Source organism: Nitrospira marina (assembly GCF_059568365.1).
Genome location: NZ_JCANTH010000001.1, coordinates 3,287,273 through 3,517,958 on the forward strand (window position 1 = coordinate 3,287,273; position 230,686 = coordinate 3,517,958).

The window sequence follows — 230,686 nt, forward strand, 5'->3', positions numbered from 1 at the left end:
TGTATGACGACAATGCATCGAATGCCGAAGGGCACCATCTCTTTTACCAAAGGATCGCCGGAAAAACTTTTTCCGCTTTGCCAATCCATGCTCACACAGACCGGCCCTCAGTCACTACATCTCGACCATCTATTAGAGCAGGCCGAACAGATGGCCAATGAAGGCTTGCGGGTTTTGGCGGTGGCCTATCGGCAATGGGATCAAGCACCCACGGAAATGACTTCCTCGACTGTCGAACGCGAACTCATCTTCCTCGGATTAGTCGGCATGATGGATCCGCCACGGGAAGAAGCCGCGAAGGCGGTCGCCCTCTGCCAATCGGCAGGGATCACCCCAGTCATGATCACCGGCGATCACCCCGGCACCGCCCAGGCCATTGCCTCACGCGTTGGAATTATCAATAAGGACACCACGGTGCTGACCGGCCAGGAATTGGAACACCGTTCCCCCGAAGAGCTGGCGCAACTGGTGGAGCATATTCGCGTCTATGCCCGCATTACACCCACGCAAAAAATTGCCATCGTCAAAACCCTGCAAACCAGGGGAGAGTTTGTCGCGATGACCGGCGATGGGGTGAATGACGCCCCCGCGTTGAACCAGGCCAACATCGGCATTGCGATGGGGCAAACCGGCACAGACGTAGCCCGTGAAGCCTCTGACATGATTTTGCTGGATGATAACTTTGCGACAATCGTCACCGCCGTCCGGGACGGACGCCGGATCTATGACAACATCCGCAAGTTTGTGAAATATACGATGACGAGCAATTCCGGAGAAATCTGGACGATTTTCCTGGCACCCTTATTCGGCCTGCCGATTCCCCTGCTTCCGATTCAAATCTTATGGATCAATCTTGTCACAGACGGCTTACCCGGCCTCGCCCTCGCCATGGAACCCGAAGAGCGCAACATCATGCAGCGCCCTCCCCGCCCGCCGAATGAAAGCATCTTTGCCGGTGGCCTCTGGCAACACATTTTGTGGGTAGGACTACTCATGGGTGGTGTATCGCTGGCTACTGAAATGTGGGCTTACGAGGCCGATCAGGGAGAATGGCAAACCATGGTGTTTACCGTCCTCACCCTCTCCCAAATGGGCCATGTGTTGGCGATTCGTGCGGAGCAGGAATCATTTATTCAGCGGGGACCCTTGACCAATCTCTGGGTATTGGGAGCCGTGGTCCTCACCTTCGCCCTTCAAATGGCCACCGTCTACGTGCCGTTCCTCAATCCCCTCTTTCATACCAGGCCCTTAACTCTGGACCAATTAGGGCTCTGTCTCATTCTTTCAACGATCGTGTTTATTGCCGTCGAACTTGAAAAATGGATCAGACGTCGCAGTTAGTTTTTCCGACGTTAATCCTATGCGGATTTCGTCATTTCGCGATTGAAGTCATCCACAAAAGGGTATACAGGGATATTTACCCTAGACATGTCCGGCACTCCAAATTCCATCACCCTTCAAGTCCACTAATACTATACTAATCACCAAAAACTGGAATCAGTGAGAGAATAAGGGCAGTGCGAGATTGGGTAGAGTAGGTGTTGGTTTAAAGGAAAGAAGATCAGATAGCACCGGGTTGAGACTTTAAATGATGGTGCTTGATCAACAAAATCCCTGGAATCTAAAACGCATTATACAATCATTCTCTTTGCAATTGGTCTTTGAGGATTTGAACATTCAAGTAATGCCCATTTTGTCACCTTGGGAATTTTCATAATTTCTAATAGATTGTTTACCTGATCAACGTATTGGCCTGAATTTTTAAATTCTCCAATTTTCACCCAATCCATCATTCCCTCAGCGGCTTGTCTCAAAGAAGGATATTGTTCAGAACCCCATTGGAGAGCATCATTTGCATGATTTTCCACTTTATGGCCTTGTCCCTGCCGGAAAGCTATCCAATGACGGAAATATTCCAAACACCACCATGAAAAATCCTGCGGGGCATTAACAATGTGAGGTAAGGGGTTCAATACCTTTGCCTTGTAATCGAACGGTGGAGGACAAAATCCACACAAAAAATGCCGTTTGAGATACCCAAGTGTTTTAAAATTCGCAATATTAAGTTCATGGTGAATTAAATTTTGAATCTTAGGGTACTTATCCATAAAAACCTCGGCAGCCTCCTCAGTCATCCCATCAGGTATCTCAGCCCCTTCAATTAATGGGAACCCACGTATAGGCAATTGCAAATGAAGAAGTTCGTGAGCAAGAGCCTCTGCTTCTCGCCCATTATCTACGCTCAAAAGTATAGAAGCTGCTTTAAGTGAAATAATAGGTTCATGCTGGATATCAAATCGGAATTGGCTTGATAAAGCTTCGTGACTTTCTGCATAAGTCAAAAAGTCTCCATAAAATTCGTAAACTTCTTTGGCCAATTTCTGCGCCAAAAGATTACCATGAAGCTTCGACAATATTGCTTCAAAGGCATTTTCTCCTGTTATTGGTATTGGCCATGTATCTTCAATAGTCATAGGATTACTATCAAATAGCAGGGATTTAGGGTCAAGTCTTGTAATCTGTTATATCCACGGGTAGACCGACGAAGTCCAGGAGCGCTCTCTGGTATGTTAAACTCCGAGACTGGGCTCTCGGGCAAAAGGAGTTAGCCTCCGAGATCTTCGATTCCATCTACTTGAGTGGCTGATGTCTGAAGAACTTTCCCGTCTCAGCCCTAATGAGGGTGCTCCTGCCTTCCGCCTGATCACTCACGATATTCCAATAGGCGCCCTGGCTTTTGGTGCCTTGGAGCATGACGTGGAGCGTCATCATGGCTCTTTTCTTCCCTTTGAGCCCTTTCTTTTTCGCTTCTGACATCGCCTGGGCACTATCAATGAAGTCTTCATCTACCGCATCAGTGAAACTCGGCGACACTTCAAGTGTATGGTCGATTTTGCTGTCCTTCACGTCCACCTTGTAACTCTTTTTGGCCTGAGGTGAATGGAAGAGAAAGCTCCATTTCTCCGCGGTGCCGTCCATATTTCCTGAGACGGTGATGATTTGGACCAGAACCGCGTCCGCCTGCCATTTGACCGCAGACGCTTGCGCTTGCCCGAGCCCGGCCTTTGCGGTTTCCCCACTCGCAATGGAAAAGGACGAACCAAGAAATAAGGCGATGAGGGTCAGAAGCGGGAACAGGATGCATTGTTTCGATTTCATAGGAGTATCTCCTTTAAGAGCCTTGCTGAAACGTCCGTTAAGACCTTCTCGCCATGTCCTCACACAGTTGCTTCAGTCGAGCGCTGGCCCAGAATCGCGTTGAAGCGTATGCAAGTCGCTTCACATGACGCCCGATGGTGCCCCTCTGCGAGATCTATCATCGTTCCATCCTTAATCGGGACGCGAGCGTAGAAGTATGGGGCACCTTCATCGTCAGTTGACTCGACCACTGTTGCAGGAGCGATATCGGTACGCGCCACAATTCTCTCTTCCTTCCTGAACGGGAAGTGCCATGTGATGAAGACATGTGAATCGGATTGGACGGTGACACGAAGACAATGTTTGCTGGTGGAATATGCGGTGAAACCCACCGCACCAACCCAGAAGAGGGCCATCGCGCCAGTGACGATGATCGGAGAATAGCCGACTGGTGTTCCGTCGCGGATAAACACATATGTCATGGCCGCAACAAGCAACAGGAAAATTGCCGAAAAGCTCCAAAGAAACGCGGCGACATTGTTGCGAAAGGTCATAGCTAGGCTGACTCCCAACTCAAGCCTACACCTGTCTGGGCCACCACCAAGAGTCGTGAAGGGAGCTCATGCCGCAGGGTCCACGATCACCTCCGGCTTGCGGGTCAGCCCCTGCCCTCCTTTCCCTCTTGCGAACCTGACTGGGTCATCCCGGATCCATGCACCGCTTCCCGGTATTGTGGAAGACGAAAGGAGAAACAGGCCCCCTGGCCAACCACGCTCTCACACCAAATCTGCCCCCCCACCTTCTCGATCAATTCCTTCGCGACCGCCAAGCCATACCCTGTTGAAGGCTCTCCGGCCGTGGGCCTTGGAGTAAGTTGAATACCGGGTTGGAAGAGTTTGGCCTGGTCTTCCAAACTCAGGCCGGGGCCTTCATCGCGGACACGGCAAATCACCCAATCATCCTGAGGCTCCACTTCGACCCAGATCCGCTTCCCGGGTGGTGAGTACTTCACCGCGTTCGAAAATAAATTATCCAGCGCGGCGGCCGTCGCTACCCGATCCGTCCACACCGAAGGAACATCCGCAGGGGCTACCGAGAGACACTGAATCTGTTTTTGATCCGCAATGCGTTGATAAAAGATGCGAAACCGCTGGGCCATGATCGGCAGTTCCACCTTTTCGAAGCGTAGCGTCGCATCCCGTCCTGTTTCGGCATTCACCATTTGGCTGACGGTGTGCATCATCAATTGAGTGGCATGCTGCAACGCTTCAAGCCCGGTGCGAACCTGATCGTCCGGATGTTTCGCCAGCACTAATAAGAGCAATTCGACGGTCCCCCCCACTACGGTGAGAAAGTTATTCAATGCATGGGCGGCAAAATGAACAGCGCTTTCACTGACGACCGGCAGTTTTTCCAGGTCATACAATACCTGCTCCAATTCCGCCCTGGCTTTGAGAATACCCGACACAATCTGGTTTTTCTCATTCTGCATGAAGTCTCCTTCCTGCCATGATGAACAATCTTCCCGGAGTCAGAGAAACCCTAAGAAGTTTAAGTTTGAGCCTGATCCGTTTCTCCTGGGGAGTGCTGTTTTCCTCAATATCCTCAGGTTCATTGGGATTTCATGAGGAATGGAATTGAACCACTTGTGCAGGACGACAATGAATCAACGGTGCTGCGGGGCTTTTCCGGATTCGTTCACCTGCCCACATCTCAATGCGCAACGACTGCACAGCTAAATCAATTTTTCTTCAACCAACGAATTAAGTCAAGAAAAAACAAGCGGTTGGCCACGCGGTTTTTGAAAGGAGAAAGCCCAAAAGATCCGTTCCTCAATACCTCACCGATTTGATGAGCGGCCCGTTTTGAGGGACGCCCCGTTCGATAGGCACCGCAACAGTTGGCTGGCTTACTATTTACAAAAAACCGCCCTCCCCTCTCTGCACAAGCCTTTTACCATGCGTGTCCGGTTGCAAGATCCATTATCCATACGGTATTCCGAAGGCCAGCCCTTCTCTGGATCTCTGGACAAACGACCTGAAGTGGATTTCAAAAAAACGGTACACCTTCATACTTTCAAAAACAGCGGAGTGGTCAGATTCAAAATTTGCTATTCTGAAATCGCCGGAACATCCCGCTTTCTCCATGCCTGAATGGATCGGTATACAGTTTTCTGTTTCACCTTAAAGATAGGGTACGAGGAAAGGGCAGAAAGATTATTCACCTTTCGAGAAATTTTACGACGAGAGCTCGAGCAGGTACGTATAGGCCTTTTGGCTCAAGGACCGGCAGGCTTCTAATTTGATACCTTGCATCTCCTATGGAAATTGGCATCGTCGGTCTACCCAACGTCGGCAAATCTACGATTTTTAACGCGTTGACCTCTGGAAACGCGGCCGCATCGAACTATCCGTTTACGACTATCGAGCCCAACGTCGGCGTCGTGGCCGTTCCTGACGCGCGTCTTGGGCGCCTGACCGAGTTGGTCAAACCTAAGAAAACCGTGCCAACTTCCTGCCGTTTCGTCGATATCGCCGGTCTGGTTAAAGGCGCCTCTCAGGGCGAAGGGCTGGGAAATAAATTCCTTGCGAATATTCGGGAAGTCGACGCCATACTCCACATGGTGCGACTCTTTCAGGATCCCGATGTGGTGCACACCATGGGCGGCGTGGACTATCGTCGTGATATCGAGGTGATTGAAACTGAACTAATGCTTGCGGACCTGGACAGTCTCACCAAACAGTACGACAAGGTCGCCGCCAAGGCGAGGTCCGGAGATAAGGCTTCGAAAGAGGCCCTTGTGGTGCTCGATATTCTGAAAAACGGCCTCGAAGCGGGTAAACCCGCGCGAGCGCTGGGCCTCGAGCCGGAAGTCCTCAAAAACTTTTTCCTGCTCACGACTATGCCCGTGCTCTATGTCGGGAATACCGATGAGAATCCGGATCCGGCCACCCTTGCGGATTTTCATGCCTTCGCAAAGGAGCGCGGCTCGGAATCGGTCGTGATCTGTGGCAAACTTGAAAGCGAAATCGCCCAGCTGTCCGGCGAAGACCGCGAAATTTTCATGAAAGATTTGGGCATGGAGCAGAGCGGCTTGGAGAAGGTCGTTGTTGCCGCTTATAAAACACTCGGGCTCTGCTCGTTCCTCACCTCCGGAGTACAGGAGGTCCGAGCCTGGACCATTCCTATCGGAGCCAAGGCGCCACAGGCCGCCGGCGTCATCCACACCGACTTTGAGAAGGGCTTTATCAAGGCCGACATTTACGCCTTTGCGGACATCGACAGATACAAGTCGGAAGCCGCCCTGCGTGAGAAGGGCCTGATCCGCTCAGAAGGCAAAGATTACATCGTCAAAGACGGCGACGTCTGCCATTTCAAGTTCAACGTCTAGGCCGGATTTTCCCTACCGCCATATTGGCGCACACTTTCGGATTTAATCGACAACGCATGTTCCCCTGCCAATAGAGGCCTTTCCGCTCTTCCGCATACACCGACAGGGGCCTATCCTGGCTCATGTTATCCTCTCTAGATGAAGAATCTTTCATGTCCGTTTCATATGGCCTTCATGTAGACAGTCTATGCTGTATTCATGAACAGCCGGTTGCTTCCATTAATTTTTCACCAAGGAGGATGTATCATGAAGCGGTTACACACAATCAGTTTATTGGGCGCCACATCGTTGTTATTGACTTCCGTTGGATTGGCCATGAGTCAGGATGGCAAAGACAAAGCGGCCGCGGCCAACCTGAACACCTCGGTCACCATGGAAGAAGCCATCAACACGGCGACGACTCAATTTCCAGGGAAAGTGCTGGAAGTCGAGCTGGAAAGTGAAGATGGGAAGGTGATGTATGAGGTCGAGATCGTCAACGCTGCCGGAGAGATCAGGGAGTTTGAGATTGACGCCCAATCGGGAAAAATTCTGAGCTCTGAACTCGAGGACGAGGAAGGGCACGATAATGGCGCTTCCAACAAGGATACCGAAAAATCCTAAGAAAACAGCAAGGCCCCATGCGCAAGAGGGCATGGGGCCTTCTCTCGTTTTCCCACCCTGACGACACACAGGAATTTCATGTTTGAGTTGGGATGACATCCCATGTTAGTTCATTTCCCCAACGCCTTGCTCTTCACCAGGGTGCTATTGCATGCCGCAGGAGCATGGTTCGAATCTGAGAACTTTCGTGACGGCGCCTTATGGCCTCTCATTTTTGGTCTTCTCGGAGGGATAGTTGCCGCCATGGCTGGGGATCGGGCAGAGGAAGCTGCTGAAAAGGACGGAATTACCGAATCGATGATTGAGACCCACGAGACGCATGCCTTCGTGACTTTGGGATTTATGAAAGTCCTTCTATAATGTGCCGAAGAATACCCGGCTCTACCGCTTTTAATTTTCAGTGGGAACCCAATGCGTATTCTCTTAGTGGAAGATGATTCAAGTGTGTCCGGGTTTATTGTGAAAGGCTTGAGGGAAGAGCAATATGCTGTGGATCTCGCCACCGACGGTGAGATGGGATTGGCCATGGCCGAGACGACGCACTATGACGTGATCATTCTGGATATTATGCTCCCCAAAATGAACGGCATTGACGTTTGCCGCCGGCTTCGAGCGAAACGCCACGCAACCCCGATCCTTCTCTTGACCGCACGGGAGGCCATCGAAGATCGAGTGACCGGCCTGGATACCGGCGCAGATGATTATTTGACGAAACCATTTGCCTTTGCCGAATTATTGGCACGTCTCAGAGCGCTCCTCCGTCGCGGCAGTGGCCTCCCCACACCTCGCCTCACGATCGCGGACCTGGAGCTGGATCCAGTGACCCACCGTGTTTCACGGGCAGGCCAAACCCTCATTCTGACCAACAAAGAATATTCACTTTTGGAATATCTCATGAGAAATGCGGGACGGGTATTGACCCGAACAGCCATTACCGAACACGTGTGGGACATTCACTATGAGTCCGTCACCAATATTGTGGATGTACACATTAAAACCTTGCGCAGCAAAATGGATCGAGACTTTTCTCCACAGCTGATTCATACTGTGCGGGGGATCGGCTATGTCTTAAAAATTCCGGAAGCCTAAATCATGCAGGCCTTTCGCACTCGCATACGTCGTGTGGCCTTAGGTTTTATTGTGATTCTCCTAAGCCTCTTCAGCCTTATCCTGTACCTGGGACTATCCACAATTTTACACCGCCATATCGATGGAGAACTGGTCGCACTCGCACAGGAGGAAAGCCTACGCGTGGACCTGGCAACGGACCATGTTCGTGTGTCTCCTCACCGGAAACATGAAGAAGACGAATTGGACGAATTTGATGACGAAGAGGAGCTACAGGAGGCTATTCGCTACAGCGCCATCCTGGATTCTACCGGCCGTATTCTCTGGCGTGGGCAGAGCACGGAGAACCGCCTTCCTGTGACATCCCAACTTATCATGCAGGTCCTCAATGGAGAAACCGTTTTTGAAACCTTTCACAAGCCGGATCATCCGCCCATTCGCCGTATTTCAATTCCTCTCGTCATCGAAGACCATGGACGGTTCATTTTACAAACGGAAAAATCCTTGCAATTTGTTCAAGAAACCCTTCAGTGGCTGGCGTGGCTACTCTGTGGCACCTCCGCGATTTCCCTCCTGTTTGCCTTATGGGGAAGCGGACGGTTGGCCGATGAAGCCCTGGCTCCCGTCAACGCTTTAAGTCAGACAGCAGAAGCCGTGTCCGGCCAGACGCTTTCCACACGCCTCACACTCAGCTCGCCCTACGCCGAATTTCAACGCCTCGCCCACACGTTTAACGGCATGTTGGACCGCTTGCAGCAGGTCTTCGAAGGACAACGTCGCTTCGTGGCCGATGCGGCCCATGAACTGAAAACCCCGTTAACGGCGATGAAAGGCAATTTTGAGGTCAGCTTGCAACGGGCACGGTCGGCAGAGGAATACCGGGAGACCATTCTCTCCAACCTGGCTGAAGTCGACCGACTCAGCGCCATGACTAAATCCCTCCTCACCCTGGCACAATTCGCCGGCGACCGCCCTCCACTCGTCTTGCAAACCCTTGACCTCCCGCCTCTTGTTAAAGAAATCGTGACCGAGTTGTCGGTGTTAGCTCATGAAGGGGGTATCCATCTGCAGACCAAGCTTGCGCCTGTTCTTCCTCTCATGGGGGATGCCTCACAGCTCAAACAAGCCCTGATCAATCTCCTGGATAATGCGCTCCGGCATACGCCTTCAGATGGAACCATCACCGTCCGAGTCTGGTCTCAGGATAGATCCATCCGGTTATCTGTGGAGGACACCGGGCCGGGAATTGATTCCCAACATCTTCCTCACCTTTTTGGGCGATTCTATCGAATTGACCAGGCACGGGATCGCCAATCAGGAGGAACAGGCCTGGGGTTGGCCATCGTCAAGGAGATTATCGAAGCCCACGGAGGAACTATTCATGCACAGAGTCAAGTAGGACACGGCACCAATTTCACGATCACACTCCCAACCTGGGAAGAACCACTACAATCATGAGCACCCTGATAGTATTTTGTCGTAGGAGATCTTTTGTCCACATGGGTCATTCATGAAAAATCTGAATCACAGACACTGGAGATTTCCTCTTGTTTTTTGTCTTATCGGGCTATTCACAATGGGATGTTCCGACACCCAGCCACCAACTGGCAGCCTACCGGACACAGACGAGACGGCTTCCTCTCCCGATCTCCCTCCCGCACCGGGACAACCCCTTCACGCAGACCATGTCCCTGAACAAGCGCGTCAACGAATCCGAATTGAAGAAGTTAAAGAACGCCTGACCCCGCATTCAGTTTCGGCTCCGGGACATGTCGCCCTTGATCTCTCCCACGTGGCAAAAGTGTCCTCTCGCATCCCCGGGCAAGTGGATAAGGTTATGGTGCAATTAGGGGATCGGGTGAAAAAAGATCAGCCGCTCGCGGCCGTCGAAAGTATGCGCTTGGATGAATTAGTCCAGGAATACCTGGTGGCCAAATCCAAATTGGATGTGGCCTCCAGCAACTTTAAGCGAACCAAACAACTCCTGGCTGAAAACATAATTTCTCAACGTCGGTTTCTGGAAGACCGTGGACAGCAGATTGAAGCCCAGGCCGTCTATCAACACGTCCGTGAAAAGCTCCTGAACATGGGGCTCAGCCCACAGGAACTCCAACAAATGGAGCATGGGAGCCATTTGGAGGGCCACAAATATTTGCTCCGGGCCCCTCTTAGTGGAACCGTCGTGAATCAAAAAATCGTGCTGGGTCAGGGCGTAGCGGCAGGAGACGAGTTCTTTGAAATTGTGGATACCAGTCAGGTGTGGGTGTTTGCCAGTCTGCCAATCGAACATGCCCGTCGTTTCAAGGAAGGCGATCAAGGCGAGGTCCTTCCCCGTGGTGGAGAGCCCATCACTGCCCGGCTCACCTATATTGCACCGGTGGCAGATGCCACCACCCGCACCATCCGCGTGCGATTCGACGTTGAAAATTCTAATGGCCGGCTTAAGCCCAATGAATATGTGGACGTGCGGCTGATCGATCAACAACAGCCCGTCTTATCCATTCCTCTATCAGCCTTGACGATGGTCGAGGGCATGCGCGGGGTGTTCGTTCAACGGGACAACGGATACGATTTCGTGTTTGTCGAGACCGGCCAGGAAGGCGGGGGACTTGTGGAAATCAAGCTGGGCTTAAAATTGGGAGAACACGTAGTCACCGAAGGTGTCTTCGACCTGAAAAACGCCATCATGAAACCCTCCGCCCATGAACATTAACCACCATCACCGTGGGTGAGAACGTGGAACGCGCACAAAATTATGAGTTTTACGTATCAAGCCATGTCTGACGAATCAGATTCCCTTCTTTCCTCATCCTCGCAATTAGTCAAATGATGAAAACCGTATAATTCCATGGAACGTCTTCTCACACTCTCACTTCGATATCGATTTTTTACCGTCGTCGCCTTGCTTTTGGTCAGCGCCTCCGGAATGTGGTCGCTGTCCAATCTCACCATCGATGCGGTTCCCGATCTCACTCCTGTCCAGGTCCAGATCCTCACCCGTTCCCCCGCGCTCGGTCCGATTGAGGTGGAACAATTCATCACGTTTCCTATTGAAACCGCGCTCAACGGAATCCCGGGATTGCTGGAGGTGCGTTCGGTTTCACGGTATGGACTCTCAGCAGTGACCGCAATTTTTGAGGAACATCTTGATCTCTATTTTGTCCGGCAACTCGTCAACGAGCGTCTGGCGTTAGCGACTGAGCGCATTCCCGCCGTCTATGGACGTCCAGTGATGGGTCCACTTTCAACCGGCCTGGGTGAAGTCTACCAATTCACACTCAGAGGGGAAGCGCACAGTCCCATGTTCTTGAGGACGCTTCTGGAATGGGATATCGGCAGGCGAATTCGGACCGTTCCCGGCGTGGTAGAAGTCAATATTTGGGGCGGAGAGACCAAACAATTTCAAGTGGTCGTCGACCCCAGCAAGCTCCTGGCATTCAATCTCACATTACAGACGGTGTTTGAAGCACTCGAACAGAACAATGCCCTCGCGGGCGGCGGCTACATAGAACATGAGCGGGAACTCTACCTCATCAAAGGGGAGGCCCTGGCTTCGACGCTTGCCGACTTAGAACAAATCGTCGTGAGTCATGGGCCGGGTGGTGTGCCCATTTTCATCAGGGATATTGGAGAAGTCAAAGAAGGCGCCGCCTTGCGGATAGGGGCGGCCACGCGGATGGGGGAAGGAGAAACGGTCATCGGGATGGTTCAAATGCTGGCAGGCGCCAATGCTCAGCAGGTCGTCGAGCGGGTGAAGGAACGGATCCAGGAGATTCAAGCGACGCTTCCGCCGGGTGTCCTGATTGAACCCTATTATGACCGGACCCTTTTTGTTTCAAAAGTCATCAACACCGTCAGAAATAATTTACTCGAAGGGGGTCTGCTGGTCATCGCGATTCTCTTTTCATTTCTAGGAGACGTTCGGGCCGGCTTTATTGTGGCGTTGGCCATACCTCTTTCCATGCTGGTGGCGTTTACCGGCATGTATCACGCCGGCATCTCCGGAAATCTGATGAGCCTGGGGGCGATTGACTTCGGACTGCTAGTGGATGGATCGGTCGTCATGATCGATAATATTCTGCGAAAGCTCGGGAAGGTCACCAGCCAGTCGAAGGAAGAGAAACTGGCAACGATTCAGAGTGCGGCACGGGAAGTGTTAAGACCCATTGTGTTTTCGGTCGGCATTATTATCGTCGTGTACCTTCCCATTTTGTCTTTGGTTGGGTTGGAAGGCAAAATGTTTCGACCCATGGCTATGACCGTCATTTTTGCCCTGGCGGCTTCACTCCTTTTTGCGGTAGGAGGCGTGCCGGTACTGGCCTATTGGTTCGCACGCGCCAGGCCGAACCATGAAGAAACCTGGCTCATTCGGCATGCCCGACGACTTTATCAACCCTGGTTAGACCTGTCCCTAAACCGGCCGGCATGGGTCGTGATTCCAGGCATCGTGCTGTTTGCCCTCAGTCTGGTGATTGGATCGCGCTTAGGGATCGAATTTGTTCCTCGATTAGAGGAAGGGGATATGGCCATTCAAGTGTGGCGCCTCCCCAGCGTCTCCATGACTGAATCAGTGCAAACGGCCTTGGAGGTAGAACGGGCATTGCGGAAATTTCCCGAAGTCGTCCAGGTAGTGACGAGAACCGGAAGTCCGGAAGTGGCCACGGACGTGATGGGCATTGAACTATCTGATGTCTTTGTCGTCCTCAAGCCGCAAGACCAATGGACCACGGCCACCTCCAAAGAGGCATTGATCGACACATTCAAAACGGCTGTTCTTGAAGCGGTTCCCGGGGTTGGTCTGAGCTTTACGCAACCGATTGAGATGCGATTCAATGAACTCATTGCCGGCACCCGTTCCGACCTCGCTATCAAAATCTTCGGGGAGGACCTTGAGGTCTTACGCCATCAAGGAGATTTGGTGGCCCGTTCACTCGAACAGGTGCCCGGCGCTGCCGATGTGAAAGCGGAACAAGTGACCGGCGTTCCCAGGATTCGGGTGATCGTGGACCGTGATCAAATCGGGCGATACGGGTTGAACGCCAAAGACGTGTTAAACATCATTGAAACTGCACGAGTGGGCCAGACGGTTGGAACCGTCTTTCAGGGACAACGCCGTTTTGATCTGATCGTCCGCCTCTCAGACAAGGCATCGGCCGGTCCGGTGGCGCTTGGCAATCTCCTAATCCCCACCCCGCATGGGGAACTGGTTCCGTTGTCCCGCGTGGCCGCCATCAAGGTCGATGAAGGACCTGCGCAAGTCAGTCGACAGGATATTCAACGCCGGCTGGTAGTCGAAGCCAATATCCGTGGTCGGGATCTGGGTTCCTTCGTTACCGAAGCCCAACAAATGATTCGCGACCGCGTGACCCTCCCACCAGGGTACTATCTGGAGTGGGGGGGACAATTTAAACATCTCGAAGAAGCGTCACGCCGACTGGCCGTCGTGGTGCCGATTACCTTACTGCTTATCATCGCCATTCTTTCGGTGATTTTTGGAACAATTCGTCCGGCCTTCCTCATATTTTTGAATGTACCCCTCGCTCTGTCGGGCGGGATTTTTGCCCTTTGGATTCGAGGCCTTCCGTTGAGTATCTCGGCGGTAATCGGTTGTGTGGCCCTTTTCGGAATTGCGGTCTTAAACGGTGTCGTATTGGTAAGCCGCATCCAAAGACTTGAAACCGAAGGGCTTCCGACCCGGGACGCTGTGGCACAGGGAGCCATGGATCGTCTTCGCCCTGTCTTGATGACCGCCCTCGTCGCAAGTCTGGGGTTTTTACCGATGGCCGTCGCCACCAGTATGGGAGCGGAGGTCCAACGGCCTTTGGCCACAGTCGTAATCGGCGGTTTGATCACGTCCACGGCCTTGACCCTATTTATTATTCCAGCGTTGTACAGCACCGTCTGCCGTTCCAACAAACAACCAGCCATACCCAATCAGTCTCACACCAGCACCATCTCAACCTGAGCAGGATGGTGTTGTCACAAGAAGGGAACATGTCATGTGGTTCAAACAGATCATTTGCCTCATCATGCTATACGGTCTCTGCTGGCAACCCGTGTTGGCAGCGACTGACACCACCCCACCGGCTGCGGCCCCGACCTATAGTCTGCAAGATATTCTGGCCATGGCCTTAGAGAAAAATCCCCTTATAAACGAAAGTGAGGGGATCATCGAACAAAGGGAAGGAGACAAAATCTCCGCCTCCGCTTATCCCAACCCCACGCTATGGGTTCAGAGTGGACGTGGAACCGTCAGAGATCCTACCGGCATTACCCTCACTGAACGGTATGCCACCCTCTATCAGCCCATCGAATGGCCGGGGAAACGGGCGGCACGCCAACAGGCAGCCCAGGCAGGATTGGACGGAGCCCTGGCCTCAAAAGAAGAAGCCAAACTGAATTTGATTGCCGCAACCAAACAGGCTTTCTATGACCTCTTATTCGCCGAACGTCAAACGGAGACGGCCATCCAAAATGTCCGGACGATGGAAGAAGTCCGAAAAGCCGTGGTTCGTCGCGTCGACGCCGGTGAAGCACCCCCTTTTGATGCCGTGAAAGTCCAGGTAGAGAGCATGAAAGTTCAAAAAGAGGTCGCCCGGACCAGAGGTGTCGTCCAGTCAATCCAGGCCTCATTAAATAGCCTCACTGCCGGGGCATTGGGGCTTGATTTCTCCATTCAAGGCGATTTCGCCATCTGGCCTGGAGCCTTACAACTCGAAACACTTTCGGAGCAGACTCTGGCGAACCATCCCATCATTACCAAATGGAAAAAACTGATCGCACAAGCGCAGCACACCCACCGTCAGGAGCAACAGGCTCGCGTGCCCGATGTGACACTGAGTGGAGGATACCAACGAGACGCAGGCCGAGAAGCCTATATCGCTGGGGTTTCCATTCCTTTTCCGGTCTGGAATCAACGACAGGGGGACATTGCCCAAGCCAAAGGCGCCTTGCGACAACGGGAAGCGAGCCTCCTTCGGGCCAAGCAGGACCTTCTCAAAGGAATCGCCCAGCAGATCCAACTTTCTCAAGCCGCGGCCGCACAAATTTCCACATACGAAAAAGGCCTGCTCAAGCAGGCACAAGAGGCGCTACGCATCGCCCAAGTCAGTTTTAAATACGGGGAGGCCAGTCTGCTGGATGTGCTGGATGCCCAACGGGTCTTGCGGCAAACACAGGTAGACTACGCGCAGGCCAAATTCGATCTCTCGATTGCCCTGACCGAACTGGAACGTGTCACCGGCGGAACCGTACAACCTTGAGCGCTTCGGGTATGTCGTCCATTCCCGATAGCACGATCTACCCTTTAAATAGGTGATAGTGCCATTTTTCCGCTACTATCTTTTACTTCCTTTGTGTGCTACGATTTTCTAACTCATCGCCCTGGGCTTAGCTTTGAGAGTTCAATCACTCAAGCCCGTAACCGGTGTTGTTTAGCCCGAGAGACTAACTCGGAAGTGTCTGACCTGAGTCGCGTGGAAACAGCGTCCGTGGCCTACCTCTTCCAAATGTTTTACCCTTCTCGAGCATCAGACAATATCATCTTTTTAAAAGGAGGAACCCCATGGGTTCAAAATTGTATGTAGGTGGGTTGCCGTATTCAGCGACTCAAGCAGAATTAACCGACCTGTTTTCGGCACACGGCACCGTCGAATCAGCTAACGTCATTAGCGACAAATTCACCGGTCAATCGCGTGGATTCGGATTTGTTGAAATGTCTACCGGAGAGGAAGCACAGGCCGCAATTGCAGCATTGAACTCTACAGAGTTTGGTGGCCGCACATTGACGGTGAACGAGGCCAAACCTCAAGCCCCACGAACCGGTGGCGGCGGTGGCGGCCGTGGTGGATTCGGTGGCAGTGGCGGAGGCGGAGGAGATTTTGGAGGAAAACGGCGCAGCCGATTCTAACGATCACTCTATACGTCCGATAATAAGGGAGAGGTCCACAAGACCTCTCCCTTTTTTTATTCCATACCCGGATTTCAGATCGTGACCCTCAGGATCTCACCATGATGACGGCAGACAAAAGCACTCCCAACCCTAGCAACAGGGTCAGTCGGCCAAGCAAGGGGGATAATCGGAGCAGGAGCTTTTCGCCAGCCGATAATTCTGAAGTAGCCTTGCTCTTCAGGGTGCGCACTTTTTGTGCCATTATCCGGTCATGGCTGAAGGAAGCCATCGCTAACAGGAACACCAGCATCAGTTTCGCGAGGACAACAGGGGGCCAGGAGGAAAGGGGAGCCTGGAAATTGATGAAATTTCCAAGAAGGACCGACCCCGTCACCACCAGAATGAATAGGGCGCTCCATACGAGGGTTCTGAATCGACGAGCAAGGCTTATAAATCCGCGTTGAGCGGTAAGAGGGTCGGAGTCCTGTCTCATGAGGGGCACTGCGACCAGGGAGAGGAACAGCATCCCTCCAATCCAGAAGGTTGCTGCAATCAGATGGGTCCAGACCAGGATAATGTACAAGAAATTCACCTCTGGGATTGTAGCGGGATTGCTCCGAACTCACCACAGCATGAACCATCCCTCCTCCCCCGGGATATACATGTAGCCATGACAAAGCTGCCTCATTCCTTGCATTTTAACCAATTGCCTGTTTGTGAAAAAAAAGGGCGGCATGGCCTAACATGTCACTTTCCTGAAAGCAGGAAACGTTCCTGCTTACGTGCTCCACTCGCCTCGATGCCAAATAAAAATCCACTCACGATTGAATACGGTGTGACGGTGGAACAAGCCGCGAGGAGGTGGATGAGTCTGTCTTCCATGCCAGAATGGCCTAGTGGAAGTGAACTGCATGGTCTTGAGGACAAGCCATCCGTGGCTTTCATTGCGGACAGATGATTATTTTGAAATGAAGTAAAAACCGATGTCAGATAAGGTAGGAAAGAGGGTTTGGACCGCATCCCATGAAGATGAAATTTACGCTCATCGTCTTATCGTATGGCTTTCTGAATGGCCTTATACAGACAGGCCGCCGCAGACTCCTTCGTGACATAGGCCGAACCGCCGGCCTCCAGGAGCGCCGGCTCCACTTGATTGGCTTGATGAACTGACAACCCAATCACGATGGTTTTGGGAAAACGAGCTTTAATCTGCCTCGTAGCTTCAATGCCATCCAATTTTGGCATGTTAATATCCATGATCACGACATCGGGCTCATACGCTATTGCCTGCGCTACGGCTGCTTCACCATCCTCCGCTTCGGCCACGACCTCAATATCCGGATACGTTTCCAGCACACCCCGCAATCCTTCCCGCACCACCGCGTGATCTTCGACCAGCAGTACCCGCACCATATCTAGGCTCTTGGTGAGATCACTGACTGGCGCCACAACCGTGGAAGTGCCCTCACTAGAGCCATGATTATCTTGGACAGGTTCCAGAGGAAGGAGGAGGCTCGCCCGCGTCCCTTGATCGACAGAGGAATGGAAGTCAAACCGTCCACCCAATGCCTCCATTCGTTCACGAATGCTGAATAAGCCAAATTTCTCTAAATTCAGTGGTGGGGCATTGGGGGTCAGGGTGGTTGCCTGATCACACCCTCTCCCTTGATCTACTACTTCAAGATACAGCATATGATCCTGAAGACGGAGATGAATTTGAGCCCGATCGGTCTGGGCATGCTTCACCACATTCATGAGCAGCTCTCGTACGGATTGAAAAATCAAGCCGATTTGACTTTCGGAAAGATTCAAAACTATGCCATCCGGGATATGGGTTTCTACAGTAAGCTGATAGGATTGGAATTTCTCAGCCAGCCAACGCAGCCCCATGGGTAACCCGAATTCGAGGATTGGAGGACTGAGTTCGGCCATCAAGGAGCGCGTGTAAAGAATGGATTCATGTAAGACGTCATCCGCTTCTTTCAAGACCTGTCGGATTTTCGTATGCTCTTCAGTTTCATGTGTGGCCTGGACCAATTTGAGACGGGTCACGATTAACATTTGCGCCAGATAATCATGGAGTTCAGTGGCAATCTCATTTCGCACTCGCCGTTCAGCGAGACTGAGTTGGGCGGCTAGGGCGCGAAGCTTCTGTTGTGATTCCACGAGCTCCCGGGTCCGCTCTTCCACCCGTTGATCGAGTTCCTGCTCGATCCGTTTTCGTTCCGTAATATCCCTCGTAAAGCACCGCGTATAGTGGAATGTTCCGTTTTCCCAACGGACATTCGAATGGATCAACACATCTTTGACCGACCCGTCCTTACAGCGCAGCTTAGAAGGGTAGTCGCACAAGGTTTCACCTCGTAATAATCGCTGCAAAATATCGTTTATTATGGGTTCATCCACATGGAATTCTGTAATACTATGACCAAAATATTCATGTGCCTCATAGCCAAGCATGGTCAGTTCGGCTTTATTCGCCCACAAAATCTTTCCATCCGGGCCGACCTGATGCACACATTCCACAGCATTCTCCAGAAAATCAGCAAGTTCTTCCTCCCGTTGCAGGAGTGTTCGTTGAAGTTCCTCCCGACGCCTCACCTCACTTTCCAGAGCAACGGCTTTTTGTTGTAAAGTGGCAAGAGTTGTATCGGCCTGCATATGGTCACCCGGCCCGGGAACGATGGCATTCTCAGCTGGGCTGACCACCGAATGCGCACTGCAGATTTTCTGAAAGGTATGAGTGTGGGTGTGGCTGGAAAAACCACGGATTGGATAGGCACATAAGAGTGAGAAGGAATGTTGGGCTGCAAGCTGATTCCACAGTGATTCTAGATGCAATGCGGCTGCTGCTTCTCCCCTTTCCCAGAGAATGGCCACCATTTCACCAAATACCCGAACACGTCCACTCCCGTTTACGGTGGCTTGTCGAAGCAACTGACCCATGACGGCCTGGAACTTGGCAGAATCGGGCCAACCATGCACCATAAACTGTGACAAGGTGTCAGCCGCATCGAACTCCATATACCGTTCTAGCAAACGATGACCGTTCAGACGATTGACAAGGGCCTCGCGGTGAGGTGGAGTGGTAAGAAGCAGCACCGATTCTCCCAATGCTAGACCTTCTTCAACGTGACGCCCCAATTTTTCTATGAGAAAGGAATCATGATCGTAGAACTGCACCTCGTGCTGGCTTTCAGTCATGATTTTTGAGACGTGTGAATACACGGGCTTGCCCTCCAAATATGTGAAACTCTAGCCCTCCTCGATTCCCGAAAAACCCACGGAGTCACAGAGATAAATGGAATTTTATCCAAACCCCAAGGAAATGTCACTCTTGGAGAAGCATCACTTGTGGACTGTACCAGCCAGATTGACAGCATGAAAGTACACCACAAATCGGAGGGACGATAAAATGTCAATATTCCCGGCCAAACAATCTCAGTATTGGGTCCTACTCATTCGTCCGCTACAGCTCCCTCGTACCTTTTCGATCCAATTTGAGCGGTTTTGTATAATTAATTATTTGGGAAAGACGTAGTTTTTGAGATTTCATGGTTTTGGCATTAAAAATGATTCTTTACCACAATAAGAATAATTTCCTAGGACCAGTCTCATTTCTTCCCAGTCGCTAAAGATCTATTGTATGGCCCCAGAATAGAGGGAAGGCTTGGACTAAAATAGAGAGCACCATTTCCCACGCCGTCTCTACTTCATTCGAACGATCATTCACTAACCCTGCCCAGCCCACGGAAAAACACCATGTTCCCGGTTTCTTGTTCGAGTTTGACCGCCAACTCACCATGGTTTTTCAGAAGCCAGAAACTCGTGCGATCCAATAGACAAATTTGCGAAGGCTCCAAGGCTTTACAAGTGACCTGATAGACCGGTTGCTCTTAAAAGGCCTGGTTTTCCAGAAGTTGGCCTAAATCCACAATACCCACCAACCGCTGTTGCCCCTTGCGATTGAGCCGGGTCAATTCACCCGCCCCTGGCAGAGAATGTGTAGACTCAGGATCACATGCCCTTCATAGAACCCAAATTAGCCGGCCTGATACATAGCCCTGCGATTAATGAGCCCGAAGGGTTCGTCCACGGAAAGGACGAGTTGGCCGAAAATCGGAAGATCCCGATTGGGGAGGCCGTATATTCGGGAATGGCTAAAGAAGTGGGTGCTTTCATCGCGCACTCCGGTACGATACGAACCATTGGCCTATACTGGATTTCTGATATTCAACCAAGCCCTTCGCTCAATAGACCGGATTACTTCTGAAGTATGAGGGTTCCTTCACGTCACTCAAGAAAGAATATGCCACCGAGCCTCTTCAGCAGTTTCAAATTACTTCCTGGGTCTTTATAATCTTCCCACTGCCCTCTTCGTATAAATTGTATCTGCCTATGACCAATTTCCCCCAATCTGACCCTCCTCCCCTGTCTTCTCCCGCATACAAACGGGCAGACTCCGACCTTGATTTTTTGCAGCGGGACGACCTCAGGGCGGTCCGGCTCCAACTGGAATGGTTTAAACTGGAATTACTCCAACAGGACGAGGGTATCGAATCCACCATTGTGGTGTTCGGCAGTGCCAGGCTTCTGGAACCGGCCGCAGCCAAAGCCAAGCTCTTGATCGCGGAAGAAGAGCTGACCGCCTCACCACACGATCCGGAAAAAAAACGGGCCGTGGCCATTGCCAAAAACCAGAAAGCTTATTCTCCCTATTATCAGGAAGCACGTGAATTCGGCCGCCTGGTGTCTTCCAGTTGTCAGATAGACGGACGTCGAAAATTTGTCATCATCACCGGCGGGGGTCCCGGTATCATGGAGGCAGCCAATCGAGGTGCAGCCGATGTGAAAGCCAAATCCATCGGACTGAAAATTGCGTTACCACATGAGCAATTACCCAATCCATACATTACTCCTGCACTGTGTTTTCAATTTCGTTACTTTGCCCTTCGGAAAATGCACTTTCTCAATCGAGCCAAAGCCTTGGTGGTCTTTCCCGGCGGATTCGGAACAATGGACGAATTATTTGAGACCCTGACCCTTCTTCAAACAGGAAAAGTGTGTGACGTCTCAGTCGTACTCATCGGACGACCCTTTTGGGAAGATCTTATCAATTGGGAAAAATTTGTGGAGAATGGCTTGATCGAGGCTGAAGACCTGCAATTGTTTCATTATGCTGAAACCGCAGGGGAAGCCTGGAACATTATCATGGCCGAACATCCACTTGAAGCCCCATCATGAAGATTTCGTTTCATGGAGCCGCCCGATCCGTCACGGGGAGTCGTCACCTCATTCACGCGGAATCCTCCCGCCTGCTTCTGGATTGCGGTATGTTTCAAGGACGGCGAGACCTCGCGGCCACACTGAATCGGCACCTCGGCTTTGATCCAAAATCCCTGACGGCGGTGTGCTTATCCCATGCCCACATCGACCACTCCGGGGCTCTTCCGGTCCTGGCAAAGGAGGGCTTTCGCGGATCGGTCCATATGACGTCGGCCACAGCCGATTTGACAAAAATTTTACTGGAAGATTCCGCCAGGATTCAGCAAAGTGACTGTCGGTACGTGAATAAAAAAGAACGACGGAGGGGTCCAGCCTGTGTCACACCCTTTTATTCGATAGAAGACGTTCGAATCATCGGCAATCAATTTCGAGGATTACGATATGGGACTAGCACCTCTGCGGCCCCCAATCTAAAGGTGAAATTTCATGATGCCGGTCATATTCTGGGATCGGCGGGAATCTGGGTCAAGCACCAGAGTCGTGGCAATACCACCTCGGTCCTGTTTTCGGGAAACCTGGGGAGGGCCAACATGCCGATCCTTCGGGATCCTCATCCGCCTCCCTCCTGTGATGTCCTGATCATTGAATCGACATATGGCGACCGGCTGCATAAGGACGACCAAGCCAAACGAAAAGCGATCGCGAAAGAACTCGTGACCCATGCGATTCAACACAAAAGCAAAATTATTGTTCCAGCTTTTTCGGTTGGCCGCACTCAAGAAATTATCATGCGCATCAAGGAACTCGTGACCAATGGAGAAGTCGACCCCATTCCGATTTTTATTGACTCCCCTCTCGCATTGAAAGCCACCAAAATCTTTCTCCAGCACCCGGAATGCTACGACGAAGAAACTTATCAAACCTTTACCTCGACCGGCGACGTCTTTGCCGCGAAATACATTAATTTTATCTCGACGGCCCAAGACAGCAAGCTCCTGAACCGGCGCAGCGGCCCATGCGTCATTATTTCCGCATCGGGCATGTGTGAAGGGGGACGCGTCGTGCATCATCTCAAGCACACGATTGAGGATGAAGCCAATGTGGCCGTCCTGGTGGGATGGCAAGCCGAGCATACCTTAGGACGCAAACTGGCTGAGGAATGGGACACGGTGCCTATTTTTGGAATCCCTACGCAACGGCGAGCTCAGGTAGTCCGGTTAAATGGATATTCCGCCCATGCGGACCGGGATGATCTCCTCGCCTATGTCCGCGCGATTACACCACATCCTCGAAAAGTCTTTGTGGTGCATGGCGAAGAACGCCAGTCACTCGCGTTTGCCATGAGACTGAAATCGGATTTCCCCGGCATGGAAGTGGAAGTCCCACGGGTTGACTCTACTCACGACGTCTAAATCCATGTCCGATTTCAATTGTATGCCCTGTGTTCTCCTATATCCTTAATCCGTTGGACCCTCACGAATGATGTGTATGACTTCTATCGCTCCCCGATCTCCGTTTCCCCAAGCAACCTGTGAGCCACACATATTGGTTCCGAGTGTGTCAGTCCTCCAATCATCGGCACACACTTGACACATGCCACCCATGATTGCCCCAGATAATTTTCACATACAAGACGGGAGGTGTATCGCCGTCTTTGCCTATGACGTGGGCGCCTCTATTCACATCGAGGAAGCCGAGCAACGAATTACGGCCATCAAGGAACGAGGGCGGATTAAACGAAAACGGCCGGCACCGGAATACTTTGATTATCACCCCGCACCGCTCCGCATTACGGAAGAACTTCAATCGATCAGTCTCGGAACGCACTGCACCCTACGCACGGTCGAAACCGTCCTCTATGACTTCGGCGCGATTATGGTCACCTATCAGATTCCACTGGCGGGACCGTTTGGATCGTTGCTTCCGCTCAGTGAAGCGCTCTATGAAAATGTTCAACTGCTCGAAAACACTCTCCGACACGTCCAATCTCTCCTGACCACGTTAGGTTCAGCCATTGAAAAACCGAATATCTCCGAATTTGTCGAGGACTACGCGATATTTCATATTTTCTCGACGCAACCCGCTTTGGATCTTTCGCAATTTGTGAACCAACACGGCACCCTTCTGTCTCAAATCCTCCGGTGTGAAGATCAACCGTTGTCAGACCAGGAAATTCGGGATGCCACCACGAGTCAAATTGCCTTTGGAACGCAGGACCTGACCCTCATTGATTGGAATGCCGCGCTGATGATCGGGCAAGAGATGGATGACGTGCTGGCAGTCTTAGAATTTGCCAATGTGGAATTAGTCGAGCGGCGATTTCTCGATCACCAATTAGACGAGGCACTTGACGACGCGTATGGCGCTCTCACACAGGAAACCCGGCACAGGTTTCGTTGGCCGGGATCATCAGATGCAAATCTTCGCCGAATCGCACGCATGCAAGTCGATAGCGCGATTCTCTTTGAACGGGTGACTAATACCCTGAAATTATTCGGCGATCAATATCTGGCAAGAGTCTCGCGGCTGGCGTCACAACGCTTTCATTTGCAAAGCTGGGATGCAAGCATTCTTCGCAAGTTGAACACACTGGATAATTTGTATGACAAAATGGCCGGTCAAACCGGCAATCAGCGTATGGAAATCCTTGAATGGATCATCATTATTCTCATTGCGATCTCCATTCTCCTTCCTTTTATCCCGGGTTTTCCCGGATATTAGGCTGCTTGCTTTAACTCAAAGTTCCCCACCCGGCGTCACTCCCAACAACTTACATGGGCGCAACCATACGACACAACATTCTCAGTTGAAAAGAGTTGCAAGACAAGACTTCTGAGAGTGGATTTTTGGGACGCCTCAACGAGAAACCAAAGAGGGTCAAGATTGAAAACAAAGGCACTTATTCGAGTGTAACTTGGCCGTCGATATTCCGGATGATTCTGGCGCGACCGGACTGATCGAGCTGCGCTTCAATCCAGTCCCCCACATGCGCCGGACGATCAATCCGGGTATTTTCATCAAAAGGCAGTCGAGCTTCAATCTGATCGTTTACATGCACAACATAGGCCGCGCCTTCGATTTTAAACACCTGGCCCTGAACCTTTCTTAGATGCCTATGGGCGGACAACGCCTCTTGTTGAATCTGTTGGTAGCCTTTGGTGCCTTCGACAATGCCACGCCCGATAGCCGCTTGCTGAGCGTCCAGGAATTCCTGCTGTCCTACACATCCCATCATTCCAATGATGGCCAAGGTCACGCTTATCCAGCCCTGATGACTTGATGCCATTTCCGGCTTTCCTTTCTCCTACTCACTCAGGTACATAATAAGCAGTGCCAATACGAATTATCCTATCACACGCGCTCAGAGAGTCCAGGGAATAGGGCTCATCCCAGACCGTCTGACGTCCACTTTGAAAATTGACCTTTACAGAGAATTCTTTTACCCTGCCCGTGAACATGTTCACAACATGATTGATCCGCATTCATCGATCCGTCCAGCAATGTCATTTAGAGGCGCGCCCGGCTTCATCCTGCCTGTCAATTTATACCTTCATTCAACCAATCTTCAATATTTTCCTTAAGGTCAGGAACCTTCGATTGATGCTTCAAGATTTTTGGCAAGAAATTCTTACGGTCTGGCAGATCGGCATTTTACATACCACCCTGGGTGATATCTTCCTTGCCTTGGGAGTGTTTCTGACATTCTTGTTTGTCCGTCGAATTTTCTTCCGTTTTTTTTCCCATCTCTTGCGACGGTTTACCGGACGAACCAAAACGGACTTAGACGATCGCATCCTGGAAGCGATTGAACGACCGCTTGAATTCACGTTTGTCATTATTGGTCTGTACATTTCCGGACAGGTCATCTCCTTGTCGCCCGCGTTGGGTGCGATCTTTGGACAAATTATCCGGTCCTTGATTGCCTTCACGATCTTCTGGGCTATTTTTCGAATACTTGATCCGCTGTCAGCCCTACTGGATCGATCCATCACACTCTTCGGCAGCCAAAGCATGCACGAAACCATTAAGGGGTTTTTTCTCAAGGTCGCAAAGTTTGTGGTGGTCTGCTTAGGCATCGCTGCTGTGTTTCAGGAATGGGGATTCAATGTCGCGGCGGTCCTCGGTAGCTTGGGACTGGTCGGCATGGCGGTCGCTCTCGGCGCCCAGGATTTCATTAAGAATATGTTTGCGGGATTTACAATATTTTTGGACCGGGTCTTTGAAAAAGGCAACTGGATCAAAACGCCTGACGTGGAAGGCACGGTGGAGGAAATTGGATTTCGTGCGACAAAAGTCCGTCAATTCGACAAAGCCCTGGTCACACTGCCCAATTCCAAATTGGCCAATGAAGCGTTAATCAATTACTCCCGCATGACGAACCGGAGAATTCATTGGATGATCGGGATCGAGTATCGTTCGACTCATGATCAAATTCGGAATATCATCCATGCCATTTCGACCTATATTGACGAATGTGGTGACTTCGAAACCAATCCCGAAAAGACCAAAACATTCATTTTTCTGGATTCATTCGGCAACTCCAGTATTGACATCAAACTGTATTGTTTCACGAAGACCATTGTGTGGGGTGAGTGGTTGGAAGCCAAAGAACGATTGGCATACAAAATCAAGGAAATCGTCGAGAGCGAGAAGGCCAGCTTTGCGTTTCCATCGAGTTCCATCTATGTCGAAAGTCTGCCATTCGGCACACCAGAATCTTTCATGCCTCCCCGCTCCCAGGCGCCTTCTACTCCATCGCCAACATAGTTCGCATATTTCTGTAGCTGGGCATGGCCTGCCAATTTGTCCGCAGGGCCAGATGATGTCCGCTCCTCTTTTCTATTTTCATCCCAATCAACTCCATCCCTTTCCACGATTCCTTCACTAGTCGAGCCTACCTAGCTAAATTGGATCTGACCTTCTAAGCCATGAAACAAAATGATGGATTCCAGTCTTGCAGCGTATACAACCCACTGCCAACACATGCTAGTTCCCTTCTTACGCCCGCAGGGGAAAGAGAATCCTCTAACATGTCGACAGATCCTGCTTGGAAACACCGAAATGAACAGAAGGGAGGGAAACTGGACTATTCCCGGCAGACTTCTGGAATAATAGTGGGCACGCCAAGGCGATTTACCCTCTATCCGCCGTTGTCATTCCCAATCTGCCAGATTTTAAGGCCAAATTAACCCTTTCTCTTATTGGTTGATTACGATAATATTGTGCTTTCAGAAGAGATAAGAACATTTTTCTTTTCCCTCTGACCAAGTGAAAATCCAATCAGGCTACTCACCTAACAACAAAGGAGAAGAGTAATGGCAGAAACAACTGCAGCAATGTTTGGAGGACACAAAACCAACGGCCTGGTTCTCGTCGTGGACGATGAACCCGATGTTCGAAAAGTTGTACGGATGAGTCTCGAAAAGGCCGGGTATGATGTCATCGAGGCGGAGGATGGGGAAAAGGCTATTCAGGAAGTACAGAAAGGCGAAAATCCCTTAATGTTGGACGTCATCATTTCTGATATTCGCATGCCAAAAATCAACGGCGTGGAAGCCATTAATTATTTCCAACAGCAATACCCCCGTGTTCCACTTATTGTACTGACGGGATTCCCGGATATGGAAATGGCCACGGGATTTCTCAAGCAGGGGATTGTGGATTATCTCGTTAAACCGGTTGAAAAAGAAAAGCTCCTAAAATCCGTGGCCACCGCCATGGAAAAACGAGATCTCAATCGCCTGTAATCTGACAGAACGTTTCAGATTTCGAGTTTCTTCTCGCGGGTAAATGGTTCCCCATGAAGAAGACTATGGTATATCGAGAAAAGCCCTATCCTGAGGATAGGGCTTTCTACCATATGACCTTTGAGACATGGAGAAACCTCTCATGCTCCCCACTCGACCTTAGCCTTACCGCCTCCTCCACTCCAACAATCAAGGAGGGATTCCATGACGACCGTTGAACCTCCAATTAATATTGCCATTCTCGGAGCCGGCAAGGGGGGAACGGCCATGTTGGAATCCTTTCTTAATTTACCCCACATCCGTCTCCTGGGTATTGCCGACACAAATCCTCACGCCTTGGGCTTTCAACTGGCCAGACTTCACAATATTCCGACAGTCTCTCACCCTCTAAAGCTTATTCAGGAAGACAAGCTGAATTTAATTATTGACGTGACCGGGGACCCCATTCTTCCTTCATACATTACGGAGCACAAACACAGCGGGGCTGAAGTGCTTGGAGGAACCGCCGCCAAAGTTCTCTCAGAGTTGATCCAACATCAAACATTTATCCAAACACAACTGTTTCAATCCGAAAAATTAGCCAGCATGGGAACCTTTGCCTCAGGGATTGCTCATGACATTAATAACCCGCTGTATGTCATTTTGGCGATGGCCGAAGAAATTCAAGAGGAAAACAATCTCGATCGCATTCGACTCCATGCCGCCAGCATCCATGAAGCGGCTCAACGCATTCAAGCCATTTCACGAAATATCACTGATTATGTTCGCACATCCAGTCATCAGGAACTCGAAAGAATCGACCTCCATGCCAGACTGGATGAAGCCTTAAGCATTTCCAGATTTGCGACAAAATTTCGAGAAATTACGGTTCAGAAACATTACCAAAACGGCTTGACCGTCCAGGCGAAACCCGAAGAAATCCTCCAGGTATTCATCAATCTGATTACCAACGCCATTCATGCCATGGAAGAAAAAGGCAGTCTCACCATTACCACCTCACACCGCAACGGAACCGTTCAGATTGCTATCAGCGATACCGGCTGTGGCATTTCCCCGGACCACCTCCAAAAGATTTTCAATCCCTTTTTCTCAACGAAACCGAAAGGCCAGGGGACCGGCCTCGGACTCTATAACGTCAAAACCATTGTCAAAAAATATCATGGGGATCTTCAAGTCGAAAGCGAATTGGGGAAAGGGACCACCTTCCGATTGTCCTTCCCCGCCACCCCTCCTGTAGAAGGTGAGGTATCCGGTGGACAACCCTGAACTCAAACCCGCCAAAAGTAAAAAAGGACTGACCAAAAAACTGGTCTTGTCCATGCTATTGGTCGGCGCACTCCCCTTGATCATTGGACTCCTGCTGGCTTTTTACCAGGGCACACAGGAAATTCGCGAGGTCAATGGATCCAGCTTTGAAGCCCTCGCAACAGAGACGGCCAGAAAGCTTGATCTGGTCATGGCAGATGAACTGGCTCGCACCGCCTTACTAACAACCAATGTCAAAATCATTGCACGACTGGAACACACCCGCGATGCTCTCAGTGAGTTGAATCCCCAGGAGCGGGCTCGCACTCTCGACCAAGAACAAGAAGCCTGGAACGCCAAGGATGCCGACATGCTTCAACGGATTCTGAAAGGACCATTTGCCGAGGTCCTGCAACAACATGTGGGGGGAACCTTTATGGACCCGGGCCATCCCATTCCCCTGATTACCCGATCGGCCACACGAGGTTTATTTATCACCGATCGTGAAGGACGGGTCATTGCGAGTCTGGATTCCGACATTCCCTACCTTCATCGGGAAGAAGTATGGTGGCAAGGTGCATTCCACAATGGAGTCGGTCAACCGTATATAGGCCAGGTAGCGTTTGATTCACGACTGGGAGTTTATACGTTTACTATAGCGCTCCCCATCATGGATAGTTTGCGGTATGAAGCCATCGGCGTCCTGCACCGGATATATGACGCCAAGGAGTTCTTTGCCCCTTCCATCGACATTATTCGATTTGGCAAAACCGGCCATGTCATGCTCATTGACAGCCGTGGCGTCGTGTTAAGCTGCCCAATCCTTCCCACCGGGACCTCAATTGCGGACACCCGCCTTATTCCCCTCGTCACCCCCCTGAAGGCCGGATGGACTCCAGCCCCAAGCGACGGCCATGGGGGCACTGCAGCCTCCATCATTGGATTTGCCCCCCTGAGTAATACCAATCAGATTACCAAATTCTCCACCAACCAGACCTGGCATATGTTTGTCTGGCAGTCATCCGGTGAGGTCTTTGCCCCCATCGAGCATTTTTTTAAATGGACGGCAGCTTTTGGATTACTCGGAGTGGCCCTGCTCGTCACGTTGGGATATATAGCGGCCAACCGAATTTCTGCACCCATTCGTCGCCTTCAGGAAGCTGCCCGGCAAATCGGCAGAGGGGAATATCGTGAGCCCATAACATTATCCACCGGCGATGAAATTGAGGAATTGGCCGATGAAGTCAATCGCATGAACCAACAACTGGCTTCACAGTTCGCCGGATTGGAAAGCCAGGTTGAGTTGAAAACCCAGGAAGTGAAATACCTTGAGGAGTCAACCATTAAAATTCTGGATAATGTGCCTGACCCGGTCCTGATGATTGGCCCAGACGAACACATCGAATATGTGAATAAGGCCTCGAAAGAAGCCTTCGCCGTCACGAACGGCGAGATCATCGGCACTCCACTGTTCCAAATTTTCTCCTTGGATTCTGCGACACAAGACCGGCTTAAACAGGAAATGCACGCGGTCCAGGTTATGGAACCTCCCTTTTCAGAAAACACAAAGGCCAATCCGTCCAACGCCTCGTTGCAAGATCCCCTGGTTCCCACTAATTGGGCTCAATCGGGCACCAATCGCCAGGAAATTCGAATCAATCAGCGAACGTTCCGGTACCGTTGGTTTGGTGTCCAGGCCCGCCCGGGAAGGGGGCCAAGTGCCGGATTGGTATTACGAGATACGACGGAAGAAAGTATCCTCCAGGACCGGGTTATCCAAGGGGAAAAACTGGCAAGCTTGGGCGTTCTGAGTGCCGGGATTGGACATGAGCTTAATAATCCTTTAGTGGGAGTTATTGGATTAGGCGAAGCGATACAAGAAGAGACCAATCCCGAGCAGATCAAAGAATATGCCAGGGGCATCGTTCAACATGGAAAACGTATGGCTTCCGTCGTTCGGGACTTTACCGGTCAAACCGGAAAAAATTTGACTGAAGGGCAAACGCTCATTAACCTCAATGAACTGTTGGAACAATCCGTGACTGCGGTCAAGGATCTCTTTCCCTCAGTCCAGATTGAAATAGAGACTCACCTTGAACCCATCCCTCCCATAAAGGGAAAAGCCTTGGAACTTGGACAGGCCTTTACCAACATCATCACCAATGCTTTTCAAGCGATGAAAGAAGGTGGGAAGCTTACTATTTCAACAGAAGCGTCAGGGCACGACCTGGAAATCCACATTAAAGACACGGGGCGCGGCATCACCCCGACTCATCTGCCCAGAGTCTTTGACCCTTTTTTTACCACGAGGGGGCAGGGAGAAGGATCGGGCCTTGGACTCACCGTGGCCTATCGAATCATCAATAAATTAGGCGGACACATTCGAATGGAAAGTGAAGAAAACCGGGGAACGACCTGTTTGATCACCTTACCCGTCTCGAATGCCCACCTGACGAAGGAAAGGAGTACAACGTCATGACAAGCCTACGGGGCAGTAGGACCGGCTTATCCATGGTTTTTCTTGCCACTCTCCTCATAGGAACAGGTGTTTCTTCATCTCTTCAGGCAGGTGAATCCAACACCATGAAAAATCTATCACCGGAGAAAGTTGCCGACTTTATTCATGCCATCGTTGAGGCGGACCGTCACGTCTACACAACGCATATTGTGAAAAGGATGCAGGAGCAAGGGGTCGTCATGGCGCGAGAAGATTGGGAAAACAAAAATGCCATTCCCCTTCCTGCGCAGTTTCTGCATATTTCCAGCAAATTGGTCGCGGAATCAGGGCACGGCATCCGATTCCGGTTAATTAGTCTGTGGCCAATTTATCGAAGGAATGGGCCTGCAACGGATTTCGAACGAAAGGCCTTGGAAGAACTTTCGCTCAATTCCGATACGCCCCAACGTGGAATTGTATCCACCGGAAAAAAACGCTTATTTCAGGCCATTTATGCCGATACAGCGATTAACGATACCTGCACTACTTGCCATAATGCTCACCCCTTAAGTCCCAAGCGTGACTTCAAAAAGGGCGACCTCATGGGGGCCATTGTCATCACCATTCCTTTGGAGGACTAACGCCCGGCACGGGTTCCACCACAGACTCCTTTTTTCACACATTCGATTATACCTTTCCCTGTAGCACGTATAATTTCAATCTCCGTTTTTGATAAGGAATAGGTAAAAATTTTGTTACGATTTCCCCTTGTCCAATTTTTGATAGGACTCGCCTTCACGACTCCTGTTCTGGGCTTTGACCATCAGCCCGGCTCTTCTTCATCCATACCCCTGGTTATGGGAAATATCATCCAGGACATTCGCGAACTGAGTCATCCATCGTATCAAGGCCGGCAGGCCGGCACGGATGGTAGCTTGCATTCAGCCGACTATCTGGTTGATCGATTCCGATCTCTCGGCTTACAACCGGCTCACCACATTTCCAAACACGAACAGGATGTTCATTGGTTGCAACAACGGTTCATGACCGCGGTTCAATTGCTGGATCCATCGACCCTCACCCTATCCCTTATAGGCGCGAACCAGACGTCAATGACGATGTCATTAGTTCCAGGTCAGGAGTTTCTTCCAATCTTGGATTCTCCTTCCACCAGAACCACAGCCAAAGTCGTCTTTGTGGGATACGGCATTGTCGACCCTGCTCGCGGAATAGATGAATATGAGGGCATGAATGTCGACAATCGCATCGTCCTATTTCTCCGGGGGAAACCTCCTTCCTATCCGGGGTGGATCACGCATGAAGAAAAAGCGGCCATCGCCAAAGAAAGAGGCGCGGTAGGCTATTTGACGGTAACCGGTTCACTCCTTGGTCGTTATGAGGCCCGCAAAGGTCTGGGGCAGGGTCCTTTGGCCATCTATGGAGAAACACCCGATAACCGCCCCATCCCTGGGGCATGGATACACGGAAAACTTCTTGACCAGGTCTTGAAGGCAGCCAATGACTCGCTCGAAGGCCTGCAACAGGCCGCCAATGATATCGGAACATTTCGTAGCAGAGCCCTTCCGCTTCTGGTCCAATTTCATTGGGAAAGCCACAGTCAGCCCGGAATGCTGACTAATGTCATCGGCATGTTACCGGGTCGCGATCAGGAGCTACGCAAAGAACTCATTCTCATCGGTGCGCATCGCGACCACTTTGGACAGCAAGCCGGCTTGCTTTTTCCTGGAGCCGATGACAATGCATCCGGAACATCAGTGATGTTGGAACTGACCAGAATGCTCTCCCAAAGCGCCACCTCACCGAAACGGAACGTGCTTTTCGTGTCTTTTGACGGAGAAGAACGAGGCCTACTGGGATCGAGGCTCTATGTCAGTCATCCCGCCTTTCCATTGAATCAAACGGTCGCCATGATCAACCTTGATCATCTAGGAGCGGGGGATGGAACACTAACGGTTGGAATTACTCGAATGGATAAGATGCTGGCTCAGCAAGCAGCCGAACAGGCGGAATTAGGCGACAATATTCAAATGTATGGATATTTCCCCGGTGGCGATCATGTCCCATTTTTTGAGGCCGGGGTACCGACCGTGACCGTTGTCAGCAGCGGCAGGCACCCTCATTTCCATCAACCATCCGATACCCTGGAGTCCATTCAACCCGCAAATTTGGCCATCGCTACCAAATTCCTGTTTTCACTGATTACCCTGTTAGCTGACAAGCCTCAAGCAGCCTGTCACCCTCAGCTTACCGCGAAGGATCTGTGCCCGGGGTGACGGTATCTGGATTTTGCAGAATTTTTTGAGGAAAATGTTCTGAGCTTACCGATTGGGTTATCATGATATGATCTCACCAAAACTTCACTGTTCAGATTTCCTCGTGAATTCTCGCAGGGAACATGCAGACGGTTACCACACATTCCCCTTTATCACTTTATTTTTTTCCTTGTTTCACTTTTTCGACTGTCTTTTCTTTGATTACTTCAATTTCCAGAATGATGTCGACCTCATCACCCACGAGCATTCCGCCACTATCTAATAATTTGCTGAATTTCATGCCGAAATCCTTTCGGTTCAGGGTGCCGGAAGCGGTGAAGCCAGCCCGCGTGTTGCCCCAAGGATCCTGAGCGACCCCATTAAACGTTCCGGCTAATGTGATCTCTTTAGTGACTCCCAACAAAGTCAAATCTCCGACAGCGGTGTAGTCGTCTCCGGTTTTCTTATAGCTTTTCATGGTATAAGTCATGGTCGGAAACTTCTGAACGTCAAAAAAATCCGGGCTTCGTAAATGCTCATCCCGTTTCTGATGATCAGTCGTGACCGAGGCGGTCTGTATGACCGCTTCAATGGTTTTAAATTCCTTCTCCTCTGCGTCCATCTCCACAATTCCTGAATACTCTGTAAACCTGCCATTGGTTTTGGACACCACCATATGGGCAACTTGAAATCCAACCCTGGAATGATCATGATCCAGTTTCCATTTAGCCATTTCTGCAACCGAAGCCGTGATAAACCCAAAACCAACGAACAGAACCGTTCCAATCCCAAAACACACTTTGGAAACCTTCCGCATCACATAACCTCCCGTGAAATTTGAAGACATACTGTTGGTATGGTCTTCGTTCATAAATAAACAAGAGCACAGGATCTACGAATCGTCCATCATCCTATGCTGAGACAATGATTTATACAATCGACGGGCTGCCGTTGCCGGAAGCTGGACCATCCAGCCATTTGTCAATGAGTGAAACCATCACACCTGTGGGTTGATACCCCTGCGTCAAGCTGATGTAGCCATTTCCCTTTTGACCTAGCAGGGCTGGAAAACCACTCACTCCCAATTGGCGAGCCCGATCAAACTCCTGCCAGACCGATTGTTTCATCGCAGAATCATGAAACCATTCCAGAAACCTGTCCTGGTCAATACCTTGTGTGCCGGCAAGATCCGCCAAAATCTCCGGATGGGTGACATCCTGGTTCATCACGTAAAATGCTTCCTGCACAGCATTCAAAAACACGAATTCCTTATCCGGAGCCAATTGCCGGATCACCATCATCGCTCGCGATGGCGGTTCGGTGTCATACATGAACGAAGGCTCAGGATGAAAATCAAAGTTAAATGGTTGACCGGTTCGTTCATGGACCGCATGCCAATGACGGAGAATGTAGGCACGCCGTTGCTCATCAAACCGTTCAGTATTGCCGGGGCGCAAACCACCTAACAATACCTCGATCGTGACCCGATCTCGATATCGCCGAGCAATCTCATCAATGACTGGTGAAAATCCCCAGCACCACGAACACATGGGATCAACCACATAGATAAGCGATTTTACCATCATGTCTACCATCTGGCTCCCTCGGTGACCTGCTCAGACATACCCAACAAGGCAATACCCTACAAATAAAATTAACCTACTCTACCACACAGAAGATATGTAACTTATCAATTTTTCCTCAATGTTTCTTTTAAATGTCATGTCGGTTCATGTGTGTCTGAGACAGCACCTGTGAACTCCCTCCCCTTCCGAACCTCATCAACCGCCCTACCTTTGTATGCTGTAAAAATCCAGCATCCTCGAATCCAAAATTGCCCAATCTTTACAGGGTAAAAACTGATGGATCATAATAGGGTTCTTATTTGGGAAACGCTATGCCAGGATCCCATCACAACCCGTTAGCGAACCTCAACGAAGAGACTGCACTCCGAACTATCCTGGAGGGGACCTCCACTGTCACGGGGGAACGATTTTTTGAAGCCCTCGTGGAAAACCTGGCCAAAGCCCTGCACACCCATGCCGCCTGGGTCACAGAATATTTTCCTGATTCCCGACGAATGAAAGCTCTGGCGTTTTATTTAAATGGCACGTTCCTCAAAAATTGGGAAATGAATATTGCCGGAACTCCCTGCGAGCACGTTATCGAGCAAGCCCGGCTTATTCATTTTCCAGACAACTTACTGAATCTCTTTCCGATTGATCCGGAGATCATCGGCATGAAGGCAGCCAGTTATATGGGTCTCCCCCTTGTCGACTCGATCGGAAATATCCTTGGGCATCTAGCGGTGATGGATACCAGACCCATGCCGGCGGAACCTCGGGTGCAGACAATTGTTCGAATTTTTGCATCAAGAGCCAGCGCCGAACTTCAGCGGATCCAAGCAGAATCCGCGACACGTGAACGTGAACAAAAGTTGCGGCGATTGGTCGACAGTGCCATGGATGCCATTATTGAATTAGATGAAGATCTTCGAGTCACCCGAATCAATCCGGCTGCCGAGAAGGTGTTTCAATGTAAAGCCACCCATTTGTTTGGTAAGCATTTCTCCCACTCCCTTGCCCAAAAAGACTCTGAAAAATTACGACTTCTGATCCAAGATCTCAATACGAAACCTGCAGGCCAGCGATCTCTTTGGATTTCCGGTGGCTTCAAGGCCCTCCGCCCGGACGGCTCGGAATTTCCCGCAGAAGCCACGCTTTCCCAATTTCATATAGAGGGGAGGGTCTACTACACCCTGATTCTTCGTAATGTGAATGAACGCCTGGAAGCGGAACAAAAAATCCGGTCCCTCACGATGGAAAAAGAATTTCTCAAGGAAGAATTACATGAGCTCCAACATTTTGGGGAAATTTTGGGGAATAGCCCCGCCTTGGTGCACGTCATTCGAGACATCCAACAGGTGGCAGATACCGAAGCCACCGTGCTCATTACGGGGGAAACCGGAACAGGCAAGGAGGTGATGGCTCGGGCCATTCATGCTAACAGCCGGCGGCGGGATCATCCATTTATCAAAGTGAACTGCGCCGCAATTCCTGCGACCTTAATCGAAAGTGAATTCTTTGGACATGAACAGGGTGCCTTTACCGGGGCCACAAAAAAACGGGAGGGGCGATTTTCACTAGCCGACGGCGGGACCATTTTTCTGGATGAAATCGGCGAATTACCTCTGGACCTTCAAGGAAAACTGTTGCGCGTTCTTCAGGAAGGGGAGTTCGAACCGGTCGGGAGTTCCCACACCAAAAAAGTGAAGGTTCGGGTCCTCGCGGCCACAAACCGCGACCTACAGAAGGAGGCCCAGGAAGGAAGATTCCGTGAAGATCTCTACTATCGACTCAATGTCTTTCCCATTCATCTCCCACCACTTCGAACGCGAGGCGAGGATGTGGTCCTGCTGGCTGCCTCATTTGTTCAGCACTTTGCCCAACGGATGGGTCGTACGGTGGCTCCACTATCTCCGGATGCGCTGGGACGCCTCAGGGCCTATCATTGGCCGGGAAATGTTCGGGAATTGCAAAACGTGATTGAGCGGGCAGTCATTACTGCGCAAAATGGCCAATTAAATCTTGACCGTGCCCTCCCCGAGGCTAAAGGAAATTCCCATTCGACTCATGAAAGCGTTAAACAAGAGTCTCCCACTTGCATTCGAACCATTCAGGAAATTCAAAATTTTGAGCGTCAAAACATTCTCCTGGCCCTTGAACAACGCGGGTGGAAAGTATCCGGAGAAAAAGGAGCCGCTAAGCTGCTGGGCATGAATGCTTCAACGCTCGCATCTCGTATACGAGCCCTGGGGATTATCCGCGAGAAATAATTCCTGCTCGATTTCTTCCCGTCATTTTTCAATTCTTCCCGATTCCCCTTCAGAATTTCTTCATACCCAGTGTTCTGTTGTCTTTGCGAATTTTCGCAAATTCCCTTTATGAAATTTCGAAATTCAGCAAATTTCGTGAGCGAATTTTTCGCCTCCTGACATTAAAAAACATTGTTTTTATGTATTTTATTAAGATTTTTCAGGCTGGCACCTCCCCTGCAAAATGTCTTTGACATGGAAGACATCACATATCAAACAGGCTTTTAAGGAGCAAGCAGGAACATCATGTCGAGTCAGGATGAGCGATACTCCAACTCCGAGGCCCAAGCTGAAAAACGGAACTTTCAGGAAATATGCCGTCAGGCAGATCAACTCTTTTTTTACATATTGTTTCACACTCAACCAGGAGGATGTGCCATGTCATCAGTCGCCACACCATCAACCATTAATGGGGTCAACGTCGAACAACTAGGGGCCAATATCAATGCCATTCAAAGCGAAGCGAGTTTGGCCAATTTTCAGTTCCGGGCCACCAACACCTGGATCAATGGCGGTCACAATCGCACCACGATCAAGGAATTTTACGGAGTGGGCAAAGAAGACGAGACCCGTACCAAGCCGTTTGTACTGCATGCCGATGAACCGCCCGTCCTGTTAGGAGAGGATCATGGAGCCAACCCGGTGGAGTTTGTATTGCATGCTCTGGCCTCCTGTTTGACCACGTCGATGGTCTATCATGCGGCCGCTCGAGGCATCAAAATCGACGCAGTGGAATCCAGGTTAGAGGGCGACCTGGATCTTCGCGGGTTTCTGGGGCTGTCCAAAGACGTTCGACCGGGCTATCACAATCTCCGGGTTCATTTCACCGTCAAAAGTGACGCCCCAGCCGAGACGCTTCGGGAATTGACGAAGTATTCACCGGTTTTCGACATTGTATCCAATCCCGTGCCGGTGGCCATTTCGGTGGATACGAAAGGGACCAACTAACAAGAGACATAGCTGATTGCCTCAAGCCCAAGCAGCCGGCCCTTACATGTCCGAATCAAAAAGGAGCTACGATCATGAAACGTCTAGTATTTTTTATCTATGGCACCCTGTGCTACCTATCTTTTCTAGGCATCTTTTTATATACCGTAGGCTTTCTTGGAAATTTTGGCGTCTCCAATACCATTGATGGCCAACCCGGGGTTCCAGTCTGGCAGGCTCTGGCCATCAATTCGTTTCTGTTGGGGATCTTTGCGGTCCAGCATAGCGTCATGGCCCGGCAGACCTTTAAACAATGGTGGACACAATATGTTCCCAAACCCATTGAACGTAGCACCTATGTGCTCTGTACCAACATCGCACTGGGTCTCTTGTTTTATGCCTGGCAACCCATGGGAGGCTGGATTTGGCATATTCAAGATCCAGTCGGGCAGGGTCTGCTGTATGGCCTGTTTGCGGCGGGTTGGGGATTAATTCTCATGGCTACATTCCTCATCAATCATTTTGATTTGTTCGGTATGCGGCAGGTCTGGCTCTATCTGCGGAAACAGGAGTACACACCACTACCGTTTAAGACCCCGGCCCTGTATCGACAGGTACGGCATCCTCTCTATGTCGGTTGGCTCTTGGCCTTCTGGGCCACTCCCACGATGACGGTTGCCCATCTGGTCTTTTCGGTGACGACAACCATCTATATCCTGATGGCCATTCAATGGGAAGAGAAGGATTTGGTGGCTTTCCATGGAGAGGCGTATAAAGATTATCAAGAACGAGTACCCAAACTCATTCCACGGCTATTCAGAGAAAGCTTCATGGGGAAACCACAAGCCCCAAGAACCATGGCTACATGAAGGCCAAAAGTACACCATCCGGTGCGTGAAAAACCCACGCAGCGGCGGGCTTCATCTCTTTACCGGGGAAGGGAAGACAACCATGCGCACATTGAAAACCGGGATATTCCAGAATCCTTTACAGGAACCTACCTGGATAAAAAAGTTTGGATGGTATGGAGTGGTCTTTTTCTTGGTCAAAGGAGCATTCTGGCTTATCACCCCTTTCATTATCCTTGCATTCAACTAAATATTCTCGCCCGTTTTCCGGGCCGCCGACTCATGAGCACGCTGAGCAATGAACCTCACACAGAGGAACGTATCCCACGAGATTAAACTTGCGCCCCGGCAAAAGGCTCAGTCCCTCCAATACACTGCAAGCCAGATCGTATCTTGTTGGGGATCGGTCCATTCCACACGATGCCTGGTATGGGCGGAAAGATACAGCGTATCCCCGGGACCAAGCCTCATTTCAGGTTGTCCCTCAATTTTGAGTGTAGCTTTTCCTGTCAGGACCACAACACATTCATGCTCGGCCTGATCATACCAAAAGTCTGGTGGAGACGCCTGGCCCCGTGACACTATCCGTTCAATTCGTACAGAACGACTCCTCAATACCTCACTCGTCAATTCGTGGTCAAAGTGTTCAGGAATATTGGCGAACAGATTTTGACATAGTTCCATTCCCTGCACCTTTCATGACAAATCGGGCATATAAAATGAAGCTCAAAGAGAGGTTCCGGCCTTATGGCATCCTCTTTCTTAGGCCTGGCTGACTGCCATAAGTGCATTGAGGCGAGCTCTGTTCATGGGGAATAAACCAAAGTCAGTTATCTGTAATGGGGATAAACCGAAGGATGAATCAGCGGCTGGGTACGGAAGATATAAGGCTCAAGCAGAAGAATCAGCAGACTGCCGATAATTCTAATTGGGGGAGTATAAGAAATGGACAAGACAGGCTCCCTATGAAGAATTGGCTCCTCAGTTCTCCATTCCAGACGCTCCCCCAAGACACCTTTCTAGCCAATTAACTTAGAACTCTTATTGTACGACAAAATGACCGCGTCGGTTTTCCTGCCAGCACTCTTCATTCTGATCGGTGCAAAACGGCTTCTCTTTTCCATAACTCACAACCTGAAGATTTTCACTGGGAATGCCCAAATCCACTAAATATTCCCTCACTGCATTGGCTCGTCGCTCACCAAGCACCATATTATAACTTTCCGTGCCACGCTGATCACAATGTCCTTCGATCACAATCTTGTTATTCGCCAAGCCGGAAGCCAGTGCTTGGGCATTTTCTTTCAGAACGGAGATCGCATCCGCCCGAATAGAAAATCGGTCATAATCGAAATAAATATCTCCCAGGGATTTGAGCAGAGCTTCCGTCTTCTTTTCAATCACTTCGGGCAGCGCTGGGGATTGCTGGGCCGCCTCGGGTTCCACCCGAGCGATCATTTGTTCCGACGGAGCCGCGTCTTCCCGAATTACCGGTCGTGCGGGCATTTCCGGTTCAAGCGCAATCGGCGGGATCCCAACCACTTGTGATTCTTGAGGAGAAGCCTGGCCTGGCGTAGTTGGTATAGGAGACGGAGGAATGACGGGTTCAGCTACCAGGGGAGCTTCTAGAGGCGAAGAGGCAGAAGGTTCGACGACTGTCGTTCGAGGAGTGGCAAAAATATCAGCGGGAGCCGAAGGACGAATAACCGCACGGGCAGGCTCTTCAACAGGAATGTCCAGAGGCGGAACGCCAATAAAAGTTTCAGCTTGCACGGGTGGCTGAACGACCGCCTCAACCGGCGGCGTCACAGGTTCAACCTTTGCCACTTGGGGCTTGGCAGGAGGTTCAGTCACACTCACAACTGTCGTTTGTAGTTTGGAACTACACCCCGCCATTATCGCAATCAGGCATCCGCCCAATAGGCCAAATTTCCCTACTCTCCTTACATTCGAAAAAGAGAATACTTCCTTCATGTTTTTTACCTCCACCATTTCCCTTTCTTGACTGACGGATGCCTCGGCTGCATCCCATTCAAATTGATTCCCATGCCCTTCAAGAATTTCTCTAAGCAAGGACTCTGTCTTTCCTCATGATAATCTTAATTTAAAACTGTATGCAGTCCCTTCGAATTGTGTCAAGAACTCAAATGTGGCATTCCTGACCTCTAATCCAGTCTCCTCACTTAAAAATGCCTTTTGGTAGGATCAGGGTCAAGGGTCCTGCGAGCAAAGCTACCTGAAAATCCTTCGTAAAACAACCTTTTAACCTGATCTTTTCACCTTCAATGAATCAAGCCTTGCCCTGTCGAACATTTCTTTATGCTGCGTCACGATAGCTTGGTGACTTCCCCAACTATGAATACTGGTTTTTGTTTATCCGGAACATCTATCAAAAATTCCGAATCCATTCCGTCAGGATTTTTTCAGAGAATGGCATTCACCAGCTATTTAACAACATGAGACCAAAAGACCAGAGCGTTTTTTTTGGCTTTAAATTTCTCCAGGATGGCCACCAAAGATGGTTCCCCGAAGGGCGAGCCTCTATCGAATTCTCAGTGCAACATTGAAACAGTACTCCAAGCAAAACGCCTGAGTTCACGATGAAGTTCTCTAGACCGTCAGACCGTCAGCCCCAATTTGAAGTTATTGTGACTCCGCTCAATCCTAATGTAAGAACCGGGGCTTTTTTGTTCATGCTCACGACTCACCTTTCGTCGTCACTCATTTATCCATTTTCGGGACTGTTGAATATTTCTCATAGTTTCCCTTTTCAATATATGAGTGCCGGAACCCCTCTATTCCTGGCGTTCGTAGTGAGCCGTTCCCAAGCTCAAGCAGGCCTATCAAGTGCTTCCCTTCAGTGAGGCGACGGATGGATAGCATCCATTGATAGATAAAATTGACGATCAAAAAGTTCATGATGGGTTTTTACCCGTACGCCCCGGTACTTCTGAAGGAAGTCGACTGCGTCCTGTAGGGTTTCACCTGCATGACTTTTATCAAATCCTATACCAAGACAATTCATAAACATATGAAATTTATATGTTTTTTTGAAAAAAATCACATGGAACACCCTTTGCATTTAATTTCCTCAACTACGGCAATTAGCCAATAATATTGGGGGCCAAGCATTTTTTTGAATATGCCGTTTCATTAATTAGCTCAATGATATGGAGACCGGTGTGGTTCGGATGTCCTAATAACAAAAGTTGAAACATGGCCATACTGAAATTGAGCGCCACTTTATGAGCCTCGGCGGAGGGACTGGTTTTAGGGGAACTACGATTTCGACCGCACCCGAAGTCTGGTCTCCTCATCAGCCACCTTCTCAAAAGTCCCTCCGCCACCTTTTGAGAGAAAACATTTCGACACCAATAATTTTAAAACACCATGAAAATTTTAGGCGTGTATCAGCATTCACCAAAATCCGGCTCTCCCAAGGTTCCCATCAAAGACCGAATCCTGTTAGTTGATGATGATCGACATCATCGAACCTGCCTGAAAGAATTTTTAGAGCTTCGGGGGTATGTGTGTTCAGAAGCAAAAAATGGTATTGAAGGGCTTGAAATTTTGCAGAATGAGTCCGTCTCCATCATCATTACCGACAACAACATGCCACAGATGGATGGACTTGATTTCATTGAGCAAGTCAATCATAAATATTCACAGGAAATTCTCTCCATTTTTCTGATAACTGCCGAATTATCCCACATTGTCCGTCTTCGCGCATTTAAAAACGGAGTCAATCGGGTCTTTGAAAAGCCCCTGGATTTTCAAGAACTCTGTAATGCCGTAGACTGGGTCACGAAATTTGACATCCATCAATCAACGACCAACAAATACTCCTCCGCAAGATACCTCTAAGTTTCTTTCCCCTTCGAGATGTAGTCGCACCGTCTGAGTTCCACCAGAAGGATCAAGAACTCTTTTCGGGCTCCAAAATGCACTGTTCAGATTATTCCTCATAGGATGCCCATGGGGCGGCTTTTTTTAAAAAATTGGCACCTCCGCTTTTGAATGCCTGAGACACGCCAACACCTGCTCGATCTTCCCATTCGTCACCGACTCGTCGGCCACCTCCAACATGATGTGCTTGAGCAAGACTTCTTGCCCAAGGTGAGTTGCTGAGGTCGGGAAACAGTTGCGCATTGCTAATCTTTCCATCCCTCTCCCCTTCGCCTATTGACGCCTGCCGCCCGGCCCCAGGGAACGCTCTTATTTCCCTGCGGGTCTCGTCTGAGCCCAGCGAGTTGGCCCGCTCTTCCGTAGCTCGCGTCCGTCTCATCCGATGAGGCCGGACGGGGCGTCACTGGTTTTGGGTCCTTTTGCCGAAACAAAAGTGGCTCGGCCGCCGGGACGAACTCCGGCTCAACCTTCTGTTCCCCGATACGATATGATGGTCTCGCCATTCCACTCATACGCCACCGCATAAAAGCCGGCTGCAACTTCGGGGCTCTCTGCAGAAGTCTCACTTTGCTGCGTAACGGTAGCTGTGCCAACTACATTTCCTTCATAAACAAGTCCTGGATTATAGCCACGGTTATAAGAATCCATGGCCAGAATGGCATACATCAATTCTGTAGACGTGCTCATTTTTTGCCTCCGATTTTAAATTCTCCAGTTCCAAGTAAGTCAACCAAATTTTCGCTTGAAACAGGACATGCCATGCATTTTTTACCATTAAGGCGGTAATCTTTTTCTCTATAATCCCAATACCACCCCAACACTTCCGCAATCTTCCCTTCCGTCATCGGCTCGTCGGTGATTTCCAGGGTGATGCGTTTCAGGGAGAACCCCGGGCCGAACGTCGCCGCCAAATTATCAGGATCGACTTTTTGAACCGTCGTGGAGTCGGTGATATCCGTGAAGGTCACGAGCAAGGGATAATGGGAATGTGGAATATCGGTCTTGAATCGCGATTTCGACAAAACCGCAAAACGCTCTGGATTACCTTTTGGCAGTTGGTCCTTAAAAATATTCACCGCATTGGTCTTCGGTCCACTATCCGGGGGACCTCCATCCAACAAAGCAAAGAGATAGCGTGAGCCCGGGAGCTCCACGAACGCAGCCTCCCCCTTCGCCCCAAATTGGAGCGGGTACCCCAACTGCTTCGTGAGCGGTTCGCTTTCTTTAACCCTCACTTTTACTACACTCGCCCCCGTATAAAGCTGCTCCTCGGCCTCAACCTCTAGAGTCATCTTTTGATGCCAGGTGTACTGATTCAATCCAAAGTAGCAATACCCCACCGACAATCCCATGAATACTAAAACCACAATAAGAATAGTCTTTTTCATGCCTCGTTGCTCCATCCTGGAAATTGATTTATTAGATACCCCGCGTCCTTGCGGGATATCCAAAACATTCCTTTCCCCTCATGAATCATTCAGCACGTGGAGCAGGGTCGGTTTTCCTTCACTCTCTTTGGTTGGCTGGAAAGACGCCGCTTCCAACGCCGATTCTCGACCACACCTGAGAGATATACCCACGGTATCCTGCCCTGTGGGGAGCCCGACCTGTGCAGCAAACACCAGACATGGGTTGAATGTTCCAAATCCTTATCCCTCTCCCCTTTACCTTCCGACGCCTCCGCCCGGCCCCAGGGATGGACGCTCTTATTTTTCAGCGGGCCCTGTTTGAGCCATGCGAGTTGGCCCGCTCTTCCGTGGCTCGCGGCCGTCCCCTCCGATGCGGCCGGACGGGACGTCACTGGTTTTGGGTCCTTTTGCCGAAACAAAAGGACCTCGGCCGCCGGGACGAACCCCGGCATCAGTATCCGTTCCCCGATAGGAAATAATGGTCTCGTCTATTTCAGTTTCTGGGATCGTCCACTCATCCGACATCGCATATTCCCAAAATTCATTGCGGTTAGTAGGCCATCCCAACTTATATTTTGATCTCCATTTAGCGGTCAATGGATTCTGTCCCTTGTCGCACCCAGGGGCCTGCCCTCACTTCTGACTGCGTTCCGAACATAAACAACCGAATGTTGCCTTCGTGATATTCACCAATAATGTATAGAACTTTATTCACAAAATAATCGGGGGGAACATCAGCTTTCGTGAGATTTCCCGCATCCGTCCTAACCACGTGGGTACTCTAGGGAAGATCCCCCTTTACTACCTCTAGAACTTTTACAGTCACCTCTTCCCCGGAATAATCGGGGGTAAGGCGAATTCCCGAATATCCAAGAATTTTAACTTTGGCGAGAAATACCGCATGCGTCCCTGGTTCATATTTTTCAAGAAAATGTCCTATCCTTTCAAAAAAAGGAAAAAGCTCCGGAAGATGAGATTCGTCAAAGAAATACCACTTCGAGATTCCTATTGTTCGAACTAACCTCTGATAGGATTTCGAAGCATCATAGACAAGATTGGCACCGCACTCTGGAATTTCGTTTCTCATATAAGAAACAGACGAAACAATTATAGTTTCCGGAGTAGCCGGGCGAAGATCCTTTGGGACTTGTATGGTTGGCAACTGGCGATTGTGGTGAATTAAATTTTCAAGAATGGCCTCTTGACCTTGAAAAATAGGGCCCAAATGATCTGCTTGTAGGAACTTGTTATTGCTACGATCATGTTGACAAGGAATCGGAAGAATAGGTGCATTAAAAAATGGCTGATTCAACCTAATTGAATCCGTAAGTGCCTCAACATTCGGTACAAACAGCATGATGAAAAAGGCGCAAACTAAACCGAATAGTCTTTTTCTCGAAAGCCACAAACTTTTTCGCACATCATGTTTTTGGGGCATTATTCTTCCTCGGAAGAAACTGGCGTGCTTGCAGGGCGGCCTCAACTGCACCAGGCATTTTAGATCCTATCGATGCTAATGAAGCGAGACTTGAGAATAGAGATTCAGGAAGACTAAACGGCTGACTGCCATTGTTGGTTGGCCAAGGATCACCCAGGATTCCAAAACTTCAACGCAGCCTGAATGGTTGCCTAGATCATAAAAGATGGTCTCTTCTTAAAAAATATGTTTGACTATTTATTCTTAAAATATCCGCTATCAGTCAACTCCTGAACCGATGTCGAAAGCAACTGGATGTCCCCGTTTATAAACGTTCCCATAATGTAATAAAACTTATTCACAGGAATGTCTGGTAATCCATCATCAATGGTGCTGATCCAACGCTTCACGAAAAACTCTTCTTTGGGAATTTCTCCATCGAAAACCTGAATGATTTTTATGATCAGTTCTTCCACAGTTCTTTCAGCAGTCGTTGAATACGTAAGAATTTGGACTCTGGCCATAAAAAAGGAATGGGCATCTGCGCCTTGCTCTTTACCCAGACGTTGAGCATCTTCGTAAATTCTTAAGGGTATTGGTTTTTCAAAAAAATGAATCCGTCCCGCACCCGACCAGCGTGCCAATGCTTCCCCCTCAAGAGGCAAAAGAGTCAATAATATAAAAATACAGCTTATTAGTTGCACTAATGTCCTCCTTCTGGTTTACAAAACTATTAAAAATTTCTCGATCTCAAGTATGCCTCCCGGCCTTTGGCATGGCCGAGCCGTGAAGCCGACGCCAGGCATTTCTTGAATCTCCCACACTTCTTATTCCTCTCCCCTTCCCCTTTTGACGCCTGCCGCCCGGCCCCAGGGATGGACGCTCCGATCTTCCCGCGGGCCCTGTCTGAGCCCCGCGAGTTGGCCCGCTCTTCCATAGCTCGCGTCCGTCCCATCCGATGCTGCCGGACGGGGCGTCCCTGGTTTTGGCCACTTTTGCCGCAACAAAAGTGGCTCGGCTGCCGGGACGAACCCCGGCACAATAATATCTCTGAAACGCTTGTACAAATACATCGGCGAAAAACTTCCCAAGACTAAAACCTCGCTAGTGATAGCTCCGTTCACGTGGGCTCCCTAACCTTCGTCGGTTTCTACAGAGAGCCTGTCTCTTCCAGATTCCCACCTGACTTATTGCATTGGTTGATTAACGATGGCGACCCTAAGGGACATTCGTATTTCGAGCTTCATGGAATCTTGCCCTCCAGAATTATTTCGGCAATAATCCTCCGGTTGTCAACCTCATAGAAAACTTCATTCAATAAAACCTTTGAAGACTAAGGAGAGACGCATGAAATCCTGGATATTCCAAGTGGCAATCGTGGGAAGCGTTTTCGCTATGGGTGGGTTGTCGGTTTCTGCCGGGGAAAAGGAAGGATCTCAGCTGACGATTACCTCCCCGCGCAATGGCGAAATCGTCGGATCGACCGTTGAACTCACGTATACGTTACAAAAGGGCACCAAAGGCGACCATATACATGCCTTTGTCGATGGCCAATACCAAAAAGGATTCAAAGGCACCCTCAAAGGACTGCCTCCGGGTAAGCATCTGATCACGGTCAAGGTGGCCGATCATGACCATGAACTTCTTGACACGTCTGATTCAATCGAGGTTGAAGTGAAATAACCACGCACCTGATGAGGAAAATCGCCTACGGTGGCACGTGGCTGAAAGGTCGGACAATTTCTTAGAGAGGATTCACGAGCAGGAAACAGATACCATGACGGGGATGGTGGTTATCACCAGATTTCTTCTCATGTAGGAGGGGTCGAGTCCGGAGTGGGACCTTCATCCAGGATGTCCCGGAGTGCAAGAGCCAGAGACAGTCCGTTGACCGGCTTCATCAAGAAGGCCCGAATGCCGAGTTGCTTGGCTTTTTCTTGAGTCATGGTGTGGCTAAACCCCGTACACAACAGAATGGGAATATCCGCTCGAATACCTAACAACGCACGAGATAAGGCCTCCCCGCTCATCGTCGGCATGGTTTGATCCGTCACGACCACATCAAAATCCGAGGGATGTGCCCGAAACAGATCTAATGCTTCATACGGATTAACGCTCGCCACAACGGCATAGCCTAAATGGCTGAGAAATTGTGTCCCCCAGCGCGTCAGCATTTCTTCATCATCCACAAATAAGACCCTTCCGGATCCGGTCGGCCAGGCAGTGACTTCCTCAGGTTTTTCGGGCGCAATCACATCCAAGCGCGGCAGGAGTACCGTGAAGGTCGTTCCCTCTCCGGGACAACTGGACACCGCAATCCCACCCCCATGGTTATGGACAATCCCATGGACAACCGCCAGCCCGAGTCCCGTGCCCTCCCCGGCCGGTTTTGTGGTAAAAAATGGCTCAAAAATTCTCTCGACCATTTCGAGAGGGATGCCCTTTCCTGAGTCACGAATCACCACCTGAAGGTAGGACCCGGCTTTGCATAGGCCCAGGCCCGGCATGCCTTCCTCAGGAATACACTCATGGCCTAAGGCTATTTCCAACAGACCGCCCTCTTCCCGCATGGCATATTCCGCATTGGCACACAGATTCATAATTACTTGTTGCATTTGCGTCCGGTCACCATAAATCACCGTGGATTCGAGATCCAACGACGTTCGAATTTCAATGGAGGAAGGAAAGCTGGCACGGACCATTTTCAAGACATCCCGAATGACCAATCGCAGGTCAACGGCCTCTTTATCCTTTTCCGAGCGCCGGCTAAAGGCTAAAATTTGTTTCACAAGATCACGGGCCCGATTCCCGGCGGCCACCACTTCGTTTAAATATGATTTTAAGCGTTCATCCTGTGTGGCATAGGCCATCGCCAATTCGGAATATCCCAGGATCGCACCCAAAATATTATTAAAGTCATGGGCAATGCCCCCGGCCAATGTGCCAATTGCCTCCATTTTTTGGGTATGCCGCAATTGCATCTCACTCAATAATAAGGCCTCTTCAGTCCGTTTCCGCTCTGTAATATCCTCACAAGACAGTAACCACACCCGAGGCCCTGACTGCTTCTCAATGGCCTGAATCGTCTCTTTCACCCAAATGATGGTCCCATCCTTTTTCACTTTCCGAAAGTCAGGAAGAATCCCTTTGGTGGATTCACGCAACCCCTTCTCCAGACCTGATTGAAACAGTCCACGATCCTCCTCATAGACCACGGAGAACGCAGAGGTGCCCAGCAATTCCTCAACCCGATACCCCAACACTTGAGCCCCATATTGATTGACGGAGAGAATGATCCCCTGACTATTCACCGTAAAATAAATTAAGGGAGTCTGATCGTAGAGCTCCCGATACTTGTCCTGGCTGTTTTGGACTTCTTCCTGTGCCCGCTTGCGCTCCAGTTCCGCTCCTGCCCGTGCGGCAAAAATCTTCAAAAGATTTTGCCCTTGAGAGGAAAGGACATGCGGATTCGTATCCAAAAGCGCTAGATTTCCCACGACCTCATTTTTGGAATTAAACAGAGGCGTTCCATAATACGCCTCCACTCTCAAAGCTTGAATCGCTTCACTGCGAGGAAAGAGTTGTTGGACACCGGAAGGCTGGTCCACAGGGGTACCCCCAAGTACGAGTTCGCAAGGTCCCCCCAGACATTCATACACCGTTGAAGGCTCAAAATGGTCGTGGCTCCAAAAAGCCAATGTCCGGGCTTTGCTGGCATTTGGCTCAATCCGCTCTGACAAAAACACCATGGGCACCTGAAGTGCTTTCGCCAATTCACCGACAAGGACTTCGAAGAAATTTGGAGAGCCGGGGATCACATTGCCCTTAACAATCGCCTCCAGCGCATCTTCCCATTGTTTTCTCTGTGTGATATCTCGCGAGATGACGACAGCGCGCAGTTCCCCAAGCGCCGTTTGAAAGGCTCGTCCGGTGCTTTCAAACCAGTGGTACTCGCCATTCTGATGCCGATAGCGGTAGACCGAACGGCCGGAACCGTGGGTCTTCATGCCTTGACAAAACTCCCCCACTACCCTGTCTCGATCTTCAGGATGAACCGGGGCAAAGACACTCGTGCCAAGCAGATCTTGGGAGCTGTACCCGAGAGATTCTTTAAAATTTGGACTCACATAGAGGAACCGTCCTTCTGCATCGGTTTCCGTGATCAGATCATAGGCATTTTCCATAATGGCCCGGAAGCGTTTTTCTCGTTCCTGAATGATGAGCTCAGCGGCTTTTCGGAACGTAATATCGCGAGCAAAACCCAAGACCCCGTTCTGACCATCCGGTAACGATCCAAACGAGTCTTTGGTCACTAAAAACGTTCGGGACACAGGATGCTGCTCCTGGACCTCGACCTCAAATGTCTGAGTCCCCGCCGATTGCATCACATGGTCATCCCCCTCGACAAACAACGCATGCGGCTGGGTGCCAAAAATTTCCTCATCGGTTTTTCCGATGACCTCATGGATGGCCTTTCCCATAATCTCCGCGCCCGAGGGATTCACCAGGAGGTAACGACCATCCTGGTCCTTGACATAGACCACATCACTCATTTCTTCGAGGACCGCATCTAACAGAGCGTGGTTCCGCCTTGATATGTCATCCGCCAACTTGCGCTCCGTGATATCGCGTATCGTTCCTCCTCCTCGAAGTAACCGGCCCTCGGCATCAAAGGTTCCCTCCCCGGTGGCCTCAAACCAACGATACCCCTTTGATTTAGTGCGTAACCGGGACTCCACATGATAGGGAATCCTTTTTTCAATATGATTGGTTAAGGCCTCAAACACTCGCTCCCGATCGTCAGGGTGTAACCGTTGCTCCCAACTCCCCATTACTCCAGGGAACTCAGATTCCTCATACCCCAACATCGCGATAAACTGAGGGGAGTACCACACCGGACACTCTGGAGAGTACCAGGGAATATCCGGACGAATTTCAGCCACCCACAATCCCTCACGAGACCCCTGGGAGGCCAGAATGAACCGCTCCACTTGCTGTCGGAGAGCATGCAATTCCTCTTGCAGATCAGGTTGTGAGGTACCTGTGGATATCTTGGATTGGCGAGTCTCGGGCAATTGGGTATTATGGCTGGGATCTTCCGATTTCGAAGATAAGTGTCCAGGTGACCCTTGGGAAGACCCAAGGGAAAGCGTCAGATCTCCCAGGCGCTTTCGATGAATTTCTTCATCGGAAGGAGGAGAAGACTTTGAAGGATGGGGAGATTCCATACAGCATCTATCCTTAAAGAGCCCGGAATGACCAGCTCCTCAAGGAGTGACTCTATAATCAAGCACCATGAAATATTTTTCCTATAATGTCAAGAAAAAATACGCAAAGACACCTGATCCTCAGACGTAAGCTGGAACAGCAGGAGTTCCATGCTCACCAATCACTGGAATGCGGAATCCCTGGATCATCAGAATATGACATGCTAAACTCACCGTTCGTCCACACACTCTTCATTCGCTGACACTCATGAAAAACGCTGTTTGCACCATCGCCGGCTCTGATTGTAGTGGAGGGGCCGGTATTCAAGCCGACCTCAAAGCCATGTCCGCGAACGGGGTGTTCGGGATGTCGGTGGTGACGTCCATTACCGCACAAAATACGCGCGGCGTTTCTGACGTTTTTCATTTGCCCATCTCGATCATTACCGCACAACTCGATGCGCTCTTTTCCGATATTCCTGTCACCGTGATTAAAACCGGGATGCTGGCGACCTCCGACATCATCACAACCGTCAGTCGGCATCTGGCCAAACAGCCTCTCGAGCACCTGGTTGTTGATCCGGTTATGGTGGCGAAAGGAGGATATCCACTCCTGGAACAGGAAGCGATGGCCACACTGAAAACCGATTTGCTTCCTCAGGCTTCCCTTCTGACCCCAAATATTGCCGAAGCCGAGATGTTATCCGGCCTTTCCATTAAGACTCTGGCCCATGCCAGAGAGGCTGCGAAAATCATTCATCAATTCGGCTGCCAACATGTCCTGATCAAGGGCGGGCACCTGCAGGAACAGCCGGGAACCGACTTACTTTTCGACGGCAGGTTTTTCCGCATGTTTAAGGGAGAATTTATTCAGACGAATACGACTCACGGAACCGGTTGTACCCTGGCCTCTGCCATTGCCGCCAACCTGGCCAAGGGGAAACCCATCCCCGATGCGATTGAGGCCGCGAAACACTATACGACTGAGGCCATTCGTCACGGCCTTCCTCTTGGCCAGGGAAATGGCCCGACCGACCACTTCTACTTTCTGCAAGCATAGCCAATCCGTGGAGACCGCATCGCCCACAGAAAGCTGGGATGGGAGGACTGAAGCTCCTGTCAGCTTTACCGGTTCATCCGGCATCGTGACGACAGGGATTTTCGCTCAACCGGGTGCTTCCACAAATCGAGCGGTGGTCCTTTGTCATGGATTTCCCTCCGATAAAAACAGTCGGACCAATCGGCGTCTGACGGACCTTCTCATTCCTCAATCCATTGCGACGCTTCGATTCGATTGGTATGGCATGGGTGACTCACCGGAGCCCCTGTCCCACCTCCGCATCCAAATATGTGAGGAGCAACTGGATGCGGCCGTCCGCTTTCTCACAGATAGATCCATGAAGGCTCTCGGACTCATTGGATCCAGCTTTGGTGGATTCATGGCCATCCTTTCGGCCCCCCGGTATCCTCTCCTACAGGCCCTGGGCCTGAAATGCCCCGTGGTCGATTTTTCCGAAGTGCTTCGCCTGGAATTGGGAGCAGACGCCATGGACCGATGGAAACGCACCAACCACATACCCGACGTCTTCGGTGGCAACCTTCCGACACCCTTGCCGTATGCCTTTTTCGAGGAATGTCTTACCTATAGCGGTTACAACTCAGCTTCGCGCATTCATGCCCCCACACTGATTGTGCATGGGGATCAAGACGAAATCATTCCTGTCCATCAAATTGATCGATTACTGACGTCTCTGAGCGTGCCCAAGGATTTTCGCCTCATTCCCGGTGCAAACCATCAATTCGGACGGCCTGAAGATTTTCGTCTCATGACCACCCATTTGGCCAAGTGGATGATCGCTCACCTGCCTCTCTCTTGAGGTTGCCGGACCCGATGTATGCCTGACCCACCACACACCAACCGGGAATTATCCCAAGCGCAACTCGAAACCATTCGTATGCTCTATCCGTTATTTAAAAACGAGGTGCTCCGGCGGCGGGAATACATGAGCCGGTTGTCGGTATTCCACACTACCATATTAGTGTTCTTGATCATGATCATTGCGGTGGTGTCCCCTGGACACCCCGACTCCACCATGCGATGGTTAACGATTTCCGGTGTGGTCATATTGTCAGGGTTTGTGATCTATCTGATCCTTCAACAAGCCACTCGACACCGAATGGCCAAACAGCAATTAATTGAACTCGAGAGGGGAATGGGACTGTACCAAGAAGACGGGATGTTTTCGGGAAAAACCACGTATCCCAAACATTGGCAAACCGATTGGCTCTCAGACCGAAGCGTGGCGGCGTACCTCACCATCCTCATTGTTCTTACAGGACTGGCAATCGGCGCCATGCTCATTCGCCTCTAACCTTCACCTCACGTCCTCACATGGAGATACGCTATCCGGCGAAAGGACCGCGCTCATGTTAAGAACATATCGAGGGATTGCCCCAACTGTCGCGACCAGCGCGTTTATCGAAGAGACGGCCGTCGTCATCGGGGATGTGGCCATCGGATCGGAATCGAGCGTCTGGTTTCATGCCGTCGTACGCGGGGACGTGCATTCTATCCGCATTGGCCATCGGACCAACATTCAAGACCTCTGCCTGTTGCACGTCACCCATGACACCCATCCCCTGACTCTTGGCGATGACATCACCGTGGGCCATCATGTGGTCCTCCATGGATGCACGATACATGATCGGGTGCTGATTGGTATGGGCGCTATTATCATGGATGGAGCCGTGATCGAAGAAGACTGTGTCATTGGCGCTGGAGCCTTAATTACGGGGAATATCCACATTCCTTCGAGGAGCCTGGTCATGGGGTCTCCGGCTAAAGTGAAACGCCTGTTGACGGATGCTGAAGTGCAGTGGATCAAAGAATCTGCCGCGAACTACATCCGATACGCCCAACAATATGTCTCAGAACAGAATGAGTAATGTCGGAATTCCAGAAAGCCGCAATCAGGGTATGCCCTGGCTTTTGAATAACTTCTCTTCCCAACCACACATTCGGATAAGACCTCTTCCTTGAGCCATAATTTCCTATACCATGATCCACTCGTCATTCTTGGCACGGGCTATACCGGTCGACGAATCTATCACCAGGCTTGTGAAGCAGGGTGGAACGTTTTCGCGACAAGCCGAATGCCGGATGTCCATCTCTCAGATATTTCACCTGCACATCGAATTCATTTTGACCTGACCCAGCCTGAAACCTGGCGATCTATTCCCACCCCGGCCCATCTCATCTGGTGTTTTCCTGCGACGCCATTGCATCTCGTCCAAGCCTTCTTCGCCGGCCGACCCATGGAATCCGGCAGAATTCTGGTGATGGGAAGCACATCCGCCTATGGCACGAACTGCGGAGCTGTCACGGAACAGACTCCGGTCAACATGGACCTTCCTCGGGTCCAAGGAGAAGAATATCTCCGGACACAACTGGGCGCTGTGGTCATTCGACTGGCAGGATTATACGGGCCAGGCCGTCATGTGTTGGATTGGATGAGAAAAGGCAGGATTCGCAATACTCCAAAATGGGTCAATCTCCTCCATGTAGAAGATGCGGCAGGCATCTGTTTGCGAGCCCTGGAACGGGCTCAGAACGGGACCACGTATTTGGCTAGCGATGGGACCCCACGGACCTGGTCGGAGATTTTCTCAATTGCGTCAGAAAAGTGGAGCATGCCCATTCCCCCACTCACGCCTCCTCGGGAAGTCGGCAAACAGGTCTCCATTCACAAACTCCTCACCACCCTTCACTATACCCTTCGATTTCCTGACCTCTATCAGGCCTTGGACGACATTGAACGGCATTCATCATCATAAAAACATATGACAACAAGCAGCTACACGATCAATGTTAGCGGAAAAATGAGACAAGAGAATACACCACCACCCCGTTATTGACGGCATGCGCCACCATGCCGGGGATCACACTCCCGGTTCGTTCGTAGGCCCATGCCCACAACAACCCACTCCAGAAAACCGTCAGAAACGCGATCAGCCCATAGCCATGGGCCAAGGCGAAAATCAATCCACTTGCGACCATGGAGAGGGGAAAACTGAATTTGGTTCGAAGTGTCGTATAGAGAATTCCCCGGAAAATAAGTTCTTCGAAAAAGGGCGCCAGAAGAACGAAGTCGATTGTGGTTTTGATGAGTTCCATCCGCGTTCCCCAAATCAGCTGCGGGACAAACCATTCTGTCCAATGCACCGAAGATTGAAACGCATCCCCTCCGAGCATAATCAGCCAATCCCCCACAAGGCCAAGCGTCACCAACATTGCGATCAATGGCAGACCGGATTTCAATCGTTGCCACACGTTCGAACAGCCCACCACCTGTAGCAACGATTGTTTCCTGGTTCTGCACAACAGAATAGCGGTCAGGACGACGGGAGGAAAATACAGTAAAGCAATCCCAAAATTTTCAATAATTCCTATGCCATCAGGCATGACCGCCACCAGCCCCATCAACAGAATCGTCAGGGCCCCTCCACGGGCTAAGACCGCGATTCCCTCCCGGAATGTCCAGGGAATGCGCCAGACAGCGAAGTCGGTTGGGGACTGTGAAATCCGGCCTTTCAAGCGAACAAAACCCAGACGGAGAAAGAACGCCACCCCAAATCCAATCACCACAACCTCACCCACCAATAGCACACGCCATCTCCATAATGGGGGGTCGGTCAACTGATACTCTTGGAATTGAAGATTTTTCTGTAAATCTTGATCACCGGCCTGAGCGGCTATTCGTCGCGCAAGATGAAAGTAAAACCAATTTGCGGGGACCTCCTCGGCTAACTTCGCCTGCAAGAAGACATACTCAGCAGGCGACGTTTCGCTCTGCCCATATCCCACTTCCAACAATCGACGAAAAAGAGCAGGCGGATTGTGCTCCCTGCTCCAACTCATCACAAACTGGTTGAACTGGTCGGTCAACCCGGCTTCGCCATAGAGCATGCCCAAATACAATTTATCCAATGGTGAGGATTGATCATCCACCCTTTCTTCATACCAAAGTTGGATTTGCTCCAGCGTCTCCCCGTCCTGTCCCCCCAAATTGTACATCACCTGTTCAAACGAGGAGAGTTCAGGCAGGCGGGATTCAAAACCCAACATCCGACTGGCAATCCGCTCAAGATCCCGGCTTGCAGGTGATGCCAGGCGCACATCATCCGAAAGCGTCACCGCCCAAAAGAGCAATCCCAGCCCACCTGTACAGAACACCAGACACAGGCCGGTCAGCCAACGGGAGAATTGAATTTCTTCTTGAAGGTCCGGGCGGGTATCTGGGAGGAGCTCGACTGTATTATCGGATTCCATAAGAAAGGGTTCACAAATACAAAAAAGTTACTTATTTTAACTACCAGAGAAGATACCATGATCGGCAAGCGCCCTGCCGAAACAAACCATACCGCACCCGCCACGGATACACTCCACACCTCCTGTCCGGGAAGTATGACAAGGGCAACTAGCCATCTCACTGACCTACTCTTTTTTTAATTAACAAGTATATCGGCCATTTGGCATGGCCAAGACGCGGAGCTCAATCCAGAGTTATGGCGAGCACTGCCTGAGCAACCCGGGTTGTGCCGCGGCTGGTTCGTCGAGCATCAAAAGGTTTCCCACGGACCACGCCCAGGGCCACGGTTTTTGGGCCCTGTTGCCGAGGGTAGAATCGCGCCCTTCGGGGCGCCGCTGGTCATTCGGCCTCGGCGGGAGGAACTCCGGCATCATTTCGTTTCTTCCTTAAAAGCTTTCCAGCCTATGGTAATGGCTCATTCCAGGAGCCAGCACATACCCCTAACTTGGATAATCCGATACAATATAAGAAAAAGGTCTGTACCCTATGGGTAACCCGATCAAAATTGATCCATTGCGCAACTGAAGAGGAGGGACTCCTTGGTGTGGAATTTTTTTAAGCGACAGCAAAATGGCCAAAGTTCCTCGCAAGATATCGGTCCCTATTCCAATTACCGGATGGCCGTGCGATTAGAATTGACTCAACGCACCGGCGTCTTTGCCCAATTAGCCACCGCCATCGCAGAAGAGGGTGCCAGCTTGGGCGCGTACGATATGGTCTCGGCCACTCGCACCAAAGTGATCCGGGATATTACTCTGGATGTCCAGAGTGAAGAACATGGCGAACGGGTCATGAAACGCCTGAATTCGTTAGCGGATGTTCGGGTCATCGCCTCATCGGATCGGATTTTCCTCATGCATTTAGGCGGGAAAATCCGGGTGGAGAGCAAGTTCCCGGTGAAAACCCGAAATACCCTGTCCATGGTCTATACGCCTGGAGTCGGGCGCGTCGTCAAAGCCATTGCCGCGGATGAAAAAAAAGCCTATTCCTTTACAACGAAAAGTAACAGCATCGCTGTCGTGACAGATGGATCGGCCATATTGGGCTTAGGAAATCTTGGTCCTCTCGCGGCCTTACCGGTCATGGAAGGCAAAGCCATGTTGTTCCATCAATTTGCCGGTATTGATGCCTGGCCTCTTTGTCTCAATACCCAGGACCCAGAAGAGATTATCCGGACGGTGCTCGCCATCTCTCCGTCATTTGGAGGCATTAACCTGGAAGACATCAGTGCCCCCCGATGCTTTGACATTGAGCGACGACTGCAAGCCGAACTGGATATTCCGGTCATGCATGATGACCAGCATGGAACGGCTGTGGTCATTTTGGGTGCGCTTCTCAATGCCTTAAAAGTCACACGCCGAACCATCAATGAAATTACCGTTGTGGTGCTCGGATTGGGAGCCGCAGGCACGGCCTGTTGTGAATTACTTTTAGGAGCCGGAGTCAGCAGGCTCAAGGGATGCGACAAGCAGGGGCTGGTGTTGGATCGCCCAGTGGAAGAAATTCTGCCACATCGCCATACGCTTCGCAGCATCATTCAGTATGATCAGCCAACCGGAACCCTTCAGGACGCCCTGAAAGACGCCCATGTGGTGATTGGTCTTTCCACAGCCAACATTTTAAAGCCCGAAGACTTAGCCTTCATGGCCAAGGATCCCATTGTGTTTGCCTTAGCCAATCCTGACCCTGAAATCCTGCCCGAGGCCGCCATTCCCCACTGTCGCGTCTATGCCAGCGGGCGATCGGATTATCCCAATCAATGCAACAATCTCTTGTCATTTCCCGGCATCTTTCGTGGAGCCCTTGATGTGCAATCCAAAACGATTAATGAACCGATGCTCATTGCTGCGGCTCATGCCCTCTCCAAGATGATTCCTGACTCCGCACTCAGTGAGGAATATATCATTCCCAGCGTGTTCGACAAACAGGTGGTACCCAAGGTCGCTAAAGCGGTCTCTCAGGCTGCTATTGACTCCGGCGTGGCACGCCGAACAAAGAAGGACATGGAAGAGGAGATGTAAGCACAGCGAATGACAGAGGGTAAGGAGACAGCAGGATCTATTTCAAAGAATCCCAAAGAAGGATGCTTATTCCGAGTGGCCACAGATAATAAGCGAATAAATGGAAGTGATCCTGTCTAACGAGTTTAATAATCAACGAAATAGATCCATACCCCACCAAAGCCGCGACGACCATTCCGACGAGATACACGCCTATCGGGTCATGAATCTGATCCATTCCTTTCCCAATTTCTAGGATCGTCGCCCCCACAATAGCAGGCATGGAAATCAGAAGAGAAAACCGGGCCGATAATTCCCGATCCAAACCCAACAACACCCCGCTGGCTATGGTTGATCCGGACCGGGAAATCCCGGGAAAGACCGCCACACCTTGTACCATGCCAATCGCCAGGGCATCCCGAATGCTCATGTCCTGAATACCCCTGGTACTACTTCTCCCGTGCCCCGACCAGAGAATCACACCGGTAACCAACAACATCACGGCCACGACGGAGGGCTGAACCAGCGTTTCAAGACCGATCGATCGAATACCTAATCCAATGATCGCCGTAGGGATGGATGCGATCAGAACATAATGAATGGTGCGTCGCTCAAATCCTTGAAACAAACTGCCTTGTGTTGTCGTCCATCCCACATAACCCAAGCCTAAGGTGAGGAGATCATGACGGAAATACACCAGGATCGCAGTCACCGTCGCGAGATGCAACATGATGTCATACAACAAATTGGTCTCACTAAAATGACCAAACCAGTGTTGAGCCAGAACTAAATGTCCGGATGAGGATACCGGAAGGAATTCCGTGAGTCCTTGAATGACCGCAAGCACCACCGCTTCGATGTAACCCATCGTTTAGGAATGCCTTTCTGATAGCTGGTGATCAGGGAAAAGATGATTCACAGAACCGATGACGACCCCTAGCCTTTCCACTGACTGGCAAAATCACGAACGCCCTCTTCCCAGGGCGGCAACTTAATCAAAGGGTCCTGTAAAGAAGTCAGCACGGCATAGGATGGCCGCCGGGCCGGGCGAGGAAATTGAGCAGTCGCTATCGGCACAACCGAGGTTTGAATATCCAACGCCTGATAAAGTGTTTGGGCCAATTCATACCAACTGGTTCCGCCGGTACCGGCCATGTGATAGGTCCCAAACGCATCGGTCTCACCCAATTGGAATACCGCCTGGGCAAGATGAGGGGCAAAGGTCGGTGACCCATACTGGTCGCTGACGACTTTCACGACCTCGCGGCCGGCCATTCGACAAATCGTACTGGGGAAGTTCTTCCCTACAGTGTGGTATAGCCAAGCGGTCCGAACGATAAAATGCCGTGAGTTCGCGACCCGCACAGCCTCTTCACCGGCTAATTTACTGTGCCCATAGACGCCTAGCGGATTCGTTCGATCAAATTCATGATAGGGCCGATTCTGCTGACCATCAAACACATAATCGGTGGAAAAATGGATAAGAGTCATCCCCAAGTCATTCGTCACCACGGCAAGATTTCTTGGACCCAGGGCATTGCCCCGGTATGCGGCATCCTGCTTAACTTCTGCCTCATCCACCTGCGTAAATGCGGCCGCATTGATGACAATGTGTGGTCGTAACTGATCAAGGGCTTTCCTGACTTCCTCGAACTGCGTGATATCCAAATCCTGGAGATCCCAGGCCGTGACCTCGTGGTCGGCATATTGCCGTTGGAGTGCCTGCCCTAATTGCCCTTGAGCCCCTGTGATTAAAATTCGACTTTGCCTCATGGTTGATAATCCGGAAGCTGGTCGGCCAGTTCGTCAAGTCCCTGCCCGGCCGCATCCTTTACAGAAAGAAGTGGCTGTTCGATCGGCCATTGAATGCCAATACGGGGATCATTCCATCGAATGGTCACTTCACCACCCGGGGCGTAGACATCAGTACATTTATACTCCACTTCCGCCACATCGCTGAGGACACAAAATCCATGGGCAAACCCCATAGGAACATAAATTTGTCTAAAATCCTCTGCCGATAAGGTCACCCCCACCCATGAGGCAAAGGTCGGAGACCCCTTTCGAATGTCGACTGCGACATCAAAAATTTCCCCACGGACCACCCGAATGAGCTTCCCTTGAGGACGAGTCATTTGAAAATGGAGCCCACGAAGAGTCCCGAGAACCGACGATGAGCAATTATCCTGGACAAATGGAGGCAGAATCCCTGCCTCCTGATACTTGTGTATATGATACGTTTCTAAAAACCATCCGCGTTGGTCCCGGTACACATCAGGCTCAACAATCAGAACCTCCGGGAGCCGGGTTGGGAGAAATTTCATATCCGGTTACTCCTGCCGCTGATTGACCAAATGCAACAAGTATTGCCCGTACCCATTGTCTTTCATTTTCGTGGCTAAACGGAACACGTCACCTGGCTGAATGTACCCCATTTTGTATGCAATTTCTTCCGGACAGGAAACCATCAGACCCTGTCGTTCTTGTAATACTTGAATATAATGGGCCGCTTGCATGAGAGATTCGTGAGTACCCGTATCCAACCAGGCAATGCCACGCCCAAGCACCCGCACCTGTAGCGATCCGGCTTCTAAATAGGTTTTATTCACATCCGTGATTTCAAGTTCATTTCTCGCCGAAGGTTTGAGAGAATCGGCGATACTCACGACCCGATTGTCATAAAAATATAACCCGGTTACGGCATAGGGCGACTTGGGACGGGAGGGCTTTTCCTCCAGGCTGGTGGCTTGCCCGTGATCATTAAAGGTCACCACCCCGTATCGTTCGGGATCCCTTACCTGGTAGGCAAAGACTTGAGCCCCTGTTGACTGAGAGGCCGCTTCCTGAAGATAGCGAGACAGCCCATGCCCATAGAAAATATTATCCCCAAGAATGAGCGCCACCCGATCCTTTCCAATAAACTCACGCCCAATCACAAAGGCTTGCGCAATGCCTTCGGGCCGGGGTTGCACTTGGTAGCAGATCGTTAACCCGAGATGACTGCCATCACCTAACAACCGGACAAACCCCTCCTGCTCATGCGGAGTGGTGATCACCAAAATATCCCGGATTCCAGCCAGCATGAGAGTCGACAATGGATAATAGATCATCGGTTTATCAAAAACCGGCATGAGTTGTTTGCTGACCGCGTGGGTTAAGGGATAGAGTCGGGTTCCCGACCCACCCGCTAGGATGATTCCCTTCATCGTATCCCTTTGCATCCCAATGTCTTCATCATCCTCATGTTACCTTGCCAAAAGGAGAGAACGGTCCCGCCCCTATATCGATGGGACTGAGGCTAGCCCGAGTCGTTCCCGTTGATAGGAGTTGTTGGTCACGGCCTGACACCATTGACGATTGGCAGCGTACCATTCAACTGTCTGCTGCAACCCAGACTCGAAAGAGTGGCGTGGGCTCCACCCCAATTGCGAGTGCACTTTGGTGGTATCAATGCCATAACGAAAATCATGCCCGGGACGGTCAGCTACAAATACTTTCAGGTCTGCGTATCGCGTGATACCCCGTTGAGACAGAAAAGGATTGGAACCACCCGGGGCGACCTCTTCCAGGATCCGGCATAGGGCGTCCACGACATCAAGGTTCGATCGTTCCGATCGCCCGCCCAGGTTATATTTTTCTCCAGGCGTTCCTTCCTGTAGGACCAGGAGTAGGCCCTCACAATGGTCTTCCACAAACAACCAGTCCCGTATATTCTGCCCGTTCCCATAAATCGGAAGAGGCTTCCCTTCTAAGGCATTCAAGACCATGAGAGGAATAAGCTTTTCGGGAAATTGATAAGGCCCATAGTTATTGGAACAATTAGTCATCAGGATCGGAAGACCGTACGTGTGATGAAAAGCCCGCACCAAATGATCGGCGCTGGCTTTCGACGCCGCATAGGGTGAATTGGGGGCATAAGGGGTCTCTTCGGAGAACAATCCTGTCGGCCCCAACGTCCCATACACTTCATCAGTTGAAACATGCAGGAACCGAAAACGTTGGCGATGGTCAGCATGTCCTTGCTTCAGAAATCGCCGGACCACGTCTAATAAGACCAGGGTACCCGTGACATTCGTATGAATAAAGGGATAGGGGTCGTCAATGGACCGGTCCACATGTGATTCAGCGGCAAAATTCAGTAACCACCTGGGAGAAAATGAACCTATAATCCTGGTCATCTCACCCGCATCAGCAATATCTGCCTGGATAAACACTAGACGAGGATGGTCCCACAATCCATCAAGATTTTCTCGATGACCCGCATACGTCAATTTGTCCACGACGACAATTCGTGCCTCGGTCCTTTGAAGGGCCATCCGGACAAAATTGGCGCCAATAAAACCCGCGCCGCCGGTTACAATCATGGTCTCCATGATTCAATACTCTCCACGTGATAGAAGCCGTGAGAACCAAGCAGGAAAGACTCTGGTGGGAAATCGGAAGGACGCCTTACTCAACCGTCACACTCTTGGCAAGATTTCTCGGACGGTCAATATCTACCCCTCGCAACACCGCAATATGATAGGCCAGCAGTTGAAGGCCGACGGTAAACAGAATCGGGGTCAAGAGCGCATGGACAGCAGGAATTGCGAACACGTGATCAGCAACCTGATCCAAGGCATGATCCCCTTCGGTCACAAATGCAATCACGGGGGCACTCCTGGCGCGCACTTCCATCAAATTACTGACAGACTTTTCGTAGAGCCGATCTTTCGGCGATAGTACAACCACAGGCATGTCCTCATCAATCAATGCGATGGGACCATGCTTCATCTCCCCCGCCGCATATCCCTCGGCATGGATATAGGAGATTTCTTTGAGTTTCAAGGCACCTTCCAGGGCAATGGGATAGTTAATCCCCCGACCCAAGTACAAAAAATTTCGTTTTTGATAATACCGCTGGGCAATCGCTTGGATCGACGCTTCCTGCTTGAGAATATGCTCGACTTGGCCGGGAAGCTTGAGAAAATGATCCAACCACCATCGCCCTTCCTCCGGACTTAACGTGCGACGCACTCGTCCCACATGCAAGGCCAAGAGATATAGGGCAATCACCTGCCCGGTAAAGGCTTTCGTGGAAGCCACACTAATCTCAGGACCACATCTCGTATAAATCACTCCATCGGCTTCGCGAGCCAGTGTACTTCCCACCACATTCACAATCGCCAGGACACGGGCCCCTCGGTGCTTGGCTTCCCGCGCAGCGGCCAATGTGTCCGCCGTCTCGCCTGATTGTGAAATGGCAATAAACAAATCGTCCTTTTGAATCATAGGCTCCCGGTACCGGAACTCTGAACCAATATCCACCTGAACGGGGCGCCGAATCATTTCTTCAAATAGATATTTCCCGACGAGGCCCGAGTGCCAAGACGTCCCACACGCCACGATCCAGATTCGCCTGGCGTTGAGCAACTCCTCGTCAGTCATGGCCAAATCCGGAAGATCCGCTTCGCCCGTTTCATATTGAAACCGGCCCCGAAGCGTATCCATGATCACTTGTGGCTGTTCGTGGATTTCCTTCATCATGAAATCCGGATAGCCCCCCTTTTCAGCCGCCTCAGCATCCCAATCAATGGTAACAGGGTTGCAGCTTTTCGGTTGGCCACCCGAATCAAAAATGGTGATACCGGAATCTTCTAAAATGCCCACATCTCCGTCTTCGAGAAACACCACCTCCCGAATATGGGCTAGGAGAGGCGTGACATCAGAGGCCAAAAAGGCTCCTTTTCCATTCTGACCGATCACCAGGGGACATCCTGAACGACTGACGACGATGCGTCCCGGCTCAGCCAGCGACATCACGGCAATGGCATAGCTCCCATGGAGCTCATTGGCAATTAATCTGACTGCCTCTTGAAGCCCATGCCCTTTTATCGTGAGCGAGGATAAGAGGTGCGCAATCACCTCGGTGTCGGTTTCAGACTCAAACCGATAGCCTTCTAATTCCAGTCGATGGCGGAGATCAAGAAAATTTTCAATGATTCCGTTATGGACGAGAACAATCTCTCCCGAACGGTGAGGATGGGCATTTTGTTCAGATGGCCGACCATGCGTGGCCCAACGCGTATGACCGATTCCTATTGTTCCGGCAACGGCCCCGTTTTGCAAAAGGGCCTGAAGGTTGGTGAGCTTGCCCACCGTCCTTCGAATTTTCAACTCTCCATTATGTTGAATCGCAATCCCGGCGGAGTCGTACCCTCGATATTCCAGCCGTTGTAGCCCGGCCACCAAAATAGGGGTCGCTGATTCACCTCCAACATATCCGATGATTCCACACATACTTTAACGCTCCTTACACCGCATCATTTTTTCCAAATGGTATTGGAAAGATCGGGATGGTATCGATCAGCCTGGATGAAAATTCACATGAGCCAGGACAGATATCGCTCGACTTCGTTCATCAAAATTGGCCACTAGACAGGGCCTTTTTGTTCCTGAGGGTTCGGTCGGGGTGACGACTCTGCCGGGTCCCCATGCTCTTTGGCCTGAACATGGGCGTCTGAGGAAGAAGCCAGAATTTCTCGCCGTTTCGCCGCCGTACCTTCTTTATTGACTTGCGCGACTCGAGAAATGCCCAATGCATTGGGCGGAACATTTTTCGTGACGGTGGTCCCTGCCGCAATCAACGCCCCTTCCCCTATCGTTACCGGGGCAATTAATTGCACATCGCTCCCAATAAAGACATTGTCCTCAATCTGTGTCCGTGCCTTTCGAAATCCATCGTAGTTGCAGGTAATGGTCCCGGCGCCGATATTCACATTCCGGCCAATCGTGGTATCTCCGAGATAACTCAAATGATTGACCTTAGACCCTTCTCCCACTTCCGTCTGTTTCAATTCCACAAAATTACCAACCTTACCTTTTCGATGAATATGGCTCCCCGGACGCAAATGCGCAAAAGGCCCGATGACCGCTCCCTCTTCTATCCTGGCTTCCAGCAAGACGCACGAATCCTGAATGAGGACATTATTGCCGACCCGGCAATTGTTCAGCCTCGAATTGCCGTGAATAACGCAATTGGCTCCAATGACGGTCCGGCCTTCCAGAATGACTCCGGGATACAGCCTGGTATCCTTTCCGACCTCGACTCCATCGTCAATAATCACACGTTCCGGATCCAGCATGGTGACACCTGACAACATGAGACGCTGGCAGATTCGTCGTCGCATTTCTTTTTCGGCTATAGCCAGATGTTCTCTTGTGTTAATCCCAGTCGTCTCCAAATGGTCCTCGGTTATCCAAGCCACAACTTTCAGGCCTTGCTGGACAGCCACTTCAATAATATCGGTGATGTAATATTCCCCTTGGGCATTTTGCGGACGCAATTGGCTCAACGCCTTTCCAAGGAAGGTGCCATCCACGACATAGGTCCCAACATTAATTTCCGAAATACTTCGTTCTTCTGCTGAGCAATCTTGATCCTCGACAACACGACGGATCTCGCCTGATGGCCCGCGAACCACCCGCCCGTATCCACGTGATTCCGGAATGACCGTCGTTAAGATTGTCAGGCCGGCTTTTTCAGATTGATGATAATCAACCAGGGAAGTCAGAGTGGCCGGGGATAATAAGGGCGAATCGCCGTTGAGAATTAAGAATTGGTCCGCCTGCTTGGCGTCGTTCCTGGTACATACTGGATAGGCCTGTTGAACGGCATGCCCCGTCCCCAATTGTTTCTCCTGAACCACCACTTCAAACGGCTCAAAATTCGCCTTTTCTTGTTCGAGATACGCCTGGACCTGTTCCGATTCATGGCCAACCACAATGGCAACCGTCTGGGTGGCCACTTGCCTGGCTAAGTTCGCGGCATACCACAGCATGGGACGACCGGCCACACGATGCAAGACTTTGGGCAAGGCCGATTTCATCCGGGTTCCTTGGCCCGCAGCCAGAACCATAGCGGCCGTGCTTTTTTTACCACTCATTACGCCTGTCATATCCTTCGTTTAGGGTCTCTTCTCATGGGGTTTGGACTTTTGGTGAGTCCTTGAGAGTCATTCTATCCCGTTTTTGTGCAATTTCAATGCTAGAGGATTTATCTGGAGGAGAATAGAATCCGCCTGAAACAATAAGCTTCATGGCTTCCTCAACCCCCATATCTACAGGAATAATTTCACTCTCGGGAACCAGGAGAAAATAGCCAGATGTTGGATTCGGAGAGGTGGGGACAAACACATGGACCAGAGGCTCAGGAGCCAGATTCTGGATTTCCTTTCTGGTTTCCCCCGTAACAAAGGATAAACAATAGTTTCCCTCTTTGGGAAATTGAATCATAACCACTTTGTTATATTTTTCCCGTTGTTTGAATGATAAGATGTCCATCATCGACTTCAATGTGGCATAAATACCACGTACAATCGGGACGCGATCTAAAATTTCTTCCCACCGGACGACTAATCGTTTTCCCAAAAAATTTGTGGCAAAGACCCCGGCAGAAAAAATCAACAGCAATAATGCCAAAATACCCAGGCCGGGGAAATAATAATCCGGCAACACCAGGTCCGCTAATGCCGTGCCAAGGATACTATCCACGGTCACAAACAGCGTTTTTAAAATCAGGATCGTTCCCCAAATCGGGGTAATTACCAACAGGCCTGTCAAAAAATAACGTCTGAGAGAGGCGCGAAGGGTATTCATGAGAAAAATCCGCCTTATACCCGCCACACAGAGCAGGCACGGTCTATACGGGAGAGGTAGGAAGTCACCGTAATACTACCGCATCTTACAATCAGGATGGGACTCCTGCAAGACTTTTCTTGCGAATTTCAATGACTTAGACTAGGATCGATCAGGGTAAATTTCCATGAAACCGAGAAACCATGCAAAGGGAAAACAGGGCCTGTCTTCAGGATTATTCATCACCTTCGAAGGCACAGAAGGCTCTGGAAAGACCACACAATGCCACAGATTGGCACGAGCACTTCAAGCTCAGGGCTATCAGGTATTAGAAACCCGTGAGCCTGGAGGAACTCCATTGTCTGAGGCCATTCGTCGCCTACTGCTTTCCCACTCAAACACGAAATCCAACAAGGAAATCATTACTCCAGAATGCGAAACAGCTCTAATTTTTGCTGCCCGGTCCCAACATGTGGCTCATGTGATTCGGCCAGCCCTGTTAAAAGGCATGATTGTGCTGTGTGACCGGTTTTTTGATTCAACTCTGGCCTACCAGGGATACGGACGACACCGTGATATCACCTTTCTCAAGGATTCCCATCAATTCGCCACGGCAGGACTGACTCCACACCTCACGTTTTTACTCGATCTCCCGACCCAAGAAGGGTTGGCGAGGCGACAACAGGCCCGACACCAAAATCGGCTTGACCAGGAATCCTTGGATTTCCATCAACGAGTACGTCGAGGCTTCATCGCCCTCGCTAAACAGCACCCCCAACGCATTCAAACATTGGATGCCAGGCAATCCCCCGAAATCCTGAACACTCTCATTACATCCATGATGGCAGACCTCATTCAGTCGTTGCCATCGACATGCCTGGCTCACGTCACTCCTCAACCCAGACGCATCATCAAGCGAGTCCAGACGAAAGGGACCCCTCAGCATGGCGTTTCGAGATCTCGTCGGGCATCAACGCCCAATTAAATGGCTCCAAACAGCGGTCTCCACCAATCATCTGGGTCATGCCTATCTCTTTCACGGAGAACCGACCATTGGGAAACGCCTCACCGCTATCGCGCTTGCCCAATATCTCCATTGCGAGGTCCCACAAATCGCACCAACACCCGATGCCTGCGGTCACTGCCGATCATGTAATCAAATCGCCCAGGCCACCCATCCCGACTTTTTGTTGGTTCAACCTGAAGATACGCAAAAGCAAAATCCCAAAATTACCATTGATCAAATTCGGGACATCGAACATCTGGTCATTTATCGTCCTCTCCTGGGGTCACATAAGATTTGCCTCATTGATCCGGCCGACTCAATGACTACCGAAGCAGCCAACGCCTTGCTCAAGACATTGGAGGATCCGCCAGATCATTGCCTCTTTCTCCTGATCACCAGCCGCCCGGAGCACCTTTTGGCAACGATTCGGTCTCGATGCATTACGTTGCGATTTGCCCCGCTGCCCTCTGCCTGCATTTATGAATTCCTGAAGGAACGGACGGACAGGGAAGACCAGGATAACCGGTTAATTGCAGCATTTGCCGAAGGCCGGTTGGGTTCAGCTTTAGCCTGTGATCCCGCAGAGTTAAAGGTGAAAATCCGTCAATACTGGGCATTGTTATTTGGGGAACATACTGCGTCGGCTTCACGGGTGATGGATATGAGTGAAGGGCTGGTCAAATCGAACCAAGTACAGGAAGCGATTCATTGGTTTTGGGCAGGGCTCAGGGACTTGCTGTTGCTGACCCTGGATCAGTCCTTGTCTCCCACCTTGTACCAGGATCAAGAAGCGGCGCTTCGCGAGTTGTCTCTACAGATCACCCCTTCTTCACTTCTGGACTTAATTCATGAACTCAACCAACTCGAACGAGGGCAACAACGAAATCTTAATGTGCAAATCGGATTGGAACAATTTTTCTTTCATCTCCACGACCAATTGGAATTCTCGCATTCACCAGGGCTCGCTTAACTATCAATTATCTGCTTACCCCGGTTCTGCGACCATTCGAGTCGTGTGGCACATGTGGGTTCGGAGCTAACAGAGGATGTATTGTCATGTCCAACACGTTTTACGTCACCACCCCTATCTATTATGTCAACGATGTGCCTCACATTGGCCACGCCTACACCACCATCGCGGCCGATGTTCTAGCCCGGTTTTATCGGCTAACAGGCCATGAGGTTTTTTTCCTCACCGGATTAGACGAACATGGGCAAAAAGTCCAACAGGCTGCGGCCAAGGCCGGGATCGATCCCCAGGCACATTGTGACCTCCTCACGCCGAAGTTCAAAAATCTCTGGTCGCAATTGCATATCTCCAACAATGGGTTTATTCGCACCACCGATCTTCAACATCAGGCAATCGTCCAACGCTACCTTCAAGCCCTTTATGACAAAGACTTGATTTACCAGGCCGAATACACCGGCTGGTATTGCACCTTTGACGAGCGATTTTGGACCGAAAAGGATGTGGAGAACGGTCTGTGCCCGGATTGCCGGCGACCAGTAGAACAGGTCAGTGAACGAAATTATTTTTATCGCATGAGTCGCTTTCAAAACCGGTTGAAGGAGCATATCCAGACAAATCCCGACTTCATTCAGCCGGACACCCGTCGCAATGAAGTCCTAGGGTTTCTGCAAAAGCCCCTGGAAGATCTGTCAATTTCCCGACCCAAGTCACGGTTATCGTGGGGCATCGAATTGCCATTTGATCGGGATTGCGTGGCCTATGTATGGTTCGACGCCTTAGTGAATTACTTGTCAGCCCTGGAGTACGTCGCTCCAGCTCCCAGCACCTTAAAATTCTGGCCCGCCTCGCTCCATCTGGTCGGGAAAGATATTTTGACCACCCATGCCGTCTACTGGTCGACCATGTTAATGGGCTTGGACCTGCCGCTTCCCCAATCCATCTTTGCGCATGGATGGTGGACGGTAAATGGGGAAAAGATGTCAAAAAGTCGAGGGAATGTTGTCGATCCCTATGCCGTGGTCAAAGAATTCGGCGTTGATGCCTTTCGCTATTTTCTGTTGAAGGAAGTCCCATTCGGCCAGGATGGAGATTTCTCCATCACGGCATTCAGCAGCCGGTATAACGCTGAATTGGCCAACGATCTTGGCAATCTGCTGTCCCGAACTCTTACCATGTTGGCAAATTTCTCCAACAATACCGTTCCTCAACCCGACGCCAAACACGAAACCGATCAGGATCGTCAACTCCAGCATGCGGCTTCATCCCTTTTCCCCTCCATTGACACGCACCTTCGCCACTTGGAATTTAATCGCGCACTGGAAACCATGTGGGGTTTGGTTCAGTCAGCTAATCAATATATTGATAAGACCGCTCCGTGGAAGTTGGCCAAAGATCCTGACCATACCCCTCGCCTTTACACGGTCCTGTTTCATCTCACGGAGGTTTTGCGATTTCTCACGGTGGCCGTATACCCGTTTATGCCGCAGATCGCCGAAACGATGAAGACCCGACTGGGATTATCGATGGATTTTTCCACACCCATGTTGCAAGAATTCCCTCGTTGGGGAGCATACCTCTATACAGGGCAAACCAGTAAAGGCGCTTCGCTATTTCCCAAAAAAGATTCCCGTCCATCGGACTCCCAACAGAGTCCCGAACATACACCACCGATTCACCCAAACAGGACATCCATGGAAACACCTCAGCCCGCTTCATCCACCCAACCGCAATCTCCACCCAGCGAGGTGATACAAATCGGCATTGCCGATTTTCAAAAAGTCCAATTGAAGGTGGCTAAAGTCTTAACGGCAGAACGTGTTCCAAAGTCTGAAAAACTGCTCAAGCTCCAGGTGGATATCGGAACTGAACAGCGTCAGATCGTGGCTGGAATCGGGAAAAAGTATGCCCCCGAAGCATTGGTGGGTCGGACCATTGTCGTCGTGGCGAATCTCAAGCCGGCAAAACTGATGGGGATTGAATCCCAAGGCATGGTATTAGCCGCAGGAGATCAAGAGGTCCTTGAACTTCTAAACATGTCCCAGGAGATCCCTGCGGGGACAAGGATTAAATGATGCCCTCTATGTTTCTTTTACTTAAAGTCGTGATGGACATTTCTCATCTCTCCTCAATCATTCTTGAAAAGACTCGCTGACGCCCTTTCGCGCAATGAAGAAAATACTTGATCAGGAAAATGTCAGGGATAATCACGAGGAGGGAAATTCAACCCCATTGGAAGGGACTAACACGGAAGAACTGCCCCACTGCGGCACAAAGAGTGAAAAGCTAATACGCCTCCCGATGGATCAATCCCTTCCAAAGAGTCATAATCATAATCTTCACATCCAGCCATAAGGACCAATGCTCAATATAATACATGTCGTAGGCTAAACGTTTTTCCCAAGAGGTATTTCCGCGCAATCCATTAATTTGTGCCCAACCCGTAATTCCGGCTTTCATGGTGTGACGCAGGTTATATTGTGGAATCTGGGCCCGGAATTTTTCAATAAACTCCGGTCGCTCGGGACGCGGCCCCACAATACTCATCTCTCCCTTTAAGACATTCCAGAATTGCGGCAATTCATCCAAACTGGTTCGCCGCAGAAACGTCCCGATGGCCGTCCTGCGTGGGTCGTGGGCTTTTGCCCAGACGGGACCTGTCTTTTCTTCGGCATCCATACGCATGGTCCGGATTTTGACAATATTGAACGCTTTGCCATCGAGGCCAACACGCGTCTGCCTGTAGAAGACAGGACCTGGAGAGGTGAGCTTGATAAGTACCGCAATCATCAATGCGATTGGCGAGGCCACCACCAGGGCCACGGCGGCACCACAGACATCAACCATTCGCTTCAAAAACAAATTCCACCCGTAAAGAGGAGATCCCTGGAGAGTAATAATAGGAAGGCCCTCAAACATTTCGGCCTCCGCCCGTAACGTCACGAACTCATAAATGGATGGAATGATCTTCACGCCTGCTGTGGTGGCAGACAGGATTTTCATCAGTCCCTCAGCTTCACATTCCACTTCCGGAGGCAAACACAAAAATACGATATCCACATGGCTGGTTAACACTTCTGCCGCCTGGTCAAACGTTCCGATAACGGGAATTCCGTCCAACATTTGCCCAACCTTTTCGGCATTCCGTGTCAAATACCCGCGAACCTGGAGGCCAAGTTCGGGATGCATTTTGAGCGTATCGCCAACGCGCTGCCCAAGTTTTCCGGCACCGATAATAACTACCTGGCGTTGGTTGTATCCCATTCGCCGGAAAACCCTGAGAATTTCCCGAAAGACCATACGGGAAAAGCCCAGCACCACCAGATTCAGTAACCAAAAATACAGAATCACCAAACGGGAAAATTCAAACGGCTTCGAGAAAAAGGTCAATGCGACCAGGATCAGAATACTCAGCGTATTGGCTTTGGCAATGTCCACAAATTCCGCCAGATGAGAGCCCATTCTACGAGGCCGATACAGATTAAATGAATAGAAACAAATTCCCCATACGGCGACAATTGGGAAAAGAAGCCAGAGATACGGGTCAATAGGAGGAATACCTTTGGTGATGGGAAACAGGGGCACTGAGAAGCGAATGAAATAAGCGCTCACCCAACACACGCATATCACAACCAGGTCGGAAAGGAAGAGCAGATTTTTTAAGAATTCACTGTGGCGTTTCAACATGGTGGGGTACGACGGAATTCGCGATAACGAGACATGATCACTTGCTGAATCCGCTGCTTAAAATGAGAACGATCGAACGGTTCAACATGGACCCGAATTGCATCAGGATTAAATTCTGTGAGGTTCTGCGTGAATAATTGAATGGCTTCAACTATGGCTTGGACCGACTGTTCATAGTGAAAGACCCCCGTTGGAACAGACGAGGATCCCCTTCCGTGGACCCCGCGTTCTAAATGATTTTCACCTTGCTTAGGCAAAAAATTAAGAGGGACGATGGTTTCAAGGGCCCCACCCTTTCCATAGGCAATTACCGGTTTCCCGGAGGCCATGGCCTCTAAAGGCACAATACCAAAATCCTCTTCACCGGGGAAGAGAACGGCCAGACAGCGGCTGTAAAAGTCGCGGACACGATGGTCTGGCTGCCAGCCAAGAAATTCGATACTTGGACCGGCCATTCGCCTCAAGCGTTTCTCATCTTGTCCCTGCCCAATAATTTTCAATGGAAGCCCTAGCTCATTGGCCGCAGCAATGGCCAGCTCGACTTTTTTGTAGGGCGCAAAGGCCGTGACCATCAAGTAAAACCCTTCATGGTGATGCGACACGTGAAAGGTCTGCCAATCAACAGGAGGGTAGACCACACAAGCCGCCCTTCCATACTGGCGTGCAATTCGTCCTGCTACGTTTTGCGAATTGGCAATAAAACAACTCACATCGGCATTCGATTCCACATCCCACCGCTGAAGTCGCGTTCGAAAAAGGCCCATGCCCAGCTTGCCAAAATCCCAAATTCCTGTGTTACCAAAATAGGTATCAAATCCATCCCAGATATACCGCATGGGGGTATGAACGTAGGAAATATGACAGGTCTCGCGAGGCACTCGAATGCCCTTGGCCACGCAATGGCTCGAACTGACCACTAAATCATACTGATGGAATTCCAATCGCTGGATGGCTGAAGGAAAGAAAGGGAGCAAATACCGATATCGACTCTTTGCAAATGGGACTCGATTAAGAAAGCTGGGAATAATGGGATGCCGCTCAATCGTCTGCGACACACTGCCTTTCACATGGAACAGTGTATAAATTGGCGCATCAGGGAACAATTCACACAACGCTTCAAGACACCGCTCACCCCCTCGCATACCAGTCAGCCAATCATGAACCAGCGCAACTTTCACTTGGGCCTTCAATGACCTGCATGTGAGGCAGACAGGTCCTGATATATTTCCAGAATCGAATCCATCATGGTTTCGATGGAGAATTTTTCTTGTATAGTCTCCTGTCCCTTTTTGATGAGGGAGATCCTGAGATCCTCATTGTTTGTGATTATTTTGACCTTTTCGGCAAGGTCTTCTCCGCTTCTTTTTTCTACCAACATTCCGTTTACCTCGTCATGAATGATTTCTTCCAATCCACTCACATTCATGCTCACAACCGGAACTCCCATGCCCATAGATTCTAAGACCAAAACCGGCAGACCTTCCCACCTGGAGGTTAAAACGACCACGCTGAACGTAGCAAGAATTTCCAGAGCCTCTCCATGAGACAATTCCCCCATCATGTGAACCCGTCCACCTAGCCCCCGCCTGGCTATTTCCTGTTTGATCATCGAAGCCAAAGCCCCATCACCAACAATTGTGGCCGAATATTCCGGCAAGAACTCCATCATCTCCAAAAAAAGGAGAGGATCCTTCTGATGTTCCAATCGTCCGATAAATCCAATATGCAGGAGCGCCTGAGGCGAAGGCGGTGGAAGATTTTCCAAAGAAAGTCCGGGATAGATGACTGACCTTTTATCACAAGCTGATAATACCTGAAAATTTTCTGCAAGAACCACATCATATTTCGACACAAAAATTGAATGACACGCACGTCTCAAATTCCAACGTTCCGCCATTAACGCCATCCAGCGAATTCCCGGTGACTTTTCAATAAAATGAAATCCATGGACGGTATAGACCATCGGGACCTTCAAAAGGGATACCGTAAAGAAAAACCCCGCACGCCCACCATGAACGTGAACCAGATCAGGTTGAAGGGCCATAACCAACGCTCGAAGTTGAAAAGGGATGGCAGGATTGAGCCGACTCATGAAAAACCGAAGCCCCTGACAGGGAATTCCAAGAGCACCGGCTTCCTTCAGTAAATATGATTGTTCTTCGGTAATGAGGTAAAAAGAAACGGCATGCCGTAAGCCTTTGAGAATCTGTAGAACATGCGTTGTTCCTCCACCTGGTTTCCCATCGGCAACAATTTGGAGGACCCGCATTACGTGCCAAATTTCCCAAGTAAAATTTCTGTGATTCTTAGAATAGACACTATAGCAGAGCACGACCTATTCGGTCGGTTCCAAGGCCACGGTACATACCTAATCGAGCATAGATACTCTGCAAAACCCATAAGGCCCATGCGACCGGACGACCAAAATGTTTCCGGAAAAAGTAATATTGATTAACATAATAAATTTCCTTTTGTTTAGAAAGATCTCCCCCAAAGGAAGCTCCAGACTGATGCTCTATGACCGCTTCAGGAACGTGCCACACCTCCCAACCACCCTGCATGGCCCTGAGGCACAGATCAACGTCTTCATAATACAAAAAAAACTTTTCATCGAAACCGCCAATTTCAGTCCAGATTGAACGCCGGCAACAAAGAAAAGCACCGGACACCCACGCCACCGGCTCCGCTTCATGAGGGATGCAAAATTTTGTCGAACACCGGCCTATCCCCCGACGAAAGAGCCCTCGAGGCCCCACACGCTTAGCCACCCAGGCCAACGGTTTATCCAGCACAAGGCCGGCCAAAGAAGGTGTATCCCCCATTGATTGCAAAGGCCGGCCGGATGGATCAACAAGACGGCCCCCGACAATACCTACTCGAGGATGCTTCTCATAAAATTGGATAAGGGTTCGAATGGCCTTTTCCGTCGCGATGGTGTCCGGGTTCAAAAATAGGGCAAAGGATCCGCTCGAAGCCGCCAACCCGATATTACAGGCACGCCCAAAACCAATATTATCTTGAAGGGCAATAAGGGTAACCTGCGGAAATTCTTTCTGCAATTTAGCTGCAGTTCCATCCTTCGAATCATTATCCACAACCACCAGCTCAATATCAGAAATGTTCAGTAAGGGACTTAAACAGGTACCAATGCAGGAGCTGGAATTATAGGTCACAATGATGATGGAGCATAGCTTCGGCGTATTCAGCATACTTTCCTTTGATCCAGAATTTGTCATGGCATCCTACTACGTCACAACCAACGCTTATTTTCCAGAAAGCTTCCTGACAACCATCCCACCCAGTTGGTGTATTCTCTAGCCTGAGGACATTAATAACACTTTTTGTTTCTGCGGGTTGATTCCCTTCTCATCTTGCCCATCCTGCGCAGATAAGACCGTGAAGCCAGGGAGCCATAGATGGATTGCCCTTCGGCATTTCCTCCATAAAGGAGGAGAAACGGTATGCCATAGGTTTTGTCATTCTCGGTTACCCCGATTATTGTTCGGAAGATTGCGGAACCAAGGTATCACCAAAGCCTCAAAGGGGAAAAAAATTATCGATTGAATAGGGAACGCTCTATCAAAATCTGACTCAATTTTTCCATAGCTAATTCATTTCCAAAATCATTTAAATGCCTATCGCTTGGTGAAACCACTATTTCGTTCCCACCTGGCAAATCAAAGATCACAAGGTCATCAGAAGGAATCACCCTTTTCAACCCGCCTTTATAGTCGAAGGATACTCTAAAAAGATTTCCTTGAGAATCCAACACACATTTCACCATTTGCATGGCGCGCTTTTCAAAATCTTCTCGAACAGGATAGAAAACAAGGAATTTTGAATGTTGCTTTTCGACTTCCTCTTTTACATGCCACAATAAACTTTTTGTAATCGCAATTAGATATTCATCTCGCCTGGATGGATCTAACATATAGGCAGAAAATAGACTCCTGCTGTTCAGGACATCCTGCCCAGACCTTACGGTGTAACCCATATTATCGTTGAGTTCAAATATTGTGTTAAAAAACTCTACTTGATTGATAACTGTCAGTCCCTCACAGGCATGTTTATTTCCGGTTTTATGGGTTTTATGGGACGATGGCATTTCTTGAAGCCAACGACGAAGAATGCGTTGCTCTAATGTTTCATTTTGTAAATTTGCGATCACCGTCTCTATTAATTGGGCAATGGCACTATGATGCAAATAGGATCCAGATGGGAAATAAGGGCCATACAGCTTCTGATCGACCAGTCTAAAGGTCGGCTTTAAGTGTCCTGCCTGCTGGGTCGCACTTCTATCAGGAAAGGCATTTTCCCAAAAATCATTTCCCGGGGTTGCCCACAACAAAACTAAGTCTGCCCTATACAGCTTGAAATATTCTTGTATGGCGAGTAGCTGTTGATCCTGCCCCCACCCCGAAGAGGCAAGGGAAAACACTTTGACTGGTTTATGCAACTGACTAGTTAGAAATTCCTGAAGAAATTGTTCAGGCATATGTTCCGGCCGGCCGGCATACGCTTCGACCTGGCTGTCGCCCACAAGCAACACCACATAGTCCTCGGTCTGATAGTGAATGCTTTGTCCTCGATATCCAAATTGATTGGTTGTTAACGCATTATATTTAGAGAATTTTCTACCCGCAGAATTTGCCCACCCCCATCCTGAGTTCAGGGTAGATGGAATTCCAATACCACGCAGTAAGGCCTCCATTATAAAAATCGCAATAATTGTCGATCCAACAACAAGGGCCAACTTCTGTTTCATTTGCTTCAAGGCTTCCACTGCAAGCTCGCCCCCAAGGAGACGGGAACTAGCGTTAATTTCGAATGATCATTTTCAATTTAATGCCCATCAATAGGATACTTTAGGAAATATGTTGGCGAGACCAGCTCAATCCCCGGACCATGATTAATGAACACCCATCGCAGCGGAAACAAGCGTTTGGTTTCCAGAACTAGACGGACCAAACCAAACGTATCTTCCATAAAATACAGGCCAGACGAATCAACAACACATGCCCCACCCATTCCAAGGTGAAGACCCTCCTCTGACAATCCTAAAAGGGCTCGAATAGCCAGGCGCCAAGCACCGCACTAAATCACAAGCTGGAACTGTTCCTCACATAATAAAATGTGTTTATGGAGTTCCGGTTAAGCTATAGCTTGGCTTTGTCATGGCTAATGACTGGATGTACCACTATCGGCCTGGTCATTGACTAACATCCTCCTTCTCCAGCGTAGAGCGGATGAAATCCATTTGCTTGGGAGAAAAGGAAAATTCCCATGCTCGGTTGCTTAATGAGGCAACAATTAATTTGATATCCCTTGGATAAGGCTTGAGAACGTCCATCGGGATTTTAATCCTGAACCCACTGTGGAACAATGCCTTCTGTTGATGAGCCTCCACGACATCTTGCCTGGAGATTCCAACTTCTGTACTAGCCGTTAATTTTCCGTTTGTGAAAATGAAAACCTCTTCAGCCGGTTGATTCTTTTCAAGATCAGCAGCCCATCCCTCTACAACAATTGACTCCCCGGAAAGAAGAACACGATCCAGATTCCCAGCCAGATGTTTTTCACCCACATTGATCAAGATTTCCCGCTCACCGGAAAACACAAGTTTTGATTGCCCAGAAGCTTCATGTTTCAAACGGATCATTGTCTGCACATCGCTCAAAGCCCCCTGACTTGCCAAGGGTATGGGAGTTAATTGTGTATCATGATCTCCAATCAGAAAAACCCTTACTTGGTTCTCGCCTGACTGGAAAGCGGAAGGGGGAAATAAAACAGAAAAGTAATTCCGCTTTCCAGCCCACAAGGATGCCCGGGTAGTAGCCCATATTCGGTCATTTAGGGAAATAGCAATCGGGATGTTTCGTTGACTCGTGCCAATAATTTGTCCGCTAAAAAGAGCAGGGATTACTCTTTTTTCAAGATTCACCTGATCTAATGGATGAGGACTTTCATTTATATATTTTAAGGAAGTTGAGTGACTAATATCCAAATCGCCAAGTTCTTGTTCAATCAAATTTGAAGCCGGTCCTTTTGGCACAAGTCGGTCGAGTGCCGTGTGCTCTCCAAAATGATCGACCTGCCACTTGAGACGAGGAAATCCGTTTAGATCCTGGGATTTGATTTTTCCTACTCCAAGAAAATCAATCTCTTCCCGCGGTGGGATTTCATTGTCCAACATGGAATACCCATCTATTTCCCTTGAGATCTTAAAGCCAAGCAGATCGGCAATGGTTGGCAACACATCAATTCCGCTGACAAGCCGCTCACGAATGCTTCCCTCACGTTGCCCAGGAAGCTTGACGAACATGGGAACTTTTAGAATGTCGCTCTCATTTCCTTTTTGTACCTCTCGCATGGATAGCCCACGCTGAAAGGAAACCCCATGATCTGCGGTAACAATAATGAGCGCCTCTTCGAAAAGCTTTGCCCTTTCTAGGGAACTTCGCAATTTCCCGAGGAACTGATCAACATATCCAATTTGCTGGAGGTATTGGTGGTACGCCGTAAGAATCAAGGATTCTTTTCCAATCCACCTCCCCCCCCAACCCGGTCCATCGATCCACCCGACAGGAATAAATCGTTCTTTGTTAAAATATTGCTGACCAGACACCAAATATTCATACTTCGTATGAGGCAGGATGACATGAAGAAAATGAAGGACTGGGCTTGAAGTTTGCTTGATTTGAGAAAGGAAAGAAGTAATTTGCGACTCTCTTGATTTTTTTACCCCAGTGGCAGGATCGAGATGGCTATCATCCTCGTTCTGCCCAAGAATCCCTTTTTTTAACAATTCCTCGCCGAAACCGGTCCATTGAGCATGGAGCGGGGGTAACTGTTTTCCTATTTGTGGCGGAGCAATTATATGTAAATATATCACTGCCAGATCTGCAAAAAAGGACTTGTAACGAAGGGACGACCCAGCATCAGCATCTTCTTCCTTGCATAGTGTATGGGGGCAAAGACTTGTCAAGGACTCCACTACATTAAGAGCATAACGATCCCCTAACATTGTGAACAAATTTTGAGGATGATCTGTTGCCGTCGGGTTGAGTCGAACACCAGCTCTTGGTTGCCGCCCTGTCAAAATCCCAGACACGGCAGCTGCGGTTTCTACATACGTTGCAACCGCATTAGGAAACCAATAGCTTTGTGCGGCTAGAGCGGCAAAGTTAGGAAAACGCACCGGATCAATCCGACCTTCGGCATCCAATAACGCGGTGATGTTGAATTCATCCAGCACAATAAGGACAACCGGGACAGGATTGTTAATCTCAATGTCAGCCTGTGCTTCAATGGCATCCGGCATGACAAGACGACCGACGGGAGTAACCAACAAAAACCACAGTGGAAATGCCACCACGACGGGTGAAAGCACCGTGAGAAACAGCCGGACCGGCTGCCAGCGAACATAAAGGACCGAAAAGAGAAAGCCAATCAGTAATGCAAATCCGACAATCAAAAGATCAGATCCACCCATCAATCGCTGCACCGGAGGTAGGACTGTGAGGAACGCCAGGCCAAAGACAAATACCAAATGCAGGCTATTCCGAACTCGCTTGCCAACCGGCCAAGCCGCAAGTTCAAGCAGCACGAGGCCTAATGCCATCCCCACCGAAAGGACGAAGGCCATTCCGATGATAAGCTCTGGACCGGCCTTATAAGAAACAAAAAACTCCGGATTCTGCCCAAGAAGATCATAGAGCGGCTGGGCAACGGCAAAACCAACAAGAGCAAACAGGTGCAAAAATTCAATAAGGACCATACGGATACCATTCATATTTAGTTCATCTGACGAAGTGGTCATTTAGGTCCCTGATGACAGAGATTAGGACAAATTGAGATGTTTACGGTGAGGATAAAAAGTGTCTTTGAGGAAAGCGTGGGGAAATATTCAAGACGTTTGTCAGCGACATCTCGGATTTTTCATGATGATTCAAATGCCCACGTACATTCAACCAGGGTAGAAGGCCCTGAATTACATTCGTTTAAACCACACCAACACTCGTCCGCTTTTTGAGACGATTTCATTCTTAATGATCACCGCCTTTTTTTCCATAAGGGCCATGAAATGTTCGGGGGTGTAATCAGGGAAAATATCCTGACGTAGACTTAACAATTCTTGCACCATAGGATCATTTTTCGGAACAAATTCGATGACCCCCTGTGGCGCAAGTGTGATCAGCCAATTGACAACCTGAACCAACGGAATATTCCTGGCAATAGCTAAGTGATGAACAAGAGCCAAGGCGAGGATGGCATCCGCTGATGCCCGGGACTGCAGACTTTCTCGCTCGTAACCATTCCACCCTTGATTTGGACTCGGGTTAGCCGCATCCATAAACAGAGCCTGAAAGAAGAGACCCCTCTCGCTTGCTCGATGGTAACTACCATCCAACGCTCCTTGATCAAAGTCAAACCCTACGACGTTTCTGGCCCCGCCATTCAACGCCGCTTCTGAATATTCACCGGTATTGCATCCAAAATCCCATAACAGCGTGGGCTGCACCTTTTGGGCAAATTCAAGAATGAATTGCTTTTTGGATTTGGTTTCCATTGAGGAATAACTACAGGTTTTATCATAGTCACCCCACGTGCTTTCTCCTTTATTGAGAGGGTTCAACTGGCTAATCCAGTCAGACATTTTTTTCAGCATACCCTTGAAAGAAGAAAGAGGGAACGAAGCCTTGGCTAACGAATCATCCTGAAGACTTTTGGTGTTTTTCGTCGAGGTTTTTTGGAAAAGATCTTGCAAAACCACATGAGTCAATACATTCCACTTCAAGTAGTGTCGCCACTTCAGTAGCCTCCGGATCTCCCCAGTTCCAATTCCTTCCTGGGTTCCCCGATACCAGGCGTTGTGAGATATTCCAAAAAATGCGCGAAGTAACAGAGGGTTCAAGAATTGTTCGCAAAATTGGCGATGACCAACCCACATTTCACCAGATTGATAGCGCCTAAAGGAGAGATGATCAATAAAAACGGGCTGATTTCCCTGAAATTGAATATTGTAGGCCGAGGCATCGGAAAGTGTGACACCGACTTCCAATGATTGCAAATGGATGCGTAAATGCAGGAGTGCGGCGGCCTTTAGTGCCGGAAATGACCATTCATACGGATAAGAGATAAAAGGGAGCCTGGGAGTTTCCAAAACATACCGAGGCTTTGGAGCTGAGAGCCCCAGAATGTCTGATGACACGACCTCAAACGGAAGCAGCAGACCTTCGGTCTCAAGCGTTTTGAATAAACCGGTTGAAGTGACAAAATCGAAATCTCCAGAAAAACATTCATTCACCGTCCTAAGGATGCGCCCCTCAAATTGATACACGCTCCCACTGGGATCACGAAAGGATCCTGGAAGAGCTTGGACATCACCCATCACTTCTGATCTTCGGAAGAGGAATGTTCGGATTCTTCTCGAGCATTTCCACGAAATAGTCCGACAAATCGTCTCCAGTACAATTTGAGAATTACTACGGCGCCGGCGATGCCGCCCAACAAGAGCTGCAAAACCATACTTCCGGTACCGGGATCAAGGTAAGCCTGTGCCGAAGTTTCAAATCCGAACACAATGAGAACAACACTAATTACAAGAAAATTCCCTAAATGTTTCATTTTGCTACTCCCTTGCTGGCCTTTCCCAACACCCTGGTGATTTCAGGTTCGATCCTCATTGGTCCATAAATTATCGTCAATCAGTAACAGGTCACTTATCCTAAGGGACAAACTCTGAAGTGAAACCAAGAAAATTGTAAATCAAAGTCAGGAAGGCTACTTGCACCCGTTTGTTTTTCCTACACTCGTTCTTGAAACTGATGGAAGAGATGGCCCCCTGCCGACTTATACGGATTATTTGATGTGAAATTATACCAACCGATTAAGGCGATTCTGGAAAGGGGAGACACGTTATCTTTTGTCAAACACCCCATCATGAAACTCCGAGTCAATCCTGCCGATCTGATGAGATCCCTCGAGAATTTTCAAACACTCATTTTCCCTGATTATCGGGTTAACGGCAATGAGAACCGTAGCCATATCCGGATACATATTCCCCACTCCACCCATAGACATAATCCTGATGATAGCGGAATCCGACCATGCCAGGATTTTTCAAGATAATTTCATTATGTCAGGCATACAAAATCATAAAAAATATTCCAATCAATCGAAAAATCGACGCCTGTCAAGTGGCTTTGGCGAAGACATCGTTCCCCAGGGTCTCATTCCACACAAAAACTCTTTTTCAAATCCCATCCCACTTTCCATTATTACAGGTCGATTGCAGAACCAAGACCGTTCAGTTGACCCGAGTAAAAATCACTTCCCTCTGAGCGCGTTCATAGTCGCTAGGCGTGCCGATATCAATAAAATATCCTGTGGTGACGAATGCGCGAGGCTGCAGCTTTCGACAATACGGCTGGAGGATATCCGTCTCAAAGGAAAAGTGGTCTCCGCTTCCATATTGGGAAAAAATTTCAGGTCCAACAATGTACACCCCGGCGTTTACTAGGCCTGGGCCCTCCTGACCCTTTTCTTGAAAATCTACGACCCGTTCCCCTAGGAGCACGACCGCACCATACCGACTCACATCCGGAACATGCCGAAGGACTATCGCGACCTGAGCTGGGGTCTGTGCATACCAGGCCATCAGGGCCGGATAATCGATGTCAACAAGCGTGTCGGCATTAAGGACCAAAGCTGGAGAAGACTCATCGCCTTTTAGCGCCAAGGCCATGGCTCCTCCTGTTCCTAAAGGATAGCTTTCCCTTGAATACCTGATTTGAAGTGAGCGGTAAGCCTGCCCAAAATGCTCTTCAATGACCTCCCTCTTATACCCAACCGATATGATGACTTCGGTCAGGCCAGCATCGACAAGTTTATCGAGAATATACTCCAAAAATGGCCGGCCTCTAACAGGCGCCATGGGCTTAGGAAGATCGGGGACGACAGATTGAAGTCTTTCGCCACGTCCTCCAGCCAGAACAATGGCCTTTTTGATTCCTACTTGAAGCAAATGAATCACTCCCGTCTTCACACATAAATCAAATACATGCCAGAAGAGGATAACCCCGGCGCAAACATATCAGCCACTCAGCTCTCACGAAAAAAATCAGTGGATATGCATCAGCTCAAACACTCACCATCCCTGTCTGCCGTTGTTTGGACTAACGACATCATCAATTTATCTCACCAACACATTCGGTTTTTAAAACAACCATTTAAAGAGTTCAATCGAGGTCTGACGTCCTCACCACGATTCAATTTAATCTATCTTCCAACCTTGCATCCCGTATTTGGTAAAATGGCAGTTACTGACTTGTCCGGAGAATTTTTTTAACGCAAAAGTTACCTCCATGCGTTTTTCCGGTGGGACAAAAAACATCATAAATCCGCCCCCGCCAGCACCGGATACTTTGCCGGCCAAGGCTCCCGCCTTGACAGCCGATTCATAGATTTCATCAATATGTGCGTTGGACACACTCTTGGCTGAACGCTTCTTGCTGACCCATCCCTCACGCATGGACTCAACTAATCCAGTGAAATCGCCTTTCAGCAGACTTTCCTTCATCGTACAGGCCTCACGCTTCATGGCATGCATGGCAGAAAGTGCCAAGTCGGTGCCGGCCTCAACATTGGTACTCTGATCACTGATGATCTTTGCGGAAGATCTGGACACACCAGTAAAAAAAAGCACTAATGAGGCCTCAAGCTCACAGATGATCCAGTTTTTGATCCGCAAAGGATTGACGATCACCCGATCGTCTGCATAAAACTCAATAAAGTTAAACCCCCCAAATGTCGCGGCGTATTGATCCTGTCTCCCACCTTGCAGACCACAATCAACTCGCTCAAGCCTAAACGCCAAATGTGCCAACGCATAATCGTCAAGCGGGACGTTCAGCAATTCCGCAAAGGCTTTAATCATCGCCACGACCAGAGTCGAGGAGGATCCTAGCCCAGACCCTACAGGAGCATCGCAGTAAGTGGTAATTTTCACAGGCAACGGCCGTCCTTCATTAAACTGCTTAACCATGTACAGATAGACGGCTCGATGTAAATCGACACATCCATTCCGTGGAATGGATTCTCCCAGCTGATACTCACTAAAATGCTGTCGATCAGCAGAACAAAACTGCACCTTATTGCCTGTCAACACCTCCAGGACCGCATAGGCATATCGATCAATCGTGGCATTGAGCACACAACCGCCATACAAATCACAATAGGGCGACACATCCGTCCCACCGCCTGCCAGACCAAGCCGAAGAGGCGCCCGCGCGCGGATAATCATCGAACCCTCCACATATCAAAGCGGCTGGTCATTGTGAAACGGTGGTTTTTCCCGGTTAAAATGTTTAAGCGTTCGCAGATCGTCCCGGTACTGGTTCAGGTGAATCCGCACTTCGCCTCGAGGTTGATCTGAGGACCGACACCAACGCCCCCCTGCTTCCACTTCCGCAATGGGACGCTTGCGAATGACAATCTCGATCCCGCATTCCCCAACCGAACTCAAAGTCTGGTCGTATCTGGGAAGATTAAACCGATACGTCGAAATAAGTTGTTCAATTTTGACCGGCTCGGCAGCAGCACCAAGGTCACGGACCAAATCCAGAACATTCAGAGACTGTTGACTCCAGGACTGCATCTTGAAAATGGTAAACGTCCATTTATGATCGGCATTAAATGTGCTCGGAAACTGGCCTTGTTCATATAAATCTTCATCCGGGACGGTAATGACGAGATGGCCGCCCGGCCGCAACACCCTAAACCAATTTCGGAGTCCTACGACAGGATCATGCAGATGCTCCAGGCAATGACTGCTATGCACAAAGTCGAATGTCTCATCCGACACACCCTCAAGAAACTGCGCATTGCCATCAACCTGGTCCCATGTTCGCACATCCTCCATCCGACAAAACAATTCCTGATATAACCCCAAGGGATCGGGATGGCCACCAATATCCAGACCATTCCCGACGAAAAACCGGTTAATGAAGTTTGGCTCGGATAATCGCCGAGCAATCGACTTGCTACATTCTTTCATAATCACGTTGACTTATAATGGAAGGGATAGGTATCAAACTCCATGAGACCGAAAGACAAACTGCGGGAAAATTTGCTCACTATGCAACCCGTCCCGACGAATCACCAATTCTTCCACCGCTTCGGTCGCTCCTAAACAGCTTGAGGTGGCCGCATCATCAAACACCACATACCCACCTGGGACCATAAAGGGCTTCACAAGATCATAGGAAAAGGCCACCGCCGAATAAATATCACAGTCGATATGGGCCAAGACAATGCTTCCAATCTTGTCGACAGCAGAGGGGCCGGTTTCCTGGAACAACCCTTTGATAAACTCAACATTCCTGACACCCTCACGATTGGCAAATTCTCGCAACTCCTGCAAATCGACGTCTTGGAAGTCTCCTGCTCCGTGGGCATCGATAGCCGATTCGGTTGCCGGCATTCCTGCAAAAGTATCCAGCGCAAAGACTTTCCTGCCAGGATACAGTTGATCGACCACATAGGCCATAAACAGGGCGTTCCCCCCTTTATACGATCCAAATTCGACAATGTGGCCAAAGGGAATATAGGGAAGAAAATATTTCAGGATCAGGAAAATATTCATCCGGTTATCTTCAGAGACCACAGTCCGGCCAGAAGCCAGTCTGTATGCCTCTTGATATAACGCATCCTTCCGAATCGACTCGCGCAATTGGCCGCATTGCAATCCCCATCCTCTGGCATAGCCATCGCGAACATTCCGGGACTTCCGGACGGGGTAGCCTCCCCCTCCTCCGACGGGAGGGACAAATAAATCAAAGACCATTTCCACTTCTCTCAGATCGGGCTTCATTACTCTTTCATCCCTGGGTCACACATCATTCACAGTCATTTCACGGCACCAATGAGGTACTGCCTATCACCATTCACCCTATAAAGAAGAAGGGTCTTCTTCTTCTTCACAGTTCGTCAAGCAGGTTTAAAGCCACAAGTCGACCTCGAAATTTTGTACCCACCGCCTTTGAGCTATGGTGGGTTTTGATAAAGTCCGCCGCATGTTGCCCAATTGTCTGCGCATAATGGGGCTCATTGACGACTCGCTTCATAAACCACACCGCATGCTCAATGTCCGGGTCCGCCCACTTCTGGCCCTTTGCGAACGGATACTCCTGGTCCCCGACTGGAATAAGTCGATAATCGACCAGGCACGAATTGTGGGCGTTGGTAAAATCAAGATTTCCCGAATATCCGGTCGCAATCACCGGCTTCCCGAGATACATGGCTTCCGCCAGCCCCCGGCCAAAGCCTTCTGACCGGTGCAGAGACAAAAAACAATCGCACAGCTTGACCAGGGACTTGGTTTCCCGGTCAGTCAACACCTTATCCATCAAGATGATTCGAGGATCCTCACCATCAATGGATTCAAGAAACGCCTCGTATTCCTTTGGACGCAAACCCATCCCATTCATCTTAATAACCAATCCGACTCGCGTATCCGAGAGATCGGGAAACGCCTGCAAAAATGCCCGAATGACCGCATGCGGGTTTTTGCGATGGACATAGGAGGTAAAATCGAAAAAGAAAAGAAACAAAAATCGATCCTCTGGCAAGCCGAAGGCTTCCCTGGTCATCCCGTGTGGCTCTGGAAATTCCACGGCCAGGGGCATCCTGATAACCGGGGAAGCGGTTTTATCGGCAATAGCCTGTTCAATAAATCGAGAAGGAGCCCAGATCTCATCCACCAGTTGAAGCGACGGATGCCACGCATCGGGAAAATGGCTTAACTCCCACGACCAATATCCAATATTATACCGATCCGCAAAGAGATGCTTGCCCAGAAGCTTTCGAGCATTCTCCATCTCATCTGCATTCAAATGAAATACATTAGTCCGATAAGCTCCAGCTCTGGAAATCTTATCCATAAAAAGGAAATCCTTATGGACCTCGGCAACGTGAACCCCATGCTCTCCATAAACACTTCGAATACCAAATGGGACCTGTGCCGCCGAACATGCTGCCGCAGACAGCCGTATATTCTCACCTATACCAAGCACCCCATAGGGGTGCCCGATTAATAAAACGCCGGGCGACACCACTGTTCTAATGGATCCAAGGCCGTTTCCCGGCTCGATTGCCTCTATTGAAGGCCTTACTCCGATGGCCGCATGCCAAGGCGACGTCCTCTTCCCAACAATTGCCCCTTTAGATCTGACTCCTTGCCCTACACGATGTAAATCGAAGGATGCTATCCAACCTCCCATCACAGGTGTGAGTCGTCGCTTCAGACCGCGGAATCCTTCGTAAACAAGGATCTGCCATATACTCCGCAAAACTATCGTGACCCCGCCATGGGAACGAACAGTCTGTTTCGTCATACCAACAAATTTAAGGAAAGTTCCCATTGATTATACCCGGACCATGGCCATGTCACTCTCACCGCTATGGTCTGTAACTTTCCACGCTTCTTGCGGGGGAGAAGCCTCCATTGAGAGGAGTTTACCGAACGGACAACATAAGATAAAAAATGATCTATATCCTTTGGGACTCGTTACACGATCTTCAAGGCGGCAAGGCGAGCTCGATATTTGGTTCCCACGGCCAATGGACTATGATAGGTTTTAATAAAGTCCGCCGCATGTTGCCCAATTGTCTGCGCATAATGCGGCTCATTGACGACTCGCTTCATAAACCACACCGCATGTTCAATGTCCGGGTCCGCCCACTTCTGGCCCTTTGCGAACGGATACTCCTGGTCCCCGACTGGAATAAGTCGATAATCGACCAGGCACGAATTGTGGGCGTTGGTAAAATCAAGATTTCCCGAATATCCGGTCGCAATCACCGGCTTCCCGAGATACATGGCTTCCGCCAGCCCCCGGCCAAAGCCTTCTGACCGGTGCAGAGACAAAAAACAATCGCACAGCTTGACCAGGGACTTGGTTTCTCGGTCAGTCAACACCTTATCCATCAAGATGATTCGAGGATCCTCACCATCAATGGATTCAAGAAACGCCTGGTATTCCTTTGGACGCAAACCCATCCCATTCATCTTAATAACCAATCCGACTCGCGTATCCGAGAGATCGGGAAACGCCTGCAAAAAAGCCCGAATGACCGCATGAGGGTTTTTGCGATGGACATAGGAGGTAAAATCGAAAAAGAAAAGAAACAAAAATCGATCCTCTGGCAAGCCGAAGGCTTCCCTGGTCATCCCCTGTGGCTCTGGAAATTCCACGGCCAGGGGCATCCTGATGACCGGGGAAGCGGTTTTATCGGCAATGGCCTGTTCAATAAATCGAGAAGGAGCCCAGATCTCATCCACCAGTTGAAGCGATGGACACCACGCATCGGGAAAATGGCTTAACTCCCATGCCCAATACCCAATATTATACCGATCCGCAAAAAGGTCCTTGCCCAGGTGAATTTGAGCATTTCCCATCTCATCCGCATTGATGTGAAATATATTGGCCCGATAGGCTCCAGTTCTGGAAATCTTATCCATGAAAGGGAAATCCTGGTGGATGCCGGCCAAATGGATGCCATACTCTCCCTGAACATTTCGAATACCGAATGGGACTTCCGCTGCTGAACATGCCGCGGCAGACAATCGGACATGCTCCCCCATACCAAGCACTTCATAGGGATGGCCCAGTAGAAGGGCACCAGGGGCAAGGACAGCCCTCGGGGAACTGGAATTTTTTTCAATAATGGGGGCTGTCTCTAATTGGATCATTCCATCTGTTTCGCCACTGGACACAAAGGCCTTTCGATTAGCCAGCAATTGCCTTACTTTTTTCTTCAGCCCGGGAAATCCTTCCAAGGCTACCACCTGCCACAGACGTCGGAATACCATGGTGATGCCTCCATGATGACGAACCGCCTGTTTTGCCACGCCCACAAAATCCACAAAAGTACCCATTGATTAGCCTACGACCTTTTTCATATGTGTCCTGAACACCTATTCCTCCCGTTGCATCCGGAAGGATCTACTTAAATAAACAAAGGAAAGCATGAAGAACAACCCACCTCCAATTCTTCAGCCCATTCACAATCCATGAAGGAGAGAAAAATTGTTCGACTATGTTACGACATACTCATCGTTGGCGTTCTATAGCGGACAACGGCTATTGAAATGCCGTTTCCCCTGCAAGAGCATAATTCCGGCCCTGATATGATCCGAAGGCATAACGTGGTGGAGGAAACCCGGAGTCCTCAAACTGAAAAAAGACATCGTGCTGATAGACCTGCAACGTCTCCGGTGCGCAATGAAATACCACGCTTCGCCGAGTCCTCTGTGGATTGACTGCAGGGGCACCACCATGAGGCAGTTGAGGATGCCAAATGGCGACATCGCCCTTTTGCAACACCGCCTGCTTCGTTGCTCCGATGGCTCCTGATCGGGACATTACTTCCCCATAATAAGCTTCGAGAGCATGGCGCACCAACCAATCATCCAACTGACCAGGGTTTTCATCACGAACCCGTTTATAGATCGCATGCTGATCACAAGGAAATCGATGACCTCCAGGCACATACATCAATGGACCGGCATCGGGCTCTATGTCTTCCAGCGCACACCAGGCGCCAACAAAATAGTTGACAGGAAAGGTATGAAAAAAAGGGGCGTCACGATGGATGGGCTGCTCGGTGCCATATTCAAAGGTTAACGACGTATAAATGCCGGCTTTATACCCGAAGAGATAATCTAACGCCCTCATAATTTCATCGTGACATCCGATTTTCATGGCATTCTCGGAAGACATATGGAAATTTACCAGTCTGTGATGGCGCCCCTTGGCATCGATATACTGATCGGCATATCTTTTATGGGTTTCAAGGTATCGTTGATAATCACTGACCACCGCATCGCAAAGACCGGGCTCAATCACCCCCTTTAAAATGGTAAATCCATCGGTGATCATCTCCTTGGCCATCCTGGGATAGTGCGAAGGATACCGAGCGGCTCGTGATTCAGCCTCCTGTTCGGCATCAGGCAGATCCAGCCACAAGGCCCCCATCTCACCTCTCGCGCTTTCCGGTTGTTCAGATAAATTGACCATACGCAGGATTTTCCTGAATGAATGATGAACGCTTTGCCATCCCGGAAGACTCATCAGACACACATCACAATCTGTCAGTTCGGAAAGCCACTACTTCACCGCACGAATAATAATGGGAAGCATATTGCCATATTCATATTCGGGATGATTATTCGAGACCAATCCAGAAAACACATCGTAATTGACACCCACACGGACATCGCAAAAACCGCACCGGATTAAATCATCCAACAATCCCCAGCCATAGTGATAAAACGTCAACGCCCCCTGAGGGTTAATCGGATCACCATGGTACTCGGGCTCCATCAAGAACTCGAGAGATCCATCAGCCAGGATCCGGGCCTTTTGAATCTCCCGGTCAAGCCTGAAGAAAAAGGGGCAGGTAAAGATGAGAGTTCCACCCTTCCTCAGAACCCGATAAAGTTCTTCTAAGGCTTTTTTATAGTCAAAGACATGCTCAAGCACGTCATTATGAACAATCACATCAAGCGAACATGATAAAAATGACAGCCCTGTAATAGACTCGTGTCGGACGGAGATTCCGCACGCGGTATGCATAGTTCCGCCCTGGATATCCTTTCCGATATATTCAGATCCGATAATCCCTGGGTAGATTTCATGAAGACGTTGATATAAAACAGAGGTTCTCTCCAATATAGCCAACTGCACATCAGCATAATTTTCCGTCTCCAATGCAATGGCCGAATAGATCAGGCGGTTGCGATTTCCCAACCCGCACTCACAGACTAATCCTTCCCGGAGATTAGGGAGAGGTCCGAAATAGACTCCAGCATTTACGGTGAATTTCCTTACCCCCCGACATGCGGAACAATATCCGGCAACCGCACTTTGCGAAGAAAGATAGCGCTCAGCCTCGAGTTGATACGATTTAATCTGAGTCACATATTGAAGGAAATCATGTTTTCCATTGAACCACGTAAACATCATCATTTTTACAGAAAATCGAGAACCGTCCGTTATCCCAGGCCGTTTTTGGTAGCCACCAGATATTGATGACCAAATTCCCGATCAGGCTCTAGGTGGTTCCCTTCGGCCCATTCATTCCACGCGTTAATAAAGACAACTCGTTCATCGCCAAAATGGAATCGCCGTGTTTGTTCAACGACCTGTCGCAACCAGTATTCGTATCGTTCGGGAGTTGCACCCACAAAGACATGAGAGACATCCTGCCGGCGAGCAGTATTGTCCCACGAAGGCATCACGCCTTTAAAGAGTTTGTAGGATGGCCAAGGTCTTCGTAAAAAGTTTTCGGATGTCTGGACATAATCAAACAACACGCCCTGATACTCAGGATTAATCAAGGGTTGTGAGAGCTCAGCTTGCACCGGATACCGATGAGGGGGAAATTCAATAGCCGCATCAAACCCGTAGAGACTTGGATCGTCTCCCATCGGCATCCGATCAAAGCATTGAACATAGGCTAAGTAAATTTCTCCAATTCCCGCGTTCACGCAGTATTCCCGCCACAAATCCGCAGTCCGTTTCGGCTCCGGAAACTGGCCGAGGCGATACACAATCACCAAGGGCTTTCCATGTATTCTGACATATCGTGGATCCAACAGCGCGGGGGCAATCTCCGCAATAAAGCCCGCATGATCCGCCTGGGTATGACTCTGTGCGATGAGGATATCCTCCTCACACCCGTCCCATCGTCTCGTCCAGTTCTCATTGGCCCAACAGAGGCAGAACGGAAAATCCGGAGAACCGGATTGCAGCACTTCGTCAAGGGGACGATTCAGCAGTTTCTTTCCGGCAAACCAATAATAGTAATAGCAGAAGGCCGAAATGCCATACTGGCGAGCCAACCGCGCCTGCTCTTCTCGTACCTCAGGCATACGTAAATCATAAAATCCCAAATCCGCCGGCAAATGGGGCTGATAATGACCTTGGAAATTCGGTCGCGCTTTCGTCACATTCGTCCATTCCGTAAAACCTTTGCCCCACCACCGATCATTTTCAGGAATGGGGTGATATTGTGGAAGAAAAAACGCGATCGCACGAACCTCATGAAGCTTTTTCAGCTCATCGCTCCATCGTTCCATGAAAATCCGACTATTTTTCGCAATGAGAGGCATCTTCGCGTGCCTGGAATCATTGGTGCTGACGCTGAGATGATGAACGACCACGGAACGCGGTTGATAGAAGACCCGCTTCCCCAACTTTCTCACCCGGAAGGCTAAATCCGAATCTTCGCAATAACTGGGTGCATAGATGTCATCAAATCCACCCAAGGTCTTAAATAACTCGGCATTGATGAGCAAGCAGGCCCCGGAGCAATAATCGACTTCCCGCACCACATTATATTCAGGCCTGTCAGGATCACCATTCAACCCCACCAGTTCCGCTGAGCCATCCGGATTAATAATGGCCCCAGCCTCCTGGAGCACACCATTGGGATACAGCAATTTTGAACCCACAAGGCCAACTTCTGATTGTTCTTGAAAGGTGTTCACCAATTCATCAAGCCATCCCTCAAGCACCTGCGTGTCATTGTTCAGTAACAACAGATATTGGCCGCGAGCCAATGTTGCACCCCTATTGCAAGAATGGAGAAATCCAATATTGGTCTCATTCCTGCAATAACGAATGTTCTGAACATCCGGAAGAATTTTGGGGGTTTCATCCTGAGACCCATCGTCAACGATGATCACCTCAAAGCTACACTGAGGCACATGCCTTAAAATCGAAGCCAAACAACAAACGGTGTATTCCAGGTGATTGTAGACAGGGATCACGATAGACACCAAGGGCTGCTCCGCTTCGGTGAAGTTGAAGGACTGAATGAGCGTGGTGATCCCACCCGGTTCAAGCTGAATGAGAGAAACCGGCTGACGAGGAGGATTCTGAGGAGAGAAATGCGGATTTCCCGATTCATGAAGGACAGGCAATTGCATGTCTCTCCACCGCCGGTAACTTTCCGTCTGTTGAAAGAAAGAGCCGAACCGTCCAAAGACAAAAGACACCAATTGATGTTTTCGGTGAGGGGAAACTGGCAATAGGGATTTTGCACTCGTTAGGACTCGATCAAGCGAGCCACCGGGGGATTGGCGACTTTGTGTCACAGGAAGATCTGAGCCCTTCAACCAATGCACCAAACTTGCGCAAACCCTTCCACGCCATGAGCCCTCTGGACACAGCCGTTCCCTCAAGATCCTTACTTTGCTGATATTTCGCCATAGCAAGGATGAATGCATGCGACGTAATTCTTCCTCTTTCGTCAGCAGTCGGGCATACAGGTTGCCAAAACGCTGATCCCATTCCCCAACAATCCGTTCGTGCTCAGCCACGGCCTTATGGAGACTGACGATCTGCATTTCGCGTTCAGCCGCAGCCTGTTTGAGATTGTCGATCTGACCATCTCGCTCAACCAGGGCTTGATTCAAATTTTGACGAGGCAAAGGAGTCGTGCGCAGCCATTGAAGAAATTCATTATAGTTCAACGGCCGCCGGACAACTTCGGTTTGCAACTCTATCTCCTGCTTGGCGTAACGTTCGATCGTATCATTGGTTATGGCAAACCCCATGGCTTTGAATACTGCCAGAAAAAATCTTAATGGCGTGTCAAGAGAGTCATCGTCCGTTGTGCCAAAGCGCGTCACCGAATGAATGAGCAAATGCAGTGAACGAAAAATCATCCTGCCGACCGATAGGTCATCGTTCAATGTCCATTCTTGATCTATGACCTGCCATGTTCCGTCATGGCAAACGATGATGTTTTGCGGAAGAGCGTCAAAAAGTTTACCTGGTATCGGTATGTCCGGAGAGTCGATCGGCGAAGAAATTTCGCCAGATACGTTCATCGAAAGCAGTATTTGAAGGTATCGCTTTAAAAATGTGGCAACTTCTTCTATACACCAGCCATCCCGAGTGACAATCTGGATGAGCTCTTGAGACAATGGCCTACCGTGCACATATTCCGCTTTTCCTGGAATGTTGAACGTCAATAGTCGCCCGTGAATATGCATGGTTGAACCGGACACAAGGGGATAGTACTGAACCTCAATTGCGCCATTGTCGACTGATAAGAACCGCGTTTCCTTGCAGAACTCTTTGGATCGTTCACTTGTGAAATGCCAGGCCAGGATAAACGGATCCAACACGTGCTTGAGAGATATCCCCGCCACGATGAGAAATGAGTTTGCCAAGTCCAACGCCACTCCGTTCTGCATAAGAACCGGCCAAACCAGTTCAGGTGAAATTGCCAGAAGTGGCGGCAGTTGTGGATCGCGCTTGACGCTTTGCCAGGCCAGGGCACTGGCATCAAACCCCTCACATAAAAACCCACCTTCACTTAGGATTGAAGCTGGCAACTTATAGTCAGGGAATGGCGCCATGAATTCCGAACTTGCAAAACCGGCCTGTCTGAGCATCTCTGTAAGCACTTTGCGCCCATACGTGTGTGGCTGGTCTTTGCGGTATCGTCCCTCTAGACCATACATAGCTTTCCCAATGTGATCTTCAGGTGCGCCAGTAAAATATTTAAGACCCAGTTGGTTCTCAACCGCAACAATCAACTTCCCATTGGGTTTCAGCATGGCTCTCACTCGCTGTAACATCCCGAGTGCAGGATCTTCCCCCGGCGTGAACAGGTTTGCATATTCGAGCACACCGATGAGTGTGATGACATCAAACTGGTGATCCCATTTGAAGTCATCAAATCTGTCCGACACCACAATGACGTTTGGAAGATCACGGGTGCGTGATCGCGCGATACTTGCACGGCGATGAGTTCCTTCCAAAGCCAGGACATGGGCCCCACACTCCCCCAAATAACGAGTAATGGCGCCACATCCCGCGCCAATTTCCAGGACATCCGTGGCTTCCAACATGCCTTGAAATGGACGCAAAATATTAGCTCGGGTGCTGCTGAGGTGATACAGAGACGGCCAGTCCGTGCAATGCTGGCGTAACTCTGTGGACAGAACAGAAATGTCACTCGCATCCTCAATGATCTCAGCGAGGCGTTGCTCGATGATCTCGCCATCATCGTAATCAATGCCGGGGTATTCAGGTCTTGACCAGACGTTGGTTTTGGGATTGAGACCATAGCCCGCTTTAGACAGGAGTGATTTCATCAAGCAATTTCCTGGGCCGTTAAGTGGAGACCCAAGTCCACCAGACCAAAAAATTTAGTTTCTGGTCGAACTTGAAAATGAATCGCGTCATAACGCCTGTCGTGAGGCGTGTCTTCTTCGCCCTGCTTGGTGGCAATACCTAAGGAAATAAAATAGTCTCCAGGCGCAAGACGACAATAGAAGACAGCCTTGGCGTAAGCTACTTGACCATGCTGACCCAACGATTTGAATTCTTTGGCGTCAAGTGTTTCGGAATTAGCTCCATAGATGGTTACACCTTCTTTGGTTTTGATAGTAATCCCTAATATTGGTCGCACTAGGCTACTTGAAAACCTAAATGAAATACCCAAATGGACCGTTTGTCCCGTCGAAATCGCATATGGATACATGTCCCCATCTGCCGACAAATGAAAATCCAAAATTGAGGCCGAACCATCCCCCCAGCGATATTCGTGCGGATTGTACCCGGGACGAGTGGCAAACACATCTTCCGTATAACTTAACGAGCACCTAAGGTCCGCAGCCTCGTTTGCAGCGGTTGTGGTTGCCACGATGGGCTCGGCGTCTGGTGATTTTTTTTCTTTGCCAAATAACAAGTCCATATAACGATTCACCACCACGCGAGGTTGGCCAGACTCCAGCACCATACCATTTTCAAGCAATAGTGCTTTAGTGCAATGCGTCACAATTTGTTCGCTAGAGTGGGTGACCAGCAATATGCTTGTACCACTATCTTTGAGTTTCTTTAAACGATCGAAGCATTTGGCCTGGAATTTTGCATCACCAACTGCCAAGGCTTCATCCACAATGAGAATAGCCGGAGCAACCTGGGATTGAACAGCAAAAGCCAGCCGAACCATCATCCCGCTTGAGTACATTTTTACCGGTTGTTCGATGAAGTCGCCAATATCGGCAAATGCAATGATGTCATCGATACGCGCATCGGTTTCTGCTCTGCTCAGTCCAAGCACTGCGGCATTCATATAAACGTTTTCGCGCCCGGTAAACTCAGCATTGAAGCCCGAACCCAATTCCAGCAGGGCCGCGATCCGGCCATAGGTGAAAATGCTGCCACTGGTTGGGGTGAGCGTTCCGCAGATCATTTGCAGAAGCGTAGATTTTCCACTGCCGTTGCGACCGATAATGCCAACGGTTTCCCCCCTTTTTACCTCGAACGAGACTTCCTTGAGCGCCCAGAATCCACAGAAATATTGTTTGGCTGGCCTACCGACAAATCTTTGCAATCGTGGATATATCCACTGCTTCAATCGATCCTGTGGTTGATCATAAATCTGGTAGCACTTGCAGAGATTTTGAACGCGGATGGCGACGTCATTGGCCTCTTGCACGAATTGCCCACTTACCCCCACCGTCTTGTATTCTTGCGACCCGCGATAGGTGGGTTGAGCTTCCTCTCCCCTCTTCTTTTCCCGCGAGAAGATTGAGGGTTTCTTAAAGAGGCTCTTAGACGACATCTGCAAATCCTTTTCGCGTTATTTGGAACCATACAAAGCCCAACCAACCGACCACCCAAAAAACAACCGTATACAGGAGCCAGTCTACCCATTCCGGCATTTGCCCCAAAAATATGACCGATTTCGACGCATTCAGGACAGGTGTCAACGGATTGAGCTGAATGAATCCTCGATAGGCTTCAGGAATAGCCGAGAGGGGGTAAAAAATAGGACTGAGAAACATCATCATCGTGGTCATCACGCCTACCAACGGCTGGACATCACGCAGAAACACCCCCATGGAAGCCAGAAACCAACCTAATCCTACAATCAAGAGGACAAACGGAAAAAGTACCACCGGCAACAGCAACACCGTTAGGGGTGGAAAACCATGGACTATGAGGTAAAATATCAACAAAATCAGAAGACTGACGGCAGCATTAAAAAGTGCCACCAATATCGATACCCAAGGCATTATCTCCAGAGGAAACACTACCTTTTTGATATACGACACATTTTCGAGCATAAGACCAGGAGCACGCGTGACACATTCCGAAAACAGATTAAAAATAATCAACCCGGAAAATAATAACAGAGCAAAGGCGCCGTTTTCCTCCGTGGGCACCTCCCATCGAATTCGAAAGACGACCGAAAAGACAAACGTATATACCCCTAGCATCAGCATGGGGACGACAAAGGCCCAGATCACCCCAAGCATCGACCCTCGATAACGAGCATCGATCTCTCGCTTGGCAAGGCGAGCTATCAAGGTTCTGTGCTGCCAGGCACAGATCAATGGGGAAAAAGGATTGTACGTATTATTCATGTATAATTATCGATTTTAGCCAAGATGGTCTTTGTCTATGCACTGGGAAGAGTGACCGAGTTTGAATTCAAATGCTAATTATCCCTCAGGCAAACCCGTTTTTTTCACCGCTAATCTCCCTTCATGAGATTCTGACTCATAAGACTTCGACTCGAACCATCCACTTAGTTTCTCAATGCCAGTAAATAAACCAATGAAATCAAAGGGGCGGGCGACCAGGAAGTGAAAAAATTTCTAAAAAATAAATTTTGGGGTATGCGTTAGAAAGAAATGGCCTACTCAAGCTTCGGGAAGATTCCAGTTACGACCGAGGGGGGAAAAGGCCAAATACGGCAAAGAGAATTTATATCAAAACCAACACCATGCCATCAACTTTTGGCAAAAAAGAGATGGAGCGCCAACCTCTGAATCCTAAATTCATCCTCGTCCATGCTCAGACCAACACGCAACCAGCCATAAAAACAAATTCTTATTTGGAGCTAAACTTTCCGGTTACGGTTGCATATTCCGAAGCATCTCCTCCTGCAGGTAGCTGGGCACCGGCTCAATTTCCATCGGTGGATAGGCTGTGGCTGGAATGATTGGCATGTCCGGTGAGTTGGCCGGCGGCGTTACCTGCATCCCACTAGCACTACTTGGCGGCACCATGGGCATTGTGGTTCCAGCGGGCACCGGCTGAATATCCATGGGAACACCCACCACCGGAGCTCGTAAGCCAGGGCTTTCTCCTGGAGATGAGAAGGATGAGGAGGCTGGAGCAAAATTATCACCAGGCTCTCCTTCATGAGACAGGAATGAACGGGTATCCACCTCTTCTTGACCAGGATCCAGTTGCCGGTCTGAATTCAAACCCGATTCACCCAATACATCAGATGACCCAGTATCTGTTGGGTTCCTCGTCTCAGAAACGGCTTCTCTTGGTGGAGCTTTTGGGGTTACATAGAGATATTGCAGGTGTCCCGCGGCATTGACCGTAAACGCATAATCCCACTGCGCCAGAATTTTGGCCAAGGCCGGAAGTATTTTGTCTTGCTGAAGATCGACCGAAATGACTCTATTCAGTTCTTCGACAGGGGCCTCATATTTTATACCCAACTGCTTCTGCAATTGCTCCAGCACCGTTCGTAAGGTCACCTGTGAGAGATGACCTGTTAGCCGATCACCTTCAACTTGGATTGGGACTTCGGGGGATAATGCCATCCCCTGTCCCACAAGTGCCCCAAATATTAAGAAGACCATTAGCACCAATCCTCTTATCCATCTAGGCATTCCTTGTTTGGGCCTCATTGTGAGTCTCCTTATCTAGCAGTGCACACGGAAAAACATGGACTTATCCCACCAACGAATATTTTCCATACCGTCTCTTAGCCATTGGTGCTTTCTTGCCACAACAAAAAAGATCTCACTATCGGGAACATACGGAAAAAATAAGGGATTTCTGGATTAAAAATCCTCACCGAAAACTTCACCCCATGTTGTTAAAAGGGGATAGGAGGACTACCGCCACGGGGCGATCTCAATAACTCACAAAAATGTTAGTCCCAAAAATGGCGAAGGTCAAGAAAACAATCTCGAGAGAAATAAATGAATCAATCAAAAGTGCATTCCGTCTTACTAGATTATTCCTTGGATCGAAAGCATGATCGTATTACTGTTGAATTCAAAATTATTTATGTTTGAGCTTCTCTTCTCGAAAATATAATCTAAGCGAAAACCCAGCCATTTGACCGTACGGTATTCCGGTCCAATTCGGAATCGAAATTGATCATCAGTTCTATTCGTATTAAAGTTATCGTTGGCATAGTAAAAATTTCCTCTGAGGGCCAGACGTTCCGTAAACGACTGTCTCCCATAAACGTCAACGCCTATTCGTTTAAAGGTGGAGGTACCCTGAACCGCTGACTGATTAATATTCGAAAAGGGACGGATATTAAAACTCAACCGGGACGTGGGGTTCCAGGCCAAATTTCCTCGCATGTACCAGAAAGTCTGCTGCTCCGATCCTAGGCTTAAGCCCTTTGCAAGGAGGTTTTGACCACGAGTTGATTCTTCAGAAATAGGCGCGTGGTCAAAATTTAAAACCTGGTACCCAATATTGAATTCTCCGGAAAACTGGCGGGTAGGTGCCATGCTGAAGCCTGTAAACGCCCCGTAACCGAAACTATTCTGCTGCTTATTAGTATTATAATCATTGTTCACTACTCGAACGCCAAGAAGAGCCCGGGTTGAGGGAGTTACCCTTACAAACACACTCAGATTGGCACCAGCCCGGCTCCGGTCACGCGGGGCAGCCTGCCCATTGTTGGTGTAATTTAAATCGTCAAAATTCGTGCGAAGACGAATACCAGCCTTTTGTCCCGTAAATTCAATCTGGCCTAAAAACTGATTCATATTCCATTTGGTAATATCCCTTTGTTGGGTATCCACTTCCGATCCTCTTGGGTCAAACCCTTCTAAATGGCCTCCCTGCAAATCTATTGCTAGACCACCAGGATAATTCAAGCTGACGTGGCCAAGAGCATCTTGGGCCAGGGCATTATTTTCAGTAAATTTTGCGTAGAGAAATTGGGCAGCACGATAGTCAAGAAGGACAGAATGCTTACCTCCGCCAAACGGCATGAACGCCTGAATTCCAGGCGCGATGGTCGTAAGAAAGTCACTTTTCGTATTTGTGTCTCTCTTAAACACATTGTCGGTATACACTTCCGATACGCCTACAAACGGGCGGAGTAGGACCGGACCGGCTTTGATACCATCCCCTAAACCATTTCCCGTCATATATTCACGAAAAAGCCCCCCCCGATTCTGAATAGGCCGATGAGACCCGGTAAAATAAAATAGTCCCATATCAGAAAAAGATTGAGCCTGTCCCCCGACCGGGGAAAATACCTCACAGACAACGAGAACACTCAGAATAACAGCAAATGGCCGTTTCCGCTCACGCATTGTGGCAAATGGGGAAAGACGCACCGCTCTTATTTTTCGCCATACGAAATTAATCATTACATCTACCTTATTATTTTCAATTCGATGGAAGTGCGGGGGGGTGGAGTCAGAAGAATACTCTATAGTTTTGGGCATGACCAACTCTTAGATATGGTGCCCTCATCAGTCTGTTAAGTCAATTGCAAGATGAGTTCCCTGATGAGGGATGGACCCTACCATAGGAACCCGCACAAGAAACAGTCCTTCTGGCTTCAGTATAAGTGAAGTATAAGGTTTTTTTCGTAAACTGTTTTTCTAGATGGGGATGAATACCAAAATTACAAGATAAAGTCGATCAAGGTGGGGAAAACAAATAAAACTCTACCGGAAGACTTCAGTGTTAGGTACAGGGATAATACAGGACTTCATGTAAATTTCTTGAGGTCAGTTACTAAAATCTCGACGGAGTGGGACTTGAGAAATGAGACTTCAGGTCATCGACCCTGTCCTCATATCCATTATTTAACGAACGCCGGAGAAGAATTCTTTATAAACAGGACATTTGCAGAACATCCTCGTTCTGCAAATGTCCTTAGAGGTAGGGAGACTTCATTATCACGGAGCCCGCTTCATAAATCCCGGGTGAAAACGGCTTACGACATTTCCGTTGATGCAACCCATCCAAATACAATCTATTTGTAACTATTTTTCCCAGAAAACGAATCTCAATAAACCTTTACATCCTTTGGAGGAGCAGGACGCGCATTAACGATAGGCAAGGTAACACTCACCTGATTTGAAAACGGGCTTTCAATTTTACGAGCCCGGTCGTAAGCTTTTACCGCAAAATAATAGGTTTGACCGGGAGTCAGGCTTGTCACCGTATAAATGGCCTGAGCTCCGACATCTTGAGTCTCCGAATAAGTGCCGCTTGAAGTCCCGTAGGCGACAATGAATCCACCATATTCTGCGGAAGGAGGATTCCAGGCTAGGGTGACTTCTCCCGCCAGTGCATTGGAGGAAAAAAGACAGAGAAAAAGAACAATGGTCCATAATGACCTAAATACGGATCGAAAGGAATGGGTATGGGGGTAGGTAATTTGAGAGAAACCTTGATCGTGTGACATACGAGATCTCCTTTATGCATGTGAGTCATGCCGAGCGAAGCCACTCCGCTCATAATCAAGGAGACTCTGTGGCTTGCCTGGCAACCTGGCAACCCTATCTCAAAATCCGAGACGTAGGCCCATAGCTTTGCGTCCCACCCTTTCAGATGGTTTGTTTTTTTCAGGATACAACCGTTTTTAGGTCTGGATGCTTCATCGGAATCTTTGTCAGATCCTTGAATCGTGGGAAAGAGAAATTCCAATTTCTCAAGAATCCAGGAAGACTGCCAAACCTTATTTACATTAAAACAAAGATAATTGTAGAAAAATGGATCCCATGGATCATGAATCAATCTTTTGCTTAAACAGACGCAATGTATTAACGAACCTCTAATCTGATGAACCTTCACCTGAAGCACAGGAAACCTGGGCAATTTCTCAAAGCCGCCTTGTCAGGAAAATCGACCTCACATGAGTCGGTCCCTAAGGAATCCGTAAAGTAACCCAATTTCTCTGCTCAGGAGGCCAACACGTGCGTTACGATGACTAAAATCAACAGGTCTGTTTATGTTCTCCCCCGTGATTTAATCAAAATCAAGTTTGCGGGCGAGATAAACGCTCTCAAAGAGAGGGCAGGGGATCACTGCTAACGCATCATTGTGATCAGAAGTGCCATCAAGTATTTAACCGGAGGGGACTCGCAATCTACCGCATCGGTGAGTTTCAAACGCCCTGTATTCCTCTTTTTTTTGTTGAGGGGGAATGCAGATAATGCTTTAAAACCTGGTGAATAACTAAACTCAGTGCTATGTAAGGTAGGTTCTTACCATCCAACCAATTGCGAAAACACAAGATAGATCCAGGCGGCACCAAAGATATATGTGATTTCTTTTTCACCAATCCGTTCATAAAACAGACGATACCCCAGAATCGGCACGATGGCTAAGATCAGGGCAGAAAAAAAATGCCCAACCACATCGCCTATGATGGCCCCAATCTCGGAATGCCCAGGTACCGCAAGCAAGATGCTGCCCGCAAGCATAGCTGCCCACCACCATTTCATATTGGCCGTCAGCATATCCATGCTCACATATAAGGGAAAAGGTTTGTCATCACCAGATCATGCCTTCCTAATTGGACTAATTTCAAACTGCTCGAATTTATTTCACCTCTTAAAAGCGGTGCACAATAACTTCCCATTAGAAAAAAAAGGAAATTCCAGCATCAGCGTGACAACTAAGACAACGACCGGTGCTCTTAATCCCCAACCATCTCTTAGACGCCCGGCAAATGCGCTCACATGCGTTTCGCACTTCACCTCGCTTGCATTAGAAGACAACCATTTAGACACATTCCTGAATGTTGGGTAGAACACAAGGTTGTAGATTTCTTTTTAAACCTTGCCTAATGTTGGATTTCCCAATTGATTGAGGTACTGCCCGGAAAGCCAATCGACATGACAGTGAGCCCATTCATCATCCACACCGCCACCGTACCCGTCTGCCTGTTACGCCAAATTATATCTGCGCGCCCATCCCCATTGACATCACTGGTGCTGGCAATCTCCCACCCCTGAGGCACCTCGCCAAAAAACCCCGGCGAACTGAGAGTCACCCCATTCATCAACCAAATTGCAACTTCCCCGTTACTCGTTTTACGCCAAACCAAGTCCCCCATCCCATCATCATTCACATCCCCCACCCCTGCAATCTGCCAATCCGTGGAGACCCCTCCGGTGAAACCTATTGACAGGACCGTGAGCCCTTGCATTAGCCACACTTCCACTACGCCGGTAAGGGTATTCCGCCATATAAGATCCGCTTTTCCATCGGCGTTCATATCTCCCGTTCCCGCTATTTGCCACTCCAACGGCACCGCACCCAAGTGACCGGAAGAGGCAATCGTGGAGCCGCTCATTAACCAAATCGTCACTTCCCCACTACTCGTGTTTCGCCAAACGAGGTCCGCCATCCCGTCGCCGTTGACATCACCCACACTCGCGATTTGCCAATCCATAGAGACACTACCCGGAAAACCCACCGACGTGACAGTGAGACCATTCATCAGCCACACCGCTACCGTTCCTGTATCGCTGCGACGCCAGATAACATCTGCTTTCCCATCCTCATTGACATCTCCAGTACCGGCAACCTGCCACTTCGACGACACCACGCCCAATGAACCGGAGGAAGCAATCGTAGAACCGTTCATCAACCAAATCGCAACAGCCCACGTACTTGTGTTGCGCCAGACGAGGTCTGCCTTCTCGTCCCCGTTGACATCATTCCGAGTTGGGAAACTCACGCCAGCTTCAAATATCCATCCTAAATCTTGCAACAGAGGTTGAGCTAACCCGAGATCATGAATGGCCCTTCCGGAAGCTATACCGGGCTCCATAAGTTGATCAGGCTGAATCGTGTTCGTGAAGTGAGACACCGATGAACCTAATTGAACCGGGTTTGGAGCGTACATCTGAACATGAGTATCTGTTCGCCCGGCCGTCAGGGCCCCGGAGCCGCCTTGAAGATTGACACCGACAAAATGAAGATTCGGGCTCGCCACATTTGCAAATTGCCTTTGGCTATCGGTCATTACGGGGTAATTGGCCGGACTGGCTCCATGAAGCTCCAACCAACGCATAAAAACATCATTGGTTCCTAAGAATTTCTCTCCGGTTTGCACATCAACCAGTGACAAAAAACCAAGGCCATGAATAATTTCATGAAGTACCACGGTAACAAAATCAAATTGTCCAGATGGGGGATTGGCATCCAGCCCAAAATACCAATTCGTGAAATTTGCACTGAAGGTGGCACTTATATCACTGGTAGTAAGATCCAGATCCTGTTCTGCAAGCTTATTGGCAAGAGATTGGACATACCAGGTATTCGCCACAGGAGCATTGGGAAAATTCCGATGGACGGTATTGGGGCCGGCCGATCCCAGTATTCCTGTTCCTAAGGAATCAATTCGAGCATCGACTCGAATGCCCACCGTGCTCACCAGCACCTGCGCTAAAATATTTGCCGCATACTCAAATGCTTTCAACCGTGCCTCCCCAAGGGTGGTGGCCGTATTTCCACCCACCGGTGTAAAAGGCGCAGGATCGTTAAATCCTTCCCCGGGGCTATCTTTATTCACAATAATAATGGTGGCACCGAAGGTCTCGGTCAAGGGGCCAAAGCAGCCAAAGAATAAGACGACCAGAAATCCAGACACGCAGAGGCCAAAGGGTATCGGTAACTGAGAAGGAGCGGGGTTTCCCAGTCTGGCGACTTTAGAATAATTCATGGATGAAAAGAGTCTTCCAACAAACTTCAGGGTTTCAATGGCTCTAAGACCTCAGGTTCATGATGATGAATCGCATGGTCCGCTCCGTCAGGCACCTTCAGGATTGACTGAAACCGGCCCTCAACATTCACCATTGCCCCCCCCCCCGCATCCCGAACATCCCGTAAGCCCTCCGTGCTCATACGACTCTCGGGTATCGAGCCCGAAGGAAGAGGTCGTAGCGTCCCATCCGGCTCTTCAATCCGCATTGGGGCTTTACCTGGTCGAGGGTTTCCCTGACGATGTTCAAGAGAAATCGCTTCCTCTTCTCCTCCAGATGTTTCAATAATGACCTCTGCTTTCAGGAGTGGGGCACTAATCAACATTATCCAAAGCATGACAGATACCGGCATCATCATTTTCATTGTATTTCCTCCTTTCAACAGTTCTATTTATTCTCTCTGAGAGAAAATTCGGCGGGAAGCCGATCAAAAAAGTTATTCTGCCTGCGATTTTCATTCAATCTACTATTCCCTTTCGTCCATGACAACTAAATAAGAAAAAACATGATGTTTCATTGAAAATGTATGCCATTTTTCCCGACAAGTTGTGTATGTAGTTATGTATGGGATGCAGGAGCGAGGGGAAATAGTATATCTCAAGAATTCCAACCACTCCATAGAAAGAATGTGTGCAAGGCTTGTGGAGGCCACAAATTTAGTCCTAAAGCAACGGATTCGGCCAATTGGATTCGCTTGAATTCATGAGGGGAAGGTAAGTCCAAAATTGGCTTGCCCTTATGATTCCGAATTTGGAGGATAAAAACTACCCATACACCATTTAAACGCAACCCTTTTTTATTCTCCTAACAAGCGAAAACGGGTCAATTGGTATTAAGGGATCCCAACAAAAGCATAGAATCCATCATTTTTTTTTGCTAGCCATTAAAAGTTCGAGGCAGGCAGGATTGAGAGTGAGTCCTATGTTGGGATGGTTGAATGCCTTCAAATGAGATAGCCGTTGAATTCCCATTTCTTCATTCTGATTGGACCTTTCTTTGTTGTCCAACGGGGGTTTGGAAAAAGAGAAGAGTTCCCTTTCTAAAGATGAAAGGAGCACCGTCTCGGTCAATTTGATTCCAATGACGGCAACGAATAGCAGGGTACATATGACTACGGTTTTTTATCGACCAGATTTTTTATGAACTTTAGGCGTGATGCGCATTTTCAAGAAGGGATGGCCATCCAGTCACATAACCTCTTCCCACATTCCTTCAGGCTATGTACCGTAGGGATTTTGGTGTGGAAAGATTAACAAGGGATAGAAATCGAGAAACATAAGCTTATCATGTGTTTAGGGGCGGAAATCGCCAGGACATCATAGACTTTTTTTAGGCAGGAAAATGCCCAAGAAAAAAGCATTTATCTTTTTCCAATCGTAGCCCACTTACGGGCGAACAAGAGCAACGCAAAGCACCGACCAGGTCCGCCTCGCATTCAACCATTAACTGTCTTACTACTGCTGCCACAAGTCGTCCCGTCCATCCAACTAAGTGTTAATTACGGCTTTGTTTTCGCCACTGATTTGGGTCATGAATTCAATACTGAACTTCGATCATACTTCCTTCCCATGAACCTGAATCTGACAGGTTTTTCCTGAATATCCCGATGACGCCCAATTATTAGGTAGTCGTCACGGGTAAGATCATATGGAATTGCTGTAGTCCCCGCGAGCCACCTATTTATGCCTTATGCCCCAAATGGGTTACCCCAGAATGACCGGCGTCTCCGTCTTCCCACTTTCCCTACTTCCTTTTCTGAGTTGAACAGATTTTCAGGTTCTTGTATTCTTTGGCGCATAACGTGAAGGAGGTCCCAAACAGCATCCTTTCAGCTTCATGGGAAAATTGCTTTTTCTCGTGTCCTCTACTTTTTCCTTGTGAACATTTTATGCTTCAAAGGATGATCCGGAAGTTGTCTCAAGAATTTTGCGATATCCTTATCCTTTAGGGAGAGACAGTATGAAACAGATGTCCCGTCGAGTTTTGAGAAGATGGGGTGCGTTCATGATCTGGTGTGTATGGATCAGTCCGGTGATGGCCCATGCCAATTCCGATATTGTGGAAACCGGTCGTCTTTTGGCCACATTGCTGGATGCAGGCCGAGTGACAATCGGCCAGAATCAAGCGTTAATCAATGATCCAAGCAAAGGCGACAAGGGCTTTACCCCTGAGGCATTTAAGGAACAGATGGTAGGGTTATACAAGGAACGAATGGGAATCGATTTACATAACCTGCAGAATGCACAAATTCCAGATCAAGCCAAGCCATTATTGACCAGACTTGTAGAAGAAAGTCAGAAAACCGTAGCAAGCTATCAAACAGTCATAAACTTTAAAGGCGTCAAGTTCAAAGGGCTCATTCCCGCCACCTTTGGCACCGAAACCGCCAAGCGTTTCCAAAATTGGTCAAAAGTCTATTTAAAGCAGACGGCGCCTGATCATTTTTTAAGAAACCCCAAAAACAAAGCTGATGTCTTTGAAAGAGAAATGATGCAAACCTTTGCAACTTCTGCTCCTGGCGATCGGAATGAAGTTCTCAGTAAGACCATTGAAGATGAAAGGAGTGTACAAGTCATGCTGCCACTCTATTATGAGAAAGCTTGCTTAATCTGTCATGGGGGGGCCCAAAGGTGAAAGAGATATATCTGGCTACGAAAAAGAAGGGGGAAAAGAAGGTGAGTTAGCGGGGGCTATCAGTGTGAAATTACCCCTACCCTAGAGACCATTTCCTCAAAGCGTATAGAGGCCGTTCTTTGATAAGAGGAAAGATAACCTCTTGCAATTTTTATGAGAAAAAAGCAAATAAGAGTAAAATCTCATCCAGGGGATTTTCAAGAAAAGCGTTTTGTTTATGATCACGCCTTCTCCAGGCGACCTCTCAAAAACAATCCTCATCAATAGAAATCCAAAATTGAAGAAACGATCAGAAACTTATTGTGAATTCAAACACCAGCGCTTCCTCTTTTCATAGGGCTCGGCCTCATCAACGAGTTTAATCTTGCCTTCCTTATGGAGCAACCGCAACATTTCACCACAAGTGTGGTCCAATTCCCCGGTGCCCATATTATGCAACCCTGCCCGACGGGCGATTTCCTCCTGAAAAACTCCCGTTCCTCCCGGCGCTGCATCCGGATGCCCATGAAGGACCTCTAGTACATGGCCCTTCAATGCATCAATCAGCTCTGTACCGCGATGATGAAGATTCATGGCGTCCCCTCTTTCAAGATCATTCTTTGCAATATGACATGGTGTCTTTTCCCATCCGACCCTGGACACTCAAGCTTCATTCAGAGGTGATCATCCCCCTTTCCACTTTAATTTTCTCAGGAATACTTAACCAGTTCAACAATCAGACAGAAACGTTTCTTCCTATCCTAAGCTTTCCGTCTCCGTGGGTGGAGTGAACTCAAGAAATTACAGAAATAGGGGACCTCGCGCCCATCCGGCCATTAAGCTAAAACCGGGTGGATTATTCCCTGAGCGATGTATTTTGCGGAAGAAATGTGGAAACTTGGAAAGTTGGCTGGGGGACCAGGGATCGAACCTGGGCAGCCAGATCCAGAATCCTATCCCACCCTCCTGTGATACAGAATGATTAAGTGAGATAAATTGTCACATTTCGCTTACCAATACAAGCGTTTTGCCTTTCGATCTATGATTGTTAATGATTGGGATAGATCTAGAATCGGGATCAAAACTGGGAGTGAACTGGGAGTAAAACTGGGATCAAAAAATTTTCTAATTGCCCTTAAAGAAAATATAATTATTAAAAGTCAAATTCCCTTTCTTCTGTTGGGATATTTGTGTATTGCTTAAAAACTGAATTAGTTTTCAGCCGATTTTTGATCCTTATTGCTGTTTGGTCATCCCCAATAGTGCCCAGTTTCCGTAATTCGTCAATTACAGCATCCGCAGCCAAACTAGTATAGTCTGGAATGATTGCATTTGAAATGTGTTTCCTTATAGCCTCCTCTGAAGCTTGTTGTATTTGGCCTGACAAAGAAAAACTTTTTTTTGCTTCGCTAAGTTTTTTGTCATCTACCCATTCACAGGGTCGCGCTAGAAGTCCTTTGATCCTTTTGTTTAATTGTGAACTAGTTTCTACCGTGGGCACCCAATCATCTGTTCCAACACGAGAGTACATACTACCCACAAGCCAGCCTAATTTTGCTTGAAAAACATCTGTAAGAGATAGAATTCTTGCCCTATAACAAGCCTCGTAATGGAGGGGGGCTTTTATTGAGATTGACAATCGTAAAAATGCGCAGTGTGATTTAGGAAACTCTAACGTTTCTCCGTGAAGGTAGAAGTGCTCGGGGTCATTATTATTAAGAAGTTTCTTTAGGAAATCCATTAATAATATTTTTTTGTTTTTTGAGCACACTTTCCCAGCTTTATCAAATTCGTCCTGATATTTTTCAACCTCCCTTACAATCAAAAGATCAAGAGGTCTGACAGCTGCAATTGTAATATACCTTGCTTTACAAGGCTTCCCATTTCTACGAACTAGGTCACAAGATTGCGTAAGTACTAAAAAATGGGTGTAATCTTCTTTTAAATAATATGGATGAACTTCCTTTATGATGGCTTCGATTTCTTTGTTTTTTCTAAAAGATCACCCTGAAGGAGATCGGGTACAGGTGGCCCATGGCGATAAGCGAAGAATAAAGAAAAATTATCTTGGTGGTCCAATTCGGGCATGTATCAAAAATGGTTTACATCTCATTACCAGTACTCGTCTCAATATCGTCAGGTCGTAGATTTGCAAGGATGTTTTTGTGAACTGTGCTCTGATGGGAAATGTTTGTTGGAATTTTAATCATTTTATTTTCGTTGCCTCGAACTAAGATCCGATCCCCAAAAACCGAAGTCTCTGTAGAAATCGAGGTAATGATAGTTGCCTCAATGTTTCTTTTTTCAATCTTAGATATTTTAAGTGTTGGCAAAGAAAAATCTGAATCTGCTTCTATATTAAGACTCTCTGTTTCCATCTACTTGTACCTCCCTTTCCGTTAAGTGGAGCACTCTTTCCAGGACATTTTCGGAAATCTGGCGATACTCCAGTATTCGTTGGCCTAATGACTCAATAAATTCTTGGACCGAGGATATACTATGGTTGAAATTGAAATGAATTTTAACCTCCCTGTTTTTAAGTGCCATTTTCAGTCTTAGCTTGCATGGTTCCAAATTAAACTCCCTGCTAATCTCGGTCGTCTCGGGAAAATATCCTTCATCAACAAACTGTCCATTGTCATTCAGGTTAAAAGTGTTGAGTAAATGAGCCGTAGGTTCACTTTCAAGAAATCCAAAGTTAAATCCTAATGCTCGCACTGGTGTATGGGGCAAATGACTCAGAGTTTCCCTGGCGGCAGATTCCATTTCAAGGAGGACAGCATTTTCTAAGGTATTCACGTTAAAAACTAACCGATCCCTACCAGGAATAAGAATAAGATTCTGAGATTGATGACGAATGGTATTAAACACCGGTCCTACCAACAATTCACTATTTACAGTTTCCACATGAAATAAATTTCTACCCACCCAATCGGGAGAAAAAATATGCGGATTCCATTGTCCAACAATAACAATGGTCCAATCAGGGATTGTTGGAGTAGCCATTATTTGTTACCTATTAAGAAACTGCCGGAGTTCTTAGCCAGAGGGAAAAACTAGATAAGAATTGCGTCCTTTATAATACTCAAAGATGTCTCAAATGGGAAGACCAGCCGCAATCCATTTCCTGTTAAAATCTTATGCTAAAGATAACCGTATTCCTCTTAAACTTAGTCAAAGTTTTGACTACTTGGGCTTGGACTTTTTGCTTCCAGCAAGTCTCATCCTAAGAACCAAATCCTATCTCCCGCCTTTGGAGGGGGCTTGCTTATTAAGCTGGAATGCGTACAGTTGCCGAACCTCCTTGGTCGGAAGTTGGTGGGGAAGTTTTTCGTATTTTATAAACTACCAAAAAGTGAATGGTGGTTTTAAGTGCGAGCCGAAGATAGCCACCTCCCTTTAAATATCGGAGGTAGCCTAATCACTGTAATTTGATCATTCGTTTCCGGTGTGAAGTTGGTTATCACGCACATTGTAAAGCCTCTCTTCTTACACATTTTCAATCAAGGCCGGAGACTACAAAGTAATGTATCCCATTTTAAGCCAAATCCTTGAATCCGGAATCCAAAATTGGGACACACTGGAAGCAAGAATTATATCCCTTCCAACAGAACAAAAACGAGGCGAAGGGTTCGAGGAATTTTGTCATGCCTTCTTTACCCTTCATAAGGATTTATATCAAGCTCAGAACGTTTGGCGGGGATCAGACATTCCCCAACACATCCTTCAGAAGTTAGGTACGCCAACCTTTCAAGATCGAGGAATAGACGGCCTTCTCCAACACCATGATGGGACCATTACAGCCTATCAAGCGAAATTTAGGAGCAATCGGTCAGACACTCCTTCCCAGCGTGAGCTATCCACCTTCTACATGATAAGTGACAGAGCGGATTTCCGATTAGTCATTTCCAATGTTGAAGATTTGCCGACTATTGCCAAAGATCGAAAAGAACACGGCCAAATTTTAGTGAATACATTCTTGGAACTTGATCCGGTATTTTTTGATTTTCTTTGGGGCTATGTATGCACCCAGCAACCTCAAATTGAACCACCACCTTGCCCAAAACCCTTTCAAATTGAGGCCCTTGATGCCATAACAAATGGGTTAAGGGAGCATGCAAGGGGACAGGCCATATTAGCCTGTGGAGCCGGCAAAACCCTTATCGGAAAATGGGTAGTCGATCGTCTGGGGAGCCAATGGATTTTAGTCTTGGTTCCCAGTTTGGCCCTGGTCCGGCAAACCCTGGGGGAATGGCATCGTGCAAAGGCACAACCCTTTCGATACATCTGTATTTGTAGCGATCCTACAGTGGATGTGCTCCAGAAGGATGATAGTTGGGGAATTCAAACTTCGGAATTGGATGTTAAAGTTTCAACTTCAGCGGCAGACCTCCTGACCTTCCTATACCAAAGCCCTTCGGTTCCCCATGTGGTATTGGCAACCTATCATAGCGGCACAGTTATTGTTGAGGCCCTAAAAGACCCCAATCTCCAGAATTTCCAGTTTGACCTTGTTATCTGTGATGAAGCGCACCGCATAGCGGGCCCATTGCAGGGCTCCTTTTCCCATATCCTGGACAATACGCTCATCCGTGCTCAAAAACGGCTGTTTATGACGGCTACCCCAAGAATTCTTGCTCCTAAAACCTCGAGGAAGGAAACTTCGGAGGAGCAACCGGAAATTTGTTCAATGGATGATCCCTCCCGGTTTGGGCCTGTGCTATTTCGGTTTCCCTTTGGGAGGGCCATTCAAGAGGGTGTCATTTGTGATTATCGAATTGTAGTAATTGGGGTGACTGAGGCGGAAATAGCCCAACTGGTCCGAGAGGGGGGAATAGTTCAGCTTGAGGACGCAGAAAGGTGGAAGGCAGAACACTTGGCAAAACAAATTGCTCTGGCTAAAGCAATCACCACATATGGAATCAAAAAAGTCTTCAGCTTTCACAATCGAGTACTAGCGGCTGCACAATTTGTAGATGCGCGTCGTCCTGAAAGTTTCCCCTCAGTGTTAAAGAAAATAGATTCAAACTTAAATTATCTGGCTGGGTATATCTCAGGGGAAATGCCCATAGGAATCCGTTCAAAAATCATGCGGCAATTTTCATTGAGCCCTCTCGGGGTCATTGCAAATGCCCGGTGTCTGGGGGAAGGCGTGAATGTCCCTCTTGTAGATGGAATTTTTTTTGCTGACCCTCGCCAGTCCGTTATTGATATTGTTCAGGCGACGGGAAGGGCCTTGCGTCGCGCTCCAGGGAAAAAAGATGCTGCCATCATTATTCCCGTGTTGGTGCAAGAGAAAGAAGACGCAGAACACATCTTAGAAAGCAGTAATTTCATTACGGTCTGGCAGGTACTTTCCGCTATGGCGAGTCAAGATGACCGATTGTCTGCCACTATTGCCAATACACGGATTAAGCAGGGAAAGGGAGAATTCCCTGTCCTGGGCCAAAAGGATGCGGTGGCAAGGCAACCGTTTGTGGATTGTCAAACAATTCTCATGGGGTTTCCAAAGCATATTCCGTTCTCAGATTATCAGCAAGCTTTTACGCTTGAAGTAATGGAAAAGGTAGGGGAACGCTGGCATTTACGGTTTGGGGCCTTGCAGGAGTATATGAGGCAGTGGGGAGGGGGAGAGCCCTCCACAGAATCAGAGTATGAGGGATTTAAAATTGGACGATGGCTCCAAGCCCAGAAAAAGGCTTACAGAAAAGGACTTTTGCCATCTGATCGCACTGAATTATTGGATAGCCTTGGGCTTCAGTGGGAATCCGATCTAGATCACGAGGAAAGATGGGAAGAGTATTTGAATACTTGCAAAGAATTCCTCACGATAGAGGGACGGTTACCTAGGAGTGGGGAAGAGGTTTACATAGAACCCAGCGGTAGAATTTCAAATACCTCTTATCCTGAACAGATTTCTTTGCACCAAATCACAGAAGACAAAGTTTTAAAAATTGGTAATTGGTTGACACATCAACGGCAATGTTACAAACGAGGGAAGATGCCTCCAGACCGTATCAAAAAAATGGAGGAAGGTTTAGGAATAATATGGGACCCTCAAAAAGATCATTGGGATCAAAACTTCGCTGCATATAAAGATTATGTTGAAAAGACCGGCAAGCAACCGCAGCGGAGGACTAAACACCAAGGCATTGCCATTGGCAATTGGATCTCAAATAACGTTCGACAAAATAAATCCAAACTGTCAGCGGAATGGGTCAAACGTTTTGACGATTTAGGTTTTGAGTGGATTCTCAAGAAAGTAAACAGAAAAAATAAGGTAAACAACAAAAAAGAGTGGGAGGACAACCTTCTCGATTATCAAAAAAAATCCAAACTAACAGCGGAATGGGTAAAAAATTTTGATGATCGAGGTTGGTCATTTTTAACCTTGAAATCGACAAAAAAAGACATTATTAGACCCACAAAAAAACATTCTCCCCCGAAATCTAGCTCCTCTAAGGAAATTTACATCTGGGATTCGAAATATAAGGCCTATAAAGACTATGTTCAAAGGACTGGACAACAACCGCCTTCGGAGTTCACCCGCCACAAAAATATTGCTATTGGACAATGGCTTTACAAGGAAATTATCCCAAATAAAGATAGGCTTTCAGATGAACAAATAAAGCAACTTGAAGGGATTGGAATAAACTGGAATTACACAAAAAATGAAATTCACAAACCCACAAAAAAACCCTCTATTAAGAAATCTAGGGTCCCCATTGCTTCCAGTTCTGCGGAAATCAAATGGGATATTATGCATGCGTTTTGTAGGTCCTACATCTCTAGTTTTCAAAAGCTTCCATCTTCTGAAACCATTTTTGCGGATGAGCCTATTGGAGCGTGGTTTGAAAAACAGGTTAAAGATTTGAAAGCTGGCCTCCTATCCTCAAAACAGTCTAGTCGAATCAAAGATCTCAGAATTGCCTCGCTCCGTTTCCTACCGGACAATGAAAAATAATTCACGACATTTATAATAAGGCAAATAAATAGAGTGAACCCTGTCTGCTACATGTCTTAGCAGGGAGTCACCTTGCCGAAAGGCTTACCCCTTCAATTCACTTCCTCAGTGAGTGAATTAGGACCTTTCTTTCTAGCTCCTGTCTTTTCCCTAAAGGCCCTTTTTGGAAGGATTTTCCTTCACAGGCTGGACTTTTTAGAGCGATCGACGATCAATTGCTCGGAACCAATCCCCTAAATCACAACAAGACTGCCTCCTCACTGGCTTGGGCTTTGGTGTTTGCAGCCATAACTTCTCCTTCTGGAGGATAGGCACGAGTAGCCTGATCTGATTGAATTCGGGTTAACGGGAAGCTCCCGTTAACGCGACGCTCTTTTAAACGAAGAAGGCTGGGGCACACTCGGCCTTTTTCGTTTACTCTACCCTTACTTCCGCCTGCTTCCCTTTATTCAGACAATTTTGTAGGGTGAAGAGCTATAAAAAATCACTGACTGAAGGTTTGTAAATAAAGTTATAGGGGGAGTTTATTTTTTTCGTCAGAACAAGATTGAGGGAGTGTGATAATGAAACTATTGTTGATTGCTTTCTTTTTTGTCGGATGCGTCCATGTTGGGCATCCAATCAATCCAGACTTCGCCAATCAGATCAAATTCCAATCTACGACAAAAGCCGACATTGAAGCATTGATGGGCACACCTCAATCTATCACATCGAAACAAGATGAAAGCGGGACAGTAGAAATCTGGACGTATTACCATGCCACCGCTTCGATGTTTGGGGCAGAATCCGATATTATACAGATCGTCTTTACGCAATCAGGCGTGGTTTCTGATGTAATCCGCACTAAACCACCAAAACCATAAGAATGGATACTCATGATCTGTTCGAAAGAGCCTGACTCCCACGGGGTCGGGCTTCGGTGCGTGGTTTCCTTCTACTCCCTACGGATTGAAGCTCACTCATGCGCTGGTATTTGAGATGTGGCTGTTAGCTCCTTGGAACCTAACTCCATCACAAAAGATTGAGAAAATGAAGGCGGCTTGGTCTCCTCAAGGGCTGCCTCAAACATCGCGACAACGGTTCCTAAATCTATTTCATCGTCCTTCCCCTTGAGTTCTTGACCATAGCCACGCGACTTTCCTTTTTTAGAAAGGAAAAATTCTATTGCACGTTGATCGCCTTTGGCGATATTCCGATCGAGCATCGTTTCTGCTTCATCCAAGCGGCGGGCTTTCGCTTCCTCTAATGCCTCTTGAATCTCAGGATATTCTCGCATTCGATTCGTAATTGTCTTCACATCACAATGAAGGATTCTTGCTGCCTTTGTGATCATCCCATGCATTTTGATGAGGGCATCAATGATCGCCTGGACGGTCGGACCAGTCTTGGGATGATTATTATTGGGAAAGGTCCCTTTCACCTTTGTGGATTTTCTGGGATTCCTTGGAAACGGCTTTGTCGGTTTTTTCTTCACCCTGAGCTCTTTCTCTCCTCTAGCCAATGTATTTTTATTCATCTTAGATATCCCTGGACAATAACAAACGTTTCTTTTATTTATACGGCCTCGTGGCGGTTACGCCTGGTGCTATAGTCTTGGTTGTACCCTTGAATTCCTTGAATTCTTGAAGACCTTGAAGTGCTGATACCATTTGATTATCCTTGATTTCATGTATGTTTTTTATTGTTGGGTGGCCCTACCGAAAGATTTGTGATAGGTGGTCTTGCCACAATGCAGCCCGATCAGCCTCAGCCTGAAATCCGATTCCCGTGTCTCGATCATGTGGACAAAAGCGCAATCGGAAGACACTCAGCACCCTCGCGGTCTTAATTAAAGCTGCCACTACATAAAATCCTGAATTCTCCCCGTTAGCGCTAAGTAACGCGAAAGTAGAATATCTGAAATCCCCCACTTGGTTATCCATCACCCCAGACCGATCTAAGCAACTATAGGTTTCAGAATACAATCCTCCTGTTCCCTTAGCATTCTTCTTGGCATTTTTACGATACAGAGAATCAAATACTCGGAGCGGATACAGAGGTTCTGCTGAAGGATGGGTCAAAGGATCACGATCAAACACCATAGCCACCTCAATTAGAAATCCTGCCTCCTTGAGATGACGAACGGCTTGAAAAAATCGGTCTGAATTCCCCTCAGTTACCGTCTCGATAAAAGATTTTGGCGCTTCCAATTTATCTGATTTGGAGACGAGCCAAAAATGCCATTTTTCTTGCCCATTTTTCTGAACACCCTGATACCCCAATCTTCCATCATCTTCTAGGCATGAACCCTTATAACACCAGGGAGCATGAAATGTTTGCCTGGGGTCTAATCCCCCACTTCCCTCTACATCATGAAAGGGGTAACAGTGCAGCAATAGGCTGAGGGCATCGTACTGGGCCAATCGAGAAGGAAGTTTGTTTATTTGTTGGATAGGAGCAGGCATGCCGTTTTTCCCTTCAAATAGGCAATTAGGCAGGTAAATACAATCCGAACCTATACGAGGAAGACCTTTGACTTTATACCCGCTTACAGAGTTGGGAATAGGTATTTCCAGATGGACCTGAAGAACGTGCGGCTTTACTATGGCTTGTTCATGAGGGGCAGTACCCCACCGGACTTTCTCCAATTCCCGCATCAATTTCTCGGCGCGGTATCGGGTGGTACCCAGGACTTTCGCAATGGCTGGAGATCCAGCCGTCGTAAAGGGCTTTCCTCGTTGCTGATGTTTACAAAGTACAAAATAGGCAAGAAGAGGTTTGGTCCATTGATCGGATCGAAAGTGGGCCAATAGCTTTCCGAGAACTTCACGGTCTACCGGAAAGAATTTCCCACCCATAAATAACTTTTCTTCATCACCCTTCAGGAACCGGCAATTTAATGGGCTCGCACCAACCTTTTTTAACCATCTCTTCGATCACTTCCTGAGGAATCCGTACACTACGACCAATACGCACGAAGGGGATTTCTCTTTTCGCAATGGCCTTACGCCAGGTTGAGACCTTCCGTCCCGTTCGAGCCTCACATTCCATTAACGTCAACAGTCGACCTGATGCTTTTTCCATGTACCCTCCTTTGCTTAGGGATTCTTGACTTTTTTAGGATTGCGTGTAACATACCAACATTCACTATATACACTGGTATTTAACACTTTATAGTGTTATTAGTGTCGAGTCAAATAGGATCATTAAAGAAATGGAGAATCCCATGGAAGGTTTTTTCAAAGGCAGTTGGCTCCGAAGTGCTGTCAACTTGGAGGGGGACAGCATAGTCCCTTTTCCTCCCTTTCAAGCCTACAATCCTTTCGATTTTTACTATCCGGCAGATGGGTTACGGCAAGGGCAAAAGTCTTTATATTTGGAATTTCTGGCCGTTGATTCTGCTGACGATGGAGCGGTTCTTCATTTTTGTGAAAAATTTGGGGTCCTGGAGGGCGGTGTTATTTCTTTTGATGAAGATCGGCCTAAACAGGTAAAGGATACCAAGAAAATTGTGGCTGCCCCTGAGTTATTCCGAAATCAATCTCTACAGCTTCCAGTTGGCCTTACTGTTTATGATTGGAAAACCAGCACATCATTAGTTGAATTGGAACCGATGAAAATAACAACCTTTAGAGAAAATCAAGCCCAATGGCTGTCTATATTTCAACCCCCAGTAAATTCCTCAGGTTCTTTGGCTCAGCATAAAAAAGATTTGGCCATCTTTCTGCGATACAAAATGGGGTTCGGAGGGGTTGCAGGTCCGCCAGAATTAGATTGGAACATTCAGACTGATCGGTACGAATTATGTTGGAATGCCCTAAGCCTGGAAGGCTATTTTGCATTAATGGCCATGTGGGATTTAATGGGACAGGGGAAAATAATTCCTTGTCCTTATTGCAAAAATCTGTTTCTTGCTGCATCAGACCGAACCAAATTCTGTTCAAATACCTGCTACAACACGAACAAGGTTCGGAAATACCAGATGAAAAAAAAGGAAGAGGAGTTAGCCGCTCAAAAGGTACAGAAAACTAAGAGCACGAAATTCATTGGAAAGAAAAAGTAGGGGGATATCATGGCGCGAAAAGACGGAAAGGATAGAGGTATCGTTGAAAAACCAAAGGGATCAGGAAAATGGTGGGTCCGTCTCTTTGTAAATGGACGTGAGCGTTGGTATCGAGCCGACAACAAAACACAGGCTAAGACCCTCTACGGCCGGTTGAAAGCCGAGATTCGAGAAGGAATCTATTTCCCCGAGAAGTATGCTCAAACCAAAGATGTGACGTTACGAACCTGGATTGATCGGTACTTGGAAGGGTCCACCAATCGAAATATTCAAAATGAACGGCACTATGGACGGTTTTGGAAGTTGCTCATAGGAAAACGTCTACTCTCTCAAATTTCCGTTGAGGATCTTCGACGGACCCAATCCAAATTGAAAGCCAGACGAGGGAAAGTGAAGCTCAATGGAACGCAAACTCAGCGAACCGGGCGACTGGCACCAGCGACCATCAACCGCCGGTTTGCTTTCCTTCGGCACGTCCTGGGTTTGGCCGTGAGGGATGATCTATTAACCAAGAATCCGGTTAGTGGAATTAAGTTTTTCCCTGAAGCCAAACGTACCCGCCACTTCTCGGATATTGAACTCACCAAAATTCAACAGCAGATGGAGCCAAAGGATTGGAACCTCGTGGCCCTGGCCATTGAAACGGGGTTACGCCGGGAAGAACAATTTTCCCTTCGGTGGAATCAGGTCTGCTTAGAAACATCTGTAATTACACTTCCGTTGCCAAAGGGTGGGAGAACTCGGCATGTCCCCCTTAGTGAAGGGGCTAAGACTATCCTGCGTAGCCTTGATAGTCTGTACGCTTCGCCATGGGTCTTCCCAAGCCCTCTCAAACCCTTGGAACATCGAAACGCCCAAACTTTTGTCAATAAACATTTTACCCCTGCCCTCAGAAAAGCAGGCATTACCGGAGCCTGTTGGCACACCCTGCGCCATACGGCAGCCAGCCGCAGAATTATGGCCGGTGTGGATCTTTTCGCCGTCAAAGAAATTTTAGGGCATCGGGACATTACCACCACCATGCGATATAGCCACCTCTCTCCTGGGTATCTCCAAGAGGCAGTTAATGCGGGTAGTCTGGTTGAAACTGGGAGTAAAACTGGGAGTAGAACTATTGAAGAGAGAAACGAGGAGTTGGAGATGGAGTGCGAAGCTTTTGATTCAGAAGAGGAAAGAAGTTGGCTGGGGGACCAGGGATCGAACCTGGGCAGCCAGATCCAGAATCTGGCGTCCTACCGCTAGACGATCCCCCAACCTAGGCTGAGCTTAATTCACTGTTCAGAAGCAGTCAAGCGAAGCAGCAAGACAAATCAGGAAGGCTGGTTATTGCCAGTGATGACTCGTTTAACCCCGGCACGGATGCGTTGAAGTGACCGCTCTTTTCCTAATAACGCCATCACCTCATAAATGCCGGGGCTGACTGTCCGGCCTGTCAATGCCACCCGTAACGGTTGAGCCACTTTGCCCATTTTGAGCCCATGACGCTCAATAAGACCATGAAGAATGGGCTCCAGAGTCTCCTTGGTAAAGTCCTCAACAACCCCCACCCGATCGGCAAATTCATTGAGAATCGGAGCGATCGTCTGGGTGAGATGTTTGTTCGCCGCCTCTTCCTCCATCGTCATGGGCTCTGCCAGATAAGGTTCAGCCCCTTGCACAATATCCAATAGCGTCTCCGAGCGCTCTCGCAAGGGCGGGATCAAGGCCTCTGCTCCTCCAGGAATTTTAGACAAGGCAGCCTGGCCATAGCCTGCGCTTTGCAAAAACGGCAAGAGAGCGTCGGCCACCTGCTTAGGGTCGCTGTTTCTAATGTACTGCGCATTGACCCAGCGTAATTTTTCAGGATTAAAGACGGCTGCCGAGGCCTGCACCTGCTTAAAATCGAAAAACTCGATCATTTCCTGAATGGAGAAAATTTCCTGATCTCCATGGGACCATCCCAGACGGACCAGATAATTGATGAGCGCTTCCGGCAGATACCCCATCTCTTTATAGGCCAACACCGATGTGGCTCCATGACGTTTGGACAGACGCGTTTTATCAGACCCCAAAATCATGGGCAGGTGAGCAAATTGAGGCACCGGAAACCTCAGAGCTGAAAAGAGCGGGACCTGTCGCGGGGTGTTGTTGACATGATCATCCCCCCGAATGACATGGGAAATGTTCATAAGTCCATCATCCACCACCACCGAAAAATTATAGGTGGGATATCCATTGGATCTGAGGATGATGAGGTCGTCCATGACCGTGTTATCAAACACAATCTGGCCTTTAATGAGATCATTGACGACTGTCTGCCCTTCCTGCGGGGTTAGAAAGCGAAGAGCCGCCGGTTCGACAGGGTCGGAAATGCCTCGATTTCGACACCGCCCGTCATATTTGATGGATTCGCCCTTAGCCTGGGCTTCTTTTCGTCTCGTCTCTAATTCCTCCGGCGTACAGACGCACCAGTAGGCCAACTTTCGATTCAAGAGATCCATCGCCCGGTCGCGGTACAGCTCTAAGCGGTCGGTTTGACGGAAAGGCCCCTCATCCCAATTCAACCCGGTCCATTTCAAGCCATCCAGAATGACCTGAATAGCATTATCCGTGGACCGGTCCCGATCGGTGTCCTCAATACGGAGGATAAAGGTTCCACCCTCATGACGCGCAAATAACCAATTAAACAATGCTGTCCGCACCCCACCAATATGGAGGAAGCCAGTCGGACTTGGCGCAAAACGAACTCGAACCTCACTCATGTGTTTTTACCGATCTTTCTTTTGACCACGCCCATAATGATTGAGACCACTCCGGATAGCTGCCATTGATTTCTCATGGCGCCCATGATCGCCTCTCCACGTCTCTTTCTCCTGCAAATCAAAGACAGCCTTTTCCAGGACGTCTTCATACGGCATGCAGGACGACTCCCCTAGTCATATTTCTCATTCTCCGGCCCGTTGCTTTACCATGCCGCCTTACCGATGTAAAGAACTGAATTAGGACGACCTGCATACTTGCCTTTCCCGTTACCGGCCCTTAAAATTTCATCATGGTCATCCAAGAAATTTCGAGGAGACAGGACGCATGATTCGAATTATACGCGAGGGTTCGCCGTGGCTTATCAAGGCGGTTATTTTGCTCATTGCTGTCACCTTTGTCATCGGCATGGGTTGGTATGGGTACGAGTCCACTCAAGGCAACGCGGTGGCAACCGTCGGTCCCTATAAAGTCACCAAGGATGAATATCTCAGGACGAAGCAAGGCTATTTCCGATTTTATCGCGACCAACTCAAACAAGAAGACGTAAAAGAAGAAACCATTAAGCAACTCGCTCTCGAGGGGTTGATCACCACAAAATCCTGGCAATTACTGGCGGATGAAATGAATTTAGCTGTCTCGGCTCAAGAACTCCACGATGCCATTGTGAGCCAAAAGGACTTCCAAAAAGATGGGGTCTTCGATACAGAATATTACCAGCGACTCCTAGCAGCCAACCGGATGAAACCTCATCAATATGAGGAGCAACGCCGGAACGAATTGCTGGCCGAAAAGGCGAGACTCCTTGTCTCTGAAGCCACAACACTCACCCCGACGGAAATGAAAGAAGTCAAAGAACTCGCTGACCGTCAAACGCTTGATGGGGCCGAACCTGACCCCAACGTCTTAGAACAGATTCGCCTTCAATTCCTCATGCAAAAGAAACAACGAGCCATGCAGGCCGTCCAGACGGCTCTTCGAGCTCGTGGAGACGTTACGATTTACGAGGAACTGCTGTAAGAAAGAATCTCCGGCTTTACCCTGACACTCTCATCTGTTTGGAATCCGTCACTGAGCCACCCATGCATGTTACGTAGGCACAGACCCTTCCTCTTGGCTCCACAACATGAGACCTTGGCCATACGTGAGGTGGTCTTTCCAGAAAAAACGACTTCCAAATTATTCCCTACTTCTGCCATCGCCATTATTCAAGAATAAGCATGGCATCCCCATAGCTATAGAACCGATAGCGCTCACACACTGCATGGACATACGCCTTCCTGGCCTCCTCTAATCCCGCAAACGCTGCAACTAACATCAAAAGTGTCGTTTCAGGGAAATGGAAATTAGTCAGGAGCCCATCAATGACCCGGAACTTGAATCCCGGCCGGATAAAGAGGCGGGTCTCTCCTGAACAGGGCCTGAGCTCGCCGGTGTCATCTAGAGCTGACTCAAGACTTCGTGCCACGGTCGTCCCGACAGCGACAATTCTCCCGCCCCGCTTCCGAACCTCACGAATCCTCTCCGCGGTCTCCCCTGACACCTCGAACCATTCCGGATGCATAATGTGGCGGGTGATGTCCGTTGCCTTGACCGGTTGGAAAGTTCCAGGTCCAACATGCAGGGTAACCGTGGTCGTCCCGATTCCCTTCTCTGCCAGTTGCGTGATCAATTGTGGCGTAAAATGCAATCCGGCGGTTGGCGCGGCAATAGCCCCTTCTACTTTGGCAAAGACGGTTTGATAATCCTCTTGATCGCGTGAAACGGGTTGGCGTTTCAAGTACGGAGGAAGGGGGATTTCTCCATGGGATAGTAACCATGCCCGCAATGCACCCGGGCCAAGCCAATGAATCACGGTTCGACCAGGCTCTTTTTCCACGACCTGCGCGCGGGCAGACCCCTCACATTCCACAATCTGTCCGACTCCAACTTTTCCCTGAATGAGGACTTCAGCATGTTCTGTACCGATTTCTTTGACAAACAGCAATTCCACCCGGCCCCCACTTGGGACCTTCTTCGCCCAGAGGCGAGCCGGAATGACTTTGGTATTGTTCACCACGAGCAAATCCCCAGGTCGTAATAAATTTGGGAGGTCTTTGACTTGCCGATCGGTAATGTCTCCAGTAGATCGGGTCAGCACCAATAATCTGGCATGATCGCGTGGATGAACCGGATATTTGGCAACCAGGGTCTGGTCAAAGGGAAAGTTGAATTGGGAAAGATCCATGACCAGGCAAGAAAAGAAGGTAAAAGAATTAGTCGATAGCAGTGAGAAGCACACGGTCAATCGGAAGAAGTGTGGTGTGGGGGTAATAATGTCGGATAATCGATTGGTAGTCATACCCTAATTCGGCCATCTCGCGCATACCCCACTGACACATCCCTACGGCATGTCCCGCCCCATGACCCACCACGACCACTTCCTGACCCAATGATTCGATGGAAAATTGGGTGCTGAAAATTTTGGAGTATCCCACTACTCGTCGCAAGTCTTGCCCACGCAGAATAATTTCTCCACGAGAATGGAGCAGGCGCACACGATCAACACGACCCGATGGCGTAAAGGTATAGGGCGTAAATGTCGCGATGTTGCCAACGTCATATCCCTCTTTGAGCAGTTGCTGCTCAAGAAAGTCGAACGTAAATGATGTACGCCAATCATATCGTGGAGCTTGCTCGTCAAACGGGCAGTCGACACCTTTGAGATAGGGAAGGTCCAAGGCCCACACATACAACGCATCTTCGGTTGGACCAGCCGCTGTCGACGAATAAGCTGCAAAGATGGGGCGATTTTCATATGTCACCACTTGACCTCTGGTGGCAGCAACGGCCTGAAGCACGGATTCAGCTTGTACGGAATGGCCATGATAGACTTGATCTTGCACACCGGCGACGACATCGAAGGATTGCAATTGGTTTTCAACTTTTTTGTACAACACATAGGTTCTGGCAGCAACGGCTTGTGCTTTCAGCGCCTCCAAGGGCCACTTGGCCCCAACTTCACCCGAAACTACGCCTGCGACATACGATTCAAGGTCAACCCAGTTAATTAAGGTTAATCCGGATGGGTCCAATCGAATTTCAAGCGGGCCGCGAACCACCCATTCCGGCCGTGAATTGCCGATGGCAGCCTTTCCGTTCTTCGTCTCCACTCGTACCTGATAGGTGCCTGTTGATCCTTCAACTCGCAGACTCGACTCCGTCACGACACGGTCATTGAGAAGAAGACCAGCGCCTTGCCTTCGAATAGTCACTTGACCTGAAGCATGAAATCTTTTCCCGGATGGCAGGAGGAGGGAAAACGAATCCGCAGATTGAATGGAAAGAACCTGGGCAGCCTGGGCAAGACCCACGCGAATAACCGGTTCATTCGCCCAAACGACCGGAGAATACAAAATGACCCAACTCACAAGGAGTAGACCTAGGCCTAAGCGACGTGTCACACATGCCATAACTCTTGCCTACCGCCGGAAGAAAAGATAAAAAATCACACTTCCGACCACACTGAGGATGAGACTGGTCGCAAGAGGAAAGTAAAACGTCACATGATCCCGCTTGATGATAAAATCGCCGGGTAACCGCCCAAGCCAGCCCAAGCCGCCCTCACCGTCGGACCATTTCCCCAAGGCCCAAAATATTCCCCCCAGCACCAGAAGGATAGTCCCCAACAGCATCAGGGCTTTCCCCACTCCACTCATCATGTCGACTCTCACGCATTACCGGATAAGTTCCTCGGCGATTTGTACAGCGTTGAGCGCGGCACCTTTTCGCAAATTATCCGCCACAATCCACAGATTCAATCCATGCGTCACCGATTCATCTTCCCTTACCCGCCCCACAAATACCGCATCAGTTCCCACCACATCGATCGGCAGAGGATACAAATTGCGACTGGGATCATCGTAGACCTGAATGCCCGGAGCGGCAGACAGTATAGCTCGTGCGTCATTGGCGCTCAGCTTTTGCTCGGTTTCAATATTCACGGATTCCGCATGGCAGATAAAGACCGGGACCCTGACCGTCGTTGCCGTAATCGGCAACAACGATTCACCCAGAATTTTCCGGGTTTCGTTGACCATTTTCATTTCTTCTTTGGTGTACCCGTTTGGTAAAAAATCATCAATATGCGGCAAACAATTAAAGGCAATTTGATGCGGATAGACCGACACTTTGGCTTCTCCAAAACTGAGTAGTTGCCGGGACTGATCAACCAATTCTTCCATCGCATCCTTCCCGGTTCCGGACACGGATTGAAATGTCGTGACAATAATCCGTTTGATTTGGACTGCATCATGCAGCGGCTTCAAAGCCACCACCATTTGAATGGTGGAACAATTGGGATTGGCAATCAGCCCCTGATGTCCCGAAAGAGCATGGATATTCACCTCAGGCACCACGAGTGGTACGTTGGGGTCCATCCTCCATGCGGAACTATTGTCCACCACCACGGCTCCGGCTTTGACAGCCATCGGACCGAATTCTTTGCTAACACCGGCTCCTGCCGAAAACAAGGCCACATCCACACCCTCGAAGGAGTTGTGCTCCAGCACCTTGACGGGAAGGGTTTGACCGCGAAACATCACCTCATTGCCTTCGGACCGTGCCGAGGCCAGCGGGACTAATTCCTCAACAGGAAACTCCCGTTCTTCCAGGACCTGGATCATTTCCGTACCCACGGCACCGGTTGCTCCCACCACAGCGACCGTATAGGCCGATTTTTTCTTTATCATGTCAGACTCACTCCCTCAAGAAAAACACGGATGGCATTCAATCTTACACACATCCTATCAGTTCAAAATCCTTGACTCAAAAATGACGAAAGGGAAGCCCGTAGCGGGAGAGCATTCCAGCCAAAGCCCGAATCCGAAAATTCTGGCACCCCCGTGACGGCCTCCTGGACTCTTCTTAGACAGGAATATAGCGGATGCGGTGATTAAAGGTATCGGCAATGGCAATATTGCCCAAGGCGTCAACAGCCACACCAAACGGATAACTGAGGCTACTATCCGAAGACGGGCCTCCATCACCAGCCCATGTCGGTTGGCCATTGCCGGCGACCAGAGTCATTTCTTTATTGGCGGCATCCCACTTCCGGATTAAGTGATGATCGGAATCCGTGATAAGCACATGGCCTTGTGGTGTTATCGCGATGCCATAAGGCCTGGCCAACGCCTGAGATTGTTCATTCGCCCCACGCTCGTAGCGAAATTCGGCACCATCCCCCGCCACCGTGGACAGAATCCCCGTGCGGTGGTCAAGCATGCGAATACGGCCATTAAAGGTATCGGCAATATAGAGATTTCCATGGCGATCAAGTGCCAACCCGCTTGGTCCCGCAAGCGCAGACTCAATCCCAGGCATGCCATCCCCGGTATATCCGGACTCTCCGGTTCCTGCGATGGTTGTAATGACACCCGATTCCAAATCCAGCATACGGATACGATTGTTACTCTGATCGGCAATATAGAGTCGCGTACCATCCAAAACTAATGCCACCGGTTCATTCAAGGAAGCGGAAGCGCCGGGACCGCCGTCCCCCGTCCACTTTGCCTGGCCGGTCCCAGCCACGGTCTGGATCATCCCCGTTTTGGAATCTACACGCCGAATGCGATGGTTCCATGTGTCGGCAATAAAGATATTGCCTGCCGCATCAACAGCGACGGCAGAGGGAAAATTTAATTGTGCTTTTGTGGCCAGGGCCCCATCTCCCGCAAACCGATCTTTGCCCACACCCTTTCCAACTATGTAGCGCACCGTTCCACTCAAATCAGGCGTTTGAGAGTAGGCCTGACCCGGAATCTCATCCACATCCGCAAGAGGATCAATCTCATCCCCGACGTTAGAAGTTGGAGATGGTGTCGGAGACTGGGGATTTTCTCCTCCGGCGCGTCGCATGACCATGCACCCGGCTATCGTTTCGATGACACCGGTCGAATGTCGCAAACGGCGAATGACATGATTTTCAGAATCGGCAATCAGGAGGTTGCCTCCAGCGTCAAAGCACACACTTTTGGGTTCATTCAGAACCGCTTGAGTCCCCAGCTGTCCATCGCCCTCATACCCGGGCTCCCCGGTTCCCGCTATCGTAAGAATCTGACCACTCTGTCCTTGACCAATCATCTAATTAGTGTCCTAACTGCGTTACGATGTGATCGCCCATTTCTGAGGTTCCAACCAGCGTACACCCGTGACTCTCAATATCTTTCGTGCGGTATCCCTGCTCAAGAGTCTTCTGGATAGCCGATTCAATCATCTCGGCTTCGTCCGTCAATTCGAACGAATAGCTCAACATCATGGCTGCGGAGGAAATGGTGCCAATAGGATTGGCGACGTTTTTTCCGGCAATATCCGGAGCGCTTCCATGGATAGGTTCAAACATCCCCACTGTCGCTCCGACGCTGGCAGAAGGGAGCATGCCTATCGACCCGGTCAGCATCGCCGCTTCATCACTCAAAATATCCCCAAACAAATTGGTCGTCACCACCACGTCGAATTGCTTGGGATAGCGAACGAGCTGCATAGCACAGTTATCTACATACATGTGACGCAATTCCACATCTTGAAAGTCTTTATGCACCTTGATCACTTCTCGCCGCCAGAGCTCGGACGACTCCAGCACGTTGGCCTTATCGATTGAGTGAACAAGGCCACGCCGTTTCCGGGCCGCCTGAAAGGCCACTTCCGCGATCCTTCGGATTTCCTCCGTCGTGTAAACTTCCGTATTGAATCCCCGATGTCCTGTCGCCGTTCGTTCAATGCCTTTCGGTTTGCCAAAATAAATCCCACCGGTCAATTCACGAACAACCAGAATATCAATACCCGCCACGACTTCAGGCTTGAGGCTGGACGCCCCTACCAATGCGGAATACATTTTTGCCGGTCGGAGGTTAGCAAAAAGCCCAAGCTGCTCTCGCAACCCGAGTAAAGCTCGCTCCGGCCGACGCTCATACTCAAGGCCTTCCCACTTCGGGCCGCCCACAGCTCCCAAGAGGACGGCATCACTCGATTGAGCCAATTTCAGGGTCTCGGCCGGCAATGGAAGGCCTGTCGCGTCAATCGCCTCCCCGCCAACCTGCCCATAAGTAAAGGTAAATTGATGCCCACACTTCTGACCAATGGCCTCGAGAACCCGAATTGCTTGTGGCATGATTTCAGGTCCGATTCCATCACCCGGCAATACGGCAATCCGTTTCTTCATGATTCCCCCAATAATATGATGAACATCTTTGGTTTGATTCTGGCGATAAACGCGCACCCTAAACGGTCTGAGAGAAAGCACACACCTATGGGCGAAGGAAATGGCAGGAGATCAGTGGCTCTGCATTACATTAAATGAAGGGAACGCGTTCTTCAACACAACCCGATTTTTTGTCCGGCTCTGGCATGCCGTTCCGACAAATCCGCCAATTTATTGAGCGCATTGAGATAGGCCTGTGCAGAAGCAAGAATAATATCCGTATCTGATCCGTGACCGGTAACGGTTTCACTATTTTCCTCGACGCGGACCGACACTTCTCCCTGGGCATCGGTACCACCTGTAATCGCTTTCACGATATAGGCACGAAGAAGACTTTTCGTTTCAGTCAAGGCCGCAATGGTCCGGTACACCGCATCCACCGGCCCATCACCCGTACCCGTCAGTTTCGCGATTCGCCCATCCATCATCAATTCCACCATCGCGGACGGGCGTTGATCCAGGCCACTTTCCACATGCAACCCCTTTAAGGCATAGCGCTCAGGAACTTTGGTAATTGCTTTATTGACGATTGTCTCCAGATCTTCTTCAAATAATTCCTTCTTTTGATCCGCCAGATGTTTAAAGCGTTCAAAAGCCTCTTGCAATTCCTGATCAGAAAGGGTGTACCCCAGATTCGCCAGTTCTTCACGAAAGGCATGCCGACCAGACAGTTTGCCCATCACCAACCGACTTTGGGTTAATCCGACTGATTCCGGTCGCATGATCTCATAAGTACTTTTGTCTTTGAGCAACCCGTCCTGATGAATACCGGACGTATGCGCAAAGGCATTGGCACCCACAATCGCTTTATTGGGCTGAACCACCATTCCAGTAATATTACTGACCAACCGACTGGCTTTGGAGATTTCCTCCGTGCGTATGTTGGTATCGGACTGGTAAAAATCGGTACGCGTACGGAGTCCCATCGCGATTTCTTCTAACGACGCATTGCCGGCTCGTTCACCAATCCCGTTAATCGTACATTCCACCTGGCCTGCTCCCGCATATATGGCGGCCATGGAATTTGCCACAGCCAATCCCAAGTCGTTATGGCAATGGACGGAAATAATGGCCGCCTCCATCCCCCGGACTCGCTCTCTTAATGTCCGAATAATCCTTCCAAACTCCTCGGGAGTCGTATACCCCACCGTATCCGGAATGTTCACCGTTCCCGCTCCAGCCTCCACTACGGCTTCCACCACTTCACAGAGATAGGTCAAATCGGAACGGGTGGCATCCATGGGAGAATATTCCACATCCTCAACATAACCCCGGGCATGGCGAACCATCTCCACTGCCCTCTTAAGGGCTTCGTCCCTGGTCATGCGAAATTGATGTTTTAGGTGGATATCCGAAGAAGACAAAAACGTATGGATTCGGCATTTTGGTGCGCCTTTGAGTGCCTCCCAAGCCCGGTCAATATCTTCCGGTTTCGCCCGGGCCAGACTGCAAATGACCGGACCTTCCACTTCCTGGGCAATACGGTGAATCGCTTCAAAATCACCAGGAGAACTGAATGCAAAACCGGCTTCGATAATATCTACATTCAACCGGGCTAATTGCTTCGCCACGAGGATTTTTTCTTCGATGTTCATGCTCGCGCCTGGAGATTGCTCTCCATCCCGCAAGGTGGTATCAAAAATTCGAATCATCCGTGTCATGGCTCATTACCCCCACATTTGGTCTTCATCTAACGCCCCTTCTCCTCTGCATGGCGGTTCATTCATTTATGGAGTCCATCCGGCCTAACCTCTTCCCCCGGCTTTTTCCCCATCATACCTGCCACCAGCTTCCATCCTTGCTCCAATACGCCCGAAAGCGCATAGGCTGCAAACACGACAAAAAGCATCGCCTGTGGATACGCTAAGACCGCCATGAGAATGAGGACTGCATACACCAAATAATTAAAGTGGTGGTGTTCCTGCGTTTTCAATTCTTTCAGACTACGATAACGAAAAGTACTCACCATGAGAAACGCCAGCACCAGGGTCAAGATAATCCCAAGAATAGGCTTCACCTTCTCCCCTAACGGCGCAACATGCTGATCAAAAATTACCAACGTGGCCATTACCCCTGCTGCCCCGGGAATAGGAAGCCCGGTAAAGGGCTTGCCGTCTCCACCTGTTGTCGCCAAAACATTATGCCTGGCCAAACGCAGGGCACCACATGCGACAAAGGCAAACATCACCGCCGCGCCCAACATCTTCGGAGCACTCAGCGCCCACGAATACATCAGCAAGCCCGGAGCCACGCCGAAAGCCACGACATCTGCCAACGAATCATATTGCAACCCAAAGTCACTCGTACTTTTCATCAGACGGGCTGACGTCCCATCCAATACGTCAAATACGATAGCCACAAGGATCGCAATGGCCGCAGATCCATAATCACCTCCAAAGACAAACAGGATAGAGGCTAGGCCACTAAAGAGATTTCCCGTGGTCAGCAGATTGGGAATTAAATAGACGACCCGTCGTTTTTTTGGCTGTTTCATGAAGGCTCCACGCATAGCAACTCCGCCACGATGGACGATCCTCCTTTTACCTTCTCGCCAACCTTGACTTGAATGGCACTATCGTGAGGAAGATACAAATCCATCCGAGATCCAAACCGAATAAGTCCAAACCGTTCGCCTGCCTCAACCTGTTCACCAGGGGCGACCCAACAGACAATTCGTCTGGCAATTAACCCGGCAATTTGGACGCACAATATTTTTTTCCCATCGAAACGCCTGAGCATCAACGCATTTTGCTCATTTTCCGCTGATGCCTCCGGACGACTGGCTACTAAAAACTTCCCGGGACCATAGACGACATCCTGTAGCACGCCTGCAGCCGGCATTCGATTAATATGGACATTGAATACATTTAAAAAAATGCTGATTCTGATACTGGGTTCTTTGAGAAACCGGTGCTCGAATTCCTCTTCTACCGCTACGACCGTCCCATCCCCTGGAGACACAATGAGGTTTTTCCCCTGAGGAATCGTTCTGGCCGGGTTTCTAAAAAACCAGGTAGTAAAAAGGGTTAACGATCCCATCAGGCAAGTGAGCCAGACCGATCCGGCCGCCCAACACCCAAGCGTCAGAACCCCACCCCCTGCGATAAAGGGGATGCCTTCTTTGGCAACAGGAATCCCTTTTGCCTGATCAGCCATTGGGAATGGGTCTCACGTCCCGCAACCTTCTCATCAATTTTTCTGTTTATCCACAAGCTGATCTTTTTGCAGCCATGGCATCATCCCTCGCAACCGTGAACCGACCTCTTCAATCGGGTGGTCCTCTCCCTTTTTCAAGAGCGCGTTATACACGGGCCGGTTCGCTTGATTTTCCAGCACCCACTCTCTGGCGAATCGACCGCTTTGGATCTCTCCCAAAATCTCTTTCATCACTTTCTTCGTCTCATCGGTTACCACACGTGGCCCTCGTGTCACATCGCCATATTTGGCCGTCGTGCTAATAGAATAGCGCATATTGGCAATGCCACCCTGATAGATCAGATCCACGATGAGCTTTACTTCATGTAAACATTCGAAATAGGCCATTTCAGGCGAATAACCGGCTTCAACCAAGGTTTCAAATCCTGCCTGAATCAAAGAGGTAAGCCCTCCACATAAGACCGCCTGTTCCCCAAAAAGATCCGTTTCCGTCTCTTCTCGAAAGGATGTCTCAATGACACCCGCTCTGGCTCCGCCAATCGCACAAGCATAGGCCAATCCGACCTTCGTTGTCTGACCGCCGGGATCCTGGTGAATGGCTAACAAGCACGGTACGCCCGTCCCCTTCGTATATTCCGACCTGACCAGATGCCCTGGACCCTTGGGAGCCACCATAAACACATTCACGTGGCTGGCAGGTTGAATTTGCCCAAAATGGATATTAAACCCGTGCCCAAAGGCCAGATAAGCTCCCTGTTTCAAGTTTGGACCAATATCTTTATTGTAAATGGCGGCTTGGGCTTCATCTGGAGCTAACAGCATCACCACATCGGCACCTTTCACCGCATCCGCCGTCGGCATGACTTTCAACCCAGCCGCTTCCGCCTTGTTCCATGACGAACCTTCCCGGCAACCCACGACCACTTGAAGACCACTATCCCGCATGTTTAAGGCATGAGCATGACCTTGGCTACCGAAACCCACTACGGCCACAGTTTTTTTGGCTAAAATCTGTCGATCTGCGTCTTTTTCATAATAAATTTTCATCATGCACTCCTCATAAAGATAAAATAGTCCTTAGTCGTTCCGTCGATCAGGGTGGACGGATTCCCTCAGTCTAAAGGCAGGTGTTGGTTGGCCTGATTAATTCGCTTTCGCAAGCGGTCGGGATTGGGTTTGTGTCGAGCGTGTCGGTTCGCGCCCAATGGCAATCCTGCCGGTTCGTACCAGCTCTTTAATGCCAAGTGGCTGCAGGAGATTGATGATCGCCTGGACTTTCCTCACATCTCCAGTGACTTCAATGGTGTAGCTGGTAGGAGAGGAATCCAGAACATTAGCTCGAAAAATATCTGCAATGCGAAGAGCTTCAGCTCGATCCTCTGGCCGGGTATGAACCTTAATTAGCGCAGTTTCTCGTTCAACAAACTCGCTTTCGCTAATATCAACAACTTTAATCACATCAATGAGTTTGTTCAGCTGCTTCAGGATTTGTTCGATAATCGGATCATCCCCTTTGGTGACCAAGGTCATCATGGACACAGAGGGATCCAGCGTCGGGGCAACTGACAAACTTTCGATATTAAACCCACGCCCACTGAAGAGGCCTGCTATTCGGGACAAAGATCCGAATTTATTCTCTACCGTCAATGAAATAATGTGTTCCATAACACCCTTTTATGGTTGTACTCTAAGCTGTGATGACAGAATCCGAATCCGCCTGAGTACCAACTTTTTGCATGGCATTCGGCTTTTTTAAGTCCGGGGGATCTGCTAATAACATTTCGTGATTACAGCCTCCGGCCGGAATCATGGGATAACAATTTTCAAACTGGTAGGTCGGGACGTCAATCACGACCGGGCCCTTAATGGAAAGCGCTTCACGAATCCCGCTATCCATTTCCGAAACCTTTTCAATTCGAATACCAGCAGCCCCATAGGCTTCCGCTAATTTCACAAAATCAGGAACGGTCCCCAGGTAACTTGACGCATACCGGCCCTCATAAAACAAATCCTGCCACTGCCGAACCATGCCATGGAACCGGTTATTAATAATAAAAACTTTAACCGGTAGTTGCTCGACGACTGCAGTCGCCAATTCTTGGGTATTCATTTGAATACTGCCATCACCGGCGACACACAAAACCAGTCGATCCGGAAACGCAGCTTGCGCACCCATAGCGGCCGGCAATCCAAAACCCATGGTCCCCAGTCCCCCTGATGTTAACCAGGATTGAGGATTTTGTAATTTAAAATATTGCGCGGACCACATCTGGTGTTGACCCACATCTGTGGCCAAAATAGGATTTCGATCGCTCGTCAGTTGATACAGGCGATCAATAAGAAATTGTGGCTTAATTTGTCCGTCAGGATCTTGATCATAACGCAGAGGGTGTGCTTGCCTCCAGGCATTCAGTTGATCCCACCAGGGTTTCCTTTGCTCTTTTTGATTCCCATTCACCGTGGCGCGAAGAATATTATTCAATTCGATGAGCACTCGCTTACAGTCACCGACAATAGGAATGTCTACCTGAATATTTTTCCGAATAGAGGTCGGATCAATATCAATGTGAATAATTTTCGCATCGGGACAAAACTCTGAAACCTTGCCCGTCACCCGATCATCAAATCGTGCCCCAACGGCAATAACCAGGTCAGAATAATGCATGGCCATATTCGCGACATAGGTTCCATGCATGCCCAGCATGCCCAGTGAGAGTGGATGGTTTCCGGGAAATGCCCCAAGCGCCATCAACGTCATATCCACGGGAATTTGCGTCAGCTCGGCCAGCTCTTTCACCTCGGGAGAGGCCCCGGATAACACGACTCCTCCACCCACATATAAAATTGGACGCTTGGCTTTCATGATCGCGTCAGCCGCTTGCTTAATTTTCCACCGACTTCCGTCGTACGTGGGATTATACCCGCGAATGGAAACAGAGGTCGGGTAATGAAAGTCCGCTTTATCGAGGGAAATATCTTTAGGTATATCGACTAAAACCGGGCCAGGGCGACCAGTAGTGGCAATGTAAAACGCCTCCTTAATCGTTTGTGCTAAATCTTTCACGTCCTTGACCAGGAAATTGTATTTGGTGCACGGACGACTGAGACCGATGTTGTCGGCCTCTTGAAAGGCATCGTTGCCGATTAAGGCTGTCGGAACCTGTCCTGAAAAAACGACTATGGGAACTGAATCCATGTACGCGTCCGCAAGAGACGTGATAACATTTGTCATGCCGGGGCCGGAGGTAATCAGTGCCACACCGGGTTTGCCCATAGCTTTCGCGTATCCGACGGCCATAAACCCGGCACCTTGCTCATGTCGTGTCAGAATTACCCGAATATCTTTTTGCTGGTGCAAGACATCGAATATTTTGAGAACCACTCCGCCTGGTAAGGCAAACATGGTTTTCACGCCCTCACGCTTTAATGCTTCTAAGAAGATTTCTGCACCAGTGATTTTCATGATTCTCACCCTCTGGTTAATTTGACGACGGACCAAACCTGGTGAACCACATCGTCCCGGGAAAACCCCTCAATAATTTCTCCAACAAAAAATATTCCCCGTTTGTGTTAAATTTATAGTCTGTATAAATAAACCATTGTAATCATTATGGTTTTTTCAAGTCAATATTTATTGTAACAGGGTTGATCGCATTACGAAATACCTGTGGACGATAGATTCTATAGGTAATATTCCAAAATCCTGTGGCCCCCTCAATGTTCAAAGAAGACCTCCAGGCCCTAGCGCAACAACACCTGTTGAGGGAGTTATCTCTCATCAACTCCCCCTCGGCTCCGGTCATTTCAATGGAAGGGCGGAAAGTCCTTCTTTTTGCATCCAATAATTATCTTGGGCTGGCCAACCATCCACAGATAAAAGATGCCGCCATAAAAGCCATCGAAAAATTTGGACTAGGATCTGGAGCCTCACGGTTAATTTCCGGCAACCTCACGCCTCATCAGGTTTTAGAAGGTGAATTAGCCAGTTTTAAGGGAACAGAGGCGGCTCTCACCTTTTCTTCAGGTTATGCCACCAATATAGGAGTCATCCCGAATCTTGCCACGGCAGATAGCCTGATTTTGGCGGATCGGTTATGCCATGCCAGCCTGATCGATGGTTGCCGCCTCAGCCGGGCAACACTACGCGTCTTCCATCATAACGACGTCAGCCATCTCAAGCGCCTTCTGGCAAAAACACGCTCCCGGACTTCGACGCTCATTCTGACTGAAGGGGTGTTTAGTATGGATGGAGATGTGGCTCCGCTACCCGAGATAGCCAGATTGGCAGGAGAGTATGGTGCCACCCTGCTCATTGATGATGCGCATGGCACTGGGGTCATGGGCGCAACCGGACGAGGCACGGTGGAACATTTTGGATTAGACTCCCGCCACATCCTGCAGATGGGCACGCTCAGTAAAGCCCTTGGATGCAGTGGCGGGTTTATCGCCGGGCCGAAAGATTTCGTGGCCTACCTGGTTAATACCGCACGCTCATTTATCTATACCACCGCCCCACCACCCGCCATTGCCGCCGCAGCGAGCGCAGCGCTAGCAATCATCCGGCAAGAACCCCAACGCAGAAAGTTGCTCTGGCACAATCGAGAGTTTTTGCATCATGGCTTAGTGACCATGGGATTCCAACTGACCGACACTCAGAGCCCTATTCTCCCGATCATGGTGAACGACCCGGAAATCGGGGTCCAGATGAGCCAACATTTACGGGCAGAGGGCGTGTGGATTCCGGCTGTCCGCCCCCCAACGGTCCCTAAAGGAACCAGCCGCCTCCGCATCACGGTGACAGCCGATCATTCCCTTGAGCATCTCGAGACTGCCCTCAGAGCATTACGGAAGGTAGGAACAACCCTTAAGGTTCTCTGAAGATGGATTGCCCCCTGTGCTCTTCTTATGCCTGCCAGCTGATCCTGAGAAATGCCCCTCCCTTTACGTCCTGCATTCCCAACCCCCAAGAGATCAATAATCCCCTCCATTCAAGAAAATCAAACGGTATTCCGACAAGATGAGCAGGAATTCCATGGCTCCGAGATTTCCGCATTGAATGATTGATAGGGGTGCCTTCGTTTCAATGCGCCACGACCACCAGACGTACTCATTCATCACAAATTTTCTTTAAAGAGTTAGGTTTTTTTGTATGACTACACAACTGTTGCCTGGAAAAATTGAAATACAGGGAGAAATTGCCAAAGGCCAAACCGGAACCATTTACTATGGGTATGATCTCGAACTTCGGCAGGAAATGGCGATTAAGGTGTATCACACCCATATCAATGGTCGGCTCATTCGTGGAAAAGCCTTTATCGAAAAAGCCAAATCGCTCCTTCGATTAGAACACCCCAATCTCATTAAAATCTTCAAAGTGGAAGAGCAGGACGGCACCCCTGTCGTCTGCATGGAATTTTTTGACGCTCCCAGTCTTCAACACCTCATTGAGAATGAAGGGCCTCTTTCAGTCGAAAAAATGCTCTTGCTGGCTCGTGAAATTGCAGAAGTGTTAGTTCATATCCACTTTCAAGGCATCATTCACGGTACACTCCATCCGGGGCACGTCCTGGTCGGCCCTCAAGGCCAGATCAAAGTCATGGACCTCGGACTATCTTGGATCCTGATGGACATCCTGAAAAACTGTGACGCTGAGTTACTTAGACCATTACCCTACTTGCTCCCCGAAACTGCCAAAAGCGAACTTCTGTCCATCGGCAGTGATTTATACTGTTTGGGATTCATGATGTACGACATGCTCACCACGCGAGTGCCCTATTCAGGTCTCCCGAAAACATCGATTATGGGAAAACTAGCTTTCGACCAGGCTGACCCGGTGTTTGACTTCCCGGACCATGTCCCGAAAGCCATCTGTGAGCTTATCCGCCAAATGACCCGTAATCAGTCCTCACAGCGACTTCAAGATGCCACCCATGTTCTCACCATTTTGAATCAGCAATTGGCAAAATTTGCCCCTGAAGTTTTGAAGCCGCCAGCGGCCCCTGCAGAACCTCAACCAACACCAGACATCCAAACAGCCAAGATAGAGACACCGAGCCTTCCACCACAGGCACCAGTATCAGTACACCCTCCAAACCAACCGCCTGCCGTGACCCGGCCGAAACACTCTACCGACTATCAAGGAATACACCGAGCCAAGACGAGAAAAAAAACAGGCGTAACGATTGGAATCACCTTGCTTCTCTTTATTGGTGGCACCATGGGTTATATATATAAGGAACAGCTCGGCATCCCTTTTCTGGCATCGAATCAACCCAGGGTCCACAAGCAGCCACTCCTCAACGAACCGGCTCCTGTCGTTCCACCAATAGACTCATTGTCGACCATACCTCCTGACAGCCCAATTTCTTCCAATACCTTAACGACAGAAGTGCCACACGTGAACACCAGCGACACACCAAAGAGTGATAACTCAAACCGGGCAACCCCGACACCCCCAGCGCCGACAACGGTGGGGGAGGATCACTCCTTGAAACCTGATGCATCACACCACCCTGAAACACCATTGCCTTCTCCTCCTGAACACACAAATACACAATCTCTGAACCCGAGCCCGCAACACATATCTGAAGGCACCCAGGTTTCGGGTCAACCAAACTCCGCGCCATCCCAAGGCCATCCCAACATGGCCAATCCACCATCTTCCAAAAAACCGGTTACTCCGGTCACGACACCGGCGTCGACAACAAATCCTCCAGCAACGGGGCAAAGACCTGTCCCCACAGTCACGGAGAAACCCGCGTCACAATCTGACCAGTCTTCAGCGCTTTCCCCCAAGGGACCGCAATCCTTACAGGACTCAACTGCTCCCTCCCCGAACACCGAAACGTTAGACAACATTGAAAGCAAGGAACTCAAAGACATATTGGATTCGGTTCAGATCCCTGAGAATGGACCAACCCTTTCCACGGAGGGACCAAGTCCTGTACTTCCATCCCCTCCGAATTCACCGTCTCTTACCCCTGCAACGAAACTCCCCGCTCTTTCATCGCCCGTATCTTCTCCATAAGCACTCCCTCACAGTGCAAAGTTTCAGAAGCCCCATGCATGAGTCCATCACACAAGGCCGATATCACTGAACCCTTATGGACGGCAGGAACCCTCAGCAGCCAGCAGGCCGAATCCGCCAAATGATTTGGTTGAAGTTTCCAAAAAAAACGTGACCTAGGATTCGTGATGCACAGACACCACACGTCGAAATCGAATAGATAAGACAAGCATGTTAGCCAAAATACAAAGTGTGGGATTGGTGGGATTAGAAGCCAATCTCATTGAAATTGAGGTGGATATTGGTGGAGGCCTTCCACAATTTTCCATCGTGGGGCTACCCGATGCGACCGTTCGTGAAAGCCGGGACCGGGTTCGATCCGCACTCAAAAACACGGGGTTTCATTTTCCTGCAAAAAAAATCACCGTCAATTTGGCGCCAGCCGGATTAAAAAAGGAAGGGGCAGGTCTTGAGTTGGGGATTGCCATCGGTATTTTGGTAGCCGAAGGGGTCCTGTCACAAGACGCCGTCACCTCCTATATTTTTGTTGGAGAACTGGCACTGGATGGCAGAATCAAAGCGGTTCCGGGGGCACTGTCCATGGCTATTGCCACCCATCATCCCTTTTCATTGATCCTGCCTCACGACAATGCTTCGCAGGCTGCCGTGGTCGACCACGCCACCGTGTTTGGCGTCTCGACCCTCCCTCAGGTGGTGGAATTTCTCCAGGGGGCGCTCACTCTCCTTCCTGCAAAAAATTTCTTTCCCCTCGTGCAACCCGGACTCTCCTCCACTGAGGAAGACTTTGCCGATGTGGTGGGACAATATCAGGCCAAACGTGCCCTGGAGGTGGCTGCGGCTGGCGGGCACAATCTTCTCATGGTGGGTCCGCCAGGATCAGGAAAAACCATGTTAGCCCAACGGTTAACAGGTATTCTTCCACCCATGAGCTTTCAGGAATGTTTGGAAGCCAGTCAGGTCCACAGTGTAGCGGGAAACCTTCCACCTCATGCGGCCCTCCTCGCCAATCGCCCCTTTCGTGCCCCCCATCACACCATTTCAGAAGCCGGCCTCGTTGGAGGAGGATCCATCCCCCGTCCCGGAGAAGTCTCTCTGGCACATCATGGCGTCCTTTTTTTAGATGAAGCCTTGGAATTTAAGCGGTCGCTCTTAGATAGCTTACGCCAGCCACTGGAAAATGGAACCGTCACGCTAACCCGCGCACAGGCCAGCTTCACCTTTCCCGCCAAACTTATGTTGATCGTCGCGATGAATCCCTGCCCATGTGGATATTGCGGAGACCCCACCCATGAATGCGTGTGTACGCCCTATCACATTCAACGGTATCGAAGCCGTCTGTCCGGCCCACTCCTTGATCGGCTGGATATCCACATCGAAGTCCCCGCAGTCCCGGTCAAAGAACTATCGGGCAGGGTAACCGGTGAAGCCTCTTCAGCCATTCGTCAACGAGTGGTCCAGGCACGACATCGTCAAATCGGCCGTTACCGCGCTGAGCAGACCCTAAACAATGCACAGCTCAAGCCTCGCTTGCTCAAAAAGTATTGCCAACTGGATCAAGCCGGAAACGCTTTATTGGATCAAGCCGTCACCCGCCTGGGATTGTCCGCACGGGCCTATGGTCGGATTTTACGTGTGGCCCGAACTATTGCCGACTTAGGAGAATCGGTTATGATTTCATCCACACATGTCGCCGAAGCGATTCAGTACCGAACATTAGATCGACCCATTCTGGCATAAGGACATTTCATGGATTCGTTTAAAGTGTTTCGATGGTGGTTCATGATTGGCGCTCTCATGGCCCTGGCTGTCATCATGATTCAAGGCGGGATTCGCGATCTAATGCTGGCTAACGAACCTATATGGGAAATTAAACTAGTCGAATTGGGACCGCCGATCTTTGGGGGAGGCCTCTTGGGTGGATGCATTGCCCTCATCCTGAATCGAATCAAGGATAAGTCCTAACTCCAGTTACGCGTGACGACCCCTCGACATTCTCTCCCACACGTCCCAAGCCCCCTCACCGTCTCAAGGAGCGCTCAAAGCTTGTCCTGAGCCTGGCCTGGCAGAAGGAAGGCGCGTTCAGCCCTGTCCTGAAGCTTCTCGAAAAAAGCTGCAGCCCGCTTGGACGAACGGAGCGCACGGAGGAGCATGTGAGCAGGGGCAAAGCGGCCAATACGCATCCCTAAAAGCATTCCAAGGTGCAACACGTATTTTCAACACTCCCCAAGAAACATTTCCTCTAGCCACCAGGCTGATCCGGTCAGTACAATACGGGTCAGTTTTGAGTCTATTCACTGAAGAACAAAGGAGGCATGGTGGGCATGGATGTGAAAGTCGGACCGCATTGGTACCGCAATTCCAATGGAATTGTAGAAATTGACGGACTCCCGCAAATTGAAATGCAGCTCCGAAAAACCGGAGGAACCCCTGTTCGAGTCAATTTTGCCATTTTCGATAAAGTTGGAAAAATGCACGCAAAGATCGAAGCCAATTCCCTGGTCATCAACGAACAAGGAGCCTATCAACTGGAACGGTTGGAGAACGGCATAATTTTATCCAATAGAGGAGACAAGAAACGGGTGCTGGCCATTAATGTGACTGGCACGGATCAGGTGGAAATACCGGAAGGCGAATTCTATACGCTCAAAGGGCATCTCTTAAAGATTACGCCCCATGAATGGTCAGTGGAAAAAACCACGAAACAGTCAGGCGAGACAGACATGAAGGGACAACCCGTTGCGGTTGGTTCTCAGTAAATGAGTCAGGGAAAGCGTGGGGTCGGTGAGACCAAACGCTTGTCTTTAAGACACGATCACGGTCGTCAAATTTCAGCCGACGGGGCGTGGCATCGCCCTTCACAAATTGCACACATTCGTCCGTGGACGCCGTCCCCGACCATGGCCGGTCCCAATGAACTGCAGAGGTCCAGCGCCACAACATCTGACCCTTGATACGTCCACAAGCGGCCACATTCCCGACAACAGTACCAAATGGTATACCCAGGCCACTCCCGATCACGCACAGCCATGAGTACGGTCTCCTTTGCCTACCTCTTGGTTACAGGTTCTGACTAATCGGACTTAATCGTCGTCCGGCATTTCCGCCTGAATCTTTTCAGGCAGTGTCTGTACCCAATCATCGAAGGGCAGATCGGCATCAACGACAATTTCCAGCTTGCCATTGGACAACCGACGAACCACCCCTGGACTTGCCGGGGCCAGGGGAATTTCCACTGCCTCCCGGGAAATATCCAACTCATCCGTCACTTCTAAAATTCTCGTGATATGCTGAAACGAAACCGTATCCAATAAACTCACGTTGGCTCCCTTCATCAGGCTAATCAATAGAAATTGTAGGAACTGTCCCAGACCCTGTCAACGAACTCAAGGGGGACATTCACACCGCGGCTGAAAAAACCTGCCTGAACACCCGCCCGGCAGCAACCATATCTTCATGATTGACATCCAAATGCGTCACTACCCGAAATGCCCGATCCCCCATGGCATTCAACAGGACTCCGGCCTTCCGGCAGTCAGCTAATAACTTGTCGGTCGTTTTAGAAGAATGGGGGACCTGAAACATCACCATATTGGTCTCCACTGCCTTGACATCGACGACCACACCCGGGATGTCCTCTAAGAGTGTCGCCAAATAATGTGCATTCACATGATCCTCAGCCAATCGGACAATATGATGCTCAAGTGCATACACACCGGCAGCGGCCAGAATGCCCACCTGCCGCATCCCCCCGCCAAACACTTTGCGAAGACGGCGCAATGTTTGAACACGTGCCGCATCCGACACCACCATCGACCCGACGGGAGCCCCCAAACCTTTCGACAAACAAAAGGACACCGTATCAAAGGGACGAGCATAGTCAGCAGCCGCCACACCGGTTGCGACCACGGCATTGAACAACCGGGCACCATCCAAATGCAGGGCCAGTCCATGGGTGCGGGCCACCTCTGCAATTTGATGGATTAGCTCCAAGGAATAAACCGATCCTCCACCCACATTATGCGTCTGCTCCAGACACACCAACGTGGTTGGAGGGTTATGAAGTCCCTTTGGCCGAATAGCGGCTTCAACCGATTCCGGTGAAAGGCGACCGCGATCACCCGGCACGCAAACCAATTGGACACCGGAGAGGGAAGACGCCGATCCTCCTTCATAGCGAATGAGATGGGAGGTACTATCCACAATCACCTCATCACCGGGCCGCGTGTGCAAGCGGAGAGCCAATTGATTGCCCATCACCCCGGATGGAACAAAGACCGCGGCCTCCTTGCCTAACATTTCAGCGGCCATGGCTTCCAATCGATTCACGGTCGGATCTTCTCCATACACATCATCGCCCACCTCGGCCTGAGCCATCGCCTCCCGCATAGCGGGTGTCGGTTTCGTCACGGTATCACTGCGCAAATCAATCTTCTGCATGAGCCGATTCCTTCCGAAAATATTGACACTGTCGGTATTCTAAGGAACCGTCTGTCTTCGCACAAGATTTTCCTTTTGGCATTGGTCTACAATGCGGGCGATGAAAACACGTCTCCTCGTCACCGGCGGAGCGGGCTTTTTAGGAAATCACCTCCTACGTCGGGCCAATCAATTTGTCGCAGCCGGAACGCTGCACGTTACGCCCTCCACATCCCTTCCCGGCGTAACCTTTCATGTGTGTGATCTCCAAAGCCCGGAGGAAGTTCGTGTTCTCATGGATCGGGTGCAACCAGACGTCATGATTCACACCGCCTGCTCGGAGCAGGGAAAAGGAATTGAAGCGATCCTCCCTGCAGCAGGACTCCTCGCGATGCAATCAATAGAACGAAACATTCGCTTCATTCACCTTTCGACTGATCAAGTCTTTGATGGGACCTCAGCGCCCTATACCGAAGAGAGCCCCACGAACCCCATCAACCCCTACGGTAAGGCCAAAGCCCAGGCGGAGGAACTCATCCGCTCCCTGAATCCTAAGGCCACCATCGTCCGCACCTCGTTGCTCTATGATCTCCGCACGCCGGACCGCCAGACGACACGCTTAATCGAGGCCACAAAAAACGGCAAACCGTATCGCTTGTTCATTGATGAACGTCGCTGTCCCATCTGGGTGGAAAATCTTGCCGAAGTGTTACTGGAAGTCGCCACCAAAGATGTGCCAGGACTGGTACATCTTGGAGGCCCTGAAAGCCTGAACCGGTGGGACTTGGGGATGGGATTGCTCCAGCACTTTGGGATCGCGCAGACATCGAATATTCAAAAGGGAACCATCGAGGAATCAGGACTCATCCGCCCCATGGATCTCACCATGGACTCCTCTCGAGCCAAACAGGCTCTCGAAACGCCTTTGCTCTCGCTCCAAGAAGCCCGCAAGATGATCGTCACATCTGGAAATTGAATTGCCGTTCACCATACCTTTTGGCAGGGGGAGGGCGGAGTAGCCGCCCCCTAGATGCAGTGTATTCTTCCCCGGTACCCACGGTACTGGTGTCTTCTGAGAATGGTCTCATAAATGAAAAAACTGGGAACTTCCAGCCGTCACGGTTCAGTGAAAAAATAAGCGTTATCTGTGAGGGGAAACCGTGAACTTCCAGCCGTCGCGGTTCAGGAAGAAATTAGCTTTATTTTCGCCGATGCTACAACCGCCACCATTATCGTCGCCATATTCCCAGTATATGGAATTTTCCTTAGTTGGCGTACAGGAAGAGGAGACCGGGTCCAGGATGTTGTGCAGTTGGATATCCTCGGCCCCAACGATTCGCCGCCAGCAGCCATAAACGTTGGAATCACTAAAGTAAGAGTCGATGTTTTCGTAGGGCCGCTCGCAGATAAGGTCGAAGTAGGCATCGAGCGTCCAGACCGATGGCGAGAGCGTCTGATAGATCCAGCGGGCGGTCTGTTTTCGGCCTTCACTGATCGTCGATCTCTTTACCCAATCATTTCCCGGATCCCAGGCACCGGAAACTTTCTGTTCGGCCACGTACAGCAAGAATTCAGCATCACCGGCGACAAAGGTGTGGCCGGAGTTAATCGCATCTTTACTTTTCTCCCAAATTTCATCGAGATGGCTCACGGCGTCGCTCCATTTCCCCTGGAAACTGTCATCGCCGGATGCGTCCAGACCCGCCCCGATAAACGCCCCAAGTAACCCGCCGATGGCCGCCGGGACATCACCGCCGAGCGACGAGAGGGCAAAGGGCGTAAGGAAGAGATCCTTCAAGGCGGCATCAACATCCTTCTCTCCCAAGTCGCCAAGGAGGCTCTGTGCCGTGCTCTTTAGCATGCCCTTCTTATCGCCAAAAATCCCATTTTTGAGTGCCATTAGATCGGAGTAGTAGGCAGAAACAAACGTACTTTGACCGAGTTCATCCCAGATCTGTTCGGCAACGCGGTTCCAGGTAGTCAGAGTCAGACCGGTTGGTGGTGTGATCGAGGTATTCCCGCCGGGTACGCCACAGGTCTCGGTTGGCAGTGATGTCCAGTCGGTCCAGTTATCACCGCCGTGGTTGAGGCACGTCTGGTAATTCTTCAACGTAGTAGTGTCAGTCGTATACTGTCCGCGAATGGTCAAGCCGGCAGCAAGGGTCAGATAGCTGTTGATATAGTCGTAGGCTATAGTCTCATCGCCGGTGAAAACTTTCAACCCATACTTGGCCGGATAATCCCAAGCTGTGGTCTCTTTATTGTAGGACCAAGTGCGTATGCCGTAGACTCCGCGGGCAATTAGGTCGTCAGCGCCATCGCCGTCGACATCCCCGGTCTGGATGGTCAGATAATTGTCACCATCGGCCCAGTAATCGTCGGCCAGCTTGGGGTTGTCGGACACAATGCGATCCAGTAACTTCGACGTTGGGTTCCACTTGTAAGCCAACATGCCAGAGGCATTCCGAATCAGAAGTTCATCGCCTTTTTCTCCGTCAATGTCGGCCGACTGGATAGTCAGGTAGTACCCGGGTTTATTCCACCCCTGGTAGGTGGGCCAGTACGTATGCGCGAGGAAATTAAAAAAGGTCTTCCACTCGCCATCGGTCCAGGTATAGACTTCCAGCCAATCTACCGAGCGCGCAATAAGCTCGGCTTTGCCATCGCCGTCCAGATCGCCGGTCTGGATGGTTCTGTAGGCCTCGGAGTCATCCCAGTCATAGGCATCCAACCAGGGCGGGTTACCGGCTTTGAGGCTCTTCCATTCACTGCCGGTCCACTTGTAGGTGTCCATGCCACCCGCGGCGCGCACCAGCAGCTCATCTGCGCCGTCACCATCGATATCAGCAGTTTGGATCGTTGAGTAGTACTGGACCTTGTTCCAACCGGCAGCATCCGACCAGGAAGGGCTACCGCCTTTGAGCTTCTTCCACTCGCTGCCGGTCCATTTGTAAGTATCCATGCCATTGACGCCGCGAGCCAGGAGTTCGTTGGCGCCGTCACCATCAATATCGGCGGTTTGGATGGTTGAGTAGTATTCAGCGGCGTCCCAACCATTTTTATCAGCCCAGAATGGATCTTCTGCTTTGAGCAGTTTCCAATTCGTCCCCTCCCATTTGAAGGTCTGCAGACCGGTATCACTCCGACCAAGCAGCTCAGCCGCGCCATCACCGTCGATGTCGGCAGTCTGAATGGTCGTATAGTACTGCGGGTGTTCCCATCCCTGCTTGTTGGTGAATGGTCCGCTGCCGGATATTTCGTTCCAGAGTCCCAGGGTGGTGTCCCACTCGTGGACGGTCATGCCTTCATAGCCACGCCCGAGAAGTTCGTCATGTCCATCACCGTTGATGTCACCCAACTGAATGGTCGAATAGTATTCTGCGGCATCCCAACCAGACCCATCAGACCACGGCGGCAGGGTAAAGACCGGACCGGCTGAGGAATCGTAGAGAGCTTTGCTATCAAGTTCGCCGGGAGCAGCCTGTGCGGCAACCGTCGACGGCAATACCACACCGGTCGCCAGCAACGAGTTAATTAGTAACACCATGGATGAAGTCAACAACGCGGAAAACCGGGAAAGCTCGTAGCCTTTGGCAATATAACAAGGCTGGTGCGGATGAACAGGTGTTAACTCATGCATGGGTACCGGCCCCTTCTCTCGTTGAGTTCAATATTCAGAACGCGGGATTTGGAATTCCAAAGAATTCTTTTGAGTGGACCACAAAGAACCCAATTCAGAGGTCAGATACCTAATTACGGAATTTCACTTCCACGAATAATCACATCTCTAGCATGTGAATCCTACTGAAAATATTCTCCGATTGATCGTGAGTTTTTCTCTCGCGTGTAGGCAGCATTCTTCGGATTATGCCTGCCATTTACTAGCGGCGCAAACTCAGCCAGAGGTTTTGCAATCGGTCGCTTCTGTTTCCTAGAAATCCTTTAAAGCATGTTTCCCTTACCAATTCTTCTCTGCGGTGCTGAAACAAAATTTTACCTGTCTTGGGAACACTATGCTTATCAATGCCAAAAGGATAGATTAAAGAAGCCGACTCAGCATTGTGGTTTTCCTCGTCATCTCAAAAAAGGGTAGTCCTCAAATCAGCAATCATACCGCCAGCACGTAAACTGTAGAAATACCCTGCAAGTAATTCAACGCCCTTACAGGCCTTGAGGAATAAAGTGAATTGCGCAAAGAGGGACCATTGTATGGGGCCGACCTGGGTGGAAATAGCTTTAGATCTTTATATCGACCAAGGGTGGCGCGGAAGGAGACGCATAATGCAAGAAGGCCTCTGCTGACGGACGAAACCCGGCTCTCCCAAGCGACTAGAAAAAACCACAGTCCATTGAGGAAAAGATAAATTTCGCAAGGAGAAATGGAATCGTCCCCATGCTGTAGCGCGTTGGTTAGGGGTTTCGTTTATGAATGCCGAGTTTGTTCCCGTCGGGATCCAGGACAATCGCTGCCCTGCAGTGAGGAAGGTCGAAAGGCTCAAGGGCGAACTGCACGTTGTGATGTCTGAGATGTTCTATCGTCTTGTCGAAGTCATCCACTTCCAGCACTAGCTGAGGACCGTCCCCCGATGGCTTCAGGAATGGTTCATTGCCGATGGCGAGTGTGTGAGGACCGATCTCGTACTCGACCCAGAATCCGTCCTCGACCAGATCCATGGAAGTCGCGCTGGTGAGCCCGAGAACGCCCTCATAAAAGGCACGGGACCGCGCCAGATCCGTGGCTGGATATACGATAAAAGCAAATTCAACAATCTTCATTGGCGGTGTCAAATCCGGTGATAGCTCAACAGAGTCTGCGGCTGAATGGTGGGCAGGAGGCCCGTCGATTCGAGCCGCACGTTCGGCTGCTGCAGACGGCGGACAAACAGTCCTAGGCGCAAACTCTGTTCAGCCGCCAGATCATCAATTACCCCTAATCCCCCGTTGAGCAGCCACGTCTTCTTCAACCTCTTCAGCACTCCGTCCGCCACCTGCGAGGGGTTGCATGTGTGAAGTGTAAGCTACCCGTCTCCGAGCAACATGAGGAGCACCTGGACAAGGGGAACGAGGGCCAGGTCAGCTTCACAGGTTTGTTAGACCGCGGGTGCGACATCATAGGTTGCGAGCCAGACGGTGTGCTTGCCGCATGCTGGATCTTCTGCCATGTACGCTCTCACGACGAACCCGTTGGTCGCGAGCAGCTGCTCGTACTCCGCAGGTCCGAGACTCGCGTGGTACAGTGGTTCCTCGCGGTAGGTGCCGATCGCCTCCCCTTCAGCAGGACCGCTTGTGAACATGAGCGGTGTTCCACGCTGAGCATGTTCGGCGAAGCGTTGAAACATCTTCCGTTGATCATCCATGTCCAAATGGAAGAAGCTGTCCCACGCCAGAATGCCATCGAACCGTCGGCCGATCTCGACCTGACGCATGTCTGCCACAACCCACTCGGAGTCGGGAAAGCGCGCGCAGCAAAGCGCGATCATAGACGCCGAGGTATCCATCCCAGTGACGCGAAACCCGCGACCGATGAGATATCGTGCGATCGGCTCACCCATCCCACAACCCAGGTCGAGGACTGTGCCTCCGGAATGCACGTGGACCAGAAACCGATCCAGCCACATGCGTTCCTGAAGGGATCGACCGCGGTCGCGATCATAGTTCGGCGCATGTCGCTCGTATAGATCAATGACGGCGTCTTTGCACATGGTCAACGGATTCTCCGACATCAGGATCGCGGTCTCACGGAAAATTGAGAGGCGCGCTGTTTTGACACGCCTCTCTCAAAGGCAATATTAGGTTGCGACGCTTGGTTTCGTGGCAAAGAACCTCAAGCGAACATAATCTGCCTGCCAATTGCCATTTGCATCACAATCTCTCCTGTATTTTCGAATCGGGCGGGATGATGAAACCACTCGCCGGCTCCAACGCTTCTGCCTCACCAATTGATGACATTTGGGATCTGAGATTTGACCTTGAAATCATGCAATCATTTTTTCGAGCTTACTTATCTTTCCTCCACGAGCCAGCCCTTGTCTTCTTGCATGACCACCTGCCTCCTGCCCCAATCGCGTAATCCCACCCACCTGCAGATCGGCCAACCGGGCTGACGCTCAAATCACAGGGCGGACCTTGTCTGAGCCTGGCGAGTTGGGCCGCCACTCCGTTGCCTGCGTCAGCACGATTAAATCTGGCCGAGCTGGGTGGAAATGGTTTTGGGGCCTTTTGCCGAAACAAAAGGTCCTCGCCTGCCGGGGCGAAACCCGGCAACACAGAACATCACGTGGACACGAGAATTGGAAACACCAATTCAATGAGTTCACCCGCCAGCGTATTTTTCCTGGAAAATCCGAAGATGAATTCCCAATTCATATCGTCAATCAGTCGGCCAGAACCATTTTTGAAACGCTGGCCTTGTCCAGCCGAATCTTTGCCCAACTCCACGAATTATGTCAACGGCTGAAAATGGACAGGTCCGTACCCAAAGTATTGCTTGGGTTAGGAAATGATCCTCCTAGAAAGAACAGAGGAGGATTAGGCTTACTTTGGTTTTAATTAGGAAAGTTGGATAGACCTAGCGGACAGAATCAGTTGGAGTCGATCCCGAGAAATAGCACCCTGACGAATGATACAGGGCTTTGGCAGAATTTGTAGCACCGTGGAGGGTTGGCCACCCGGCGTTGGGCCACCATCGACAATCACATCAACCACTGCCCCTAATTGTTCGATCACATTTCCCGCGGATTGCGCCGGCGGCTGCCCGCTTCGATTGGCGCTGGTGCCGGTGAGCGGACCGATGTGGGTCATAAGTTCGCAAACTCGTGGATCATTCGGCTGCCGGATGCCAACGGTCCCCTGCCCGCCGGTCAGGATAGGCGAAAGAGTTGAACGAGCCTGGAAAACCAGCGTGAGCAACCCTGGCCAGAATTCTTCCATGAGTGTTCGAGCGACATCGGGGATATCTTCCGTCAGTTGATTCAGTTGGGATGGGTCACCCACTAACACCGGAAAGGGTTTGTGGCTGCGTTCGCCTTTGATATCCATCAGCCGCTTTAATGCCATTTCATTGAAGGGACTGACCGACAGCGCGTAAAAGCTGTCGGTCGGGACAGCCAGTACTCCGCCATCCTGCAGACATTGCGCAACCTGATGAATCAGTTGAGGTAATCGAAGGGAATTGAGTTGGAGAACGGTGGCCACGGTAGGGGGCCCTTCAAGTCAGGATGGAACCTGCAGCACGCGGTGCCCGATATCTGAACGGAAATACCGGCCATCAAAATGAATCGGGGCGAGTGCCTGATGAGCATGATCTCTGGCACCGGCCAGGGTCGAATCAATTCCGGTTACCCCTAGGACCCTCCCGCCATTCGTGACAATCTTTTCATTGGCATAGGAGGTTCCGGCGTGAAACACTATGACCGACTTCGACTCTTTTTCCGGGAGGCCGGTGATCGGCAATCCCGTTTGGTAGGACCCGGGATATCCACCGGAGGTCAACACCACGCACACCGCGGCCTGATTGTGCCACTCCACATGCAGTTGGTCCAAACGATGTTCGACCACGGCTTCAAGCACATCCAATAAATCTGTTTTTAAGAGTGGCAAGACCACCTGGGTTTCGGGATCGCCAAAGCGCGCGTTAAATTCCAACACATAGGGTTTGCCATCCTTCACCATAATCCCCGCGTATAACACGCCATAAAAAGGACTCCCCACCCGGGACAACCCCGTGACCGCCGGAGACAAGACTTCCTCAAGAATACGCTGAAGGAGTTCAGGCGTTCCCAATGGAGCCGGCGCATAGGCTCCCATCCCTCCAGTATTCAGACCCGTGTCCCCTTCACCGATTCGTTTATGATCCTGGGCGGGGATCATAGGGATGACCGTTCGGCCATCGGCAAAGGCCATAACGGTGAGTTCTTCTCCCTCAAGAAATTCTTCCAGCACGACCCGGGCGCCGGCTACTCCAAATCGTTGTTCCTCCAGCATGCTGCGAACCGCCTCACGGGCGTCCGCCCTGGTTGGGCAGATGATGACCCCCTTCCCTTGCGCCAGGCCATCGGCTTTGACGACGATCGGGAGCGGGCAGGATTCGAGCCAGGTTAAAGCCGGCTCCAGTTGGTCAAATGCACGGGAAGAAGGGGTGGGAATTTTTTCCCGCACCATGAGTTCATTGGCAAACGATTTGCTGGATTCAATAAGAGCCGCATTGCGAGTGGGGCCAAAAATCCGTAAGTGCGATTTTCGGAATTCGTCGGCAATGCCGAGGGAGAGCGGCAGCTCCGGTCCGACCACCGTCAGATTGATCTCTTTGGATTGTGCAAAATCCTTGAGACCTTCAATGTCATCGGCCTGAAGTGGCACACATTCGGCTATCTGGGCAATCCCCGCATTGCCCGGGGCACAAAAGAGTTTCCCCACACGTGGGGATTGCGCAAGCTTCCATGCGAGGGCATGCTCGCGGCCACCGTTGCCTATGATTAATATGTTCACCGGAAAAATTTGTGCCTCCCGTCATCCCTCCAGCCCATGGAGGGCAAAAACATTGCCCCGGCCTGCTTACTTTCACCTCGGCTAAGCCCGGATAATCTCATCCAGCACAATTTCTTCACGAATCCAGAAAGCCGAAAAGAGACGAAACAACAGAATAAAACACCTGCCAAGTCAGAACACATGAACTATGGAAGATAGTGAAAAATGTCGAGGTTGGACTTGTTAATGACGGAAGTGGCGCATGCCCGTCATAATCATGGCCATCTTATGCTCATCAACGGCTTGGATGATCTCCTTATCCCGAATAGACCCTCCTGGCTGAATTACGGCAGTAATCCCTGCGCCTGCGGCGGCATCAATGCCATCACGAAATGGGAAAAAGGCATCGGAAGCCATCACGCACCCTTTGATGGGAAGATTCGCTTTCATTTGAGCCAATTTCACCGAATCAACCCTGCTCATTTGGCCGGCGCCAATGCCGACGGTTTGGGTCTGCGTGGCAAAGACAATGGCATTGGACTTGACGTGCTTGCACACTTTCCAGGCAAAATCGCAGGCTTGATACTCGTGGTCGGTCGGCTGCCGTTGACTCGGCATGGATAATTCACCCATCTCACGCAACGACCCAAGATCCCGGTCCTGCACTAAAATCCCGCCCACAATTTTTTTCATGTCCAACCCATCCCGTTGAGCACTTTCCAAGGCACCCACCGCTAATAGCCTCAAATCTTTTTTCCGTTGAAGTTCAGCCATGGCCTCTTCCGAAAATGCCGGCGCAATCAATACCTCCACAAACGTGGAGGTGATTTCTTTCGCCATGGCCAGATCGACGTTTCGATTACAGGCAATGACCCCGCCAAAGGCCGAGACCGGATCCGTTTCTCGCGCCCGCACATAGGCCTCCACCGGCATATCCCCGATGGCGACCCCGCAGGGATTATTGTGTTTGACGATGACGACCGCCGTTTCATCAAACTCCTTTACCAGTTCCAATGCCGCATTCGCATCTAAGTAATTATTATAGGACATGGCTTTGCCATGAAGTTGCTTGGCCTGACAAAGCGAGGCTTCTTTGGTCTGCCGGTCCCGGTATACCGCACCGGCCTGATGCGGATTTTCTCCATACCGTAGATCTTCGACCTTTTCATACGATAGACACAACAACGAGGGGAATTTTTGCTCCGAGGTATCGGCTAACTTAGAGGTGAGATAATTGGCGATCAGGCTGTCATACCTGGCGGTATGGTCAAAGACTTTTTTGGCTAATTCGCGTCGCAAGCCTAAAGAGACCGTTCCCGACTGCAAGGCCTCCAAGACCCGCTCATAATCCTGAGGATCGACTACCACCAGGACATCCTCATGGTTCTTGGCCGCCGACCGGAGCATGGATGGTCCCCCGATATCAATGTTTTCAATGGCTTCTTCAAACGTACAGCCAGGCTTCGCAATAGTCGCTTCAAATGGGTAGAGATTGACGACCACAACATCGATGGGCTCAATTCCCTGCTCTTGCATTTGTCGCACATGCGCATCCACTGAACGCCGCCCTAATAACCCACCATGGATCTTGGGATGTAACGTTTTCACCCGCCCGTTCAAGATTTCAGGAAACCCGGTGTAATCTGCCACCTCGGTCACGGCAACCCCGGCGTCCCGAAGCATCTTGGCGGTTCCACCTGTGGACAAAATATCCGCATCGAGTGCCGCCAACCCCTTGGCCATTTTCTCTAGACCGGTTTTATCGGATACGCTGATCAGCGCCTTTCCCAATTTTGCCATGTGTTCTCCTGCCACGCGTCTCTGTTGATTGGAAAAAAAAGAAAAGTCAGCTTAGCAAATGACCTGAGGAACTTCAACGAATCCTAAAGATTATGCCCCAAGGAACAGCACCCTATTTCCGCTCGTTCGCATATTCCACGCCCCTGCCATCTTCCTTAGTTAATCTTGAAGTTTTGGTGTTTCAGCGTCCCTATTGTCATCTAAATCTCTTAACAGAAAGAGCCTGATCTTCATCCAAAACATATTTCTTCATACACCCATAAAGCCAAATTCCGATTCTGCCGAAATAATAAATTGAAAGCCGGTTCGAAATAATGGCAGGACCATCATTTTGGACATCCCCTCTGTCTTTTTGGTTTCGGTAACAAAACTTTCTCATCACATGGTACGCGAAAAGGAGAGCCTTGAGTATCAGGGGATTGCTGCATGTTCTGCCTTATTCTAACCGGCGAAAGCCACCTCCGGCTTAAGGTGACAAGTAAACTTGCACAATACTCACGAGTCAGACTCCATTTCGATCTGTTAACAATACTGTAAGAACTTTCACAGTCATAAGGAATCATCGATGGATTTTGTCCTGATATTCATAATGTTGATGGTATATCTTGCACTCGGGGCCATAATGCTCACATTAAGCCTGAGTCCTAAAACGAAAAACAAAAAAGAAGAACCCCAGATTCAGGGCACAAGTTTCGTTCCGTCACAAATGTTCATGAGTAGCGATGGGCATGGAGGTATTGCTGTCAATGAACAAAATCTCAAAATCTGCCTGTTACAGACTCCGACGGTCCCACCACGATTGCTTCATATTTCAAACCTGGTCGGGTCGTTCCTAGTAAAAAATGGAGAAGTCCTTAAAGAAACGTTACGAACTGCCCCAAAATCACTTATCTCATTTCAAGAACTCATGCACCCAAACGCGGAAAAACTGGCCAAAAGTTGGCAGACCTCCTCTTCCCAAAAAGACAACCAGCGAATCGACCTCATGGTGTGGATTCACGATGAAGACGAACCGTTCCATGTTGTCAATTTCCTCAATATGGAAACCAAAGAAGGGGGCATTCTCTTTGAAAAATCCTTAGATACGGCAACACATTGGCACAAGGTTTTGAATGGTCTGATACTCCAAGCTGACCAACTCACGTGTCTTCAGCTGGAATCAGACCAAGATGACTCAGAGCAGCCGACAAAGAACCCAGCTTTAACAAGCGCAGCCTCATAATTTCCGCGCTCATATCCCACCTGCCGTATCCCCAGACTCCATAGCTCCTCTCTTCCCCACTTCCGTAAATTCTTCCTTGTTGCCTTCGTCAAGAACTTACAGGGTTGTTTGTTTGTCCGTACCCACAGCCATTCGTGAATACCGGGCCTGACTTACTCGGTTCTTTCATGATGTCCAAAAGTCATTTGTAATTTTTGCAGCATAGATTCCCAGGCAATCCCCAAACACACCAAAAAAGAGCGCGAGGAACACTCCCCTTCCAATGGGGAATGGTGTAGGCCGCCGCTTTGACGTTCGCTACATCTTAAATAGTCATTGGGCTCACTCCTGATGCCGTTTGCATTCATCTTTCAACCAAAGAAACAGTTCTCTCATGCCGCAATCACGTAAACTCACCATAGTCAAATATGTGGCGGTATGTATTGGCATTCTTCTGTCCTATGCATTGGCGTCAGAGTGGAACACCTTTTCTTTCTCCCAAGAACCTGATCTTTTTCAAGCCATCCAAAATCGCAATTTGCCTTTGGTTCAGAAGCTGGTCGTTCAAGGATCCGGTGTCAATCAGCGCACCCCACAAGGAGCGACGCCTCTCCATTTCGCCGCAAGATCAGGGCAATTTACGATTACTCGTCTTCTGTTACAAAAAGGAGCAGACCCTGAGGCGATTTATCAGTCCGAATGGACGCCTCTCCATTTCGCCGCGAAGGGAGGACATGTGGATATCGCCGATCTCCTCCTCCAGCACGGTGCGCCCGTAGATGGCTTTAAAGGAAACATCACGCCACTCCACATTGCCGTGCAAGAGCATCACCACAGGATGGCGTCTTTTCTGTTAGCTCGCGGCGCAACGGTCCAATCCTCATTTAAGGAAGGCTGGACTGCGCTGCACATCGCCGCACAAACCGGAGATGCCGACATGACTCGCCTACTTCTGGATTCCGGCGCGCCGATCGATGCCACCAATGCCATTGGCATCACACCCCTCCATTCTGCCGCTCTTTCCGGCCAACGGAATCTGACCCACTATCTGCTGTCACGTGGAGCCACCTGTTCTCTTCCCTCACAACCACTCCAGAGCTCCACGTCTGCCACATCCGGTCAACTGTATGCGGCTCTTCAGGAAGTCTTTCAGCACTGTCCTAACCCTCTGGCTTCCTAAGTCTTCGCCGTCAGCTCCCTGACTCCGGCCCCTTTTCTATTCGTTTCCGCATCTATCCGGGAACATCAGATGGAACCACTGGTGACATCCAGGTATTCATTGTAAGATCCTGGGCACGCGTTCCTAGCAACGTGCATTCAAACCATATTTGTGATCAATTATTTCACCTCGAAATCCTCTGAATTGGGGATCCCTACATGAGCTGGATCTATTTTGCTCTGTTGGCGGCACTCAGCGAATCCCTAAAAGACCTACTGAGTAAGCAGGGATTGCGATCCGTCTCCCCTCAACTGGTCGCTTTAGCCGCTGGTGCAACTCCCCTTCCCATACTTCTGAGCATTGTACTGTTCACGGATTCAGTCCCTATGCTGGGCCCCAGGTATGGGTGGGCACTGTTCATTGGAGGAACATTGAATATCCTGGCCCTGTTCCAATTCATGAGAGCTTTACAAAGCTCCGATCTGTCCCTGGCCATTCCCTTCGTTTCATTTACTCCTCTTTTTTTATTGATCACCTCACCTTTCCTGGTCGGGGATATCCCAACGGCACAGGATATTTTAGGCATCTTCTGTATTGTGGGGGGAGCGTATGTCCTTCACATTCAATCGATACACCATGGTCTTCTTGCGCCGTTGTTCGCGATCTTCCGGGAACCGGGTCCAAAGCGAATGCTTTCCGTGGCGTTCATATATAGCCTCACATCGAATTTTGACAAAATCGGCGTGCAGAATTCCTCTCCTCTCTTTTGGAGCCTCTCCATTTCCAGCGTGATGACCATCGGGTTTGTGTTCTTGCTACGATTCCTGCCGGCACAGAAAATTGCCGCTCCTCACCCGGCCACTCTCGGCATCCTTTTGCTCGTCGGCCTGTTTCAGACCATAGGCCTCCTCGTTCACAATACCGCTCTCAGTCTGGGACCGGTTCCCTCCGTCATCGCCGTAAAGCGATCGAGTATTCTCTTTGCCGTCATGTGGGGATGTATATTTTTGAAGGAAAAGTATGTAGGGGAGCGGTTGATTGGTGCAGCCTTAATGCTGATCGGAGTTGTCGTATTAGGTTTCGGACAACCGGACTAACTATGTCAGCCCAACATAAAACCGAAAGACAGGAGTTGAACCGCACAACCGAGAGTTATTTCAGAGAGAGAGAGGAAAGTTCTGCAACCGAAACCAGCGGACCTGGAAAGATCCCGAGAAAAACCACACCGGCAACGGCGCAGGCCAACACAAACGATACCTGGGGAGAAAGGACCAATCGGGTATGCAATTCCTGTTCGGAAGATGGCTCACGCATGTACATCACCATAACAATGCGCAAATAGAAAAAAGCTGAAATGGCGGCAAAGATCAATCCAATGATCGCCAGCCATGCCAATCCGGCATTAACCGCCGCCATGAAAAGATACAGTTTCCCAATGAACCCGGCGGTGGGAGGAATACCCGCCAACGACACCATAAACACCAACATGAGAAACGCGCCACCCTTATGTCGCTTGGCCAATCCGGTGAAATCTTCTATTTCCTCGCCTTCCAGGCCACCCTTCCGCAAAATGGCCACCATGGAAAATGCCCCTATCGTCATAAACGAATAAATGGCCAGATAGAGCATCAGGCTCGACACGCCTTGAGACGAAACCGACCCCTCTATGCCGGCCCACCCGGCGACCACGACACCAATCAATGCATAACCCGCATGGGCAATACTGGAATAGGCCAGCATCCGTTTCACATTGGTCTGAACAATGGCCACAAGATTGCCAAGGGCCACCGTGATAATACATATAACCAGGATCACCAGATTCCAATCCGGTTTGATTCCCCCGAAGGCTTCCAGTAGAACACGAAGGAACGCGGCAAAGCTGGCCGCCTTGGAAGCCACCGCCATAAACGCCGTCACAGAGGTCGGGGCCCCTTCATACACATCAGGCGTCCACATATGGAAGGGCACTGCCGCGACTTTAAATCCAAATCCCACGATCAGCAGCATGAGCGAAATAAAGACTAACGGGTCATCAATCCCCCGACCATTGACCACGGCTGCGATTTCTACCAGCCTCGTACTTCCAGTGACACCAAAAATAATCGAAATCCCATAGAGCAAAATTCCTGAGGAAAAGGCTCCCAACACAAAATATTTAGCCGAAGATTCGATTGACCGCAGCTCAAATCGCTTGAACCCGGCCATAATATAGAGGGTAATCGACATCAGTTCGATTCCCAGATAGATCGTGAGCAAATCAGCCCCCGATACCATCACCATCATTCCGGTCAATGCCAACAGGACAAATGCGTAGTATTCCGCAAGTTGGATCTTTTCCTCTTTGAGGTACCCCATTGACAATAAAATAGTCAGACCACTCACCAGATACAGCAACATTTTCCAAAATACGGCATACGAATCCACGACCACTAAATCACTGAAGGCCATCACCCGCTCACCAAACCCGCTCACCGTCACCAGGCTGCCTACCACGAGAATGCCGAGACTCATCCACGCCAGGAGATCTTTTTTGTGTGCAGGCGTAATGGGATCAAGAACGAGAATCAGACAGGCCATGCCCACAATGAGCAATTCAGGAAGAATGAGAACAAGATCGGCCAGGGGAAGCGTCATGGGGCAACATCACCCTTCATGATGAGCCGATGCCCAGATGGCTCGGCCGTCATCGCCAGGGTGTGCCCTCGGCCATCTCCCCTCTCCTGAACCATGACTGATGTAGATTGAGACGAGATGACCCGCGCCACGCTCGCATGCATCACATCCAACAACGGTTTCGGATAGAGCCCGATCCAAAACACCAACACCACCAATGGAACCAGCATGCCGAATTCACGGACATTCAAATCAGTTAATTTGGGGAGCATCTGCGGAGAGGCGGGCCCATAGATCATCCGTTGCACCAAATACAATATATAGGCGGCAGCCAAAATAATCCCCAAAGCCGCAAGGGTCCCTGTCAGTTTGCTCCAGGCAAAGGTGCCAACCAGGACTAAAAACTCTCCGACAAAACTGTTCATGCCTGGAAGACCAACAGAAGACAACGCAAAAATCACAAAAAATGTTGCGTATTTAGGCATTGCATTCGCCAACCCGCCATTATCAGTAATTTGCCGGCTATGCGTCCGTTCGTAAATGATTCCCACACACATAAAGAGAGCGCCCGTCGTAATGCCATGGTTGATCATCTGAAGGATCGCACCTTCAATACCCTGGGCATTTAACGCAAAAATTCCCAGGGTGACAAACCCCATGTGACTGACACTGGAATAGGCAATAAGTTTCTTAAGGTCCGCTTGTGCCAATGCCATATAGGCGCCATAAATAATGGCGATGACCGACAGGGTCATGATGAAGGGGGTGTACGCAACCGAGGCATCAGGCAACATGGGCAAGGAAAATCGTAAAAACCCATAGGTTCCCATCTTGAGCAAGACACTTGCGAGAATGATGCTCCCGGCAGTGGGGGCTTCAACATGGGCGTCCGGGAGCCATGTATGAAATGGAAACATGGGAACTTTCACCGCAAAAGCGGCAAAGAAGGCCCAGAACAAGAGGGATTGCAACCCAGGAGCATAGGATGCGTGCGTTAAAGCCAAAATATCAAAGGTTCGCCCACCCTCAAAAAACAACACCAGAATCGCTACCAGCAGCAAGATACTCCCGGCCAGGGTATACAGGAAAAACTTGATCGCCGCATAGACCCGGTTCGGCCCACCCCAGACGCCAATCAAGAGATACATGGGAATCAGCATTGTTTCCCAAAACACATAAAACAGCACAAAATCCAACGCAGCAAACACGCCGATCGTCGCCGTCTCCATCACCAACAAGCTGATCAGGAATTCTTTCATTCTGGTTTGAACCGAGGTCCAGGAAACGAGGATACAAAGAGGAGTGAGAAAGGTGGTTAAGAGGACAAGCGGCATGCTGATCCCATCCACACCCAGGGAATAATGAATGGCGGGAGAATCGATCCAGAGATGCTTTTCCACAAATTGCATACCGGCCTGAGCATTGTCGAACGCAACCCACAGAGGCAATGAGACCAGCAAGGTCAGAATGGAGACCGTCAACGCAATAGCCCGTGAAAGTGCCTCCTGAGCGAGCAAGACCGCGATCACTCCGAGCAGCGGGAGAATCAGCACGATCGTGAGCCAGGGAATCCCTCCTGTGGGAATGACCATCTCAGTCACGATTGAAAGATCTCCTGCCATACGTTTGTCTGTTGAACCATCACGAGTATCCCATCATATGTTCGGCCATCCACACTAATAAAAGATCATCGCACCTAAAATAACCGCCGCGCCGACAGTCATGGCCAGCGCATAATTCTGTGCTTGTCCACTTTGAAGTCTTCGCGTCACCCATCCTCCCCAGGCCACGGCTCGCGCCACTCCATTGACCGCACCATCAATCACCGCAATATCCACCCGTTTCCATAACCGATCCGCGAGATTCAATGTTGGCATAACCACGGTCCGGTCATAGGCCTCATCCACAAACCATTTATTCAAGGAGAACTGATACAGGGATCGCCACTGATTTGCCAAACGGTCCGGCAAGCCCGGGGACTTGACATAGACCCAATAGGCGCCCGCAATTCCTAACAGGCCCATTGCGGTGGCCGTCACCATCATGCCGATGGCCGCAGATCCTTCATGATGACCTCCACCACTCCCAGCAGTGGGAAATGCCGGGGCCAAAAATTCTGGAATTCCAATGTACCCTGCGAGAATACTCAGCACGGCAAGAATCAGCAGAGGAAACGTCATCGCTTTTGACGGTTCATGCACATGCTTGGCATGGTGAGGATCCACTCGTGATTCTCCCCAAAATGTCACAAACACCAATCGAAAACTGTAAAAAGCCGTCATGAGAGCCGTCAGTAATCCTAAGACGGCCAGAACTTTACCCAGGCCACTAGACATCCAGGCAGCCAGAAGTAATTCATCTTTACTGAAATATCCCGCAGTGAGAGGAAAACCGGACAATGCCAGGGCCCCAATGAGAAAGGTCCAATAGGTCACAGGCAGCTTGTCCTTGAGTCCACCCATATGTTTCATATCTTGTTCATGATGAAGAGCAATAATTACCGATCCACACCCGAGGAATAACAGGGCCTTAAATGCTCCGTGGGTCAGAAGATGATACATTCCGGCAATATAGCCACCCAGCCCACAAGCCATCATCATGTAGCCGAGTTGACTGAGCGTGGAATAGGCCACAACCCGTTTGATATCCGTTTGCGTCAACGCGATGGTGGCGCCAATAAACATCGTGGCTCCCCCCACCACTGCCACCACATCCATGGCCACGGGCGAGAGATTAAATAACGGAGCAAATCTGGCAACCATAAAGACTCCTGCCGTCACCATCGTCGCGGCATGAATGAGTGCCGATATCGGAGTGGGACCCTCCATCGCATCCGGCAACCACACATGCAGAGGCACTTGAGCAGATTTGCCGACTGCCCCCACGAATAAAAAAAGGCAGATCAAAGTCATCACCGATATTTCCCAATGACCTCCGACAGAACCAAGAAGATTCACCAGGCCACCAGACTTTTGATCCAACTGAGAAAACACCTCCTGATAGTGCAAACTGCCGAAGGTGACGAAGACCAGCAGAATACCCAACATGAATCCGAAGTCCCCGACTCGATTCACCAGAAACGCTTTGGTGGCGGCTGCCCTGGCTGACTCGCGCTCATACCAATGGCCGATTAATAGATAGGAGCAAAGACCCACGGCTTCCCAAAAGACAAAAAGTTGCAGGAAATTATCGGACATCACCAACATCAACATGGAAAAGGTAAAGAGCGCGATATTGCTGAAAAATCTGGCGTAGCCCGGCTCTCCATGCATGTAGCCAATCGTATAGACATGGACCAGCGAACTCACAATGGTGACAAGCAACAACATCGCGACCGTGAGCTGATCGATGAATAACCCTAAGGCAATATGAAGATTTCCGGAATCCGCCCATGTATAGAGAGGGATTTGAAGCGTCTGACCACCCGCCACGTCGACAAGCGCCATGATTGAAAGAAGGAACGATCCCAGGACAGCTGGCACGGCCACCCAGTGGCTTCGGTCTTTAATCCAATGACCAAACAGCCCGAGGATGACAAAGGCCAGGAGTGGGAGAAGAGGAATTAAGGCGTAGAGCATCGCCTTACCATTTCAGCAACTGGAAGTCGTCAATGTTGGTACTGGCCGAATGCCGATAGAGCGCGATGATAATCGCCAGCCCTACCGCAACCTCCGCAGCAGCCACGGTAAGCGCAAAAAACACGAACACCTGCCCGGAAAGATTACCCAAATAGGAAGAAAAGGCCACAAAATTGATATTCGTGGCATTCAACATCAACTCAATGGATAATAAAATAATGATGATATTGCGACGAATGAGTACTCCCACCAACCCGATTGAGAACACGATTCCGCTCAGCACAAGGTAGTAGCTTACTGGAACGTCCATTAACCCTTGGCCTCCAATATCCCCTTTTTGGTGAGGATAACTGCACCGACCATCGCTACTAAGAGAATGAGAGACGCGATTTCAAATGGAAATAGATATGTGGAATACAGGAGCTCACCGATCGATTCCGTATTGCCTTGAGTCAAATGGGTTGGTTCTCTCGGATCAGGGAGGTTCGCACCCAATGAGGATTCACCTTTCACCACCAGCAGGACCGCCTCTGCAAAGACCATACATCCGAGAAAGAGGCCTACGGTCAATTGGTGGTGAAAACGTACTTCACCCTTCAAATTGAGCAGCATCACCACAAAAAGATAGAGCACCAGAATGGCGCCCGCATACACCAGGATTTGAATCACGGCCAGGAATTCCGCATGCAACGTGACAAAAAGCCCGGCGACGTGGAAGAACATGACCAGGAGCGCCAGAGCACTAAACACCGGACTCCTCAGGGCCACGACGAGAGCCGCCGTTACCACAATCACACTGGCAAAATAGAAAAAAACTATCGTACCCATCACCGGTTCATTCAAAAATTTTGGCGAAATTCTTTGGCCGGCATGTGGACCGAGTGCACCGCCAGGCCATAACGACTACAGTTCTTTTTGCGGAATCTCTTTAAACCCTACGTTAAAATAGGCCACATTGGGATGTTGAAATTCGAGTCGCTTTTCCCGAACTGGAAAGTTGCGATCGCCAATAGCCAGAAGCTGCTCCTTATTTAATTGGAGCTGGCGTTTATCATAGACCGCCCATTCATACTCCTGGGTCATTCCCAACGCATCAACCGGACATGCCTTCACGCACAACCCGCAAAACAAGCATCGGGTCATGTCCATGTAATATTCCTTGGAATACCGCTTCGTGGGTTCTCCCGGTACCTCGGCACTCACCACACGGATGACACGGGAGGGACAAGCCGCCTCACATAAATCACATCCCACGCACTTTTCCGTTCCATCATCGTAGCGCAGTAACGCCAACATGCCTCGATAGTTGGACGGTAACTGTTTCTTCTCGTGCGGGTATTGTACGGTGATCGGCTTATAATGAAGGAAATGGGATAAGGTGGCCTTCATCCCTAACGCAATCTCATAAAATAGAAGCGTTTTGACCCATTCCTTGAGTTTCATACCATTCAACCTTCCTAGCTCCCAGGAAAAAGAAATGCAACAATCGACGTCACCACAATATTAGCCAACGCGATGGGAAGGAGAACCTTCCACCCGAACCGCATGAGCTGGTCATACCGTAATCGCGGTAATGTGGCCCGGAGCCAAAAAAAGAAAAAGAGGAAAAACGCGACTTTGAGGACAAACCACATGATGCCCTCAATCCAGAGGAGATGGCCCACCCCGATGTACTCCATAAGAGTGCCTGGATAGGGAGGATGCCAGCCACCAAAAAACAAGACAGTGGCCACGCAAGACACCAAAATCATATTGCCGTATTCGGCCAGAAAGAAGAATGCGAATCGCATGCCGCTATATTCCGTAAAGAATCCGGCCACCAACTCACTTTCCGCTTCCGGCAAATCAAACGGGGTTCGATTCGTTTCCGCTACTGCAGAAATAATAAACACGATGAACGCCAGGGCTTGAGGGAATCCCCCTCCCCCGAAAAAGTACCAGTTCCAAAATCCTCCGGCCTGCGCATTGGTAATCGTCACGAGACTCAAGGAGCTTGAAAGAAGCAACACCCCGACAATTGAAAGCCCCACATTCAACTCATAACTAATCAATTGGGCCGCAGAACGCAGGCCTCCCAGAAGGGAATACTTACTGTTTGATGACCACCCGCCCAAAATAATGCCGTATGCCCCGATTGAAGCAAACGCAAGTATATACAGAACACCGATATTGATGTCGGTAATCACAAACGGTTTAAAATTGACGCCGCCGACATCAACCGTCCAATCCGGGCCAAACGGAATCACCGCGAATCCGATGAGGGCAGGAACTAATGACAACACTGGCGCCATGCTAAACATGAACTTATTCGCTCCGGCCGGGATGATGTCTTCTTTAAAAAAGAGCTTTAAGCCATCGGCGACCGGTTGCAGAATGCCATAAGGCCCGACTTCCATGGGCCCCATCCGATCCTGCATCCAACCCAACACCTTTCGCTCCAGAAGGGTGAGTGCTGCGACAGTCAGAAGCACCGCCACCATCACGACAGCAATTTGAGATAAAGTCAGCCCTAAACGGATCAGTACCGTTTCCATGCCGGAATCACTCCTCTCCTCTATATACCGACCCACATGCTGAGAACCGCCTCATGTTCCCACCACTTTTTCAACACGAACGCGAGTCACCTTGCAATAGGGCACCTGCGTTTCCGAATCAACACTATACGACAAGAGACGGCGGACCTCCTCATCAAAATGCTCGGGAAACATCACGACTCCCTGCGGGATTCGCTCACGAAGTCCGACCGGGGTAATTACCTCACCCAAACGATTGCTCACCTTCACGATGTCCCCTTCACCAATACCACGTCGCGCAGCGTCTTCCGGATGCAGATAGAGTTTGCCGTTCGCTTCAACTTGCAGCAAGCCTTTGGCCTTTCGCGAAAATTTCCCGGAATGAAACAAGGATTGGGAAACCTGCAAGATCATGTCTTCCGCACCAGCAGCGGCATTCTCTGTCGGTAATTGATACCGCATAGCAATATCCCGCTGATAATCGGTCTTAAGATATCGGGAAATGACCCGCGAATCCGGTTGAGCGGGCAAGGGGGCAGGGCCCAAGGTACGCGTACCGGGGAGAAGGTTATGGATCTCTTTGCCAATTTCCTTGACGTCTCCATATTCCATCGGATCATTCATCATTACCGACAGCGCGGAAAACACTTCCCAGTCCGGCCGACTTTCCCCAACCAGATCAATGGCTTTTCGTACTGACTGATTATGCCCTTCCGTGTTGGTAAACGTTCCGTCCTTTTCCGCATAGGAACAGGCTGGCAGAACGACATGAGCTTGCTGGGCCGTTTCGGTGAGAAACAATTCCTGACACACCAGAAATTCAAGCTTCTCCAATGCTGAATGAATACCCGAGGACGGAGGCAAGGAGCCCAGGGGATTTTCACCAACCACAAACAAGGCTTTTAGTTTGCCGTGTTGCGCATCTTCAATCATCTGTGGGAGTGAAGAGCCTGGTGTTTCGGGAATTGGCCGACCCCACGCTTGCGCCAACCGTTTCCGCACGTCCGGGTCACCCAGGGATTGTCCACCAGGCAACACCGACCCGGTTCCTCCCATTTCAAAGGCTCCTTGATCATTATTTTCTTCTGCCAGGGGAGCAAGGCCACAGCCGGGTTTAGTGAGTTTTCCCGTTATCAATAACAGGTCCAACAAATTCATGGTCATTCCGAATCCACCCACCGATCGCAGAACTCCCGGTCCGACAAGAATGACGACCTTCTGTCCTTTGGCAAACACCTGGGCCGCTTGAGTAAACAAATCCGAAGCCAGTCCGGTTTGCGCTTGAATCGCATCCGAGGACAGGGCCTTCAGTCTGACGGTTATGTCGTTGGCATAAGACTGGGCGTTGGCCTGAAGTTCCGGATCCACCAATTGCTGATCAACCACAGCTTTCAACATGCCCAGAACCGCCCCGGCATAGGCCGTCGGTTTGACGCCCAGATGATGGTGGGCGAGATTCACAATATTGCTGATGCTCCCAATAGCAGGTTCCAACGCTTCAATGGTGATGAGCTTGGCCCCTCGCCGCTTTACCGCTTCTTTGACCTTCAGCCCTGTAATGGGATTGGTTTCCGTAATATTGGTCCCGACAAGTAAGAGGGTATCTGCGGAGAGAATATCGTCATAGCTCACGGCCCAACGATGGGTGCCTTGCACTCGTTGCATGGCATGCACGGCATTCAGGTGGCCATACCGCACACTACTATCAATCCGATTGGTCCCCACCACGCCGCGCATGAATTTCTGAAAAACATAGATATCTTCATTGGTACATCGTCCCGTAATTAATCCGCCAATCGCATCGGGACCATACGTGGTTTTTATTTCCGTTAAACGCTGCCCCACCAACTCCAAAGCCTCTTCCCATTGCACCGACTGAAAATCGTTCCCTTGACGAATGAGTGGTGAGGTCAGGCGATCTGGATGAACGCTGACATGGTAGCCAAAGTAGCCTCGGGCACAGAGATCACCATTATTCCGTCCGGCCCCGTGCGTGGAGTTCACTTCGATTAAGTCATTATTCTTGGTTTGAAAGGTAATTTGGCACCCATCTCCACAATAGCCACAAACCGATTCAGTCCGCTTTAGCATCCATGGACGAAATTCATACATAGAAACTCGACTGGTTATGGCTCCGACCGGACAAATCTGGATACATCCACCACAAAACTCACAATCCAGTTCATGGGCTCCGAAGGCTTTAATTTCCGTCATAGTGCCGCGTCCCACAGGCGCCAGGGCTTTCACATCCATAACCTGATCACAATAGCGAACGCATCGCAAACATTGGACGCACCGATTCATCTGCGTTTCAATCAGCGGACTGAAATACTCCTTCGGAAAGACCCGTTTGAGTTCCTTAAACCCGCTGGTCGTCGCGGTATATTCATGGGAAAAGTCCTGAAGATCGCAGCGCCCGCCTTGATCGCAGACGGGGCAATCCAAGGGGTGATTAGCCAAAATAAAATCCAACACCGATTTACGGGCGTCCTGCACCACCGAAGATGAAGCCGATTTCACCACCATGCCCTCCGCCACTTGCGTACTACAGGAGGTTTGCAACCGGGGCATTTTTTCAATTTCCACTAAACACATCCGGCAATTAGCGTCTGGGGTCAGTTTCGGGTGATAGCAAAAGTGCGGCACCATGACGCCAACCTGCCGCGCAGCCTCAATGACCAGTGTCCCTTTGGCAACCGTTGCCGATTTCCCATCGATCGTCAGCGTAATCATGTCTGGGGTTGGGGTTGGATTTGTTGCCATATTGGTTACACTCAATTCGTGAAAACTGGAATTTCCTTGTTGCGAGGCATCGTCTCTTGAGCCTCACGAATAAGGGCCTCATATTCCCCACGCCAATGATGCAGCGTGCTCACAATGGGAGATACGGCCGCATCACCAAACGCACAGACCGTCCGGCCAGGGATATTTCCGCAGAGTTCATCAAGGACTTCAATATCTTCAGGGCGCCCTCGTTTGTTCCAGATCCGCTGAAGGGTTTGAACCAGCCAGGAAGTCCCTTCCCGGCAGGGTGTACATTTTCCACACGATTCATGGTAGAAAAACTCCATCAATCGCAGAGCAGCCCAAACCATATTCGTGCCTTCTTCCATCACCGTGACACCACCTGATCCCAGCATAGACCCCGCTAAAGCCACTGACTCAAAATCCATTTTCACATCTAAATGATCAGGCGTCAGAAATGGAGCCGATGCTCCCCCAGGGATAAAAGCCTTGAGGGGCTTATCCGATCGCATACCCCCGCCCAAATCATAAATTAATTCACGGAAGGTGATGCCCATGGGCGTCTCATAATTACCAGGCCGCTTCACATGTCCGCTTAAACAAAACACCCGCGTTCCGCAACTTTTCGGCGGAGAGCCAATCGAGGCAAACCACTCTCCCCCTCGATTGATAATATGAGGAATATTCGCCATCGTCTCGACGTTATTCACCACAGTGGGGTTTTGATACAATCCATGCGTCGCAGGAAACGGGGGCTTAAAGCGAGGCATGCCCCGTTTGCCCTCTAACGATTCGAGAAGTGCCGTTTCTTCCCCACAAATATAAGCTCCGGCACCAAGATGGACATAGATATTGATCGTCAGCCCGCTCCCGAGAATGTTGTCGCCCAGATACCCGGCCGCATAAGCCTCCTGAAGAGCCTGCTCCAGAATCTTCGCGCCGAGACGAAACTCTCCCCGAATATAAATGTAAGCCGTTTGTGCGCCAATGGCGAAACAGGTAATGGCCATCCCTTCCAGCATTTGATGGGGATCACGTTCCATAAGTTGCCGGTCTTTAAATGTTCCCGGTTCGCTTTCGTCCGCGTTACAGCACAAATATTTAGGACCAGGATGATTCTTCGGAATGAATCCCCATTTTACGCCGGTGGGGAACCCGGCTCCCCCACGACCGCGAAGACCTGACTTTTTTACCACCTCAATCACCTGATCGGGCTGCATATCCTTGAGAACTGTCCGGAGAGCTCGGTACCCACCGGTCCCTTCATAGTCGGCCAGCGAACCGGTGTATCCCGGTTGTTCCATATTCTTCAATAAGATTTTTTCGTAGGTGGCCATAAAGACACTGTTTCGTGCACGGGCAGTTATTGATAACCCATGAATTGCTTATCCAAGACTATTCCCTGCAAAAGACTTCTGTTATTTAGCAAGGGGCTGAGGATACATGAAGGGTCCTGTTTTAAGCGAACAGGTTCCGTCTCGTTTCAAATCGTCCAGGACACGTCCGACCTTTTCTTCGGATAATTGCTCATAATAGTCATCATTCACTTGCATCATGGGACCTGTACCACAGGATCCAAGGCATTCCACCACGCTGAGGGTAAAGAGGTTATCTGACGTTGTCTGACCCTGTGCAATGCCCAGTTTTTTCTGGATCCATACCACCACATCATCAGAGCCGACTAACGCACACATAAGCGATTTGCAAACTTGAAGATGAAACTTCCCGATCGGCTTGAGATTGAACATGGTATAAAACGTGACGGTCTCAAACACTTGTGCCGGAGTTAAACCCAAAATTTTGGCAATCTCCTGCATGGCCGATTCACTCACAAATCCCTCTTCCCGCTGCGCCAAGTTCAGTAACGGCAATAACGCCGATCGCTTGACGGGATAGCGGGACAGAATATCATCGACTTCGTTTTTGAATCGCTCAAATAGCATAAAACACTCGTGAGTTGAGGCTAGCATTCAACGTCCAATGGCCATGGTGTCCGTACGCTCTTACCTTTATCACACCATTCTCCATGTTATCGATCGCATTCCCCCATCACAATATCGTACGTTCCGAAAATCGTGACGATATCCGAAATCAAATATCCACGGGCCATATGATCAAAGGCGCCCATATGAATAAAGGAAGGAGATCGGATTTTCAACCGATAGGGACGCGAACTTCCGTCACTAATGATAAAAAATCCCAATTCACCTTTTGGCACCTCCGTCGCACAATACGTTTCGGCCTTCGGTGGCTTAAACCCTTGCGTAAAGATAATGAAATGATGAATCAGGCTTTGCATATCTCTCATCACCTCTGGCTTGGGAGGTGGAATAGCTTGAGCATCGACCGCCATGATCGGCCCCTCAGGCATTTGATTGAGGCATTGTTCAATGATGCGGGCGCTTTGCCACATTTCTTCCATTCTGATCCAATACCGGTCGTAGGTATCCCCGTCTTTTCCAAGGGGCACTTCCCAATCCACTCGATCATACACGCCATACGGCTCCAACTTCCGAATATCGTAGGACACTCCGGACCCACGCAGAACCGGCCCTGTGCACCCGAAATTGATGGCATCCTCCGCAGAAAGGAGAGCCACGCCTTTTGTGCGGGCGACCCAAATCCTATTTTTTTGCAAGAGCGTGTCGTATTCCCGGATATGTTCAGGAAACGTTTTCAAAAAACCCCGGAGAGACGTAATAATTTCCGGCGTGAGATCCGCATCCACGCCTCCAATACGGTAATAATTCAATGTCAGACGAGCGCCACACAATTTCTCAAACATATCCAACAAGATTTCACGTTCCCGGAAGGTCCAGAAGAACACGGTCATCGCCCCAATATCCAGGGCTTGTGTGCCCAACCAGAATAAATGACCAATGATACGTTGCATTTCGGCAACGATGGTCCGCACATATTCCGCCCGTTCCGGAACGGTCATATCTATCAGTTTTTCTACGGCCCGCACATACGCATAGTTATTGGTCATGGCACAGACATAATCCAAGCGATCGGTATGCGGAACCATTTGCATATACGTCAGGCCTTCAGCCAGCTTTTCCACTCCCCGGTGCAAATATCCAAGATCAGGCGTGGCCTTGCTGACCCGCTCACCATCCAACTCCAACACGACTCGAAGCACACCATGCGTACTGGGATGTTGTGGACCCATATTGAGAAGCATTTCCGTTGTGCGTTTGGTGTCACCGGGATGATCATCCGCCATGAATTGATGGCGTTGATCATCGGACACCTCGGATTCCGACCATTCGCCGATCGGTTCATCCAATCTGGGAAGAAAATCGAAGCGGCTCCTCCACCCTTTCCCTTCGGCCGGAAAATCTTTTCGTAACGGATACCCTTCATCATAATCATCAGGCATCAAAATTCGACGAAGGTCGGGATGCCCGGTAAAGCGGATGCCCATCAAGTCGTACACTTCACGTTCCAGGAAATTGGCCCCTTTCCAGATCCCACTGATTGAGGCGATCTCCGGATGATCCTCTGTCACGCGCGCTTTGATTCGGATACGGGTTGCATGGGGAAGCGAGAGAAAGTGATAAATGACTTCAAATCGTTCGAGGGCATCAGGATAATCCGCCGAACAGATATCGGTAATATGATCCAACGCCATCGCGGGATCGTCGTGGAGAAATTGCGCAATTTCCAGCCAATGATCGGCTTGCACTTGTGCCCACAAATCCAAACGCACGGGATCCTGCTGCGCCGTCAGCACAGCCTGAGGAAATCGGTTGACCAGAGATTCGAGAAAAGCATGCATAAATAGGATGTGTTGCTGAATCGTGAAATATCGAAAGACCGTCTACACAACTTCCAGAGCTATTTCACGAAGTATTTTTCTTTCTGAATTTTTTCTTGGAGTTTAATAAGACCATCCATGAGTGCCTCAGGTCTTGGGGGACAACCTGCGATATAGACATCCACAGGGACAATTTGATCCACACCCTGAACCACACTGTAACTATTGTAATGATTTCCGGATGTCGCGCAGGATCCCATGGAGATCACATATCTGGGCTCCGCCATTTGATCATAAATTCGACGGATCACCGGTGCCATTTTCCGACAAACCGTCCCAGCCACAATCATCAAATCGGACTGGCGTGGTGAAGCACGAAACACCCCGGCTCCAAAACGATCGATGTCATACTTGGAAGACACCGAGGCAATCATTTCAATCGCACAACAGGCTAACCCGAAGGTCATCGGCCAAAGGGCTGACTTCCGACACCAGGCAATACAATAGTCCAGGTTAGTCGTAATGATATTCGGTTCAAGCTGTCGTTCAAGCATGCCCATATAAATTATCCTGCGTACCTCAATGTTCTGTATGTGGCTCGTTGGCTACCCCCGAACTATGGGGGTGCCATTGTACTGGGTGAACCGCGGTTATTTCCAGGCGTAAAGACCTATTTTTCTTAATCCCAATCTAACGCACCTTTTTTCCAGGCATACCAGAATCCCACAATGAGAATGGCCAGAAACACTCCCATTTCAACAAGGCCAAGAAGGCCAAGCTTCTTAAACACCACCGCCCAAGGAAATAAGAACACGACCTCAATATCAAAAATGACAAAGAGCATGGCAATGATGTAGTAACGCATCGGAAACTGCACCCTGGCGTCCATAAACAACGGAGCGCCGCTTTCGTATGGAAGCAGTTTCGCCCGGTAAGGCCGGCTTGGACGGACAATCCACCCCACAACAAAGGATCCGACTCCAAAGAGTATCCCAAGAACCATAAAGATGATGATGGGGAGATAATTAAAAGGAACCGGTTCACTACCCATAGATTACTCTCATTCCAAAATGAGTCATACTCACTACCCTAATTCCGCTTACCATCTTTCCTTTCCGCTTTCTTCAATTCGAGAACACCACGTCATCAAAAAAAGCCGGATAACGCAACCCTTGAAGGGCGAAAGCCTCCATCCCTTTTCGCTGAACCAGAACCTTAAACGTTGTCCCCATACCATGCGGACGTAATAAATGCGCTAACGCCCTTACATCATCAGACTCCTGATCTTGGTCTCGCACCAATTCTTCGACTCCTAATCCGATCAGCCAATTGGCCATAGTCGTCAATCCGACGAGGTCCAACCCATTGGTCATCCCGACGCTTGCCAAGGCGGAAAAGTTGACGTGAGCCGTCATATCCTGCTCTCCAACCCTTACATACGGATCGGTCGAAATAGCATGGCGATGATAACACAAGAAGGTCCCGTCCTTTCGGTCGGACCGATAATAATCCCGATGCGTATGACCATAGTCGACGGTCATGACGATACCGCGGTGTAAAAGGCGAGCCACTTGCTTCATCCAACGCTCAGCGGCAAGATGGAGTTCGGAGGTTTGCCCTTCACTCAAAGCTACCTTATGGGTCTCGATGTATTCGATCAATTCCGGAGACAGACGATGATCCAGACATTCAACAAAACGCCCGCTTTTGTAGGCCACACGTATTTCATGAAGGCGTTGGTCAGCCATTCGGACCCGGTGGACAGGTAACGCATCAACTAATTCGTTGGAAAAGACAACTCCGGTTATGGAATCCGAGTCAACCTCCTCTATGGCAGACTTCCAACTCAGGTGACTTTCCCCCCACTTCCTCCCCAAGGTGCTAAGCCTGGCTGCCTGACGCGATTGGAGATGGGAACTCCGCTCGATGATTTGATAAGAGAGGCGGTAAAAGAAATCAGAAGCGATCGTTCGGCATTCTTGAATGAAATCGAAGGCAAAGGTTCCGTTCCCTGCACCAATCTCCATAAAAGTAAACTGAGGGGGATGGCCTAACTGGTCATCGATAGCCAAAATCTGGCGAACCAATGTTTTGGCCATAATGGGGGAGAGTTCGGGTGCAGTAAAAAAATCACCATCCCATCCGATTCGGTCTGAGGAGGAAAGGTCAGGTTCAACCATTTTAGTCATATAATATCCATGTGGAACATCGTAGAGGGCCAATTCCATGAAACGCGCAAAACTCATGGGCCCATGGAGGCCAATTTCAGACAAAATCTTCTCCATAAGGTCTGGTTTACTCTGTATTTTCTGTGGTTCGGATGGCACGAATGGACTATGGTCACTCCTTCAATATGCCTACTGAGAATCGGTTACGATAACGGCCTACCTTCAGCCAAGTCAAGCGATTTCGTACTTTTTAAGGCAATAAACAACAATAAATTCAATATGTTATGGATACGATCCTGGTCAGGAGAGAAAGGAAGAGTAGTGGTAAACAGTAAGGGAGTGCCGTCACAACAAGACCGGCATCAAGGAGCAGAGCAAGGAGGGCCTTTCAGGTGTTAGGTTCCATGGCATTTCTTGTATTTTTTCCCGCTCCCACATGGGCAGGGATCGTTCCGCCCGACTTTCTCTTCGGCACGTTGAACGGTGCGTTGTTGAGGAGTGGCGGCGGATTCACCGCCGCGGTTCAAATTTAATTGCGCCGGGCGGGGCGTTTCACGCTCAGGCTCAGGTCGTTCCCCGCGGACCAATTGAAATTTAAAGAGCCGTTCTAAGGTGTCATTTTTAATCCGTTCCATCATACCTGCGAACATGTCATAGCCTTCACGCTTATATTCGGCGAGGGGATCCTTTTGCCCATACCCGCGCAGGCCGATTCCATCCTTCAATTGGTCCATTCCCCACAAGTGATCTTTCCAATGATGGTCAATCATTTGAAGCAGAATCGTGCGCTCCACATAATGCACTAAATCCTCGGTAGCGCCATGCTCATGAATTAAGGATTGGACTTTGTTTCGATAGGCCTGCTTTAATTTTTCTGGAACTTCTTCCTTCAGCGCGTCTCGACCGACGTCTTTGATCTCATCCGCTTGAATCACATCCACGCCGAATTGTCCCTGCACCGATTCGACCAATCCCGCAATATCCCATTCCTCGGCATATTGCTCCTCAGGACAATAGGTATCGACGAGGCGCTCGCCCACTTCCTCGATCATACCGAAAACGTCTTCTGTCACATCGGTGGCATGTAACACATTCCGTCGATGTTTATAGATAACCTCCCGCTGCTTACTCATTACATCATCATATTCAAGAAGGTGTTTGCGAATTTCAAAGTTATGGCCTTCGACTTTCTTTTGCGCGTTTTCAATGGATTTGGTGACCATCCTGTGCTCAATGGGCACCCCCTCCTCCATGCCGAGCTTGAGCATGAGGTTTGAGACCCGTTCAGACGCAAAGATACGAAGCAAGTCATCTTCCAAGGACAGGAAAAAGCGTGAGGACCCAGGATCTCCCTGCCGACCCGCCCGGCCTCTCAACTGATTGTCGATCCGACGGCTCTCATGACGCTCGGTCCCGACGATATGTAACCCTCCAGCAGCCAACACTTCCTTTTTATTCTGATCACAAGCGGCTTTAATCGTGGCGTAGGCTTTTTGTTGCTCCTCTTCCGTCAGATCTTCCCCCCGATAAATAACCTGTTGTTTGAAAAGCGCTTCAGCATTGCCTCCCAATAAAATATCGGTGCCTCGGCCGGCCATGTTGGTCGCGATAGTCACCGCACCCTTTTGCCCCGCCTGGGCAATGATTTCGGCTTCTTTTTCATGGAATTTGGCATTCAAGACATGATGCTTCACGCCCCGATGCTTCAATAAGGCCGCAAGACGCTCGGATTTTTCAATGGAAATCGTGCCAATCAGAACCGGTTGGCCCTTCTCATGATACTCTTTGATCTCGTCGGCAATGGCTTCGAATTTTTCCTTTTCCGTCCGGTAGACCACATCCGGATTATCAATTCGAATCATGGTGCTATTGGTGGGCACCACATTCACTTCGAGGTTGTAAATTTTCGCGAATTCCGCGGCTTCAGTGTCAGCTGTCCCGGTCATGCCCGCCAGCTTATTGTACATACGAAAATAATTCTGGAAGGTCACGGATGCCAGAGTCTGGTTTTCGTTAGCAATTTTTACACCTTCTTTGGCCTCCACCGCCTGATGAAGCCCATCACTCCAGCGCCGTCCCGGCATTAATCGACCGGTAAACTCATCCACAATCATCACTTCGCCATCTTTCACCACGTATTCGACATCCCGGTGATAGAGCACATGGGCCTGGAGAGCCTTAATGACGTGATGCACCAAACTCAGGTGTTTCAAGTCATAGAGATTATCGACACCCAAAAGTTTTTCAACATGCGCATTGCCTTCCTCGGTCAACGACACCGTTTTTGTTTTCTCTTCAACCGTATAATCCTCTTCCCGTTTGAGGTGAGGAATTATTCGATCCACTTGGAAATAGAGGTCTGTGCTTTGTTCGGCGGGACCGGAAATAATCAGCGGCGTTCGAGCTTCGTCGATGAGAATACTGTCAACTTCGTCAACAATGGCAAAGTTTAACTCCCGTTGAACGCCTTGACTCAAATCCGTGACCACAAGATTATCCCTTAGATAATCAAAGCCAAATTCATTATTGGTCCCGTAGGTAATATCGGCCCCGTAGGCCTCACGTCGAGAGCACGGTCGAAGAAATTGCAACCGTTTATCGGGCGCATCATAGGTCGGATCGAATAAAAACGAGGCGTCATGTTGAATGGTGCCGACTGATAGGCCTAAGCCATGGTAAAGCGGTCCCATCCACTGGGCATCCCGCTTGGCCAGATAATCGTTGACGGTAACCAGATGAACCCCTTTTCCCTCCAAGGCATTCAAATAGACGGGAAGGGTCGCGACGAGAGTTTTTCCTTCGCCCGTGCGCATTTCAGCAATGCGGCCCTGATGCAAAACCATACCCCCTAACAACTGGACATCAAAGTGGCGCATGCCAAGCCGGCGCTTGGACATCTCCCGGCACACGGCAAACGCCTCCGGGAGCAAATCGTCTAAGGTCTCTCCGGCTTCCAGTCTTTTTTTAAAAATTGAAGTCTTTGCCGCCAATCCCGCGTCATCAAGAGGTTGCAACGAACCTTCAATTTCATTGGCTCGAACCACCTGTGGCTTGAGCCGCTTCAGCTCTCGATCATTTTTGCTTCCAAACAGGATATTTAATAGACGAACAAACATATCGACCTTACACCTCGGATACAGAAATAGGGTTGGAGAAACTCACGATGGATAGGGATGAAGGACTAGATACACCTTTCCAAACCGTACAGTTGTCTTAGTATACCGAATTGCCGGTGGGAATCAACTCAGGAGAAAGGGATTTATGGCGGCAACCGCTCATCATGTGACAAACGCCGACACGATGCGGCGGCCAGCCATTTGCTTGACAGAATCTTTGGTATTTCCCTAGCATAAGTTTCCATTATTAGCCAGGGTTTCAGTCGTTTCTGATCTGTTGATACCATGACCTATCGAAAAAGTCTCACCATAGTTTTTATTCTGATGCTCTTCCTCATCATGGGGAGCATGCATCGGACCTACGCTTCGCATATTACGGACCATACCCATCATCACACACCAACAACCCACAGTACTGGAGTCTGCTCCTGGATGTGCGCTGCGGCACAAACCATTTCCGGAGACAACCTGGATATTTCCCCCAGTTTTCAACTCCTTACCATCATTGAATGGCCTTTTCCCTCAGTCCCTTCTCTCGTTTCCACGCATTTTCTTACAACCAGAGCTCCACCCCGGTAAAATCAGATTAAGTTTGTCTCCTAAACCGTTTTCACCAAAGCCAGTGGAGTTGGAGAACGGTTCCCCAGAGCGCGATCAGAGAAGGTGGCTACGTATATCTTCCTGATCAGGAGAGACCGAACGAGAGGGAAACTTCTTAAGGGGAGAGTGATTTTTTACCGGCAAAAACGCTGGCCGGGTTTTTTCTCGATATGCCGATACCCGAAACAATAAAAAGATAAACGGTGGATATAAGGCAACACGACCAGTCGTCAAGTTACTTAAGAGGAAGAGGTCTAATGGTACGTCGGCACAATATGATGTTCTATATTTTTTTATTTCTCTGGTGCACGCTGACCACCAACCCAATTTCTTTGGCAGGAAACCCACCTGAAAGCTCAGAACCTATTGAAACACTGGAGGTCATTGAAGTGACTGGAACAACGGTGACAAAAACCAGTATAACCTATTCATTTCCGTTGCCCTCTTTCAACCACTCAGGGACCTCCACGACCTTTCACCACCTTGCTGTTCCCGATCTCCATTTCGTCGACCTGCCACAGCAGCCCATGCCCCGTGTTCTCCTGGACCATATCGGAACAACACGCGGGCGAAAGACAAGTGTCAAACCCCTGAAAACCGAACGTCCTCTCTATCCGAGAATGGCCAGAGAGCAAGGCTGGCAGGGGAAGGTGGTGTTACGAACGCAGATAACCGCCGATGGCATAGTCAAGAATGCCACAGTGCAAGAAAGTTCGGGATTTTCTCTCCTGGATGAGAGTGCCGTGCAATCGGTAAAAAGCTGGTTATTTGAACCAGCAAAAAATGGAGAATTCGCAGTTGCGTCCACTGTGGATTTACCCATTCGATTTGATTTGCTTCAATAAACCTGTGGAATATTGCCACTATTAATAAGGTCAGCCCATGATACCTCTTTTCCCAAATCTCAGACTCATCGCGGTTTTTCTCCTTCTCACCCATTTCGGTCTGGGCAGCCCCTCAAGTCAGGCTGGAGAAGCCCATGATCTTCTGGCTCAGGCCTTTTCGTCCTATGAACACCAACAATGGACTGCGGCCATTGCCCCCTTAGAGCGCGCGCTGACCTTGTACCCGGGATATGCTGAAGCGCACCATCTGTTGGGATTAATCCTCAATAATCTTGATCAGCCTGCTAAGGCCATCATGGAGTTGCAACGGGCGGTGGAGGCCTATCCCCAATTTGCTCAAGCCTATGTGGATCTCGGTTCTATTTACCAGCAACAGGCCCAATTCCCAAAAGCCGAACAATCATTCAATCTTGCCTTAAAGGCCTATCCCAAGTTTGCGGAGGCCCGCATCGCGTTGGCAGCCTTCTATGATCAACAACAACAAGCGCAGCAAGCCATCAAGGCCCATCAGGCCGTCTTGGAACTCGAGCCACAGCGCGTCGATTCCTTATACGGCATCGCGTTTTGGCTGGCCCAGGAACAAAAGCCTGATGAAGCCCAACATTACGTCGACCAGCTCGTCTCCCTCCATCCCACGTATGTCAATGGATGGTTAATGGCCGGATCACTCGCTCAACAATCTGATCACGTGGACAACGCCATTCAGGCCTACCAACATGCCGTCAAATTAAACCATGATTTAGTCAGCGCCTATTTCAACCTAGGCATCCTTTACCAGCAAAAGGAAGCCTTCAAGGAAGCGGCGCAAGCGTTTGAACAAGTCACGAAACTCGATCCCAACAATTCGGAGGCACACGTCAATCTGGGAGTCGTCTATGCAGCCTTATCAAAAATTGATCAAGCAGAGAAGGAATATCAAACAGCCTTGTCCTTGAATGATCAGTTGGCCGAAGCCCACTATAATCTTGGCATGTTGTATGAGTTTCATCGCAATACTCCCCAAAAAGCTCTCAAACACTACGAAGAATTCTTGAAGCTTGGGGGACAGGACGAACGAATTCAAACATTATTACAACGGAGCAAATCGTGAACTCCACGATTGAAGATTCCTCTTCTGATGTGAACAATCGGGTTTTTCTCCTGAGCGCTCTGGGCAGCGCCATTTTTCATGCCGCCATTCTTGCAGCCCTGGCCTATATGCCAAGTCCTCCCGCATTGAATGACCCCTCGCCGACGGTTCAGGTGACTTTGGTCCCGGCTCTCCAAGAGATCAGTCCCACCCCACAACCGATCACGAAACCCCTCACGCCAACCACACCACATTTTGCAAAACCAATTGCAAAACCAACGCCACCGCCCCCCCGGACCGAACCTACACCGTCCATGCCGGCGCCACCGATGCAGGCATCGATCAAACAGACCCCATCCAAACCTCTGACTCCTCCGGCGCCACCGATGCAGGCACAGCCGATGCTCAAAGACACGCGAACGGAGCAGGCCATAAAGAGTCGTCAAATGATGAAAATGGCAGTGCCTTCTCAACACCAGCAAAGGCCTCCGCTTTCAACAGCGCCGCCACAGCAGGAACAACCCACTGCCAGAACTCCCTTACCAATGAACAATCGCGAACCAAGAGCCCTACACACACTGCCGCCTCCGCCAAGCCCGGCGGCTCGTCCGGCATTAAAAACTCCGCCACCAATGGCGGGCGGATCCTCAACTTCCAAGCCGAAAATCGTGGCCTCATCCAAGCCATTGTATCCCCGTGTGGCGCGGGAGTCTGGTTGGGAGGGCACGGTAATTGTCCGAACATTGATTACCGCCGATGGCGCTCCGAGCCAGGTGGAAATTCGAAAGAGCTGCGGTCATGAAGCCTTAGATTTGGCTGCCCGAGAAGCCATTAAAAACTGGAAATTTCTGCCAGCGAAAGACGGGAACATTCCCATCGCTAAATGGGTCGACATCCCGATTAAATTTGACCTGAATAGTTAAGCCACGCAAGAAGAAGGGAAACGAGGCATGATTCAAATACTAATGGGTGGCGGATGGATGATGATCCCCATCTTAGGCTGCTCATTGTTAGCTCTGACCATCAGTATCGAACGGGGATTCCAATTCCGATCGCTGCGCTTTAGCCGCTTGGCGGACCGGATGATAAAACTGGTCGAACAGGGAAAATGGACCGATGCGCTGGCCTTGGCTGAACAGCGTCAGAGCCCCACACTCCGCGTGCTTGCGGCAGGGATATTCCATCGAGACCAACAGCCTGACAAAGCCATGGAAGCTACGGGAATCGCCGAGATCTCTCGGTTAAAGCGCGGGTTATCCGTCCTCGATACGGTCATCACGTTGGGGCCCTTACTGGGACTGCTAGGGACAATCATTGGAATGATCGATTCATTCGGCATCATGTCCAAAACAGGACTCGGCAATCCCCACGCGGTCACAGGGGGGGTGGCCGAAGCACTCATTTGCACCGCCGCAGGAATCGGGGTTGCCGTCATTACGCTCATTCCTTACAACTTTTTTCTTTCCCTGGTCGAACGGGAAACCGAGCGTATTGAACTATATGCCACAAAACTCCAGTCATTCCTGGGACGCTCCTAACTCTCATATTCAGAATACGGGCGGTCATAAAAATTCCAGGACAACAACGCTAAAGGATCCTGGTCGGCCACCGGAAGGTTCACTCAATTACCATGCCTGAAACCAATCGGAGCGCAATCGTTGAGGCTAAAAGACAATGGGGTCTGAGCAAGCAGGCGACGCATGCCATGTTGTACATGACCAGCCTGTTCCTCATTGTTGGATTAGGATTGTTGGGATGCAACGCGACCACCCATCCGCCACAAATCCCACCCTTCGAATCAGTACACGATGGGAATACGGCCCAGACCTATGCCTTTATCAATGGCCAATGGTTTGATGGGCAAGGCTTCACTCAGGATACCTGGTATGCCGTGCAGGGCTCACTCACCCGCTTCCAACCCGAGTCAGTTGAACAGACCATCGATCTGAAGGGCGGTTTTGTGGTGCCGCCGTTTGGTGAAGCCCACACCCACAATGTCGAAGGAGCCTGGAACATCGACCAGGTCATCAGTCATTATGTGCGGGATGGTATTTTTTATGTGAAAAATCCAAATAACATTTCTGAATTGGTGGAACAAATCCGAGGTAAACTCAACACACCAACGACCATTGATGTCGTCTTTGCTCATGCCGGCCTCACCGGGCCTAACGGTCATCCCATCGATCTTTATGAAAACACACTTCGCACCCATCGATATGAACCGGTCATTGGTAAACGGGAAAAGGTTTGGTTCAACGGTCGGGCCTACTTCCCTATCTCTTCATTGAAAAATTTCGAGAAACAGTGGCCGACGATCATGGCCACCAAGCCGGATTTCCTAAAGCTGTATCTTGGCGACTCGGAACATTTTAAAAACGGCACCCGCTCCACCATTCATGGGTTTCGGAACGGTCTGGATCCGCAGCTCATCGAGCCGATTGTCGCGCATGCGCATCAGGAAGGGTTACGAGTTTCTGCACACATTGAAACAGCCGCCGACTTTCGGACAGCTATCCAGGGGCAGGTCGATGAGATTGCCCATCTCCCAGGATGGTATCTCCCTTCACCCGCTCAACAATCAGCCGTGGAGTTAACCCAAGAGGATGCCCAACTAGCGTCCGCACACGGGACCGTGATTGTCACGACGACCGTCGCCGAGCATTTTCATCCGGCGGGACACCATCAGTCTGATTCGGAAGCACATCCCCACTCCCCTGCGAATACCGTTGACCACAAAGGACAATCAACCGTAAATATCCGTGAGGTTGCTCGTGCAATTCAGAAGGATAATCTCAGTTTACTGCAGCAAGCCGGGGTCACCATTGCCATCGGAAGTGACCATGCGGAAACGGCTTTATCTGAAGCGCTGCACCTTCATCAAATGGGGATATTTGACAACCTGACCTTACTGAAAATGTGGAGTGAGACCACTCCTCAGACGATTTTTCCTTCCAGGAAGATTGGGCGATTAGAGGAGGGATATGAAGCCAGCTTTCTTGTCTTACAGGGCAATCCGCTTGAGGACTTTAAACAGGTTCGAAACATTATCTTTCGTCTCAAGCAAGGCTTCCCTCTTTCATGGAGCGAAACGCAGAATGCAGATGCCACAGGCAAACATGGGCATTAACCTTCGACTCGTTCTGAGAAAACCAGATTTTTTCAAGGCACAAGACCTACAAGCTTCAACATGACTATCAAGCCATCAAGCCTTCCCTTAATGCCGCGCCCCATTAAACTCCTTTCAATCATCTTCGCGGTGGTGTATCTCGCCCTGGTGAGCGTAGCCACGTATTGCGTGGCATCTCATAAGATCCAACATTCTCCAATCAGTCATCATTCCAAAAGCACCAGTTCCCATTCCTCGTTCTGCTCATGGGCCTGTCAGGTCAGTTCGAAGGCGAACTCGACCGACACGACCCACCAGGCATTACTTACCCTCACCCTATTCATTGTCGGAGTCGTCTACCTCTTTTTCAGAATCCCGACGCAGGCCACTCTGAGCCCGACTCTCGCTCGGGGCCCTCCAGTTTAACCAAAGTCCCGCGTTTCACAACCAATCCATAATTTTTTTCATCAGGGCTAGGCCTTTGTTTGCTCTGATCACGATCCATTTTCATAGGTTCCGGAAAGGATTTATGCACCGATGAACAACCACAAATGTGTGATATTTCCTAATGTAATCATCAGCGTGATGATGTTTACGTTGACGGAGTTTTTTCTGATCCAACCTCCATTCAGCAGGGCTGACGAGCAAATTGAAACACTGCCGACACTCACCGTGGAAGGGCAACGTATCGAGAACATCGATGCGGTCAAGGAAGAACTGGCTCGTCGACCTTCCAGTACCATCCTGATCCCGGAAAAAGAAATCAAAGAATCCCGTGCGTTTAATTTAACCGACGTCCTTCAATTTGCCCCGGGTGTGCGATTCCAATCCCGGTTCGGGGCCGACGAGGGCCAATTCCAAATCCGCGGAACTTCCCTCAGAAACAACTTTCATCATCGTGGAATCAACATTCTCATCAACGGGATCTATTTTGGCGATGCGGACGGATTCTCCGATTTCGAATCCATCGACTTGATGGCCTATGAGCGTATCGAGGTGTACAAAGGATCCAACGCCCTCCGGTATGGAGCCAATACCCTGGGAGGAGCCATCAATTTTGTGCCCCGGACAGGCTACAACGCCTCGCTCTTCCAGACGCGTGGAATGGCTGGAAGTTTCGGCCTCTATTCCGGACAAGTCTCCAGCGGGCAGGTGACCAAACCATTTAAGGTTGGCACCATGGACACCACAGCCGATTACTATATCAGCGCGTCGGGCAATCATCAGGACGGCTTCCAGGATCACAGCCAACAAGCACGCGGGCGGTTAAATGCCAACTTCGGATTTCAGATCGGTGATCACCAGGAAGTGCGCGCCTATATCCTGGGAGCCGAAGTGTCAGAAGCACTCCCCGGGTCAATCACTCAAGAGCAATTGGATTCCGATCGAAGACAGGCAAACACCCTGGGGGGAATCAGTCCGTTCTCCTGCGGTCCAAACGAGCCGTGCAAATGGGGGCGGTACTATAGTTATATCCGAGTCGGGGCCGCCTATCGCAACGAATTCGCCGCCCACCAGTTTTTTGAGATTATCCCCTATTATTCCTACCAGTACGTGGATCATCCTATTTTTCAAACGATCGTCCAAGACAACTATAATGTGGGAGGGGAAATTCGATACGTCAATTCACATCCGATTTTCGGACATGAAAACAAGTTCCTCATCGGCAATCAGCCACGATACGGGGACACGAATCAACGGCGTTTTGTCAACAATTTAGGCAAACGCGGAATTCAGACCCAAAATCTTACGTTGGAGACGACCAATCTCAGCACCTACCTGGAAGACCAATTCAATGTAACCGATAATTTTCTTGTTATTGCAGGCGGACGCTGGGAATACAGCATCCGGCAGGGCAGAAACCAACTTTTCAGTCCCTTTACGGGAGATTTAAGTACCAGCGATACCGGCGTACGTCATTTCAATGCTCTTATCCCAAAGATGGGGCTCGTGTACCAAACCACCCCGACCTCGCAAATTTACGGAAACGTCAGCCGTGGGTACGAACCCCCCATCAATGTCGAATTGACCTCATCGATCAACCCCGACGGCTCCGTCCCCACCAGCCCCTTCATCAACCTGGATGCGCAACGGGCCTGGCAGTTTGAAATCGGTACACGAGGCAGCACGGCGGATAACCGCTATACCTGGGACCTCACCTTCTATAACCTGGAAATGCAAAAGGAAATTCTGACATTTAATGTCAATAACCAACCGACCTATCAAAATGCCAAAGGGACGCGACACACAGGCATTGAAGCAGGAGGCAGCATGGTGGTGGCCAACGGACTGCTGGCTCAGGGTCCGAACAACCAAAGCGACACTATCACCGTTCGAACCGCCTATACGTGGTCGTTATTTAAATTTACAGATGACGTGTACGGCGGAGGAGAAAATGGAACTCAAAGATTCTTGGTGGCCAAGGACGGCAATCGGGTTCCCGGCGCGCCCGAGCACCAACTTGCCGGGGAATTACGCTATGACCATCCGGCGGGATTTTTTATCGCGCCGAATTTTGAATGGATCATCGCTGGATATTACGTGGACAGCTTAAACACGGCTAAGAACTCGGCTTATTTCATCGTCAATTTGAAGGCAGGTTATAATTACAGTAAGAACCTGTCCATTTTCGCAGAGGGACGAAACCTGTCCGATCAAACCTATGCGGGTGCTGTCGTCGTCAATGACAGTCTGGGCCGGTATTTCAACCCAGGTCAGGGGATCAGCGGGTTTGGAGGGATCGAATGGAAATTTAATTAAACGATTCATTCTAGACACCATCGTGCAGGTATATGGAATATTGAGGTTGTCACACCTAGTTCGTTATTCTAGGTGTGACGCTCAATAGGCCAAGAACTTAAGTATGACGATTTTTTTGGAATGCAATTTACCCTATTTGATAACCTGTTTATCACAACGACCGAGGCAATGAGATTTTCATGAGACTATCTACCGCCACACAGAAGAAAGCCCGCATCGAAATCATTCCGATGATCGACACGATGTTCTTTCTCTTGGTGTTCTTTATGATCGCGACATTGTCCATGACCATTCAACATGGGATGCCGGTCAATTTACCGACGGCCGACTCGGCAACGGATAAGGTTCCCGATCAAATCTCCCTCACACTGACCCATGAAGGAACGCTGTATTACAATAAGGACCGTATTGAACTCTCGGATCTGGAAATCCGGCTGACCAGCCTTCGGCAAACCGACTCGGACCCCTCGGTCGTCATTAACGCCGATGAACAGGTCCCCCATGGTCAGGTCATTAAGGTCATGGATATTATTCGATTGGCCGGCATTCCAAACATGGCAATTGCCACAAAACCCAATTCGGAACCCTAAACGCCCGGATCCCATGAAGCACCCCTCATCATTCCCATTCACCAATCTATACTCTCGATTGGCACCTGGCCTGATCGTGCTATTGATTGGATTACACGTCGTGCTCCTGGGTGCGGGGGCCTTCTGTGCGTCAAGGTCCCTTGATCCCAATCCCACCCATCATTCCCACCCGGCCGAATCCCTCTCTCTTCTTTGCTCGTGGGCCTGTCATGTCGCCCAAATCGCATCAGGTGCCGGTTCGATTCCTCAATGGTCGGCGCTGGTTCTTCCCCTCCTGCTCTGGGCTCTGAAACCCGCATTCACCTTTCCTCGAAGCTTCCCCGTGCACACTTTCTCTCCTCGCGGCCCGCCCGCTCGTTTTTTGATTCAAGGATAGATTGGGACTCTCAACCAATCCATCCCTGAACACTTATCTCAAGAGCAGCGTTTCGTCGTGAGCAGAATGGTTGATGCTTGCATGATCTCCATTCCCCATTAATTCAATGTCTGGCGCTCCAGAAGAAACCACGCTCAACCCGATTAAAACCATATCGTGCCGGACTCCTCTGTCAACAACCGGACACGATCACCTAACGTTAATCGTATGACACAGCATAAATGCTGCGGAAGGAGAACCCATGGACAAACAACTCTTGCGTGTCGGTGAAGCCGCTCAAACCTTAAATGTCAGCCGATGGACTATCTACCGATGGGTTGAAGAGGATCGCCTGAAGGCGACAAAAATTGGGAAAGGCAGCCTACGAATTTTTCGGGATTCTATTGATACGTTGATTCAACAAAATCGAAAAGATCATTGGGAGTTCGCTATTACGGAATGTCAATGAGCATGAAGTGAAATGTTGCATCGATGAGTACTCGTCCGTAGACACTCTGCAAAGGAACAGCTAGCCTGACGAGAGGTCATCGACATTGACGCTGAAGCCATAGACCACGATGCGGAAAACCACTCCCACACAGTCGCTTGCCGCGTTCATGCTCAGCATGTGCTTCCTGCTCGTAACCGGAGGCCTTGCCTATACGACTCCGCTCCACATACACCATGGTCATCATGATCAGCAGACTCATGGGAACAGTTGGTGTAGCTGGACGTGTCAAGCCGGGCAAGGCCTTCAGACGCTGTCAGCCGACATTCCCCGTACGTTTTCGCTGTTGGGCGTTCTTCCGCTCTTCAAACCAACCGCACCGGATTTCTTCCGCCATCACCATAGTTCTTCTCGTGCTCCTCCTCGTTTTCTCTCCGCCTAGATTTGTCGTCTGATCCATAACGGCTCCCTCATTGATGAAAGAGGAAGTTATCGGTTCTCGCATAGTCTCAATCCACTTGTGTGTCTCGAACAGACGCAGAGACCCGCTCATTTCTTCTATGGGACTGTTGAATATTTCTAATATTTGCCTTTTCAACAGCAGAGCATTGACATAAACCCACATAGGAAAAATAAGGGAGTGTTCAAAAAAGCTCGTCCAATCCTGAGGCTTCTCGAAGGGAAGGCGCAGCCGCTTCGGCGAGCAGAGCGTACGAAGGAGTACGTGAGCACGACTAACGGCGAGAACGCCGTTGGTGGCATTTTTCAATACTCCCTCAATGCATTCTTTAGTGAAAAGGCAATGGAGGCACTCTCACATGTGGTATGGTTGCGTTATCTTTTCCCGACTCCCCTTCCGTTTCATACTATTGATCGTCCTTCTCATGGTCTGTACAGGCCACGGGTTCGCAAATGATCAGGACATACTTCCTCTTCGACTGGATCCACGCCCCTTCAGCCCGGCCCTCTGTCAAAGCAGCGGCCATGACAAATCCATCAGGATTCAAGTGGCATAATATCGAGATCTCGTCATTCGCCGGGTTCCCGGACAATTTGTGCCTTCTGAATCGGGTAAAGCCAGAATCAAACAGTATGTCCATTTCATCAAATTGCAGGATTTAAGCGATGGAGTCGTCAACCAAGGCGCGATTGCCTTTGATCGGAATTATGCCGTGATCTTTACGGCGGAGCATCCCCAAGGAGTAGCGCGGAGCAGATTTCTCACCTCACTTCCCGAACCACAACAAGGAATAGGGAACGCGGCTCTTAATACATTTTTGCACCTCCGTCAGGTTTTTTACGCGGCCATCGATTCCTGCCGTCCGTATCCACCAATTGTCGTATACGGTACGGACGAGGAAATTGACCGGATTGAAGCGGCCAGGAGGACATTCGCCCAGCGGGTCCATCAATTCAATAGTGATCCCACGGCATCGTTTGCATTCACCTGGTATGAAACCGGTATGGCCGATGGATTTATCGATCCCGATGCGGGAATGGGCACAAACGTCAGCTATCAGGCGATGAATCCATTAAACTTTTATGTGTCTTCGGAATATCCCTAACCCAAAAAATTCTGGGAATAAAGGCGGTATACAATATGGACCATCTCGCTGTAGCAACAGACAGTACCCATCTGTAGACGGGCTGTAGGGTCCATCGTATGCTGGAGCCACCGTATCAACGTTCTGAATATGACTTGTCACAATGTGTCGGTTCCGTCCACCGGACGAGATATCAAAAAAGAAGGGAAAGAAACATGGAGAGAATGAGTATCACGTTTCTGGCTTTAGTGGTTCTAGGGTGAGCATCCACCACCATGCCAATTGCGGCCCAATCCGGCTCCACACCGAAAGTCGGCGAATAAGTCTTTCCCGCCGACTACAAATCCTATGCCGCATTTCTCCACGGGATTTAAAAACCGGACGCCGTCCGCGACCTCTATATCAACCCCACAGGGGCAAGCGCAGAAGCGGGCCAACCGTTTGCCAATGGCAGCATCCTTATCATGAAAGTCTATAACGCCAAGAAAATGCCTAAGGGACACTCGAAAAAGTGGCGGATGGAAATCTGGTGAAGCCGGATGCAGCCAGGGTCTCTGTCATTCAAGAAGAAGCAGGCTGGGGAAAAGGCGCACCGGAGAATGTAAAAAGCGGCGACTGGATTTACGCAGCGTTCAAGGTGAATGACGAACGTGTGGAGGTCAATTATACGACCTGCCGGGGGTGTCATTTACCCCTGTGAGCATCCAAAGACTTTGTGCACCGGTATGATGAATATTTGAGAAACGAGTTCAGGCGGCTCATTAGCCAAGCCCGTTCATCGTTTCCTGGTTAGGGGCAGAACGAATCGGCGTAGAACATCCAGGGACGGACCGGCCTCCAACCTTGGACGAGTAGGGTGAAGGTGGTTTGCGCGCCTGCAGCCTCCTAGGCCTTCACCCTACTTCTATGCGCACCCCACCTCTTCCTTCCTCAACACAGTTCAACAGCGCCCAAATACATTTCCCGGCACATAGTTTCGGCGTAGGGCCTCAAGATTCCTAAGAGACCTCAAAATCCCTCTCTTACGTCGGGCCTTGAAGCAACAAGCCGTTTGGAGTTTTGATTCTGTGATCAGCAATACATCGGGAGGAATACCGGCCTGACATGACCTTGGCAAAAGTCTCCGCTACGGTCGGGAGTATTTGATACATAGTCGGGATTTCAATGGCAAGAAGCCCATGATACACTCGATCGCAAGGCACACAATGGCAAAATCCAAACGACAGTCACAATCAGTCGGCCCTGACACAGCAAGAAAGCCATCTAACACTCCGTCTTCCATGTTCTCAGGTTCGAAAACCCTCCTCGACCTTCTCATCATTATTCTGGCCGGTGCCGGACTAATATTAACCGCTTACCTGACCTATACAGCCTCGTTCGAGGTTCATCCGGCATTTTGCAGCGAGGGCTCGGGCTGCGACATTGTGCAGAGCAGCCGATGGGCCACCTTTCTGGGAATCCCCATGGCCTTGTGGGGCTTCGTGACCTATGTGGTGATTGCGGGGCTCGCCTGGTCCGGCCTTGGCAAATCCGGTAGCGGATCGGTTTTGATTTACGTGGCTATGAGTGGATTCGCGGTCAGCGCCTACTTGACCATCATCTCGGTCGTGGAGATCGAAGCCACCTGTCCATATTGCCTGACTTCATTTGCCATCATCACGACAATCCTTGGTCTGGCTCTCACTCGACGGCCTCCCGATTGGACGAAATCACTGAAAGAGGCAGCCGTGATCGGCCTTGTCATCGTCGGCGGACTTCATTTGCATTATAGCGGGGTGTTCGACGCAGCCGCCGGCCCGGAAGATCCCCAACTTCAAGCCTTAGCCATCCACCTCAATGAAACCGGTGCCAAGTTTTACGGTGCCTATTGGTGCCCACGCTGCCAGGAACAAAAAGCAGAATTTCTTTCGTCCGCCAAACGGCTTCCTTACGTGGAATGTAGTTCTGGAGGACGAGGAAGCGCTCTCACTGCTCCCTGCGTCAAGGCTGATATTAAAAGCTACCCCACGTGGATCATCGGTGAACGCCGGTTAACCGGCCTCAAGACCCCGCAAGAATTGGCACGGGCCTCCGGATTCGATTGGCAGGAATAGAAGGGCCAGCCGCGCCTTTCAGAAACCCAGAAACCCCATGGTTTCCCCTATTTGTTCCCTTCCTGCCTCCACTCATTCCAGAACTCCGGTAGAGGATTGAAAAACCGCACCGGGCAGGGAAGTGTGATCTCCACGCATACGGCCATTGAACCGCCTCAATGTAGCAAGCATCGGCACACGTCGGTAGATCAGAAGTCGTAAGCCGGGTATATCTGTTTTTGTTGCTGTAAGATTATTGCACTCTTCCAGCATCAATCGGAGCGGCGTGACTCATCCCTGACCCACCCCGCTCCATCTCAGGGTGAAGGCATTTGGACATGCAACCTCCTTGGCCTTCACCCTGACTTTTTATTCCAAAATTCATAATTGGATTTTCTATTTATTCTCCCCATGAGGCTCGATCTCTTGGGCAATCATTTTTCCTGGCATCCATAGTGCTTATTGAAAAACCTGTCATTCGCCGGGTTCCTCTACTTCCCAATAGGCTGGGGCTTGAGAAATAAGTTTGAAGTACATCACTCAGTGATTTTTCCAGAAATGTTATTTGAATGGTTCGAATTATTTCATTTAACAAAAAGACTGTAGTATCGATATGCATCCGGTGCGGTTATGACGCAAACTCCACATCCTTAAAGTAGCGTAGGCTTTCACCCTTCTGGTAAAAATACACACTCTCACATTTAGGAATTATGAACGTTATTCTTCCTACATTCGAATATTCCTGGAGGCACCCATGATAAAACCTGTACTTTTTGGAGCCATTTCTCTAGTCCTCTCGATGGGCCTGGGAGGTGAAATATCCGAAGTCCTCGGGACGGAACCATCTGCTTCGATGGTTCAGGCCGGGGCTAAACACATCATCGACCATCAAGGCATGCAAACCACCGGCCCAGCCGCCCAACTGGATAAAGACGGGACCCTTCACCTCACCTGGGGCGGAGAAAAGCAGGAAGATCGAGGAGTCTTTTATCTCAAGGTCCCACCTCAACAAGAACATTACCCAAAACCCATCAGAGTCAATCCATCCAGCCCCCCCGCCACCTCCCTCCACGAACCACCGGCCTTGGCATTAGGCCTCAACAACGATGTGTACATCACCTGGACAACACCTCACCCCAATGCCGGCGGTAAATTATTTACCAATCTTCTTCTCCTGAGCCGGTCACTTGATGGGGGGGAAACCTTTCTTCCTCCTGTTCGAGTCAACGACGATGAAGCCGTCACCGGCCATTCCTTTGATCATTTGACCGTCAGTCCCAATGGTTCCGTCCATATCTCCTGGCTTGATGCCCGGGAAGGGAAGAAAGATCCGGCCACCTACACGGTCTTTTCCCAAGACCAGGGCAAAACCCTTTCACCAAACCTGAAAATTGACGAGTCCAGTTGTGTCTGTTGCCGGACCCATATGACTACTGCCTCTGATGGCACCGTCTATCTGGCCTGGCGCAAGGTCTTGGCCGGTGGGGTCAGGGAAACCGTCGTGTCTCGATCCACCGATAACGGGAAATCTTTTTCTCCCCCGGTCATCGTGGGCAATGATCAATGGGTCTACGAGGGCTGTCCCCATCGTCCCGCCACCATGGGAGTCGATCAGCAAGGGCGCCTCTATGTCACCTGGTATACGGAAGGCCCTGATGATACTCCCGGTGTGTATCTAGCCTATTCCGATGATCAGGGGAAAACCTTCACGCCTCGACGTGCGTTGAACATGTCCAAAGGGACGTTTCCGGATCATCCTCAACTGGCGGTGAATCGAGAAGGCCATCTACTCGTATCCTGGGAGGAGCAATCCCCGGTGCGGCGGGAAATTGTGTTCACCTATTCCCTCGATCGGGGACAGACATTTAGTCCCCCGAAAAAGTTGAATGAGAAAAAAGCCAAGAGTCCGGCCGTGGCATTAAATGACCAGGGACAAGCCGTCATTGCCTGGTCGGAGCAAGTGGTTTTCCCGGGTTGGAGTACAGTAATCCAGCCTCTTTCTTTTCCCACCTCGCGGACGGCTCAGTTACACCCAAAACCATGACACCGCTTTCTCTGCTGGCTTCGGGAGACCTGGGAATGCGCCTGGCTTTGGGAAACACCTCTTCTACCCCGTCAATTCTCAGCCGATTCGATATCGCCCCAACCCTTCCTCCATTCCAGCTCCGCACCCTGCAGGGCACATCTATTCATTCGAATGAATTGGAAGGACGAGTCCTCCTCTTGAATTTTTGGGCCACCTGGTGTGGCCCTTGTAAGGAAGAAATGCCCTCGCTAGAACGTCTTCGTCAAAAATTCCCTTCAGACCAATTGTCCCTACTGGCGGTTACCACCGATATTCGTCCACGAAAAATCAAAGTTTTTTGGCAGGAACTCAGTTTACATTTCGATGTCCTCTTGGATGAACAGGAAGAACTTTCTCAAGCGTTCATGGTCAGAAATCTCCCCACAACGGTGATTGTGGATACTCACGGATATCTTAGCCAACGAATCATGGAGCCCAGAGAATGGGATAGCCCTGAATCCCTCGCGTACATCCACAACCTTCTCTACCCGAAGTAAATGCACCAGCGGCTTCAACCGATTGCTCTCCTGACATCAAGCCTGTTTCTCGCCATGCTTCTGGCATCCACGGCCTGCATGGCCGTGCAGGACCTCCCTCATGACCCTCGGGAATCCCATCACAGCAATACGAAACCTCTGCATGGGGTTTTCTGCAACTGGGCTTGTCACATCGGAAAGCTTTCGTCAACTTCTCTAACTACCTCTCCATCGTGGCAGTCGCCATTCCAGGAATTGGGCGCCGTGCTTTCTCTCCATTCCCTGTCCGGTTCACTCCCTTTTCTTTTGAGTAAATCTGCCAGAGCTCCCCCACACATCCTCTTGTCCTTTTTCTCTTAAAGATTCTTAAGGCTCCGTTGTGAGTTGCGGGAGATTCACGCCTCCTTCCCCATACTCATAAATCCTAACCTGGGTCTCACACGAAAATTCCTTCAGTGAGCCTGATTCTTAGTTGCTGGCCACATGCATAGCCGGTTGGCTCATGCGTGTTCTATTTATCTTTTTTTGTAAGGAGATTATCTCGTGAAACAGTTTCTTCCTGTCTGTTCGCGGAAGTGGTTTTGGCATTCCTTCGTAATAATCTTGAGCCTTCCTCAAATTCTTAGCGTCTCTTCTACCACGTTCGCTGCATCAGGCGACCTCTCTGCGGTGACCCAAGAATCCCTTCTGCAGGAACAACAGGAGTTGGAGGGAGAACTAGATCACGTCAACAGCAGGCTCGAAGAAATCAGGAGACAACTTAGAGAAGTACACGAAATACCTGCCTCCCAACAAACCGATGAACAACGCCAGAAACAGGCGACCCTCCAGGAGGAGGAAGTGGTGACACTAGAAGAGATGAGTATTGTCAGCACCCGGATTTTAAAACGTCCTGAAGGCTTGACACTATCCTCCACCCCTCAATCGGAAACCGAATCCCAACCGACCCGAACGATGAAAGAATCCATGGAATCTCTTCCCGGCGTGGTACTCCGCCAGGCTAATGGACCCAGGGACTTCAGTATTTCCATTCGAGGATCCGGAATTAAAACAGCCTTCGCCATCCGGGATATCAAAGTCTATGAAGATGGCTTTCAGCAAACACAGTCGGACGGATTGTCACGACTCGATATCCAGGACCCGTGGTTTATGAGATCGACCGAAGTGATCCGTGGAGCGGCTTCCTCACTGTATGACAATTATGCTTTAGGCGGAATGGTGCATTTTAAAACTCGACGGGGCAGTGACATCAATGGAGTCGAGGGGTTTTTTGCCGGAGGATCATACGGATATAACAAACAGGCGGGCGCGTTCGGCCAACACTGGAAAAATCTTGATGTATCGTTATTTGCCAGTAACGCCGCTGAAAACGGATTTATTGATCATAGTGGATATAACACCCAAACGTTAAATTTGAATTTCCGCTTCACCATTGACGAAAAACAGAGCCTGTACGTCAAAGCCATCACAAACTGGTTGGATACGAAGGTGCCTACCCGGCTTACCAAGAGCCAATTTAACGCAAACGATCGACAGGCCGGAACTGGAACGAAAGCAAGGGATCAATCTCGGCTCGACCGCCGCACCATTATCGGATTAATGTATGAACGGCAGTTGACACCCAACCTCATCTTGACGGCAGAAGGGGATTATGACGTCAAGGATATTAACCAGTATTTCAATCAAATCTTTGATAATGTGAATACCAATTGGAAACATTATACCGATTTGCGCCATACCGGCCACATCTCAGGCATGCCGCTGAACAGCTATCTCGGGTTCTTCATCAACAATATGGAACAGGAGGGGCAGACCTTCCAAAATTTGGATGACGGCCAAGGCACGCGTGGCACGTTGATCCAGAATAACCGCGGAACCATTCGAAATATCGGGGGACGATTCCGAGAAGAGCTCACATTCTTACCGAATTGGACCGTCGCCGCGGGTCTGGGATTTGAACAGTCCATCGTGAGCATCCAGACCATAAACTATACCAATGGGGTGGTCTCCAGCCGTCCCTCCACCACCAAGACCTACTACAATTGGGCTCCTGAAATGTCCCTGACGTGGAAACCCAGAGCAGGCTATCGGCATTGGATCAGGGGGTCCACCGGATATGGCATCCCGCAATTCAGCAATTTAACCCGCAATCCTCTCACGGGTCTTCCGGGCTCCAATTTTGACTTGAAGCCCCAAAAAAATGTGAACGTGGAATTAGGTCACGAAGCCCAGCTACACAATACCTTCAATATGCAACTTGTGGGATTCTGGATTTTCTTTCGCGATGAAATTATTTCGCAAAACATTTCAGGTACGAACACGGCCTCCGTCAATGCCGACTCTTCGGAGTATCGGGGTGTCGAGGTCTCCGCAGATTGGAGACCGATACCCGGTTGGCAATTTCACGCTGCGTACACCCACATTGATGCCAAGTACATCAACTTCACGGACCGGTATCTGGTGAATGGCGTGGTCACCGACGTCAAACAGGACGGCAATGACGTCCCCAACGTCCCTTCGGATGTCCTCAACATGAAGGTCATGTATGATGATGCGAAAAACGATTGGGGAGCCTGGGTCGAGTCTAATTATTACAATAGTTATTTCCTGAACAATGGCAATACCGTGGGAATTCCTTCCTACTGGATTCTAAACGTCAATCTTCACAAGACCTTTACTTTCAACAATGATTGGATTCGCTTCGCCAAGTTCTTTTTCGAAGTGAACAACATTGCGGACAAAACCTACGCGGCGTCCGGTCAAGTCGTATCGGACGCGACACCCGATGCCGACAAGCAACTGTTTTTTGCCGGATATGGCCGCTCCTTCTACGGAGGTGTGACAATCGGAGTATTCTAGTTATTCAATGGTTATTTTTTCAGATGGCAGGTCATGGGTGAGGGAGGCCGGAGTGCTCCCTCCCCTGGCAGATCGAAACCCGATTGGCCTACAGCCAACAAGTAGGGAAGACTTGATCAGATGGAACCAGGAATCGCCGACCTCACCCCCTTCATCTTGATTTTCGACCCAAAAAAGGCGGGTCCTTGGATAGGACCCGCCTTTTTCACATCTGAAATTGAAAGAGATTTAATGGCTCTATTGAAGATACTTCAAAGCTTCCTGACTATGCTCGCCCGCGACCTCGCCGTGCCCCTGTTTCCCTGGTCCACCGCTTCGCCGAGAAGACTAATGCCCTTACCAACATGAGCATTGCTACCTCCTGTTTTTGCCACATTATCGTCGCTCTGACGCATTGACGATTGCCCCTACCTAACATTGTCAGGCTGGATATTTCTTCAGGGTTTTACATTTCTCTAGGATCCCCGACAAATTTCCCTGAACACATTGGACAATGTGGTGCAAACATGAGCAAGGATCTGTAGACGACTTTCCTGACTATTTCTATACTCTCCTCAGGTCAGACAGCTGTTTATATTTTTCAGATATGACCTGACCCATAAGGAAATCCTGACGAAGGCTATAGTGCGTTGCTCTTTTGGATGGAAGGTGCGATAGGGAACCCTGACCCCCTTGAAACCTTCTTCCTTCTGTGGAGAAAAATCGGGATGAAGCCTGGTATCGCCTACCTCTGCTTTTCATCCCGGTCTTCACGGAACTTGAAACCAGTACACGAAAGCATGAGATACAGGCCGACACATGAGTCGACTGACGTGATTTTCTATCACCATTTGGTTACCAAAGGAGGATTGATGATGCGTGGCTCTGTCATTTTTTCAGGGTGTCTTTTGTTCGGTCTCTTGTGTGCCGGATCACCCGTGTTAGCGCTTCAATCGGGTGGCGTTGAAATCGGTGATCTCGAAACAGGCTCTGTGACGGGACAACCCTTTAAGCGTCTTGATGTAGATCTCGCCTTTACCGCGATGCAGATTGCTGGGAAAAATGCCTGGTACCCCCCGACGGCTATTCTTAGCCTTGTTGCAGGTGGAACCGGAGGACGAGCCGGACGACCGGTATTATTTCAAGTGACCAATACACTGACGACAGATTATACGTTTCATCTTTCAGCTGATTCGGCAATGGCCGGACCAACATCCTTAAATACCTCCCTGGTTTTAAAACCAGGAGAAACTAAGTATATTGGAATTCCGACAAGCGATCTGACCTATATTACCGCAAACAATTTATTAATCTATGGCAATCCAGCAGACAAGAATGGCCTTTCCGGGCAATTATTGGTTATCCGATAAGACCGCAGGGAACCGACAACTGATGCAGGAGATAAGCCCTTCCTTCCTGGTGCAAGCCAGGGCTTATCTCCATGAGTGACAGAAGGTGGTCGCACGTCAAAAGAAGAAATCTCTCCCCATCGAACCTATCTATCGGAAGGACAATACCCCCTGGCTTTGAGGCTTACTTTTCTATCCCACTGATTCACATTCTGGCAAATCAGAAGGCAATGCGATACAATTTTTAATCTTAGTTTTTCTGAATCTGCCCGATTGAAAACACTTCGACGGAAAGAGGATCTCCATGGGCCATCGGAGTCATGGCATTCCACCCCGCGCTAACTCGCAAAGTATAAAGTGGCAGAGAATGTTCCTATGCCTTATATTTCTCTGTCCCTTACCAGCGTTCGGGCACCAGGCCGGAAATTTTTATCGTGACGCCCTTGCAGCCATTGAAAAGCAGAATTTCAAGACCGCCCAATCATTACTCGAACAGGCCATCCAGGAATTCCCGGGTTTTCCCGATGCCCATCATTTGTATGGTTTGGTGAAGTTTCAACTCACCCAGCAGCCGGAACAAGCGATTTCCTCCCTCCAGGAGGCCATCCGCCTGAACCCGAACCTAGCTCAAGCGCAGTATGATTTGGCGTTACTCTTTATCAAGCAAGATCATATGGAGGAAGCTCAAAAAGCCGTTCAGCAGGCACTCGCTATCTATCCACGTTTTTGGGAGGCTCGGCTCACACTCGCTAAACTCTTGGATAAGCAGGCACTCACGAATCAGGCTATCCAGGAATACCAGGCAGTTCTCACTCAACAACCTTACCAGGAAGAAGCGCTGTATCATCTGGCTACTCGGTTTATGCAAGCTCAAGATTACGACCAAGCACAGCTCCACCTTACCCAATTGACAGAACACCACCCACACAGGACAGATGGATGGTTATTGCTTGGCCGGATTGCAGAGCGGCAAAATCAACCCTCACTGGCCTTAAATGCTTACCAACAAGTCGTTCAAATCAATCCGGAACTATCGGAAGCTCACTACAATCTTGGATTTCTTTACCAACAACATGGAAATCTATCAAAAGCGATTGAGCATTTCCGACGCGTCAGTGAACTCAGGCCTCAGGATGCCGAGGCCTTTCTCAATCTTGGAGTCCTGTTCGCAGGAAATCATCAATTCGTGGAGGCAGAACAAGCATATCAAGCAGGAATCGCCTTGCAACCGAATTCCCTGGAGGGCCATTTCAATCTTGGCGCCTTTTACGAGTTTCACAGGAAGGATCTTTCTCAAGCACAAATCCACTACAGGAAATACCTTGATCTTGGCGGAACGGACACCCGAATCCAACAATTGCTTAACCAACTTAAGCAATAGATTATCCCTCTACGTTCAAAAATTCCTCGAATTCCTCTTTAAGACCTCTCCTGCCAAACAGCCTGTTATCCACTCCATTATCTTCGTTTTCCCAAATTCTTCCTCCTTAGGCTCACGGTCTTCGTTCGTTAATACTTACAAATCTTCAAGGCTCATTCAAGGCTGACTCCTCTCCTCCATCCATACACCTGATTCACCTCCCGAAACCCGATGACCACAATTGGCCTTGAACAAGGGGCAGGAAACCAACGTTTTTGTCCACAAGACCTGTTTGCAATATTCGAAAAGTACTTTCATCCAAGCACAACTAAACACAAAATGTGAAAAACTAGCCATTTGGACAGTATTTCCATTTGGCAAGTTTTTCAAGATTCAGTCGATATTTTCCTACCAAAGAACCTCCGCGTTGAATAATTGAGAAATGAATAATTGGTGTGAGGTTTGCGAGGTTATTGATCCTTTTATCCAGGGAGACATGGAAGATGGGACGCAATTCAATCAAAAGGATACAGAATCCGTTACGAAACCAACACGGTGCCTATATCCTGATTACAGGCATCACTGTCGTGGCTCTGTTTGGGTTTGCAGCCCTGGGGATTGAAGTTGGACGGTGGTATGCCATCCAGGGAGAAATGAGTAAAGCGATCGATGGGGCTGCCTTTGCGGGAGCCAAGAATGTGAACAATCCCAACATTACGGACCTACACGGGTTTGTCGAACAAGTGGCTCAAGCCAACTTTCCTTCAGGACTGTTAGGGACGGACACACCAACGTTCCTGGTTTCCGACGACGGAAATGGAAAAGTGACCGTCCAAGGCGCCACAAATTCCATCAATTCACTCTCGAGAGTCGTTAAGGGAAGCCACCACACGACCGCTATCGCGGCAGACGGATCCGCAAAACTTCGTAACGCGGAAATTGCCTTAGTTCTTGACGTGTCGGGGTCAATGGGAGGCAGCCCTATCAACGATCTGAAAGATGGGGCCAAGAGCTTTGTGGAAAACTTCACCGATCAACAAGCTGACAATAGATTTGCATTATTGACCTTTGCCACAGGGGTCCAAAATCCATTCCCTATGGATCATGGGTATGTCTCTCCCATGACGTCATCCATTAACGGATTGAGTGCCGGTGGGGGAACCAATGCCGAAGATGCGTTAGCCCAAGCCCTGACCCTTCCTTGGTCCGATCAATCCGGGGTCCCCGCAAATGAACGCACCAAACAAGTTGTCATTTTTTTCTCGGATGGAAATCCATCAGCCTTCCGAGGCCAGTTTAAACATGAAGGGGTGACCTATGATGGAGTGGCGGCTTTGGACGGAGGCTATGCCAGTGTTTATAGTTTTATGGGATATCCTAACCCTCAGGCTTCCTACAATAGTTCATTTTATATCAATTTTACCGGGGATGGGAAAAAAACAGGAACATCTTGTCCCCGGAAAAAAATTGGTGGCGTATGGTATTACTCGGTCAAATGGGACATTTTCCAGGATAGCACATATGGATTGAATAGCTTCGGCCCAACTTACGGGATGGATTCTGAACACTGTTCTATGAACAATCCCACCCCCCTGGGAGATTATGTGAACTACCTGGTTCGTCAAATGGCCATAGACAACGCACAGGCCATCAAAAACAACGGAATCGAAATCTATACCATCGGCTTGGGGAATATAGACCAAAACTTCCTGAGTGCTCTCTCCAGTGGGCCAAAGTTTGTTTATTACACCCCTGATTCATCAGAACTTGAAGGAATTTTTCAACAAATTGCCAATATTCTCAAACTCGTCCTTATTAGTTAGGGAACCACGATGCCACACGATTGCCAACACAACACACGTGACAGGGATGGTGGGTCCACATGCAGGAGGGTTCCCCTATGAACAGCTTGATCAGGTCCTTTCGGAAATTGCTGTCTCCATGCCAGACCGAAACGGGAATCTCGGCGGTAGAAGTGGGAGCGACCATGCTGGTGTTTCTCACCGCTCTCTTCGCCGTAGCGGAAATGGGTTGGTTTTTTGTACATCAGAACACGCTCACGTCTGCAGTGCGAGAGGGCATTCGTATTGGAACCGTTGGCGCAACTTCAGTCGATGGCGATGGGAATGCCTTATCACGGGAAAATTCAATTAAACAAGCGATTCAACAAAGTGCCTCAGCAGTCATGGACATTGACCCGTCAGATATTTTCATTTTTCCCGTCGATGCCGATTGGACCGATCCTGATGATCCAGCCGTTGTTGGAACAGCAAGTGCCGGGGGTGCCGGAGCCTTTATGCGAGTCCGGGTGAATTTCACCCATCAATTTTTCACACAATTGATCGGTGGATTATTTGGACCAGGCGATACCATTGTCATTTCGTCCGAAGGGACCTACCGCAATGAAAATTTCATATTAGGAGGCGGCGCATGATGGCATCATTGTTACAGACAGGGCGGAATGAACGGGGAACCGCTTCCATTGAACTTGCCTTTTCCCTCATGATTTTCCTCGTCGTCGCGTTTGGCATCGTCGAATATGGAAGCATCATCAACGAACGCAATGCTCTCACACAACTAGCCAGAGAGGGCGCAAGCTTAGCCTCACGAAACTTGACGACCAATCAGAACATGATGGACCTTCTCGGCTCCACCGACAATGCACTGGACTTTAAAAATCAACCATCCAAATATCATATCTATTTAGCCCAAATCACCGCCGGGACGGCCGCAAACAATAACCCATCCTGTGCGGTCGTTGAGCAAGGGGGCTTTAACGGAGCCGGGGTTACACCTCCAGCGCTTCCAAATTGTGATTTACCCCAAAACCTTTATGACTATTTGGTGTATGTTCCCGGTACCGGTGCAACCGTAGAACAATTTACTGTTGTAAAAGTCTATTATGAGCATGACCCAATGACCCCTGTCGGGGCATTAGCTGCTCAATTTGGATGGGGAAGCAACCTGGGAAATAGTGTGACATTATTTAGCCGGGCAATTTTTTAATCTATGCCGTCAGGTGTCTGTTCAGGAACATTCTTTCGCACCCTTTTCCGTCCTTCCTCTCATGCCTTCCACCGCTGGAATGGGAATCCCTAAAACATTGAAATCTTACCGTTCAAATCTTTAGGAAGGTCTGAAAGATTGCAGGTTTTGCAACCCTGCACAAGCCAGCCAAACACTCCCTAAATTGACTACAGCATGAGAACACCGCGCCAGGACAAAATCATCGAAATGGGTTCCCTTCAGAATTTTGGATTTAATTTGCACTATTTCTTCCTTGTTCAATAAGACTCTTGATTGTACTTCTAAACATCTGCAAATCGGTCGAATCCACGCGAATGGTCGTGTCATGTTCGAGTTCGGTTAAGGGCTCCTCTTTGGCCTTTTGCTGCTCCATGACTTCAATCGTTGCGTCAGAGGCATCGGTCTGTTGCTTGGCCCGACTTGCTATTCGCTCCGCCAACACTTCATCCGGCGCCCAGACGTCCAATATAACAATAGGTACGTGCCGTTCCTGAGCGAGTCGGATGAATGATTGTCTTTGGGCCTTCTCAAGGAATGTAGCATCCACAACGACAGAATAGCCTGCATGCAACATTGTATTTGCAAGATTCCATAACCGATCATAGGTTACACGAGTCATATCTGACGCGTACAACCTCTTTGATGTTTCCTGACCAGGGACGATTTTACGTTGTTCGGCATGGATCCGTTTCCGTTCCACATCGGATCGTACGCGCATGGCACCCAGAGCTTTCACCACTTCAGTCGAGACCGTCGTCTTCCCAGTCCCGGATACACCATGCGTCAGCATCAACATTGGAGGAGCAGGCATCATCAATCGATGAGCCAACTCCACGTACCTGATTATTTCTTTAATAATTTCCTCCCGTACCGGGCCTCCTGCTTCGACCTGAGCCAGACGCAAGCCAGCCACTTTAGCTCGAACGAGTGCCCGATAAACCTCATACAGCCGGAACACACTCATCCCGTTATAATCACCAGTCAATTCCAGATAAGAGTTTAAAAACCAATAGGCCAAATCGACTCGGTCCCTGCTCTCTAAATCCATGACCAAAAACGCGACTTCACTGATGACATCAATCCATCGCAACTCTGGTTTAAATTCCAAGGAATCAAACACACAGATCCGCCTCTCAAATAGTGCGATATTGCCTAAATGAAGATCCCCATGACATTCTCGAATCTGCCCTGAAGATTTGCGTTCTCTGAGTTTTGGCCTCAATCGTTTCCATTCCTGGTTTGCCCATTCCTCGATATCCTTCATACAGAATTGAATCCGCGCAGGGAGGGCTGCCAGAGGAATGTCCTCAAAGCACTCTGCTAAGGGTCCCCATACCCTATCCGGCTCTCCATAGGAAAGGGACTCTCCTGCAGTTTCAATCCGGCCATGGAATGTTCCAATATCTATGGCCAGTTGACCGACCATAGATTCATCCAGGTTGCCCGTCTCTAGAAGATAGTGAAACTCCTGATCGGGAGGAAATTGTTTCATTTTGACGGCCCATTCAAAAGGGCTTCCGTCGCCATCCATACGAGGATTTGATGGGGACCCGGTGATGGAGACCACCCCCAGATAAAGCTGTGGGGCTAACCGTCTGTTGAGACGAACCTCTTCTTCACAAAACCATCTCCGTTTTTCAAGTGTCGAAAAATCAACAAACGAAAACAACACCGGCTTTTTTATTTTGTAGACATACTGACCGGTTAGCAACACCCACGAAATATGCGTTTCCACCACCGTGACCTGACTCACAGGGTGTGAATAACATTTCGGGTCCTGCAACGATGCGACTAGCTGAGAAGAAGTCATCGCCATCAAATAAAGGCCATCGGCCACATGAGAGGAGATAAAATTACATCGTTTCGGACCGGAATCACTGAATCCATTTGCCCATACTACCCAATTTCACTTCCTTCCCCAACCAGGGAAAAACATCCACTGGTGATGAACCTTCATTTGACTTGTGAAGAAAATCCCCGAACAGGTAGACTATAAGTAGCTGACCAACTATGTTGAGACGAATCAAAATCTTTTTTATTATCATTCTTGTCCTGTTGGTCGGGTCAACCTTGGCTGCGCTCTGGTTATTACCGGGGACGTTCTCCGCCAAAGGCACGCCGCCTGAGTGGGAAGTGAAAGCTGCCAGGTTTATCCGACATTTGGCAACTCCGAGTCACTTTCTCAAAATGTCAAACCCCGTTCCTTTTTCTCCTGAAAATCTTGCACAAGCCCGGCATCATTTTGCCGATCACTGCGCCACCTGCCACGCCAATGATGGAAGCGGGAAAACCCGTATGGGTCCGAATTTCTATCCTCCTGTTCCTGACCTCAGGGACCCAGCTATTCAAGCCATGGCTGATGGAGAATTGTTTTATGTCATCCATTACGGCATTCGATTTACCGGAATGCCGTCCTGGGGGAAAGGTCTGCCGGAAGAAGATTTCGATAGTTGGAAATTAGTTCATCTCGTTCGGCATTTCCCCAATATTACTCCGGAAGAAATTACGGAGATGAAACAATATAATCCTCTTACCCGTGAAGAACGTGAGCAACAAGAAGCCATTGATCAATTTCTATCAGGAGAAGATGTCTTCCCCCAAGAGCACCATCATTGATTTTATCGTCCAAGGAGTCACCATCATGAGCATTTTAGCCCTTTTGTGCTCCCTATTTCTGACCACCCCCGCCTGGGCCCATGGCGATGCCGCTCATGTAATGGGAACCGTCACTGAATTGGGAAATGACCATGTGGTTGTCACAACTCCAAAAGGGGAATCCCTCACTCTCGCCTTTCATCCTCAAATTACGTTTCAACAAAATGGTATTCATGTCGAGCATGCCCGGCCGCAGGTTGGGGACCGATTGGTGGCCGAGGTTTCAAAAAAGGGCGTCCCTGAAAACCGCGACTGGGTTGCGACCGAAATCACGTTTTCCACACCCAAAAAGAAGCCTTGACTGCTGAACACGACTCACGACGGAAAATGAGAAACACAAATCATTCAGTTTTTTAGGGAAAGCCGAATCCATGCTTCCTCCGGATTGACTGACCCAAAAATCTAATTCTTTCCGTATCCTCATTATCTTCTCAAGATAAGTGCCTTTTTCGATCCTCTGGGATTTTGATCATTTCCCCCTGCCTTTAGGAACAATTGCATACCCATGACTAGCTCCCAGGTTCATAGCAATGTCTCAGAAATCCCTGACGAACGGCCTCATAAATAAGCAGGACAGAGCCAAGATTGAGCAAATGGGCCGGAGTGGATAGTCACCTAAACGTGATCCGGCCTGAGATCCCATCTTGGAGAAAGGGCGCCAGACCCGTTACTAAAGAAGACTCTCGGGTCAACAGAATCATCAGATGAATCTGTTGTATTTGCATCTCTTCACGGTGGAGGAATATGCTGTAAAAAAGATGACGAAGGAGCAGGATGACTTACTCGCGCACCATTAGTCTCTCACCTGTATTTTTTCCCCCTAAACTGGTTTTCCTTTTATTCCTTACCGTGTTTTATGCCACCGGATGCTCTACCCCCTACAAAAGCACCCTTCCTCCAGATCTGGCCGAACAAATCGACCCCCAATTACTGTTCCCACGCATCAAAGAGGACCCTGACAGCTTCAAAGGAAAACTAATCATACTTGGAGGGCAAGTTCTGGCGGCAAAACGATTAAAAGATTCAACCCAACTCACGATCCTTCAATTACCCCTCATCAATGAACAAGAGCCTACAACCGAACTGACGCAATCCCAAGGACGATTTATTGCCGAACAGGAACAATTTCTAGATCCCGCCACAGTCCCTCCTGGAAGCCGGATCACCCTGGCTGGAGAACTATCCGGCTCTGTCCAACAAAGTCTCGATGAAACCATATATACCTATCCCACTCTTATCATTAAACATTTCAAAGTTTGGCCAGCGTATCCATCTGACTACGCCCGATATGGCCCTTATCCTCAACCCTTGTTCTATCCCTATGGGTTTTCGTACTGGGGAGGGTATGGCCGGTTTTATCCCTATTACCCTTTTGGATATTGGTAAACCCCTCCGCCCAACCACAGACTATCTCTCGCCACTGATTTTCCAGAGAGGCCCAGGTATTCAAGCATCCCATAATTTCTAAAGGTTGGATCAATTTAAGAACTCCATTGTGCCACGGCAACCCGATTCAACAGCTGAAAATTTTAGAATAAAAAAAAGGAGGAGGCATGGCCTCCTCCCACAATACACGAGTATTTCAACGTCGCTGAAAACTCGACCGTGAATTTACAACTTTGCGTCCGGTTCATTCTCCTGGGATATGAGTTCAGTTGGCATCTCTTCTCCTGACGGTGCTTCCATTGAATGCTCTTCGCTGACAGAGATTTTTTCCATTGTGGTCTCTTCCACAAGAGGAATTTCCTCAGTCACCTTGGCTTCCATTGAGGCGGGAGCGATGACTGCCACGCTGTCGAAATCAGCCATTAACCCTATCGTATCCTCTCCTCCGTCTAACAGGAGCGTAATATTCGTAGTATCGTTCCGCCATTCCGCCACCATTTTTAAATGGCCACGAAGCAGGGCTTGTCCCCAGAGACTTTGATCATATTGGTACAATGTATCTAACCAGATTTCCTGAACCGAGGTCGGCATACCATAGGACTCGGTTATCCAGTTTTGGACCGTATGAAAATCGTTCACATAGTCCACCGCATCATCATGTTTGGGTTCAAATAAATAATTTGCCTGAGCAAGTTGGTCTTCGTAAAACGTGTAGGTTAACGAGGCGTCAATTCCTTCGATTTGACGACGATACCCTACCCGCTGCTCATAGGGCTCCAAGACCGGAGATTGGAGTTCCCAAACCGGTTGCACCGGTTCATTCAGCTTTACCTCTTGGGCATTCATCCCCCACTCCGTACTTCGCCGCTCAAACGTCTGAGGTTGGGCAGGAACGACCGTTTTTTGAATCACGGAAGGTTGCGATTGGTGGTGGGTTGGTCCCGCCAGCAATTGACCATTCGAATCCCGGTGACGGGTCAACAGCAAATATTCAGAGGCCTCATAGGCAAAACTTGTCGTCAGCAATGTTGTTCCCATCATGATAACTGCGCCCGTCAAAATAGAATGTGTTTTCATTGTGTTTCCCATTGCCCCCAAGGTTTTCAAACGCAAGTAATGATTAGAGGATCCCTGATAAGGATGATTGCACAGGTGGATCTCTCGTTATCACTACTCGTTAGTCCATATAGGATAGTGTCGGTTGTTGAAAAGAGAACTTTAGGGGGGAGCAGAAGCCGCTTATCCGGACAGAGCGAACATTCCCAATCCCTAGTTAGGATGAGAAATATTGAAATGCAGGACCACTGGAAGCCAATAATGCACGTTACGAAAAAGAGGAGAAATCGGTCAATTATGAAGAAATCTAATTGTATTCCGCATACCGAGCCTTCATTAGGAACGAGAAAAACCAATCTAGAGCAGGAACGGTCAAAAGAAATGAAGAGAGAAGAAAGATCAGGCACCAAAATTCGCCTGGAAGAATGGCAAATCCCTCACAGCACCGACTTTTAACACCAGGCAACATTGTTAGAGGAATCCCCGCCACTTCCAGCCAATGGTTGGGCAAGAATTTCCGCCCAATGCGTTTTCAAATTAGTAAACATCCGGAGATACCCGCTATAAGAATCGGGTTTTTGCATGTATCCATTCACTCCCATCCCGGCGGTATGACCGATATCTCTTGGAGCTTTTGACGTAGTCAACACCACAATGGGTATGGATGCTAAAGATGGATCCTTCCTGATTTCAGTGAGAACTTCCCCGCCGGTCATGTGAGGCATATTCAAATCCAGGAGGATCACACTGGGGCGTGGCGCGCATTCTCTCCTCGAAAATGGACCACGACAATACAAATAATCCAGCAATTCGGTGCCATCATTCACGCACCGCAATTCCTGTCCTATCGGGATCTCGTCCCATGCCTCTTTGACAATTTCACAGTCATCGGGGTTATCGTCAACAAGCAGGACCGTGTGAATAGGCAGAGTCATCATTAGTTTTCTGGAGTTGGCTCAACAGGAGATCAAAATCTGTGCGGGATCAAACCGCTTCTCAACAGCAAAGAACCTCTACCCATTATCGGCGGGTTCCTTTAAAACCTTTCCTGCACCCCCAACGCTCGTACACTTACGGCTGTGTGAATTCCGTTCCCACACCGGCCGCCGTCAAGGAAGGAACCTTGAGATGAACTGAGAACAACTGCCGACAAGTAGGAGACTCCGGGATATGTTTGGGCCAACTGGGAAGATGTCGGACATGCAACCACTGCACTAGAGCATCCCAACCACTCACCCGAACAACATCAGCATGAGGAATTGCACGATTCCAGGGTTGATCCATGACAAAAACTTGTCTATCGAGGGCACGATAGGCCTGAATATGGTGAGGATGATCGTCAATCGCGGCTGTTATTGTTTCGGGAATGTCGGTTTTTTCTTCAGTGTGGTACAACGCATCAAAAGGAAGACCATGTCTTTCTAACCAACAAAGAGTCTGAGGTCGTGAATACGGACGCCGGGCCGTCACGATGATAACCCGATAGCGACGATGGATGAGGGTCAAGGCCTGTTTTGCCCCAGGAAACAAAGGTAGCCGTGGGATCGACTCCTGGTGGAACCGGCAGAATATCTCTTCAAGGAGCTCAGGCGCTAATTGGCTAGCATCTAATCCACCGGCACTACCATACAGACCCACAGGCCATAATCTTCCCGTCAATTCCTGAAATAAACGCTGCACTTCAGGCTCCGCCCGGCCTAAAACATTATCAATATCAACCGCAAAACATGGTCGGACCATAGAAGATTACCCCATAGATATTTTCTTCAACACCTAAACCTGCTAAGAGAAAGCCTCAAGCCAACAGTTGTTCCTTTCCCTATTTGCTACCATAGAAATATTCCAACCAAACAAGCAAGCGGAAGACAAAACCCTTTCACCCAACCCACACGGGGAATCTCCTCCCTCACCGGGATCACCATCCACGGGGCGGAATGTTCAATAGGAGGGAAGTTAGTGGGTTAGGCTGGCAGCAAGAGACTGGTCATTAAGATGGCTTCGAAGAGGCCGATGGGTTAAGGCGAGATAGGCATGTTTGATGGATCCCACCGGTGACACTTCCATCAGAAACGGGGTTTCCCAATCATCATCCGCCACGTCCGGTTCCTCCGGAATAAGTACTCGTCGATATCGTTGTTCATACGCGGCCAAAATCTTTAACGGGACTCCTCCCACAGTTCCCACATGTCCATCCGCCGTGACGGTACCCGTCAAAACCGTTTCCTCATCCACCGGCTCATTTTTAGCAAGGGCAACGACATTCAGGGCCGCCATGGCCGATAAACTTTCCCCGTACAACGTGACTCCCGGATAGGGCAAAATAAACTTGACCGTCCATGAATCAGGGTTCAGCCCGGCTGCTTCAACCACCAGAACTAAAGCGTCTTTGACCGATTGCTGTGCATACGGTGAAAACTTCCCTGGCCTGGAAAGAAATTGAAGATCCAAACCCTTATGATCCCGTCGCTGAAGAAATTCCAATTGAATTTCCGCAACTATGCCAACCTGTTCGGATTGTGCATTCATCGTGGTCCCAAGAATGGGAATCACCGTTCGAACATATTTGATCGGTGGACTCGATTCTGAAGCGGCATGGCCGGAGGAAGGAAGCCCCCATGACAGGAACACCGAGAGGAGGACACCTATGAGGAAAGACCAAGATGTCGCAAGGACATCCCGTTGAGTCCCACGCCTGGCAGATAAGGAATCTGAAATACCCCCGTGAATTAATGCTCGACATCCACCCATCGCCATCCCCCATGAAAGCTGTCTTCTCCTTTTCGGCCTGGCAAGGAGAACACTTAAATTTCATGAGGTCGGGCACTAAATTTTGCTGGCTCTGATAGTCCCTGGGCCGTATCAATTCACAGAATTTTCTGTCATTGCACAACAGAGACATCTTCCCTCATCACAACACATCCTTCGAGTCGGCAAGCCTTTCATTCTCCACGTGTTCACTACTGAGGATGAGGTTAAGATCGGCCGAAAGAACGCCGATGAGGAACCCAGGCATTCCCCACAATGAAGAAATGAAAATTCCTCCCTAAGAACTCTTCATCGGTGTACATATGGCCATCAAACGAATACCGACAACTTCCGCCCAAGTGGGAATGTACCTCTGTGGAATCGACCGTTCATGGTTAAAGACTCCATTCCTCGTGCACCGGTTTCTCATCAAATCTTTGAGCGATATTGCCAAATTAGAACAGGCTGGAATTCAAGAAATCACCATTGATACTGATCGTGGGCTTGATGAAGTACCAGATTCTGAACCACCGCAGACCCATGATGATGTCTCATCCACCACGAATTCACTAATACCTGCTTCCTCCCGTCCGCCCGAAGTCACACGGCTTGACCAGCTTTCACCCTCTGTTAAGGGAAAATCCTTATCCGGTGAACTCACCACGATGAAGATGGTGCGGATGTATATGCTTGAAGGCATTCAGGATATCCTCCACACCCTGCAGAAAACCGGACGGCTTGCCATGGAACAGGTTCATCAGATCACTGAATCCGTCATGGCTGAATCCCTCCGACATGAAGAAGCCTGTATCGCAATGATTCGGACCAGGGACTTTTCTCCAGCCTTATTCGATCACGCACTCGCGGTCAGTACATTAGCCGTTTTATTGGGACGAGCTGTGGGGTTGAACAATATAGCGTTACAACACCTGGCAAGCGCGGGCCTTCTCCATGACGCAGGGCTCTTAAACATTCCGCAAGTCCTTCACCGACCGCTCAACCAGTTATCTGACGCAGAATTAGTCATGTACCATAAACATCCCCATAGGGGGGTTGAAATGCTGTCCCAGCAGGCGAGTCTTTCGGACGAGGTTGATACGTTAATCCGTGAACATCATATTGCCTTGGATGGCACGGGATATCCTGCGAATAGTGATCCAGTCAAAATTCAAACATCCAGCCGAATCCTTCGTATTGTCGACGAGTATGATGAATTGTTAACCGGTCATCACACAGGGAAGCCCCTCCCGGTCAGAATCGCTCTCCAATCGTTGTATCAACAAGGCAAGAAAGGGCTATTAGATGGCGTATTAGTGGCGACATTCATTAATCTCATTGGAATCTATCCCACCTATGCCCTGGTGGAATTGAGTACCGGTGAACGGGGAATTGTCACAGCAAACTCCAGAGATAATCTGCTTCAACCCACGATCCTCATTATCCAGGACGCAATTCATCAACCGTTGCCTGAACCGATCCCGTTCAACTTCTCTGTACTCTCCTCTCATGAATCACGGCCAGAAATTGTGCGGGTCCTTGCTCCCGAACAAGTCGGCATTGACCTTGATTCTGCTCTGGATAATTGGATGACGTTGTAGCCATCCCTGCCTGTCGGTCAGACAGCAACGACTCCCCCGGTCCAACCGGGAAGAACACGTTTCCGCTGTAATCACCCGCAATCCACGACAATGTCAAGAAAGAAATACCACTGAGCCCTCCCGCAAGTTTCAAACAATAATGTCGATACAGGCCCAAGCATGACCCAAAGATGTCTCACCGCATCAGTGGCGGAACGGAGTGATCAAAAATGGAGCAGATCCGCCAGCAACCGACCACAAAAACATGGCGTCTCTTAGGCCTCACAGGCCTGGCCCTTTCAGTCGCGTTCGTCCTGAATGAAGCACAAGCCCGGGAGCTGCCCCTGGCTTCTCCCATTCACCCCCTCAACACCCAAAGGACTCACCCCACCAACATGACCTCCAAAACCCACTCTTTAGAAAACAATCCTACTTCCCAACCAACAAAATTCATCAACCCCAGTGAGGCAGGTTCAAGAGAAAGAGATAACGAAGATAAAACACAAAAGAAAAGACTTGGGTTTGCAATTTTATTTCTAGGAACGTTGGCCGAAAAAAGCTAATGCGTATGATCAGCACGACCGAGCATTAGTCCAGCAGAGCGGGAGCATGACCCATATCCATAGTAAACCATTGAGGAAATGCGGCTCGAGATTTGCACTACTTTGACAAAGTGTGAGGAGAGGAATCTGCAGGTAAAAAAGTCGGAGATAAATCTTCCAGCGCCAACAACAACGCATGCGTCCCGGAACGCCCGTGACCATTCGCTTGAATCGCAACATAGAGCTTTCGAACCAGTGAAAGCCCTGTCAGAAGTAAGCCCATTCGTTTGGCTTCATCTAACGCAATACCCATATCCTTAATAAAATGCTCCACAAAAAATCCGGCTTCAAAATCCCGTTTCAACATCCGAGGTGCCAGATGGTCAAGTGTCCAGCATCCCGCAGCCCCACTGGATATGGAACGCAACAGAGTTTCACCATCCAACCCGGCTTTGTGGGCATACAATAACGCTTCACACACACCGATCATCGTGCCCGCAATCGTGATTTGATTACAAAGTTTGGCATGCTGCCCGCATCCTGCTTGACCTTGATACACTACGGTTCTTCCAAACACGGACAAGATCGGCCTGACCGCTTCAAATGTCATTGAATCTCCACCCACCATAATGGACAACGTGCCATCTCTGGCCCCAACGTCACCGCCAGAAACCGGCGCATCCAGAGCCGATGCGGATTTTGAAGCGGCCACCCTGGCTAATTCACGAGCCAGCGTCGGCTCAGAAGTGGTGAAATCCACGAAAACCTGACCAGGGCGAGTCTGCGGCAGCAGTCCATCTGGTTGAAGATAAATCTGACGAACATCCTGAGGAAAACCCACCATTGTACAAACCACATCGGCTCCCGCAGCTACGGCGACCGGAGATTCTGCCCACCGGGCGCCTTGATCCAACAACACCTGAGCTTTAGAAGGGGTGCGGGTAAATACCGTCAACGCATACCCCGCACGAAGGAGATGTTCGCACATTGGCGCGCCCATCACTCCGGCACCAATCCATCCGATTCGAACAGGCGAAGGAAGAATCAGAGGATCGGCCGCAGGGGCAGAGGTATTCATGAACGCTCCATGAGGATCGATAATTAATCAGAGGCTGGCTGTTGTTGCGTCAAGCAATGAATGGTCCCAAATCCCCAGACCAGATCCACGGCATGAATACCTACCACAGTTCGATCAGGAAACAGGTCAGACATAATCCCTACTGCCACCCGATCGTGGGGATCATTAAAGGTCGGCACCAACACGACAGCGTTCCCGATATAAAAATTGGCATAACTGGCGGGTAGCCGTCGTCCCTCAAAATAGAGCGGCTCAGGCATCGGCAAGGGAACCACCAGTAACTTTCTCCCGTCTTCTACCCGCATACCCTCTAATCGCTCGGCATTTTCAGCCAAGGGACGATAGTTTTCATCGGCTGGATTGGACTCCTGACACAGCACCACCGTATAGGGATCTACAAACCGGCATACATCATCAACATGCCCATGCGTATCGTCACCGGCAATGCCTTGCCCTAACCAGAGAACATGGGAAATGCCTAAATGTGTGCCAAACACTTCCTCATAATCCTGTCGGGAGAACCCGGGATTCCGTACCTGGACCTGCTCATCCAACACACATTCTTCCGTGGTCAACAACGTTCCTTGGCCATTCACATCGATGGCGCCACCCTCCAGAACCACCCCTCCACCATTTCGTTCAACAGGGACCACGGGAACCTGGAGTTTCCGGCCTAATCGAACCGGAATACGATCATCCAATTGCCAATCCGGATACTTGGCCCAGGCTGTAAAACGAAAACGGGCAATGGCCACCTGAGGATCAGACTGATCCCGTTTCACGAAAATGGGGCCAAAGTCACGCGCCCACCCCCGATTGGTCGGAACACGAAAAAATTGAATACGGGCCCTATCGATCCCAACTTTGTCCAACACCCGCCTGGCTTTCAATTCATGGTCTTTGTCATTCACGAGAATCCGAACAGTTTCCCCTAAAGACAGCCTCCGGACCATTTCCCCATACACCCAGGAGATCGCTCCCATTTTCCCAGGCCAATCCTTCGTATTATGGGGCCATCCTAGCCAGGTCGCCTCATGTCGCTCCCACTCTGCCGGCATCCGAAACCCTAATTCAGGTACCCTCGCCGTATGAGAGACTTTCTCTTGATTAGAGAAAGTGCAAGTCTGGTAATCCTCTAATTCCATCTCCCTGCCAGGGCTCGGCTCTGAAAAAATGACAGGGCTAGGGGGAAAATGAAGGTTCTTAGAATTTTCCATGACTCTCACAATCTCCTCCACCACTTCATCCGTCTTCGTTAGAACATCATCATCGCAAAATCGAAGGACCCGAAAACCCAACGTCGTCAAATAATTGATGCACGCCTCATCAGCTTTTTTCTGTTCTGGATGTGGTTCCCCTTCCAGCTCAATAATCAGCATTCCTTCCAAACAACAGAAATCAACAATACTCCCACCGATTGGATGTTGCCGCCTGAACTTCCATTCCTTAATCTGACCATCTCGAATCCGGCCCCAGAGGCGTTGTTCAGCATCCGATTGATTCCCACGCAGCCTGGCCGCAATGGATCGCCATCTCGGTGCAATCCGCTTCATCTCTTCCTTCACCCTGATCTTTTCCCCAAAGGGATAAGGAAAATTGCAAAATTGGAAAACATGCTACCCATTTGGAAGGTACAGCGCTTCCCTCTGCCTAAAAGAGCTCGGCCTCAAAGAAAAGGCCTAGGGTAAGGGTCAGCACCGCAAATTTGTACAGAGGCCGGGTTAATGAGACTCATCCATAAATCGCTTCGTGATCCCCCCATACGCATCAATGCGGCGATCGCGAAAAAAAGGCCAGTTGCGGCGGACTTCTTCAATGCGTTTGAGATCAATATCCACCACCAGCGTTTCTTCTTTCTCAACAGGCGCCTGCGCAAGCACCACCCCAAAAGGATCACAGACAAACGAACTGCCCCAAAACTCCAACCCATCACCCCCGACCGGAGCCTCATGGCCGACACGATTCACGGCCACCACAAACACGCCGTTCGCAATGGCATGACTGCGTTGGATCGTCATCCAGGCATCTCGTTGAGCTTGTCCTTCCCCGGCTTTTTCTTTTGGATGCCAACCAATGGCCGTGGGGTAAAATAAAATTTCCGCTCCCTGTAGGGCCGTCATCCTGGCCGCTTCCGGATACCACTGATCCCAACAGATCAACGGCCCAACCATGGCGTGCGTCGTGTTGATCGCCTGAAAACCCCGATCTCCTGGTGTGAAATAAAACTTCTCGTAATAGGCCGGATCATCCGGAATGTGCATCTTGCGATACAATCCGGCCATCTCCCCCTGTTCATCCAAGACGACAATGGAATTGTGGTAGACCCCTGCCGTCCTCCGCTCAAACAACGACACCAAAATCGTCACACGATGGGATTTGGCAATTTTGCCAAAGGCCTCTGTGGAAGGTCCAGGAACGGATTCTGCCAAATCAAACAGAGCCACATCTTCCTGCTGACAAAAATATTGAGAGCGAAACAACTCAGGCAGGCAGATAACCTGCGCCCCGTTTCGCACGGCGACCTCAACCTTGTCCACCGCACGCTCCAGATTTTCAGCAGGATTGGTGGAGCAAGCCAATTGAATTAATCCAATTTTCACCACATTTTCATCCTCATTTTTATGAATTCATCCCCCCCCATTTATAAGGAGAGGTCCCCCCCTACAGAATGCAAAATACCGTTGGGAGAGGGAGAAAGATCAAAGCCGTACCGTCAACAATTGTAAAGTGTCCTATTATCGTTCATAAGCCACATCGCACTTCTACCCCACCTCGCTACTTCGTCTTCTTCAGAAAAAAGCCCTCATTCAAAAAGGAGAAAGGAAAAACCCTGGGAATCAGCCGCACTAAGGGGAAACAGGGTATCAATCCCAACATCTTCCATCGGGAATCAATGCTCATTTTTTCGAATGGATCCCCGCAAACTCCTGCGGAAATTTGGGGATAACAACCTCGACCTTCAAAGTTAGGTCCCCATAGATAGGAACCTATTCGTTAGGACGGAGCATAGCACAGCCGGGATCGCGAGCCACAAACATCCCGGCCACTTTCCGGTCTTGCTCCTTGAAGGCCTTGTGCCACCAGCAGGCCGCATTCCAGAGGTGCTCCGGGGCGCTGTTGCGCTCGGAGGTACCCGGTGTCACACCCAAACCAACGCCTTCAAAAATAAATTCAATATACGAGGAGGCAGCGATGGGCATACCCTCCCGCAACGGATTGCGCTTGGCCCCTTGGGACCAGAGATAGCTTTGCCAGACTCCCAACATCTCCCAAAAGTTGTAACGGACACGATCCTGATTCCAGTCCCTCGCGCGTTTTTTAAGCTTTTTGGCCTCCTCATCCGTCATACCGACAGCCACAAGTCCGACATTCGCATCGATGTCTTTGTCTTCATACAGGCCTAATGTGCCTTCATTAATGCCGTTACATTCCGGCCTTGGGAACATCCCGTTGCGTGAATGCAGGGGAACTTCAAGAATCGGCAGAGACCGTAACGACGTGCGAGAGGTCACGGGTTCGGCCACCACAAACACATGCGACCAGAAACTCGGGCGTAAGTCCCAACGCAACATGGACTGTGCCGTTCGCAACGTATGTCCGGGAAGGTCCCGGCTGCCGATCAACCCCACGGTCATCAATCCACGACTGCCGATGTCCTGTTTTTGCAAGGCGGCAAACGCATCATTAAAAAATTGCAGGTTGGTGCGTTTGCCATATTTGCTGGTCCAGTCTTTGATAGCCGAATTTCTGGTTGAGGTTTGAGAATGGCGCATGATGAATTCCTTTCGTCACATCACTCGAAGAACGATTTGAATGGATGACTTGGTTCTGTGAAAATCTTCCATACCGCTAACGAAGCAGCAACTCCTTCTTAAAGACACACTCTAATGGACCTCTTACTCCTTGAGGAGGAGGAACTTCATCCCAATCCAATTCAATGCGCTTAGCCGGCAACCGCCACAATTCCAGCTCGAATCGCACGCGAGGCGTTTCTCCAACCTGGCTGCCGGGAAACATCCGCACAATACCGACATTGTTCTGAATGGTCATAATCTCGACATTTTTCTGTGGATCAATGTTCCAGACGGATTCACCGCCCTGGGCATTCGGCTTGACCCGAATTCGTTGAGGGGGCGCCTCCGGTCGAGTATTGCCCGGGCTAATCATGGCGGCGGGAGAGGCGATGAATTCCGGCACGCCATAAGGCGCATCGGGGAAAGGACCATGTGCTTCAGCATATCGGCCGGTGTGGATATCCCCCGAAAGGATCAAAATGTCGTGGGGCACTCCCTGCGTGTTCTTTCCGCCTAAACTCCGCTCAATCACGCGCCAGAGACGGGCATAATCTTCCTTGAAATTGGATAAAGAATGATCTTTATAATTCCCGTCTTTTTGAAAAAGAGGTTGACCTAATACCAGCACGCCAGGTCCCTGCAACCCCTGTTGCCAGTCTTCTAGTGCTTTCCATTGATCGTCCAAAATGAAATGTCCGGCTCCTTTGTCGCGGCACTCCCCCCGTGTGGACCGGGTATCGGTAATAAAAAAAGAAACGGGATCGATACCAAGAGAATACCAGCGGGCTTCATCAGGATTCAGGCATTGCTGGTATTGATAATAGAGTTGATCAGCAACAGGACCATAGGTATTGCGATGTGAATCATCCCATGCCTGAATCAGATGTTTTTGCTTTTCAGGATAATCGTTCCAATATTCGTGATCATCACACGTGATAAAATTTGGGTTGAGTTGAAGGACTTCCCGGTAATGTTCGTCTTCCCAATATTGCCGATATCGTTTTCCAAAAAGTTGAATCGCCTCCTTATCAGCAATATCCCAATAAAGGGGCCAGTCAAGATAGACTTGGTCTCCAATCAGCATCTTAAAATGCGGCTGACATAATATTTTCAACTCCCTCATGCCTGCGCGGTAATATCCATCCCGGTCGTTGTTCTGCCAAAAACAGGAGGAAAAGAGAAACGTGACCCCTTTGTCAGTAACGTTCTGAGGAAGAGTCGACCAGGAAAACGTTTGAACTTCGGCGTCATTGTTAGTTCCCACCTGGATCTCAAAAAGTGCACCGTGTGGTGGCGCGGTGTTTTGTAATCGCACAGACATTATCCCCATCCGTCGTTTCAGCCCTGATAATGGCGGTAACAGCTTCCATTCAGTGTGAACGGGGACCATGGTACCACCTTGCCGCACTTCAATAGCGGGTGGAGCAAAACTGCCTTCCCCTTTTTGCGAACACCAAATCCGCCAGCCTTGGCCATTATTGAGAGGCGCACCCGGGACAATCCACATATTCATCTTCCTACCCTTATCAACACACGTTCATTACCTTGCCCTCCCTTTCCTGACCACAGGAGGATCGGGTTGTCTGGTTTCTTGGAGATAGTTTGGAGGACCGGGAACCTCACCCTCCGACTCGGCGTGAGCTGCCCCACCGGGATCTTCACCCTGGGCCTGGTCCATTCCGTTCTCTTCTTCAACGACTTCAGGTTGACGTCGTACTAAATCCCGCAACGTCATGCCTTCCAATGCGGCTTTCACCGCCGCATCCCGGCGTATAAGGACCCGACTAATGGAATCTGAACCCACTGTAAATGCCTGGGGCCCATCATGGAGTTGATGCTGAACCACCCGTAACACCTCGACCACCGGAATATTCTCTGGTGCCTGCGCCAATACCAACCCTTTGGGTTTATCGCCTTTCACGACCATCTGGCCTTTCACCAGATCATCGATGAGCGATTCCACCAACGTAAGAGGTACACCTTGTGCGCGGGCTAACTGCTCTGCCCTGAGAGGTGGCTTCCCTGTTAAAAACCGGCGGGTAATATGGGTGAGCAATGACAGTGTGAGGTATTCTCGGAAGAGTGGAGTCTGATTTTTTCGACCTAAATGTAAGAGGTATGCAGATGGGTGCTGATGATAATAGGCGACTTGAGCTCCTGCCAGCACAATGAGCCATCCGACATAGAGCCAAATGAGAAAGAGAATAAGCACGGCAAAGCCTGAGTATATGGCGCTATATCGTCCTGTCCCTACGACAAATGATGCAAACGCCAATCCGGCCACTTGCCAGAGCAGCCCTGCCGTCACCCCCCCGATCAGCGCTGAGTTAAAATTGACCTTTGTATAGGGCAGAAACTTGTAGAGAAACGTAAACACCAGGCACATAAAAAAGAAGGGCAGCAGATTGGTGAGCACGACCATCAGATGGCCAAGCGGCTGGACTTCCAGAATTTTTTGGACAAGCCAATGACTTTGCGCCGAGGCAGTAAGTCCGAAGGCGGTAAAGACAATCACCGGACCCACGAGGACGACACTTAAATAATCGGTGACCCTTCTGGCCAACGGACGCCCTGCATCAACTCGCCAAATCGAGTTCAGTGCCTCTTCAATTTTTTCAATCAGGGAATATGTCGTATAGAACAGTCCCGCAATGCCCACCGCTCCCAAGACCCCAACTTTCATGTTGTCGACAAACTGGATAATATTCGTGGTAATCTCGATTCCTTTGGGCCCGAGCGGATCCAACGCTTGCGCCAGAATCGGTTGGATCTTTTGATGAATGCCAAAGGCTTTGAGGACCGAGAAGGTGACCGCTAGAAACGGAACCAGGGAGAGGAGAGTGGTATAAACCAAACTGGTGGCTCGAATACTCAGGACACTTTCCTGAAATTCGGCGACCGCCACCAATACCAGACGCAGAGCTTTGACCCCGAACTGTCGAAACCCAGTTAACGCATCGACATCCTCCTTCCACACGTCATGCTGGCAATATCGCAATACCTGGTCAAGCATCTTCGTCTCCGTCACGGGCCCTGCACCAGACTACCCTACAAAGAGTGACAGAAAATGTCCAGAATGTCACAGGATTTCCCCATGATAGTTGTCCAATCTAACGGGAGGTTTCCTTCACTGACTTGTGCCTCTAGTTAGATGTGAAGGCGCGTCCGATACTTATGAACCACATCGCAAACCGAACATTGATTATGGGGTGGCTGCTTGCAGGTCTCATCTGCCTGGTCACCGGTTGCCCGACATCGTCCGAATGGGATCGGCAATGGGAACAGATCCATGCGGCTCTCTCCCATGGACAATTGCAAGAAGCCAAAGACCTGCTTCATCGTCTATTACCATCAGTTCGAAAACAGGGGCCGACCGATGAACGACATGCCCTGGTGATTTATCAGCTGGGAGAAGTCGCCCGGTTGGAAGGACAAGAGAGTCAGGCCGAAGCCTATTATTGGGAAGCCTTGCCCCTGTTGGCTCAATCTTTGGGTTCTGAACATCTTCGGATGGCCGATCCTTTAGCTGCCCTCGCCTCGTTATATCAGCGAAAAAACCAATTGGAGATGGCCCGCCCACTTCTCAAACGAGCTTTAACCATTCGTGAAAAATCCTGGGGACTTTCTGCCCCGCAATTACTCTCCACCCTGCAAACTTACCATGCCCTCCTACTGGCTGGAGGTCACCCAGAGGAAGCGACGGAAATTGCCGGCCGCATTGATCGGATTCTCAAACGCTCCTCCTAATCCTTCTCCTGTTTTCCTCCTAATTGTCGGCCCTCTCTTGCCCTTTTACGGGAATATCGTTACCATTGCCCGGATTCTATCCAGTCCCCGGTTGATTGGTACCCATCTGTACATCTCACATCTCATCTGGTGCGTTTTTTATCCCCTTTTGCCCAACCTTGCACCATGAATAAACGTATTTCTATTCATGACCTGCGGCCTGGGATGTATGTCACGGGCATGGACCGATCATGGTTTAAAACTCCGTTTCTCCGTCACAAATGGACGATCAAACGAGAGGATGAGATTGCCCTATTGCGCAATTATGGAATTAAGGAAGTCCAAATTGACACGGAAAAGGGATGCGATCTTGCCGAGGTGGGTGACGTTCAGCACACGTCAGAAAACCAAGAACTTTCTCCCTCAACCTCGTTAACATCCCCCAGAGTGGATTCAGGGCCCAATCCGGAAGATATTGAGGCCGCACGCCTCCTTCGCGCAGAAGCTATCTCCACCATGGAGATATTTTTCCGTCAAATGGAAGCGCCCACTCCCCAACACATCCAGGAAGTCCGAAGTGTGGTCAGCATCCTGCTCGATGGAATTTTAGACCACCAGGCCGCGATGGTGTCGCTGATTCAAATGCGTCGCTTCGATCCTAATCTGGCTTCTCATGGGGTAGATACGGGAATGTTAGCTATGGCCATCGGACAAGAACACGGCTGCGATCCGACACAATTAAAACTCGTTGGGCTTGCCGCTCTTCTCCACGACATCGGACAACTTCGTCTCCCGTTAAATATGATCCGTAAGGTTGAACGATTCACACCGCAAGAGCAGAAACTTATGCAGGCCCATTGTGAAATGGGCATGGCCATTCTTAATCAATTCCCCGATATTCCTGACGAGTCGAAACGGATGGTCTTAGAACACCATGAGCGGCTTGACGGGTCCGGTTACCCCAAGGGATTACGAGGCCTTCAGATTTCGGAACTCACTCAAATACTGAGCATTGCCGACACGTATGACGCGCAAATTAGTGGACGATGCAGCTGTCCACCCGTGCCACCTGCCCGGGCTTTATCCGAGCTGTATCAGGCTGCCGTCGGAGGGCAATACCATCTTTATCTCGTCCAGCGATTAATTCAACTCTTAGGGGTGTATCCAATTGGTTCCCTGGTTCGGCTGAATACCGGCGAACAGGCCGTCGTTGTGTGGGTTTCTAGTCATAGTCGAATGACCCCTACCATTAAATTACTCAAGGACTCCTTGGACCAACCCTATCCTGAACAGGAAATCATTGATCTGGCGGCACAACGCCCAACAACCCCTCATCGATCGATTGAAAAAGCCTTGGACCCTATTCGGGAAGGATGGGATATGTCGAAAATCCTTGAAGCCTTATGGTAAGACGAGGTATCGTTCACACGATGTCGTCGCTAAGATTAGGAAGGAATCGCTGAGTGGATCGGCAATATTTTTTTCAAGAACTCAAACAAATGGACATCCCTGGACTAGAGACGGCATTACGTTCATCCCAAGCCTTTGTGCATACCCTGATGGATTCCATCAACATTGGCATCTGCCACGTGGATACCCAAGGCCAGATTCTTTCCCTCAACCTGGAAGGCGCCAGGATTCTTCATCGAACCGAAACCTCTTGCCTCGGGCAATCCTTTCATACACACGCGCAATGTCTCCATATTGATCTGGTCACACAAGAGGAACACTGCCCGATCACGAGATCGATCACCACGGGAAAATCTATATGGAGGCCTCAACTTTTGATTCGACGGCCGAGTGGCGAAACCCGTTGGGTGGAATTTCAATCCACACCACTGACAAATCCGCGCCATTCAGGTGCGTTGATTATTTTTCGGGATCTCAGCCAGGAACTCCGGCAACACGAAGCGAATCAACACCTTGCGTCGATGCCGGAAGAAAGCCCAAATCCCATCGTGGAAGTGGACGCCCAGGGCCACCTGGCCTATGCCAACCCTTCCATGATCCGCCTCCTCGATACCTATGGATTTCGGGAAGACGGTGTGCCAATGGTGCTTCCAGCCACACTGACACAACTCGCCCTGGGATGCCTCAAAACCACAACCCCCATCAGAGGTCTCACAGTCATTGTTGAGCATCACCACTTTGATTGGACCTTTTCCCCTCTCCAGGAAAAAGGTCTCGTGCGGGGATATGGCCTGGATATCACGCATCATGTGAGGGTCAGCCAAACAATGACCCAACTTCATTCTCAATTTTCCTCACTGGTGGACTCCGCCCATGAAGGGATCATTTCTGCCGACTTACACGGAACCATTGTCTCGTGGAATCCTGCAGCCGAATCCATCTTCGGTTATCAGGCTGACGAGGTCCTTGGACACTCGATTGTCACCTTACTGGAAGAAGGCTATCGAGACATGTACCGGAAAGGACTGGGAGATATCAGTTATGGTCGATCTTCGACCTTTTTTCTTCAGCAACCCTTGGAACTCACCGGCCTCCGGAAAAGCGGCGAATCATTTCCCTTGGAAATTTCTTCCACAAGTTGGAAAGTCGGCATGGACACCCATTACGGCTTTATCCTTCGAGATATTTCAGACCGGAAACGCCTCGAACATGCCCTCATTGCTGAAAAGGATCATCTGGTCACCACGCTTCAATCAGTCGCGGAAGGCATTGTCACAACTGATCGAGAGGGACGCATTTCTTTCTTAAACCCTTTGGCGGAGCAGATCACCGAATGGACAACCCAGGAAGCCTTGCACCGACCATTCCAAGAAATTTTCCGTCTGACCGGTGATAGCCAAAAAAATGATGAGGAGCCGTCTTTACAGTTTTCTTCCAGAACCCTTGTCCTCTCTGAGTTGGATGCCCCTCATCAATTATTGACCAAACATGGGCGGCAACGGAAGATTACCCTGAGAGAGGGACCGATCCGCGATCATAGCGGCCATCTCCTAGGAACGGTGATAGTCTTCCGAGATATTACCGACCAATCCCGTCACCAGGAAGAACAACAACGAATCAGCAAACTCAATTCTTTGGGAGTCTTGGCGGGAGGGCTGGCTCACGATTTCAATAATATCCTCACGACGATATTGGGGAACGTGTTCGTGGCCAAATTGCGAATGGTGTCAAACGACCCTCTGACGCAAAACCTCGAGCAAGCCGAGCAGGCCTGCTTGCGCGCCAAAGAATTAACCCAACAACTCTTGACCTTTGCCAAAGGCGGAGCCCCGATAAAGACATCCATCGCGTTAGGAGATCTGCTTCGAAAAAGTACGATTTTTGCCCTATCAGGGTCATCAATCAGTTGTCATTTCGACATCCCCGATGATCTTTGGCCTCTTGATGCGGACCCCGGTCAACTCCGGCAGGTTTTTCAAAACATTACCCTCAATGCCAGACAGGCCATGCCTCACGGTGGTCACTTAAGCGTCAAAGTAGAAAACGTAGGACTGAAAGATCCCTCGGCCCTTCCTTCATCATCACTCATCCCTGGAAACTATGTGCAAGTGTCTTTTGAAGATCAGGGGAACGGGATTGAGGCCCGACAGTTGCCAAATATTTTTGATCCGTATTACACCACCAAACCGGGCGCATCCGGGTTGGGGTTAGCCACCGCTCATAGCATCATCCAGCAGCACCATGGACATATCAGCGTGACATCAAAAGTCGGAGTCGGCACGACCTTTACCGTGTATATCCCATCCACATATGTCACCCCGGATGGTGAGGCACAGCACATTTCAAACATTCCCAGAAAATGCAGAGGACGGATCCTGGTTATGGATGACGAACACAGCATTCGCCGTATGGTTGAGGATGCGCTGACGCAGTTCGGTTATGATGTCGTAAGCGTCCCGGATGGGCAAACGGCTATCGACCTGTTTTCCAAGGCACTGGCGGATGGAATGAAATTTGAAGTGGTCATCCTTGATCTTACCATCCCGGGCGCGATGGGAGGAGTTAAAGCCATTCAGCATCTTAGGAATTTAGACCCTCACATCAAAGCTATTGTCACCAGCGGATATTCAGACGATCCCATTATGTCCCATTTTCAAGATCATGGATTCCAGGGAATCTTGGTCAAACCTTATAAAATTTTCGACCTCGCAAAAACTCTTGAAACCATGTTTTCTCGAAACTAGCGTAAACAATCCACTGATCTCCATAAGCCCTTCATGGTATTTAATAGGTCATCCGACACAGGTCGTATCCTGAAAAGCGGCCTTCCCAATCCTAATATTCAAAATAAAATAGTCACACACAAGGTACAAAGACGGAGGCATGTATTTCAATTTAAGGACTAGCAGATTCGACTTTGACGCAAGATTCCTTATTATTCCCTACCGAGACATCACAAGTTTATCGTCCTGATTCTTTGATCCAGTGAATTTACCCTGGTACAGCTTAGACCAATCAACAATCCTGCCTTCACTGAACTCTTTGAAGGATGCGTCGCCCAATATCTTTGCATCAGTGTAGCCCCGGATATCTTTTAGGTTGAGTTCGGCCACATTCAGTGAAGCCTTATACTGGTCGTCGTTCATGGTCAAGTCTGGCAACGACCTGGACGCCACTCTATTCCCGTTAGTTTTCACAGCCACATCTATGTAGGATGTCCTTAATGACTTCGGAAGAGAAAAAGAAGAATGCATAGATGACAAAAAATTAAGAAAAAGCAAATATCCGACCATGTGGTTTTGGACCCGTAATCGTGTCCCAGGCTCCCCCCGATCAAACGTTTAACCAGGTAAAAGCCCATGCCAGGAAATCCGAAGGCTTACCCGTCAAACCACACGCATAAGCCTATAAGACAGGAGCAATTAAGGTCAAAGAGATTCAACGGGAAGAGTTGAAGGATGGAAGGACCAGCGGATTTTTCGCTCCTGATAGAAGCGAATTCCACCTTATGGTGATTCGAAGGGGATCCTCGTAAGGATCAGTTCAACTAATTGTCAGAGAAAATCCATTTCTTACACAACAAATGCACTCCCGATCACCCCAGTCAAAATTGGCTCAAGCCGGGCAATCAATACTGGGCAGAAGGCATTGCCGGGACGACTCCATCAAAGAGATCGGTCAAATTGCCCCCACACACACGGGGTCCCGTCGGATTAACACTTGCTGCTGAACCAGAGGAAGTTTCGCCAGCATTCGATTGCTGAGCATTAAATTCTCACTGGCTTTTTCGTAAAAGGTCGGTTGGGTTTCAATGGCTTTCTCAAAACAACGGGAAGCTCGCGCAAACTTCCCAACTTCCAAAAATGCCACACCCAAGTTATTATAGGCCTTGGCCGAATCCATTCCTCGGGCATAGGCTTCGTAGGCCAGATCGAAATGCCCAAGTTTGGTGAGAGCTAACCCGAGGTTGTTTGAAATTTTGTCGTTGGATCCACCAACCTGAACGGCACGCTGAAAAGTTCTGACCGCCTCTTCATATTGGGTATCGAGGTAATACGCCATACCTAAATTGTTCAAGATCGAAGGATCATCTGCCCTCTTCTGCAAGGCAACTTCATACAGGTGGATCGCCTCTTTATGATCATGACGCCGATCCGCCACAATACCAAGGTAATTTTCGGAGGTCCACATTTCAGCGTCATACATTAAGGCCGCCTGGAATTCCTTCTCCGCCTCCTGATCCTTCTCCATCTTCAGCAAGGCCCGACCCATTCCCTCATAGGCTGGAGCAAAATTCAAATCATAATCCAGGATTCGGTGAAATTGGTCATAGGCATTCTGAGGGGATCCTTTTTCCAAATAGATCACTGCTAACTTGTACCGTGCAGGAATCTGTTCGGGCGAAGCCTCTAACACTTTTTCATACTGAATTTTTGCCGTCTGATAATCGCCTTGTTGTAGATGAGCATCTCCCAGTTTTTCAAACTCGTCGCTGTTCATGACCTGAGTAAGGTCTACGGGCGCTTGGGATTCCGGATTGATCCCGGCCTTCTGTCGTTCCATAATTTGCTGATAATGTTCATCCTGGAGAGTGAACATGGATTTTTCTTTTTGGGCACACCCAACGGCACCCAAATGAATTAATATGAACACAGATACGAGGAGGCTCGCCTTCTTCATTGTGTACCTCATCTGAAAGGTTTCATTTACTGCCTGTAATGCAATCGACCCAACCCTTATATTCGCTGTTGAAATTTTCTGTTCTGTTGTTTCGTGAAATGGAACTCCCATGTTTTGTCTTCCCCTATGCTATTGAAATGTTTTTCGCATCTCTTGTTCGTGGCTCTTACGTGTTCACCCTCCCATAGCCGGCATTAAATTTCGCAGCAGGCTGATAGCACCAGGACCAATAATCACTACCATTAATGCCGGGAAAATAAACAATATAAGAGGAATCATCAATTTTACTGGAAGCTGTGCCCCTCGCTCTTCTGCTTTAAGCCTTCGTTTTAACCGCATGGAATCGGAGTGAACTCGAAGCGCCTGACCAATACTCGTGCCAAATCGATCGGTCTGAATCAGCAAGGCGACTAAACTACGAATATCATCGAGGTTCGTCCTGTTGACCAAATTCCGAAGCCCTTGTTCCCGGCTTAAGCCGGCACGGAGCTCCAAGTTTAACAAGATAAATTCATCACCAAGATCGGGATGGCCTTGCTTGACTTCCTGCCCCACCCGGGCAATGGCTTGATCCAGCCCTAACCCCGCTTCTACGCACACGACCATCAAATCCAGCGCATCAGGAAACCCATTCACTAAGCGTTCTTTTCGTTTAGTGATGGCACTGCTCAACCACAGTTGGGGCCCATAAAATCCCACCATCATGACACCAATCAACGCCATGGGAAAAAACATGGGATCTTTCCCCTGCATCACCTCGGAACCAAAAACAAGGAAGGTCAGGCCTAGCAGAATGGCCAGAAAAATCCGGGTTCCCAAAAACACCACAATCGCTCGTGGACTTCGATACCCTGCCGTGGCCAATGAGGCGCGCAATCGAGTGGTGACGGCTTGGTCCTTGGGCTTATTGACCTGACCCAATCGCTCCAGCAGCTTCATCCCTTGATCTTTCAAACTAACTTTCTTGTCATTTTTTTGCGAGGAACTCTGCGAGAGAGATTGGCCCTTCGCCCGTACACTCCAGTCCTTGACCTTTTCCTGAGACTGCATATAACTCCACGCACCCCAGCCGATAACGAGAACCCCCAAAAATACCAAAAGACTGATCAAGAATAATGGATCCATCATGCCATCCCCTAGACTTTAATATCACACATATTTTTCATCACATAGGCTCCCACCAGCATTAACAGACCTGAACCTAGAGCCATCATTTGACCAATCTCATCCTCAATCAAAATACGCATGTAGGCTTCATTCAAGAACCACAACAGAATGCTCATAACAATCGGCATGCAGAATAAAATTATCCCCGACATCCGGCCTTCGGCCGAAAGCGCTTTAACTCGACCAAGTAACTCAAATCGCTGCCGAATGAGTCGAGAAATCGCTTCAATGATTTCTGCTAAATTCCCCCCTGTTTCTCGTTGGACGACTAAGGCCGTGACAAAGAATTTCAAGTCGGTACTGATCACCCGACCATTTAAATTGTTCATCGCTTGAGGGACATCGATTCCAAACGAAATTTCCTCCACTGTCCGACTAAACTCAGGACCGATCGGATCCGGAAATTCATCCCCGATCATCTTCATACCCACGGAAAAGGCATGTCCCGCCCGAAGAGCCCGAGCCATCAAATCTAATGCTTCAGGCAATTGGCGCTCAAATTCTTTAAAACGTCGCTTCCGCTTCCGTTTCATCTGAAGCAAAGGAATACTCATTCCCATAAGACTTAGACCAAGGGCAGCAAACATTCCATAGTCTTGAAAGGTGGCGACCAGCAATCCTGCTCCTCCGAGCACTCCGGATAAGAGGAAAAACACGCCAACAGGCATTTGACTATTGGCTTGTTGGAGCAACTTTTCCAGTCCCCCCAAGTTGGTCATAGAACCCAACAAATTTTGGATCCACGGAATGTCACTCATTTTCCGATTTCGAAGAATTCCGGGTGCTTCTTGGGTTTTTTTAAGATCTCCCGGTTTTCCCGATCCACCACGCAAGCGCCGCTTGAGATTCTTATTGTGTGGATTCACATATTGGTGGTAGCAATAATAGGCTCCCTCCACAAACAAAATAATGGACAGAAATATTCCAATGCTAATGGCCACGGTCATGATACGCCCTCCCAACTGGATGACGAGTCAACAAGACGAACCACCACAGTAAAGGCCATCGTAAAAGTAAAACAATTTGAAAGACGGTTATTACACTTCATAAATTTTCTCGGGGTCGAAGATACTTGGGTCACAAGTAATTCCTAATGCTTTAAACCGTTCGACAAATTTCGGCCGCACTCCAGTTGCTCTAAATTGCCCATGCACCTTTCGCTCTTCATCAAGTCCTGTTTGTTGAAACAAGAATATTTCCTGAAGAGTAATGGTTTCGCCTTCCATACCCACAATTTCTGACAAACTGGTCATTTTTCGGGATCCATCCGATAAGCGAGTCATTTGGAGAATGACATCAATAGCTGAACTGATATAATGTCGGAGGGCCTTCGTTGCCAGATTCAACCCGGCCATAGCCACCAAAGTTTCCACCCGCGTCAGGCAGTCGCGTGGGGTATTGGCATGAATCGTGGTCAGAGACCCATCATGCCCGGTATTCATGGCTTGAAGCATGTCGAGACATTCCCCACTGCGCACCTCACCCATCACAATTCGATCGGGCCGCATGCGCAAACAATTTTTGACTAATTCCCGCTGACTCACTTCACCTCGTCCTTCCACGTTGGGAGGGCGGGTTTCGAGCCGGACCACATGCTCTTGCCGCAATTGCAACTCCGCTGAATCCTCAATCGTCACAATTCGTTCGTCGGAGGGAATAAATCCCGACAAAATATTCAGAATGGTCGTTTTTCCGCAGCCCGTTCCTCCCGAGATCAGAATATTCAGTCTAGCTTCGACAATTCCGCGAAGGAGCTCTGCAATCTCGGGAGTAAGGGAACGTTTGTTCACCAAATCCGAAATCTGCAACTTATCCTTGGAAAACTTTCGAATTGAAATGGAAGATCCATTCAGAGCCAATGGCGGAATAATGGCATTTACGCGAGACCCGTCCAACAACCGAGCATCTACCATTGGCGAGGATTCATCAATTCGTCGCCCTACGGCCGACACAATTTTTTCAATAATTTTTCGGAGATGGGCTTCATCACGAAACTTCACATCAGTCAATTCCAGTTTTCCGGCCCGCTCCACGTAAATTTGGTCGGCCCTGTTAACCAGAATATCGTTTACGGTTTGATCTTGCACCAAGGGTTCAAGTGGGCCTAAACCCATGACTTCGTGCTCAATGTCGGCAATCAGACTTTCCCGCTCTTTCATACTGAGAGGGATGGATTCCTTCTCCAACATTTCCTGGACGAGCTTAGTCAGCTCGACCTTAAGCAGATCGTTATCCAACTTCGCGACAACGGCCAGGTCAAGAGTATCAATCACCTGACGATGAAGTCGTTCTTTCAATGGACCCAGGTTTAAGGCCCCCAAGCCCGCTGACGCACCCACTTCATCCCATTTTGTCTCATACATAAACCGGCTTACCTCAACAATATGAAAAGAATATTATTATGCCCCTGAAGGGGATGATTGGACATTCCGACTTTTAAAGGGATTTAACCACCCGGCTAACGAGCCCTTGCTTGCGGCTTTTGCCGGCTGCCCGACAAACGAACTGGCCAGATCCCGGTAGGACTGAGCTACAGCCGACCGGGGGGCCACATCGATCAACGGCTTTCCGCTATTCACGGCTTGACTTGCGGAAGGATAATCATTAGGGAGCAGCCAGAAGGCTTTCTGTTTTAGAATTTCTTCAGTCTCTTTCAACACATCCTGTTCCGCCAATAAAAAACGATTCATCACTAACCGGATTTTTTCAGCAGGAAATCCGGATCCACGCAACAATTCTAAAATTCGCTTTGTTCGATGAACCACGGGGACCATTAATGTAGACGTCACCAAAATGAGCGTCGCAAGCTCCAATGCCTTTTTTGTCGTCAAATCCAACACATGTCCACAATCGAGAATGACATAGTCGAAACTGGATTGAAGCAGCCGTAGGGTCGCCTCTACACAATCCGGACTTAATCGACCGGTGCTGAGATCGTCATACCCCGAAGGGAGCACTTGAATGCCCAGTTCCGTTTTGGTAAGGACACGAATGAGAAAGGCTTGGTCTAGTCGGGACAAATCGGTCGCAATATCCCGGAAGCTATGGTTCGGTTGAAGATCGAGATACAAGGGAAGATCTCCCCCATGCTGATTGACATCCACCAGGGCCACCGACGGGTTGTTCGGCCCTTTTTTGATAGCGGCGGCCAAATTGACCGCGATACTGGTTGTTCCTACTCCACCTTTTCCCCCAAAAAAAGCAAGAACCTTTCCCGCCGCTCGTTGCCCGTCACCCTGACGAACCGGAGTCGCGGCTCGCTCCAAAAATCGCAGAATTGCATCGCTCACTTCTTGCTTTTGGAGCGGTTGAGCCAAAAACTCTTTGGCGCCGGCCCGCATGGCTTCCAATAAAATATTTGACTCCAATCGGGCAGCGGTAAGGAATATCTCCATCCCTTTATTCAATTTCATCATCTCTCGAATAAGGGAGAACGTGTCCTCAGGCTTCTCTTCTAGTTCCATAATCATGAGTGCAGGTACTCCGGGATCCTGACCGTCTTTGAGCCGCACACCGTCAATCTCTCGAATGAAGCCCTCAAGTGTCGCCTTACATTCTGTTGACCGAATGGAAAGCTCAATGACCGGCACATCGGATGAGGCACCTGAGGAATCTGCGCCTACACGTTTTGGCTTCCAAGTTTTATCCTTCATGTTAATATCCCTCCGAAGAGACCCCAATGGACGCATTGCCGCCTGATGAACCACCACTTGATGAACCACCGCCGGAGCCACCCTTCAGCTTGAATGGAGAATATGGCGGACTTTGAAACATCAATTGATACCGAGCCAGACTCTGTTGTAAAGCCTGCGAGTCGGCCTCTCCAGCAATGGGGCCTAGATTGTTGGCGGCTGCGGGATTCGCGATTTGATTCTCGAGTGCCTGTCGATAGGACAGGCCGTACTCTTCACTCAGATGAACGGGCTGAGGCGCCCACGGCAGGAGAACCTGGTCCCTTTTCCCCATCGCTTGAGGACGCCGCC

At 49.6% G+C, this 230,686-nt stretch carries 194 protein-coding genes, 1 tRNA gene, 2 pseudogenes and 1 riboswitch (2 of these 198 cut by a window edge); of the genes and pseudogenes, 80 read left to right on the plus strand and 117 right to left on the minus strand.

Annotated elements, in window-relative coordinates:
- Positions 1-1,341 carry the 3' portion of a calcium-translocating P-type ATPase, PMCA-type gene (locus LX98_RS14030; protein WP_496429494.1) on the plus strand. Its footprint begins 1,335 nt before the window's first position, so the window shows 1,341 of its 2,676 coding nt (coding positions 1,336-2,676); its start codon lies beyond the left edge, outside the window; the stop codon is at positions 1,339-1,341.
- Positions 1,342-1,631: 290 nt separating this feature from the next.
- Here the strand turns inward: LX98_RS14030 and LX98_RS14035 are convergent, their stop codons facing one another.
- From LX98_RS14035 to LX98_RS14050, 4 genes are all read right to left on the minus strand, one after another.
- Positions 1,632-2,474: a hypothetical protein gene (locus tag LX98_RS14035; protein WP_496429495.1), complete on the minus strand. Its 843-nt coding sequence runs from the start codon at positions 2,472-2,474 to the stop codon at positions 1,632-1,634.
- Positions 2,475-2,631: 157 nt separating this feature from the next.
- Positions 2,632-3,159 (minus strand): hypothetical protein, encoded by a 528-nt coding sequence (locus LX98_RS14040; protein WP_496429496.1) that lies wholly within the window; start codon positions 3,157-3,159, stop codon positions 2,632-2,634.
- A 59-nt stretch (positions 3,160-3,218) separates the two neighbouring features.
- Complete coding sequence (locus LX98_RS14045; protein WP_496429497.1) at positions 3,219-3,692, minus strand: hypothetical protein; 474 nt, start codon at positions 3,690-3,692, stop codon at positions 3,219-3,221.
- Positions 3,693-3,796: 104 nt separating this feature from the next.
- Entirely contained in the window at positions 3,797-4,630 is an 834-nt protein-coding gene (locus LX98_RS14050) for an ATP-binding protein (protein ID WP_496429498.1), read from the minus strand.
- An 828-nt stretch (positions 4,631-5,458) separates the two neighbouring features.
- On the opposite strand from LX98_RS14050, the gene ychF reads away from it, so the two are divergent.
- From ychF to rbp, 9 genes are all read left to right on the plus strand, one after another.
- Positions 5,459-6,529, plus strand: a complete 1,071-nt coding sequence (ychF, locus tag LX98_RS14055; RefSeq protein ID WP_312646847.1) for a redox-regulated ATPase YchF — start codon at positions 5,459-5,461, stop codon at positions 6,527-6,529.
- Between the two features lie 246 nt (positions 6,530-6,775).
- Positions 6,776-7,132 carry a PepSY domain-containing protein gene (locus LX98_RS14060; protein WP_496429499.1) on the plus strand — a complete coding sequence of 119 codons (357 nt, stop codon included), beginning with the start codon at positions 6,776-6,778 and terminating at the stop codon, positions 7,130-7,132.
- Positions 7,133-7,234: 102 nt separating this feature from the next.
- Positions 7,235-7,492 (plus strand): DUF2231 domain-containing protein, encoded by a 258-nt coding sequence (locus LX98_RS14065; RefSeq protein ID WP_496429500.1) that lies wholly within the window; start codon positions 7,235-7,237, stop codon positions 7,490-7,492.
- A 51-nt stretch (positions 7,493-7,543) separates the two neighbouring features.
- Entirely contained in the window at positions 7,544-8,221 is a 678-nt protein-coding gene (locus LX98_RS14070) for a response regulator (protein ID WP_496429501.1), read from the plus strand.
- A gap of 3 nt (positions 8,222-8,224) precedes the next feature.
- The gene (locus LX98_RS14075) at positions 8,225-9,658 is read left to right on the plus strand and encodes an ATP-binding protein (protein WP_496429502.1); all 1,434 of its coding nucleotides are present in this window, start codon (positions 8,225-8,227) and stop codon (positions 9,656-9,658) included.
- 118 nt (positions 9,659-9,776) lie between these two features.
- Positions 9,777-10,913, plus strand: a complete 1,137-nt coding sequence (locus LX98_RS14080; RefSeq protein ID WP_496429503.1) for an efflux RND transporter periplasmic adaptor subunit — start codon at positions 9,777-9,779, stop codon at positions 10,911-10,913.
- A 135-nt stretch (positions 10,914-11,048) separates the two neighbouring features.
- A complete protein-coding gene (locus LX98_RS14085) occupies positions 11,049-14,165 on the plus strand; it encodes a CusA/CzcA family heavy metal efflux RND transporter (protein WP_496429504.1) in 3,117 nt (1,038 codons plus the stop codon).
- Positions 14,166-14,199: 34 nt separating this feature from the next.
- Positions 14,200-15,462, plus strand: a complete 1,263-nt coding sequence (locus LX98_RS14090) for a TolC family protein (protein WP_496429505.1) — start codon at positions 14,200-14,202, stop codon at positions 15,460-15,462.
- A gap of 302 nt (positions 15,463-15,764) precedes the next feature.
- The gene (gene rbp / locus LX98_RS14095; protein ID WP_312646836.1) at positions 15,765-16,109 is read left to right on the plus strand and encodes an RNA-binding regulator; all 345 of its coding nucleotides are present in this window, start codon (positions 15,765-15,767) and stop codon (positions 16,107-16,109) included.
- A gap of 88 nt (positions 16,110-16,197) precedes the next feature.
- On the opposite strand, the gene LX98_RS14100 is transcribed toward rbp, so the two are convergent.
- Together LX98_RS14100 and LX98_RS14105 are read right to left on the minus strand one after the other, a co-directional pair.
- Positions 16,198-16,674 carry a hypothetical protein gene (locus tag LX98_RS14100; protein WP_496429506.1) on the minus strand — a complete coding sequence of 159 codons (477 nt, stop codon included), beginning with the start codon at positions 16,672-16,674 and terminating at the stop codon, positions 16,198-16,200.
- A 467-nt stretch (positions 16,675-17,141) separates the two neighbouring features.
- The gene (locus LX98_RS14105; protein WP_496429507.1) at positions 17,142-19,319 is read right to left on the minus strand and encodes a response regulator; all 2,178 of its coding nucleotides are present in this window, start codon (positions 19,317-19,319) and stop codon (positions 17,142-17,144) included.
- 793 nt (positions 19,320-20,112) lie between these two features.
- Here LX98_RS14105 and LX98_RS14110 point away from each other — a divergent pair.
- From LX98_RS14110 to LX98_RS14125, 4 genes are all read left to right on the plus strand, one after another.
- On the plus strand, positions 20,113-20,364 hold the full coding sequence (locus tag LX98_RS14110) for a hypothetical protein (RefSeq protein WP_496429508.1): 252 nt from the start codon (positions 20,113-20,115) through the stop codon (positions 20,362-20,364).
- A gap of 125 nt (positions 20,365-20,489) precedes the next feature.
- Positions 20,490-21,335: an LOG family protein gene (locus LX98_RS14115; RefSeq protein WP_496429509.1), complete on the plus strand. Its 846-nt coding sequence runs from the start codon at positions 20,490-20,492 to the stop codon at positions 21,333-21,335.
- The gene (locus LX98_RS14120) at positions 21,332-22,729 is read left to right on the plus strand and encodes an MBL fold metallo-hydrolase RNA specificity domain-containing protein (protein ID WP_496429510.1); all 1,398 of its coding nucleotides are present in this window, start codon (positions 21,332-21,334) and stop codon (positions 22,727-22,729) included. The genes LX98_RS14115 and LX98_RS14120 overlap by 4 nt, the downstream gene beginning before the upstream one ends.
- A 190-nt stretch (positions 22,730-22,919) precedes the next feature.
- A complete protein-coding gene (locus tag LX98_RS14125; protein WP_496429511.1) occupies positions 22,920-24,038 on the plus strand; it encodes a hypothetical protein in 1,119 nt (372 codons plus the stop codon).
- 178 nt (positions 24,039-24,216) lie between these two features.
- Here the strand turns inward: LX98_RS14125 and LX98_RS14130 are convergent, their stop codons facing one another.
- Positions 24,217-24,603 carry a hypothetical protein gene (locus LX98_RS14130; RefSeq protein ID WP_496429512.1) on the minus strand — a complete coding sequence of 129 codons (387 nt, stop codon included), beginning with the start codon at positions 24,601-24,603 and terminating at the stop codon, positions 24,217-24,219.
- A 314-nt stretch (positions 24,604-24,917) separates the two neighbouring features.
- Between LX98_RS14130 and LX98_RS14135 the strand changes: the two genes are divergently transcribed.
- The 6 genes from LX98_RS14135 to LX98_RS14160 all read left to right on the plus strand — a co-directional run bounded on the left by LX98_RS14135 (position 24,918) and on the right by LX98_RS14160 (position 33,040).
- Positions 24,918-26,084 carry a mechanosensitive ion channel domain-containing protein gene (locus LX98_RS14135; RefSeq protein ID WP_496429513.1) on the plus strand — a complete coding sequence of 389 codons (1,167 nt, stop codon included), beginning with the start codon at positions 24,918-24,920 and terminating at the stop codon, positions 26,082-26,084.
- Positions 26,085-26,632: 548 nt separating this feature from the next.
- The gene (locus LX98_RS14140) at positions 26,633-27,064 is read left to right on the plus strand and encodes a response regulator (protein ID WP_496429514.1); all 432 of its coding nucleotides are present in this window, start codon (positions 26,633-26,635) and stop codon (positions 27,062-27,064) included.
- A gap of 204 nt (positions 27,065-27,268) precedes the next feature.
- Positions 27,269-28,330 carry an ATP-binding protein gene (locus LX98_RS14145; protein ID WP_496429515.1) on the plus strand — a complete coding sequence of 354 codons (1,062 nt, stop codon included), beginning with the start codon at positions 27,269-27,271 and terminating at the stop codon, positions 28,328-28,330.
- Entirely contained in the window at positions 28,317-30,788 is a 2,472-nt protein-coding gene (locus tag LX98_RS14150; RefSeq protein WP_496429516.1) for an ATP-binding protein, read from the plus strand. Before LX98_RS14145 ends, LX98_RS14150 begins: the two co-directional genes overlap by 14 nt.
- On the plus strand, positions 30,785-31,387 hold the full coding sequence (locus LX98_RS14155; protein WP_496429517.1) for a c-type heme family protein: 603 nt from the start codon (positions 30,785-30,787) through the stop codon (positions 31,385-31,387). Before LX98_RS14150 ends, LX98_RS14155 begins: the two co-directional genes overlap by 4 nt.
- A 111-nt stretch (positions 31,388-31,498) precedes the next feature.
- Positions 31,499-33,040: a M20/M25/M40 family metallo-hydrolase gene (locus tag LX98_RS14160; RefSeq protein ID WP_496429518.1), complete on the plus strand. Its 1,542-nt coding sequence runs from the start codon at positions 31,499-31,501 to the stop codon at positions 33,038-33,040.
- A gap of 157 nt (positions 33,041-33,197) precedes the next feature.
- Here LX98_RS14160 and LX98_RS14165 read toward each other — a convergent pair whose 3' ends face one another.
- Complete coding sequence (locus LX98_RS14165) at positions 33,198-33,836, minus strand: YceI family protein (RefSeq protein WP_496429519.1); 639 nt, start codon at positions 33,834-33,836, stop codon at positions 33,198-33,200.
- Between the two features lie 112 nt (positions 33,837-33,948).
- Entirely contained in the window at positions 33,949-34,605 is a 657-nt protein-coding gene (locus tag LX98_RS14170; RefSeq protein WP_496429520.1) for a DsbA family protein, read from the minus strand.
- 311 nt (positions 34,606-34,916) lie between these two features.
- On the opposite strand from LX98_RS14170, the gene LX98_RS14175 reads away from it, so the two are divergent.
- The 3 genes from LX98_RS14175 (at position 34,917) to mddA (ending at position 38,689) form a co-directional block, all read left to right on the plus strand.
- Positions 34,917-36,854 carry a sigma 54-interacting transcriptional regulator gene (locus LX98_RS14175; RefSeq protein ID WP_496429521.1) on the plus strand — a complete coding sequence of 646 codons (1,938 nt, stop codon included), beginning with the start codon at positions 34,917-34,919 and terminating at the stop codon, positions 36,852-36,854.
- Positions 36,855-37,271: 417 nt separating this feature from the next.
- Positions 37,272-37,841, plus strand: a complete 570-nt coding sequence (locus LX98_RS14180; RefSeq protein ID WP_496429522.1) for an OsmC family protein — start codon at positions 37,272-37,274, stop codon at positions 37,839-37,841.
- A 74-nt stretch (positions 37,842-37,915) separates the two neighbouring features.
- Positions 37,916-38,689 carry a methanethiol S-methyltransferase gene (mddA, locus tag LX98_RS14185; RefSeq protein WP_496429523.1) on the plus strand — a complete coding sequence of 258 codons (774 nt, stop codon included), beginning with the start codon at positions 37,916-37,918 and terminating at the stop codon, positions 38,687-38,689.
- Between the two features lie 336 nt (positions 38,690-39,025).
- Here the strand turns inward: mddA and LX98_RS14190 are convergent, their stop codons facing one another.
- Both LX98_RS14190 and LX98_RS14195 read right to left on the minus strand, forming a co-directional pair.
- Entirely contained in the window at positions 39,026-39,352 is a 327-nt protein-coding gene (locus tag LX98_RS14190; protein WP_496429524.1) for a cupin domain-containing protein, read from the minus strand.
- Between the two features lie 357 nt (positions 39,353-39,709).
- Positions 39,710-40,642 (minus strand): OmpA family protein, encoded by a 933-nt coding sequence (locus LX98_RS14195; protein ID WP_496429525.1) that lies wholly within the window; start codon positions 40,640-40,642, stop codon positions 39,710-39,712.
- A gap of 1,416 nt (positions 40,643-42,058) precedes the next feature.
- Here LX98_RS14195 and LX98_RS14200 point away from each other — a divergent pair.
- Positions 42,059-42,532 (plus strand): response regulator, encoded by a 474-nt coding sequence (locus tag LX98_RS14200; protein WP_496429526.1) that lies wholly within the window; start codon positions 42,059-42,061, stop codon positions 42,530-42,532.
- 126 nt (positions 42,533-42,658) lie between these two features.
- Here LX98_RS14200 and LX98_RS14205 read toward each other — a convergent pair whose 3' ends face one another.
- The 8 genes from LX98_RS14205 to LX98_RS14240 all read right to left on the minus strand — a co-directional run bounded on the left by LX98_RS14205 (position 42,659) and on the right by LX98_RS14240 (position 46,524).
- Entirely contained in the window at positions 42,659-42,832 is a 174-nt protein-coding gene (locus LX98_RS14205) for a hypothetical protein (RefSeq protein WP_496429527.1), read from the minus strand.
- A gap of 204 nt (positions 42,833-43,036) precedes the next feature.
- Entirely contained in the window at positions 43,037-43,261 is a 225-nt protein-coding gene (locus LX98_RS14210; RefSeq protein WP_496429528.1) for a hypothetical protein, read from the minus strand.
- Entirely contained in the window at positions 43,258-43,962 is a 705-nt protein-coding gene (locus tag LX98_RS14215; protein ID WP_496429529.1) for a hypothetical protein, read from the minus strand. The genes LX98_RS14210 and LX98_RS14215 overlap by 4 nt, the downstream gene beginning before the upstream one ends.
- Positions 43,963-44,280: 318 nt before the next feature.
- Positions 44,281-44,508, minus strand: coding sequence for a hypothetical protein (locus LX98_RS14220; RefSeq protein ID WP_496429530.1), 228 nt, complete (start codon positions 44,506-44,508; stop codon positions 44,281-44,283).
- A gap of 61 nt (positions 44,509-44,569) precedes the next feature.
- Entirely contained in the window at positions 44,570-44,755 is a 186-nt protein-coding gene (locus tag LX98_RS14225; protein WP_496429531.1) for a hypothetical protein, read from the minus strand.
- A gap of 9 nt (positions 44,756-44,764) precedes the next feature.
- Positions 44,765-45,421, minus strand: a complete 657-nt coding sequence (locus LX98_RS14230; RefSeq protein WP_496429532.1) for a hypothetical protein — start codon at positions 45,419-45,421, stop codon at positions 44,765-44,767.
- A 233-nt stretch (positions 45,422-45,654) separates the two neighbouring features.
- Entirely contained in the window at positions 45,655-46,104 is a 450-nt protein-coding gene (locus tag LX98_RS14235; RefSeq protein ID WP_496429533.1) for a hypothetical protein, read from the minus strand.
- 123 nt (positions 46,105-46,227) lie between these two features.
- A complete protein-coding gene (locus LX98_RS14240) occupies positions 46,228-46,524 on the minus strand; it encodes a hypothetical protein (protein ID WP_496429534.1) in 297 nt (98 codons plus the stop codon).
- Between the two features lie 223 nt (positions 46,525-46,747).
- On the opposite strand from LX98_RS14240, the gene LX98_RS14245 reads away from it, so the two are divergent.
- Entirely contained in the window at positions 46,748-47,083 is a 336-nt protein-coding gene (locus LX98_RS14245) for a hypothetical protein (RefSeq protein WP_496429535.1), read from the plus strand.
- 128 nt (positions 47,084-47,211) lie between these two features.
- On the opposite strand, the gene LX98_RS14250 is transcribed toward LX98_RS14245, so the two are convergent.
- Positions 47,212-50,628 carry a PAS domain S-box protein gene (locus LX98_RS14250; protein ID WP_496429536.1) on the minus strand — a complete coding sequence of 1,139 codons (3,417 nt, stop codon included), beginning with the start codon at positions 50,626-50,628 and terminating at the stop codon, positions 47,212-47,214.
- A gap of 247 nt (positions 50,629-50,875) precedes the next feature.
- Between LX98_RS14250 and thiD the strand changes: the two genes are divergently transcribed.
- The 5 genes from thiD (at position 50,876) to LX98_RS14275 (ending at position 54,441) form a co-directional block, all read left to right on the plus strand.
- Positions 50,876-51,667, plus strand: a complete 792-nt coding sequence (gene thiD, locus LX98_RS14255) for a bifunctional hydroxymethylpyrimidine kinase/phosphomethylpyrimidine kinase (protein WP_496429537.1) — start codon at positions 50,876-50,878, stop codon at positions 51,665-51,667.
- A complete protein-coding gene (locus LX98_RS14260; protein ID WP_496429538.1) occupies positions 51,630-52,484 on the plus strand; it encodes an alpha/beta fold hydrolase in 855 nt (284 codons plus the stop codon). The genes thiD and LX98_RS14260 overlap by 38 nt, the downstream gene beginning before the upstream one ends.
- Positions 52,485-52,502: 18 nt before the next feature.
- Entirely contained in the window at positions 52,503-52,979 is a 477-nt protein-coding gene (locus LX98_RS14265) for a hypothetical protein (protein WP_496429539.1), read from the plus strand.
- 55 nt (positions 52,980-53,034) lie between these two features.
- Positions 53,035-53,553, plus strand: coding sequence for a gamma carbonic anhydrase family protein (locus LX98_RS14270; protein WP_496429540.1), 519 nt, complete (start codon positions 53,035-53,037; stop codon positions 53,551-53,553).
- Between the two features lie 90 nt (positions 53,554-53,643).
- Positions 53,644-54,441: a Rossmann-fold NAD(P)-binding domain-containing protein gene (locus LX98_RS14275; protein ID WP_496429541.1), complete on the plus strand. Its 798-nt coding sequence runs from the start codon at positions 53,644-53,646 to the stop codon at positions 54,439-54,441.
- Positions 54,442-54,475: 34 nt separating this feature from the next.
- On the opposite strand, the gene LX98_RS14280 is transcribed toward LX98_RS14275, so the two are convergent.
- A complete protein-coding gene (locus LX98_RS14280; RefSeq protein ID WP_496429542.1) occupies positions 54,476-55,936 on the minus strand; it encodes a CPBP family glutamic-type intramembrane protease in 1,461 nt (486 codons plus the stop codon).
- Between the two features lie 582 nt (positions 55,937-56,518).
- Here LX98_RS14280 and LX98_RS14285 point away from each other — a divergent pair.
- Entirely contained in the window at positions 56,519-57,997 is a 1,479-nt protein-coding gene (locus LX98_RS14285) for a malic enzyme-like NAD(P)-binding protein (protein ID WP_496430611.1), read from the plus strand.
- A 37-nt stretch (positions 57,998-58,034) separates the two neighbouring features.
- Here the strand turns inward: LX98_RS14285 and LX98_RS14290 are convergent, their stop codons facing one another.
- The 8 genes from LX98_RS14290 to LX98_RS14325 all read right to left on the minus strand — a co-directional run bounded on the left by LX98_RS14290 (position 58,035) and on the right by LX98_RS14325 (position 66,613).
- Positions 58,035-58,844, minus strand: coding sequence for an undecaprenyl-diphosphate phosphatase (locus LX98_RS14290; RefSeq protein WP_496429543.1), 810 nt, complete (start codon positions 58,842-58,844; stop codon positions 58,035-58,037).
- Between the two features lie 68 nt (positions 58,845-58,912).
- Positions 58,913-59,749, minus strand: coding sequence for a dTDP-4-dehydrorhamnose reductase (gene rfbD, locus LX98_RS14295; protein WP_496429544.1), 837 nt, complete (start codon positions 59,747-59,749; stop codon positions 58,913-58,915).
- The gene (gene rfbC / locus LX98_RS14300; protein WP_496429545.1) at positions 59,746-60,300 is read right to left on the minus strand and encodes a dTDP-4-dehydrorhamnose 3,5-epimerase; all 555 of its coding nucleotides are present in this window, start codon (positions 60,298-60,300) and stop codon (positions 59,746-59,748) included. Before rfbC ends, rfbD begins: the two co-directional genes overlap by 4 nt.
- 6 nt (positions 60,301-60,306) lie before the next feature.
- Entirely contained in the window at positions 60,307-61,182 is an 876-nt protein-coding gene (gene rfbA / locus LX98_RS14305) for a glucose-1-phosphate thymidylyltransferase RfbA (protein ID WP_496429546.1), read from the minus strand.
- 72 nt (positions 61,183-61,254) lie between these two features.
- Positions 61,255-62,349, minus strand: coding sequence for a dTDP-glucose 4,6-dehydratase (gene rfbB / locus LX98_RS14310; RefSeq protein WP_496429547.1), 1,095 nt, complete (start codon positions 62,347-62,349; stop codon positions 61,255-61,257).
- A gap of 76 nt (positions 62,350-62,425) precedes the next feature.
- On the minus strand, positions 62,426-64,255 hold the full coding sequence (glmS, locus tag LX98_RS14315) for a glutamine--fructose-6-phosphate transaminase (isomerizing) (RefSeq protein WP_496429548.1): 1,830 nt from the start codon (positions 64,253-64,255) through the stop codon (positions 62,426-62,428).
- Positions 64,256-64,389: 134 nt separating this feature from the next.
- The gene (gene glmU, locus LX98_RS14320; protein ID WP_496429549.1) at positions 64,390-65,901 is read right to left on the minus strand and encodes a bifunctional UDP-N-acetylglucosamine diphosphorylase/glucosamine-1-phosphate N-acetyltransferase GlmU; all 1,512 of its coding nucleotides are present in this window, start codon (positions 65,899-65,901) and stop codon (positions 64,390-64,392) included.
- Positions 65,902-65,935: 34 nt separating this feature from the next.
- Positions 65,936-66,613, minus strand: coding sequence for a DUF502 domain-containing protein (locus tag LX98_RS14325; RefSeq protein ID WP_496429550.1), 678 nt, complete (start codon positions 66,611-66,613; stop codon positions 65,936-65,938).
- Positions 66,614-66,779: 166 nt separating this feature from the next.
- Between LX98_RS14325 and tmk the strand changes: the two genes are divergently transcribed.
- The 3 genes from tmk (at position 66,780) to metG (ending at position 70,640) form a co-directional block, all read left to right on the plus strand.
- A complete protein-coding gene (tmk, locus tag LX98_RS14330; protein WP_496429551.1) occupies positions 66,780-67,577 on the plus strand; it encodes a dTMP kinase in 798 nt (265 codons plus the stop codon).
- A complete protein-coding gene (gene holB / locus LX98_RS14335) occupies positions 67,537-68,568 on the plus strand; it encodes a DNA polymerase III subunit delta' (protein WP_496429552.1) in 1,032 nt (343 codons plus the stop codon). Before tmk ends, holB begins: the two co-directional genes overlap by 41 nt.
- 86 nt (positions 68,569-68,654) lie before the next feature.
- Positions 68,655-70,640, plus strand: coding sequence for a methionine--tRNA ligase (gene metG / locus LX98_RS14340; RefSeq protein WP_496429553.1), 1,986 nt, complete (start codon positions 68,655-68,657; stop codon positions 70,638-70,640).
- A gap of 211 nt (positions 70,641-70,851) precedes the next feature.
- On the opposite strand, the gene LX98_RS14345 is transcribed toward metG, so the two are convergent.
- The 25 genes from LX98_RS14345 to LX98_RS14465 form a co-directional block, all read right to left on the minus strand.
- Positions 70,852-72,252: an undecaprenyl-phosphate glucose phosphotransferase gene (locus LX98_RS14345; RefSeq protein ID WP_496429554.1), complete on the minus strand. Its 1,401-nt coding sequence runs from the start codon at positions 72,250-72,252 to the stop codon at positions 70,852-70,854.
- On the minus strand, positions 72,246-73,430 hold the full coding sequence (locus LX98_RS14350; protein WP_496429555.1) for a glycosyltransferase: 1,185 nt from the start codon (positions 73,428-73,430) through the stop codon (positions 72,246-72,248). Before LX98_RS14350 ends, LX98_RS14345 begins: the two co-directional genes overlap by 7 nt.
- Before the next feature lie 8 nt (positions 73,431-73,438).
- Entirely contained in the window at positions 73,439-74,521 is a 1,083-nt protein-coding gene (locus LX98_RS14355) for a glycosyltransferase (RefSeq protein ID WP_496429556.1), read from the minus strand.
- Between the two features lie 49 nt (positions 74,522-74,570).
- Complete coding sequence (locus tag LX98_RS14360) at positions 74,571-75,488, minus strand: glycosyltransferase (protein ID WP_496429557.1); 918 nt, start codon at positions 75,486-75,488, stop codon at positions 74,571-74,573.
- A 317-nt stretch (positions 75,489-75,805) separates the two neighbouring features.
- Positions 75,806-77,017 (minus strand): hypothetical protein, encoded by a 1,212-nt coding sequence (locus LX98_RS14365; protein WP_496429558.1) that lies wholly within the window; start codon positions 77,015-77,017, stop codon positions 75,806-75,808.
- 444 nt (positions 77,018-77,461) lie between these two features.
- Positions 77,462-80,071 carry a sulfatase-like hydrolase/transferase gene (locus LX98_RS14370; RefSeq protein ID WP_496429559.1) on the minus strand — a complete coding sequence of 870 codons (2,610 nt, stop codon included), beginning with the start codon at positions 80,069-80,071 and terminating at the stop codon, positions 77,462-77,464.
- Between the two features lie 171 nt (positions 80,072-80,242).
- Positions 80,243-81,643: a class I SAM-dependent methyltransferase gene (locus LX98_RS14375; RefSeq protein WP_496429560.1), complete on the minus strand. Its 1,401-nt coding sequence runs from the start codon at positions 81,641-81,643 to the stop codon at positions 80,243-80,245.
- Complete coding sequence (locus LX98_RS14380) at positions 81,643-81,879, minus strand: hypothetical protein (protein WP_496430643.1); 237 nt, start codon at positions 81,877-81,879, stop codon at positions 81,643-81,645. The genes LX98_RS14375 and LX98_RS14380 overlap by 1 nt, the downstream gene beginning before the upstream one ends.
- 682 nt (positions 81,880-82,561) lie before the next feature.
- The gene (locus tag LX98_RS14385) at positions 82,562-83,278 is read right to left on the minus strand and encodes a sugar phosphate nucleotidyltransferase (RefSeq protein WP_496429561.1); all 717 of its coding nucleotides are present in this window, start codon (positions 83,276-83,278) and stop codon (positions 82,562-82,564) included.
- 249 nt (positions 83,279-83,527) lie between these two features.
- On the minus strand, positions 83,528-84,556 hold the full coding sequence (locus tag LX98_RS14390) for a GHMP family kinase ATP-binding protein (RefSeq protein WP_496429562.1): 1,029 nt from the start codon (positions 84,554-84,556) through the stop codon (positions 83,528-83,530).
- Between the two features lie 15 nt (positions 84,557-84,571).
- Positions 84,572-85,309: a methyltransferase domain-containing protein gene (locus LX98_RS14395; RefSeq protein WP_496429563.1), complete on the minus strand. Its 738-nt coding sequence runs from the start codon at positions 85,307-85,309 to the stop codon at positions 84,572-84,574.
- A 33-nt stretch (positions 85,310-85,342) separates the two neighbouring features.
- The gene (locus LX98_RS14400) at positions 85,343-86,125 is read right to left on the minus strand and encodes a TylF/MycF/NovP-related O-methyltransferase (protein ID WP_496429564.1); all 783 of its coding nucleotides are present in this window, start codon (positions 86,123-86,125) and stop codon (positions 85,343-85,345) included.
- Positions 86,126-86,231: 106 nt separating this feature from the next.
- Positions 86,232-87,194 carry a glycosyltransferase gene (locus tag LX98_RS14405; RefSeq protein WP_496429565.1) on the minus strand — a complete coding sequence of 321 codons (963 nt, stop codon included), beginning with the start codon at positions 87,192-87,194 and terminating at the stop codon, positions 86,232-86,234.
- A gap of 626 nt (positions 87,195-87,820) precedes the next feature.
- Entirely contained in the window at positions 87,821-89,191 is a 1,371-nt protein-coding gene (locus LX98_RS14410) for a glycosyltransferase (protein ID WP_496429566.1), read from the minus strand.
- 205 nt (positions 89,192-89,396) lie between these two features.
- Positions 89,397-90,332, minus strand: a complete 936-nt coding sequence (locus LX98_RS14415; protein ID WP_496429567.1) for a phytanoyl-CoA dioxygenase family protein — start codon at positions 90,330-90,332, stop codon at positions 89,397-89,399.
- Positions 90,333-90,422: 90 nt separating this feature from the next.
- Complete coding sequence (locus tag LX98_RS14420; RefSeq protein WP_496429568.1) at positions 90,423-91,235, minus strand: methyltransferase domain-containing protein; 813 nt, start codon at positions 91,233-91,235, stop codon at positions 90,423-90,425.
- A gap of 74 nt (positions 91,236-91,309) precedes the next feature.
- Complete coding sequence (locus tag LX98_RS14425) at positions 91,310-95,428, minus strand: glycoside hydrolase family 99-like domain-containing protein (RefSeq protein WP_496429569.1); 4,119 nt, start codon at positions 95,426-95,428, stop codon at positions 91,310-91,312.
- Entirely contained in the window at positions 95,428-96,903 is a 1,476-nt protein-coding gene (locus LX98_RS14430; protein ID WP_496429570.1) for a Wzt carbohydrate-binding domain-containing protein, read from the minus strand. Before LX98_RS14430 ends, LX98_RS14425 begins: the two co-directional genes overlap by 1 nt.
- Positions 96,893-97,708, minus strand: coding sequence for an ABC transporter permease (locus LX98_RS14435; RefSeq protein ID WP_496429571.1), 816 nt, complete (start codon positions 97,706-97,708; stop codon positions 96,893-96,895). Before LX98_RS14435 ends, LX98_RS14430 begins: the two co-directional genes overlap by 11 nt.
- Before the next feature lie 492 nt (positions 97,709-98,200).
- A complete protein-coding gene (locus tag LX98_RS14440) occupies positions 98,201-98,947 on the minus strand; it encodes a hypothetical protein (protein ID WP_496429572.1) in 747 nt (248 codons plus the stop codon).
- 375 nt (positions 98,948-99,322) lie between these two features.
- Positions 99,323-100,711, minus strand: coding sequence for an outer membrane beta-barrel protein (locus tag LX98_RS14445; protein ID WP_496429573.1), 1,389 nt, complete (start codon positions 100,709-100,711; stop codon positions 99,323-99,325).
- Positions 100,712-101,358: 647 nt separating this feature from the next.
- Positions 101,359-101,760 (minus strand): fibronectin type III domain-containing protein, encoded by a 402-nt coding sequence (locus LX98_RS14450; protein ID WP_496429574.1) that lies wholly within the window; start codon positions 101,758-101,760, stop codon positions 101,359-101,361.
- Between the two features lie 76 nt (positions 101,761-101,836).
- Positions 101,837-101,926: riboswitch (cyclic di-GMP riboswitch) on the minus strand.
- A gap of 636 nt (positions 101,927-102,562) precedes the next feature.
- Positions 102,563-102,817, minus strand: a complete 255-nt coding sequence (locus LX98_RS14455) for a hypothetical protein (protein WP_496429575.1) — start codon at positions 102,815-102,817, stop codon at positions 102,563-102,565.
- A 326-nt stretch (positions 102,818-103,143) separates the two neighbouring features.
- Positions 103,144-105,030: an FG-GAP-like repeat-containing protein gene (locus LX98_RS14460; protein WP_496429576.1), complete on the minus strand. Its 1,887-nt coding sequence runs from the start codon at positions 105,028-105,030 to the stop codon at positions 103,144-103,146.
- A gap of 26 nt (positions 105,031-105,056) precedes the next feature.
- The gene (locus tag LX98_RS14465; protein WP_496429577.1) at positions 105,057-105,434 is read right to left on the minus strand and encodes a hypothetical protein; all 378 of its coding nucleotides are present in this window, start codon (positions 105,432-105,434) and stop codon (positions 105,057-105,059) included.
- A gap of 1,670 nt (positions 105,435-107,104) precedes the next feature.
- Here LX98_RS14465 and LX98_RS14470 point away from each other — a divergent pair.
- Positions 107,105-107,704: a c-type heme family protein gene (locus tag LX98_RS14470; protein ID WP_496429578.1), complete on the plus strand. Its 600-nt coding sequence runs from the start codon at positions 107,105-107,107 to the stop codon at positions 107,702-107,704.
- A gap of 297 nt (positions 107,705-108,001) precedes the next feature.
- Here the strand turns inward: LX98_RS14470 and LX98_RS14475 are convergent, their stop codons facing one another.
- The 4 genes from LX98_RS14475 to LX98_RS14490 form a co-directional block, all read right to left on the minus strand.
- Complete coding sequence (locus LX98_RS14475) at positions 108,002-108,277, minus strand: hypothetical protein (RefSeq protein WP_496429579.1); 276 nt, start codon at positions 108,275-108,277, stop codon at positions 108,002-108,004.
- Positions 108,278-108,836: 559 nt separating this feature from the next.
- Positions 108,837-109,508, minus strand: coding sequence for a hypothetical protein (locus LX98_RS14480; protein WP_496429580.1), 672 nt, complete (start codon positions 109,506-109,508; stop codon positions 108,837-108,839).
- 277 nt (positions 109,509-109,785) lie between these two features.
- The gene (locus LX98_RS14485) at positions 109,786-110,061 is read right to left on the minus strand and encodes a hypothetical protein (protein WP_496429581.1); all 276 of its coding nucleotides are present in this window, start codon (positions 110,059-110,061) and stop codon (positions 109,786-109,788) included.
- Positions 110,042-110,689 (minus strand): hypothetical protein, encoded by a 648-nt coding sequence (locus LX98_RS14490; RefSeq protein WP_496429582.1) that lies wholly within the window; start codon positions 110,687-110,689, stop codon positions 110,042-110,044. Before LX98_RS14490 ends, LX98_RS14485 begins: the two co-directional genes overlap by 20 nt.
- An 865-nt stretch (positions 110,690-111,554) precedes the next feature.
- Between LX98_RS14490 and LX98_RS14495 the strand changes: the two are divergent.
- The 3 genes and pseudogenes from LX98_RS14495 to LX98_RS14505 form a co-directional block, all read left to right on the plus strand.
- Positions 111,555-112,301 (plus strand): annotated as a pseudogene (locus LX98_RS14495) (DEAD/DEAH box helicase family protein); the annotation flags it as partial.
- Positions 112,302-112,373: 72 nt separating this feature from the next.
- A complete protein-coding gene (locus tag LX98_RS14500) occupies positions 112,374-114,647 on the plus strand; it encodes a Helicase associated domain protein (protein ID WP_496430612.1) in 2,274 nt (757 codons plus the stop codon).
- 563 nt (positions 114,648-115,210) lie between these two features.
- Positions 115,211-115,510 (plus strand): hypothetical protein, encoded by a 300-nt coding sequence (locus LX98_RS14505; protein ID WP_496429583.1) that lies wholly within the window; start codon positions 115,211-115,213, stop codon positions 115,508-115,510.
- 92 nt (positions 115,511-115,602) lie between these two features.
- Here the strand turns inward: LX98_RS14505 and LX98_RS14510 are convergent, their stop codons facing one another.
- The 3 genes from LX98_RS14510 to LX98_RS14520 all read right to left on the minus strand — a co-directional run bounded on the left by LX98_RS14510 (position 115,603) and on the right by LX98_RS14520 (position 117,710).
- On the minus strand, positions 115,603-116,163 hold the full coding sequence (locus tag LX98_RS14510; protein ID WP_496429584.1) for a hypothetical protein: 561 nt from the start codon (positions 116,161-116,163) through the stop codon (positions 115,603-115,605).
- Positions 116,164-116,341: 178 nt separating this feature from the next.
- Positions 116,342-117,484 (minus strand): hypothetical protein, encoded by a 1,143-nt coding sequence (locus LX98_RS14515; RefSeq protein WP_496429585.1) that lies wholly within the window; start codon positions 117,482-117,484, stop codon positions 116,342-116,344.
- 16 nt (positions 117,485-117,500) lie between these two features.
- Positions 117,501-117,710 carry an excisionase family DNA-binding protein gene (locus tag LX98_RS14520; RefSeq protein ID WP_496429586.1) on the minus strand — a complete coding sequence of 70 codons (210 nt, stop codon included), beginning with the start codon at positions 117,708-117,710 and terminating at the stop codon, positions 117,501-117,503.
- 292 nt (positions 117,711-118,002) lie between these two features.
- Here LX98_RS14520 and LX98_RS14525 point away from each other — a divergent pair, with 292 nt between their 5' ends.
- Complete coding sequence (locus LX98_RS14525; protein WP_496429587.1) at positions 118,003-118,689, plus strand: hypothetical protein; 687 nt, start codon at positions 118,003-118,005, stop codon at positions 118,687-118,689.
- A 600-nt stretch (positions 118,690-119,289) separates the two neighbouring features.
- A pseudogene (locus LX98_RS14530) lies at positions 119,290-119,718 on the plus strand (site-specific integrase); the annotation flags it as partial.
- 150 nt (positions 119,719-119,868) lie between these two features.
- Here LX98_RS14530 and LX98_RS14535 read toward each other — a convergent pair.
- From LX98_RS14535 to LX98_RS14545, 3 genes are all read right to left on the minus strand, one after another.
- Positions 119,869-119,942, minus strand: a tRNA-Gln gene (locus LX98_RS14535).
- A gap of 57 nt (positions 119,943-119,999) precedes the next feature.
- A complete protein-coding gene (gene gltX / locus LX98_RS14540) occupies positions 120,000-121,430 on the minus strand; it encodes a glutamate--tRNA ligase (RefSeq protein ID WP_496429588.1) in 1,431 nt (476 codons plus the stop codon).
- A 6-nt stretch (positions 121,431-121,436) separates the two neighbouring features.
- The gene (locus tag LX98_RS14545; RefSeq protein WP_496429589.1) at positions 121,437-121,586 is read right to left on the minus strand and encodes a hypothetical protein; all 150 of its coding nucleotides are present in this window, start codon (positions 121,584-121,586) and stop codon (positions 121,437-121,439) included.
- A gap of 169 nt (positions 121,587-121,755) precedes the next feature.
- On the opposite strand from LX98_RS14545, the gene LX98_RS14550 reads away from it, so the two are divergent.
- Complete coding sequence (locus LX98_RS14550; protein ID WP_496429590.1) at positions 121,756-122,448, plus strand: SurA N-terminal domain-containing protein; 693 nt, start codon at positions 121,756-121,758, stop codon at positions 122,446-122,448.
- A 184-nt stretch (positions 122,449-122,632) separates the two neighbouring features.
- Here the strand turns inward: LX98_RS14550 and queA are convergent, their stop codons facing one another.
- The 12 genes from queA to ilvB all read right to left on the minus strand — a co-directional run bounded on the left by queA (position 122,633) and on the right by ilvB (position 135,284).
- The gene (queA, locus tag LX98_RS14555) at positions 122,633-123,769 is read right to left on the minus strand and encodes a tRNA preQ1(34) S-adenosylmethionine ribosyltransferase-isomerase QueA (protein ID WP_496429591.1); all 1,137 of its coding nucleotides are present in this window, start codon (positions 123,767-123,769) and stop codon (positions 122,633-122,635) included.
- Positions 123,684-124,880: a SpoIID/LytB domain-containing protein gene (locus tag LX98_RS14560; protein WP_496429592.1), complete on the minus strand. Its 1,197-nt coding sequence runs from the start codon at positions 124,878-124,880 to the stop codon at positions 123,684-123,686. The genes queA and LX98_RS14560 overlap by 86 nt, the downstream gene beginning before the upstream one ends.
- Before the next feature lie 9 nt (positions 124,881-124,889).
- Positions 124,890-125,129 carry a DUF2905 family protein gene (locus tag LX98_RS14565; protein ID WP_496429593.1) on the minus strand — a complete coding sequence of 80 codons (240 nt, stop codon included), beginning with the start codon at positions 125,127-125,129 and terminating at the stop codon, positions 124,890-124,892.
- 15 nt (positions 125,130-125,144) lie between these two features.
- Positions 125,145-126,158, minus strand: coding sequence for an aspartate-semialdehyde dehydrogenase (locus tag LX98_RS14570; RefSeq protein ID WP_496429594.1), 1,014 nt, complete (start codon positions 126,156-126,158; stop codon positions 125,145-125,147).
- 175 nt (positions 126,159-126,333) lie between these two features.
- The gene (locus LX98_RS14575) at positions 126,334-127,548 is read right to left on the minus strand and encodes an NHL domain-containing protein (protein WP_496429595.1); all 1,215 of its coding nucleotides are present in this window, start codon (positions 127,546-127,548) and stop codon (positions 126,334-126,336) included.
- A 4-nt stretch (positions 127,549-127,552) separates the two neighbouring features.
- Positions 127,553-128,626 carry a 3-isopropylmalate dehydrogenase gene (leuB, locus tag LX98_RS14580; protein ID WP_496429596.1) on the minus strand — a complete coding sequence of 358 codons (1,074 nt, stop codon included), beginning with the start codon at positions 128,624-128,626 and terminating at the stop codon, positions 127,553-127,555.
- A 152-nt stretch (positions 128,627-128,778) separates the two neighbouring features.
- Positions 128,779-130,326 carry a 2-isopropylmalate synthase gene (locus tag LX98_RS14585; RefSeq protein WP_496429597.1) on the minus strand — a complete coding sequence of 516 codons (1,548 nt, stop codon included), beginning with the start codon at positions 130,324-130,326 and terminating at the stop codon, positions 128,779-128,781.
- Between the two features lie 62 nt (positions 130,327-130,388).
- Complete coding sequence (gene pssA, locus LX98_RS14590; RefSeq protein ID WP_496429598.1) at positions 130,389-131,159, minus strand: CDP-diacylglycerol--serine O-phosphatidyltransferase; 771 nt, start codon at positions 131,157-131,159, stop codon at positions 130,389-130,391.
- Positions 131,156-131,821: a phosphatidylserine decarboxylase family protein gene (locus LX98_RS14595; protein ID WP_496429599.1), complete on the minus strand. Its 666-nt coding sequence runs from the start codon at positions 131,819-131,821 to the stop codon at positions 131,156-131,158. Before LX98_RS14595 ends, pssA begins: the two co-directional genes overlap by 4 nt.
- A gap of 33 nt (positions 131,822-131,854) precedes the next feature.
- The gene (ilvC, locus tag LX98_RS14600; protein ID WP_496430613.1) at positions 131,855-132,868 is read right to left on the minus strand and encodes a ketol-acid reductoisomerase; all 1,014 of its coding nucleotides are present in this window, start codon (positions 132,866-132,868) and stop codon (positions 131,855-131,857) included.
- A 96-nt stretch (positions 132,869-132,964) separates the two neighbouring features.
- On the minus strand, positions 132,965-133,486 hold the full coding sequence (ilvN, locus tag LX98_RS14605; RefSeq protein WP_312646734.1) for an acetolactate synthase small subunit: 522 nt from the start codon (positions 133,484-133,486) through the stop codon (positions 132,965-132,967).
- A gap of 22 nt (positions 133,487-133,508) precedes the next feature.
- Entirely contained in the window at positions 133,509-135,284 is a 1,776-nt protein-coding gene (gene ilvB / locus LX98_RS14610; RefSeq protein ID WP_496429600.1) for a biosynthetic-type acetolactate synthase large subunit, read from the minus strand.
- A 254-nt stretch (positions 135,285-135,538) separates the two neighbouring features.
- On the opposite strand from ilvB, the gene bioF reads away from it, so the two are divergent.
- The 5 genes from bioF to LX98_RS14635 all read left to right on the plus strand — a co-directional run bounded on the left by bioF (position 135,539) and on the right by LX98_RS14635 (position 141,604).
- Entirely contained in the window at positions 135,539-136,699 is a 1,161-nt protein-coding gene (bioF, locus tag LX98_RS14615) for an 8-amino-7-oxononanoate synthase (protein WP_496429601.1), read from the plus strand.
- Positions 136,700-136,970: 271 nt separating this feature from the next.
- On the plus strand, positions 136,971-138,848 hold the full coding sequence (locus LX98_RS14620) for a protein kinase domain-containing protein (protein WP_496429602.1): 1,878 nt from the start codon (positions 136,971-136,973) through the stop codon (positions 138,846-138,848).
- Positions 138,849-139,058: 210 nt separating this feature from the next.
- Positions 139,059-140,585 (plus strand): YifB family Mg chelatase-like AAA ATPase, encoded by a 1,527-nt coding sequence (locus LX98_RS14625; protein ID WP_496429603.1) that lies wholly within the window; start codon positions 139,059-139,061, stop codon positions 140,583-140,585.
- Between the two features lie 9 nt (positions 140,586-140,594).
- Positions 140,595-140,810, plus strand: coding sequence for a hypothetical protein (locus LX98_RS14630; RefSeq protein WP_312744898.1), 216 nt, complete (start codon positions 140,595-140,597; stop codon positions 140,808-140,810).
- A 359-nt stretch (positions 140,811-141,169) separates the two neighbouring features.
- Positions 141,170-141,604, plus strand: coding sequence for a hypothetical protein (locus LX98_RS14635; RefSeq protein WP_312646726.1), 435 nt, complete (start codon positions 141,170-141,172; stop codon positions 141,602-141,604).
- Between the two features lie 65 nt (positions 141,605-141,669).
- On the opposite strand, the gene LX98_RS14640 is transcribed toward LX98_RS14635, so the two are convergent.
- The 3 genes from LX98_RS14640 to ltaE form a co-directional block, all read right to left on the minus strand.
- Entirely contained in the window at positions 141,670-141,876 is a 207-nt protein-coding gene (locus LX98_RS14640) for a hypothetical protein (protein ID WP_496429604.1), read from the minus strand.
- 52 nt (positions 141,877-141,928) lie between these two features.
- Positions 141,929-142,180, minus strand: coding sequence for a hypothetical protein (locus tag LX98_RS14645; RefSeq protein WP_496429605.1), 252 nt, complete (start codon positions 142,178-142,180; stop codon positions 141,929-141,931).
- 64 nt (positions 142,181-142,244) lie between these two features.
- A complete protein-coding gene (gene ltaE, locus LX98_RS14650) occupies positions 142,245-143,285 on the minus strand; it encodes a low-specificity L-threonine aldolase (RefSeq protein ID WP_496429606.1) in 1,041 nt (346 codons plus the stop codon).
- A gap of 100 nt (positions 143,286-143,385) precedes the next feature.
- Between ltaE and LX98_RS14655 the strand changes: the two genes are divergently transcribed.
- Positions 143,386-144,240, plus strand: coding sequence for a sugar nucleotide-binding protein (locus LX98_RS14655; RefSeq protein WP_496429607.1), 855 nt, complete (start codon positions 143,386-143,388; stop codon positions 144,238-144,240).
- A 165-nt stretch (positions 144,241-144,405) separates the two neighbouring features.
- Here LX98_RS14655 and LX98_RS14660 read toward each other — a convergent pair whose 3' ends face one another.
- From LX98_RS14660 to purH, 6 genes are all read right to left on the minus strand, one after another.
- Complete coding sequence (locus LX98_RS14660; RefSeq protein WP_496429608.1) at positions 144,406-146,904, minus strand: FG-GAP repeat domain-containing protein; 2,499 nt, start codon at positions 146,902-146,904, stop codon at positions 144,406-144,408.
- A gap of 770 nt (positions 146,905-147,674) precedes the next feature.
- The gene (locus LX98_RS14665; protein WP_496429609.1) at positions 147,675-148,040 is read right to left on the minus strand and encodes a VOC family protein; all 366 of its coding nucleotides are present in this window, start codon (positions 148,038-148,040) and stop codon (positions 147,675-147,677) included.
- A 314-nt stretch (positions 148,041-148,354) separates the two neighbouring features.
- The gene (locus LX98_RS14670; protein ID WP_496429610.1) at positions 148,355-148,987 is read right to left on the minus strand and encodes a methyltransferase domain-containing protein; all 633 of its coding nucleotides are present in this window, start codon (positions 148,985-148,987) and stop codon (positions 148,355-148,357) included.
- An 826-nt stretch (positions 148,988-149,813) separates the two neighbouring features.
- The gene (locus LX98_RS14675; protein WP_496429611.1) at positions 149,814-150,458 is read right to left on the minus strand and encodes an L-threonylcarbamoyladenylate synthase; all 645 of its coding nucleotides are present in this window, start codon (positions 150,456-150,458) and stop codon (positions 149,814-149,816) included.
- Positions 150,459-150,476: 18 nt separating this feature from the next.
- Positions 150,477-151,751, minus strand: a complete 1,275-nt coding sequence (gene purD, locus LX98_RS14680; protein WP_496429612.1) for a phosphoribosylamine--glycine ligase — start codon at positions 151,749-151,751, stop codon at positions 150,477-150,479.
- Positions 151,752-151,973: 222 nt separating this feature from the next.
- Positions 151,974-153,530, minus strand: coding sequence for a bifunctional phosphoribosylaminoimidazolecarboxamide formyltransferase/IMP cyclohydrolase (gene purH, locus LX98_RS14685; RefSeq protein ID WP_496429613.1), 1,557 nt, complete (start codon positions 153,528-153,530; stop codon positions 151,974-151,976).
- A 565-nt stretch (positions 153,531-154,095) separates the two neighbouring features.
- On the opposite strand from purH, the gene LX98_RS14690 reads away from it, so the two are divergent.
- The 3 genes from LX98_RS14690 to LX98_RS14700 all read left to right on the plus strand — a co-directional run bounded on the left by LX98_RS14690 (position 154,096) and on the right by LX98_RS14700 (position 156,987).
- The gene (locus LX98_RS14690) at positions 154,096-154,752 is read left to right on the plus strand and encodes a hypothetical protein (protein ID WP_496429614.1); all 657 of its coding nucleotides are present in this window, start codon (positions 154,096-154,098) and stop codon (positions 154,750-154,752) included.
- A 373-nt stretch (positions 154,753-155,125) separates the two neighbouring features.
- Positions 155,126-155,911: an ankyrin repeat domain-containing protein gene (locus LX98_RS14695; RefSeq protein ID WP_496429615.1), complete on the plus strand. Its 786-nt coding sequence runs from the start codon at positions 155,126-155,128 to the stop codon at positions 155,909-155,911.
- Positions 155,912-156,108: 197 nt separating this feature from the next.
- Entirely contained in the window at positions 156,109-156,987 is an 879-nt protein-coding gene (locus tag LX98_RS14700; RefSeq protein WP_496429616.1) for an EamA family transporter, read from the plus strand.
- Between the two features lie 55 nt (positions 156,988-157,042).
- Here LX98_RS14700 and LX98_RS14705 read toward each other — a convergent pair whose 3' ends face one another.
- The 15 genes from LX98_RS14705 to secA all read right to left on the minus strand — a co-directional run bounded on the left by LX98_RS14705 (position 157,043) and on the right by secA (position 176,383).
- Positions 157,043-158,524, minus strand: a complete 1,482-nt coding sequence (locus LX98_RS14705) for an NADH-quinone oxidoreductase subunit NuoN (protein ID WP_496429617.1) — start codon at positions 158,522-158,524, stop codon at positions 157,043-157,045.
- Positions 158,521-160,095, minus strand: coding sequence for an NADH-quinone oxidoreductase subunit M (locus LX98_RS14710; RefSeq protein ID WP_496430614.1), 1,575 nt, complete (start codon positions 160,093-160,095; stop codon positions 158,521-158,523). The genes LX98_RS14705 and LX98_RS14710 overlap by 4 nt, the downstream gene beginning before the upstream one ends.
- An 84-nt stretch (positions 160,096-160,179) precedes the next feature.
- Entirely contained in the window at positions 160,180-162,081 is a 1,902-nt protein-coding gene (gene nuoL, locus LX98_RS14715) for an NADH-quinone oxidoreductase subunit L (protein ID WP_496429618.1), read from the minus strand.
- Between the two features lie 4 nt (positions 162,082-162,085).
- Complete coding sequence (gene nuoK / locus LX98_RS14720) at positions 162,086-162,391, minus strand: NADH-quinone oxidoreductase subunit NuoK (RefSeq protein WP_496429619.1); 306 nt, start codon at positions 162,389-162,391, stop codon at positions 162,086-162,088.
- Positions 162,391-162,909 (minus strand): NADH-quinone oxidoreductase subunit J, encoded by a 519-nt coding sequence (locus LX98_RS14725; protein ID WP_496429620.1) that lies wholly within the window; start codon positions 162,907-162,909, stop codon positions 162,391-162,393. Before LX98_RS14725 ends, nuoK begins: the two co-directional genes overlap by 1 nt.
- A 75-nt stretch (positions 162,910-162,984) precedes the next feature.
- Positions 162,985-163,524 (minus strand): NADH-quinone oxidoreductase subunit NuoI, encoded by a 540-nt coding sequence (nuoI, locus tag LX98_RS14730; RefSeq protein ID WP_496429621.1) that lies wholly within the window; start codon positions 163,522-163,524, stop codon positions 162,985-162,987.
- A gap of 14 nt (positions 163,525-163,538) precedes the next feature.
- On the minus strand, positions 163,539-164,615 hold the full coding sequence (gene nuoH, locus LX98_RS14735; RefSeq protein ID WP_496429622.1) for an NADH-quinone oxidoreductase subunit NuoH: 1,077 nt from the start codon (positions 164,613-164,615) through the stop codon (positions 163,539-163,541).
- Between the two features lie 51 nt (positions 164,616-164,666).
- A complete protein-coding gene (gene nuoG, locus LX98_RS14740; protein WP_496429623.1) occupies positions 164,667-167,357 on the minus strand; it encodes an NADH-quinone oxidoreductase subunit NuoG in 2,691 nt (896 codons plus the stop codon).
- Positions 167,358-167,368: 11 nt separating this feature from the next.
- The gene (nuoF, locus tag LX98_RS14745) at positions 167,369-168,676 is read right to left on the minus strand and encodes an NADH-quinone oxidoreductase subunit NuoF (protein WP_496429624.1); all 1,308 of its coding nucleotides are present in this window, start codon (positions 168,674-168,676) and stop codon (positions 167,369-167,371) included.
- 81 nt (positions 168,677-168,757) lie between these two features.
- Positions 168,758-169,282 carry an NADH-quinone oxidoreductase subunit NuoE gene (locus tag LX98_RS14750; protein WP_496430615.1) on the minus strand — a complete coding sequence of 175 codons (525 nt, stop codon included), beginning with the start codon at positions 169,280-169,282 and terminating at the stop codon, positions 168,758-168,760.
- Between the two features lie 86 nt (positions 169,283-169,368).
- Positions 169,369-171,120 carry an NADH dehydrogenase (quinone) subunit D gene (gene nuoD, locus LX98_RS14755; protein WP_496429625.1) on the minus strand — a complete coding sequence of 584 codons (1,752 nt, stop codon included), beginning with the start codon at positions 171,118-171,120 and terminating at the stop codon, positions 169,369-169,371.
- Positions 171,121-171,179: 59 nt separating this feature from the next.
- Complete coding sequence (locus tag LX98_RS14760; protein WP_312646695.1) at positions 171,180-171,659, minus strand: NADH-quinone oxidoreductase subunit B; 480 nt, start codon at positions 171,657-171,659, stop codon at positions 171,180-171,182.
- Between the two features lie 119 nt (positions 171,660-171,778).
- Positions 171,779-172,150 carry an NADH-quinone oxidoreductase subunit A gene (locus LX98_RS14765; protein ID WP_496429626.1) on the minus strand — a complete coding sequence of 124 codons (372 nt, stop codon included), beginning with the start codon at positions 172,148-172,150 and terminating at the stop codon, positions 171,779-171,781.
- Between the two features lie 73 nt (positions 172,151-172,223).
- Positions 172,224-173,372: an SAM-dependent methyltransferase gene (locus tag LX98_RS14770; protein ID WP_496429627.1), complete on the minus strand. Its 1,149-nt coding sequence runs from the start codon at positions 173,370-173,372 to the stop codon at positions 172,224-172,226.
- A 290-nt stretch (positions 173,373-173,662) separates the two neighbouring features.
- Positions 173,663-176,383 carry a preprotein translocase subunit SecA gene (gene secA / locus LX98_RS14775; RefSeq protein ID WP_496429628.1) on the minus strand — a complete coding sequence of 907 codons (2,721 nt, stop codon included), beginning with the start codon at positions 176,381-176,383 and terminating at the stop codon, positions 173,663-173,665.
- A gap of 285 nt (positions 176,384-176,668) precedes the next feature.
- Here secA and LX98_RS14780 point away from each other — a divergent pair, with 285 nt between their 5' ends.
- The 22 genes from LX98_RS14780 (at position 176,669) to LX98_RS14885 (ending at position 200,866) form a co-directional block, all read left to right on the plus strand.
- Positions 176,669-176,962, plus strand: coding sequence for a hypothetical protein (locus LX98_RS14780; protein ID WP_496429629.1), 294 nt, complete (start codon positions 176,669-176,671; stop codon positions 176,960-176,962).
- A 278-nt stretch (positions 176,963-177,240) separates the two neighbouring features.
- Positions 177,241-177,828, plus strand: coding sequence for a TonB family protein (locus tag LX98_RS14785; RefSeq protein WP_496429630.1), 588 nt, complete (start codon positions 177,241-177,243; stop codon positions 177,826-177,828).
- A gap of 37 nt (positions 177,829-177,865) precedes the next feature.
- Complete coding sequence (locus LX98_RS14790) at positions 177,866-178,918, plus strand: tetratricopeptide repeat protein (RefSeq protein ID WP_496429631.1); 1,053 nt, start codon at positions 177,866-177,868, stop codon at positions 178,916-178,918.
- Positions 178,915-179,820: a TonB family protein gene (locus LX98_RS14795; protein WP_496429632.1), complete on the plus strand. Its 906-nt coding sequence runs from the start codon at positions 178,915-178,917 to the stop codon at positions 179,818-179,820. Before LX98_RS14790 ends, LX98_RS14795 begins: the two co-directional genes overlap by 4 nt.
- A 27-nt stretch (positions 179,821-179,847) precedes the next feature.
- Positions 179,848-180,435 (plus strand): MotA/TolQ/ExbB proton channel family protein, encoded by a 588-nt coding sequence (locus LX98_RS14800; protein WP_496429633.1) that lies wholly within the window; start codon positions 179,848-179,850, stop codon positions 180,433-180,435.
- 92 nt (positions 180,436-180,527) lie between these two features.
- Positions 180,528-182,024, plus strand: coding sequence for an amidohydrolase family protein (locus LX98_RS14805; RefSeq protein WP_496429634.1), 1,497 nt, complete (start codon positions 180,528-180,530; stop codon positions 182,022-182,024).
- A gap of 60 nt (positions 182,025-182,084) precedes the next feature.
- Complete coding sequence (locus LX98_RS14810) at positions 182,085-182,429, plus strand: hypothetical protein (protein WP_496429635.1); 345 nt, start codon at positions 182,085-182,087, stop codon at positions 182,427-182,429.
- 111 nt (positions 182,430-182,540) lie between these two features.
- Entirely contained in the window at positions 182,541-184,763 is a 2,223-nt protein-coding gene (locus LX98_RS14815) for a TonB-dependent receptor domain-containing protein (protein ID WP_496429636.1), read from the plus strand.
- A 179-nt stretch (positions 184,764-184,942) separates the two neighbouring features.
- A complete protein-coding gene (locus tag LX98_RS14820) occupies positions 184,943-185,353 on the plus strand; it encodes a biopolymer transporter ExbD (protein WP_496429637.1) in 411 nt (136 codons plus the stop codon).
- Positions 185,354-185,970: 617 nt separating this feature from the next.
- Positions 185,971-186,177, plus strand: a complete 207-nt coding sequence (locus LX98_RS14825) for a helix-turn-helix domain-containing protein (protein ID WP_312646678.1) — start codon at positions 185,971-185,973, stop codon at positions 186,175-186,177.
- Between the two features lie 109 nt (positions 186,178-186,286).
- Complete coding sequence (locus LX98_RS14830; protein WP_496429638.1) at positions 186,287-186,598, plus strand: hypothetical protein; 312 nt, start codon at positions 186,287-186,289, stop codon at positions 186,596-186,598.
- A gap of 613 nt (positions 186,599-187,211) precedes the next feature.
- The gene (locus LX98_RS14835) at positions 187,212-187,721 is read left to right on the plus strand and encodes a hypothetical protein (protein WP_496429639.1); all 510 of its coding nucleotides are present in this window, start codon (positions 187,212-187,214) and stop codon (positions 187,719-187,721) included.
- Positions 187,722-188,211: 490 nt separating this feature from the next.
- Positions 188,212-188,400: a hypothetical protein gene (locus LX98_RS14840; protein ID WP_496429640.1), complete on the plus strand. Its 189-nt coding sequence runs from the start codon at positions 188,212-188,214 to the stop codon at positions 188,398-188,400.
- 505 nt (positions 188,401-188,905) lie between these two features.
- Positions 188,906-189,793 (plus strand): vitamin K epoxide reductase family protein, encoded by an 888-nt coding sequence (locus LX98_RS14845; RefSeq protein ID WP_496429641.1) that lies wholly within the window; start codon positions 188,906-188,908, stop codon positions 189,791-189,793.
- A 733-nt stretch (positions 189,794-190,526) separates the two neighbouring features.
- Positions 190,527-191,816, plus strand: a complete 1,290-nt coding sequence (locus LX98_RS14850) for an exo-alpha-sialidase (RefSeq protein WP_496429642.1) — start codon at positions 190,527-190,529, stop codon at positions 191,814-191,816.
- The gene (locus LX98_RS14855) at positions 191,813-192,334 is read left to right on the plus strand and encodes a redoxin domain-containing protein (protein WP_496429643.1); all 522 of its coding nucleotides are present in this window, start codon (positions 191,813-191,815) and stop codon (positions 192,332-192,334) included. Before LX98_RS14850 ends, LX98_RS14855 begins: the two co-directional genes overlap by 4 nt.
- 522 nt (positions 192,335-192,856) lie before the next feature.
- Positions 192,857-195,172: a TonB-dependent receptor domain-containing protein gene (locus tag LX98_RS14860; protein ID WP_496429644.1), complete on the plus strand. Its 2,316-nt coding sequence runs from the start codon at positions 192,857-192,859 to the stop codon at positions 195,170-195,172.
- Between the two features lie 851 nt (positions 195,173-196,023).
- Positions 196,024-196,521 (plus strand): hypothetical protein, encoded by a 498-nt coding sequence (locus tag LX98_RS14865; RefSeq protein ID WP_496429645.1) that lies wholly within the window; start codon positions 196,024-196,026, stop codon positions 196,519-196,521.
- A 346-nt stretch (positions 196,522-196,867) separates the two neighbouring features.
- Positions 196,868-197,881: a tetratricopeptide repeat protein gene (locus tag LX98_RS14870; RefSeq protein WP_496429646.1), complete on the plus strand. Its 1,014-nt coding sequence runs from the start codon at positions 196,868-196,870 to the stop codon at positions 197,879-197,881.
- Positions 197,882-198,363: 482 nt separating this feature from the next.
- Positions 198,364-199,683: a VWA domain-containing protein gene (locus tag LX98_RS14875; protein ID WP_496429647.1), complete on the plus strand. Its 1,320-nt coding sequence runs from the start codon at positions 198,364-198,366 to the stop codon at positions 199,681-199,683.
- A 77-nt stretch (positions 199,684-199,760) separates the two neighbouring features.
- Positions 199,761-200,294, plus strand: a complete 534-nt coding sequence (locus tag LX98_RS14880) for a TadE/TadG family type IV pilus assembly protein (RefSeq protein WP_496429648.1) — start codon at positions 199,761-199,763, stop codon at positions 200,292-200,294.
- Positions 200,291-200,866, plus strand: coding sequence for a TadE/TadG family type IV pilus assembly protein (locus tag LX98_RS14885; RefSeq protein ID WP_496429649.1), 576 nt, complete (start codon positions 200,291-200,293; stop codon positions 200,864-200,866). The genes LX98_RS14880 and LX98_RS14885 overlap by 4 nt, the downstream gene beginning before the upstream one ends.
- 253 nt (positions 200,867-201,119) lie before the next feature.
- On the opposite strand, the gene LX98_RS14890 is transcribed toward LX98_RS14885, so the two are convergent.
- Positions 201,120-202,697: an AAA family ATPase gene (locus LX98_RS14890; RefSeq protein WP_496429650.1), complete on the minus strand. Its 1,578-nt coding sequence runs from the start codon at positions 202,695-202,697 to the stop codon at positions 201,120-201,122.
- A gap of 200 nt (positions 202,698-202,897) precedes the next feature.
- Between LX98_RS14890 and LX98_RS14895 the strand changes: the two genes are divergently transcribed.
- The 3 genes from LX98_RS14895 (at position 202,898) to LX98_RS14905 (ending at position 204,928) form a co-directional block, all read left to right on the plus strand.
- On the plus strand, positions 202,898-203,503 hold the full coding sequence (locus LX98_RS14895; RefSeq protein WP_496429651.1) for a c-type cytochrome: 606 nt from the start codon (positions 202,898-202,900) through the stop codon (positions 203,501-203,503).
- A 25-nt stretch (positions 203,504-203,528) separates the two neighbouring features.
- Entirely contained in the window at positions 203,529-203,843 is a 315-nt protein-coding gene (locus LX98_RS14900) for a hypothetical protein (protein WP_496429652.1), read from the plus strand.
- A gap of 473 nt (positions 203,844-204,316) precedes the next feature.
- Positions 204,317-204,928 (plus strand): Slp family lipoprotein, encoded by a 612-nt coding sequence (locus LX98_RS14905; protein ID WP_496429653.1) that lies wholly within the window; start codon positions 204,317-204,319, stop codon positions 204,926-204,928.
- Between the two features lie 225 nt (positions 204,929-205,153).
- On the opposite strand, the gene LX98_RS14910 is transcribed toward LX98_RS14905, so the two are convergent.
- From LX98_RS14910 to LX98_RS14925, 4 genes are all read right to left on the minus strand, one after another.
- A complete protein-coding gene (locus LX98_RS14910) occupies positions 205,154-206,005 on the minus strand; it encodes a hypothetical protein (RefSeq protein WP_496429654.1) in 852 nt (283 codons plus the stop codon).
- A gap of 431 nt (positions 206,006-206,436) precedes the next feature.
- Entirely contained in the window at positions 206,437-206,922 is a 486-nt protein-coding gene (locus tag LX98_RS14915) for a response regulator (protein ID WP_496429655.1), read from the minus strand.
- A gap of 133 nt (positions 206,923-207,055) precedes the next feature.
- Positions 207,056-207,724, minus strand: a complete 669-nt coding sequence (locus LX98_RS14920; RefSeq protein ID WP_496429656.1) for a hypothetical protein — start codon at positions 207,722-207,724, stop codon at positions 207,056-207,058.
- A 213-nt stretch (positions 207,725-207,937) separates the two neighbouring features.
- Positions 207,938-208,732, minus strand: coding sequence for a S16 family serine protease (locus LX98_RS14925; protein ID WP_496429657.1), 795 nt, complete (start codon positions 208,730-208,732; stop codon positions 207,938-207,940).
- 320 nt (positions 208,733-209,052) lie between these two features.
- Between LX98_RS14925 and LX98_RS14930 the strand changes: the two genes are divergently transcribed.
- Together LX98_RS14930 and LX98_RS14935 are read left to right on the plus strand one after the other, a co-directional pair.
- Positions 209,053-210,327, plus strand: coding sequence for an HD domain-containing phosphohydrolase (locus LX98_RS14930; RefSeq protein WP_496429658.1), 1,275 nt, complete (start codon positions 209,053-209,055; stop codon positions 210,325-210,327).
- Positions 210,328-210,701: 374 nt separating this feature from the next.
- On the plus strand, positions 210,702-210,869 hold the full coding sequence (locus LX98_RS14935; protein WP_496429659.1) for a hypothetical protein: 168 nt from the start codon (positions 210,702-210,704) through the stop codon (positions 210,867-210,869).
- A 97-nt stretch (positions 210,870-210,966) separates the two neighbouring features.
- On the opposite strand, the gene LX98_RS14940 is transcribed toward LX98_RS14935, so the two are convergent.
- The 6 genes from LX98_RS14940 to LX98_RS14965 all read right to left on the minus strand — a co-directional run bounded on the left by LX98_RS14940 (position 210,967) and on the right by LX98_RS14965 (position 218,733).
- On the minus strand, positions 210,967-211,926 hold the full coding sequence (locus tag LX98_RS14940; RefSeq protein ID WP_496429660.1) for an NAD(P)-binding domain-containing protein: 960 nt from the start codon (positions 211,924-211,926) through the stop codon (positions 210,967-210,969).
- Between the two features lie 23 nt (positions 211,927-211,949).
- The gene (locus tag LX98_RS14945) at positions 211,950-213,479 is read right to left on the minus strand and encodes an agmatine deiminase family protein (protein ID WP_496429661.1); all 1,530 of its coding nucleotides are present in this window, start codon (positions 213,477-213,479) and stop codon (positions 211,950-211,952) included.
- Between the two features lie 168 nt (positions 213,480-213,647).
- Positions 213,648-214,526 (minus strand): nitrilase-related carbon-nitrogen hydrolase, encoded by an 879-nt coding sequence (locus LX98_RS14950; RefSeq protein WP_496429662.1) that lies wholly within the window; start codon positions 214,524-214,526, stop codon positions 213,648-213,650.
- 387 nt (positions 214,527-214,913) lie between these two features.
- Positions 214,914-215,699: a hypothetical protein gene (locus LX98_RS14955; RefSeq protein WP_496429663.1), complete on the minus strand. Its 786-nt coding sequence runs from the start codon at positions 215,697-215,699 to the stop codon at positions 214,914-214,916.
- A gap of 76 nt (positions 215,700-215,775) precedes the next feature.
- A complete protein-coding gene (locus LX98_RS14960) occupies positions 215,776-217,227 on the minus strand; it encodes an alkaline phosphatase D family protein (RefSeq protein WP_496429664.1) in 1,452 nt (483 codons plus the stop codon).
- A gap of 33 nt (positions 217,228-217,260) precedes the next feature.
- Entirely contained in the window at positions 217,261-218,733 is a 1,473-nt protein-coding gene (locus tag LX98_RS14965; RefSeq protein ID WP_496429665.1) for a YhjD/YihY/BrkB family envelope integrity protein, read from the minus strand.
- Between the two features lie 161 nt (positions 218,734-218,894).
- On the opposite strand from LX98_RS14965, the gene LX98_RS14970 reads away from it, so the two are divergent.
- The 3 genes from LX98_RS14970 (at position 218,895) to LX98_RS14980 (ending at position 223,600) form a co-directional block, all read left to right on the plus strand.
- Entirely contained in the window at positions 218,895-219,467 is a 573-nt protein-coding gene (locus tag LX98_RS14970) for a tetratricopeptide repeat protein (protein ID WP_496429666.1), read from the plus strand.
- Between the two features lie 165 nt (positions 219,468-219,632).
- A complete protein-coding gene (locus LX98_RS14975; RefSeq protein ID WP_496429667.1) occupies positions 219,633-220,856 on the plus strand; it encodes an HD domain-containing phosphohydrolase in 1,224 nt (407 codons plus the stop codon).
- A 53-nt stretch (positions 220,857-220,909) separates the two neighbouring features.
- Positions 220,910-223,600, plus strand: a complete 2,691-nt coding sequence (locus LX98_RS14980) for a PAS domain S-box protein (protein ID WP_496429668.1) — start codon at positions 220,910-220,912, stop codon at positions 223,598-223,600.
- Positions 223,601-224,534: 934 nt separating this feature from the next.
- Here the strand turns inward: LX98_RS14980 and LX98_RS14985 are convergent.
- The 6 genes from LX98_RS14985 to LX98_RS15010 all read right to left on the minus strand — a co-directional run.
- Entirely contained in the window at positions 224,535-225,536 is a 1,002-nt protein-coding gene (locus LX98_RS14985) for a tetratricopeptide repeat protein (protein WP_496429669.1), read from the minus strand.
- A gap of 174 nt (positions 225,537-225,710) precedes the next feature.
- Positions 225,711-226,664 (minus strand): type II secretion system F family protein, encoded by a 954-nt coding sequence (locus tag LX98_RS14990; protein ID WP_496429670.1) that lies wholly within the window; start codon positions 226,662-226,664, stop codon positions 225,711-225,713.
- Between the two features lie 8 nt (positions 226,665-226,672).
- The gene (locus LX98_RS14995) at positions 226,673-227,650 is read right to left on the minus strand and encodes a type II secretion system F family protein (RefSeq protein ID WP_496429671.1); all 978 of its coding nucleotides are present in this window, start codon (positions 227,648-227,650) and stop codon (positions 226,673-226,675) included.
- Between the two features lie 90 nt (positions 227,651-227,740).
- The gene (locus tag LX98_RS15000) at positions 227,741-229,066 is read right to left on the minus strand and encodes an ATPase, T2SS/T4P/T4SS family (RefSeq protein WP_496429672.1); all 1,326 of its coding nucleotides are present in this window, start codon (positions 229,064-229,066) and stop codon (positions 227,741-227,743) included.
- Between the two features lie 36 nt (positions 229,067-229,102).
- The gene (locus tag LX98_RS15005; RefSeq protein WP_496429673.1) at positions 229,103-230,356 is read right to left on the minus strand and encodes an AAA family ATPase; all 1,254 of its coding nucleotides are present in this window, start codon (positions 230,354-230,356) and stop codon (positions 229,103-229,105) included.
- A 1-nt stretch (position 230,357) separates the two neighbouring features.
- On the minus strand, positions 230,358-230,686 hold the 3' portion of the coding sequence (locus LX98_RS15010) for a hypothetical protein (protein ID WP_496429674.1). It continues 100 nt past the right edge of the window; 329 of the gene's 429 nt are visible here — the last part of the coding sequence; the start codon falls outside the window, past its right edge; it ends in the stop codon at positions 230,358-230,360.

Excerpts from the sequence above, each read along its gene's own strand:
- LX98_RS14725 (WP_496429620.1), bottom strand. The coding sequence starts at position 162,909 with ATGGGTACGATAGTTTTTTTCTATTTTGCCAGTGTGATTGTGGTAACG.
- rfbB (WP_496429547.1), bottom strand. The coding sequence starts at position 62,349 with ATGGAGACCATGATTGTAACCGGCGGCGCGGGTTTTATTGGCGCCAAT.
- LX98_RS14170 (WP_496429520.1), bottom strand. The coding sequence starts at position 34,605 with ATGATGGTAAAATCGCTTATCTATGTGGTTGATCCCATGTGTTCGTGG.
- LX98_RS14765 (WP_496429626.1), bottom strand. The coding sequence starts at position 172,150 with ATGGGTAGTGAACCGGTTCCTTTTAATTATCTCCCCATCATCATCTTT.
- nuoH (WP_496429622.1), bottom strand. The coding sequence starts at position 164,615 with ATGGAAACGGTACTGATCCGTTTAGGGCTGACTTTATCTCAAATTGCT.
- glmU (WP_496429549.1), bottom strand. The coding sequence starts at position 65,901 with ATGAGTGGTAAAAAAAGCACGGCCGCTATGGTTCTGGCTGCGGGCCAA.
- LX98_RS14490 (WP_496429582.1), bottom strand. The coding sequence starts at position 110,689 with ATGGCTACTCCAACAATCCCTGATTGGACCATTGTTATTGTTGGACAA.
- LX98_RS14210 (WP_496429528.1), bottom strand. The coding sequence starts at position 43,261 with ATGAGCACGTCTACAGAATTGATGTATGCCATTCTGGCCATGGATTCT.
- LX98_RS14635 (WP_312646726.1), top strand. The coding sequence starts at position 141,170 with ATGGATGTGAAAGTCGGACCGCATTGGTACCGCAATTCCAATGGAATT.
- LX98_RS14470 (WP_496429578.1), top strand. The coding sequence starts at position 107,105 with ATGGCCCATGCCAATTCCGATATTGTGGAAACCGGTCGTCTTTTGGCC.
- LX98_RS15000 (WP_496429672.1), bottom strand. The coding sequence starts at position 229,066 with ATGTATGAGACAAAATGGGATGAAGTGGGTGCGTCAGCGGGCTTGGGG.
- LX98_RS14640 (WP_496429604.1), bottom strand. The coding sequence starts at position 141,876 with ATGGCTGTGCGTGATCGGGAGTGGCCTGGGTATACCATTTGGTACTGT.
- LX98_RS14435 (WP_496429571.1), bottom strand. The coding sequence starts at position 97,708 with ATGAATAATACGTACAATCCTTTTTCCCCATTGATCTGTGCCTGGCAG.
- LX98_RS14690 (WP_496429614.1), top strand. The coding sequence starts at position 154,096 with ATGGATTTTGTCCTGATATTCATAATGTTGATGGTATATCTTGCACTC.
- LX98_RS14125 (WP_496429511.1), top strand. The coding sequence starts at position 22,920 with ATGATTGCCCCAGATAATTTTCACATACAAGACGGGAGGTGTATCGCC.
- LX98_RS14910 (WP_496429654.1), bottom strand. The coding sequence starts at position 206,005 with ATGAAAACACATTCTATTTTGACGGGCGCAGTTATCATGATGGGAACA.
- secA (WP_496429628.1), bottom strand. The coding sequence starts at position 176,383 with ATGTTTGTTCGTCTATTAAATATCCTGTTTGGAAGCAAAAATGATCGA.
- LX98_RS14905 (WP_496429653.1), top strand. The coding sequence starts at position 204,317 with ATGACTTACTCGCGCACCATTAGTCTCTCACCTGTATTTTTTCCCCCT.
- LX98_RS14205 (WP_496429527.1), bottom strand. The coding sequence starts at position 42,832 with ATGGAAAGATTAGCAATGCGCAACTGTTTCCCGACCTCAGCAACTCAC.
- LX98_RS14410 (WP_496429566.1), bottom strand. The coding sequence starts at position 89,191 with ATGGGTACTTTTGTGGATTTTGTGGGCGTGGCAAAACAGGCGGTTCGT.
- LX98_RS14920 (WP_496429656.1), bottom strand. The coding sequence starts at position 207,724 with ATGGTCCGACCATGTTTTGCGGTTGATATTGATAATGTTTTAGGCCGG.
- LX98_RS14700 (WP_496429616.1), top strand. The coding sequence starts at position 156,109 with ATGAGCTGGATCTATTTTGCTCTGTTGGCGGCACTCAGCGAATCCCTA.
- rbp (WP_312646836.1), top strand. The coding sequence starts at position 15,765 with ATGGGTTCAAAATTGTATGTAGGTGGGTTGCCGTATTCAGCGACTCAA.
- LX98_RS14655 (WP_496429607.1), top strand. The coding sequence starts at position 143,386 with ATGAAAACACGTCTCCTCGTCACCGGCGGAGCGGGCTTTTTAGGAAAT.
- LX98_RS14565 (WP_496429593.1), bottom strand. The coding sequence starts at position 125,129 with ATGATGAGTGGAGTGGGGAAAGCCCTGATGCTGTTGGGGACTATCCTT.
- LX98_RS14875 (WP_496429647.1), top strand. The coding sequence starts at position 198,364 with ATGGGACGCAATTCAATCAAAAGGATACAGAATCCGTTACGAAACCAA.
- LX98_RS14900 (WP_496429652.1), top strand. The coding sequence starts at position 203,529 with ATGAGCATTTTAGCCCTTTTGTGCTCCCTATTTCTGACCACCCCCGCC.
- LX98_RS14970 (WP_496429666.1), top strand. The coding sequence starts at position 218,895 with ATGAACCACATCGCAAACCGAACATTGATTATGGGGTGGCTGCTTGCA.
- rfbC (WP_496429545.1), bottom strand. The coding sequence starts at position 60,300 with ATGAAATTTCTCCCAACCCGGCTCCCGGAGGTTCTGATTGTTGAGCCT.
- LX98_RS14070 (WP_496429501.1), top strand. The coding sequence starts at position 7,544 with ATGCGTATTCTCTTAGTGGAAGATGATTCAAGTGTGTCCGGGTTTATT.
- leuB (WP_496429596.1), bottom strand. The coding sequence starts at position 128,626 with ATGAAGAAACGGATTGCCGTATTGCCGGGTGATGGAATCGGACCTGAA.
- nuoF (WP_496429624.1), bottom strand. The coding sequence starts at position 168,676 with ATGGCCACCTACGAAAAAATCTTATTGAAGAATATGGAACAACCGGGA.
- pssA (WP_496429598.1), bottom strand. The coding sequence starts at position 131,159 with ATGAAACAGCCAAAAAAACGACGGGTCGTCTATTTAATTCCCAATCTG.
- LX98_RS14440 (WP_496429572.1), bottom strand. The coding sequence starts at position 98,947 with ATGGTCTTCTTAATATTTGGGGCACTTGTGGGACAGGGGATGGCATTA.
- LX98_RS14800 (WP_496429633.1), top strand. The coding sequence starts at position 179,848 with ATGATTCAAATACTAATGGGTGGCGGATGGATGATGATCCCCATCTTA.
- LX98_RS14115 (WP_496429509.1), top strand. The coding sequence starts at position 20,490 with ATGACCAATTTCCCCCAATCTGACCCTCCTCCCCTGTCTTCTCCCGCA.
- LX98_RS14475 (WP_496429579.1), bottom strand. The coding sequence starts at position 108,277 with ATGAATCTTCATCATCGCGGTACAGAGCTGATTGATGCATTGAAGGGC.
- LX98_RS14175 (WP_496429521.1), top strand. The coding sequence starts at position 34,917 with ATGCCAGGATCCCATCACAACCCGTTAGCGAACCTCAACGAAGAGACT.
- LX98_RS14670 (WP_496429610.1), bottom strand. The coding sequence starts at position 148,987 with ATGTCGGAGAATCCGTTGACCATGTGCAAAGACGCCGTCATTGATCTA.
- LX98_RS14180 (WP_496429522.1), top strand. The coding sequence starts at position 37,272 with ATGTCATCAGTCGCCACACCATCAACCATTAATGGGGTCAACGTCGAA.
- LX98_RS14065 (WP_496429500.1), top strand. The coding sequence starts at position 7,235 with ATGTTAGTTCATTTCCCCAACGCCTTGCTCTTCACCAGGGTGCTATTG.
- LX98_RS14290 (WP_496429543.1), bottom strand. The coding sequence starts at position 58,844 with ATGGGTTACATCGAAGCGGTGGTGCTTGCGGTCATTCAAGGACTCACG.
- LX98_RS14965 (WP_496429665.1), bottom strand. The coding sequence starts at position 218,733 with ATGCTTGACCAGGTATTGCGATATTGCCAGCATGACGTGTGGAAGGAG.
- LX98_RS14515 (WP_496429585.1), bottom strand. The coding sequence starts at position 117,484 with ATGGGTGGGAAATTCTTTCCGGTAGACCGTGAAGTTCTCGGAAAGCTA.
- ychF (WP_312646847.1), top strand. The coding sequence starts at position 5,459 with ATGGAAATTGGCATCGTCGGTCTACCCAACGTCGGCAAATCTACGATT.
- LX98_RS14940 (WP_496429660.1), bottom strand. The coding sequence starts at position 211,926 with ATGAATACCTCTGCCCCTGCGGCCGATCCTCTGATTCTTCCTTCGCCT.
- LX98_RS14815 (WP_496429636.1), top strand. The coding sequence starts at position 182,541 with ATGAACAACCACAAATGTGTGATATTTCCTAATGTAATCATCAGCGTG.
- LX98_RS14645 (WP_496429605.1), bottom strand. The coding sequence starts at position 142,180 with ATGAAGGGAGCCAACGTGAGTTTATTGGATACGGTTTCGTTTCAGCAT.
- LX98_RS14520 (WP_496429586.1), bottom strand. The coding sequence starts at position 117,710 with ATGGAAAAAGCATCAGGTCGACTGTTGACGTTAATGGAATGTGAGGCT.
- LX98_RS14325 (WP_496429550.1), bottom strand. The coding sequence starts at position 66,613 with ATGAATACCCTTCGCGCCTCTCTCAGACGTTATTTTTTGACAGGCCTG.
- LX98_RS14035 (WP_496429495.1), bottom strand. The coding sequence starts at position 2,474 with ATGACTATTGAAGATACATGGCCAATACCAATAACAGGAGAAAATGCC.
- LX98_RS14710 (WP_496430614.1), bottom strand. The coding sequence starts at position 160,095 with ATGGTCATTCCCACAGGAGGGATTCCCTGGCTCACGATCGTGCTGATT.
- LX98_RS14360 (WP_496429557.1), bottom strand. The coding sequence starts at position 75,488 with ATGACAAATTCTGGATCAAAGGAAAGTATGCTGAATACGCCGAAGCTA.
- LX98_RS14200 (WP_496429526.1), top strand. The coding sequence starts at position 42,059 with ATGAAAATTTTAGGCGTGTATCAGCATTCACCAAAATCCGGCTCTCCC.
- LX98_RS14820 (WP_496429637.1), top strand. The coding sequence starts at position 184,943 with ATGAGACTATCTACCGCCACACAGAAGAAAGCCCGCATCGAAATCATT.
- LX98_RS14135 (WP_496429513.1), top strand. The coding sequence starts at position 24,918 with ATGCTTCAAGATTTTTGGCAAGAAATTCTTACGGTCTGGCAGATCGGC.
- LX98_RS14245 (WP_496429535.1), top strand. The coding sequence starts at position 46,748 with ATGAAATCCTGGATATTCCAAGTGGCAATCGTGGGAAGCGTTTTCGCT.
- metG (WP_496429553.1), top strand. The coding sequence starts at position 68,655 with ATGTCCAACACGTTTTACGTCACCACCCCTATCTATTATGTCAACGAT.
- LX98_RS14110 (WP_496429508.1), top strand. The coding sequence starts at position 20,113 with ATGCCCTTCATAGAACCCAAATTAGCCGGCCTGATACATAGCCCTGCG.
- LX98_RS14990 (WP_496429670.1), bottom strand. The coding sequence starts at position 226,664 with ATGATGGATCCATTATTCTTGATCAGTCTTTTGGTATTTTTGGGGGTT.
- LX98_RS14195 (WP_496429525.1), bottom strand. The coding sequence starts at position 40,642 with ATGAAGGAAGTATTCTCTTTTTCGAATGTAAGGAGAGTAGGGAAATTT.
- LX98_RS14625 (WP_496429603.1), top strand. The coding sequence starts at position 139,059 with ATGTTAGCCAAAATACAAAGTGTGGGATTGGTGGGATTAGAAGCCAAT.
- LX98_RS14355 (WP_496429556.1), bottom strand. The coding sequence starts at position 74,521 with ATGCGGGTCCTCCAAATTGTTGCCGATGGGAAACCAGGTGGAGGAACA.
- LX98_RS14845 (WP_496429641.1), top strand. The coding sequence starts at position 188,906 with ATGGCAAAATCCAAACGACAGTCACAATCAGTCGGCCCTGACACAGCA.
- holB (WP_496429552.1), top strand. The coding sequence starts at position 67,537 with ATGGCGTTTCGAGATCTCGTCGGGCATCAACGCCCAATTAAATGGCTC.
- ilvN (WP_312646734.1), bottom strand. The coding sequence starts at position 133,486 with ATGGAACACATTATTTCATTGACGGTAGAGAATAAATTCGGATCTTTG.
- LX98_RS14705 (WP_496429617.1), bottom strand. The coding sequence starts at position 158,524 with ATGACGCTTCCCCTGGCCGATCTTGTTCTCATTCTTCCTGAATTGCTC.
- LX98_RS14460 (WP_496429576.1), bottom strand. The coding sequence starts at position 105,030 with ATGAATTATTCTAAAGTCGCCAGACTGGGAAACCCCGCTCCTTCTCAG.
- LX98_RS14250 (WP_496429536.1), bottom strand. The coding sequence starts at position 50,628 with ATGGAATCTCCCCATCCTTCAAAGTCTTCTCCTCCTTCCGATGAAGAA.
- LX98_RS14825 (WP_312646678.1), top strand. The coding sequence starts at position 185,971 with ATGGACAAACAACTCTTGCGTGTCGGTGAAGCCGCTCAAACCTTAAAT.
- LX98_RS14045 (WP_496429497.1), bottom strand. The coding sequence starts at position 3,692 with ATGACCTTTCGCAACAATGTCGCCGCGTTTCTTTGGAGCTTTTCGGCA.
- LX98_RS14630 (WP_312744898.1), top strand. The coding sequence starts at position 140,595 with ATGGATTCGTTTAAAGTGTTTCGATGGTGGTTCATGATTGGCGCTCTC.
- LX98_RS14695 (WP_496429615.1), top strand. The coding sequence starts at position 155,126 with ATGCCGCAATCACGTAAACTCACCATAGTCAAATATGTGGCGGTATGT.
- LX98_RS14040 (WP_496429496.1), bottom strand. The coding sequence starts at position 3,159 with ATGAAATCGAAACAATGCATCCTGTTCCCGCTTCTGACCCTCATCGCC.
- LX98_RS14370 (WP_496429559.1), bottom strand. The coding sequence starts at position 80,071 with ATGACCACTTCGTCAGATGAACTAAATATGAATGGTATCCGTATGGTC.
- LX98_RS14140 (WP_496429514.1), top strand. The coding sequence starts at position 26,633 with ATGGCAGAAACAACTGCAGCAATGTTTGGAGGACACAAAACCAACGGC.
- LX98_RS14505 (WP_496429583.1), top strand. The coding sequence starts at position 115,211 with ATGAAACTATTGTTGATTGCTTTCTTTTTTGTCGGATGCGTCCATGTT.
- LX98_RS14945 (WP_496429661.1), bottom strand. The coding sequence starts at position 213,479 with ATGAAGCGGATTGCACCGAGATGGCGATCCATTGCGGCCAGGCTGCGT.
- LX98_RS14585 (WP_496429597.1), bottom strand. The coding sequence starts at position 130,326 with ATGACACGGATGATTCGAATTTTTGATACCACCTTGCGGGATGGAGAG.
- tmk (WP_496429551.1), top strand. The coding sequence starts at position 66,780 with ATGAAACCGAGAAACCATGCAAAGGGAAAACAGGGCCTGTCTTCAGGA.
- LX98_RS14805 (WP_496429634.1), top strand. The coding sequence starts at position 180,528 with ATGCCTGAAACCAATCGGAGCGCAATCGTTGAGGCTAAAAGACAATGG.
- LX98_RS14220 (WP_496429530.1), bottom strand. The coding sequence starts at position 44,508 with ATGTCGGATGAGTGGACGATCCCAGAAACTGAAATAGACGAGACCATT.
- rfbD (WP_496429544.1), bottom strand. The coding sequence starts at position 59,749 with ATGAGGCAAAGTCGAATTTTAATCACAGGGGCTCAAGGGCAATTAGGG.
- LX98_RS14930 (WP_496429658.1), top strand. The coding sequence starts at position 209,053 with ATGGCCATCAAACGAATACCGACAACTTCCGCCCAAGTGGGAATGTAC.
- nuoL (WP_496429618.1), bottom strand. The coding sequence starts at position 162,081 with ATGCTCTACGCCTTAATTCCTCTTCTCCCACTCCTGGCCTTTGTCATC.
- LX98_RS14500 (WP_496430612.1), top strand. The coding sequence starts at position 112,374 with ATGGATGATCCCTCCCGGTTTGGGCCTGTGCTATTTCGGTTTCCCTTT.
- LX98_RS14430 (WP_496429570.1), bottom strand. The coding sequence starts at position 96,903 with ATGTCGTCTAAGAGCCTCTTTAAGAAACCCTCAATCTTCTCGCGGGAA.
- nuoI (WP_496429621.1), bottom strand. The coding sequence starts at position 163,524 with ATGAAACTCAAGGAATGGGTCAAAACGCTTCTATTTTATGAGATTGCG.
- LX98_RS14190 (WP_496429524.1), bottom strand. The coding sequence starts at position 39,352 with ATGGAACTATGTCAAAATCTGTTCGCCAATATTCCTGAACACTTTGAC.
- LX98_RS14390 (WP_496429562.1), bottom strand. The coding sequence starts at position 84,556 with ATGATTATCCGCGCGCGGGCGCCTCTTCGGCTTGGTCTGGCAGGCGGT.
- LX98_RS14445 (WP_496429573.1), bottom strand. The coding sequence starts at position 100,711 with ATGATTAATTTCGTATGGCGAAAAATAAGAGCGGTGCGTCTTTCCCCA.
- LX98_RS14620 (WP_496429602.1), top strand. The coding sequence starts at position 136,971 with ATGACTACACAACTGTTGCCTGGAAAAATTGAAATACAGGGAGAAATT.
- LX98_RS14450 (WP_496429574.1), bottom strand. The coding sequence starts at position 101,760 with ATGTCACACGATCAAGGTTTCTCTCAAATTACCTACCCCCATACCCAT.
- LX98_RS14485 (WP_496429581.1), bottom strand. The coding sequence starts at position 110,061 with ATGGAAACAGAGAGTCTTAATATAGAAGCAGATTCAGATTTTTCTTTG.
- LX98_RS14280 (WP_496429542.1), bottom strand. The coding sequence starts at position 55,936 with ATGGAATCCGATAATACAGTCGAGCTCCTCCCAGATACCCGCCCGGAC.
- LX98_RS14865 (WP_496429645.1), top strand. The coding sequence starts at position 196,024 with ATGATGCGTGGCTCTGTCATTTTTTCAGGGTGTCTTTTGTTCGGTCTC.
- LX98_RS14985 (WP_496429669.1), bottom strand. The coding sequence starts at position 225,536 with ATGAAGAAGGCGAGCCTCCTCGTATCTGTGTTCATATTAATTCATTTG.
- ltaE (WP_496429606.1), bottom strand. The coding sequence starts at position 143,285 with ATGCAGAAGATTGATTTGCGCAGTGATACCGTGACGAAACCGACACCC.
- LX98_RS14230 (WP_496429532.1), bottom strand. The coding sequence starts at position 45,421 with ATGCCCCAAAAACATGATGTGCGAAAAAGTTTGTGGCTTTCGAGAAAA.
- LX98_RS14260 (WP_496429538.1), top strand. The coding sequence starts at position 51,630 with ATGGCCCGACCGACCACTTCTACTTTCTGCAAGCATAGCCAATCCGTG.
- LX98_RS14570 (WP_496429594.1), bottom strand. The coding sequence starts at position 126,158 with ATGATAAAGAAAAAATCGGCCTATACGGTCGCTGTGGTGGGAGCAACC.
- LX98_RS14785 (WP_496429630.1), top strand. The coding sequence starts at position 177,241 with ATGGTACGTCGGCACAATATGATGTTCTATATTTTTTTATTTCTCTGG.
- LX98_RS14120 (WP_496429510.1), top strand. The coding sequence starts at position 21,332 with ATGAAGATTTCGTTTCATGGAGCCGCCCGATCCGTCACGGGGAGTCGT.
- LX98_RS14130 (WP_496429512.1), bottom strand. The coding sequence starts at position 24,603 with ATGGCATCAAGTCATCAGGGCTGGATAAGCGTGACCTTGGCCATCATT.
- LX98_RS14545 (WP_496429589.1), bottom strand. The coding sequence starts at position 121,586 with ATGCCGTATGAAGACGTCCTGGAAAAGGCTGTCTTTGATTTGCAGGAG.
- LX98_RS14575 (WP_496429595.1), bottom strand. The coding sequence starts at position 127,548 with ATGATTGGTCAAGGACAGAGTGGTCAGATTCTTACGATAGCGGGAACC.
- thiD (WP_496429537.1), top strand. The coding sequence starts at position 50,876 with ATGAAAAACGCTGTTTGCACCATCGCCGGCTCTGATTGTAGTGGAGGG.
- nuoK (WP_496429619.1), bottom strand. The coding sequence starts at position 162,391 with ATGGACGTTCCAGTAAGCTACTACCTTGTGCTGAGCGGAATCGTGTTC.
- LX98_RS14375 (WP_496429560.1), bottom strand. The coding sequence starts at position 81,643 with ATGGGTGATGTCCAAGCTCTTCCAGGATCCTTTCGTGATCCCAGTGGG.
- LX98_RS14810 (WP_496429635.1), top strand. The coding sequence starts at position 182,085 with ATGACTATCAAGCCATCAAGCCTTCCCTTAATGCCGCGCCCCATTAAA.
- LX98_RS14790 (WP_496429631.1), top strand. The coding sequence starts at position 177,866 with ATGATACCTCTTTTCCCAAATCTCAGACTCATCGCGGTTTTTCTCCTT.
- LX98_RS14270 (WP_496429540.1), top strand. The coding sequence starts at position 53,035 with ATGTTAAGAACATATCGAGGGATTGCCCCAACTGTCGCGACCAGCGCG.
- LX98_RS14890 (WP_496429650.1), bottom strand. The coding sequence starts at position 202,697 with ATGACTTCTTCTCAGCTAGTCGCATCGTTGCAGGACCCGAAATGTTAT.
- LX98_RS14395 (WP_496429563.1), bottom strand. The coding sequence starts at position 85,309 with ATGAAAGAATGTAGCAAGTCGATTGCTCGGCGATTATCCGAGCCAAAC.
- LX98_RS14560 (WP_496429592.1), bottom strand. The coding sequence starts at position 124,880 with ATGGCATGTGTGACACGTCGCTTAGGCCTAGGTCTACTCCTTGTGAGT.
- LX98_RS14510 (WP_496429584.1), bottom strand. The coding sequence starts at position 116,163 with ATGAATAAAAATACATTGGCTAGAGGAGAGAAAGAGCTCAGGGTGAAG.
- LX98_RS14750 (WP_496430615.1), bottom strand. The coding sequence starts at position 169,282 with ATGCTATTTGAGCGATTCAAAAACGAAGTCGATGATATTCTGTCCCGC.
- LX98_RS15005 (WP_496429673.1), bottom strand. The coding sequence starts at position 230,356 with ATGAAGGATAAAACTTGGAAGCCAAAACGTGTAGGCGCAGATTCCTCA.
- LX98_RS14915 (WP_496429655.1), bottom strand. The coding sequence starts at position 206,922 with ATGATGACTCTGCCTATTCACACGGTCCTGCTTGTTGACGATAACCCC.
- bioF (WP_496429601.1), top strand. The coding sequence starts at position 135,539 with ATGTTCAAAGAAGACCTCCAGGCCCTAGCGCAACAACACCTGTTGAGG.
- LX98_RS14895 (WP_496429651.1), top strand. The coding sequence starts at position 202,898 with ATGTTGAGACGAATCAAAATCTTTTTTATTATCATTCTTGTCCTGTTG.
- LX98_RS14085 (WP_496429504.1), top strand. The coding sequence starts at position 11,049 with ATGGAACGTCTTCTCACACTCTCACTTCGATATCGATTTTTTACCGTC.
- LX98_RS14155 (WP_496429517.1), top strand. The coding sequence starts at position 30,785 with ATGACAAGCCTACGGGGCAGTAGGACCGGCTTATCCATGGTTTTTCTT.
- LX98_RS14760 (WP_312646695.1), bottom strand. The coding sequence starts at position 171,659 with ATGGGCATGCTTGAACGACAGCTTGAACCGAATATCATTACGACTAAC.
- LX98_RS14415 (WP_496429567.1), bottom strand. The coding sequence starts at position 90,332 with ATGGTCAATTTATCTGAACAACCGGAAAGCGCGAGAGGTGAGATGGGG.
- LX98_RS14880 (WP_496429648.1), top strand. The coding sequence starts at position 199,761 with ATGAACAGCTTGATCAGGTCCTTTCGGAAATTGCTGTCTCCATGCCAG.
- LX98_RS14050 (WP_496429498.1), bottom strand. The coding sequence starts at position 4,630 with ATGCAGAATGAGAAAAACCAGATTGTGTCGGGTATTCTCAAAGCCAGG.
- LX98_RS14885 (WP_496429649.1), top strand. The coding sequence starts at position 200,291 with ATGATGGCATCATTGTTACAGACAGGGCGGAATGAACGGGGAACCGCT.
- gltX (WP_496429588.1), bottom strand. The coding sequence starts at position 121,430 with ATGAGTGAGGTTCGAGTTCGTTTTGCGCCAAGTCCGACTGGCTTCCTC.
- ilvB (WP_496429600.1), bottom strand. The coding sequence starts at position 135,284 with ATGAAAATCACTGGTGCAGAAATCTTCTTAGAAGCATTAAAGCGTGAG.
- rfbA (WP_496429546.1), bottom strand. The coding sequence starts at position 61,182 with ATGAAGGGAATCATCCTAGCGGGTGGGTCGGGAACCCGACTCTATCCC.
- LX98_RS14925 (WP_496429657.1), bottom strand. The coding sequence starts at position 208,732 with ATGGGTGGATGTCGAGCATTAATTCACGGGGGTATTTCAGATTCCTTA.
- LX98_RS14165 (WP_496429519.1), bottom strand. The coding sequence starts at position 33,836 with ATGCGGAAGGTTTCCAAAGTGTGTTTTGGGATTGGAACGGTTCTGTTC.
- LX98_RS14265 (WP_496429539.1), top strand. The coding sequence starts at position 52,503 with ATGCCTGACCCACCACACACCAACCGGGAATTATCCCAAGCGCAACTC.
- nuoG (WP_496429623.1), bottom strand. The coding sequence starts at position 167,357 with ATGGCAACAAATCCAACCCCAACCCCAGACATGATTACGCTGACGATC.
- LX98_RS14960 (WP_496429664.1), bottom strand. The coding sequence starts at position 217,227 with ATGTGGATTGTCCCGGGTGCGCCTCTCAATAATGGCCAAGGCTGGCGG.
- LX98_RS14975 (WP_496429667.1), top strand. The coding sequence starts at position 219,633 with ATGAATAAACGTATTTCTATTCATGACCTGCGGCCTGGGATGTATGTC.
- LX98_RS14935 (WP_496429659.1), top strand. The coding sequence starts at position 210,702 with ATGACCTCCAAAACCCACTCTTTAGAAAACAATCCTACTTCCCAACCA.
- LX98_RS14550 (WP_496429590.1), top strand. The coding sequence starts at position 121,756 with ATGATTCGAATTATACGCGAGGGTTCGCCGTGGCTTATCAAGGCGGTT.
- mddA (WP_496429523.1), top strand. The coding sequence starts at position 37,916 with ATGAAACGTCTAGTATTTTTTATCTATGGCACCCTGTGCTACCTATCT.
- queA (WP_496429591.1), bottom strand. The coding sequence starts at position 123,769 with ATGACTACCAATCGATTATCCGACATTATTACCCCCACACCACACTTC.
- LX98_RS14855 (WP_496429643.1), top strand. The coding sequence starts at position 191,813 with ATGACACCGCTTTCTCTGCTGGCTTCGGGAGACCTGGGAATGCGCCTG.
- LX98_RS14145 (WP_496429515.1), top strand. The coding sequence starts at position 27,269 with ATGACGACCGTTGAACCTCCAATTAATATTGCCATTCTCGGAGCCGGC.
- LX98_RS14455 (WP_496429575.1), bottom strand. The coding sequence starts at position 102,817 with ATGCTGACGGCCAATATGAAATGGTGGTGGGCAGCTATGCTTGCGGGC.
- LX98_RS14830 (WP_496429638.1), top strand. The coding sequence starts at position 186,287 with ATGCGGAAAACCACTCCCACACAGTCGCTTGCCGCGTTCATGCTCAGC.
- glmS (WP_496429548.1), bottom strand. The coding sequence starts at position 64,255 with ATGTGTGGAATCATCGGATATGTTGGAGGTGAATCAGCGACCCCTATT.
- LX98_RS14365 (WP_496429558.1), bottom strand. The coding sequence starts at position 77,017 with ATGAAACAGAAGTTGGCCCTTGTTGTTGGATCGACAATTATTGCGATT.
- LX98_RS14465 (WP_496429577.1), bottom strand. The coding sequence starts at position 105,434 with ATGAAAATGATGATGCCGGTATCTGTCATGCTTTGGATAATGTTGATT.
- LX98_RS14425 (WP_496429569.1), bottom strand. The coding sequence starts at position 95,428 with ATGAAATCACTCCTGTCTAAAGCGGGCTATGGTCTCAATCCCAAAACC.
- LX98_RS14660 (WP_496429608.1), bottom strand. The coding sequence starts at position 146,904 with ATGCATGAGTTAACACCTGTTCATCCGCACCAGCCTTGTTATATTGCC.
- LX98_RS14345 (WP_496429554.1), bottom strand. The coding sequence starts at position 72,252 with ATGTTGAAACGCCACAGTGAATTCTTAAAAAATCTGCTCTTCCTTTCC.
- LX98_RS14080 (WP_496429503.1), top strand. The coding sequence starts at position 9,777 with ATGGGATGTTCCGACACCCAGCCACCAACTGGCAGCCTACCGGACACA.
- LX98_RS14400 (WP_496429564.1), bottom strand. The coding sequence starts at position 86,125 with ATGAAGCCCGATCTGAGAGAAGTGGAAATGGTCTTTGATTTATTTGTC.
- LX98_RS14090 (WP_496429505.1), top strand. The coding sequence starts at position 14,200 with ATGTGGTTCAAACAGATCATTTGCCTCATCATGCTATACGGTCTCTGC.
- LX98_RS14060 (WP_496429499.1), top strand. The coding sequence starts at position 6,776 with ATGAAGCGGTTACACACAATCAGTTTATTGGGCGCCACATCGTTGTTA.
- LX98_RS14870 (WP_496429646.1), top strand. The coding sequence starts at position 196,868 with ATGTTCCTATGCCTTATATTTCTCTGTCCCTTACCAGCGTTCGGGCAC.
- LX98_RS14850 (WP_496429642.1), top strand. The coding sequence starts at position 190,527 with ATGATAAAACCTGTACTTTTTGGAGCCATTTCTCTAGTCCTCTCGATG.
- LX98_RS14780 (WP_496429629.1), top strand. The coding sequence starts at position 176,669 with ATGACCTATCGAAAAAGTCTCACCATAGTTTTTATTCTGATGCTCTTC.
- nuoD (WP_496429625.1), bottom strand. The coding sequence starts at position 171,120 with ATGCATGCTTTTCTCGAATCTCTGGTCAACCGATTTCCTCAGGCTGTG.
- LX98_RS14075 (WP_496429502.1), top strand. The coding sequence starts at position 8,225 with ATGCAGGCCTTTCGCACTCGCATACGTCGTGTGGCCTTAGGTTTTATT.
- LX98_RS14215 (WP_496429529.1), bottom strand. The coding sequence starts at position 43,962 with ATGAAAAAGACTATTCTTATTGTGGTTTTAGTATTCATGGGATTGTCG.
- LX98_RS14955 (WP_496429663.1), bottom strand. The coding sequence starts at position 215,699 with ATGCGCCATTCTCAAACCTCAACCAGAAATTCGGCTATCAAAGACTGG.
- LX98_RS14595 (WP_496429599.1), bottom strand. The coding sequence starts at position 131,821 with ATGGCTGATCAGGCAAAAGGGATTCCTGTTGCCAAAGAAGGCATCCCC.
- ilvC (WP_496430613.1), bottom strand. The coding sequence starts at position 132,868 with ATGAAAATTTATTATGAAAAAGACGCAGATCGACAGATTTTAGCCAAA.
- LX98_RS14995 (WP_496429671.1), bottom strand. The coding sequence starts at position 227,650 with ATGACCGTGGCCATTAGCATTGGAATATTTCTGTCCATTATTTTGTTT.
- LX98_RS14380 (WP_496430643.1), bottom strand. The coding sequence starts at position 81,879 with ATGAAACATTTAGGGAATTTTCTTGTAATTAGTGTTGTTCTCATTGTG.
- LX98_RS14665 (WP_496429609.1), bottom strand. The coding sequence starts at position 148,040 with ATGAAGATTGTTGAATTTGCTTTTATCGTATATCCAGCCACGGATCTG.
- LX98_RS14405 (WP_496429565.1), bottom strand. The coding sequence starts at position 87,194 with ATGGATAAGATTTCCAGAGCTGGAGCTTATCGGACTAATGTATTTCAT.
- purH (WP_496429613.1), bottom strand. The coding sequence starts at position 153,530 with ATGGCAAAATTGGGAAAGGCGCTGATCAGCGTATCCGATAAAACCGGT.